General features: G+C 50.5%; 186 protein-coding genes, 1 other RNA gene, 6 pseudogenes, 9 CRISPR repeat arrays, 3 riboswitches and 1 other annotated feature (1 of these 206 only partly in view). Of the genes and pseudogenes, 45 read left to right on the top strand and 148 right to left on the bottom strand.

What is annotated here, in order from left to right; genetic code table 11:
• The first annotated feature begins 430 nt into the window (after positions 1-430).
• Positions 431-805 (top strand): YetF domain-containing protein, encoded by a 375-nt coding sequence (locus tag JOD24_RS01295; RefSeq protein WP_429246172.1) that lies wholly within the window; start codon positions 431-433, stop codon positions 803-805.
• A gap of 152 nt (positions 806-957) precedes the next feature.
• Here the strand turns inward: JOD24_RS01295 and JOD24_RS01290 are convergent, their stop codons facing one another.
• Together JOD24_RS01290 and JOD24_RS01285 are read right to left on the bottom strand one after the other, a co-directional pair.
• Entirely contained in the window at positions 958-2,118 is a 1,161-nt protein-coding gene (locus JOD24_RS01290) for an alpha-hydroxy-acid oxidizing protein (protein WP_429246171.1), read from the bottom strand.
• 339 nt (positions 2,119-2,457) lie between these two features.
• Positions 2,458-3,099: a helix-hairpin-helix domain-containing protein gene (locus JOD24_RS01285; RefSeq protein WP_380162505.1), complete on the bottom strand. Its 642-nt coding sequence runs from the start codon at positions 3,097-3,099 to the stop codon at positions 2,458-2,460.
• 120 nt (positions 3,100-3,219) lie between these two features.
• Here JOD24_RS01285 and comER point away from each other — a divergent pair, with 120 nt between their 5' ends.
• Positions 3,220-4,059 carry a late competence protein ComER gene (gene comER, locus JOD24_RS01280; RefSeq protein ID WP_380162503.1) on the top strand — a complete coding sequence of 280 codons (840 nt, stop codon included), beginning with the start codon at positions 3,220-3,222 and terminating at the stop codon, positions 4,057-4,059.
• A gap of 128 nt (positions 4,060-4,187) precedes the next feature.
• Here comER and thiM read toward each other — a convergent pair whose 3' ends face one another.
• From thiM to JOD24_RS01240, 8 genes are all read right to left on the bottom strand, one after another.
• Positions 4,188-4,979: a hydroxyethylthiazole kinase gene (thiM, locus tag JOD24_RS01275; RefSeq protein ID WP_380162501.1), complete on the bottom strand. Its 792-nt coding sequence runs from the start codon at positions 4,977-4,979 to the stop codon at positions 4,188-4,190.
• A gap of 856 nt (positions 4,980-5,835) precedes the next feature.
• The gene (gene leuS, locus JOD24_RS01270; protein WP_429246170.1) at positions 5,836-8,292 is read right to left on the bottom strand and encodes a leucine--tRNA ligase; all 2,457 of its coding nucleotides are present in this window, start codon (positions 8,290-8,292) and stop codon (positions 5,836-5,838) included.
• Positions 8,293-8,338: 46 nt separating this feature from the next.
• Positions 8,339-8,569, bottom strand: a binding site (T-box leader).
• Positions 8,570-8,682: 113 nt separating this feature from the next.
• Complete coding sequence (gene rsfS, locus JOD24_RS01265) at positions 8,683-9,024, bottom strand: ribosome silencing factor (protein WP_380162497.1); 342 nt, start codon at positions 9,022-9,024, stop codon at positions 8,683-8,685.
• Positions 9,021-9,611: a bis(5'-nucleosyl)-tetraphosphatase (symmetrical) YqeK gene (yqeK, locus tag JOD24_RS01260; protein WP_380162495.1), complete on the bottom strand. Its 591-nt coding sequence runs from the start codon at positions 9,609-9,611 to the stop codon at positions 9,021-9,023. Before yqeK ends, rsfS begins: the two co-directional genes overlap by 4 nt.
• Positions 9,598-10,200, bottom strand: coding sequence for a nicotinate-nucleotide adenylyltransferase (gene nadD, locus JOD24_RS01255; protein WP_380162493.1), 603 nt, complete (start codon positions 10,198-10,200; stop codon positions 9,598-9,600). The genes yqeK and nadD overlap by 14 nt, the downstream gene beginning before the upstream one ends.
• Entirely contained in the window at positions 10,197-11,051 is an 855-nt protein-coding gene (locus tag JOD24_RS01250) for a shikimate dehydrogenase (RefSeq protein ID WP_380162491.1), read from the bottom strand. The genes nadD and JOD24_RS01250 overlap by 4 nt, the downstream gene beginning before the upstream one ends.
• A gap of 95 nt (positions 11,052-11,146) precedes the next feature.
• Positions 11,147-12,250 carry a ribosome biogenesis GTPase YqeH gene (gene yqeH, locus JOD24_RS01245; protein ID WP_380162489.1) on the bottom strand — a complete coding sequence of 368 codons (1,104 nt, stop codon included), beginning with the start codon at positions 12,248-12,250 and terminating at the stop codon, positions 11,147-11,149.
• On the bottom strand, positions 12,247-12,771 hold the full coding sequence (locus JOD24_RS01240; protein ID WP_380162487.1) for a YqeG family HAD IIIA-type phosphatase: 525 nt from the start codon (positions 12,769-12,771) through the stop codon (positions 12,247-12,249). Before JOD24_RS01240 ends, yqeH begins: the two co-directional genes overlap by 4 nt.
• Before the next feature lie 336 nt (positions 12,772-13,107).
• Between JOD24_RS01240 and JOD24_RS01235 the strand changes: the two genes are divergently transcribed.
• Both JOD24_RS01235 and JOD24_RS01230 read left to right on the top strand, forming a co-directional pair.
• Positions 13,108-15,012: a S9 family peptidase gene (locus tag JOD24_RS01235; protein ID WP_429246169.1), complete on the top strand. Its 1,905-nt coding sequence runs from the start codon at positions 13,108-13,110 to the stop codon at positions 15,010-15,012.
• A gap of 228 nt (positions 15,013-15,240) precedes the next feature.
• Positions 15,241-16,116 (top strand): Rpn family recombination-promoting nuclease/putative transposase, encoded by an 876-nt coding sequence (locus tag JOD24_RS01230; protein ID WP_429246168.1) that lies wholly within the window; start codon positions 15,241-15,243, stop codon positions 16,114-16,116.
• A gap of 151 nt (positions 16,117-16,267) precedes the next feature.
• Here the strand turns inward: JOD24_RS01230 and JOD24_RS01225 are convergent, their stop codons facing one another.
• The 23 genes from JOD24_RS01225 to JOD24_RS01115 form a co-directional block, all read right to left on the bottom strand.
• On the bottom strand, positions 16,268-17,224 hold the full coding sequence (locus JOD24_RS01225; RefSeq protein ID WP_429246167.1) for a DUF4349 domain-containing protein: 957 nt from the start codon (positions 17,222-17,224) through the stop codon (positions 16,268-16,270).
• Between the two features lie 186 nt (positions 17,225-17,410).
• Complete coding sequence (locus JOD24_RS01220; RefSeq protein ID WP_429246166.1) at positions 17,411-18,745, bottom strand: helix-turn-helix domain-containing protein; 1,335 nt, start codon at positions 18,743-18,745, stop codon at positions 17,411-17,413.
• Positions 18,746-19,106: 361 nt separating this feature from the next.
• Complete coding sequence (locus tag JOD24_RS01215; protein ID WP_380162477.1) at positions 19,107-19,550, bottom strand: SMI1/KNR4 family protein; 444 nt, start codon at positions 19,548-19,550, stop codon at positions 19,107-19,109.
• A gap of 272 nt (positions 19,551-19,822) precedes the next feature.
• Positions 19,823-20,317 carry an SMI1/KNR4 family protein gene (locus tag JOD24_RS01210; protein ID WP_380162475.1) on the bottom strand — a complete coding sequence of 165 codons (495 nt, stop codon included), beginning with the start codon at positions 20,315-20,317 and terminating at the stop codon, positions 19,823-19,825.
• Between the two features lie 363 nt (positions 20,318-20,680).
• Positions 20,681-21,217, bottom strand: coding sequence for a hypothetical protein (locus tag JOD24_RS01205; RefSeq protein WP_380162473.1), 537 nt, complete (start codon positions 21,215-21,217; stop codon positions 20,681-20,683).
• A gap of 405 nt (positions 21,218-21,622) precedes the next feature.
• Positions 21,623-23,017 (bottom strand): metallophosphoesterase, encoded by a 1,395-nt coding sequence (locus JOD24_RS01200; protein ID WP_429246165.1) that lies wholly within the window; start codon positions 23,015-23,017, stop codon positions 21,623-21,625.
• Positions 23,018-23,203: 186 nt separating this feature from the next.
• The gene (locus JOD24_RS01195) at positions 23,204-24,907 is read right to left on the bottom strand and encodes a serine hydrolase domain-containing protein (RefSeq protein ID WP_429246164.1); all 1,704 of its coding nucleotides are present in this window, start codon (positions 24,905-24,907) and stop codon (positions 23,204-23,206) included.
• Between the two features lie 76 nt (positions 24,908-24,983).
• Positions 24,984-26,255: an ABC transporter permease gene (locus tag JOD24_RS01190; RefSeq protein WP_429246163.1), complete on the bottom strand. Its 1,272-nt coding sequence runs from the start codon at positions 26,253-26,255 to the stop codon at positions 24,984-24,986.
• Positions 26,252-26,968 (bottom strand): ABC transporter ATP-binding protein, encoded by a 717-nt coding sequence (locus JOD24_RS01185; RefSeq protein ID WP_429246162.1) that lies wholly within the window; start codon positions 26,966-26,968, stop codon positions 26,252-26,254. Before JOD24_RS01185 ends, JOD24_RS01190 begins: the two co-directional genes overlap by 4 nt.
• A 279-nt stretch (positions 26,969-27,247) precedes the next feature.
• Positions 27,248-27,430, bottom strand: coding sequence for a hypothetical protein (locus JOD24_RS01180; RefSeq protein WP_429246161.1), 183 nt, complete (start codon positions 27,428-27,430; stop codon positions 27,248-27,250).
• 1,554 nt (positions 27,431-28,984) lie between these two features.
• Positions 28,985-29,557, bottom strand: a complete 573-nt coding sequence (locus JOD24_RS01175; RefSeq protein WP_380162464.1) for a DUF4397 domain-containing protein — start codon at positions 29,555-29,557, stop codon at positions 28,985-28,987.
• Between the two features lie 173 nt (positions 29,558-29,730).
• Complete coding sequence (locus JOD24_RS01170; protein WP_429246160.1) at positions 29,731-29,934, bottom strand: hypothetical protein; 204 nt, start codon at positions 29,932-29,934, stop codon at positions 29,731-29,733.
• A gap of 504 nt (positions 29,935-30,438) precedes the next feature.
• Positions 30,439-30,708, bottom strand: a complete 270-nt coding sequence (locus tag JOD24_RS01165) for a hypothetical protein (protein ID WP_429246159.1) — start codon at positions 30,706-30,708, stop codon at positions 30,439-30,441.
• Between the two features lie 455 nt (positions 30,709-31,163).
• Positions 31,164-31,502 (bottom strand): hypothetical protein, encoded by a 339-nt coding sequence (locus JOD24_RS01160; RefSeq protein ID WP_380162459.1) that lies wholly within the window; start codon positions 31,500-31,502, stop codon positions 31,164-31,166.
• A 12-nt stretch (positions 31,503-31,514) separates the two neighbouring features.
• Positions 31,515-31,757, bottom strand: coding sequence for a hypothetical protein (locus JOD24_RS01155; RefSeq protein WP_429246158.1), 243 nt, complete (start codon positions 31,755-31,757; stop codon positions 31,515-31,517).
• 891 nt (positions 31,758-32,648) lie between these two features.
• Complete coding sequence (locus JOD24_RS01150; protein ID WP_429246157.1) at positions 32,649-33,005, bottom strand: immunity 8 family protein; 357 nt, start codon at positions 33,003-33,005, stop codon at positions 32,649-32,651.
• A gap of 355 nt (positions 33,006-33,360) precedes the next feature.
• The gene (locus tag JOD24_RS01145) at positions 33,361-33,699 is read right to left on the bottom strand and encodes a hypothetical protein (RefSeq protein WP_429246156.1); all 339 of its coding nucleotides are present in this window, start codon (positions 33,697-33,699) and stop codon (positions 33,361-33,363) included.
• Positions 33,700-33,712: 13 nt separating this feature from the next.
• Entirely contained in the window at positions 33,713-34,639 is a 927-nt protein-coding gene (locus tag JOD24_RS01140; RefSeq protein ID WP_429246155.1) for a DUF4244 domain-containing protein, read from the bottom strand.
• A 188-nt stretch (positions 34,640-34,827) separates the two neighbouring features.
• Positions 34,828-35,052, bottom strand: coding sequence for a hypothetical protein (locus JOD24_RS01135; protein WP_429246154.1), 225 nt, complete (start codon positions 35,050-35,052; stop codon positions 34,828-34,830).
• Positions 35,049-35,558, bottom strand: a complete 510-nt coding sequence (locus tag JOD24_RS01130) for a helical membrane plugin domain-containing protein (protein ID WP_429246153.1) — start codon at positions 35,556-35,558, stop codon at positions 35,049-35,051. The genes JOD24_RS01135 and JOD24_RS01130 overlap by 4 nt, the downstream gene beginning before the upstream one ends.
• Positions 35,533-38,508 (bottom strand): formate dehydrogenase subunit alpha, encoded by a 2,976-nt coding sequence (fdhF, locus tag JOD24_RS01125; protein WP_429246152.1) that lies wholly within the window; start codon positions 38,506-38,508, stop codon positions 35,533-35,535. Before fdhF ends, JOD24_RS01130 begins: the two co-directional genes overlap by 26 nt.
• 124 nt (positions 38,509-38,632) lie before the next feature.
• Positions 38,633-38,824 (bottom strand): capping complex subunit for YIEGIA, encoded by a 192-nt coding sequence (locus tag JOD24_RS01120; protein WP_380162442.1) that lies wholly within the window; start codon positions 38,822-38,824, stop codon positions 38,633-38,635.
• Complete coding sequence (locus tag JOD24_RS01115) at positions 38,825-39,724, bottom strand: YIEGIA family protein (RefSeq protein ID WP_380162440.1); 900 nt, start codon at positions 39,722-39,724, stop codon at positions 38,825-38,827.
• Positions 39,725-40,153: 429 nt separating this feature from the next.
• Here JOD24_RS01115 and JOD24_RS01110 point away from each other — a divergent pair, with 429 nt between their 5' ends.
• A complete protein-coding gene (locus JOD24_RS01110) occupies positions 40,154-42,313 on the top strand; it encodes an ATP-dependent Clp protease ATP-binding subunit (protein WP_380162438.1) in 2,160 nt (719 codons plus the stop codon).
• An 81-nt stretch (positions 42,314-42,394) separates the two neighbouring features.
• Here JOD24_RS01110 and JOD24_RS01105 read toward each other — a convergent pair whose 3' ends face one another.
• The 11 genes from JOD24_RS01105 to JOD24_RS01055 form a co-directional block, all read right to left on the bottom strand.
• On the bottom strand, positions 42,395-43,372 hold the full coding sequence (locus JOD24_RS01105; protein WP_380162436.1) for an SPFH domain-containing protein: 978 nt from the start codon (positions 43,370-43,372) through the stop codon (positions 42,395-42,397).
• Between the two features lie 460 nt (positions 43,373-43,832).
• The gene (locus tag JOD24_RS01100) at positions 43,833-44,624 is read right to left on the bottom strand and encodes a TPM domain-containing protein (RefSeq protein WP_380162434.1); all 792 of its coding nucleotides are present in this window, start codon (positions 44,622-44,624) and stop codon (positions 43,833-43,835) included.
• Positions 44,621-45,649: a TFIIB-type zinc ribbon-containing protein gene (locus tag JOD24_RS01095; protein ID WP_429246151.1), complete on the bottom strand. Its 1,029-nt coding sequence runs from the start codon at positions 45,647-45,649 to the stop codon at positions 44,621-44,623. The genes JOD24_RS01100 and JOD24_RS01095 overlap by 4 nt, the downstream gene beginning before the upstream one ends.
• A gap of 132 nt (positions 45,650-45,781) precedes the next feature.
• Entirely contained in the window at positions 45,782-46,465 is a 684-nt protein-coding gene (locus JOD24_RS01090) for a PspA/IM30 family protein (RefSeq protein WP_429246150.1), read from the bottom strand.
• Between the two features lie 254 nt (positions 46,466-46,719).
• Positions 46,720-47,967, bottom strand: a complete 1,248-nt coding sequence (gene odhB / locus JOD24_RS01085; RefSeq protein ID WP_380162428.1) for a 2-oxoglutarate dehydrogenase complex dihydrolipoyllysine-residue succinyltransferase — start codon at positions 47,965-47,967, stop codon at positions 46,720-46,722.
• Between the two features lie 2 nt (positions 47,968-47,969).
• On the bottom strand, positions 47,970-50,843 hold the full coding sequence (locus JOD24_RS01080) for a 2-oxoglutarate dehydrogenase E1 component (RefSeq protein ID WP_429246149.1): 2,874 nt from the start codon (positions 50,841-50,843) through the stop codon (positions 47,970-47,972).
• Positions 50,844-51,557: 714 nt separating this feature from the next.
• Positions 51,558-51,938 (bottom strand): epimerase, encoded by a 381-nt coding sequence (locus JOD24_RS01075; RefSeq protein ID WP_429246148.1) that lies wholly within the window; start codon positions 51,936-51,938, stop codon positions 51,558-51,560.
• A gap of 13 nt (positions 51,939-51,951) precedes the next feature.
• The gene (locus JOD24_RS01070; protein ID WP_429246147.1) at positions 51,952-53,181 is read right to left on the bottom strand and encodes a hypothetical protein; all 1,230 of its coding nucleotides are present in this window, start codon (positions 53,179-53,181) and stop codon (positions 51,952-51,954) included.
• A 494-nt stretch (positions 53,182-53,675) separates the two neighbouring features.
• Positions 53,676-53,912, bottom strand: coding sequence for a helix-turn-helix domain-containing protein (locus JOD24_RS01065; protein WP_380162420.1), 237 nt, complete (start codon positions 53,910-53,912; stop codon positions 53,676-53,678).
• A 458-nt stretch (positions 53,913-54,370) separates the two neighbouring features.
• Entirely contained in the window at positions 54,371-55,291 is a 921-nt protein-coding gene (locus JOD24_RS01060) for a S66 peptidase family protein (protein ID WP_380162418.1), read from the bottom strand.
• Positions 55,292-55,460: 169 nt separating this feature from the next.
• On the bottom strand, positions 55,461-56,177 hold the full coding sequence (locus JOD24_RS01055) for an OmpA family protein (RefSeq protein WP_429246146.1): 717 nt from the start codon (positions 56,175-56,177) through the stop codon (positions 55,461-55,463).
• Between the two features lie 554 nt (positions 56,178-56,731).
• Here JOD24_RS01055 and JOD24_RS01050 point away from each other — a divergent pair.
• On the top strand, positions 56,732-57,538 hold the full coding sequence (locus JOD24_RS01050) for a squalene/phytoene synthase family protein (RefSeq protein WP_380162412.1): 807 nt from the start codon (positions 56,732-56,734) through the stop codon (positions 57,536-57,538).
• 496 nt (positions 57,539-58,034) lie between these two features.
• Here the strand turns inward: JOD24_RS01050 and JOD24_RS01045 are convergent, their stop codons facing one another.
• Positions 58,035-59,426: an NAD-dependent succinate-semialdehyde dehydrogenase gene (locus JOD24_RS01045; RefSeq protein ID WP_380162410.1), complete on the bottom strand. Its 1,392-nt coding sequence runs from the start codon at positions 59,424-59,426 to the stop codon at positions 58,035-58,037.
• Between the two features lie 870 nt (positions 59,427-60,296).
• On the opposite strand from JOD24_RS01045, the gene hfq reads away from it, so the two are divergent.
• On the top strand, positions 60,297-60,506 hold the full coding sequence (hfq, locus tag JOD24_RS01040; RefSeq protein WP_380162406.1) for an RNA chaperone Hfq: 210 nt from the start codon (positions 60,297-60,299) through the stop codon (positions 60,504-60,506).
• A 352-nt stretch (positions 60,507-60,858) separates the two neighbouring features.
• On the opposite strand, the gene JOD24_RS01035 is transcribed toward hfq, so the two are convergent.
• The 11 genes from JOD24_RS01035 to JOD24_RS00985 all read right to left on the bottom strand — a co-directional run bounded on the left by JOD24_RS01035 (position 60,859) and on the right by JOD24_RS00985 (position 70,143).
• On the bottom strand, positions 60,859-61,242 hold the full coding sequence (locus tag JOD24_RS01035; protein WP_380162405.1) for a 5-carboxymethyl-2-hydroxymuconate Delta-isomerase: 384 nt from the start codon (positions 61,240-61,242) through the stop codon (positions 60,859-60,861).
• 21 nt (positions 61,243-61,263) lie between these two features.
• A complete protein-coding gene (locus JOD24_RS01030; protein WP_429246192.1) occupies positions 61,264-62,025 on the bottom strand; it encodes a fumarylacetoacetate hydrolase family protein in 762 nt (253 codons plus the stop codon).
• Complete coding sequence (locus tag JOD24_RS01025; protein ID WP_429246145.1) at positions 62,025-62,816, bottom strand: fumarylacetoacetate hydrolase family protein; 792 nt, start codon at positions 62,814-62,816, stop codon at positions 62,025-62,027. Before JOD24_RS01025 ends, JOD24_RS01030 begins: the two co-directional genes overlap by 1 nt.
• 38 nt (positions 62,817-62,854) lie before the next feature.
• Positions 62,855-63,319, bottom strand: coding sequence for a flavin reductase family protein (locus JOD24_RS01020; protein ID WP_429246144.1), 465 nt, complete (start codon positions 63,317-63,319; stop codon positions 62,855-62,857).
• Between the two features lie 55 nt (positions 63,320-63,374).
• Positions 63,375-64,364 carry a 3,4-dihydroxyphenylacetate 2,3-dioxygenase gene (gene hpaD, locus JOD24_RS01015; protein WP_429246143.1) on the bottom strand — a complete coding sequence of 330 codons (990 nt, stop codon included), beginning with the start codon at positions 64,362-64,364 and terminating at the stop codon, positions 63,375-63,377.
• 12 nt (positions 64,365-64,376) lie between these two features.
• Positions 64,377-65,852 carry a 4-hydroxyphenylacetate 3-monooxygenase, oxygenase component gene (gene hpaB / locus JOD24_RS01010; protein ID WP_380162397.1) on the bottom strand — a complete coding sequence of 492 codons (1,476 nt, stop codon included), beginning with the start codon at positions 65,850-65,852 and terminating at the stop codon, positions 64,377-64,379.
• A 12-nt stretch (positions 65,853-65,864) separates the two neighbouring features.
• Positions 65,865-67,391, bottom strand: a complete 1,527-nt coding sequence (gene hpaE, locus JOD24_RS01005) for a 5-carboxymethyl-2-hydroxymuconate semialdehyde dehydrogenase (protein WP_380162395.1) — start codon at positions 67,389-67,391, stop codon at positions 65,865-65,867.
• 24 nt (positions 67,392-67,415) lie between these two features.
• Positions 67,416-68,339, bottom strand: coding sequence for a 2,4-dihydroxyhept-2-ene-1,7-dioic acid aldolase (gene hpaI, locus JOD24_RS01000; RefSeq protein WP_380162393.1), 924 nt, complete (start codon positions 68,337-68,339; stop codon positions 67,416-67,418).
• Positions 68,340-68,447: 108 nt separating this feature from the next.
• Positions 68,448-69,482 (bottom strand): sodium:solute symporter family transporter, encoded by a 1,035-nt coding sequence (locus tag JOD24_RS00995; protein WP_429246142.1) that lies wholly within the window; start codon positions 69,480-69,482, stop codon positions 68,448-68,450.
• Positions 69,483-69,490: 8 nt separating this feature from the next.
• Entirely contained in the window at positions 69,491-70,024 is a 534-nt protein-coding gene (locus JOD24_RS00990) for a sodium:solute symporter family transporter (protein ID WP_429246141.1), read from the bottom strand.
• Positions 70,021-70,143 (bottom strand): symporter small accessory protein, encoded by a 123-nt coding sequence (locus tag JOD24_RS00985; RefSeq protein ID WP_380162389.1) that lies wholly within the window; start codon positions 70,141-70,143, stop codon positions 70,021-70,023. Before JOD24_RS00985 ends, JOD24_RS00990 begins: the two co-directional genes overlap by 4 nt.
• Before the next feature lie 171 nt (positions 70,144-70,314).
• Here JOD24_RS00985 and JOD24_RS00980 point away from each other — a divergent pair, with 171 nt between their 5' ends.
• The gene (locus JOD24_RS00980) at positions 70,315-71,199 is read left to right on the top strand and encodes a LysR family transcriptional regulator (RefSeq protein ID WP_380162387.1); all 885 of its coding nucleotides are present in this window, start codon (positions 70,315-70,317) and stop codon (positions 71,197-71,199) included.
• 376 nt (positions 71,200-71,575) lie between these two features.
• On the opposite strand, the gene JOD24_RS00975 is transcribed toward JOD24_RS00980, so the two are convergent.
• From JOD24_RS00975 to JOD24_RS16080, 3 genes and pseudogenes are all read right to left on the bottom strand, one after another.
• On the bottom strand, positions 71,576-71,842 hold the full coding sequence (locus JOD24_RS00975) for a type II toxin-antitoxin system RelE family toxin (protein WP_380162385.1): 267 nt from the start codon (positions 71,840-71,842) through the stop codon (positions 71,576-71,578).
• Entirely contained in the window at positions 71,826-72,071 is a 246-nt protein-coding gene (locus JOD24_RS00970; RefSeq protein WP_380162383.1) for a hypothetical protein, read from the bottom strand. The genes JOD24_RS00975 and JOD24_RS00970 overlap by 17 nt, the downstream gene beginning before the upstream one ends.
• A gap of 192 nt (positions 72,072-72,263) precedes the next feature.
• Positions 72,264-73,085 (bottom strand): annotated as a pseudogene (locus tag JOD24_RS16080) (PglZ domain-containing protein).
• Positions 73,086-73,244: 159 nt separating this feature from the next.
• On the opposite strand from JOD24_RS16080, the pseudogene ulaA reads away from it, so the two are divergent.
• A pseudogene (gene ulaA, locus JOD24_RS00955) lies at positions 73,245-74,336 on the top strand (PTS ascorbate transporter subunit IIC); the annotation flags it as partial.
• Between the two features lie 106 nt (positions 74,337-74,442).
• Here ulaA and JOD24_RS00950 read toward each other — a convergent pair.
• Both JOD24_RS00950 and JOD24_RS00945 read right to left on the bottom strand, forming a co-directional pair.
• A complete protein-coding gene (locus JOD24_RS00950; RefSeq protein ID WP_380162356.1) occupies positions 74,443-75,081 on the bottom strand; it encodes an SDR family oxidoreductase in 639 nt (212 codons plus the stop codon).
• Positions 75,082-75,113: 32 nt separating this feature from the next.
• Complete coding sequence (locus JOD24_RS00945) at positions 75,114-76,133, bottom strand: LLM class flavin-dependent oxidoreductase (protein WP_429246140.1); 1,020 nt, start codon at positions 76,131-76,133, stop codon at positions 75,114-75,116.
• Positions 76,134-76,415: 282 nt separating this feature from the next.
• On the opposite strand from JOD24_RS00945, the gene JOD24_RS00940 reads away from it, so the two are divergent.
• The 7 genes and pseudogenes from JOD24_RS00940 (at position 76,416) to JOD24_RS00910 (ending at position 82,278) form a co-directional block, all read left to right on the top strand.
• The gene (locus JOD24_RS00940) at positions 76,416-78,287 is read left to right on the top strand and encodes a BglG family transcription antiterminator (protein WP_380162352.1); all 1,872 of its coding nucleotides are present in this window, start codon (positions 76,416-76,418) and stop codon (positions 78,285-78,287) included.
• A gap of 18 nt (positions 78,288-78,305) precedes the next feature.
• Positions 78,306-79,433: an amidohydrolase/deacetylase family metallohydrolase gene (locus tag JOD24_RS00935; RefSeq protein WP_380162350.1), complete on the top strand. Its 1,128-nt coding sequence runs from the start codon at positions 78,306-78,308 to the stop codon at positions 79,431-79,433.
• A complete protein-coding gene (locus JOD24_RS00930; RefSeq protein WP_380162348.1) occupies positions 79,426-79,785 on the top strand; it encodes a hypothetical protein in 360 nt (119 codons plus the stop codon). The genes JOD24_RS00935 and JOD24_RS00930 overlap by 8 nt, the downstream gene beginning before the upstream one ends.
• A gap of 14 nt (positions 79,786-79,799) precedes the next feature.
• Positions 79,800-80,165, top strand: a complete 366-nt coding sequence (locus JOD24_RS00925; RefSeq protein WP_429246139.1) for an SFCGS family glycine-rich protein — start codon at positions 79,800-79,802, stop codon at positions 80,163-80,165.
• Positions 80,166-80,485: 320 nt separating this feature from the next.
• Entirely contained in the window at positions 80,486-80,824 is a 339-nt protein-coding gene (locus JOD24_RS00920; protein ID WP_429246138.1) for a DUF4312 family protein, read from the top strand.
• A 23-nt stretch (positions 80,825-80,847) separates the two neighbouring features.
• Positions 80,848-81,633 carry a DUF4311 domain-containing protein gene (locus JOD24_RS00915; RefSeq protein ID WP_429246137.1) on the top strand — a complete coding sequence of 262 codons (786 nt, stop codon included), beginning with the start codon at positions 80,848-80,850 and terminating at the stop codon, positions 81,631-81,633.
• Position 81,634: 1 nt separating this feature from the next.
• Positions 81,635-82,278, top strand: a pseudogene (locus JOD24_RS00910) (DUF4310 family protein).
• A gap of 224 nt (positions 82,279-82,502) precedes the next feature.
• On the opposite strand, the gene JOD24_RS00905 reads toward JOD24_RS00910, so the two are convergent.
• Positions 82,503-82,961, bottom strand: a complete 459-nt coding sequence (locus tag JOD24_RS00905) for a hypothetical protein (RefSeq protein WP_429246136.1) — start codon at positions 82,959-82,961, stop codon at positions 82,503-82,505.
• 305 nt (positions 82,962-83,266) lie between these two features.
• Here JOD24_RS00905 and JOD24_RS00900 point away from each other — a divergent pair, with 305 nt between their 5' ends.
• On the top strand, positions 83,267-83,707 hold the full coding sequence (locus tag JOD24_RS00900; RefSeq protein WP_380162336.1) for a KDGP aldolase: 441 nt from the start codon (positions 83,267-83,269) through the stop codon (positions 83,705-83,707).
• 134 nt (positions 83,708-83,841) lie between these two features.
• Here the strand turns inward: JOD24_RS00900 and sigK are convergent, their stop codons facing one another.
• A complete protein-coding gene (sigK, locus tag JOD24_RS00895) occupies positions 83,842-84,543 on the bottom strand; it encodes an RNA polymerase sporulation sigma factor SigK (RefSeq protein ID WP_429246135.1) in 702 nt (233 codons plus the stop codon).
• A 1,194-nt stretch (positions 84,544-85,737) separates the two neighbouring features.
• Here sigK and JOD24_RS00890 point away from each other — a divergent pair.
• Complete coding sequence (locus JOD24_RS00890; RefSeq protein WP_380162217.1) at positions 85,738-86,466, top strand: M48 family metallopeptidase; 729 nt, start codon at positions 85,738-85,740, stop codon at positions 86,464-86,466.
• A gap of 116 nt (positions 86,467-86,582) precedes the next feature.
• Here the strand turns inward: JOD24_RS00890 and JOD24_RS00885 are convergent, their stop codons facing one another.
• The 3 genes from JOD24_RS00885 to JOD24_RS00875 are packed head-to-tail and all read right to left on the bottom strand — an operon-like array spanning position 86,583 to position 92,228.
• On the bottom strand, positions 86,583-89,510 hold the full coding sequence (locus JOD24_RS00885) for a type I restriction endonuclease subunit R (protein ID WP_429246134.1): 2,928 nt from the start codon (positions 89,508-89,510) through the stop codon (positions 86,583-86,585).
• Positions 89,507-90,754, bottom strand: a complete 1,248-nt coding sequence (locus tag JOD24_RS00880; RefSeq protein WP_429246133.1) for a restriction endonuclease subunit S — start codon at positions 90,752-90,754, stop codon at positions 89,507-89,509. The genes JOD24_RS00885 and JOD24_RS00880 overlap by 4 nt, the downstream gene beginning before the upstream one ends.
• Positions 90,747-92,228: a type I restriction-modification system subunit M gene (locus JOD24_RS00875; RefSeq protein ID WP_429246132.1), complete on the bottom strand. Its 1,482-nt coding sequence runs from the start codon at positions 92,226-92,228 to the stop codon at positions 90,747-90,749. Before JOD24_RS00875 ends, JOD24_RS00880 begins: the two co-directional genes overlap by 8 nt.
• Before the next feature lie 398 nt (positions 92,229-92,626).
• Between JOD24_RS00875 and JOD24_RS00870 the strand changes: the two genes are divergently transcribed.
• On the top strand, positions 92,627-93,958 hold the full coding sequence (locus tag JOD24_RS00870; protein ID WP_429246131.1) for a helix-turn-helix domain-containing protein: 1,332 nt from the start codon (positions 92,627-92,629) through the stop codon (positions 93,956-93,958).
• 440 nt (positions 93,959-94,398) lie between these two features.
• On the opposite strand, the gene JOD24_RS00865 is transcribed toward JOD24_RS00870, so the two are convergent.
• The gene (locus JOD24_RS00865) at positions 94,399-95,085 is read right to left on the bottom strand and encodes an iron chelate uptake ABC transporter family permease subunit (protein ID WP_429246130.1); all 687 of its coding nucleotides are present in this window, start codon (positions 95,083-95,085) and stop codon (positions 94,399-94,401) included.
• Between JOD24_RS00865 and JOD24_RS00860 the strand changes: the two genes are divergently transcribed.
• Positions 95,065-96,468 carry a glycosyltransferase family 2 protein gene (locus JOD24_RS00860; RefSeq protein WP_488168467.1) on the top strand — a complete coding sequence of 468 codons (1,404 nt, stop codon included), beginning with the start codon at positions 95,065-95,067 and terminating at the stop codon, positions 96,466-96,468. The two genes, JOD24_RS00865 and JOD24_RS00860, sit on opposite strands and share 21 nt — an antisense overlap.
• A gap of 161 nt (positions 96,469-96,629) precedes the next feature.
• On the opposite strand, the pseudogene JOD24_RS00855 reads toward JOD24_RS00860, so the two are convergent.
• The 19 genes and pseudogenes from JOD24_RS00855 to JOD24_RS00765 form a co-directional block, all read right to left on the bottom strand.
• Positions 96,630-96,806, bottom strand: a pseudogene (locus JOD24_RS00855) (sigma factor-like helix-turn-helix DNA-binding protein); the annotation flags it as partial.
• Positions 96,807-97,891: 1,085 nt separating this feature from the next.
• Positions 97,892-98,869: direct repeats of the CRISPR family, unit length 37 nt.
• 365 nt (positions 98,870-99,234) lie between these two features.
• A CRISPR array of direct repeats spans positions 99,235-99,636; the repeat unit is 37 nt.
• Positions 99,637-100,003: 367 nt separating this feature from the next.
• Positions 100,004-100,558: direct repeats of the CRISPR family, unit length 37 nt; unit sequence GTTTCAATCCTCTTATTGAGGTGTTTTGCATTGTTAC.
• 368 nt (positions 100,559-100,926) lie between these two features.
• The gene (cas6, locus tag JOD24_RS00850) at positions 100,927-101,730 is read right to left on the bottom strand and encodes a CRISPR system precrRNA processing endoribonuclease RAMP protein Cas6 (RefSeq protein WP_429246128.1); all 804 of its coding nucleotides are present in this window, start codon (positions 101,728-101,730) and stop codon (positions 100,927-100,929) included.
• Positions 101,731-104,000: 2,270 nt separating this feature from the next.
• A pseudogene (locus JOD24_RS00845) lies at positions 104,001-105,120 on the bottom strand (IS3 family transposase).
• 163 nt (positions 105,121-105,283) lie between these two features.
• Positions 105,284-105,979: direct repeats of the CRISPR family, unit length 37 nt; unit sequence GTTTCAATCCTCATACTGAGGTGTTTTGCATTGTTAC.
• A 377-nt stretch (positions 105,980-106,356) separates the two neighbouring features.
• Positions 106,357-106,693: direct repeats of the CRISPR family, unit length 37 nt.
• A 362-nt stretch (positions 106,694-107,055) separates the two neighbouring features.
• A CRISPR array of direct repeats spans positions 107,056-107,454; the repeat unit is 37 nt.
• Positions 107,455-108,163: 709 nt separating this feature from the next.
• Positions 108,164-108,639: a CRISPR direct-repeat array (repeat unit 37 nt).
• Between the two features lie 352 nt (positions 108,640-108,991).
• Positions 108,992-109,510: a DUF3841 domain-containing protein gene (locus JOD24_RS00840; RefSeq protein ID WP_429246127.1), complete on the bottom strand. Its 519-nt coding sequence runs from the start codon at positions 109,508-109,510 to the stop codon at positions 108,992-108,994.
• Positions 109,511-109,822: 312 nt separating this feature from the next.
• Positions 109,823-110,107 carry a CRISPR-associated endonuclease Cas2 gene (cas2, locus tag JOD24_RS00835; RefSeq protein WP_429246126.1) on the bottom strand — a complete coding sequence of 95 codons (285 nt, stop codon included), beginning with the start codon at positions 110,105-110,107 and terminating at the stop codon, positions 109,823-109,825.
• 3 nt (positions 110,108-110,110) lie between these two features.
• Complete coding sequence (cas1, locus tag JOD24_RS00830) at positions 110,111-111,106, bottom strand: CRISPR-associated endonuclease Cas1 (RefSeq protein ID WP_429246125.1); 996 nt, start codon at positions 111,104-111,106, stop codon at positions 110,111-110,113.
• Positions 111,088-111,696: a CRISPR-associated protein Cas4 gene (gene cas4, locus JOD24_RS00825; RefSeq protein ID WP_429246124.1), complete on the bottom strand. Its 609-nt coding sequence runs from the start codon at positions 111,694-111,696 to the stop codon at positions 111,088-111,090. The genes cas1 and cas4 overlap by 19 nt, the downstream gene beginning before the upstream one ends.
• A gap of 2 nt (positions 111,697-111,698) precedes the next feature.
• Complete coding sequence (cas3, locus tag JOD24_RS00820; RefSeq protein WP_429246123.1) at positions 111,699-113,804, bottom strand: type I-D CRISPR-associated helicase Cas3'; 2,106 nt, start codon at positions 113,802-113,804, stop codon at positions 111,699-111,701.
• A complete protein-coding gene (cas5d, locus tag JOD24_RS00815; protein WP_429246122.1) occupies positions 113,801-114,511 on the bottom strand; it encodes a type I-D CRISPR-associated protein Cas5/Csc1 in 711 nt (236 codons plus the stop codon). The genes cas3 and cas5d overlap by 4 nt, the downstream gene beginning before the upstream one ends.
• A complete protein-coding gene (gene cas7d / locus JOD24_RS00810) occupies positions 114,457-115,437 on the bottom strand; it encodes a type I-D CRISPR-associated protein Cas7/Csc2 (protein WP_429246121.1) in 981 nt (326 codons plus the stop codon). Before cas7d ends, cas5d begins: the two co-directional genes overlap by 55 nt.
• 12 nt (positions 115,438-115,449) lie before the next feature.
• Positions 115,450-118,269, bottom strand: coding sequence for a type I-D CRISPR-associated protein Cas10d/Csc3 (gene cas10d / locus JOD24_RS00805; RefSeq protein ID WP_429246120.1), 2,820 nt, complete (start codon positions 118,267-118,269; stop codon positions 115,450-115,452).
• Positions 118,270-118,512: 243 nt separating this feature from the next.
• Positions 118,513-119,556, bottom strand: coding sequence for a helix-turn-helix transcriptional regulator (locus JOD24_RS00800; protein WP_429246119.1), 1,044 nt, complete (start codon positions 119,554-119,556; stop codon positions 118,513-118,515).
• A gap of 162 nt (positions 119,557-119,718) precedes the next feature.
• Positions 119,719-120,335: direct repeats of the CRISPR family, unit length 37 nt; unit sequence GTTTCAATCCTCATACTGAGGTGTTTTGCATTGTTAC.
• Between the two features lie 1,262 nt (positions 120,336-121,597).
• Positions 121,598-122,439: direct repeats of the CRISPR family, unit length 37 nt; unit sequence GTTTCAATCCTCTTATTGAGGTGTTTTGCATTGTTAC.
• Between the two features lie 1,307 nt (positions 122,440-123,746).
• Entirely contained in the window at positions 123,747-125,135 is a 1,389-nt protein-coding gene (locus tag JOD24_RS00795) for an LLM class flavin-dependent oxidoreductase (RefSeq protein WP_429246118.1), read from the bottom strand.
• A complete protein-coding gene (gene ssuE, locus JOD24_RS00790) occupies positions 125,132-125,692 on the bottom strand; it encodes an NADPH-dependent FMN reductase (RefSeq protein WP_380133555.1) in 561 nt (186 codons plus the stop codon). The genes JOD24_RS00795 and ssuE overlap by 4 nt, the downstream gene beginning before the upstream one ends.
• A 55-nt stretch (positions 125,693-125,747) precedes the next feature.
• Entirely contained in the window at positions 125,748-127,082 is a 1,335-nt protein-coding gene (locus JOD24_RS00785; protein ID WP_380162205.1) for an MFS transporter, read from the bottom strand.
• Between the two features lie 153 nt (positions 127,083-127,235).
• Positions 127,236-127,354: riboswitch (SAM riboswitch) on the bottom strand.
• Positions 127,355-127,539: 185 nt separating this feature from the next.
• Complete coding sequence (locus JOD24_RS00780; protein WP_380162203.1) at positions 127,540-128,568, bottom strand: FecCD family ABC transporter permease; 1,029 nt, start codon at positions 128,566-128,568, stop codon at positions 127,540-127,542.
• Positions 128,565-129,563, bottom strand: a complete 999-nt coding sequence (locus tag JOD24_RS00775; RefSeq protein WP_380162202.1) for a FecCD family ABC transporter permease — start codon at positions 129,561-129,563, stop codon at positions 128,565-128,567. Before JOD24_RS00775 ends, JOD24_RS00780 begins: the two co-directional genes overlap by 4 nt.
• A gap of 60 nt (positions 129,564-129,623) precedes the next feature.
• Positions 129,624-130,514 carry an iron-hydroxamate ABC transporter substrate-binding protein gene (locus JOD24_RS00770; protein ID WP_380162632.1) on the bottom strand — a complete coding sequence of 297 codons (891 nt, stop codon included), beginning with the start codon at positions 130,512-130,514 and terminating at the stop codon, positions 129,624-129,626.
• Positions 130,432-131,364, bottom strand: a complete 933-nt coding sequence (locus JOD24_RS00765) for an ABC transporter ATP-binding protein (protein WP_380162199.1) — start codon at positions 131,362-131,364, stop codon at positions 130,432-130,434. The genes JOD24_RS00770 and JOD24_RS00765 overlap by 83 nt, the downstream gene beginning before the upstream one ends.
• Positions 131,365-131,614: 250 nt before the next feature.
• Here JOD24_RS00765 and JOD24_RS00760 point away from each other — a divergent pair, with 250 nt between their 5' ends.
• A complete protein-coding gene (locus JOD24_RS00760) occupies positions 131,615-132,670 on the top strand; it encodes an NAD(P)/FAD-dependent oxidoreductase (protein WP_380162630.1) in 1,056 nt (351 codons plus the stop codon).
• Positions 132,671-132,799: 129 nt separating this feature from the next.
• Here JOD24_RS00760 and JOD24_RS00755 read toward each other — a convergent pair whose 3' ends face one another.
• The 6 genes from JOD24_RS00755 to JOD24_RS00730 form a co-directional block, all read right to left on the bottom strand.
• Complete coding sequence (locus JOD24_RS00755; RefSeq protein WP_429246117.1) at positions 132,800-133,597, bottom strand: hypothetical protein; 798 nt, start codon at positions 133,595-133,597, stop codon at positions 132,800-132,802.
• A gap of 258 nt (positions 133,598-133,855) precedes the next feature.
• On the bottom strand, positions 133,856-135,052 hold the full coding sequence (locus tag JOD24_RS00750) for an ABC transporter permease (protein ID WP_429246116.1): 1,197 nt from the start codon (positions 135,050-135,052) through the stop codon (positions 133,856-133,858).
• A complete protein-coding gene (locus tag JOD24_RS00745) occupies positions 135,049-135,747 on the bottom strand; it encodes an ABC transporter ATP-binding protein (RefSeq protein WP_429246115.1) in 699 nt (232 codons plus the stop codon). The genes JOD24_RS00750 and JOD24_RS00745 overlap by 4 nt, the downstream gene beginning before the upstream one ends.
• On the bottom strand, positions 135,744-136,610 hold the full coding sequence (locus tag JOD24_RS00740; protein WP_429246114.1) for an efflux RND transporter periplasmic adaptor subunit: 867 nt from the start codon (positions 136,608-136,610) through the stop codon (positions 135,744-135,746). Before JOD24_RS00740 ends, JOD24_RS00745 begins: the two co-directional genes overlap by 4 nt.
• Positions 136,611-136,633: 23 nt before the next feature.
• Complete coding sequence (locus JOD24_RS00735) at positions 136,634-136,918, bottom strand: hypothetical protein (protein ID WP_380162189.1); 285 nt, start codon at positions 136,916-136,918, stop codon at positions 136,634-136,636.
• A gap of 44 nt (positions 136,919-136,962) precedes the next feature.
• Positions 136,963-137,295 carry a YIP1 family protein gene (locus JOD24_RS00730; RefSeq protein ID WP_380162187.1) on the bottom strand — a complete coding sequence of 111 codons (333 nt, stop codon included), beginning with the start codon at positions 137,293-137,295 and terminating at the stop codon, positions 136,963-136,965.
• Positions 137,296-138,100: 805 nt separating this feature from the next.
• Here JOD24_RS00730 and JOD24_RS00725 point away from each other — a divergent pair.
• The 3 genes from JOD24_RS00725 (at position 138,101) to JOD24_RS00715 (ending at position 141,937) form a co-directional block, all read left to right on the top strand.
• The gene (locus tag JOD24_RS00725) at positions 138,101-139,744 is read left to right on the top strand and encodes an ATP-binding protein (RefSeq protein WP_380162185.1); all 1,644 of its coding nucleotides are present in this window, start codon (positions 138,101-138,103) and stop codon (positions 139,742-139,744) included.
• A gap of 2 nt (positions 139,745-139,746) precedes the next feature.
• Entirely contained in the window at positions 139,747-140,484 is a 738-nt protein-coding gene (locus JOD24_RS00720; protein WP_380162183.1) for a response regulator, read from the top strand.
• A gap of 130 nt (positions 140,485-140,614) precedes the next feature.
• Positions 140,615-141,937 (top strand): CitMHS family transporter, encoded by a 1,323-nt coding sequence (locus tag JOD24_RS00715; protein WP_380162181.1) that lies wholly within the window; start codon positions 140,615-140,617, stop codon positions 141,935-141,937.
• Between the two features lie 74 nt (positions 141,938-142,011).
• Here the strand turns inward: JOD24_RS00715 and JOD24_RS00710 are convergent, their stop codons facing one another.
• Positions 142,012-142,932 (bottom strand): iron-hydroxamate ABC transporter substrate-binding protein, encoded by a 921-nt coding sequence (locus JOD24_RS00710; protein WP_380162179.1) that lies wholly within the window; start codon positions 142,930-142,932, stop codon positions 142,012-142,014.
• 968 nt (positions 142,933-143,900) lie between these two features.
• Here JOD24_RS00710 and JOD24_RS00705 point away from each other — a divergent pair.
• The gene (locus tag JOD24_RS00705) at positions 143,901-144,794 is read left to right on the top strand and encodes a DUF1002 domain-containing protein (RefSeq protein ID WP_380162628.1); all 894 of its coding nucleotides are present in this window, start codon (positions 143,901-143,903) and stop codon (positions 144,792-144,794) included.
• A gap of 258 nt (positions 144,795-145,052) precedes the next feature.
• Here JOD24_RS00705 and JOD24_RS00700 read toward each other — a convergent pair whose 3' ends face one another.
• The 11 genes from JOD24_RS00700 to JOD24_RS00650 all read right to left on the bottom strand — a co-directional run bounded on the left by JOD24_RS00700 (position 145,053) and on the right by JOD24_RS00650 (position 153,938).
• On the bottom strand, positions 145,053-145,262 hold the full coding sequence (locus tag JOD24_RS00700; protein WP_429246113.1) for a CLC_0170 family protein: 210 nt from the start codon (positions 145,260-145,262) through the stop codon (positions 145,053-145,055).
• A gap of 14 nt (positions 145,263-145,276) precedes the next feature.
• Positions 145,277-146,515 (bottom strand): Ger(x)C family spore germination protein, encoded by a 1,239-nt coding sequence (locus tag JOD24_RS00695; protein ID WP_380162173.1) that lies wholly within the window; start codon positions 146,513-146,515, stop codon positions 145,277-145,279.
• A complete protein-coding gene (locus tag JOD24_RS00690) occupies positions 146,487-147,605 on the bottom strand; it encodes a GerAB/ArcD/ProY family transporter (protein WP_429246112.1) in 1,119 nt (372 codons plus the stop codon). The genes JOD24_RS00695 and JOD24_RS00690 overlap by 29 nt, the downstream gene beginning before the upstream one ends.
• Positions 147,595-149,220: a spore germination protein gene (locus JOD24_RS00685; protein WP_380162169.1), complete on the bottom strand. Its 1,626-nt coding sequence runs from the start codon at positions 149,218-149,220 to the stop codon at positions 147,595-147,597. Before JOD24_RS00685 ends, JOD24_RS00690 begins: the two co-directional genes overlap by 11 nt.
• A 230-nt stretch (positions 149,221-149,450) precedes the next feature.
• A complete protein-coding gene (locus tag JOD24_RS00680; protein ID WP_380162167.1) occupies positions 149,451-149,627 on the bottom strand; it encodes a hypothetical protein in 177 nt (58 codons plus the stop codon).
• A 144-nt stretch (positions 149,628-149,771) separates the two neighbouring features.
• A complete protein-coding gene (gene ehuA / locus JOD24_RS00675) occupies positions 149,772-150,593 on the bottom strand; it encodes an ectoine/hydroxyectoine ABC transporter ATP-binding protein EhuA (RefSeq protein WP_380162165.1) in 822 nt (273 codons plus the stop codon).
• Between the two features lie 27 nt (positions 150,594-150,620).
• The gene (ehuD, locus tag JOD24_RS00670) at positions 150,621-151,286 is read right to left on the bottom strand and encodes an ectoine/hydroxyectoine ABC transporter permease subunit EhuD (RefSeq protein WP_380162163.1); all 666 of its coding nucleotides are present in this window, start codon (positions 151,284-151,286) and stop codon (positions 150,621-150,623) included.
• Positions 151,287-151,289: 3 nt separating this feature from the next.
• The gene (gene ehuC / locus JOD24_RS00665; RefSeq protein WP_380162161.1) at positions 151,290-151,931 is read right to left on the bottom strand and encodes an ectoine/hydroxyectoine ABC transporter permease subunit EhuC; all 642 of its coding nucleotides are present in this window, start codon (positions 151,929-151,931) and stop codon (positions 151,290-151,292) included.
• Between the two features lie 56 nt (positions 151,932-151,987).
• Positions 151,988-152,857 (bottom strand): ectoine/hydroxyectoine ABC transporter substrate-binding protein EhuB, encoded by an 870-nt coding sequence (gene ehuB / locus JOD24_RS00660; RefSeq protein WP_380162159.1) that lies wholly within the window; start codon positions 152,855-152,857, stop codon positions 151,988-151,990.
• A 445-nt stretch (positions 152,858-153,302) separates the two neighbouring features.
• Positions 153,303-153,449, bottom strand: coding sequence for a hypothetical protein (locus JOD24_RS00655; RefSeq protein ID WP_380162157.1), 147 nt, complete (start codon positions 153,447-153,449; stop codon positions 153,303-153,305).
• Between the two features lie 174 nt (positions 153,450-153,623).
• Positions 153,624-153,938 carry a hypothetical protein gene (locus tag JOD24_RS00650; RefSeq protein ID WP_380162155.1) on the bottom strand — a complete coding sequence of 105 codons (315 nt, stop codon included), beginning with the start codon at positions 153,936-153,938 and terminating at the stop codon, positions 153,624-153,626.
• A 201-nt stretch (positions 153,939-154,139) separates the two neighbouring features.
• Here JOD24_RS00650 and ectA point away from each other — a divergent pair, with 201 nt between their 5' ends.
• Genes ectA through JOD24_RS00635 form a run of 3 tightly spaced genes read left to right on the top strand, consistent with a single transcriptional unit; the run spans position 154,140 to position 156,418 of the window.
• Positions 154,140-154,721, top strand: coding sequence for a diaminobutyrate acetyltransferase (ectA, locus tag JOD24_RS00645; protein ID WP_429246190.1), 582 nt, complete (start codon positions 154,140-154,142; stop codon positions 154,719-154,721).
• 55 nt (positions 154,722-154,776) lie between these two features.
• Positions 154,777-156,009, top strand: coding sequence for a diaminobutyrate--2-oxoglutarate transaminase (gene ectB, locus JOD24_RS00640; RefSeq protein WP_429246189.1), 1,233 nt, complete (start codon positions 154,777-154,779; stop codon positions 156,007-156,009).
• A 22-nt stretch (positions 156,010-156,031) separates the two neighbouring features.
• Complete coding sequence (locus tag JOD24_RS00635) at positions 156,032-156,418, top strand: ectoine synthase (RefSeq protein ID WP_380162151.1); 387 nt, start codon at positions 156,032-156,034, stop codon at positions 156,416-156,418.
• Positions 156,419-156,723: 305 nt separating this feature from the next.
• Here the strand turns inward: JOD24_RS00635 and JOD24_RS00630 are convergent, their stop codons facing one another.
• Positions 156,724-157,911: a M20 family metallopeptidase gene (locus JOD24_RS00630; RefSeq protein ID WP_429246188.1), complete on the bottom strand. Its 1,188-nt coding sequence runs from the start codon at positions 157,909-157,911 to the stop codon at positions 156,724-156,726.
• Between the two features lie 217 nt (positions 157,912-158,128).
• Here JOD24_RS00630 and JOD24_RS00625 point away from each other — a divergent pair, with 217 nt between their 5' ends.
• The 4 genes from JOD24_RS00625 (at position 158,129) to JOD24_RS00610 (ending at position 161,311) form a co-directional block, all read left to right on the top strand.
• A complete protein-coding gene (locus JOD24_RS00625) occupies positions 158,129-159,238 on the top strand; it encodes a glycerol dehydrogenase (protein ID WP_429246111.1) in 1,110 nt (369 codons plus the stop codon).
• A gap of 442 nt (positions 159,239-159,680) precedes the next feature.
• A riboswitch (FMN riboswitch) is annotated at positions 159,681-159,818 on the top strand.
• Positions 159,819-159,821: 3 nt separating this feature from the next.
• On the top strand, positions 159,822-159,995 hold the full coding sequence (locus JOD24_RS00620) for a hypothetical protein (protein WP_429246110.1): 174 nt from the start codon (positions 159,822-159,824) through the stop codon (positions 159,993-159,995).
• A gap of 48 nt (positions 159,996-160,043) precedes the next feature.
• Entirely contained in the window at positions 160,044-160,838 is a 795-nt protein-coding gene (locus JOD24_RS00615; RefSeq protein WP_380162142.1) for a thymidylate synthase, read from the top strand.
• A complete protein-coding gene (locus JOD24_RS00610; protein WP_429246109.1) occupies positions 160,835-161,311 on the top strand; it encodes a dihydrofolate reductase in 477 nt (158 codons plus the stop codon). Before JOD24_RS00615 ends, JOD24_RS00610 begins: the two co-directional genes overlap by 4 nt.
• 111 nt (positions 161,312-161,422) lie before the next feature.
• On the opposite strand, the gene JOD24_RS00605 is transcribed toward JOD24_RS00610, so the two are convergent.
• The 19 genes and pseudogenes from JOD24_RS00605 to cymR form a co-directional block, all read right to left on the bottom strand.
• Positions 161,423-161,983, bottom strand: a complete 561-nt coding sequence (locus tag JOD24_RS00605) for an ECF transporter S component (RefSeq protein WP_429246108.1) — start codon at positions 161,981-161,983, stop codon at positions 161,423-161,425.
• 149 nt (positions 161,984-162,132) lie between these two features.
• Positions 162,133-162,269: riboswitch (FMN riboswitch) on the bottom strand.
• A gap of 51 nt (positions 162,270-162,320) precedes the next feature.
• On the bottom strand, positions 162,321-164,126 hold the full coding sequence (locus JOD24_RS00600) for a peptidoglycan D,D-transpeptidase FtsI family protein (RefSeq protein ID WP_429246107.1): 1,806 nt from the start codon (positions 164,124-164,126) through the stop codon (positions 162,321-162,323).
• 149 nt (positions 164,127-164,275) lie between these two features.
• On the bottom strand, positions 164,276-165,322 hold the full coding sequence (gene mltG, locus JOD24_RS00595; RefSeq protein WP_380162134.1) for an endolytic transglycosylase MltG: 1,047 nt from the start codon (positions 165,320-165,322) through the stop codon (positions 164,276-164,278).
• Positions 165,323-165,518: 196 nt separating this feature from the next.
• A complete protein-coding gene (mltG, locus tag JOD24_RS00590) occupies positions 165,519-166,556 on the bottom strand; it encodes an endolytic transglycosylase MltG (protein ID WP_380162132.1) in 1,038 nt (345 codons plus the stop codon).
• Between the two features lie 86 nt (positions 166,557-166,642).
• The gene (locus tag JOD24_RS00585; RefSeq protein ID WP_380162130.1) at positions 166,643-166,948 is read right to left on the bottom strand and encodes a DUF1292 domain-containing protein; all 306 of its coding nucleotides are present in this window, start codon (positions 166,946-166,948) and stop codon (positions 166,643-166,645) included.
• Positions 166,949-166,960: 12 nt separating this feature from the next.
• The gene (locus JOD24_RS00580) at positions 166,961-167,269 is read right to left on the bottom strand and encodes a DUF1292 domain-containing protein (protein WP_380162128.1); all 309 of its coding nucleotides are present in this window, start codon (positions 167,267-167,269) and stop codon (positions 166,961-166,963) included.
• On the bottom strand, positions 167,262-167,687 hold the full coding sequence (ruvX, locus tag JOD24_RS00575) for a Holliday junction resolvase RuvX (RefSeq protein ID WP_380162126.1): 426 nt from the start codon (positions 167,685-167,687) through the stop codon (positions 167,262-167,264). Before ruvX ends, JOD24_RS00580 begins: the two co-directional genes overlap by 8 nt.
• Positions 167,688-167,845: 158 nt before the next feature.
• Positions 167,846-168,106: an IreB family regulatory phosphoprotein gene (locus tag JOD24_RS00570; protein WP_009709661.1), complete on the bottom strand. Its 261-nt coding sequence runs from the start codon at positions 168,104-168,106 to the stop codon at positions 167,846-167,848.
• Between the two features lie 117 nt (positions 168,107-168,223).
• A complete protein-coding gene (gene alaS / locus JOD24_RS00565; protein WP_380162124.1) occupies positions 168,224-170,857 on the bottom strand; it encodes an alanine--tRNA ligase in 2,634 nt (877 codons plus the stop codon).
• A 312-nt stretch (positions 170,858-171,169) separates the two neighbouring features.
• The gene (locus JOD24_RS00560; protein ID WP_380162122.1) at positions 171,170-172,240 is read right to left on the bottom strand and encodes an AI-2E family transporter; all 1,071 of its coding nucleotides are present in this window, start codon (positions 172,238-172,240) and stop codon (positions 171,170-171,172) included.
• An 898-nt stretch (positions 172,241-173,138) separates the two neighbouring features.
• Positions 173,139-173,360, bottom strand: coding sequence for a hypothetical protein (locus tag JOD24_RS00555; protein WP_380162120.1), 222 nt, complete (start codon positions 173,358-173,360; stop codon positions 173,139-173,141).
• Positions 173,361-173,377: 17 nt separating this feature from the next.
• On the bottom strand, positions 173,378-173,575 hold the full coding sequence (locus JOD24_RS00550; RefSeq protein ID WP_380162118.1) for a hypothetical protein: 198 nt from the start codon (positions 173,573-173,575) through the stop codon (positions 173,378-173,380).
• A 17-nt stretch (positions 173,576-173,592) separates the two neighbouring features.
• Positions 173,593-174,093: a PRC-barrel domain-containing protein gene (locus JOD24_RS00545; RefSeq protein WP_380162116.1), complete on the bottom strand. Its 501-nt coding sequence runs from the start codon at positions 174,091-174,093 to the stop codon at positions 173,593-173,595.
• A gap of 64 nt (positions 174,094-174,157) precedes the next feature.
• Positions 174,158-176,419, bottom strand: coding sequence for an SF1B family DNA helicase RecD2 (recD2, locus tag JOD24_RS00540; RefSeq protein WP_429246106.1), 2,262 nt, complete (start codon positions 176,417-176,419; stop codon positions 174,158-174,160).
• Positions 176,420-176,576: 157 nt separating this feature from the next.
• A pseudogene (locus JOD24_RS00535) lies at positions 176,577-177,198 on the bottom strand (Rossmann-fold NAD(P)-binding domain-containing protein); the annotation flags it as partial.
• A gap of 65 nt (positions 177,199-177,263) precedes the next feature.
• Positions 177,264-177,785 carry a peptide deformylase gene (def, locus tag JOD24_RS00530; RefSeq protein ID WP_380162112.1) on the bottom strand — a complete coding sequence of 174 codons (522 nt, stop codon included), beginning with the start codon at positions 177,783-177,785 and terminating at the stop codon, positions 177,264-177,266.
• On the bottom strand, positions 177,778-178,035 hold the full coding sequence (locus JOD24_RS00525) for a helix-turn-helix domain-containing protein (RefSeq protein ID WP_380162110.1): 258 nt from the start codon (positions 178,033-178,035) through the stop codon (positions 177,778-177,780). The genes def and JOD24_RS00525 overlap by 8 nt, the downstream gene beginning before the upstream one ends.
• Before the next feature lie 190 nt (positions 178,036-178,225).
• Positions 178,226-179,371 (bottom strand): cysteine desulfurase family protein, encoded by a 1,146-nt coding sequence (locus JOD24_RS00520; protein WP_429246105.1) that lies wholly within the window; start codon positions 179,369-179,371, stop codon positions 178,226-178,228.
• Positions 179,372-179,388: 17 nt separating this feature from the next.
• Entirely contained in the window at positions 179,389-179,811 is a 423-nt protein-coding gene (gene cymR / locus JOD24_RS00515) for a cysteine metabolism transcriptional regulator CymR (protein WP_380162106.1), read from the bottom strand.
• Between the two features lie 408 nt (positions 179,812-180,219).
• On the opposite strand from cymR, the gene JOD24_RS00510 reads away from it, so the two are divergent.
• Positions 180,220-181,551 (top strand): AAA family ATPase, encoded by a 1,332-nt coding sequence (locus JOD24_RS00510; protein WP_429246104.1) that lies wholly within the window; start codon positions 180,220-180,222, stop codon positions 181,549-181,551.
• Between the two features lie 559 nt (positions 181,552-182,110).
• Here JOD24_RS00510 and JOD24_RS00505 read toward each other — a convergent pair.
• From JOD24_RS00505 to hisS, 4 genes are all read right to left on the bottom strand, one after another.
• Positions 182,111-182,710 carry a 5' nucleotidase, NT5C type gene (locus JOD24_RS00505; RefSeq protein ID WP_380162102.1) on the bottom strand — a complete coding sequence of 200 codons (600 nt, stop codon included), beginning with the start codon at positions 182,708-182,710 and terminating at the stop codon, positions 182,111-182,113.
• An 84-nt stretch (positions 182,711-182,794) separates the two neighbouring features.
• Positions 182,795-182,970: non-coding RNA, 6S RNA (gene ssrS / locus JOD24_RS00500), on the bottom strand.
• Between the two features lie 54 nt (positions 182,971-183,024).
• Entirely contained in the window at positions 183,025-184,806 is a 1,782-nt protein-coding gene (gene aspS / locus JOD24_RS00495; protein ID WP_380162100.1) for an aspartate--tRNA ligase, read from the bottom strand.
• 21 nt (positions 184,807-184,827) lie between these two features.
• Positions 184,828-186,093 (bottom strand): histidine--tRNA ligase, encoded by a 1,266-nt coding sequence (gene hisS / locus JOD24_RS00490; protein ID WP_380162098.1) that lies wholly within the window; start codon positions 186,091-186,093, stop codon positions 184,828-184,830.
• A 905-nt stretch (positions 186,094-186,998) separates the two neighbouring features.
• On the opposite strand from hisS, the gene JOD24_RS00485 reads away from it, so the two are divergent.
• The 3 genes from JOD24_RS00485 (at position 186,999) to JOD24_RS00475 (ending at position 190,435) form a co-directional block, all read left to right on the top strand.
• On the top strand, positions 186,999-187,556 hold the full coding sequence (locus JOD24_RS00485; RefSeq protein ID WP_380162624.1) for a TetR/AcrR family transcriptional regulator C-terminal domain-containing protein: 558 nt from the start codon (positions 186,999-187,001) through the stop codon (positions 187,554-187,556).
• Positions 187,557-188,594: 1,038 nt separating this feature from the next.
• Positions 188,595-188,903 (top strand): DUF485 domain-containing protein, encoded by a 309-nt coding sequence (locus tag JOD24_RS00480; protein ID WP_380162096.1) that lies wholly within the window; start codon positions 188,595-188,597, stop codon positions 188,901-188,903.
• A gap of 2 nt (positions 188,904-188,905) precedes the next feature.
• Positions 188,906-190,435, top strand: coding sequence for a solute symporter family protein (locus JOD24_RS00475; protein ID WP_380162094.1), 1,530 nt, complete (start codon positions 188,906-188,908; stop codon positions 190,433-190,435).
• Between the two features lie 66 nt (positions 190,436-190,501).
• Here JOD24_RS00475 and JOD24_RS00470 read toward each other — a convergent pair whose 3' ends face one another.
• Positions 190,502-191,773 (bottom strand): threonine synthase, encoded by a 1,272-nt coding sequence (locus tag JOD24_RS00470; RefSeq protein ID WP_380162092.1) that lies wholly within the window; start codon positions 191,771-191,773, stop codon positions 190,502-190,504.
• Positions 191,774-192,247: 474 nt separating this feature from the next.
• Between JOD24_RS00470 and JOD24_RS00465 the strand changes: the two genes are divergently transcribed.
• The 3 genes from JOD24_RS00465 (at position 192,248) to JOD24_RS00455 (ending at position 194,874) form a co-directional block, all read left to right on the top strand.
• Positions 192,248-193,117, top strand: coding sequence for a glycerophosphodiester phosphodiesterase (locus tag JOD24_RS00465; RefSeq protein ID WP_429246103.1), 870 nt, complete (start codon positions 192,248-192,250; stop codon positions 193,115-193,117).
• Between the two features lie 142 nt (positions 193,118-193,259).
• On the top strand, positions 193,260-194,033 hold the full coding sequence (locus JOD24_RS00460; protein WP_429246102.1) for a class I SAM-dependent methyltransferase: 774 nt from the start codon (positions 193,260-193,262) through the stop codon (positions 194,031-194,033).
• Between the two features lie 40 nt (positions 194,034-194,073).
• Positions 194,074-194,874 (top strand): class I SAM-dependent methyltransferase, encoded by an 801-nt coding sequence (locus tag JOD24_RS00455; protein ID WP_429246101.1) that lies wholly within the window; start codon positions 194,074-194,076, stop codon positions 194,872-194,874.
• A gap of 664 nt (positions 194,875-195,538) precedes the next feature.
• Here the strand turns inward: JOD24_RS00455 and JOD24_RS00450 are convergent.
• The 3 genes from JOD24_RS00450 to JOD24_RS00440 form a co-directional block, all read right to left on the bottom strand.
• Entirely contained in the window at positions 195,539-196,423 is an 885-nt protein-coding gene (locus JOD24_RS00450) for a hypothetical protein (protein WP_429246100.1), read from the bottom strand.
• Between the two features lie 143 nt (positions 196,424-196,566).
• Complete coding sequence (locus JOD24_RS00445) at positions 196,567-198,075, bottom strand: coproporphyrinogen III oxidase (protein WP_380162083.1); 1,509 nt, start codon at positions 198,073-198,075, stop codon at positions 196,567-196,569.
• 173 nt (positions 198,076-198,248) lie between these two features.
• Positions 198,249-198,410 carry a hypothetical protein gene (locus JOD24_RS00440; protein ID WP_380162081.1) on the bottom strand — a complete coding sequence of 54 codons (162 nt, stop codon included), beginning with the start codon at positions 198,408-198,410 and terminating at the stop codon, positions 198,249-198,251.
• 481 nt (positions 198,411-198,891) lie between these two features.
• Between JOD24_RS00440 and JOD24_RS00435 the strand changes: the two genes are divergently transcribed.
• Together JOD24_RS00435 and JOD24_RS00430 are read left to right on the top strand one after the other, a co-directional pair.
• Positions 198,892-199,332, top strand: a complete 441-nt coding sequence (locus tag JOD24_RS00435) for a class I SAM-dependent methyltransferase (RefSeq protein WP_429246099.1) — start codon at positions 198,892-198,894, stop codon at positions 199,330-199,332.
• A 410-nt stretch (positions 199,333-199,742) separates the two neighbouring features.
• Positions 199,743-201,095: a YjiH family protein gene (locus tag JOD24_RS00430; protein ID WP_429246098.1), complete on the top strand. Its 1,353-nt coding sequence runs from the start codon at positions 199,743-199,745 to the stop codon at positions 201,093-201,095.
• Between the two features lie 40 nt (positions 201,096-201,135).
• On the opposite strand, the gene tkt is transcribed toward JOD24_RS00430, so the two are convergent.
• The 7 genes from tkt to JOD24_RS00395 all read right to left on the bottom strand — a co-directional run bounded on the left by tkt (position 201,136) and on the right by JOD24_RS00395 (position 215,599).
• A complete protein-coding gene (tkt, locus tag JOD24_RS00425) occupies positions 201,136-203,148 on the bottom strand; it encodes a transketolase (protein WP_429246097.1) in 2,013 nt (670 codons plus the stop codon).
• Between the two features lie 257 nt (positions 203,149-203,405).
• On the bottom strand, positions 203,406-203,855 hold the full coding sequence (gene dtd / locus JOD24_RS00420; RefSeq protein WP_380162073.1) for a D-aminoacyl-tRNA deacylase: 450 nt from the start codon (positions 203,853-203,855) through the stop codon (positions 203,406-203,408).
• A 21-nt stretch (positions 203,856-203,876) separates the two neighbouring features.
• Positions 203,877-206,045: a RelA/SpoT family protein gene (locus tag JOD24_RS00415; protein WP_429246187.1), complete on the bottom strand. Its 2,169-nt coding sequence runs from the start codon at positions 206,043-206,045 to the stop codon at positions 203,877-203,879.
• A gap of 132 nt (positions 206,046-206,177) precedes the next feature.
• Positions 206,178-206,522, bottom strand: coding sequence for a hypothetical protein (locus JOD24_RS00410; RefSeq protein WP_380162071.1), 345 nt, complete (start codon positions 206,520-206,522; stop codon positions 206,178-206,180).
• Positions 206,523-206,632: 110 nt separating this feature from the next.
• Complete coding sequence (locus JOD24_RS00405; RefSeq protein ID WP_429246096.1) at positions 206,633-208,729, bottom strand: transglycosylase domain-containing protein; 2,097 nt, start codon at positions 208,727-208,729, stop codon at positions 206,633-206,635.
• Positions 208,730-208,841: 112 nt separating this feature from the next.
• The gene (locus tag JOD24_RS00400; RefSeq protein ID WP_429246095.1) at positions 208,842-212,366 is read right to left on the bottom strand and encodes a UvrD-helicase domain-containing protein; all 3,525 of its coding nucleotides are present in this window, start codon (positions 212,364-212,366) and stop codon (positions 208,842-208,844) included.
• Entirely contained in the window at positions 212,363-215,599 is a 3,237-nt protein-coding gene (locus JOD24_RS00395) for a PD-(D/E)XK nuclease family protein (protein ID WP_429246094.1), read from the bottom strand. The genes JOD24_RS00400 and JOD24_RS00395 overlap by 4 nt, the downstream gene beginning before the upstream one ends.
• A gap of 325 nt (positions 215,600-215,924) precedes the next feature.
• Between JOD24_RS00395 and mnmH the strand changes: the two genes are divergently transcribed.
• A complete protein-coding gene (gene mnmH, locus JOD24_RS00390; RefSeq protein WP_380162063.1) occupies positions 215,925-216,989 on the top strand; it encodes a tRNA 2-selenouridine(34) synthase MnmH in 1,065 nt (354 codons plus the stop codon).
• A 44-nt stretch (positions 216,990-217,033) separates the two neighbouring features.
• Here mnmH and JOD24_RS00385 read toward each other — a convergent pair whose 3' ends face one another.
• Both JOD24_RS00385 and JOD24_RS00380 read right to left on the bottom strand, forming a co-directional pair.
• Positions 217,034-219,946: an AAA family ATPase gene (locus tag JOD24_RS00385; protein ID WP_429246093.1), complete on the bottom strand. Its 2,913-nt coding sequence runs from the start codon at positions 219,944-219,946 to the stop codon at positions 217,034-217,036.
• Entirely contained in the window at positions 219,943-221,082 is a 1,140-nt protein-coding gene (locus JOD24_RS00380) for a metallophosphoesterase family protein (RefSeq protein WP_380162059.1), read from the bottom strand. Before JOD24_RS00380 ends, JOD24_RS00385 begins: the two co-directional genes overlap by 4 nt.
• Before the next feature lie 110 nt (positions 221,083-221,192).
• On the opposite strand from JOD24_RS00380, the gene JOD24_RS00375 reads away from it, so the two are divergent.
• Positions 221,193-221,663 carry a hypothetical protein gene (locus JOD24_RS00375; RefSeq protein ID WP_380162057.1) on the top strand — a complete coding sequence of 157 codons (471 nt, stop codon included), beginning with the start codon at positions 221,193-221,195 and terminating at the stop codon, positions 221,661-221,663.
• Between the two features lie 106 nt (positions 221,664-221,769).
• Here JOD24_RS00375 and JOD24_RS00370 read toward each other — a convergent pair whose 3' ends face one another.
• The 6 genes from JOD24_RS00370 to asd all read right to left on the bottom strand — a co-directional run bounded on the left by JOD24_RS00370 (position 221,770) and on the right by asd (position 227,332).
• On the bottom strand, positions 221,770-222,090 hold the full coding sequence (locus tag JOD24_RS00370) for a hypothetical protein (protein WP_429246092.1): 321 nt from the start codon (positions 222,088-222,090) through the stop codon (positions 221,770-221,772).
• A 126-nt stretch (positions 222,091-222,216) separates the two neighbouring features.
• Positions 222,217-222,693, bottom strand: a complete 477-nt coding sequence (gene greA / locus JOD24_RS00365) for a transcription elongation factor GreA (RefSeq protein WP_380162053.1) — start codon at positions 222,691-222,693, stop codon at positions 222,217-222,219.
• 693 nt (positions 222,694-223,386) lie between these two features.
• Positions 223,387-224,364 carry a 2-hydroxyacid dehydrogenase gene (locus tag JOD24_RS00360; protein WP_429246091.1) on the bottom strand — a complete coding sequence of 326 codons (978 nt, stop codon included), beginning with the start codon at positions 224,362-224,364 and terminating at the stop codon, positions 223,387-223,389.
• Between the two features lie 18 nt (positions 224,365-224,382).
• Positions 224,383-225,600, bottom strand: coding sequence for an MFS transporter (locus tag JOD24_RS00355; RefSeq protein ID WP_429246090.1), 1,218 nt, complete (start codon positions 225,598-225,600; stop codon positions 224,383-224,385).
• Between the two features lie 258 nt (positions 225,601-225,858).
• Positions 225,859-226,458 (bottom strand): rhomboid family intramembrane serine protease, encoded by a 600-nt coding sequence (locus JOD24_RS00350; RefSeq protein WP_380162047.1) that lies wholly within the window; start codon positions 226,456-226,458, stop codon positions 225,859-225,861.
• A 25-nt stretch (positions 226,459-226,483) separates the two neighbouring features.
• On the bottom strand, positions 226,484-227,332 hold the full coding sequence (asd, locus tag JOD24_RS00345; RefSeq protein ID WP_380162045.1) for an archaetidylserine decarboxylase: 849 nt from the start codon (positions 227,330-227,332) through the stop codon (positions 226,484-226,486).
• A gap of 87 nt (positions 227,333-227,419) precedes the next feature.
• Here asd and JOD24_RS00340 point away from each other — a divergent pair, with 87 nt between their 5' ends.
• Entirely contained in the window at positions 227,420-227,809 is a 390-nt protein-coding gene (locus JOD24_RS00340) for a gamma-type small acid-soluble spore protein (protein WP_380162043.1), read from the top strand.
• Between the two features lie 139 nt (positions 227,810-227,948).
• Here the strand turns inward: JOD24_RS00340 and JOD24_RS00335 are convergent, their stop codons facing one another.
• Positions 227,949-229,925: a peptidoglycan D,D-transpeptidase FtsI family protein gene (locus JOD24_RS00335; protein WP_380162041.1), complete on the bottom strand. Its 1,977-nt coding sequence runs from the start codon at positions 229,923-229,925 to the stop codon at positions 227,949-227,951.
• Between the two features lie 598 nt (positions 229,926-230,523).
• Between JOD24_RS00335 and JOD24_RS00330 the strand changes: the two genes are divergently transcribed.
• Positions 230,524-230,686 carry the start of a S8 family peptidase gene (locus tag JOD24_RS00330; RefSeq protein WP_380162039.1) on the top strand. Its footprint extends 1,133 nt past the window's final position, so 163 of the gene's 1,296 nt are visible here — the first part of the coding sequence; its start codon is at positions 230,524-230,526; its stop codon lies off the right edge, out of view.

Raw genomic sequence — 230,686 nt, 5'->3', positions numbered from 1 at the left:
AAGCGACCTTTGCGCCAAGGTACTCTAATCTGATAGGCTGAAGCCCTGAATTAAAAGGTAGCACCACAGGCACTACAATTTAAAAGAGCTGAAGCTCTAGATTAAGGAAGCCATCCTACCTAGCGGAGAAGTTTTACGAAAGGGCATTTTAGGAGCAACATTCATCCTTGTGTTGCTGACCTCCCGGCTTTGCCCCTGCCCGATGGTAGATTCGAAGTGAACCGTCACCACCTCCTTGTAGGATGGCATCGAGCCTGGGCGAACACGACCTCTCCCACCTAAAATATAGCTAATCAACACGCCTGATCTTGCTTTTCCACACCCCAGGATAAAACCCTCTTAATGCAGACTATGGCCCGGCCCAGCCATTGGTGACATCCGATTAAAACAACGCGTAAAATTAAAGCCCATTTTGCAAAAGGGGGATTCCATGAGTTCCATTTGGCAAGCCTTTGCCATCTTGACAGTAGGGTATATTCTGATCTGGATCGCTGGGAAGAAGGTGGCTTCGGAGATGACCGGACTGGAACTGATCACCCTCCTGGGAATGGCATCGATGATCGGTTATGCAGTTCCGTGCAGAAGACCGCCATCGTGCTATGCATCTTCGACTGCCTGTTGGTCATGTGTTATTCCTGAGGAGAGACACTGTGGTCATCAAAAACGGGGAACTCCAAGAAAACCTGAAAAGATACGGATGTCCGTTGATCAGTTAGAAGGGCGGATGAGAAGTAAGGGGATTCATTCCTTCGCCGATGTAAAAACCGGCACGATCGAGGTGAACGGGGAGTTTGGTTATGAGTGAATGCGTCATGCCCAACCGGTAACCATCGGAGACTTGGAAAAGATATGGATGGTGCCAAAGGAGACCTCCCCAAACCAACAACGAGACAACATATTCACTGAGGTAAGGGAACACGGCCATCGAAAGGAAATCTCCCCCAAATCGGATTGATCCTACACCTTCATCACCAGGGAACGATCCACCTCCCGGATCGAACCGCGTCCGGAAATCCCCAATTGCAACTCGGTTTCCGCAATCAGATTTTCAAGGACCGACTCTACCCCCTTCTGACCTGCCACAGCCAAGGCATAAGCGAAGGGACGACCGATCAGGGTGGCAGTAGCCCCGAGGGAGATGGCTTTCAGGATATCCGCCCCTCGGCGAACACCGCTGTCCAGAATCACGGGGACCTTTTCTCGGACCGCTTCACAGATGGAAGGCAGGACTTCCAGAGTCGCCACGGCTCCGTCCAGTTGCCGCCCTCCATGATTGGAGACGATGATTCCATCCACGCCGTGCTCCACGGCCAACACCGCATCATCTGGATGCGTCACTCCCTTGAGCCAAACAGGCAAGGGAGTTTGTTGCTTAATCCACTCCAATTCTTTCCACGTGAAGTGGGTGTTGTTTCCTTCATCCAGCGCTTTCTTGGCTGCTGCCCTCAGATTTTTCTCCGGAGGCTCCTCCAGATCCGCAAGGAAAACGGGATCGCTGAAGTAGTTCCCCATGCCATGTCCGCTCAGAAAGGGGAGGTAAACATTGGTAAGATCTGTCTCCCGCCATCCGAGTAAGGTGGAATCCACCGTCACTACGATGGCAGAGTACCCAGCGGCTTCTGCCCGTTGCAAAAAACTTTGGCTCAATTCACTATTGATCGGTGGATACAGTTGAAACCACCGCAGCGCATCTCCCATCGCTTCCGCCACTTCTTCCATGGATCGGGTGGAGACGTTGCTCAGGATGTATGGAACCCCCAGTTTGGCCGCTGCCTGGGCCACTGCCAACTCTGCATCGGGGTGGAGAATGGAGAGAACCCCGATCGGAGCCAGCATAAAGGGAAAGGGGACCTGCTTCCCCAGTAACTTGACGGAAAGGTCACGCTGGGTGGTATCACAACAGATCCGCGGCCGGATCCGATAGTTTTGGAATGCATCGGTATTGGCACGCAGGGTGTCCCCTGCTCCTGCTCCACCATATACATAGCCGAAGGGACCGGTCGCCAGCTTTTTCCTCGCCCGTTCCTCCCACTCCTCCAAGGATACCGGCAAAGCTTGGGCTCCTTGATCCCCGCTTTCATAGTATCTCATCTGAATCTCTTCACCGTTGACGATCAACATGAATCCCCCCGAAGAATGAAGTTCAAATCTATTGTTCCAAAGAAGCACTTTTTTATTTTCCTTCAGGCGTATTGATTAGACAAGAAATGGATTACATAAATGGATAGATCCCCCCTACTTGCCCTCAAGTGAGAATATGGCTCGGGAGACAGGGAGGGTGGAACGGCTACAATCTCTTGCAAAAAGCGCAAAGGATCTTCCCCGCCCCACCCTCCCGACCCTGGTTATCCTTCTAATAAAAGGAACCCCCGTTTGCATGTCTATTCTGAATTCACGGGGCAGAATGTTCCCTCCCACCTTGTTCAGATTTCAAGACCCGCCGACAGTCATGGTGCTTCACTGTACCGTCACCTGATCTCGTAGCTGGTCCAATGTCTTCTCCCCGATCCCCGGGACTTCCGTGAGCTGATCGACGGAGGTGAAAGGTCCGTTCTCCTCCCGGTGTTGGATGACCGCCTCTGCTTTGGAAGGGCCGATGCCATTGAGTTGTTGCAATTCCTCCTGCGAAGCAGTGTTGACGTTGATGGTTTGTTCCGCTTCCCCTCCGGACCCACTCGTCCCCGAAGCTCCCGCAGAAATTCCCGGTGGCACCTCCTCCCCTTCAGCAGCGATGTAGAGAGCCATTCCATCAGAGAGGGGCTGAGCCAGGTTGACTTGATCCATATCCGCCCGTGACGTAGGTCCCCCCGCCTTGCGCAACGCTTCTTCCACCCGGGCATCCGCAGAGAGGCGATAAACCCCCGGTTTTTTTACTTCCCCTTTGACGTCCACCACCAGTTCTGTCGGTTTCTCCTCTTTGTCTTCCTCTTTAGGAACGGCGGTCTTCTCTGGCTGCGAGTAGGGTTGTAACTCCGGTTCCGTCCCTGAATCCTCCCCGGTCCACAGGGAGATTCCGACTCCGATCAACAAAAAAAGGAACACACCCGCCGCCACTGCCAATCCTTTTTCTCGGGGAGTCCATCCCCCTTGATCCCACATGATTTTGCCTCCTTTCCCATCTGTTGCGCATCATATTTCCGCGTCCTTAGCGTATGGATGAATAGAAAGTTACTAACACCGCAAGACGGTACCCTATCGCCACTCCAGGGAGGGAGAAAGATGACCCACGGCGTGATCGGCACCGGCAGTATGGGCCGCATCCTGGTGGAAGCTTGGATTCGGTCCGGCAAACTGCAACCCTCCGAACTCCTCGTGAGCAATCGCACCCGGGCCAAGGCGGAAGGCTTGGCTGATGAGTTCCCGGGACTTCGGGTGGCAGCAGACAACCGCCAAGTCGCCCAAGAATCGGATTGTTTCTTCCTCTGTGTCAAACCCGGAGAATTCCGCCGAGTACTGGAAGAGATTCAGGATGTAGTCCAGGCAGAACAAATTGTGGTCTCCATCACCAGTCCAGTAATGGTCCGGGATCTGGAACAGTGGTTGCCTGCAAAGGTAGCCAAAGTGATCCCCAGCATCACCCATGCTGTCTACTCCGGTAACTCCCTATTTATCCCCGGCTCCCGCCTCCATCGAGAGGACCGGGAAAAATTGTGGGACCTGTTTAGCAGTATCAGTCGTCCTCTCCATGTCGATGAGGCACACACCCGAATTGCCTCCGATCTGGCTTGCTGTGCCCCTGCCTTTCTCGCCAACCTCATGGAACAGATGGCGGAAGCCGCCGTGAAGGAAACCGGCCTTCCACGGGAGACGGCAATCTCCCTCGTCACCCAGATGGCTCAAGGACTGGGGCATCTCTTGGCGGAAGGAAACTTCACACTACAGAGCCTCCAGGAACGGGTGGCTGTACCCGGCGGAATCACCCGAGAAGGCCTCCACCTGTTGGAACGGGACCTAGGCACTCTTTTTCACGATCTGTTCCGGTTAACCCACGACAAATACGAGGAGGACATCCATAAAGTACAACAATCCCTCTTCCCAGAAGTAGAAAAAAAAGTCTGACGGGGCAAGAAAAAGATGCTATCAAAGGATATATTTAGTATACCATACCCGCGAAAAAGCGGAAGGCAACCCCTTCCGCTTTTTGCAAGAGATCAGAGATGTTACATCCTTTCCTGTCTCACCGTAAATCAGCCACTCTGTACCTGGGCAGAATCTCTCACGCCCTCACCGTCGAGGGCGTGTAATGCATCGAAGAGTCTCCATCGGAAACTGCCTGGTCCCTCGGCTACCCGCCCCGCCTGCTCCGCTGCGATTCCATAGGTGACCATGGCAGCAACGGAGGCAGCCACCGGATCATTGGAGACCGCAGCAAAGGCGGCTACCACCGGCGCGCACATGCAGCCGGTTCCGGTAACGGTGGCCATCAGGGGGTGTCCGTTGGAAACCTCAACCCACTTGTCTCCATCGGTAATCACATCCTTCTCCCCGGTGACGATGATAGTCAGTCCCCATTTTCGGGCCGCTCGAACGGCGATGGTTCGAATATGATCCACTTCTCCTGAATCGACACCACGAACCTGGGACACTTCTCCCGCCAGAGTCGCAATCTCCCCAGCGTTTCCTTTTAGATGGGAGATGTGGACCTTTTCCAACAGTCTCTTGGCTGAGTCCGTCCGGAAGGAGGTAGCCCCTGCTCCCACTGGATCCAGCACCACAGGAATTCCTTTTTCATTGGCGGCTCTTCCTGCCTGGATCATACTCTCCACTTGATTTGCATTCAGGGTCCCGATGTTTAATACCAAAGCCGAGGCCAATGCTGCCATCTCCGCCACTTCTTCCGGGGCATAAGCCATCACCGGAGACGCACCGCAACTGAGAGTGATGTTGGCACAATCGTTGACGGTCACCTCATTGGTGATCTGATGCACCAGCGGGCGTCTCTTCCTCACTTCTTGGATGAGATCAGGGTTCCAATTCATTTGCTCGCCTCCTGAATTATGCATGCAAAAAGGCCGCCCCCGCCGGGAGCGGCCAGAGATATACTTGGCCCTGTACTCCCTTCCCGGTATCGTCCGGATCCGGTTCAAAGGGTTGGGCAGAATCCCTCTCAGCCAATGGCACCCCTGTACGCAAATAAGATAGATTTTTTCAGGTAGGTTACTTCGCCCTTTGGGGTAGGGATGTTCGCCCACGCACCGATGCCTCGGTAAGAAACAAAGCCTGACAGAGGCAACACAGGGACGACGGTTGGTTTCCAGGATTGTGTTGGATCAGGGCTGTTGATTAACCAGAAAATGGGCAGCGGAAGGGAGTCGTGTGCTGCCAAAGCGACCTTTGCCATCCTACCCAGCGGAGAATCTGGAGGGAGGGCGTTTAGGGGCAACATCTTCCCTGTGTTGCTTCCGTAAGGCTTTGCCCCTGCCCGATCGGAGGATTTGGAGCGGCCAGTTTTCACTTCCTTGCCGGATGGCAACGGTCGCGTGGGTGAACACGATCTCCCCATCCAAAATATGGCTAATCAACACGCCTGGTGTTGGATATCCCTACAGGCGTTGTGATTTACTACAGTTGCAGAGGGGCGGGATGAGATTTCCCATTCCGGCGTCAAAGTTCTTCGATCCAAAATCACTCCATGGGAAACCCCATCCTCCCTGGGTAGCATGGAAGAGCGAAGCAACCCCAGGCACGATTTGTGTTTTATGGTTATGGTTATGACGATTTTTCACAACGCTTCGAGTTCGGGATCGGATCTCCCAGTTCGACACCCAAGTTTTTCTCGATCACTTACACCAGAAAATCTCGTAAATCAGGTCTGGGGATCCTTCCTCCCCTTTGTCAGTTGGCGACGATATTGATCAGTTTGCCGGGAACGACGATCACTTTGCGGATCATTTTTCCTTCCAGGAGGCTTTTCACTTTTTCTTCCGCCAGCACCTGGGACTCCACTTCCTTGCGATCTGCACCGGTGGGGACGACCGCCTTGTGACGGACCTTGCCATTGATCTGCACCGCCATTTCCACTTCATCCAAGAGGAGGGCGTCTGCATCAAAGGAAGGCCAGGACTGGTCATGAACACTGGATTCATGGCCCAACTCCTGCCACATCTCCTCAGTGATATGAGGGACAAAGGGCGCCAGCAGGATGATCGCCTGTTCCACCGCCTCGGCCAACACCCCTTGATCTGCATCGGCGGGATATGCGTGAATCGCATTGATTAGCTCCATGATCGCACTGACGGCGGTATTGAACTGAAGGCGGTCTCCCACATCCCCGCCCACTTTTTTTATGGTCTGCTGCAGAACGCGGTTCAGCTCCTTGGCCTTTTTTCCTTCCAACTGTGCCACCGGCCGATTGCGAACCAACTCCTTGTGTTGTTGCACCATCCGCCAGACACGATTCAGAAAGCGGTGACTCCCCTCCACCCCGGCATCGTTCCAGTCCAGCTCCCCATCAGGCGGAGCAGCAAACAGAATGAACAGACGGGCGGTGTCCGCTCCGTAACGGTCGATAATCTCCATCGGGGAGACGACATTTCCTTTGGACTTGGACATTTTAGCCCCATCCTTCAGCACCATGCCCAACGGGAAATATTGTTCAAAAGGTTCAATCGCCTCCACCATCCCCGCATCATGCAACACCTTGGTGAAGAAACGGGAGTACAGCAGGTGGAGCACCGCATGTTCCACCCCCCCGACGTAAAAGTCCACCGGCATCCATTGGTTGGCCAACTCAGGGTCAAAGGGTTTGTCGGTGTTGCGGGGGTCGGTGTAGCGCAAAAAATACCAGGAAGAGTCGATGAAGGTATCCATCGTGTCTGTCTCCCGACGCGCCTTTCCACCACAGGAAGGACAGGTGGTATGGACAAAGCTTTCCGATGTGGTGAGGGGATTGCTCTTGCCGTCAAAGACCACATCCTCCGGCACCATCACTGGCAACTCTTCCTTGGGGACCGGCACGGTACCGCAAGAATCGCAATAGACGATGGGGATGGGGCATCCCCAATAACGTTGGCGGGAGATCAACCAATCCCGCAACCGGTAAGTGATCGTCTTCTTTCCTTTCCCTACTTGGGTCAAGTGATCGGCGATCGCCCCGATCGCTTGGCGGTTGTCCATACCGTCAAAGGGTCCGGAGTTCACCAAAACCCCCTCCGCCGTATACGCCTCTTCCCCAGAAGCCTCTCCTTTTTGGGACTGGACCACGGTTCGAATGGGAAGACCGTATTGTTGGGCAAACAGAAAGTCCCGCTCATCGTGGGCCGGAACCCCCATCACCGCTCCCGTACCGTAGTCCATCAGGACATAGTTCGCCACCCAGATCGGTACTTCTTCCCCAGTCAGGGGATGTCGGGCTTTGGCCCCGGTGTCATAGCCGATTTTTTTCACATCAGAGCCGGTGCGGGCACGCTCCGGCTGGTTCTTCATCTCCCGGATGAAAGTGCGGATCTCCTCTTCCCCTTCTCTACCCTGGATCAGTTGCTTAACCAAGGGATGCTCCGGGGCAAGCACCAGATAGGTGACCCCATAGAGGGTGTCGGGCCGGGTAGTGAAGACGGAAATCCGCTCTTCTTCCTGTTCCGGAAGGGTAAAGACTACCTCGGCTCCTTCACTGCGGCCGATCCAGTTGCGCTGCATCATTTTGACCTGTTCGGGCCATTTCGGCAATTTTTCCAGATCTTCCACCAGCCGGTCGGCATAATCGGTGATGCGCAAGAACCACTGTTCCAGTTCCTTTTTCTCCACCACGGAATCACAGCGCCAGCAACGGCCGTCTTCCACCTGTTCGTTGGCGAGCACGGTCTGGCAATCGGGGCACCAGTTGACCGCCCCCTGTTTGCGGTAGGCCAACCCCCGCTCGTGGAAAAGCAGGAACAACCACTGGCTGAACCGGTAATATTCCGGAGTGCAAGTTCCCACATACCGGTCCCAGTCATAGGATATACCGAGCCGAGTCTGCTCCTCCCGAATCCGTTTCATATTGTTTAATGTCCACTCCCGAGGATTCACCCCTCGTTGAATGGCAGCGTTTTCAGCAGGCATCCCAAAAGCATCGGCACCCATCGGATGGATCACTTCGTAACCGTTCATTCGCTTAAAGCGGGCAACCAGGTCTCCCATAGAGTAATTGCGCACGTGTCCCATATGGAGCCCTTCCCCCGAAGGATAGGGAAACATCTCCAGTGCATAGAATTTCGGTCGGTCGGACACCTGTTCCGGTGTCCGGTAAGCATCATTTTCTTCCCAGATCTGTTGCCACTTGGGCTCGATCTCCTGAGGTATGTACTTTTTCACGTAATCACCCTCCAGACATATAAAACCTCCCGCCCCCGGCTCGGTTGCCAGGGACGAGAGGTTGGTTCACAATCTCCCGCGGTACCACCCTGCTTGGCATCCGATGGATGCCCGCTCTTCCAGATCCGTTATCGGGGATCAATCGTCACAGGATACTCGATCCCTTCCCCTGTGAGGCGACGGAGTGAGTTCACCTGTTCCTCCACATCAGCTCGCACCGGCCGCCGATTCTCTGGGCAGGAGGTTACAGATTACTGCTCCCCGTCATCACCTGATTTAAATAGGGTTCTCATGCTACCGCTTAATAATTTAATTAACATTATATGCAATACATTGGATCCATGTCAACGATCTTCCCGTTTTTTGTTTGCACTGGGTGCACACATCCAGTTATTGGGCATTCACTTGAGCTGCATCTCCCCACAGACGCTCCAAATCGTAGAAATCCCGCTCGTCCTTGTGGAAGACATGGACGACCACATCGCCGAGGTCGATCAACACCCAACGTGCTTCGGACAAGCCCTCCACCGCTCGCGGGGGAGATCCCACTTGTTCCATCTTATCTTTGATGGATTCAGCGATCGCCTGCACCTGTGTCTGAGAATTTCCATGACAAATCACAAAATAATCAGCGATCACAGACAAGCCTCGAATATCGAGAATACTGACGTGTTGGGCTTTCTTCTCCTCAGCGGCCGCAGCCGCCACTTGGGCGATTTCCACTAGGTTCAAAGAGATTCCTCCTTCGATCTTGGTTGGTGGACCCGGTCCACCATGTCATTGCGGGCAGCCCAGGTCAGGGGATAGACTTTTTGATTTTTCCCGATGAGAAAAACCAGCGTCTTGTCCAATGACTTCCACACGGCCTGATCCAAATCCTTGCGGGCCCACTCACGTACTTCCTCCACTCCAGGAAACTGTCTTCCCGGTTCAATATAATCCGCTAGGAAGATCACTTTGTCTAATAAAGACATATGCGGCCGGCCTGTGGTATGATAACGGATCGCATCCAACACCGCTTCATCTTCAATCCCCAAATCTTCCCTGACCACCTCCGCCCCCACCGGGGCATGCCACAGTTCCACATGATACTCCAACAAATCCTGGGACAAGCCACGCTCCCGAATGATCTCTGCCATCTGCTCCTGTGGCCAAAACTTACAATAATCGTGTAAGAGTGCAGCCAGCCGGGCCTGCTCCCGGTCCGCTCCAAAACGATCGGACAGTTCCACGGCCGTCTCCACCACCCGCAGGGTGTGCTCCCAACGAGTCTTCGGCAATTGCTTCCGGACGGCTTCCGCCAGTTCATTTCGATTCATAGAGTCGATGCTCCTCCATATACTGTCTGACCGACTCGGGGACGAAATATCGGACGGAGCCTCCTGCCGCTACCCGCTCCCGGATCCAGGTAGAGGAGAGATTCACCCAGACCCCTTCCCTGACCCAGGTGACCCTGTTCTTAATATGGTCGGGAATCCGCCTCCTATCCAACTTCACCCCCACCCGCATCAGACCGATTACTTCCACTGAAGCAAGGATTTCTTCTATTCTAACCCATCGCGGCAAATCAAGCACCATATCTGCACCCATTATCAGAAAAAAACGAGTATCCGGCTGTTCCTGACAGAGCAGCCGCACTGTGTCCACAGTGTAGGAAGGTCCGCTCCGATCCATCTCTGCCCGGGAAACCCGGAAGGAGGGATGGTCTGCCACCGCCCGTTCCACCATGGCCAACCGGTCCTTGGCGGAAGCGGAAACGTCTCGTTTATGAGGAGGAGTGGAGGCCGGCACAAACCAGACCTCCTCCAATCCCACCGCCTGGCGGGCCTGTTCGGCCATCATCAGGTGACCGATATGGATCGGATCAAAGGTGCCCCCGTAGATCCCGATTTTCTTCCCTGTCTTCATCCCGACTCCTCCAGTGACTGCTTCAAAACCTCGCCCATCCGCTTCACCGGGGCTCGTCGGCCCGTCCACCGTTCAAAGGCCAATGCCCCCTGGTAAAGTAGCATCCCCAGCCCACTGTGCACCTGCGCCCCTCGGGCTTTCGCTTCCCGCAACAAGCGGGTCTGCCGTGGACGATAGATCAAGTCACTCACCAGGAGATCCCCGTGGAGAGAGGCAGGATCCACCGGACAGCCTTCCAGGTGGGGATGCATGCCTACCGAGGTGGTCTGTACCAACAAGTCCGCCTCCCGGATTGCGATGCTGGCTTCTCCCGGAGAAATCCCGTCGGCACGGGTCCAACGGCGAAGGTGTTCCGCCAAGTCTTGCGCTTTTTTTTCCGTCCGGTTCACGATCCGGATCTGCTCCGCCCCTGCTCGGGCCAGGGTGTAGCTGACGGCACGAGCCGCACCGCCGGCCCCCAGAATCACTACCCGCCGCCCTTTGACATCAAAGCCCGTCTCTCGCACCAAAGACTCCAGGTAACCGGCACCGTCAGTGTTGGTGCCGATCAGGCGGCCGTCCTGCTGAATCACCGTATTGACCGCTCCGATCTCCTGGGCGCTTTCCTCGATCTCATCCAGATGCTCCATCACAGCCACCTTGTGGGGAAGGGTCACATTCCAGCCTCGAAAACCGAGGCTCTTCAATCCCGCCACCGCCTGCCCCAGCTCTTCAGAGTCCACGTCAAAGGCGAGATAGATCCAAGGAAGTCCTTCCTGACTGAAGGCTTCATTCATCATCACCGGTGATTTAGAATGGGCCACTGGGTGGCCGACTAATCCTGTCTTTTCTGTCTCCGCCTCCAGTTTCATTCTGTTTCCCCCCTCCCTGTGAACGGGTATTTCACAACACTTCTAGGAATTCGAGCCCTACCCTCCTCTATTTTTAGATAAACCAACCTATGTTTCTACAGGATCGCCGGCCGTACTTCCACGCCCACCCCACGTGGCACCCACAGTTCGACCTGAGCCCGCTCTTTGCCTGTGGCGATCCAGCCCAGTCCGGAGATGACCAGATCTTGTTTCTGTTTACCGTCGAGATGAAAGGTGTGACGCACCAGCGCCGGCAAAGAAGAGGGGTCCTTCGGCGGGGACAGGAGCTCCCCCCGATGATTCTCCCAAACTTCATCCGCCCGAGCCAGCTTGGTACGGTGAATATAAAGGGAGTTGGCCATATGACAGACAAAGGGCTGACGCTTCCCTGCGCTGTAATCCATCCGGGCCAAGCCACCGAAAAAGAGAGTCTGTCCCTCGTTCAGTTGATAAACCTTCGGTTTGATCTCACTTTGAGGCAGAATCTGACCCAGCTCCTCCGGCGCCACCCACTCACTCAACCGGTCCCGCCGCACGATTCCCGGCATATCCACCAGCTCTCGCTCCCCTTCCAAAGGGATATGGATGGTATCCAGGGTGGTTCCAGGGTAGGGGGAGGTGGTGATCACCTCTTCCCCGCTGCCAAACTCCTTCAGCAACCGGTTAATCAGAGTGGACTTGCCCACATTGGCCGTCCCCGTCACAAAGACATCTCGGCCCTGCCGGCAAGTCTCAATCGCCTGGGCCACTTTATCAAAATGAAACCCCTTGGCCGCACTGGTCAAGACCACATCCACCGGCTTGACACCCAACTCGCCGACGGTATGATAGACCCATTCTTTCAGACGCTGCACCTTAGCCGACTTGGGGAAGAGATCCAGCTTATTGCCCAGGATAAGGATCGGATTGCCGCCGGTATGCCGCTGAATCCCCGGAATCCAACTGCCTGACAGATCGAACAGGTCCACTACTTGAACCACCAGCGCCTGTCGGTGGCTGATCTCCCCCAACATCCTCAGATAGGCATCCGGATCGTGCTCCACCGGCGCCACTTCATTATAGTGACGAATCCGAAAACAACGTTTGCAGATGGGATGCTCCCGTTCCAGAGCTACCGGAGGCATATAACCCGGCTTCTCCGGATGCTCCGTCTGCAGTGGAACTCCACACCCTTCACACTGGATTTCCTGTTCCATCATTTATTACGTCCCTCCCCAACCGACAGTCCTCGCTTTTTCATCCACCAAAACACCAAGCGCTCCACCCTCCGGTTCAACCGGGTGAAGAATCCCTCCCCCTGGGAGACTGGAACCACCAAAATCGTATAAAGACCCAGACGGTTTCCCCCGAACACATCGGTAATCAACTGATCGCCGATCATCACGGTCTCGCCGGCATCCACTTCCAACCGGTTCAGCGCTCGTCTGAAGGCAGCGGAGAGGGGCTTTTTCGCCCGGTGGATATAGGGGACGCGCAAGGGGGTTGCAAACCGGGAGACTCGGGTGAGATTGTTATTGGAGACAATCATCACTTTAAATCCCATCCCTCGCAACTGATCCAACCAGCTGACCAACTCCGGAGTCGCTTCTGGCCGAGTCGTTTCCACCAGGGTGTTGTCCAGATCCGCCACCACCGCCTTCACCCCCCGCCGTTGCAGGGAGTTCCAATCGATTTCATAAATGGATTGAACAAATTCATTAGGAATCATCCGCTTCAACAAAACGCCACCTCATCACCGAAAACGTGGTTATATCGGCACTAACTATACCACACCGCAAAAGAAAGTAGCAAAGCCCCTGGGGCCGCAGGCCCTTGGCAATCTCCATCCGTGTCAGTAAACTGTAGATAGAAGAATTCACCAGGTAGACATCAAGGTGATAAGGTGCTTTTTTCTGTTGATAAACCATAAAGTGGATGATGGAAACGAAACGACCCTTTCGCTCTTCACCGTCCCACCATCCTGACCTGATTTCCTACCTGAAATAGGGTGAATCAACACGCCTGTCTTTTTCCCTACAAAATAGTAGTAAGTAAACCACGCAAAGGAGAGGTTGAAATGGCACGAATTGAATCCCTTCTGTCGGCGCGTCTCTTCCTCAGCCCCCGCTGGGTAGGGGATCGGCTTTATTTTATCAGTGACCTTGGCGGACATTTGAATCTCTATTCCGTGGAAGTGAAGGGCGGCATTCCACAACCGCTCCTGCCGGGACATATCGCTCTGCAAAATCCCGATCTCGTCGGTGGGGAACCTTATCTTATCTTTCCCCAGCTGGGCCAGATCCTGGTGATGATCGATGCGGATGGGGATGAAAATTACCAACCGATGCGGATTCCCATCGAGGGTGGGTTTCCCGAGCCGGCCTTCGGCGACACCTTCACCTCCTACCGTGCCCACTTGATTAGCGGAGATCCAGAGCGTAACCTCATCTACCTGTCCGTGGAATCCAGACAAGAGTCCCTTCATGAAGCTTATCAGGGTCACCTGAAAACCGGCGAGCTGGTTCAGCTGGCCCACAGTCCCTGGGATGCCTGGGTGGAGGGCGTCAGTGAGGACCATACCCAGGCTGTCATCGGGGACAGTTATACTGTGGGAGACCACGTGCTCTATCTGTGGAAACAGGGGGAGGGGGAAGCGAAACGGCTCTACGGAACTCCTCTGGAAGAACGGTCCGATCGGGAGCAGGTGCCACTGAATGGGATCTCCGACTGCCACTTCACTGCAGGGAATCGCGGGCTCCTCTTCCGCACCGCGCTGTTTGAGGATACATACGGACTGGGGTGGCTGGACCTGTCTGAGCCTGGGGAAGTTCAACAGGTGGAGGTGACCGGTACGGTACACACCGGCCAGGGAGAAATGGTTTCTCTGAAGCATCTGAAGGGTTCCCGCTATGCAATCGAATACAATATCGATGGCGTTTCCTGGCTGTATGAAGGCATTTGGGAGGATTCCCCCCGCAAAATGAGGCTCGACCGGGTGATCTGCGGACACTCCCCGCTAGACGGTGGTGTCTTACAGGGATTCTCCTATGATAGAAAGGGGGACCGCTACGCTCTCGCCTTCTCCTCCGCCACTTCTCCGATCCAGTTGTATACTGTGGAAGGAGAACACCGCCAAAGCATCATCCGCCGCACTCAGGAAAAGACCCTAGGTCTGGATCCAAAACAGCTTTCCCCTGGGGAGGATGCCTCCTTCATCTCCCATGACGGCCTCCGCATCTCCGCCCGACTCTACCGTCCCTCAGAACAGCTGGGCTTTACGGGACCGCGACCGCTAATCTACTACGTCCACGGGGGACCACAAGGCCAGGAACGACCGGATTTCGCTTGGTTTTCCATGCCACTGATCCAATTTCTTACCCTACAAGGGTTCAGTGTATTTGTGCCCAATGTCCGGGGTAGCACCGGCTATGGCTTGGATTATACGAAGCGAGTGGATCGGGACTGGGGGGGACAGGACCGCTTGGATCATGTCCACGCCATGCAGGTGCTGGCGGAAGATCCTCACCTCGACACCACTCGAGCAGCCGTAGTGGGCCGTTCCTATGGAGGATACATGACTCTGACACTGGCCTCCCGCCATCCGGAACTGTGGTCAGCCGCAGTCGATCTATTTGGTCCCTATAATCTGTTCAGCTTCATGGAGCGCATCCCGGAAACCTGGAAACCCTACTTTCATATCGCCCTCGGCCATCCGGAAAAAGATCACGATTTTCTCCTGGATCGTTCTCCCCAAACTCATATCGATCACCTCACCTGTCCCCTCCTGGTCATCCAAGGCAAAAATGATCCTCGGGTGGTAGAGGCGGAGTCCAGTGATCTGGTGGAAAGGCTACGCTCCATGGGCAAGGAGGTAGAGTACCTCCTATTTGAAAATGAGGGGCACGATGTACTGAAGATGAAAAACCGGATCCGTTGCTACAACGCCATCACACAGTTTTTCAAGAAGCATTTAAGACCGTAATCGTCAGCCTCATCGCAGAGGAATGCCAACCACCCCGGAAGCTTCATTCCGGGGTGGTTGGCGTGAAGGGAAAACCATCCCTCTCCTTTCTTTTGGACTCATGAAGCGATTGCTTTGGATTTCTCCCGTCCAAATCGTCCATAAAACCCGCAAATTTGACAGAATAAAACAACACCGTGATATACTAGAATCACCAACCGGGAAACTTCGGTGGAGTGAGGTGATCCCATGAATCGTCTACTTGACCCCAAGGTGGACTTTGTATTCAAACGAATCTTTGGGAGCGAGGAAAATAAAGACGTCCTGCTTGCCTTCCTCAATGAGACCTTTAAGGCGAGTCAAGGCGAATTGTTGAAAGAGATCACTCTCGTCAATCCGTACATCGACAAAAATGCACTCGACGACAAGCTGTCCATACTGGACATCCGGGCCGTCACCGAGGATCGCAAACAGATTAACATTGAGATTCAGCTCTTTAATCATCACAATATTGAGAAGCGGACGCTGTACTATTGGAGTAAGCTGTATGAAGAGCAACTCGGCGAGGGGCAGAATTACCGGTATCTCAAAAAGACAATCACCATCAACATCATTAACTTTCGCTATCTTCCGGGCGAACAATACCACAATATCTTTCATTTGCGAGAGGATCGCACAGGCATCTTACTAACTGATGATTTGGAGATTCATTTTATGGAACTGCCCAAGCTGGAGACGGGGGCGTTTGATGTTGGCACCGGCTTGGTGAAGTGGTTGCTTTTCCTTAAAGGTCTGGATAAAAGCAAATGGGAGGAGATTGCCATGGATCAACCCAAACTGCGTAAAGCCATGACAACACTGGAATTCCTGAGTCAGGACCGGGAAGCCCGCCGCCTGTACGAGATGCGCCAAAAGGCTCTCTTGGATGAACGCTGGAAGATTGAGGGGGCTAGAGAGGAAGGTAAGGCGGAAGGTAAGGCGGAAGGTAAGGAGGAGGGGAAGGTAGAGGGGAAGGTAGAGGTGGCTAGAAATTTGCTGCAAATGGGGATGGAAATTTCATCGATTGTCAAAGCCACAGGACTGACGGAAGATGAGATCCGGAAATTGGCCAAGCCGGATCATTAAGGTTCCGTCCCGCTTCGGTCATTCGCAAAAGGGCAGTAAATAGTCCCTTTTACCCCCTCCCGGGATCTATTCCCGGTATTACCATCGGGAATTTCACAGCGAAAAACGGAAGAAACGCCGCACCTCAGGGGTGCGGCGTTTCCTTTTACCTTCAGCGATCCTCCGGCTTCTCTCCCTCCCCTTCCCTGTTGCCAGAAGGCTTCCAGGGTTCGGGATTCTCTTTTTTACGTTGACGAACCCACATAAAGATCGGAACACCGATCACCGCCACCACGGCTACAGGGGGCAACAAGGCCGCGCCAAAGATCAGGAAGCCCTGAAACAGATCCCGCACCCAGCCCACCGATCGCACAAAGGCGAGTGTGATCTGTTCCCCAAGGCCAGGTTTTCCCTCCGGCTCCTCCAGGGTGATCGCCTGGTAAGCCTGAATCCTCACCGTCGAGTAGACCGTCTGGTTCTCCAGATACTTCAATCGTCCCTGCAACTGTTCGATCTCTTCTTGCACCTGGGCCAACTGTTCAGAGACTTTGAGCAGATCCTCCGTGGTTTTGGCCCCCTTCATCATCTCCAACAGGCGTTTCTCCACCGCCTTTTTCGCTTTGAGCCGGGATTCCAGATCGACGTACTCTTCTGTGACGTCTTTGCCCGTAATATTGCGGGATTCCATCTCTTGAGCCGTCTTCTCCACCTGTTTCAGATAGTCTTGAAAGGACTCCTGGGGAATCCGAAACACATAGTTTCCCTTTTTCTCCTTGTTCGCCCGAGATTGAGAGGACTCTACCAGGTAGCCTCCTTCCTTCCGGGCCGCCGCCTCCATGGCTTGTTGTGCCTGTTTCAAGTTCTGCACTTTCATCTTCAGCTCCGCCTGGTAGATCACCTTCCGCTCCTCTTGCGCCACGGTAGCGCCTTCTTTGTTCAGCGCTTTTTTCACATCGGAAGCGGCAGTCCCCTTCCCGGACTCGGATTCCGTCGAGCCCTCACGGGAGAGCGGGCTGAATTCGTTTTTTTCCACTTGACCACTGCTCATCGACTGATCCGGAGCCCCACCGGATGAACAACCCGCCAACAGCCCCAGGGACACCCCCCAGATCAACCACCTTTTCCACACCGTAACCACCGCCCCTTTCCAGTTTCCAACTGTCTATATGGACGAAAGGGGCGGGGAAAAGGTTGCAATCAACCTCCCGGTTGGTCTACGTTGTATTTGGGAACAGACAGATCACTTGAAGTGGTCACAGGGTTCAGCGATAAAATAGAGAGAAGAAATGCGGTTGACAAGGAGAAAAAAATAACTTTAACGAACTTCATTCAAGTCACCTGCTTTTCTCTGGTTGAGTCTTTCTTGTACTTTAAACATATTTACCGTACATTGTTGAAATTCCTTCTCGTCAACCCCTTCCCAACACCGGGCCAGTTCATGCCACGCTTCGTTCTCCTTCTCACCGACATTGTACTTCTGTGCGAGGTCAACCACCTGTCGATAACAAGAGATCGCTTCTTCTCTTCTGTTTTGCTGAAAAAACAGACGCCCAAGAGCCAATGAGGCATCCATTTGATCCACATAATCTTCTACTCGTTTCGCATTTTGAATCGCTTGGGTCAGATTGTCCTCAGCCTGGCTCCATTTCTCTTGTCGGGTATACAGAATTCCCAATTGGGTACAGGCCCGTAAAAAGGATTTTTCATCCACCCGATCCCGGGGAAGTCCGAGTGCAATTTTAAAACAGTTTTCTGCTTTCTCCCATTTTTCCCGAGCAGTGTGAATACTCCCCAGAACGCTCCAGAGTGCCAAAGCGCCGTCATAGTGTTGATTGATGCCAGCTAGCTGAATACCTTCCAGGGCAAATTTTTTCGCATTTTCATAGTCATGGCTCCTGCGGAGCAACTCGGCCCGTAACCAATAGAAAGAGAGTCTGGTTGCAATCGGTTCGACTTGGGGGAGTTCCTCCCAGACGTCCTGAACCAGTTGCAGGGACTCGACGATCCGTCCCAATCTTTCCAAGTAGATAGCTTTGTTTCGTAGCAAAAAATACTTGACCCATGGTCTTTCCCCCGCCGGGCTAAAGGCATCCAGACCGCTGTCGGCATACTGAAGGGATTGCCGGAGGTCGTTGTTGGAGTAGCTGCAACGACTCAGATCATTGAAACTGTAGGCTTCGATGTTGTCGATCTTTGCGGTTTCGTTTTTATTGGCCAAGCGGATGGCCGTGAAAAACTCCCGTTCCGCTTTGTTGAGTTTTCTCTGATGCAGGTAACAGGTGCCCTTGAGCCAATAAAATTGGGAGGCATACAAGTGGTCGTCGGGGATGGGCGTCTTCTCCAGTAACGACAGGGCTGATTCACTCTGACCCAATCGGTTCATCGACTCGATCAACGTCAGACGAAACTTCAGCTGACCCTGGTCCTCTCTCTCCCTCAGCAAAAACTCCGGTAGTTGCTCCATGGGAACACCCAATTTCTCTAGGATGTAATAAACCTTCTCTATCTTCACATGGGCAACACCTCTTTCTACATTGCTGATCGTGGCCGTGGAAATGTTGTCATCAGCCAAATCTTCCAGACGAAGACCTCGTTCTTTTCTGATCTTACGAATGATTCCGCCAATTTCCTGTATATCAAAAAGCTTCAATCTCCATCACCTTCCATATCCAAGATCCGCCACCATTTTATACTATATCAAGTAAAGATGGCAATAGATCCATAGACCTTTTATGCAACTTTCCCCTCAACGGTATAACTTTTGGGTTTGAGAGGGGCGGGGAACTACGATTTGTGGGATATGTGCCTACCATTTGTTCCGACCTTCGGGTCGGTCTGATCCAAAGCCACAAAAGACAAAAGAAGCCCGGTCAATTGCTCTCCTTGACGGATTCCCCTGTTTCTACAACCGCATATGATATTGGAGAAGGAGTTAAACCGAACTGTGAGTAGCCGGTATTTTTTGATGTTTTACGTTTCGGGTCTCAATTCATGGCTAAAATTCTGGGTTTTTAAAATTGAACATCCAATTGTTGGTTTATTGCTTTATCCAAATACTCTTCAAAGGACGATGCTAAAGCATGGTACCCACCAAAATCGAAATCAAATACAAAAATAGTTGAATCTGAAGGATTAAACCCAACAGGATTCCCTGCTCCATCCACTCCGATCACTACCATTTTGGAATACTCTACAGGAAGTTGCTTCCTAAATTCCAACGATTGCTCAACAAAAGATGGTGTAGCCACAAATTCAGCTTCCCTCAACCCCAAAACTATAACCTTTCCAACACCACCTGAACCATACTTGTAAAGAAACTCTTTATAATCAGGTGGTAATTTAACTCCAAGACATTTTTCAGCTTCGATTACTTCTGCTTCCGTTGCAGGCCCACCAAAGGCTTCCGGACACATATCCCTTTCTTCTTCTATTGCTTCAAAAATTTCTTTTTTCAAGGCTCGATCCCCCTACGACGCATTTCTTCCACAAATTGGGCTCTCCAATCATCCTCATTTCTGACAGATGGTCAAGGGAGCGTTGCGCCCTCACTTCGAATCGACGAAACATTGTCCTTGAAGACGATATTCTTTGATATCCTTCTGATACCTCAGTAAAAACATTTAGGAGATATTTTGTAGATATCACCAGCGCCAGCCGATTGTTGTGCCTTCCTGGATCCCAAATACAAGAGCTGGATTTTTGGCAACCTGTCATACAATCACCTATCCTACTCAACTTCCTCATCGTACGCGTCACCGTAGGGTTCAAAATCGTCCCGTAGCCAGTAATGTCTTTGTCCTTTTTGATCAAGTAATCGTTTCAGAAGTTCAGTAAAAGATCCGGCGATAATCGGGCAATCACCAGCAACCCCATGACGATCCCAAAAGCTATCGTAGCATCGGCCAAGGCGTTTCTTATTCAGATCAATAGTGACATATTCCTCGCTATCACCTTGTGCAACAATATACCAATCTGCAGAAATGTCCCCTTCTCCCGACTCATCAATGATAACAGGATTTGCCAAAACAAAGTCATTTGGGGACATTAAATGAACTGGGTAATTACTTCCTTCAAATAGCATCGCACCACCACAAAGCTCGTAAAATTCTTTGAGATCAGCCGGTAGTTCATGTTCTCCCTTTATACGAGGAAGTCCCACAGAAACGTAAACAGCGCAATTTGTCAATGTCTTTAGCTTTGTTACAAGCTGCCTCATCGTCATCCCAATCACTCTTTTCGGTCGCTTTGAATCTCTTCGCTCCCCATTGTCACTGTAAGGATCATGGCCAAGATCGCACCAACCGCCAGAATCATCACATATTCAATTGTTGATGAGCCCCGCCGGTCAAATAGGAACCGTTTCAACCGATGAAAAACAAGGGTTACCCATCTCCTTTTTCGAGAAATAATTGGTAACCCCATGATGTAAATCATATGATACTTGAAATCCTCCGAAGGGAGTAAATAATTTCATTACGCGAGGATCAAATATTTCGCACCAGAGAACAGGATGGTGTTTAAACAGAGACAAGATCTTTAGTCCCGGTATCCGGATAACAAAAGGCGGCCCCGGTGGCCGCCTGCCTCACTTCACCGGGATGGTGAATTCCACTTTGGTATCCTTCATGAAGTCCTCGCTTGACATCTCGCCGAAGCTGAACTTGATCTCTTTCACTTTCTTGGGGTCGATCGTTTTCTTTCCGGAAGGGCGTAAGGTGAAGACGCCATCGGACTTGACACCGTTGGAGATGTCGCCTACGGTGAGGCCGGTGTCATCCATGAACAAATTGGAATCGAGTTGCACATCCCCGATGACGGCCTTGGCTTCCTGATCGGGATACCAATGAATTGCCTGACCGCTCTTGTTTTCATAATTCAAGCCCACTTGAATCTGATCCCGCTGGATCACCACTTCTCCGATTCCCACCTGGACACCCAGGAAATCCTTGGACACCCCTGCCTTGAATCGCTTCTCATCTGCCGTTTTTTCTTTTTTGGATCCCTCTTTTGCTTCCGTACTGTTGGTTTTGCCTCCGGTGTCCACATCCTCCGGAGCGGGATTACAGCCCACCGCCAACATAACCACCACAGCAAAGATCCCCAGCTTCCTGATAATCATCATAAGATAAATCCCCCTCATGCACAGCATTTGATTTCAACCGACGGTTCCATCGCCTGTTGATGTGTCTCAGTATACAGGGCAACCTTTGCCATTTTTGGCACACCTTTTCCCCGGAACAGAAAAAACCTCTCCGATCCAGTGTGGGAGAGGTGAAGGATGATTACATAATCGAGCGACTTTAGCCTTTATTGATATCTCCACGATTTCCAATTTGTCGACGATCACACGTCTCTGACTGTGATATCCATTGAAAACAACGACCTGTAAAATAATACAAGATAATGTAAGTCCAACCTCCCACCAAAACGGCATCCGAGAAAAACATAGCGACTTTCCCCTATGGAGCTTCGGGAAAAGTCGCCACGTCAAATGCTCTTTTTTCACTGTCAACAAATCGGATGGAAATTACGATCTCTTGGTCTTTCCGATCACTTTTAAAGTACGATCACTTGCATTTCCAAAGGAATCAATCGCCCGCACTTCAATCTGATACTGTGTATCAGGAGTTAATCCACTAATAGCCAGTGTCAGAGGGTTGGGTACAGGATCCTTGTAGAACTCTGAAAAAGCAAGGAATTCTTTTTCCACTTTCCCCGTTTTCATATTCTTGGCCTCTATTTTATAGTCATGTACAAGAGTGTTGTCGACCGCTTGATCAAACTTGATTTCCAGATCTGTTGCTGTTGTCTTTTCCTTTACAACAGAGATCGCTGATTTGTATTTGAAACGGGGCTTGATCCGATCCCTTGTTTCTGTGTATTTAAAATGACTCTTTTTGACAGGATATTGGATTTCAAAGGGTTTACCCGACCAACCATTGCTATGAAAATTCCTACGTTCGATCTTCACTTTGTTTTTATACACTTTGACAATCAAACCTTGGCTGAGGGTATCCGCGTAATCTTGGGGTACCTCGCCCTGAATCCTGCCGGCATCCAACCATAAATAGCTAAGGGTGGAGGTTCCAATGGAAGTAAAATCCTTTTGATGAATGATTCTGGGATCCTCTAACGGATAGTGGGTGTGACCGGAAAATGTAATAACTTGCGGATAATCTTTCAGGGTATCGTAAAGCAGATCCCGATTTATATCAATCCCCCACTCGCTTCCATACAAGGTATCTTTGATCGGCTGATGATGAAAGACAAAAATCGGTTTTTGGGGATCTCTCTTTTTCGCTTGTTTTAATCGTTCAGACAGCCATGCAATCTGTTTTTTGGAAAAGGTTCCTTCTATACGACCATCTTCCGTGCCCATAACGATGAAATGGTAACCTTTAATCACCTTGTGATACTGGGTCGACTTCATACCTGTTTGATCCAAAAAACGTTTTTGCGCATCAGCTGCTGATAATCCATTCCCATAGTCGTGATTTCCGATTGCCAGCATGGAAACGGCTTGCGGCTGTTTTTTGGCGTTATAAACAGACATAAAACGATCATATTCTTCCACCCGTCCATGATCCGTTAAATCTCCAACTGTTACAAGAGCATCCTGTTTGGGTGCCAGTCTGTTTAATTGATCCAACGCGGTTTCAAACTTTTTCAGATCACTGGTGCCGCTCTCCTTAATATGGACATCACTGATTACGGGAAATACTAATTCCGGTTTTTTGTTATGTTTTGAAGGAGAAATCCGGTCTTTCGTTGCCGCCTCGATCAATGGATGACCGAACGAACTGGCCAATATGCCTACAAGAGCGACTCCGGCCACGAAAGTCGACACTTTTAAGAAACGGCGCCTCCTCGACTCTTTTTTTTCCATATCCGTGTTTGACAAAGATCCCTTTTCATTCTTCAACTCTTCCTCTCCCCCCGCCTCCGGAATTTAATATTCAGGTTTGACTGTTAGCCCAACATCGATATCCGCTGAAAAAGGCCCTTTTTAAAATCCTTTTACAGATTAGACGAGCAATATTTAGGTTCAGCTAAGTCGATATGAAACCTTTGTTAAATCGGAGAAAAGAGCAGATTGTACCTCACCACCTTACCGCTCCCTCTGTTCCCAGCCCTTCCCGGACCAGTTCACTTGGAGGGTGCGACCGCTTGTGTCGGTAAGCTTGGGATTCTTCACGTACCAGCCGCGGCCGTTGGCGTGATCGTCGGTATGGTAGCGAAAACGGAGGGATCGGGTGTGGGGAGGAAGAGTAATCTCCTTGCGCACCCATCCTTCGCTCTGCCCGCTCATCGGTATACTGATCGCCGACCAGTGTTTCCCATCAGAGGAGGCTTCCACCATGCCATAATCCGTCGGGGCTCCCTTTTCTGCCGGTTGCATCCGGTACCAGGTGTCAAAGGTAAGCCTCTTACCGGTGCCCTTCCATCGGCTTCCCGTCAGGGAACGATCCAAGTCATCCCCGTAACCGGAGAACCAGGCTCCTCCCTTGCCGGGAATAGCGACTGGGATCGCATCAGCAGTCAGGCGGGCCACCTGACGCCGCACCGGATTGGTAGAAGGGGTATCCCGGGTCGGATGCACTCGGTTGGTGAGAGCGATGGCGATCGCTCCATTACTCCGGTTCATGACGATAGAAGTGCCTGCATAGCCGGTATGCCCCATGGTGCGAGGATCCGATAGGGCATCCATGTACCAGCTCTGGTTTAGCTCCCAGCCTAGTCCGTGATCATCCCCGGGAAAGGCGATGTTCATATTTTTCTCCATCAGAGCCACGGTCTTGGGCTTCAGAATGCGCACATGCCCATATTGTCCGTGGTTGAGCAACATATGAGCGAAGATGGCCAGATCCTTTGCTGTGGAGAAGACCCCTGCATGCCCTGCCACCCCATCCAGGGACCAAGCCTTCTCATCATGGACACTTCCCCAGACCAGCCCCCGCCCAATCTTCGGTTGGTATTCTGTAGCGGCAATTCGGGATTTCAAAGAGGACGGGGGATTGTACATCGTCTCCTTCATTCCCAGGGGACCGGTGATATATTTTTGGACAAAAACATCCTGCCTCTGCCCGGAAAGCCGTTCCACCAAGGCACCCAGGGTGATCGCGTTGAGATCGCTGTAGAGATAAGCCTCGCCTGGCTCGTGGATCAGGGAATGAGCAAAGACCGCCTGTATCCGGTCTTTGCGGCTCCCCTTGAGTTCGTGAAGAGGAATCTCCGCTTCAAATCCGGAAGTGTGGGTCATCAATTGCCGGATGGTAACCTTCGCTTTCCCCTTCTGCGCAAACTCAGGTATGTATTTAGCCACCGGGTCATCCAGTCGGAACTTCCCTTCTTCGTATAGTTTCATTACGGCCACCGAAGTGAAGATCTTGCTGATGGAAGCCAAATCGAAAAGAGTATCCTTTTTCATCGGGACCGGCTCGTCCATCCGGTTTCCCTGATCATCCCACTCCCGGGCGGCGAAACCGTAGGCCTCATGTTTGACGATCTTCCCCTTCCGAACCACCAAGACGACGGCCCCCGGCATATAACCCTCCTGGATCGCTTCTTCAATAGCGGGGTCGATTGCTTCCAGGGGCTCCTTCACCAACCCGGCGGAAGCAGGTGTCCCCAAGTGCAGACGGGATGAAATCGCTCCCGGTCGGTCCCAAGGGAAGGGCTTTCCTAGTGCCACCGTTTCCGTTGCCGGTGGGTTCGTTGCTCTCTCGTTTCCCCAGACCGCTGTGGGAAGAATCAGCAGGAGAACCAGTGTGAGAATTCCAATTTTGCGCCAAACGAAGCGTTGCGTCTCCATGCCATCTCCTCCCGTCCCTAGATAGTCTGTACGTCCCTTCCTTTTTATATTATCAGAAACAAGGGAATCATAAATATTATTTTGAGAAGTCACCCTCTCGCCATCGATTCTTTTCTAGGAAAGGATGATGCGCCCACCTCCCACCGATCTCGGCTCCTAACCAACAGCTGAGAGGACCAGCTACGGCGCCAACGACCAATCCCGCCCAGCCCCACCACATCCAACCCGTTCCCAGACTGATCAAGGAAAAGCCGGGCAGGGTTACCCAAAAAGTATAAATGCGAAAAGCTTCCCGGATCGTCCCCTTTTCCCAGGGAAACAGACTTACCCCAGTGGAAGAGGTGAACTCCCGCCAACAGGATCTACCCCAGAAGTAAAACAAAAACCAGGAAAGCAAACTAACTACTGCCTTCATCGGTCCTGGTACCCAGAGAACTCCGACGAGGAGAAGGCCTGCCATCTGCAAGTAGACTCTTAGATGCTTCCCGAGCCGCAGCAAGGGTTTCAAGACCGATTCAGCAAGGATTGCGGCGCAGGTTCTCTGCCGGAACAAAGGCTGGGAACGTCGCAGCAGCCATGGGCGACGGGGTTGGAAATCTTTCCGTCTAGGCAACACTCCACCCCCCTGCAGGAACCAAGCGACAAAACGGAGCCGGTATTCCTGTTCCCGCGCCACATCATCCAGAAAAAGTCCTTCTGCAGTCAGGCGACACCGCAGGAGAAACCAAGCTACTACCGCAGCCAAGATCCACCCGAACTTCGTCACTGTCGGTGAGGATAAACTCCAAGGAACCAAAGCCGCCCAGATCGGAAACAACCCCACTCCGAAAAAAGTGTAGCCCATCCACCGTTTCCAGGCCGGGACCACAGAAGCCCACATACAGCGGAAAAGGGACAAATCCCAGCGTACCAGGAGCAGAAACACCCCCCAGATCCCCACTTCCTCGCGGGAAAGGTTCCAGTGGCCGATCAAGAGTGGCCCGCTGAGCAGAAGGAATCCACCTGTCGCTAGCATATGAAACAAAAAAGAGTAGACCAGTCCCGATCCCATCAAAGTCTGCATCCACTTTCGCTGTTGCCGAAGAAAGAGAAGATCTCCTTCCCGCAAACCCAGTCGGATCTTTCCACTCCAAAGAAAAAGGTAGGATATTCCGATCCAGCCCCAGGAGGGGACATCGCCGATCCAACTGTCCGCCTCCCACCCCGAGCGGTACTGAATCCACAAAAAGACCAGAGCCGGGATCCCCAGATACAGAATCACCGTCCAATCCAGTACAGTTCTCCACACCCGATATTGAAAGCGCCACTCTTCAAGCAGCCGCCTCTTAAACAAATCCCAAGGAGTCATCTGTCAGTTTCCTCCCCAGCCAGACAGCCAAAGCAATCCAGTAACGTCCCTTCTGTCAGTCCGCTCTGCTCCCGGATCGCCTCCATACTGCCAGCGGCGACCTGTCTTCCCCCATCGAGTAAAAAAAAAGAGTCGCAGATCCGCTCCGCCGTATCCAATACATGCGTGGACATCAACACGCCTGTTCCCTGTTTGCGTTGACGCTCCATCCATCTGAGAAAAGTTTGCGTCGCCCGTGGATCCAATCCCACAAAGGGTTCATCGATGATCAACACTTCCGGTTCGATCAGGAAAGCCAGCAGCAACATCATCTTCTGCCGCATCCCTTTGGAAAAGCGCTCCGGATATTCATGACGTACCCCCTGCAAAGCAAAGGAGTTTAACAGTTCCTCCGACCGTTTTCGCCGAGCCTCCGACGTAAGCTGAAAAGCCGCCGCCGCCAACTCTAGGTGCTCCTCCAGCGTGAGACCCTCCAGTGTGACGGGCTGTTCCGGCACATAGGCATACCGCTTCGTCTCCCCGGTAAACCGGATCTCTCCCCGACACTCCTTCAATAAACCCAGGATCGCCTTCACGGTCGTGCTTTTACCGGCACCGTTGGGACCGATCAGTCCCACTAGCTCTCCTGCGCCAACAGAAAAAGCAAGATCTTGTATGATAGGGCGAGAAGCTTCATATCCCGCTGCTTTAATCTCTACTTCCAAGACCTTCATCTTTTCCCCCTCCCCATTCCTTCCGTTGAGTCCGTGATAGATATACAATGTGATTCTCCCTGCTTTTCAGTATATAGATCCTAAGTGGAACCTTGCAACTTCGTTGATCATCTAACTGTTTTCTGGAAAGAGTATGAAGATCCTGCTTTTGATGGGTAAGGAGTGCTGAGGAGATCCTTACAAAAACTAAACGACCTTTCCCCTTGTCATTTCCCGGGAAAGGTCGTTATATCTTCAATCTGATCCACCGACAGTTCTCTTCAGTTAAGTTCATGTACCTTATGCTCCCCTTTGTTCTTCCTGCCATTCCATCGGGGGCAATTGTTTTCTCTTCTCTTCTTTGACCAGATACCTCAGATACTCATGATATTTATAAATCCCCTGATGTTTCAAGGGCTTCACTATATGGGAATGAATTCGAACTTCCTTTTTCAGCAGCCTTCTAATCATGTTGCCAAACATAGAAATCAACCTTTCATGAGAATTTGGAGTCTCAATGTTTCTGAGCAACTATTATTTATATTCCCCATTTCCCGTATTTGAAACATCTATTTATGACTTTTTGAGCAAATTTTTTTCGATTGAGGGAGACTTTAAATCTTTCTCGATTTATACAAGTAAATGGATGAGCCAATGCTCTGAAAAAACATGACCCACATCACAAAGTAGATAAAGTACTGTGGTAGATGCTTCAAAGGATTCTCCATACCACTCATTCAGCGATCGGGGCGGAATGTTCGACGAACGCTTTCTCTCCCATTTCCCATCGAAGCTCTCGATTCCACCACGATCACGGTCGGAAAGAGCCGACTCCCTTGGGCTTTTTTCGTAGAAATCAAGCAGGGGTCACGTTCAAACCCCAAAAACCTCTTGAACTTTACCTGTACACAATCCCATATAGAACCCATTCGATCCACAAAGGAAAACAAAAACAGCCCCGTGATGAGGCTGTTCAAGTTACTTGTCATCTTTTTCTTATAAGAGAACGAAGCACAAAGTAAACCAAAACCAACGTAACAACTAGAATCAAAATACCAGGAAGGCCAAAATTATGCATTTCAGTCCCATCTCCATTATTTACAAATTGAGGAGCAGTAACACTGAAGGTACTCCCACTACCATACGTTACTGTTGAGGTAGCCCATGTTGTAGAATAAGCAACCGATGCAGAATATTTTTTTGAAACTTCGGCTGTGCAAGAGGATACACCTTTTTTCTTACCGGTTCGCTGGGATAGTTTTGTCGGAATTGATAGTGCCTCTCTATCTACCCCTAGCAATTTAGCCACAAAATCTTTATTTTAATTTATCTCCAAAGAGATGATGTTAGGAATCCAAGCTTTATCAAATCGGTTAATAGTCAGATATTAACATCACCATTGTTGAGGATCGATCCCACGTACTCTCAACATAAAACCGCTATCCACTTGATTGATATGAGGAGGGCAATCAATCACCGTGGATTAATGCAAGATTGTCTTTCTATCTTCTTCCACATATCTCCTCAATCACTATGGTAGTATCTGTAAAATCGTCATTAAAATCTCTTCCATCGAAATCTCTCCGTCATCTATCAGATGTTTAATCCCTGATTTCATATGTGCTGTAATGCTACCCTGAAAACGCAACACACATACCACTTATGTAACTGGGACTCGAAAGGGATAAAAGAGTCCCAGAAATTTCGCATGTATACCGTTAGATCAGATGGCACTTACCGTCAAGAAGAATTTGAGTATCAAAGTAACCGAACTTATTTACAAATTCATTTAGCTCCGCGGGTTTTGGAAATAGATTTGGTCACTATACCGATTGGATATATGGCTGGCCTTCTCTGTTCTTTCCTCTCCTCTCATTTATCCATTTGGAACAGGTCTACTGAGAATTCTGATGTTAGCATTTTCTTTCCGGAGAAAAGTCTGAATAGAACAACCGTTGCAAGTTCCACTGATACTTATCTAGACATCTCCTTTCCTATGGTAAATCTCCCAAGCAAGAGCACATCTCCTCCAGGGGATCAAAACTCCTGCCGAGACATCTGGGGGAGAGAGGAACCGGACTGATTTTTTGACATCCTCTCTCTGTCTTCCGGCTGATCGTGGATCAGCTGCAACTCCAGATCCTTCAACTGGTTGACCACTAGCAGGGTATAACCCTTCCCCGGTTCCAGAGAAATTGCTTTGCTAGCCATCGGTTCTCCCTGTCCCTCCACTCCATACAGTTCCACCTGGTGACTCCCGCTCGAAATCAACTGATCATGGGAGACTTGGCCGAAGGTTAATCTCCAATCGATCTGCCCTCCGTCCATCTGCACCTCCATTGCCGGCGCATCAGGGGAGGCGTGGATCACCCGGAGGCGGGATGAAGTGCCTGACGACAGCGCAGATCGCGGGGAAGAAGTCGTTTTTCCTTTTTCCCATTGCTTTCCTGCCGAGTTCCAAGCCATGACTGCCACTTTTCGCGTGTATTTGAAGTGCTTTTGATAATAATGTATCACCAACTCGGGATCATGATATTTATAATACTCTGCCAGCAATCCATACAGATGGGCTTTCTCCAAAGCCTGTTTCATTTCCTTCTTCCCGTCCATCCTTTCCCCTCCGATCCTATCGTTCCATACAGCCTATGCGGAAAAGGTCCAGGTTCTTCCTTTCGGGGTGAGGTGTTTATCAAACTTCGGGTGTTCTCCACTTTTTTCAGCAAAAGAAAGCCACCCTTCCCTCGGAAGAGTGGCAGTCCCATAAGAAATGGCCAAATAAATGATTAGTGCAAAATCTTGTCTTGGATCGGATAACAATGGTTGAGTCCACTGAAATCGATCAGTCTGGATGCATATGGCTTCTGTTTTTCGCGGTCTAACCGCGACATTTTCCAATGGTAGTCAGCCATGGCCTGCTTGAAAAGGCGTATCTGCTCCTCTTCGCCTAGACTTTTCCACTCTCGGTAGCTTCCCCCGATAATTCGCATGTCGGCGATTCACTCCTTGAATAATTACATCCAGATCCTCAAAAAAGTTATTCACCAAGATAAGTTCTAATTCTAGTTTATAAAATCCTGCCGATCCGAAACAATAACCCAAAAGGCGTGGATCCCTTGTCATAAAGGAGCCAATCTTCCAACTGCTACACATCTACGATTTCTGCTTCACACAATGAACAAAGTGTCAATAGCACCCCACCCACCCCCGCGACAACATCTTGGCTAAAAAAACAATCCTCACATCACTCAGACAGATGAGCGGCTCCAGCCGCTAAAACCACAACATACTCGATGGTTTGTGACCCGCGCCGATCAACTGGGAATATTGCTTGTGGGGACGGGGATGGTGGGACGGCCCCGATCTCTTGCAAAAAACGCAAAGGCTCTCCACCGCCCCACCATCCCGACCCTGGTTACCATTTTCCAATTTATCCATTGATTCAAGTCACGCTTGCTCCCTATGAAAAAAGCACCCGCTGGGTGCTATATGTGCTAAGCAATATCCTCTACTCGTACATCCTTCCATATTTCGACTATCCTTCTTCCGTCTATTCTTGCTTTTTCTAGCAATTCTTTGTAACATCTAAAATCTTGTATTTCATAGGGATTATATCTGCACAAAGAAAATCCCTTAGGGACATGAGTGATCGAGTATTTTGTTGCTTTAAAGATAAATTCAATTTCACGACCACAACTTAAAATCTCGACCAGATCATCATAAGATACTTTCTCATGATCATAATCATAGTCTTTTCCACCCAAACCAGATCACCCCACAATATATCGACGGGTCAACGGATCGGCTCTGCTTTTAGTTTCCCCTTAGCGTAAAGATACTTTGGATTCATCACCTTGCATTTCATTCTTTATTTTTCACCGTTCTCTTCTTCCCTGTTCTCCTATAGAGACCCAGGGCTGTTGATGAACCCTAAAGTGAATGACGGAAACAAAACGACCCTTTCGCTCTTCCCCTTGCCCCATCGTAAAATATGGCTTGAGGGGACGAGGATGGTGGGACGGCTCCGATCTCTTGCAAAAAACGCAAAGGCTCTTCGCCGCCCCACCATCCCGACCTTATTTGCAAATAGGGCTAATCAACACACTTGGTAGAGACCAATTCTCACGTTTGTAAAAACCCCTTCTGAGCAAAGGACAGCGCTCTCTTCTTAAGCGTGGTTTGCTTTGCCTAAAGGGGAAGTGTTTATGCGTGAAGTGCTTCAATCCCGGTCTTCAGGATCCCATTCCAAGGAATAGTTGGGTTTGAAAAAGAACACGATATTCTCCTTACCCTTCCGGGTGATGATCAACCGGTCTTCCTTTCCTTTGATGCTTTTCACCTCGTGTAATTCAAGCTGGAAAATGGGCTTTTCCAAATTCTCATGACTGACGGATAGCTCGCATGAATTCTCATAAATTGAGATATACATAATCACTTTAAATCCATTTTTATCTTTTTGAATATAGAAGAACATACCTGCTTCTTCATCATTAAGTGGTATAGGCTCACTTTCGAATAGCTCCAACAACTCATATTCGTCGTACTTGATATAATGCATACAAATATCCCCTTATCTCGGAACGACAGTAATCACATTACCAGATTCATTTGTTATAACCTTAACATCTGTTGTACGATGTTCCCACGTACCTGGTTTATTCCCAGGTTGTCTACTTCCTGACCTAATTGCATTTTCAACAACACTTGGCGGAATCCCCCTTGGTTGTACATACTTTTTTATGAAATCGTTATACTCTTTTGTGCGAGGTTTAAGTCCCTTTTTTTCTGCTTTTTGCATTGCTCTTTTTTCCAATCTCGCTCTCACCGCTGGAGTATCGGGGGCCATTCGTTCAAGTGCATGCTCTGTATATTTTCGTCCATTGATGACGGTTCCGCCCTCGGGCGCTGTCCACAGCGGAGTGAAGAATCATGGCCAATGCGGCTCCAGCCGCTAAAACCACAACATACTTGATGGTTTGTGACCCGCGCCGATCAACCGGGATTATTGCTTGTGGGGACGGGGATGGTGGGGCGGCTCCGATCTCTTGCAAAAAACGCAAAGGCTCTCCGCCGCCCCACCATCCCGACCCTGGTTACCATTTTCCAATTTATCCATCGATTCAAGTCACGCTCGCTCCCCCAAGAAAAAAGCACCCTGCTGGGTGCTATATGTGCTAAGCAATATCCTCTACTCGGGCAGGGGCAAAGCCTTACGGAAGCAACACAGGGAAGAGGTTGCCCCTAAACGCCCTCTCTCCAGATTTTACGCTGGGTAGGATGGCAACCTTGCTATCGAGATTGTAGTGCCTGTGGTGCATCCTTCATTTCAAATTGTAGTGCCCATGGCGCAAAGGTCGCTTTGCACCCACAGGGCACAAGTCTCGCCAGGGTCGCTACCGCTCCCAGGTCTCGCTATGGCAGCACACGACTCCCTTCCACCGCCCATTTTCTGGTTAATCAACAGCCCTGCATCTAAAATCCTCTGTTTTATTGGTATTGTATTTGCACAAAGAAAATCCCTTGGAGACATGAGTGATCGAGTATTTTGTTTCTTTAAAGACAAATTCAATTTCTCGACTACAATTTAAAATCCCGACCAGATCATCATAAGATACTTTGTTACCCCTCCATCCAATGGAGCTTGAACCGTTGACAATGTTTCACCACATTTATACAACATTCTTGCCAATTCTGTCCCCGTCCTTTACCCTTCGGTGTAATCTTCGAATTCCCAGTAGCCATAACGAGCCACTTTTTCTGCTACCTCGTTCCAGGAAGAACCTTCACACCGTTCTATTATGCTTTTAATCTTATTCACAATTCGATCGTAATCATATTCAAAGACTATCAGGTGATGCCGGACCACAACTACATCGTAAAACTCATATTTCTGTCTAAACCACCCCGGTGTACAGACCGTAATATCGAAAGATTCTTCACCATTCATTCCTTCGGGTCCAACCATCACCCGAAACAAAATCCCAAAATCACGTTCCTTCGGGACAAAATGTTTTAAATCACCAAGCTCTGTAGAGAAAATTCCTTTTACCTCGGCTCTCAAAATCAACACCCCCTTACTATATCAGGTACGTCTGGTAGCAGTAGAGACCTGGGGCTGTTGATGAACCCTAAGGTGGATGACCGGAACGAAACGCCCCTTTCGCTCTTCCCCTTGCCCCATCGTAAAATATGGCTTGAGGGGACGGGGATGGTGGGGCGGCTCCGATCTCTTGCAAAAAACGCAAAGGCTCTCCGCCGCCCCACCATCCCGACCTTATTTGCTACAAATAGAGCTAATCAACAAACCTGGTAGAGACCCCATTTCCGCGTCTGTATAAACCCCCTCTGAGCAAAGGACAGCGCTCTCTTCTTAAGCGTGGTTTGCCTAAAGGGGAGGTGTTTATGCGTGAAGTGCTTCAATCCCGGTCTTCAGGATCCCATTCCAAGGAATAGTTGGGTTTGAAAAAGAACACGATATTTTCCTTACCCTTCCGGGTGATGATCAACCGGTCTTCCTTTCCTTTGATGCTTTGCACCTCGTGTAATTCAAGCTGGAAAATGGGCTTTTCCAAATTCTCATGACTGACGGATAGCCTGCAGTAGTTTTCATAGACAGAAATGTACATGACCACTTCAAATCCATGATGATCTTTATGAGTATAATACAACATTCCTGCCTCTTTCTCGTGAAGAGGTTCAGGCTCGCTTTCGAACAGCTCCAACAGTTCATATTCGTTATATTTGATGTAGTCCATCAAGATTATCCCCTCATTTCGGAATGACGGTAATCACATCACCAGATTCATTTGTGATAACCCTAACATCTTTTGTACGATATTCCCACGTTCCGGAGTGGATACCCGGCTTTCTGCTTCCATTCCTAATTGCATTTTCAACAACACTTGGCGGAATCCCCCTTGGTTGTACATAGTCTCTTATGAAATCGTTATACTTTTGAGTACCCGGTTTATATCCCTTTTTTTCTGCTTTTTGCATTGCTCTTTTTTCCAATCTCGCTCTCACCGCTGAAGTATCGGGGGCCATTCGTTCAAGTGCATGCTCTGTATATTTTCGTCCATTGATGACGGTTCCGCCCTTGGGCATGGACCAACCCTTACCTTCGCTTTGGTCCGACCCTTTATCCCCCTTCGGCGGCTTCCCACCGCTGGCATTGCTGCCTCCGCCTCCCTTAAACCTTGTGGTAAGGCTGTTCCACTTATGATCCAGCCACCCAGTAAAGCGTTCAAAAAATGATGGGCTCTCTTTCGCATTCCCTCCGCTCTTGGCTGAGCCGTTCCCCCCATCACCCCTGTAACCGCCGCCGCTGTCAACGTGGCCGCCTGCACCTCGCGGGCCCCCACCTCTTGGCCCGCCAAAACCGCTGTTGCCCTGGATGTCCAGATTCATCGTCCGTTGAATCTTGGGATGAGTTGTTGAATTCGGTGACCCCGTCAAGTGGTTCCAACCGTTCTTTACATAGTCCACACTCCTGGCGATCCACCCAGGGCTGTCTTCAATACGATCCTTTTCCTTGGGGGCAGTGCTCCCATCGAGGGAGATGGCCTGTTCGATTTTCTGCAACAGGGCACCTTTGATCTCCTGGCTGTCCACAGCGGAGTGAAGAATCATGGCCAATGCGGCTCCAGCCGCTAAAACCACAACATACTCGATGGTTTGTGACCCACGCCGATCCAACCACAATCGCTTGGGTGAAAAAACCCAAAAAAATCACCCTTTCCCTTATAAAAACAATATTTACAAATCCAATTGTACCCAATTCAGGGAGGATGGGTAATAGTCCGAAAGTATCATTTTCCAATTTATCTATCGATTCAAGTCACGCTCGCCCCCCAAGAAAAAAAGCACCCCGGCGGGTGCAGGGGTTACTCTGTCTGTTGTTCATCATCCACTTCCCATCCGCTCTCCCGGATCGCTTGGTGGAAATCTTGGAGGGAGGTGGCTTTTTCATCAAAGGCGAGGATCACTTCGCCGACGGGTTCGTGGATGTCCACGGTCCGGATGCCCCAGACTTGGCTTAAAGCATGTTGGAGTTGATCGATATCTTTCGCTTCGGCCCCTGGCTGGATGCGGAGGGTCTTACGGATCAATGGAATTCCCCCTTTTCTCTTGGGAGGGTTGCTTGCTCGGCCTTGCCCATTTCCCGAAGAAAACGGATCAGCAGGGTTAGGGAAGAGCGAACTTCCCGGCTGCGCATCCATTTTCCCAACTCCCACAGACTCTCAGGTTCTTCCCCGTCCAGGTTCTCTATCGATCGTTCCAACCCCGTGCCGATACTATGGAGCCACCGGTTCAGTTGATCGGAATGGAGTCGGCCCAAAAACTGAACGCCTCCGATGAGATTTCGAATCAGCTGAAGGTTGTCGGGCTGATTTAGTTGGGTCAAGGCGATCACGCCGACTTCATGCCGGTTTTTCGCTATTCCTTGCAGAAGGTCCAGCACGCCCGCCCGTTGGATTTCTCCCAGTAGGTCCAAGGTGGAGAGAACCGCTTCCTTGTTCTCCGTCAACGCCTCCAGGATCTCTCCGAGGGACTCCTCCCGCTCCAGTTGCGAATCCGATGCCATTCGGTCAATGTGCTGAATCGGTCTGGCCATGTTCTTTCCCTCCGATCGCTTCCTCCACAGGCACAAAATCAGGCCGCGCCCACTTGGCTTCCACCTCGACACCTTCTTGGGGAACCCGGTTTCCAAAGCGGTGGTTTACTTTAGGAAGCGGGGATTCTCCCTCTGGCTCCAAGATCTCCATCCGCACATCCATCTCCTTGAAATTGGGGGTATGGGTCTCCTCGTCGTGGTAGCTGCTGGTCAACCGGTTGACGGCCTCCCACTCTTGACTGCCGTTCATCGGCATATACAGTTCCTTCCCCCGCACCCGGTCGGTGATCAACACCCGGACTCTGGCCGCTCCGTAGGGAGAGGAGAGTCGCACCAATGTCCCATCGGAGAGTCCCCGCTCTGTAGCCAATTCCGGGGAAACCTCCAGCCAGGGACCGGGAACTTTGTGAACTAGTCCTTCGCTGCGGTAAGTCATATTCCCCTCGTGAAAATGTTCCAACAGCCGTCCGTTGTTCAGGTGCAGATCATACTCCGCTCCCGGCTGAAAGGGTGGGGTCCAATCTACGGGCTCCAGACGCGCCTTGCCATCGTCAAAAGCGAAGCCTTCACTGTACAGAAGCGGGGTATCAGTGCCATCCTTTTGCACCGGCCAATGCAGACTCTTCCATCCCTCCAGTCGCTCATAGCTCACTCCGGCGAAGAGCGGGGCCAACTCCGCCGCCTCGGCCATGATCTCTCCGGGATGGGTGTAGTTCCAGTCGGCCCCCAGCCGGTTGGCCACCAGTTGGATGATCTCCCAGTCAGGCTTAGACTCTCCAAGGGGTTCCAGTACCTTGTAAAATCGCTGAATCCGACGCTCTGTGTTGGTGAACGTCCCGTCTTTCTCCAAACTGGGAGCGGCAGGGAGCACGACATCGGCGAAGCGAGCCGTTTGGGTCAGGAACAGATCCTGTACCACAAAAAAGTCCAACTTCTCAAAGGCGGCCTGCACATGGTTGATGTTAGAGTCCACCAGCCCCATCTCTTCTCCGAACAGGTACATCCCTCGGATCTTGCCATCATGGATCGCCTCCACGATCTGATGGTTATTCAATCCTGGTTTTTTGGGAAGGGAGTCCACGCCCCAGGCTTTCTCATAGCGCGCCCGGACTTGATCATCCTCCACCGGTTCATAACCGGGAAACCAAGCAGGCATAGTGCCGAAATCACTGGCTCCCTGAACATTGTTATGTCCTCGTAGCGGATAGGCTCCGGTGTGGGGACGGCCATAATTACCGGTGACGAGAAGTAGATTGGACAGCGCCGTGCTCGTATCCGTCCCGCCCATATGCTGCGTCACCCCCATTGCCCACAGAAGGCAGACGCTGCCCGCTTCTCGGATCATTTCAGCCACCTGGATCAGTTCTTCCCGGGGGATGCCGGAGATTTCCTCGGCATACTCCAGAGTGAATCTCTCCAGGGAATGGATGTACTCCTCTACTCCGTTCACCCGTTGATCCAGGAATTCCTGATCCTGCCAGCCTTGGTCGATGAGGTACTTGGTAAGTGCCGACACCCAAACCAAGTCTGTACCTGGCTTGGGTTTCAAATGGAGATCTGCCCGTTCCGCCAGTTCATGTTTGCGGAGATCGGCGACGATCAGTTTTTGACCGTGAAGTTTGTGGGCTCGTTTGACGCGGGTGGCTAGCACCGGGTGGGATTCCGCTGGATTGGCTCCGACTACCAGCACCAGCTCGGCACCGGCGATATCCTGGATCGTGCCTGCATCTCCCCCGATACCTACGGTTTTCATCAACCCTGCCGTGGCCGGGGATTGGCAGTAACGGGAACAGTTATCCACATTGTTGGTTCCCATCACACTCCGGGCCAGTTTTTGAAACAGATAATTTTCCTCATTGCTGCATTTGGAGGAAGCGATCCATCCGAGGGAATCGGGACCGGACTGCTCTTTGAGTTGGGTGAGCCGGGTGGCCACTACATCCAAAGCTTCCTCCCAGGAAGATTCCACGAACCGGTCCCCTTTCCGGATCAGGGGGCGGGTCAGCCGTTCCTCACTGTTAACATAATCCCATCCCCATTTGCCCTTAACACAGGTGGAGACGCCATTAACCGGTGCCTCTGCCACCGGTTGCACCTTCAGGATGTGGCGTCCCTTGGTCCACACCTCAAAGCTACACCCGACACCGCAATAGGTGCAGACGGTCTTGGTCTTGCGGATTCGGCTCTTGCGCATCGCCTCCTCCGCCTCGGAAACGGCAAAAATCCCCTGGTAGCCCGGCTCGATCGCTTTGGTCAGGTCGATCATCGGTTCCAGAGTGTCAAAAGGAATTCCTGTAAGATACCCTGCCTCACCCAACATCGACTTCTCCATCAATGCGTTACAGGGGCAGACGGTTACACAATGACCGCAGGAAACACAGGAGGAGTGGTCGATAGGGACATCCTGATCCCAGATAACTCGGGGCCGGTCCCGATTCCAGTCAATGGTGAGGGTCTCGTTCACCTGTAAATTTTGGCAGGCTTCCACACAGCGGCCACACAAAATACATTGGTCCGGCTCATACCGGTAGAAGGGGTGGGAGTTGTCCGGTGGATCCGGCTTCGGCTCAAAGTCATACTCCTGGTGGTTCAGTTGAATCTGAAGTGCTGTATTGTGTACCTCACAATTCCCATTGTTGTTATCACAAACGGTGCAGTAGAGTTCATGATTTTGGAGCACCCTCGACATCGCTTCATACTGTGCCGCCTCTACCTGCTCCCCCTGGCTCACCACTTTCATCCCTGGGCGGGCAAGGGTCGTGCAGGCACGGACCCACTCTCCATCCACCTCCACCAAGCAGAGGTCGCAGGTTTGAAGCCCGCCCAATTGTGGATGGTAACAAATCCCCGGTAGGGATCTCTCCGCCTCCCGGGCAGCCTCCAGGATCATCTGACCTTCCTGAAAGGGAACTTCTTGTTCATCCAAGTAAAACACATGTTCTTTATCCATTTACCGCACCTCCGAGCCTGCTACTGTAGGTACCTGGGATGCCAAGGTCGCTTGGGACCGCCAGGACGCCCTTCCATCCTCCTTTTACCAATTCATCCTTCCCCCGACTGGTGATTTCCTGTTTTTAATCTGAGCTGTTATGATCGACGAGAATGATGGTCCCGTTCTTTAAATCATGGGCTGCCGCATCCATAATTTTTTCCAGGGTAAAAGCGAGTTGCTGCTGTTCTTTCGCTCCCTTGGCAACCAGGACGGGAGCCCCGCCCCCGATCGCCTGTTTTGCGTCTGTCACCACCACTGCCACAATTCGGGACATTTATCGCACCTCCTGGGCGGAGGATTCCGAAGGCATACGGATGGCGTTTTCCAGAATGGGCACCAATTTTAAGGCCTGGATCGCCTTTTTCATTTCTTTGTCCTTCGGCAAAATGAAGACACCCAGATCCCCATTATCCAAATCCAGCTTCGCCAAGGGGATCAGCGCTGGCTCCCCGGAATCCCTATACACACCTAGAATTTGAGAAAGGTTGTGAAGGATCGCTTGGCGTTGTCCTAGATTGGCTAGGGTTACCTGTGCATCCATCGTTTTGGCCCGCACGATGAGACCCAGTCCATGCTCGCGGATCTTTTGTTGATTCTCCTTCAGTCCCACATTCATGATATACACGGAATCGACATAGATGTCAGGCCCGTCCACCCGCACTTCCCCAGGCAAGACTTCAGCGATCTCCCCCAATCTCTTGCCTGATCTCAGCTTGATTCCGATAATGAGGGTGATCACCCCAAACAAAATGCCCCAGTACCATGTCAAAACAATGCTGGCGAGGGAGACAATCACGGCGGCAAACATGATCAAATAATTGCGACCTTCAAAGGACATGGCGATCCCCTCGATATAAGAAGTGCCTCGGGGAACCAGCTCCATCATATCTACCTCCGCCAAACTTTGACGTTCCATATTGCGCACTTCCCGAAATTGCTGTGCAGCTAGGGAAAGGAAAGTGACCGCCGTATAATCTTTGCTCAACAAGGCAGGGACAAACACTGCACCCATGGCAGCTGCGATGACACCCAAGGAAATATGAATCACCCGGCCGTGGGGATAGGTCGGGTATTGTCGCATATCCGTACGCAACAGCAGAATTCGCAAAATCACACCGAATCCAACGCTGATCAGTACACCGATGGTTTCGTGGGATTTAAGAAATGGGATCATCACTCTGCCTTCTTTCAGATAGTTTCATCCACAAGCCACTCGGACAGCGGGACTCCTATTTTTCGAAGTACCTGATGGATCGACACCAACGGAAGCTCAAGGTAGAGAATCGTTGAAACAGCGGAAAAACCTCCCCGCAAAAAGACCCATCCCATCTCCTCTTTAGGCCATACTATCTTCCATAGAAAGGATTTTTATACACCGGAAAGGCTCCAGTGCTCAGATCTCGCCAATGACTGCCCGAATCTGATGAAAAAAATCCTATTGAAAGTCAGGAAAGGTCAATGTATAATAAACCCATAAGGTCAAATATAGTCAAAGTCAAATTCAAACTATAATTTTTGTTTGCCACAGCTGCCCCAACCCATTTCAAATATGAGAAAAGGTTATCTAAAGAGATCATCTAATTTTAAAGGAGGTTATCCGCCTATGCTTTGTGATCAATGTCAACAACATCCGGCGACTGTAGATTTGAACCTGCAGGTGCAAGGACAAGTCCGTCATCTCAGTCTCTGCCGGAACTGCTACATCCAACTCCGACAGGGGATCAGGAATCCCGCTGGGTTCGGCGGATGGGAAGGTTCTCCCTTGGAGGATTGGTTCCGGCAGATGGCCAGCTCTCCCTTGGGAGGGAGTCATTCAGCAACATCCCCCTTCTCACAAACCCCACCTACACAGAACGGACGCCACGGCGGCGGTCTGCTGGACCAGTTGGGGAAAGATCTTTCCCACGCAGCCTCAACCGGCCGGATCGATCCCGTCATTGGTCGGGATCGGGAAGTGGAGCGGGTAATTGAAACCTTGAACCGGCGCAATAAAAATAATCCCGTCCTGATCGGGGAACCAGGGGTCGGTAAAACCGCCATTGCAGAAGGACTGGCCCTGCGGATCCTAGAAGGGAAAGTCCCTCATAAGTTGAAAAACCGAAAAGTTTATCTGCTGGATGTCTCTTCCCTGGTAGCCAATACCGGCATCCGCGGCCAGTTTGAAGAACGGATGAAACAGCTGATCGCTGAAGTACAAGAGCGCCAAGAGGTCATCCTCTTTATCGATGAGATCCATCAGCTGGTGGGAGCCGGTTCCGCCGAAGGCTCCTCCGATGCCGGCAACATTCTGAAACCGGCCCTGGCCCGCGGTGAACTCCAGGTGATCGGTGCCACCACTCTGAAGGAGTACCGCCGGATCGAAAAAGATGCCGCACTGGAACGCCGTTTCCAACCCATCTTGGTGGAGGAACCTTCTCTCGAGGATGCCATCCGGATCCTGGAGGGGCTACGGGAGAACTATGAAAAATACCATCAAGTCCGGTATACTGATGAAGCGATCCGAGCCTGCGTCAGCCTCTCCCATCGCTACGTCCAAGACCGTTTCCTGCCGGACAAGGCGATTGATCTGATGGACGAAGCCGGATCCAAGGTCAATCTGCTACATGAAAGCCAAGATACGAATCAGATCCGCACTCGCCTGGATCAGATCGCCGTGGAAAAGGACACCGCCACCCAACGGGAAGAGTATGAAACGGCGGCTCGTCTCCGGGATGAAGAGCAAAAGTTAGAAGCTCAGTTGCAGGAAGCGACTGAAGCAGCCTCTCCGGCGACCGTCGATGTGGAGATCATCCAGCAAATCCTGGAGAGCCAAACCGGCATCCCGGTCCGCAAACTGCAAAAGGATGAGCAGGAAAAAATGAAAGATCTGCCCGCCCGGCTCCAACGGCAAGTGATCGGTCAGGAGGAAGCCGTCCGCAAAGTATCCAAAGCGGTCCGTCGCAACCGGGCTGGACTGCGCAAAGGGACACGCCCCATCGGCTCCTTCCTCTTCGTCGGCCCCACCGGTGTCGGAAAGACTGAGCTGGCCAAATCCCTGGCTCGGGAAATATTTGGGGAAGAGGAAGCCATGATCCGGCTCGATATGAGTGAGTACATGGAAAAACACTCCGTCTCCAAACTGATCGGCTCCCCGCCGGGATATGTTGGTCACGAAGAAGCTGGTCAACTGACTGAGCAAGTGCGCCGCAAACCCTACAGCATCCTGCTACTGGATGAGATTGAAAAAGCGCACCCTGACGTACAGCATCTGTTCCTGCAAATCATGGAGGACGGTCGGCTCACTGACAGCCAGGGACGTACGGTCAGCTTCCGGGATACGATCCTGATCATGACTAGTAACGCCGGTGTCGGCGTGCAAAAAGGAGCAATCGGGTTTGGAAAAGCAGATGAAGAACCGGCCCCGGCAGATATTCCTGAGACCTTCAAGGATTACTTCCGACCGGAATTTCTAAACCGGTTTGACAGCATCATCCTCTTCCGCTCTCTTAGCCGGGAGGATCTGATGAAGATCGTCGATCTGATGCTCCAGGACGTTCATAACGCTGCCAGGGAACAGGGCTTGCGTCTCACTGTCACCGATTCCGCCAAAGCTAAGCTGGCCGACCTTGGTTACAATCCGGCTTTTGGCGCTCGTCCTCTTCGGCGGGTGATCGAGGAACAAGTGGAGGATGGAATCGCTGATTTGCTCCTGGAAAGGGAAAATGCAAAGGACATCCTCGTGGATGTCGAAGCAGACCGCATCACGGTTACTCCTCAGAACTGACAGAGCAAAAATCACAGCAAAAAGCCCGAAGGGGACTTCATAACGTCCCCTTCGGGCTTTGTTCATATCGACGTTCTCTCATCAGGCCAATTTTTGACCACACTGGGGACAAAAGTTGGCCCCAGTATTCTTTTCTCCACAGTTGGGACAGAAATTGGGTGTCTGCCTGTCTCCGGAATCCATCTGCTTCGTAGGTTGCGCTGGGCTCTGATTGGAGTTCACGTTTTTTACCATCTCACGGGCCATATTCATCCCCATCATCATCCCGGCCATGTCGGAAGCCGTGCCTCCGCCTTGAACCTTGCCGGAAGCGATCCCATCGGTCATGGAGACTTGTTGATATTTGTTGAGATCTCCAATCATTTCATGGGAAGCGGTCTTGGTGATCATTTTTTCAATTTCCTCCGGATAGTTGAAGCTCATGATTTGAAAGGCGGTGATGGTGATTCCCGTATCCATGAGCTCCATATCCAGATCTTCCTGGATGCCTTTTGCGATATCATAGGCATTGGCCCGCAGATTGAACATGTCTTTTCCTTCTCTGCTGATCCATTTCATCAGGAGTTGGTCGAGAACCGCGGTGATCCTCAGCTTGATGTCCTGCACCAAGTAACTCTCTTTGACCCCGGCGATTTTATCAATCAATGCGATATAATCGTTGACTTTAAATTGGAAGGTCCCATTGGCGCGAATGGGCATGCCACCGGGTAGCTGGGGAGTCGGAATATGGATGGCATTTTTCGTTCCCCATTTGACTGTGAATTCCTTGGTATTGACAAACAATACTTCCGCCCGCATGCCACTGTTGAAACCAAACTTAAACCCTTTCAGAGTGGATAGAAAAGGGATGATATCCGATTCGATATCGTAGTCGCCTTCATCCTCGAAGATTCCTTCGATTTTGCCGTTGTATAGAAAGATCGCATCCTGCCCCGGCCGAATGATCAAGCGACTTCCTTTTTTAATCTCTCGGTTGCTCCACTTCCAAAAGATCATATCATCTCTGAACTCTTCCCATTCCACCACATTGGCTAACTGACGCTTACTAAAAAAGGACATGGATGATCAAATCCCTTCATCTGGATTCAAAAGATGTTGCTCCGCTCGATTTTGAGCGGGGGATCATGTACACAACCCGTGAATCTCCGCCGGTGACACATATTTGGGACTCAGCCGGTCGGGATCGGGTTTCACATTCTGCTTTTCTTTATTCTGATGAGTTGCGAACCCTGAGGGCAGCATCTATTCTGGTCTTTCTTAAATACTAGACAATCCAGGGCTGTTGATGAACCATAAAGTGGATGATGGAAACAAAACTGACCTTTCGCTCTTCCCATTGCCTCGACGGGGATGGTGGGACGGCTCCGATTCTCTTGCAAAGAACGCATAGCGAGACCGGGAACGGAGTGACCTTGGCGAGACTTGTGCCCTATGGGTACAAAGGCCTCTTCACCGTCCCACCATCCCGACCTGATTTCCTGCCTAAGATAGGGCTAATCAACACGCCTGTAGACAATTCCTAAAAGCTCCCTCGGCTGCCGCTGTGGGAGTGGCCACCGCCGGTGGTACCGCCTCCTCCATGGCTTTTGTTGTTGGTTGGTTTCCTGCGCTTGGTAACCGAGGTTCTGAGATATTGATCCCTTTGCTGGAGCACTCGCGATCTCCCGGTGTCCTGGTACGTCCTTTCGTTTATCGTCACTCGGCCACCAGAGTTGTAAGCCATCACACCGACAATGATCCCCCCGACAACACAGGCAGCGAGGAGTTGAAACCAACCATTGAACCAGATACTGTCCGGGTCCACCCCCGGTCGGATCCCCATGTAGCGATGGGAAGTTTCGATAAAGGTATGGAAGGCATCATAGTATTGATCTTTTTTCAGGTCCGGAGTGATTTGATCACGGATGCGATCCAGTCTGCTGTTATCCAGATATTTTTCCGCCTCATAGAATCCAGCCAGATAGAGTTCCCGATTCTCTGGGTTTTGCACGTTAATTGTCAGGATCGCACAATTCCCATGGGGCCGATCATATCCCAACGCTTTTTCGTCGTAGAAGTCCTGCATATACTTCTCGATGTCTTTTCCTTGGGTGTCATCCGTGGTTAAGATGATCAAGTCCGTTTTTCGCTCGGTTCCGTATTGAGTAGCCAAGGTTTCCAGCTCTTTTTTTTCTTTGTCCGTCAGCAGACCGGCGTAGTCATAGATCTTGGGTTTGCCGTCGGCAAAGGCAACATCCTGGGTCACCAAGGGAAAAGCCAGCAATAAGATCATCAAAGAGAGCACAAAGGAGATCCCCGCTTTTCCTCTCACCACAACTCACCTACAATCATCCAGGAAATCAGTCGGAGTGTGATAAACACGGTACCTGCAATCCCGCCAAACCAGGTGGCCACCTTCCCCACGCTGATCGGGGGCCGGCCCACCACCTTGCCCGTCTGTCCATTCATAGCAAATGTGTGTTCGACTTTCTCATAATCGTAATAAACCATCCATACGGGAAGCAAAACATAATCCGCTTGTTCTTTACGAGTGTCGATCTGTTTGTTTTCATAACGGACGCTGGAGTAACCAGAAACGGTAGAACGGATATAGTTGTCCGTAAATTCATTGATCTTTTGTTTTACACGGGGGAGAAGTTCCTGATCATCATAATTGTATTTTTCTGCAATATAGCCCGCCAGATAGGGTGTTTTGAATTTTTTCAACAGGCTGTATTCATAGGGCTCCAGTCGATCCATCAGCTCGTCGTTCATCTTTTCCGAAGCATCCACGGGCACTTTCACATAATGAAGGTCGATGTCTCGGTACACATCATAATACTTCGTCTCGGTCACTATGTAATCACCCTGGGAATACTCCCTCACTTTAGTGCCCACCGCCTTCACTTGGGCCCTGCTGTTTAAGTCATACAACCAGAAAGGGACGTAGATGCCTGTGATGCCTTTGATTCGATCTGCATTCATAAATCCCTTGGGAGTCAGACGACCGTTTTTGCACCATTTGCGAAAAGCCTGCATCGCCTCTTCTTTGCTGATGGTAAAGGGGATCACTTTTGCCGGAGCCAACTTTCCGGACAGCCGGTCACCAAGCACCACCCCGGCTCCGCAAAAACCGCAAGTGGTGGCAGTGGTTTCCGCTTCTGTCAGGATGACGGCTCCACAATTGTTGCAATGATATTCTTTGGCTTCATCTTCTGAAAAAAAGGATTGCATGTTCTCTTCAGGAAAGCTTTCGATCGGATCCTGTCTTTCGCAACTTGGACAGGAGAGCATGCCCGATTCACTGTCAAACCCCATGTCGTCGCCGCAGTTGGGACATTTATATTGAATAACCACAATCGCGCTCACCTTTCGTTGATCTCTGGAAACGCTTCAGACGAAAATCGGGGGATGAACCTGGTACCCGATCGGTGATGAAGACACCCAGCGGACCGCGGTCATCCCGTATGTTTTACCGCATTTCGCAGGTCATTGCTCTTTGTTTTTCAATTGCGCTTTTAGCGCCTCCAGTTCCTGATCCACACCGACATCACTGCCATCGTATTTGGCGGTTAAATCCTTGATTTCGTCCTTGGGGCCCGCGTTCAGTTCGGACATCGCCTGGGCTTCATCTAGTGACTGGTTCACCTTTTCTTCCATTCTTTCAAAGGCGGAAATAGACTGATTGGCACCTTGGACGGATGAACCGATCTGGTTGAGCCGTTGTTGTGTCTTGGCTACTGCCATCTTGCTCTTGATCATGGCTCTTCGCGACTCCAACTCCTGGATATCTGAGACCAACTTATCATGCATTTGTCTCATTTGCAGGGCGTTGGAAGAAGCCAGATCAAATGCTTGTTGGTATTCGGTTTCTTTGGAAGCCAGCTCTCCCTTGCGCGCCAGGAATTTTCTCGCATCCTCTTCATTGCCGGCTTCCAGGGCCTTGATTGCGTAATTCTGCATTTTGTCAATGTCTGCTTTGCATTCCTCTAACGCCCTTTTCGCCCTTCGTTCTTCTGCCATCACCGTGGCCGTTTCAGACTTCACTTTTCCCAGATCACTGTTTAGATTCCGGATGTATTGATCCACCATCTTCTCTGGATCCTCCGCTTTGTCCAAGAGGGCATGGACATTGCTCGACATGATATCTTTAAATCGGCTTAGAATACCCACAATTCTCCTCCTCGTCCATTGGGAAGTTTGCAAGAATGGATGCTCATGACAAACATTTTCCAGGGTCCATCATGATATTACCACACACTCCTACAGGTGATGAACAGTCAATACATGAAGGAAGGTTCCCCTCGTATTCCACATGCTTCCCCTAGCGTGAATGAAATTCGCAAGAACGGCGTGTCCACACCTCAGCTGATTGCATAAAAACAGCCGGCCCCCAAGGGACCGGCTACATCGGTGTATCTGAATAATTATCCTTCCAACATCAACAGTTCCGGATCCTCCAACAGTTTCTTGATGGTGACCAAGAACCCGACGGCTTCTTTGCCGTCGACCAGACGGTGATCGTAGGAAAGGGCGATGTACATCATCGGGCGATGTTCCAAGCGGTCTCCGTCTACCGTGACCGGCCGCTTCTGGATGGTGTGCATCCCCAGAATTCCCACTTGGGGTGCGTTTAAGATCGGGGTGGACAGCAACGATCCAAAGACACCCCCGTTGGTGATGGTGAAGGTGCCCCCTTGCAGATCGGCGAGGGACAGCTTGTTGTTGCGGGCTTTTTTAGCCAAATCACTGATGTCCCGTTCAATGTCGGCGAAGGAACTGCGGTCGGCATCCCGAACTACTGGTACGACCAGCCCGTTGTCCGTAGCGACGGCGATCCCGATATCGTAGAACTTCTTGTACAGCACATCGGTCCCGTCGATTTCCGCATTGAGAGCCGGGTAAGCCTTCAGCGCGCCAACCACGGCTTTGGTGAAGAAAGACATGAATCCGAGGCTGACGTCATGCTCTTCCTTAAAGGCTTCCTTGCGCCGCTTGCGGATCTCCATCACTGCACTCATGTCCACTTCATTGAAGGTAGTCAGCATGGCCGCTGTCTGTTGCGCCTGAACCAGGCGTTTCGCAATGGTCTGGCGACGACGGGTCATCGGAACCCTTTCCACCGGTTTGGTGGGATCGACAGCTGGTGCCGGAGCTGGTGCTTGTTTTTTCTCCGCCGGTGCCGGTGGGGTGGAAGGTTGTGACTTATGAGCTTTCACATCATCCATAGTGACCCGGCCCATGGGATCCGACGAACGCACCCGGCGCAGGTCAATCCCCTGTTCACGGGCTAACTTGCGGGCGGCGGGGGAGGCGGTGATGTCCTCCTCCCCGTCGGGAGCTTCCTTCACATCTTCAGTTGCTGGGGTTTCTTCCTTGACCGGTGCCGCCTCTTTTTGCTCCGATGGAGGAGTGGTAGCTTGCGGAGTTGCGGCGGCCCCCCCTTCCCCGATCTGGGCGATCACCTCGCCCACCTCCACGACGTCTCCCGCATGCTTCCGGATATTTTGCAGCGTTCCGCTGTGCTCCGCATGAATCTCCACGTTCACCTTATCGGTTTCCAACTCGAGGAGAACATCCCCCTCGTTCACCTGATCCCCTTCGCTCACTAGCCAGTCGGAGATCGTTCCTTCCGTGATCGATTCGGCCAGCTCGGGAACTTTGACTTCAGGCATCTTTAATTACCTCCCGATTTCGTTTCAATATCCAGGGTTTCCGGATTGAGTGCTTCAGTCAATATGCGTTCTTGTTCTGCATCATGGACATCGGGTTGACCCACTGCCGTGCTGGATCGCTCGGGACGTCCGATATAGCGGATTTTTACCTCAGATACGGTATCCCGAATCCGGGGCTCCATATAGCTCCAGGAACCCATGTTTTTCGGTTCCTCCTGCAACCAGACCACTTCTTGCAGATTTTTCATCCGGCTGAGGACCGAACGGATCTCATCTTTGGGGAAGGGATAGAGTTGTTCCACCCGCAGGATATGAACCCATTCCGGTTTTTTCTCCATCTCTTCCAATTTGGTTTCCAAATCGACAGCCACTTTCCCGCTGGCAAGGATCAGACGTTTCACAGTCTGCGAACGCTTGCCGGTCAGCCGCTCTTCTAAGACCGGGTGGAAACGGCCCTTTTCAAACACGGAACTGGGGGAAAGGGTCCGTTTGTTGCGCAGCAGACTCTTCGGTGTCATCAGGATCAGCGGCCGTGCCTCGTTGGTTCCGATGATGACCGCCTGACGGCGCAAGAGGTGGAAATACTGGGCTGCGCTGGTGACATTGGCCACCACCCAGTTGTTTTCCGCTGCCATCTGTAGGAACCGTTCCAAGCGTGCGCTGGAGTGTTCCGGTCCTTGGCCTTCATAGGCGTGCGGCAACAACATCACCAGACTGGATGTCTGGGCCCATTTGGCTCGGCCGGCAGAGAGAAACTGATCAAAGATCACCTGGGCGGTATTGGCGAAATCCCCGAACTGGGCTTCCCAGATCACCAAGGCATCGGGATTGAAAACATTGTATCCGTATTCAAAACCCAAGACCGATGCTTCCGAGAGCGGACTGTTGTAAATCCCGAAGGCGGCTTGAGCTTGTGGAATCGTATGCAAGGGACAATGGGTCTCCCCCGTCTCAGGGTCGTGCAGAACCAAGTGACGGTGAGCAAAAGTGCCCCGTTCTGTATCCTGGCCGGTAAACCGAATCCCGGTTCCATCCTTCAGAATCGTGGCGAAAGCGAGGGTCTCTGCCAATGCCCAGTCTACTTGGTTGTCTTCTTCCAGAGTGGCGGCCCGCCGCTGCAGTACCTTTTCCAGTTTGGGATAGACTTTAAATCCATCCGGCCACTTCAGGAGATCCTGGTTGATCTCACGCAGGGTGGTCATGGAAACGCCGGTATCCACATCAGGCAGCGGACCCGGAATCTTCTCATGTGGGGAATCCGTTTCCTCCGGTTCTTTTTCCCGAACATCCTTCACCTTTTGGTAGGCTTTGGACAGTTGTTCCTGGATCTCTTTTTCCTTGCTCTGGATCTCCTCATCTGAAATCACACCTTCTGCCTTCAGTCGATCCGCATAGAGGGTGCGGAGGGTGGGATGACGATGAACTTTATCGTACATTCGGGGTTGGGTGGCCACTGGATCATCCATCTCATTGTGCCCGAAACGGCGGTACCCGATGAGATCGATCAGGAAATCCTTCCCGAACTTCCTCCGATATTCAAAAGCCAGGCGGACTGCTGCCAAGCAAGCCTCTGGATCATCCGCATTCACATGGACCACCGGGATCTCAAAACCTTTGGCCAGGTCGCTGGCGTAGGTGGTGGAGCGGGAATCCAAGGAATGGGTAGTAAAGCCCAACTGGTTGTTGGCAATGATATGGATCGTCCCCCCGGTGTTATACCCGCGCAGACGGCTTAGATTGAGGGTCTCCGCCACAATCCCTTCCCCCGGGAAGGCGGCATCCCCATGGATCAGGATCGCCAGAGCTTTGCTCACATCCTGCACCGGGTATCCGGCTTGACTGCGATCATCCTGGGCGGCACGGGCGTATCCTTCGATGACGGGATTGACGAATTCCAGATGGCTCGGGTTATTAGCCAAGGTCAGATGGGTCGGTTTGGGATCTTCCGGGTCCACTTCCCGGTTGCCACCTAGATGATACTTCACATCTCCTGTCCAACCATAGTTTATTCCCATGGAACCTTCTGAAGGGACCAGTTCTTTGTTGGGTGCATGATGGAACTCGGAGAAAATGGCCTCATAGGGTTTACCCAGTACGTGAGCTAACACGTTGAGCCGGCCCCGGTGCGCCATTCCGATCATCACGTCCTCCACACCGCCGTGAACGCTATAGTGAATGATTTGATCCAGCATCGGCACCATCATGTCTACACCCTCGATAGAGAAGCGTTTCTGACCGACAAACGTGCGATGCAGGAATTTTTCAAAGGCGTCCACTTGGATCAGGCGGCCGAGAACTTCCTGTTTCTTCTCATTGGACAGTTTTCTAGAAAATTCTTTGGATTCCACCGCATGAAACAGCCACTGCCGCTCTTGAGGACTGTGTACATGGGTAAATTCGAAGGCAAGGGACTGGGTGTAAACCTGACGCAACCGCTTGTAAACATCCAGCCCCGTACGAACATCCTCTGAATCCTCCGCCCACATTAGGTGAGCGGGAAGCGATCTTAAATCCGCCTCGGTCAACCCGAACTTCGCCGGGTCCAGATGCGGGGTTTCATCCGTCTCCTCCATCTTGAGGGGATCCAACTTGGCGTCCAGATGGCCGGAGATGCGGATATGTTGTGCAAATTTCTCTGCAGCTACCACCTTTTTCAGATCCAGCCCGGAGACCGGGGCAGTATCAGTGGGCTCTAGCGCCCCATCGGCCCCCGTCGTTTCCGGCGGAGCCCCCCATTGATCAAACAGCTCTCGAATGGAGGGGTCCACGGACTCCGGATCTTCGCTGTAAAGGTCATACTGATCCAGAAAATAGGCCAGGTTGAGGCTGTGGACTCCCTGCCATGGCGTTTCCCTTCCGGATTTCCCTGTTGACATCCACTTTACCTCCAACTGCTTTTATGATTAGTTTCCACCGACGGCGTTCCATTTAACATTAGGTTACCCAAGATATTTCTTACCCGCTTCCCAAATCACGCTCAAGAGGCCAGAACCCACCCATTCCGTCGCCGTGGATCCTCGCCTTCATTATATCTCGGTGGTTCCACACGGTAAAATCCGTATGGGAGCGTTTTTTGGCCCCTACGAATCCTGCTGTTGCCCGAAACCAGAGGATCCGGCTCCTTTGTGATTTTACGTCGGGTTCCGACATGACCTATCCCATCCAAAGTTTTCTCTGATTTTGGTCCTCTCCCTGTCCCTCCCTTTGCAGACACACTTTGGCTCTCCGCTTTTTGCACAGAGTAACCCAAAAGCATCTATCACCTGTTCAAGCATACTCTTTTGACCCGACGGGGACAAGCCCATGTATAAAAAGAAAATGATTTCGTGTCAAGGACGGAGACAGCAGAGGTCCTGTTACAAGTCAGCCCGGATACACGATTCCTCCGTGGCCCAGACCTGTTGTAAAATCCGATTGCTATCCATAATAATCACCTACTCATCCACCCTTTCGTCATCGTGGGATTCAAAATCGTGATCTCCCTCCGTCAAGAGCTGCTTCCCGTCGGTTTCACCCCTGGTCCTAACATTTCTTCAAGCCCAATCAGGCCGTAAAGATCACTTTGGGTACTTCCAGTGTCAGCCCTATTTTCAAGATGGATAGTGCCTTTCCTTACTAAAACGCGCAATCCATCCGTCTTCTGTGTAAAGTTCCCCGGCTAAACCGTCGCTGGCTTCCACCAGGTCATCTACCGTTCCCTGATCTACCTGTACAGAAACTTTAACGTCATCCTTTTCTTCCTCCAAGCACGCTAACGTATAGTGTAAGGTCGTGTCCACGATCTGCGGTATCAGGTTGCTAAGGATATTTAACTGCTCTTTGTCAAAGGACGAGGCCAGTTCTTCGTATAGTTCCACTAGTACTGGCGCTTTCATCTTTCCGCTTACTACATCGTCCCACTCTCCTATCGACATGTCCCTAACCTTTTCCATTAGCATTTTCCCAAACTTGTCTAGAGCCTGTTCCTCCATGCGTTGTCACTCCTTATTTTTCTGTCTTTTTAGTCTGCCACGGTATCCTGGACGGCTTTCGCACCCCGTCTTTACGAAGTCGCTTAGTGGATTCCGCTACCAGTTTCCTCGCCACGTCGCGCGGTGCACCGCCTTCCACCAGCGCTTCTACAGCTATCCGGTTATGCTCTACCAGTGTGTTAGGTCTGCCGCTATTCGCTAATTCCTTGAATAGTTCGCGCTGTTTATTGGTCATTTTCTGATGACTCCAGCCGTTTTCACGCATAAACTTCTGACTAATACTGTAACCTTTTTTTGGATCATAATTAAAATCTCCCTTAAAAGCGGCTTTAGCATGGATGTGGTGTCCGCCTACTTTCCCGTAGTCTCCAATTTCGTCGGCATGTTTCGCAAGTTGTTGGCCCGCCACCTGCTCCGCCTTCGGCGTAATACCAAACACTGGGGCCGCTTGTTTCGCCGCTTGGACACCATGGGTAACCCCAGCCGCCAGGAATGCGGCTACCGCAGCGTTTCTCCAATTAAACTTTTTGCCCCTGAGAAGATCGTCCGCCAGACTCCCGGCGGATCCCCCGGTAGCGTTACCGAACAACTGTGTAGCCTTTTGACCTATATATCGCCCGGTACCTCTGGCAACGCCACCCGCTACACCGCCGCCTACTGCACCGGCTGCTCCCCCTATGGCGGCATCTGCCATGATCGTCTTCAGATCATTCCCCTGTATGGCAGAAATTCCACCACCCACGGCGGAACCGATCAGGATCCCAGCCCCGAATGCCTGACCACCTGGAACAAACAACAGTCCCACCCCTGCTGCCACGGTCAAACCGACAGCAATCTCTTCCTTGTGATCCTTGGTCCACTCCCAGGCCGCTTCGGCACCGAATTGGATTCCATCCCAGGTGTCGGAAGCGATCTCCTTAGTACCCTCCCAGGCATCGTTGGCTTTTCGTTTCAGCATGTCAAAGAAGCCTTCCTCCTTAGACGGCTTCTGTTTGGATACATCAAAGGGCTTTCCGGTTTCCGGTGAACTCCCTGTTTCATCGGAGGCGGTGTGAGTTTCATGGCATTCTTGTGTAATCACACATTCGATTTTTTCCTTGAGAGAGTTCTGGATTTCCGTGCTTTCCACTGTTGCTGTAAGAATCATGGCCAGGATCGCACCAGCGGCCAGAATTATTACATATTCAATTGTTGAAGAACCCCGCCGGTCGAATAAAACTGGTTTCAACCGATGAAAGAACAAGGATTACCCATCTCCTTTTTCACGAGATAATCGGCAACCCCATGATATACATCCTATAGTATTACGCAATACTATAAAAAGCCTAAATCAGCGTGCTATATACAAATATCAGGCGTGTTGATTATCCATATTTTAGGTAGGGAGATCGTGTTCTACCACGCTCCAATTGCCATCCCACAAGGAAGTAGAGACTGGCCGCTCCAAATCTTCCGATCGGGCAGGGGCAAAGCCTTACGGAAGCAAAACAGAGAAGATGTTGCCCCTAAACGCCCTCTCGTAAGACTTCTCCGCTGGGCAGGATGGCAAAGGTCGCTTTGCACCCATAGGGCACAAGTCTCGCCAGGGTCGCTTCCGCTCCTAGGTCTCGCTATGGCAGCACACGACCCCCTTACGCCACCTATTTTCTGGCTAATCAACAGCCCTGACAAATTATATCGCAAATGGCAATAATACTTCTATGTCAAAGTCGGAGGCAGCAGAGGTCCTTTTACAAGTCAGCCCGGATACACATTTTCGGTGAGCAACATCTCCGGCAATCGCTCCAAAGGGATGTCCAATTTCTTCAGTAAATAAGACATCTTTTCTTGCCGAACGTGGGATGCCCCTCTCTCCAGATTGCTGATGGTGGCCGGAGAGATGTTTTCATCGGCTAAATCCTCCAGTCTGAGACCCCTCTCTCTCCTGATTTTTCCAATGATTTCGCCCACCTCGGGAAAACTCAGTTGGCCCAAGGATACCCCTCCTTATACATCCTTTCCTTGAATATATAACAAATTGTGATAAATGGGAATGATTATTTCACAGGATTACATATTTATTTTATATTTGGGTTTGTGCGTAAATAGAATGTGAGAAGGAAGGGGGGCGGGTGTTGCCGAAAGCAGGTTTGAAAATATCGGAGGAGGGTTGAGGTTTCACATGGAGTGACTTGGGCTCGTCAGAACAACGGAATGGGATTGTGGAACCCCATCTCGATCGTCCCAGCCCTAAATATGGATTCTTGTCGGATTTCTCCACTGGGTTAGATGTCTTCCACCTTAGGGCTTTAAATATCAAAATTCTAGTACCTGTAGTACAGGTCGTTTGGGTAGCACACGACTCCCTACCGAACCTAACAGCTCTGATTTTTTCTAATTCCCACGTCCGGTTGAATGGTTGGATGAGAGAGATCACTCATTTTCCCCTACAATCAACTGACCGTCGGCTCCAGCACGGTCAAGGTGTTGTTGGTGGTGTTCAGGTTCACTCTTGCGCCGATGGGGAGGGCGACTTTGTATGTTCCGTGTGCGGTGGTAAGATGGGTGAGGAGAGGCTTGCCGAGGGGAACCAGGAATTCGTTGATCAGATCCTCATAGGAGATTCCATAAGCCGCCTGACATCCTGTACATTCTCCCATGATCACACCGATGCAATCATCGAACTTACCGGCCAGCTTCAGGTGATTCAGATATCGATACACCTTATTGGTCGGCTCATGGGTCTCTTCCAGGAGCAAAATCTTATCCCGTGTATCAATTTCATAAGGGGTTCCCAGGGTATCGATAAAAGAGAGCATGTTCCCCCCAACCAAGGGTCCGGTCACATTTCCCGGAACCCGGCTCACGAGAGGGACCCCCGGTGGGTTTTGGATGGAGCGGGGAGAGATGAAGGTGGACACCGCCGCAAAAAACTGGTCGAAGTTAAAGGCCGGTGTCGCCTGCTGAAAATCGATGAGCAGGAGACTCTGGAAGGTGATCAGATCAGCATATTGATACAGGACATTCAACAATCCCGTGATATCACTGTAGCCCGTGACAATTTTGGGATGGCGCCGGATCGTATCGTAATCCAAGTGTGGGAAGATGCCAGCGACACCCACACCTCCCCTGGAAGGTAAGATCATTTTCACTTGGTCATTTCTGAACATGTTCATCAAATCGGAGGCCCGTTCTTCATCTGTTCCCGCCAAGAATCCATTTTGGGCGTAGACGTGTTCTCCCAGCACCACCTGCAACCCCATTTCCTCCAAAGTCTGGACCCGTGCATCAATAACACTGGCATCCAGCGGACTTCCCAAGGTCACGATCCCAATGGTATCCCCTGGTTGCAAAATTGGTGGTCTGATGGCCACAAGTTCCTCCCCCTTCCTCCCGAGGATGACTTCTCTCTGTCAAATATACTGGGGAAGGGGGCCCTCCATGACTCAAGAAAAGAGTCCATCGCCCACATCGTAATGAAAAAAGCCCGACTCCCACTGGAGAATCGGACTTTCTCGTATCCAGACTCTCTGGAAGGGATCACTACTTACTGTCTACGATGATTTCCACTCGCCGATTTTTCTGCCGGTTGCTATCGCTGTTATTGGGGACTATCGGATGTTTCTTGCCAAAGCCCTTCGTCTTCAGATGATTGCTGGCAATCCCGCACTCTTTCACCAGGTAGGCTTTCACCGCTTCAGCCCGTTCCTCGGACAGCTTTTGATTATATTCAGCAGTTCCTCGGTCATCAGTATAGCCGTAGATTCGAACCGTTCCCTGATATCCTTTTAGACTTTTCCCCAATTTGTCCAGCTCAGGACGGGCTTTGGAGCGAATGGTACTCTGTTCCGTGTCAAACAAGATATGACCGGGAACATGGATGACCACTTTTTTCGCCCCCTTTTCCCCCTTCGATTTGAAGACAGACACATCCGAGGAGGAAAAGTCCGGAGGAACATAGGGTTCCGGCGGAATGTACGGATCCGGAGGAATATAAGGATCGGGAGGAATATAGGGATCCGGAGGGACATAAGGTTCCGGGGGAACGTAAGGTTCCGGGGGAACATAAGGTTCCGGGGGGACATAGCCGGAGGAACTTTTCTCCTCCTTCTCTTCCTCTTTCCCTTTCCCTTTCTTGTCCGCAGACGCACTTTTCTCTGTTGAATCCTTGGTTGAATCCGCCACTGGCTCCTCCGCTGAAGTACATGCAGTGAGCAGGAGAAGGAAGGCCAGACAGACGGGAAGCAACCCATTTTTCATCATATCCACACCCCTACGTAAGATCCGATATTCTCAAAAGTCCTCTGACTGACTGGAAATAATTATAAGGGTTGTAAACAGAAATAGATATACGAAACAAGTTTTATTCTGTGGAGGACATCTCAGGATCTGTGTTTTTCAAAGCGGACCCGATAATAGATTCCCAATTGTACGTACGTTGCTGGAGGACCGGTGCAGGTCTCCCCTCTCAGTTAAGAAAGTCCCCCACTCGCAAAGGATGATGAATCCCGAAAGAAATGGTAAAGTGAAGAGATGAACCCCTATAGGGCAAGAGCAAAGGAGTTTTGTACAGGAACGCTCCCCCAAGTAGAAAGGAGGCTGTCTTTGCCTGGCATCCCATCCCCTCTGTTTGATATCCGTACCCCAGCCAAAAGTCAGCGTTGTCCATGCCCCGCAACACACTTTCCATGTCAATCCATTTGGGATTTATGGGAATTTTGTCATCCCTGTGTGACCCTTCCGTAATACGTTTTGTGTAGAATAATGGAGACTGAGGTCCTGAATAATAAATAAAAACGGAGGTGTCCCCGATCGTGGACTTACATAAAGATGCAATCGAAGTGCTACGCGAGACGAGTCGAACCTTCTTCATCCCCATCAGTCGCCTGCCCGCGGACTTGAAAGAGGCTGTGGCCGCTTCCTATCTCTGTATGCGAGCTATCGACGAAATTGAGGATCACCCCCGACTCCCTTCAGAACCCAAGGTGAGCCTTTTAAGATCCATCGGCAAGATTCTGCAAAAGCCCTTCAATGATCAGGAACTGGCCACAGTGCTTCACCCCTATAAAAATTTCCTTCCGGAAGTCACTCTGCGCATGTCGGATTGGGTAAAATTGATCCCCTCCTCCATTCAGGAAAACATCCTTCACTCCACTGCAACGATGGCTGACGGAATGGCTGAATGGGTTAACAAAAAATGGATCGTCCATACCAAAGAGGAATTGGATCAATACACCTATTACGTTGCAGGTCTGGTCGGGGTCCTGCTCAACGATCTCTGGAAGTGGTACGACGGCACCCATGCCGATCAACAACTGGCTGTCGCCTATGGCCGGGGATTGCAAGCGGTCAACATTCTCCGCAATCGGGAGGAGGATCTCTCCCGGGGTGTCGATTTCTTTCCTGACGGCTGGGGATTTGATGAAATGTTTGCCTACGCCCGTCATCACCTGGAGCAGGCGGATATCTACACAGACAGCATTCAATCCCCGGTGGTACTCGACTTTTGCAAGATCCCGCTGGTGCTCGCCCATGGAACCCTGCAAGCTCTGAAAGAAGGGGCCGAAAAACTGACCCGGACCGAAGTGACTCAATTGGTGAATAAAGCCACGGGGGAGTAAACCCAAAAGAAAGAAACCGCCCACACTGGACGGTTTCTTTCTTTTGGGTTTCTACTGGAGTTTACACGCCTGGTTTCTCCTACCCTCTGTCGCCACATGGATGAAGCTGTTTTGCTGGGTACCGTTCCTGCTTGATTGACAAATAGGTAGCTACGTTTACGAAATTCCCATCACTATCAGACGTGTTGATTAGCCATATTTTGGGTAGGGAGATCGTGTTCTACCACGCTCCGGTTGCCATCCGGCAAGGAAGTGAAAACTGGCCGCTCCAAATCTTCCGATCGGGCAGGGGCAAAGCCTTACGGAAGCAACACAGGGAAGATGTTGCCCCTAAACGCCCTCTCTCCAGATTCTCCGCTGGGTAGGATGGCAAAGGTCGCTTTGCACCCATAGGGCACAAGTCTCGCCAGGGTCGCTTCCGCACCTAGGTCTCGCTATGGCAGCACACGACTCCCTTCCACCGCTCATTTTTTGGTTAATCAACAGCCCTGCATCACTATATATTTCCAATCGATAAATACTTCGTTTCCAAATACGGCTCGATTCCTTCGATTCCACCTTCACGACCCAGTCCACTTTCTTTCATCCCCCCAAAGGGTGCATGAGCAGCGGAGGGGCCGCCATCATTCCAGCCAATAATTCCGAAGTCCAGGTGATCATGCAAGTAGGTTCCAGTTCGGTAATCATTGGTAAAGAAATAGGCTGCCAGACCATATGGTGTGCTGTTAGCAATTTCCACCGCTTCCTCTAGCTCTCTAAAGGTGGTCATGGGAGCGACGGGGCCAAAGGTTTCTTCATGCATGATCTTCATGCGATCATCGACATTTTTTAATACGGTGGGATAGACGAAGTAAAAGCCTTTGTTGTCATCTGCATGATATTGATCACCGACTAAAACCTCGGCACCTTTTTCTACTGCATCTTTTACCTGATCCACAATCTTATCGTAACCTTTTTTATTGATAATCGGGCCAATATCCGTACCTTCGTCCATCCCATTTCCCACTTTCAGTTTCTCCACTTCTTCCGCTAATTTTTTAGCAAATTCTTCTGCGACATGTTCATGGATAATCAGGCGGTTGGCACAGACGCAGGTTTGTCCAGCATTTCTAAATTTCGTTGCTATCGTTTGTTGGACTGCAAAGTCCAGATCGGCATCTTCGGCAACGATCAGTGGGGCATGCCCCCCTAATTCCATCGTCACATGTTGAATCGAGTCCGCACTTTTCTGGATCAATGTTTTACCCACAGGAGTCGAGCCGGTAAATGTGATCTTGCGGACGTATTCACTTTGGGTGAAAAGATCACCCGCGATACTTCCGTGAGTATTCACATATTGAACAGTCTCTTCAGGTATTCCCGCTTTATGAGCCAGTTCAATGATTCGGATCGCGGTCAGCGGAGTTTCCGCTGCCGGTTTGACAATAAAGGTACAGCCTGCAGCAAGCGCCGGCGCTGCTTTTCTGGTCATCATGGCTGCCGGGAAGTTCCAGGGAGTAATGGCTGCTACTAATCCAACGGGTTGACGACTGACAATAATCCGCTTTGATTCCGTATTCGCCGGAATGGTGCGACCGTAGATCCGTTTGGCTTCTTCGGCATACCAGTCAATATAGCTGGTGGCATAGTTCACCTCGCCTAATGATTCATGCAGGGGTTTTCCATTTTCCTTTGTCATGATTTCTGCAATCTCTTGTTTGTTTTCTTTGACTTTGTCGGACCATTTTTGTAACAATCGGGAGCGTTCATGAGCATTCACTTTTGCCCATTCTTTAAAAGCCTTGTGCCCCATTTCTAGTTTCTGCTTGATCTCCTCTTCAGCATCTATTTTGACTTTCTTGATCACTTCTCCCGTGGCTGGGTTTGTTACGCTAAATTGATTGGACATGGCTGTTTCCTCCTTTGATCGATTGGGTTTGTGTCAGATATAAGCTAAACCCCATCGTACACCATAAACCCAAAATAATCCATTCGCTTGGCTAGTCGAGTGCAGAGGACATACCCGGTAAAAGAGAATAAATAGAAAGTAACCGAGGCGCTACTAGAAACCATCAAAATGCGGCCAATCATTTGGAGTGGTGTTTCGAATGACATCAGATCACATAGCTCAAACCAGGCGTGTTGATTCGCCATATTTTGGGTGGGGAGATCGTGTTCACCCACGCGACCGTTGTCATCCAGCAAGGAAGTAATGACTGGCCGCTCCAAATCTGACCATCGGGCAGGGGCAAATCCTTACGGAAGCAACACAGGGAAGATGTTGCCCCTAAACGCCCTCTTTCCAGATTCTCCGCTGGGTAGGATGGCAACCTTGCTATCGAGATTGTAGTGCCTGTGGTGCAAAGGTCGCTTTGGCAGCACACGACTCCCTTCCGCCACCCATTTTCTGGTTAATCAACAGCCCTAGCTCAAACAGAAACCTACCATGTGGCCACAAATGCACTTCATTTGCCAAGTACGCACGTAACACGAAAACTAGTGCTCCTTCAGGCAACTTTGATCTTGTTTTTCAGCAAGGCGGAGACAGGATGGTGGGGCGGCTCCGATCTCTTGCAAAGAGCGCAAAGGCGAATCAAATCCCCACCATCCTTACCTTTCTGTGATTTTCCACACAATGTTCTCTAAGGGGACACTAGCTTGAGAAGAACCTTCCAATCAGTGATGAAGTCCCTTTTTCGCTCTCCGGAATATCCAACATCAGGAAGTCTTTTTGTAGTATGATAAGGATGATCCTATGAAAAAGAGAGAGGGATAATCGATGAATAATCAGCAAGTCGCCCCGGAGTTCAGTCAAGACCGTCAGTTACAACGCTTCCAGGAGTCTCAGGTGGAATGCACCGTCATCACTGTGAATGGGATTCATATCAAAGGAACTGTCCAATCATTCGATAAATATGTCGTTTTAATCCACACACTCTCCGGAAAACAGAGTATGATCTATAAGCATGCCATCTCCACCGTCAAATAAAAAAGAGACTTCCCCATATCCCTCGCAATCAGGGGCGAAATCTCTCATTTCAACAAATGGGGATCGGTTGGAAAGGGCAATCACTTACATTTACTCTTCCATCCACCTAGAAGCGTTATAATTTACATCGATCTGGGATGGTGGGAAGGGGAGGTCCCTCCATAGGAAACTCCCACCCCACCTGTGCAGGATTTTTTCACAACACTTCTAGACATCCTCCCCCTGCCCAGTAGATCTGTTAAACACCGGTTGTATGACATGAGGATCACGCCACTGGAGCCCGGTCGGATACCGGGCTCCAGTGATGTCAATGAGATTGAAACGCCTTTGTCACCCCTTCTTGGGCGAAAGACTACTTTTTAAAGCGGGTATGAATATTGTTCCGCTTGTACGTGGGATTGGAGAACTCAGATAATTCCATCGACAGAGCCAAATATCGGGTATGAAAAAGGTCCGCGAAATGCTCTTCCATCACAGCGAACAATCCATCGCACACCGCCTGTTTGTCTGCTGGTGAACGACCCGGGCCGATCTTCAATGTCCCATGGACGAAAGCATCCTCTTCCGCCCCATCCGCGATGCGATAATCGTGAAGCTCGATCGCTCTGGAACGAATCCCCCCGATGGGAAACAGATCCCGGTGTGAAATCAACACCTGGTTTACCTTTTTCAACAACCCGGCAATGTCCGCCTCCCCCTGGAGGTTATCTGTATACTCCACAATGAAATGGGGCATCCCTGTTTCCCCTCCCGGCTCTTACGCACGTATTGAAAAAGCTTCATCCCCTACAATGGTATTGACCAGGCGCCCGATGCCTTCGATTTCAGTCACCACTTCATCCCCTACAGCTGTATTCACCGACCCTTTTGGCGTTCCGGTCAATAGGATGTCTCCGGGACTCAAGGTCATCAAACCACTCAGGTATTGGATCAAGCGGGGAATGCCAAAAATCATCTCTCCCGTGGTCCCTGCCTGCGTTAATTTTCCGTTTACATAGGTTCGTAGATTTAGATTCATCGGATCGGGGACATCCTCCGCATCGACCAACCAGGGACCGATCGGCGTACCGGCGTCGCGGTTTTTCACCCTGAGGTTGGGCCGGTAATAGTTCTCCAGATAATCCCGGATCGCATAATCATTGGCCACTGTGTACCCCGCCACATAATCATAGGCATCTTCTGCTCGAATGTTCCTCGCCGTGCGACCGATGACGACAACCAATTCACACTCATAATGCATGTACGTCACATCGGCGGGACGACGGGTTTGGGCACGGTGTCCCACAAAAGTGTGGGGCCCTTTCAAAAAAACAAGGGGTTCTTTGGGTGCTTGAAATGAAAGCTCTTTGGCATGATCCGCATAGTTTAAACCCAGAGCGAATGCGGTACGCGGTTCCACTGGAGGCAACCAGACCACCTCGTGCTCCTCCACCCAACGGCCATCATCCAATTGAATTCCACCCTCTACATCGAAGGCCTCATGGATCGCCCCACCAAAGGCTACACGCGCTTTTCTCATCATGTCCCCCCTCCCGCTGCCACCCCTCTACCTTCAACAATCGTGTTTTCCAGACTGCCGACATGATCGATTTCAATTTGAATCCGATCCCCCACTTTTGCCAAGGGAGCGCCCTCTGGCACACCAGCCAACAGCACATCCCCCTCATTTAAGGTCATAAACTCCGTCACATCGGCGATCAAGCGGGCCACCGATCGAATCAGATTTCCGGTAGTGTTCTGTTGGCGAAGTTCCCCATTGATAAAGACACGCACCCCCAGTGCATCAGGATTCGCCACGGCATGATGTTGGATCACCCAGGGGCCTAAGGGACAAAAGCCGTCGCGGGCCTTTTGCATCACCGGCGGCCGATGAAAGCTGTCCTGGGGAATACTCACATCGTTGGCCACGGTATACCCTGTCACATAATGCAAAGCCTCCGCCTCACTCACACGAGTGGCCCTGCGACCGATGACCACCCCCAGGGCCGCACCCACTTCCAGTTCGGAAGCATCCTCAGGCATCGGAATCGGCTGTCCGTGTCCTATGAGTGTATTTTGCGGCTTGATATAGAGAACAGGGGCGATGGGCGGCTGATGATACGGGGGCTGATGCACCGCTTCCCCCAACTCCGCCAGTGCCCCTTTGTAATTGAGCAGTGTACCATAGACCCTTCCCGAGACGGGGGCATCCACAGCCATCTCCTGGATCGGATAGCTGGTGCCCTGGAATCCAACCGTCCCTCCTTTGGGATGGACCTCTACTTCCTCAACGAAGGGCACCCCCTGAATTTTGATTTTCCCCTTGCTCATCCTACTTCACTCCCCCATCCTGGCTACAAACGGGATCTTCACTGCTCAGTGAGGGAACCGTATCTCCCAGCGAAAAAGGTGAGGGGATCCCCTTCATGCAAACCGATCTCGATCACTTCGCCGACATATAAGGTGTGATCACCTAGATCGTGAGAACTGTGGGCATTGCAGACCACCGTCGCCAAGGCATCCGGAATCACAGGTACACCTGCGACAAAGTCAAAATCGATTTCCTCATCCATTAGTTTTTGCCCTGCAAAATGCATCGAAATATCCCGTTGTTCTTTGGATAAAATACTGACGGCAAATCCCTTGGATTTCTTTAATTTTTTATGCATGTGCGCCTGGTGATCGACAGAAACGGTAATCAATTTTGGATTCAGGGAAACGGACATAAAAGCATTCGCTGTCATTCCGTGCACTTCATCCTCGACCTGAGTGGTGATGACGGTCACACCAGTAGCAAAACGGCCCATCGCATTCCGAAAGTGTCGGTCATCCATGAAAATGACATCTCCTTTGCTCCCTCACCTGAAACTGAAGCCGTGAAGTGGTTGATCAGGTCACAAAATTGGGCTGTCGCTGTGCGAGGATCGCATCCTTCAGCGCGACTTCCTGTCCGCTGTGGTCCGGATCGATAAACGGAGTGGCTTCCTCAAACCAGCTGGATGGGGCTGGGTGCCCCCAGAAAGTCCCGCGGCGGGGATCATCCAAATCCCAGCGAATCGGTTGAAAGTCGGGATCTCCCGTAAAGTAATCCCCCGTGTACAACTCCACACGATGACCGTCAGGATCCCGCAGATACAGGAAAAATGCATTGGACAATCCGTGCCGACCCGGTCCCCGCTCAATATGGGAGGCATAGCCAAGAGAAGCGAGCACATCACAGGTGTGGATCACACTCACCGGATCGCTGAGCCAGAACCCGACATGATGGAGCCGGGGACCCTTCCCATTCATAAAGGCCACATCGTGGACCGTAGGCTTCCGGTGTAGCCAAGCAGCCCAGATCTGCTCCTCCTCGGTCTCTGTATATTCCGAGCAACGGAATCCCAGCTCCTCGATGTAAAAATCATGAGCGCTCTTCACATCCGGCACCATACAGTTAAAATGATCGATTCGCTGCATACGGGAGCCTTTGTACAGGTCGAACTGTTGCAGTTTTCGCTCTACTCGCTCCATTTTATAGTAAAATTCAAGGGGGATCCCGGAAACATCCTGTACTCGGAGTGCCCGCCCGATCCCATGCTGACTCCCCTCTTCCAACCATTGGGCTGGCAATCCTTTCTCTGCAAAAAACGAAGCGATCCGATCCAAATCCGACTCCTGCATCACTCTGTAACTGATCACTTCCACGCCAGGGCGGGCTGCTCTTTTCAGAACGTAACTGTGATGGAGATGTTCTTCCAGCCCCCGCAAATAGATGCAATCCTCCTTCGCTTCCGTTTCCACGAAGCCGAGCCCATCGACATAAAAGCGGCGGGCGGCGTCCAAATCTGTGACACGGATGACCGCTCTTCCCGCACGAAGAATATTAAACTTCTCCACCTGAATCCCCCCTTATGCCCGAACCGTCTTCCATTGGGGTCGGACTGTAGATTGAAGCAATTCCCGCACTTTTTCTTTGTACGGCTCTTTGTCGTAGCTGTCAAAGTAGGCCATGCCCATTTTGATCGGATCCCCGAAAAAATAATATTCATAATGGGTTTGCCTGCTACCGAAGGCACTTAGGGTCAGATCCCAGGCCAGGCGGAAAAGTTGCACCCGTTCATAACCCTCTATGTTTTTTCCCTGAGTGGCCCGATGAAGCGTGGGGCCGATCTCTTCGTTTGCAAAATCAGCCTGAGTCGGAATGCCCATCATCCCAGAAGCCCCAAGGACTCGGAGGATTTCCGCCATGCGCGGATAGACACGGGGAAACCAGTTGCGAGCGGCATCCAAGGCGGCGAAATCGGGAGTCATCATCCCCCATCGATCCAGTTGAGCATGGTGTTCCGCCCGAAATAAGTGGGATTTCATCGTCTCCAGGATCAGCATGATTTCCGTGCCTTTGTCTTTGACATGTTGAAATCCATCAATCCCAATCGCATCCATCACGCTGAGCACCACACCGAGGATAAATTCCGTTTTGGCAATATCCTTGGCCACCACTTGATGCGACATATGAACCACCGCGTTGGTTTCCCGGAAGGCGCGATTGCAGATCGAGGAATCCTCCAGCACAAAAATGCGATCCCAGGGAACGAGAACATGGTCAAAAGAGACAATCGCGTCTCCTTCTTCAAAGCGGGAGCTTAAGGGATGATCATATTCATTCTGGCTGTATACAAAGGATTCGCGGCTGAAAAACTTCAATCCCGGTGTATGATTGGGAATGGCAAAGGCGAGGGAATAGGGGTCTTCTTTGTCACCTGATTTTTTGACCGTCGAGGGAAACACAATGATCTCATCGGTGATTCCCGCCTGGGTGGCCAGCAGGCGGATGCCGTCCACCACGACTCCATCCTCGTTTTTTTCCACCACATGGAGGGCGACATTTGCATCTTTTTGTTCATGCTGTGCCTTGGCCCGGTTGACTTGGGGGTGAATCAAGGTGTGGGTCAGGCTCAGATCATTTTCACGGGCATACTCCGCATACCTTTTGGCGTTCTCCCCAAATCGGGGATCTCCTTCGGCAAAAAAGGGATGGGCGGCTCCCATGGCCATCACATCGGCATTCAAGTAATCGGGAGAACGCCCCAGCAACCCATGGGTGAAATTTTGCCACTCCATGATGGCTTCACGGCGCTCGATCAACTCCTCGATTGTCGTTGGTTGCATGAAGGTTTTACTCACCATCTCCCCAGTGCTCGGAGAGGGATAGAGCATTTTTTCCGGTTTTTCATACTGCAGGTCATACAGTTTGGCCATGGAACCCACCACATTTTTAAATGCCGGGTGTTCCGTCACGTCTTCCACTCGTTCCCCATGAATATAGACATTGTTTTTCGCTTTTTTTAAACGCTCGATATACTGTTTTCCCGTCTTGGCAGGCATCCCTTTTCCCCCTCAAGGACTCGCTTTTTTTCCAAACTGGGGAATCCGATGTTCCCCCAAAGCCACATGGATCACCTGTGTTTCCGTGTAGAAGTCAAAAGCATAATGACCGCCTTCTCTGCCGATGCCGCTCGCTTTGGAACCGCCGAAGGGGATGCGGAGATCCCGGACGTTTTGTGAATTGATCCAGAACATGCCTGTATCCACGGCTTGGGCCACACGATGTGCCCGTTGGATATCCTGGGTCCATACATACCCCGCCAGCCCATATTTGACATCGTTAGCCACTTTGATCACTTCTGCTTCTTCCTTGAAAGTCATCACCGTCAACACCGGGCCGAAGATCTCTTCCTGAGCCGCTGTCTGGTCGTTAGTGAGGTTGAGGATCAGGGTGGGCGGTACAAAGTTCCCCTGTTTATAGGCCTGAGGAACCTGGCCACTCACGATCTCGGCTCCTTCCTCCCGGGCAATCTCCAGGTATCGTTTCACATTTTCATAGTGTGTTTGATGGATTAAGGGCCCGACCTGGGTGCGGTCGTCCATGGGATCTCCGACCACGATGTGAGGGAGCCGCTCCTTCAATGCTTGAATAAAGCGCTCCGCAATCTGTTCATGGACAAACAGTCTGGAGTTGGCCGTACAGCGTTCACCGTTAAAGGAGAAGATTCCCCAGATGCAAGCATCCAAGGCACGATCCAAATCCGCATCATCAAACACGATGATCGGCGATTTCCCCCCCAGCTCCATGGAGACCCGCTTCAAGGTGTCCGCCCCGTTTTTCATGATTTCCGAACCGGTGGCGGTTTCACCTGTAAAAGAGATCAGCTGGACATCGGGATGAGCGACAAGGGCTGCCCCCGCCTTTTCACCCCATCCATGCACCACATTAAACACACCCTCTGGCAATCCCGCTTGATCGATCAGTTCCGCCAGTCGGTTGGCGGTCAGCGGCGACCACTCAGCGGGCTTCAGCACTACGGTGTTTCCAGTGGCGAGGGCAGGTGCGATCTTCCATGTTTCCAGCATAAAGGGGGCATTCCAGGGAGTGATCAGCCCCGCCACACCGATGGGCTTATGAATCGTGTAGTTGAGAAATTCATCGTCTACCTGATAAGCCTCGCCCACCATGCGGCTATTCACCATTTCAGCGTAGAAGCGAAAGTTTTGCGCAGATCGAGCCACCATGTTTTTGGTTTGACTGATAGGCAGACCGGTATCATAGGACTCAAGGGGTGCGATCTCATCGATGTGCTCGTCGATGATGTCAGCGATTTTGTAAAGATAGGAAAGCCGCTCACTCACCTTCATCTTTCCCCAGGGCCCCTGTTGAAAGGCTTCCTGGGCCGCCGCCACCGCCCGGTCGATCTCCGCTTGGCCCCCTTCCGAGACCCAGTTGATCCTCTCCTGAGTCAGGGGGTTCAGATTTGCAAAGGATTTCCCTGAATCCGCATCCACAAAGCGCCCGTTGATATAATGCCGGACATCTTGGGTATGTTGTCGGATCACGCGATCTCGGATCTCTTCTGCCTGTTGTGCCATCCTTTCCACTCCTTCGTCAGGTGATTACTGGACGCCCGCCTTCACCGTGATCTCACTGTATTTCTCCAATACTTCACGAATCTCGGTTTGCAGTTCCTTCGTCGGCAGATCCATTGGCAGACGCAATGTTGGGTTGATTTTTCCCATCATGCCCATCGCCGCTTTTAACGGAGCCGGATTCGTATCTTTAAAGAGGACATCGTTGAGGGGCATCAGCTCGTAGTGAAGATCCTGCGCCCGTTTCCCATCTCCCTTAAACCAGGCATCGTGCATTTCGGCCACTTTGCCAGGCACGACGTTGGCTGTGGCACAGATCGACCCGGCACCGCCAATGGTCAGCATCGGGTAACACAGCAGCTCAATCCCGGAAAACAGCAGAAAATCCCGGCCACAGTTTAACAGCACACGGTTGACATGTTCAAAATCCTTATTGGATTCCTTGACCCCGATGATATTGGGACAATCTTCATTCAGCCTGGCGAGGGTTTTCACTTCCATATTGACTGCGGTACGTCCCGGAATGTTGTAGATGATGATGGGAATATCCACTGCGGCGGCAACCTTTTTAAAATGTTGATAAAGGGCGTGCTGGGAGGGTTTATTGTAATAGGGGACGATCACCAGTGCCGCATCTGCCCCGATCTCCTGTGCCTTCTTAGTCAGATACAGGGTTTCTTCATGATTGGTTGAACCCGTTCCTGGAACAAAGGGCACTCTCCCCTTCACTGCTTTGGCGGCGGTTTCCATCACTTGCACCCGCTCTTCCCGGGTGAGTGAGCTCGGCTCTCCCGTCGTCCCCGTCACGGAGATCCCATGGCTTCCGCTTTCGATGTGCCAGTGGATCAGCGACTCCAAAGTATGGAAGTCAATGGATCCGCTTTCATTAAAGGGGGTGACAATCGGCGCCACCGAACCGCGGAGACGTTGTTTCACTTCTTGGATATCCAAATCCTTCACTCCCTGAATGTTGATCCTGTTCTTCAATTCCAATATAACAGAATCATCAGATATACCGGAAATATCTAATTCATCGCTTTTACATATCGAAAATATATACTATTGAGCAACGGAAGCCTTCCCTTTTTGTCGCTTCATTTTCACACCCGTTGCCAGGCTCACCAGGATGAAGACCGCCGTTGAAGCCGGCAAAGCATAAATCAGTGGGTCGATGTGAGTCATGGGAAAGCCGAGCAACGCTTCCTTCCCGAAAAGTGCACGGGATAATCCGAAGGCCGCCGCCTCCTTTTCATGAAAAAACAGAAAGCCTAATACACTCACCGCAAAACCGACCACCACACTCGCATTGGCACCGGCTCGGGATGCCTTTTTCCAATAAAGCGCGCCGAGCAACGCTGGCAAAAAACCAGCGGCGCAAATACCAAACCAGAAAGCTGTAGATTGGGCAATCACTCCCCCTGGCAGAATATAAGCTAAGATCACTGCTGCCGCCATCCCAATCACCACACCTAACCGAGAGAGACTCACTTTGCCCTTCCCGATGCCCCATGTTTTTAAGATATCTTCACTGAAGGAAGCGGCCTGAACATGGATCAAGGAGCTGATTGTTGAAATGGCCGCCGATATGACTGTCAGTGTAAACAGATAAATAAACCAGACCGGCATCATGTGATTAATCAATGTTGGGATCACCAGATCTACATTGTTGCCCACCGCTTGGATGGCGATCTCTCCTTGTGTCTCGTAAAAAAACAGATTGCTGAGGGGCCCGATCATATAAGCGGCGCCAGTCATGAAGAATATAAAAATACCTCCGACCAAGACGGAACGATAGAGGGAACGATCATCCTTCACCGTCATCGACCTCATCACCAGTTGCGGTTGGGCCAACACCCCGATACCCACCCCCATAATCAGAGTGCTCACCACCGTCCACCACAAGGGGGATCCCCCCTCCGGCATCGCGGTCCAACCCCGGTGACCTTGTTCCACGAGGGATTCAGGAATAAGCGGTTTCAACTCGGTTAAACTGCTGTGTCCTGCGACCACTCCGCCCACCTGCTGATAAGTTCCAAACAACAGCATGATCATCATGACCAGCATGACCAGCGCAGCAAAGGCATCGGTGTACATTACTGCTTTCAGCCCACACCACTAAATACATAGAAACCGACAATTATAGCTAATACCAGCAGAGCAATATTAAAATCAATCCCCAATGTTTCCTGCAGAAATCTTCCCCCACCGATCAAAACAATACTGGTATAGGCGGGCATGAACAGAAAGATCATGGCCCCTGAAAACACCGTGATAGATGTAGAGTCATACCTTTTTCCCAAAAAGGAGGAGAAGGTGTAGGCATTCAGATCGGCAGAGAGTTTGCGAATCCGTGTCCCCAGCACGGCAAAGGCCACAAAAATCCCCAAAACAATGTTTAAGAAGGCCAACCATAAAAGAGAGAAGCCATATTGTGAAGCCACCCCACCAAAACCGATCAATGAAGAAGTGCTGATAAAGGTTGCCCCGTATGACAGGGACATTACCACTGGGTGGACATTGCGTCCCGCTAATAAATAATCGGCTTCCGTCTGCGTCTGTTTATATCCGTAGTAAGCCAAGCCAGACATGATGGCAAAATAGACGAGGATAATGGAAATCAAAACGGTCAGATTCACTTTGAACCGTCTCCCCCCTTATTCCAAGCGATGGCTCCGAAAAGAACACAACCGACAGCCGACAACACCGTGCCAACCCAAACCAATGTAATCACCGGATCCTCCATCCCCAGCAACAAAGCACTCCCCCCTACATTCAGTTCATTCCGAATTGTTCCGAGCCTAGAGTCACTCTTTTTTTCACTTGCCCTTTAAAGTCTACCACGTGATATAATATCTGAAAAATATGTATTTTATCTCTCTTCTATATTCAAAGGATATCGATGATGTCTATGAATGGGGGAAGAGCATTGGATTTAAAACAATTGCGCTACTTTGTCACCATCGCTCAGGAAGGACAGGTGACGCGCGCAGCTAAAAAGCTTCATATGGCGCAACCACCCCTCAGCCAATCCCTTAAAATGCTGGAAAATGAGATCGGTACGCCGTTACTGGAACGAAACCGACGAAAGATGGAATTGACGGAAGCCGGCAAAACCCTGTATTTAAAAGCACAAGCCCTGTTACATCAATTTGAGGAGACCCTTTCAGAGGTAAAGGAAATCGGGCAAGGTCTCCGCGGGATGTTATCTGTCGGATGCGTCAAATCCTGTTTCGCATATATTCCGGAGCGGGTTCAATTCTTTCGGAAAGAGTATCCCCAGGTCACCTTTGAGTTCAGAGAAGGTGATTCTTTTCAACTGGCTCAGTACTTGGAAAATAGGGATATTGAGCTGGCCATTGTCCGACTGCCCCTGGCGATGAACCATTTCGCTTACCTCCCATTGCCCAATGAAAAATATGTGGCTGTCTTGCCTGAATCCTGGATCTCTCCGACACAAAAACAGATCCCGATGGAGGATCTGGCCCAAATGCCATTGTTGCTCCTGCACCGAATCAGTGGCGTCGGGCAATATGAGATCATCGTGGATCAATTTCGAGCACAGGGATTTGAACCCCAGGTGGTTTGCGAGTGTCCCGATGCCACCATGCTCCTTTCCCTCGTTAACGCTGGGGTCGGTGTCACTTTACTGCCGAAATCCACACTGTTTATGTTCCTCACCAAAGGAGTGAAGGTATTGGAAATTCAAGAGACTGAAATCACCTCTGAATCTGCAGTGATATGGCTCAAGGACCGCCACCTCTCCAAAAGCGCCCTCCGCTTTATCGAGACCTTTGAATGCTCTTGGAAATGAAAAAGGGATCACAAAAAAATCCGGCGACTCTTTCTATGGAAAGAGTCGCCGGATCATATTTTCTTGCTTAGAGGATGAATGGTAGTAAAGGTACCCTTAAGTGTGCCCCGAAAGAGGTACTTCCAACGATTGTGATAGATGGTTGGGAGTCTCAGCAAAAGCGAAAAAACTGAACATCATGGCCACTGGCTTTCTTGGCCCACACCTCTTCTATGACACGAATTCCTGCGTTAAATCCCCCAGTTTATCGAGATATACAGCCTTGTTGCGGTATTCAAAAATGGGGCTAGTCCGAGATACGTGTAGTATTTACCTTTAGAGTGGAAATAAATCAAAAAGCTGATCCTTCAAGGCTAGGATCAGCTTTTTCATGCTCTCATCCCTTATAAACATCCCCACGGTTTCCGATCACTTTTATATGAACGATTTGCTCTGAGTAATCCACTTCGTAAACGGCTCGGTATGTACCCATCCGGAGCCGATAAAGGCCGGGCTGTCCTTTCATCGGCTTGATATCCCCCTCCGGCGGAGTCTTCTCCAACCCCTCCAGCGCCTGAATGATCCGTTTTTGTGTCGGGCGATCCTGCTTGGCAAGGAACTTGGATGCCGGCCGTTTCAACTCAACCTTATAACTTGAGCTCACGCTTTAAATCCTTCAGAGAGACGGTTTCCTCATCATCACTGTCGAACTGCTCCTGTTCCTCTTGGTTAAAGGGAACATCTTCCGGCTCTAACTGGTCAATGTGGTGGTAAGGATTCCGCTGATTCTGCTGTCGGTCGATCAAGTAGCGAAGAAAGTCGTATGCGCTTTTTTTGTCTTGCTCACGCAAGCGATCCACAAGCCTGTGAAGATCTTCTTTCCCGATACTCAACAGGGATCCCTCCATTTGGCTCCAAAAGTCCGATAATGTTTCAGATAAGCTAAAAATATCATGTCCGATAAATGTGAGTCAAATTTCAAGGCGGGAAAATAAGTGAGGCGCTTAAGTTATTTCATCAAAAGCATCTATGCGATTCAACAAAAGACCTTGGCCCCTTTGGGACCCAGGTCTGCTTGTTTCATTTCAGATATCATACACTCTCAACTCAAAGGGTTCTTCCACGTACAGCTCCGTCTTTGCGCCGGTGACGTCTTCCAACCGTAGGATGCAGGGCTCGCCTAGGAAGTCCCTTCCTTCCACTAGTGTAAAGGTGATCTCCCGGTGGCGCTCCGGTGCTTCCCGGTCGCTGTCAAAGACGAGGGTCATTTCATTGGAGATCCGTTCCTCCCCTTTGTAAAAAGCCGCTCGCAGATGGCGGGGACGGAACTCTCGGGACACCTTCTGTTCCTGGAAAAAGAGGACGTGAAACTGGTAGTGAGTGATCACCTTGGAGCGCATCGCCACCCGGACATCCACATAGGCTTCCTCCTTTTTCCGCCCTTGGCCGTGAATCTCCCGATATTGGATCACGGGAACCACTACTTCCTGAGGCATCGCCCCACCGTGGACAAACTTCATTCCACCTCCCGCTTTGAAATGGTTCAATCCCTTGGCCACCACTGCCTCCAGATCGAGATCCAAATAATCGAGAGAGACACGTTAGGACCCTGCAGGCGTCGTCAAATCGCGACCGAGGGCAAAACGGCGGTGTTACTCGGTCACTTTCCCCTCCACCCGCTCAGCCAACCGGTCTGCTTTCACTGGAGAGTGCTGATACAAAAACCCGTGATCCGCGGTGATGAAGATCCGCTTCCCACCGAAGGTACCGGTCAGTTTGCTCACCACGCGTTCCAGTTCTTGGATCGCCTGCTGAACGTCGTCAAAGGTGTAGGTCTCCGTCACCTGCTGATCTCCAGTAGCATCGGCCCGATTGTGATACAGATAGACTACCCGCCGCCCCCGAATCGATGATTTAGTTCATGAACTGGGGGTCTCCGCGGTACCATTCGCAAAGATTTAGCCCACACAGAGGAGGTTATCCAGGAGTACAAGATCCGCCTGATCCGTCAGGTTATGGCCTGTGTCTGAAAGCGGATGAGTTCCAGTGGCGCCAGGCTGCCTCGGCTTATCCAATCCCTGAACCCTCTGGGAGAGATTTTGAATAAAGGATTCGGCATTCGGGGACTGATCCCTAATAATGAAGCCATCGTCGGAGTCACCGTCAAAACATTGGGTCAACAGACAGCGATTATCATGAGCCTCGGCTTTGTATTCAATCTGTTGATCGCCAGATTTACGCCTTTCAAATATGTGTTCCTGACCGGTCATCATGCTTTCTTCATGGCTTGCCTTTTGTCCCTGGTGCTGTCCACAGCACAAATCAGCGGAATGACAGCGATTCTGATCGGTTCGCTCATTCTGGGATTATTGATGGCTGTCATGCCTGCCTTGGCCCAACCCTTTGTTCGAAAAATCACCGGAGATAATAATCTGGCGATCGGACACTTTGGCACCTTTGGTTACATTTCTGCAGGCTTGATAGGAAAATGGCTCGGAAATCCTAAGAAGTCGACGGAAGATATCAAGTTGCCGCAAGGGCTCGGCTTTCTGCGGGACACCACGGTTTCCACTGCCTTGACCATGATCCTGGTCTATCTGGTCGTCGTGCTGGCCGCAGGACCTGACGTGACCGCCAAAGTAGCGGAAGGCCAAAATTATGTGATGTTCGCTCTGATGCAAGCCTTGATGTTTGCAGCGGGTCTCTACGTCATCCTAGCGGGGGTACGGATGATGTTGGCGGAAATTGTTCCCGCATTCCAGGGCATCGCCGAAAAATTGGTTCCCGATGCCAAACCGGCACTGGATTGTCCGGTAATGTTCAATTTCGCTCCCACTGCCGTCATTCTCGGTTTCTTATGCAGTTTCCTCGGAGGTTTGATCGGACTGGGCATTCTGGGGGCGATCGGAGCCCCCCTGATCATTCCGGGACTGGTTCCTCACTTCTTTACCGGTGCCACTGCCGGAGTTTTCGGTAACGCCACCGGCGGCAGAAGAGGGGCGATCCTGGGGGCGATCGTCAACGGACTCTTAATTAGCTTTCTGCCAGCTCTACTGCTTCCCATTCTCGGAGATCTAGGCTTCGAAAACACCACCTTTGGCGACACCGACTTCGGCGTGGTGGGGCTCCTCTTGGGCTACATTCTCCGGTTGTTTTAGATAATGAGCACCAAACCCCCGGCTCCCATTCAACTGGGAAGCCGGGGGTTTCATTTAGGTTCTATCTCGTTGGGTAGAAGAGCCAGTACCTTTCCACCACTCTAAATCAGAGGGAATCCAGGGCCTGGGAGATCGGGGTATTCCCGGTCAGCAGGTCGAAGGTGCGGCGGTAAGTAGGCTCTTTCTGCAGAGATTTCACAATCACGGCAGCGACGTCAGCGCGGGGAATCTCCCCGTAGGTTTCTTGATTTTTTGGAATCAATATGGTTCCCTTTCCCGAGTCGTCGGTCAAGTGGCCGGGACGGATGATGGTGTAATTGAGGCCACTGGCCCGCAACCGTTCATCGGCACGGTTTTTAGCCACAAAATAGTGTCTCATTTTATCGGGACCCTGCTCCGGCCGATCCGCCATCATCGAGCTGACCATGATAAAACGCTCTACACCCTGGGCGACACCCGCATCGATTGTTTTGAAGGCGCCGTCCAGGTCGACCAGAAGCGTTTTATCCCCTCCGGTATGGCCACCGGAACCCGCTGTAAAGACGATGGCTTCACATCCTGCCACAGCGTGATCCACGGTTTTTTCCAGATCCGCCACCACGACCTCATCGGCACCCAACTTCTCCATATCCGGCTGTTGTTCTTCATTGCGGATCACCGCACGTACCTGATGATCGCTTTTTCCCAGCAGTCGAACGAGATGTCTACCAATTTTTCCGTTGGCACCGATCACGGTTACTTTCATCTGAATCCCTCCTATTGGATGATGAGATGGAATTAACGACTTCCCTTGAAGATCTCAGACACCAGTTCAAAGGAGTGCAGGCGGGCGGCATGATCAAAAATCGCGGCATTGATCATTATTTCATCCGCCTGGGTTTCATCTAATAATTGTTGCAAGCCTTCTTTAACCGTCTGGGGAGCTCCGATCACGGAGCCGGCCAACTGTCTGGTGACGGCTGCCTGCTCATATTCGTTCCAGATGGCATCTATATCCTCTACCGGCGGTTGCAAGGGTTCTGGCCGGTTCCGCACCATACTGATAAACTGCTGCAGCATCGAAGTGCTCAACCGATGAGCCTCCTCTTCCTCATCCGCTGCGATCACATTGATTCCAATCATCGCGTGGGGCTCATCCAATACCTCTGAGGGCTGGAAGTTTTCCCGATAGAGGCGAAGAGCCGGCACGGTGTATTCGGGGGAAAAGTGGCTGGCAAAAGCGAAGGGCAATCCCAGCTCCGCAGCTAATCGGGCACTGAAATCGCTAGAGCCCAACAACCAGATCGGGAGGTCCGATCCCTCCCCAGGAAAAGCCCGTACCGGGTTTTTCCCAGCGAAATAACCCCGTAATTCTGCTAACAACTCAGGGAAAAATTGACCACTGCTCCTGCCGTCCCGGCGCAGAGCCCGTGCCGTCAGTTGATCCGTCCCCGGCGCCCGTCCGAGACCGAGATCGATCCGACCGGGAAACAGGGATTCCAAGGTTCCAAACTGTTCTGCGATCATCAAGGGAGCATGATTGGGCAACATGATCCCACCGGAACCCACCCGGATTTTTTCCGTTTCCGCTGCTACCCGCCCGATCACGACGGATGTCGCTGCACTGGCGACCCCTGGCATGTTGTGGTGTTCAGCCACCCAGTAACGGGTATATCCCCAGTTTTCCGCATGACGGGCTAAATCCAAGGTGTTTTGCAGAGATTGAGCAGGTGTGCCTCCCTGGATAATCGGGGAAAGATCGAGTACCGAATAAGGGATCTCCTGGATTGTCTTTCTATCTTGGCTCAATCGTTTCAACTTCTTTCTTCTGATGATGGAATCAGGCTCATCCGATGGATAAAGCCTGAAACAGTCCCACAAGTCTTATTATGAAACAATAGACTCCGAAATAAAAGGTGTGAACTTTGTCCCACTTTGTCCTGTTCGCGACTTGGATTTTCATCATCCGATTCCGGATCCGAGCAGTGAAATGTATCAAAAGCTGCACCAATTCATAGTGAAAGAATTCGTTCTTCAATAAATGAAAGCGCTGTCATATAATTTCCTATGAACCATCGCCACCCCGATAGGAGGTAAATCATGCATTTAACATCACGGTCTTATCAATTGATTTGCATGATTTTAGAATCGCGGGGTCCTGTCCGGATTAAAGAGTTAGCCCGGGAATTGCAGGTGAGTGAGCGAACCGTGAAATATGATCTGGAATCGGTTCGCTCTTGGTTGCAACAGCATCAGGTCCAACTGCAATCTCAGCCGAATAAAGGGATCTGGATTGACAAGGACATCCACGACCCAAACCGATTGCAAAACCTTTTAATGAATCCCGAAAGAGTCGATCTCCTCCTCCATCCGCAAGAAAGGATGCAACAGCTACTGTTGGTACTATTGTTACGAGATGATCCAATCAAAATCAAGGATTTGGCGAAAAAACTGAATGTCAGCAGAAATACTGTGGTGACCGATCTGTCCATGGCAGAAAGCTTTCTGGAAAACTGGAATGTGATTGTGGAACGCAGTCGGTCCGGCATTCAGTTGACCGCAACGGAAATCAACCGACGTTTGGTATTGGAAAATATTCTGCAAGAAATACTTAGCGGACGCTATATGTTTGAGATCGTCCAGGGGATCATTCAGGGCAATGAGGTTCCCTTGAAGGTGGCCTGGGTCATGGAAAAATTCCGTTTGTCCCACCAGGATATTCGGTCTCTCTTCCAAGCGGTCAAAGAGATGGCGGAAAAATCGGAAAAACACGCAGGGATGGGCTTTACAGATCAGGCGATCATCGGAACTTGCATTCGACTCTGGATTGCGATCCACCGTCTGCGTTCCCATCGTTCAGTCCTGCTGGAGGCCAACGAAATTGTCGGGCTAAAAAAATTGCAACTATTCCGTGTTTATGAGGAAATACTTGCCGATCTGTCCAAGCAATTGGGTGTAGTAGAGATGACTGAGCATGAAGTAAGTTTTATCTGCTGGCATGGGATCCGACTCATCCAGCCCATTGGGAAAAACGGGACCCTCAGCGATTTTTATTCCTTTACATTGGAATTGATTTCTCAGGTCAGCCTGCAAACCCATATCGAATTTCGCGGAGATGTCCATTTGAAAGAGCACTTGCTGGTGCACTTGACAGAGAAATTATCAAAATACCAGCCTGATGTGGCGGATCCCAATCCTCTCATCTCCGATATCATCCGTTCGGATCCAGATATGTTCCAAGCGGTGAAGCAAGCTTGTCACGAGGTTTTTTCCAAACTGGGTATTCATTTCGCCGATTCGGATATCGGATATATCGCCCTTCATTTTCTCGCTTCACTGAAGCGGATGCAGGACAAAAGGGAGTTTAAAGCGCTGGTGGTATGCGGAACCGGTAGGGGAACCTCACAATTCTTAAAAACTATCTTGGAACATGAAATTCGACATCTCCAAGTCATCGGCTGCTGCTCCGCGCTGGGGTTGGAAAACCAGCTTCAGTCCCTGAACCCGGATCTGCTCATCAGTGTGGTCCAGGTAAAGGCAAAGGTGCCCGTCGTGGTGGTTCACAGCATTCCTACCCCAGAAGACCTCGATTCCATACAGAAGGTCATTACCCAACTTCGTTCCCATCCCCTCCGAAAAAAAACCTCTCTCTCCCTGCCCTCCCCTCCCTCGTCAATGGAAGAGTTCACCGAGGAAGTGATCTGTAAAGGATTTGAACTCAGCCGGGAGATCCTGTCAGAAATGAAGGAGGATCTAAACGAGCAAAGAGCAGAAGCGTTGACTTTACATCTGATGTTGATGGCCAATCGAGTCGCCTGCGGTTCCACTTACGACGTGGCCGGTGTGGAGGATTCACCCTTGACTGTCAAACCCTCCACACCCCTTCGCACTAAATTGGAGCGGATTTTGCGAGAAAAAAATTTCGTCCTTCCCGAGAGTGAAATCAATTCCATTCTTTGTTACTTCATGTGAAGAAAGGAGGAGGGAATGATGGATCTTTTGATCCAAAATGGAACCCTTCTGGATCCTTCCCAACACCTTCAGGGGGTTCGGGACATCGGGGTGAATCAGGGGAAAATTGTAGGTTTATTCCCTCCGGGTACAATCCCGTCAGCATCGGCCAAGGAGCGAATCGATGCTACCAGCTGCTGGGTCACTCCGGGACTGATCGACCTCCATGTTCATGTATTTGAGCATCGCACCTCACTGGGAATCCGCGCTGATCGCATCGGGGTGGCACAAGGGGTGGCCACGGTTGTGGATGCCGGAAGCACGGGATCCCGCGATTTTTCATCCTTTCTTACAGAGGTCGTGGAGGGCAACCACACCCAAGTGCTGCTATGGATCAACATCGCTTCCCAAGGACTGTGTGATGGGCTTTCTGAGCTGGCCGACCTGAGTCAACTGAAGCTGGAGGAGACAGAGGCACGGATCCGGCAATACCCGCTGATTCGGGGGATCAAGGCTCGGATCAGCCGTTCGGTGGTGAAGGAAAGCGGATTAAAACCTTTGCACCTTGCCAAGGAACTGGCACGAAAAATGAAACTCCCTCTGATGGTCCATATCGGAAATGGTCCCCCGCAACTGGGGGAAATCCTGGATCTTTTAGATGAAGGGGACGTGGTGACCCATGCTTTTCATGGAAAACCCGGCGAGATCTTGGATAGGAATGGAGAGCTAATCCCGGAAGCGAACCGGGCATTACAGAGGGGCGTACGGTTGGACGTTGGCCATGGAAGCTCCAGTTTCAGCTTTCGCACCCTGAAGAGAGCCAAGGAACTTCACATCCCCTTTCATTCGATCAGTAGTGATCTGTATCGCCAGAACTTCGACGGTCCCGTATTCAGCTTGGTGACGACGATGAACAAATTTTTAGCCCTTGGATTCTCCTTAGAGGAGGTGGTAGAAGCATCTACCCGGATGCCTGCAAAGATATTGGGCTTAGCCGACGAAATCGGAACATTAAAAGAACAAACCGTCGCTGACCTTACCATTCTCCAAATGATTTCTCGTCCCCTACCCCTGCTCGATTCCGAAAATGAAAAGCTGGTGGGAAACCCCCAATTAAATGCACTCTACACGATCCGATCGGGAAAGGTTTGGAAGCATGATGGATGATCTGATTCGGGAAATTTCTAAGCAACAACCCATGTCAGCACAAGAAAAGAATGAATTAAAAACGTTATTGAGCAATGTTCAAGCACAGACCGAGACGATGCCCTTTCTTCTTTCCAAGGAACGCTGGCTGGCGGTGGGTGTGCACCTGTTGGCCTGGATCCGGCGAATGGAGAAAGGTGAATCTCTCCCCCCCTTGGAACAGGAGCTATGGGATCAGATCAGCGAAGAAATGAAAGAGCTCAGCCGACAGATTCTGCTCTCTTATGGAAAAAACAAGGGGCGGAAGATTGACAATACCGAAATCATGCTGCTTGCCATTCATTTGGCAACAGCAGCAGCGGAACCATCCTAAAAGGAGGAATGAAAATGGAAGGAAAAGTGAAAGTAGTCATCGGAGACCGATTGGGAAAAGGGCAGCACGTGGCCAAAGGTGTGGAGGCAGCAGGTGGAATCCCCATTCAGATTCCAGGGATCGGTGCAGATATGAAGGTAGGGGACTATATGCAGAAAGAGGAAGCGGACTTCGGCATTTCCTTCTGCGGTAGCGGGGGTGCCGGGGCATTATCCGCGAAGACCAAATACCAATATCCCGTAGAGTATGGCCTTCGTTCGATTGATGCCGGGATTACCGCCCTGCGGGAAGGCAAAAAAGTGATCGGCTTTGGATTCATGGATACAGAGGAGCTGGGGAGACGGCTCACGGAAGAATATATAAAAATCCAGGGCTGTTGATTAACCAGAAAATAGGCGACAGAAGGGAGTCGTGTGCTGCCAAAGCGACCTTTGCGCCATGGGCACTACAATCCAAGGGAGCTGAAGCTCTAGATTAAGGTAGCCAACCTACCCAGCGGAAAATCTGGAGAGAGGGCGTTTAGGGGCAACATCTTCCCTGTGTTGCTTCCGTAAGGTTTTGCCCCTGCCCGATCGGAAGATTTGGAGCGACCAGCTTTCACATCCTTGCCGGATGGCAACCGGAGCGTGGTAGAACACGATCTCCCCACCCAAAATATAGTTAATAAACACGCCTGATAAAATTCATAGGGGGTTAAAGAATGTATCAATCCCAGGTTCACACGTTGACGTTAAGCGGAGTCGCTGAAACGAAAGAAACGGCTTTCAGTCAAATCTTTTCACAGATCAAAAATAAAATCGCCCAAGAGATCCCTGGGATCCCTGTGCGGATCGAACCGCAAAACGTGGAGGTGATTGAGGCTAGAGAAACAGTGTACACCGAGCGTTTTCTGGGGATTTTCTTTCCCAGACAACGGACCCGTTATGAGATTAAAGCGAAAATCACCCTCCGATTGCAATGGATCGACCCTGCAAAAATTGACTTTGCCAGGGAAGAACGGCATTTGACCCGAACTCAGCATCTCTTGCGCATGGAGTGAAGTCATACTTTAGGAGGCTTTGTATGGAACCCCTGATCATTATTTTGGAATCCATCATTATCGGGGCCTTGGTCGGATTTGGCGTCGGTGCCGGAGCGGCCAGGATGTTCCACGCACCGACGGTACAAGGAATGGGTTCATTCCGTACCTTAGGGGAATTGAATGCCTGTGAAGGGGACTCGATTTCACACTTTTCCTTCGGGTTAGGATTTTTGTTTAATTCATGGGCCTCTGTGGTCGGTGCAGGCGCCCTCACCCAAGACGTAGGGCACCGGATTATTCCCAACTGGGCAGCCGCTACATTGCTATGGAGAAATAAAAAAGTGGAGCAAACCTTGCACAATCCCAAAAAAATGGCCCTCGCAGGCGCAATCGTTGGGATGATCGTAGTGGCGATCATGAACTCCACTGCCGCTTCCATTCCTGATTCGATGCGGAATGTTGCCACAGAAGTGCTCGTTCCCGCTGCCGAATGGTTAATCAACCCCATCATGCCGATTGTATTTTGGATCGCAGCCATGGATGCTGGAAAACGTACCGGGGTATGGGGGACGGTTCTGGGCGGGTTGGCCCACTTGGTCATGGGAAACGCAGTCCCAGGCATCGTACTCGGGATTTTGATCGGAAAAGGCGTCGACGACAGCGGTTGGAACCGCATTACGAAAACCCTCGTCACAGCCGTGATCTTGCTGTTTCTCCTCAGCGGCTTCTTCCGCGGTTTCGATGTGGAACTGTTACACAGTATTCAAGTGGATATACCCCAATGGCTGATCGATCTCCACAAGTTCGTGGGTTCGGAGGTGAAGTGACATGGAAGTGCAGACGAAAGGTTTTTGGTATTCGGAGAGCGCTTTTGTTCTGTTTGTTGCTTGCCTCGCTGCCGGGATTTTTGCAGGAACCCATATGTATTATGTTTACCATGTCGGTGCGTTTAACGAAATCGCGATTGTGGCCTTGTTGGAAGCCGGAATCAAAGGGGGAAGTTATGGTGCCGCCGCAGCCTTTGGTGCTAGCTTCTTATTCGCCCGCATTCTGGAGGGCCCATTGGTGGGAATTTTGGACATTGGGGGTGCCTTGCAAACCGGTGTCGGAATTGGGATTCCTGCGTTAATGTTGGCCGCCGGGTTAACGGCTCCACTCACCTCCTTCCCCCTCGCTCTGTTGACAGGAGCGGCCATCGGTGCGGCCATCGGCTTGGTCATTCTCTTGATTCGCAAATACACCATCCACTCTGCCAATTCCACCTTCGGTTCCGATGTGATGATGGGGCTGGCAATTCGGCGGGCCGCTATCTGGGCCCCCTGATCGTCATCGCTGCAGCGATGGCATCCATCCCCGTAGGGATCGGAGCCACGGCGGGGGCGGCCCTCTTTTACGCTTATAAGAAGCCGATCACCGGCGGCGCCATTTTGGGTGCCATGATCATGGGATTGTTTTTCCCCATCCAAAAATAGCCTAGAACCAAGTTTTCGTTGAAAGGAGGGCCTGTATCTGCCCGCTACTTCCCGGGGAATGTAGGTGAAGCCCGATATTGTGAATTCGAGTTTTCGTGGTAAACAAAAGAAGAGGACAGCCTTAGCTGTCCTCTTCTTTCCATGTATGCTTTTGCAATCCTGAACGCTTCCGACGCTTGCGAGACCCCTATAAATAGTAGACGGCTCGGGACATCCCAGTGCATCTACCACCAAGGAGTACAAGTTACAGGTTTACCTCCACAAGCTCTAAAGGCCACTTTCGAACTGCTTGAAGCAGGATAAGCCTTAGTGTAATTTCCTGGTTTAGCGTTTATCACCATAGACCCGATATCAACGCGTCGATCACCATTTAAATCTACTTGAAAATCAACCGTGTTTCCTTTAATCAATCTCGCCCAACCATACTGTTTCCCCTTCCAGTACCCAATACGCAGTTCTACGTTTTTATTTTTATAAACAGTTGAACGATTTTTAGCGCATAATGGATCGTTTAGCCATCCTCTACTATTAGTAGAGCAATTAGCCTTCGTTCCTATAGAATCCGCTTTTGCATCCTGGACATCAGTTTCCGAAAGAGTCTGATCTGAAGCAGAAACAGGAACTGACAAAGGCGTCAACACCAAGGCAAATAAAAACAAAAAAACCGAAATTCTCCCGATCACTCAACTATCCCCTTTTTTGGAAATTTTAATACTATAACCATTATATGCAATTCTGAATTTTAGTCAAGAAAATTTTGAGATCAATCAAGACTAAGAAAACCTATATGAGACGGACAGGACATGTCTGATTCAAAGATAATCACGAATACGTGATGTTTATTGTAATTTGAATCACGAATACATGATTAAAATAAGAAGGAGGAGTTAAAAGCTGACTTTTCACTGAACGATCGAGGATTCGTCCTTAAGAACTCGGTCATCAGTGAGAAATTCGCTTCGTATCGAGTCACCGAAGCGGGCTACGAATGGGAAGCACGGGTCGGGGAGAAGACAGCGGCTGGCACGACGGAATATGCCGCCGATGCACGAGATGCCATCGCTCTCCATCTGAGATGTTTATCTGCACAGGACCTGTCAGCCAGATGTATCGGGAGCCGGTTTCCTGCGATCTAGCTGCAGCCATGCTGGCAGAGATCGGAGTTGAGTCGGTCAAATTCTACCCCATTGAAGAAAAAAAGAGGTTAGATGAAATGGCGGAAATGGTTAAAGCCGCGGTCCGCCATCAAATCCGCATCTTTGAACCGACGGGTGGAATCGATCTGGATTCTTTGCCGGATCTCGTGGAGGTATGTGAGCAACACGGTGCTGAACGAATCATCCCCCACATCTATACATCCATCGTGGATCGGGAAACGGGACAGACTCGCGTCGAAGATGTGAAAGCATTGTTTCAATCGGTTCTTTAGCACGGATTGAAGATCACCCCAGGTGAGGAGACCCTGTTTTCAATTGAACCTAGCAGTTTTTCACAATGTTCCTCAAATCCGACTTACACCAAAAAACGAGTGTCCTAGGGACACTCGTTTTAGTGCTTTTTTCCTTATTGTGAACCGACCCGATAAAACTCATGGAACAACTTGATCAAGGCTCTTTTTTCGATGCGGGAGACATAGGAACGGGAGATGCCCAGTTCCTTTGCAATTTCCCGCTGGGTCTTCTCTTTGCCTCCTGACAGGCCAAACCGGTTTCGAATCACATCCTGTTCCCGTTCATCCAGAATGTAAAGGTGGTCGTAGATTTTGCTCTTTTCAATCTTCAATTGAACCGTATCCACAATCTCATCCCGATCCGTCCCCAATACATCGATCAATGTAATTTCATTTCCTTCCTTATCTGTTCCGATCGGATCGTGAAGGGAGACGTCTTTTCGTGCTTTTTTCAGGGATCTGAGATGCATCAGAATCTCGTTTTCAATACAGCGGGCGGCATAAGTGGCCAGTTTGGTTCCTTTGTTGGGCTGGTAGGACTCGATGGCTTTGATCAAGCCAATCGTGCCGATGGAGATCAGATCTTCGTTGTCTTCACTGGTGTTTTCAAACTTTTTCACGATGTGAGCCACCAAGCGCAGGTTATGTTCGATCAGGATGTTGCGGGCTTCCTTGTCTCCCCCGGCCATCTGCTTGAGATACTTTTCCTCTTCTTTTTCGTTCAGGGGCTGGGGAAAAGCATTGTTCTTGATGTACGCGACGAAGAGGGTCACTTCACGGAACAATAACGCAAGGGTCGTGAACAAACCGGGCACGCCGCCGTCACCTCCGCTTTGCTTCCCAAAACAGGGTGCTATCAGCATATGAAGGAATTGGCAGGCGCGTGCCTGTTCGGTAGAAAATCATCCCCAACAAACAAAAGTCCTTCTACAGAGTTTCCTTTTCAAAAAAGAAGGGACAGACCCCTCTGGCGATCCTCCCTTTCTTCACATTCCTGGACTCGCTCCATCCCGGCCGATCCAGAATCTCCCCTGAAATCCCTTTATCGACCTATTGTCCGTTCTTGCTTCCTTCCGACAATCCCCGATCCCTTGATGCTGTAATCCCCATAGAACCCTACCACTCTTTCACTTCTTCCTCCTGTACAAGAAAGCATAAGTAGAATCACTTTCGCTGATTTTCAGATACATCTATGCATCACCCGGAAAAGGGCATGCAAATACCGCATGTCTGCTTTCCAATGGGTACTAACTGGACGAAAAACGCATATCTGTGCTATTCTGTGGATAGAAATAGTAACGGCGGCAGGGTAAACCCCACCGCCGGGTAGCTGCCGCAGACAGGCGGCCAGAGTACGCAAGGAAGTAACCCGCATACCTTTGCCACAGGGGCGGGTTACTTCTTTTTAAGCGCCTGAACCGCAACATAGACCGCTAATGTTTGAACAACCACACCAGCCATCTTGACGATCAGGCTAAGAAGGTCCATGGCCTCACCCCCTCTCTTTCGAGGGTCAGTGCGGCCGCCCGCCCTTGGCTACTACCATGGTCTATTTTACCATAAGGCCGCCCAGTCAAGGGTGGCCTTTTCCAATTTGACAGACTACCAGCGGATCTCCGGAATTGGAGGGCCAACTAAACTGGAATTACCGCCCAGAGCACCACCTAGTGCCCCTTCAGGCAACTTTGATCTTGTTTTTCAGCAAGGCGGGGGCGGGAGGGTGGGGCGGCTCCGATCTCTTGCAAAGAGCGCATAGCGAGACCGGGAACGGAGTGACTTTGGCGAGACTTGTGCCCTATGGGTACAAAGGCGAATCAAATCCCCACCATCCTTGCCATCTGTAATTTTCCACACAATGTTCGCTGAGGGGCACTAGCCACTCCCCGTCCACCACCATTTGGCCGCCACGTGTATTCAGAGAAAAAAACAGGCTGTAAACTGCCTGTTTCACTATAATAGAGAAGAGAGATTCTTCAGTAATGGCCCAATGCTGTGAAAGGAGGCATCCCATGCGAAAACTGGACTACGGCACTTCGACCATTTTATATACCATTAGACGGCAACTGGGCAAAAAGGATGTCTCCATCTCGGTGGAGTGGGAAAAAGGAGTCCAGGTGACCATTCCCGAGTCTCTCGATCTCAAACGAATGGAAGAGATTCTTCATAAGAAAGCACCCTGGATCCTGATGAAACAAGCAGAACTGAAGGAGATTCATAGACCGGCCCGACCCAAAGAGTTTGTCAGCGGGGAGAAACTTCCCTACCTGGGACGGAATTATCGATTGAAAGTCCATCGAAACACCAGATTGAAAACTCCGCACTTCATCTTCAAACAGGGTCGCTTCATCGCCGAGATCCCTGACTCCTACACCATCGACCAACAGCGGGAAGAACTGCGGAAGTCCTTTATGACCTGGGCAAAAGACCACGCCAGACCCAAAATAGAACAACGGATCCAACAATTTGCCCCGTTGCTGGATGTCCAGCCTGTCGGTCTGACCCTTAAGGATCAGGAAGCCCGGTGGGGAAGCTGCACCAAAAGCGGGCGGATCCTCATCAACTGGAAAATCATCCTCTCCCCCCTCCCCATCGTCGATTACATTGTTGTTCACGAATTGGCCCACCTCCGTGTGCCTGATCACTCCCGGGAATTTTGGGAAACCGTTCGTTCCGTACTCCCTGATTTCGAAAAGCGAAAAGAGTGGTTGCGGGTAAACGGGCCCACCATCACCATCTGACGGAACCCCCCCGATTCTTCAACCGGGGGGGTTCTATCCTCTTGAATTTGTAGTCCGATCGGTGATGTGGCAAGCCTAGCCAACGTTATGCTGCTTTCGGTCGGTGTCCAATAGATTCATCTGCGGTAATGGATCTCGGCCAGGTTCATCAGCTTATGGGTCAATGTCTCCAGATGATCCCGGAACCGGGCCGCTCGCAAGTGACGTTTGATCTGTTTTCGCATCTCACGCTGCACGTCTTTCTTTTCCGTCCACTCGATCACCACTTGCTCCCGGATGATGTCGGTGATGTCGTGGGTCAGTTCCTTGATCTCCGGTTCCTCCCAACCTTCCTCGCCCAGGGTCTGGATCAACAGCTGGTAGAAGGGATATTGCTCCCTGGAGAAGCCGTGGCTTTCCGCTTCCTCCGCCTGACCCCGCATATCGTCGATCATCCGCTGCAGGGCGAGGGCCAGCTCTTTGTCATCCATCCGTTGTTCGCGGCGAGCTTCGATCAGATGCTCCAGCTTCTCTCTCAGCGAGGTGTAATAGACCGGGTTTTCGTCCAGTTTAACCCGGATCTCATGGCGGATGGCGTGTTCCATCTCCGATGCTTTCGCTTCGTCGGAAGCGGCCTGCTCCAGTCGTTGATTAAACTTGCTGGAGAGAATATCGACCGGATCGTGGAGGACCTCCACATTGGTGGCTTGCAGGTGGTCGGCGATCAGTTTCTTCACCTTCTCGCCGCAATCGGAGATATCCAGCTCCGGATCCCGGTAGCGGTTCTTGGCCACCTGGCGCACCTTGCCCAGAAACTTCAGATCTTCCAGAAAGGGACGCGCCTTGGGATTGGGCATCACCATGTCCATGCTCTGACTGAACCGGCGAAAGGCGTGTTCAAACTCCGTCCGCACATCCTCCGGCTCCAACACTTTGACACAGGCATCCAGACTGTTGGAATCCACCCCATCGAAATAGCGCATCACCCCCCGGTGGCGGGACTGAAGACGGGGAAGCTCGCTCTCGATGGACTCCATCGCTCCCTTTACATCCTGCTCGTGAAAGATCCCCAACGCATGATGTAGAAAGCCGGAAACACCGTAATAGTCGACGATCAGGCCGTAATCCTTCTTCTCATACTTCCGGTTCACCCGGGCGATGGCTTGGAGGAGGTTATGTTCCTTCAAGGATTTGTCCAGGTACATCACCTGCTCGATGGGCGCATCGAACCCGGTGAGCAGCTTGTCACAGACGATCAGAAATGTGAGGGGATCCTCCGGATCCTTGAACCGTTCAATCAACTGCTTCTCTTCCTCTTTGGAGAGATGGTACTTCTGCAACTCCTCTTCATCATTGTGCCCCGCGGAGAAGATGACGGCGGATTCGGGCCCGCCCAATTCGTCGAGGCGCTCCTTGTAGCGAACCACCGCTTCCCGACTGCAGGCTACCAGCTGCGCCTTAAATCCGTTGGGCCGGATCTGCTTTTCATAATGGTCCAACAGGTCGAGGACGATCTCGCGGATGCGGCTGGGCACCGCCAGGATGGCTTCCTCGGTGGCGTATTTTTTCTTGATCCGCTCCCGGTTCTCCTCTGAGTACTCGTGGAAGTACCGGTCGAAGAGTTTGTCCAGATTTTGCCCCATCACCTGAACCTGGGGAAGACGCCCTTCGTAGAAAATGGGCACCGTCGCCCCGTCGTCCACCGCCTGCTGAATCGTGTATTTGTCGATATAGGGACCAAAGGTGCGGGTGGTGCTTTTGTCCTGTTTGTCGATCGGTGTCCCGGTAAAGCCCAGGTAACAGGCATTGGGCAGTGCGGTTCGCATGTTGAGGGCCAGCCCTTTGTACTGGGTACGGTGGGACTCGTCGACGAGGACAAACAGGTTTTCCGCTTCGGACAGAACCGGATGTTCCCCGTCCAGCTCCCGCTCCTGGAACTTCTGCACCGTGGTCATCACCGTCAAGCCGGGTCCTGCAGTGAGATGTTCCCTCAACTTGGCTACACTTTTTGCCTGGACGGGATTAGGAAACTTGCACCGCCGGAAGGTGTTCGTGATTTGTTCATCCAGATCCCGCCGGTCGGTGACAATGACAATGGTGGGGTTTCCCAATGCCGCCTCCCGTCGCAACTTCACCGCCAGATACAGCATGGTGAGGGACTTCCCCGATCCTTGAGTGTGCCAGACCACCCCGCCCCGCTCCTTCGGCGTTCCGGCGGTGCGGATTCGCTCCAGGGCTTTGTTGACGGCACGGTATTGCTGGTAGCGGGCCAGTTTCTTCACCGTCTGGCCCCCCTCCACTTCAAAGACGATAAAATTGCGCACCAGGTCGAGGAGGCGGGTCGGGTTCAACATCCCGGCAGCCAGAAGGTCCTGGGGGTTGGGCTCCAGCCCCACCTCCGACCGGGTGAGGGGCCAGGGATCCTTCCACTCGGCGTAATGCCGCCCCTGAGCCCCGATCGTCCCCGCTTGGGCCGCCTGGCCACAGGTGGCGATCAGGAGCTGATTATAATGGAAAAGCCGTTCCGACTCCCGCTGATAGCGGCGCAGTTGCTTCACCGCCTGTTCCAGGGGGCTGGAGATGGTGGCCGATTTGCATTCGATCACCACCAAGGGCAACCCGTTGACGAAGAGAGTCAGATCCGGCCGCACCTCGCCCCCCTCACCGGTCACCACCAGCTGATCCACCACCAGGAACTCATTTTTCTCCGGGTGGTCGAAGTCGATCAGCTTTACCGTCTGGCTTTTCTTCCCCTTGCCCCGATCTTGCTGAACCGAGAGGTAATTGACCATCAGGTCGTGAAACCGTTCATTGGCTTCCATCAGCCCTGCAGCCTCGATATGGGTGACGCTGCGCAGGACTTTGTTCAGGTTGTCCTCGCTGATCCAAGGATTAAACCGGCGGATCGCCCGGGTGAGGCGCCCCTTCAGAACCACCTCCCGCTGTGTCTCCCGCTCCGCCGCCAGCTCGGCGCCTGTGGCATGGCTGTAACCAAAAGTCCGAAGCTGCCCGATTAGGCGGTCCTCCACCTGCTTCTTCTCCGTCCACTCCCGAGTGACGGTCACGGCACAACCACCTCCTCCCGCTCATCCACCTTCACCCGCACCTTGCCGGTGAGGAGGACTTGCATCAGGCCTTTTTTGAGGGTTTGGAGTTGGGTGAGGTATTGTTGTTCATATCTCATTTTAGATAGGATTGAATTGATAATCTTTACTATCCTTTTTTGTTCGGTTATAGGCGGTATTGGTAAAACGAGCTTTTTTAAATTCGTCCCAGATAAATTCTTTTGCACCCCACCTGATGCCATTTGCGCAATACGAGCTTGACTGTTTACTGTCATCATCGTGAATCTTACAAACTCAGGTACCACTGTACTGCTTAATCGAAATCGTATTAGAAATGCACCAGGGATTACTGGTACATTGTATTCATTAAATATACAAACCAATCCACATGTCCCAGACCTGGTAACAAGAAGGTCTCCTTTTTGTAGAACATGCTTATTAAACTTATCCATTGGCAATAAAGCCATAGGCATGCCTGAATAGTTAATCTCCCAATTGTCTTTAATATCTGTAGTTCTTAATAGAGCATAGTTACCTTTTTCGTTATAGCTATTAGCAGGAAATCTGGGTCCAAATGCACTACTCTCAGTAACTTGACCTAAAGTTTTGATTTCCCACTCCTCCGGAATCTCCCCGATCTCCGTTTGCTTAAAACGGATATGTCCGATGCCGCGGGTGAGGAGCTGTTGCATCAGCCCTTTTTTCACCGTCTCCGTCTGCTTGATGATCGCTTCCGTCTTCTCGATTACCTCGTCAACAGAGGAGAGAATGGCGGCGATTTTGCGCTGCTCGGGGAGGGGTGGAAGCATTACTTTAAAAGACCGTATAGTTCGCTTACTAACCTCTTTAAAGGTACTTCCAGAACCAAGTCTCTCAAAATCTATCTTATGTCTGCAAAGAGCATAATATAAATACTCATTGTAGACTCTTTCATTGCAAATAAAGTTAGTAAAACCCTGATTGGTTGCCATAGGTATCATATTAATAACACATTCACCAATTGTTGCCCGTGTTGTCATTAGAATTGAACCAGATGGTATTAACTTGGCAGAGCTCTCCGACAAACCGATTTTTGTAATCCGATTTTCAGTAAACTCCAGTTTACGTACTTTGCCTCTTGTAACGTCAGTAGGTGTCACCCAAGGTATCTCACCACCCCAGTATTCCGTTTTTTCTTTTGATGGAGTTCCGCCACCAACAATTTGACTAATATCTTCTAACGAAACCGCTTTCCACTCACTCACCATACCCCAGCTCCTTCAAATACCCGTTCATCACCGTTTCCACTTCCGCACGTTCCTTTTCCAATTGCCTCAATTGGGCGAGGGCGGCTTCCACATCGATGGGCTCTTCTTCCTCCGTCGTATCCACATACCGGGCGATGTTCAGGTTCCAGTCGTTCGCCTTGATCTCTTCACGTTCCACCACCCGGCAATATTTGTCGATATCTTCCCATGCATCGTAGGCATGGACGATCTTCTCGATGTCCTCATCCCGCAGGAAATTCTGGTTCTTCCCTTCCTGGTAGTCATTCGCTCCGTGGAGGAAGAAGACTTTTCCCTTGCGTTCGGCGGGTTTGTTTCGGTTCAGGATCAGAATACTGGCCGGAATGCCGGTGCCATAGAAGAGGTTGGAGGGCAAGCCGATGACGGCTTCGATCAAATCTTCCTCCAGCAACCCCTGTCGGATCTTGCCTTCCGCACCGCCCCGGAAGAGAATCCCGTGGGGCATGACGACGCCGGCCTTGCCCTGGTGATTGAGGGTAGCCACCATGTGCTGGACGAAGGCGAGGTCCCCTTTATCCTTGGGTGGGATGCCGAAGCGAAACCGGCCGTGGGCATCCGTTTCCGCCTCTTCCCGGCCCCAGTTTTTCAGACTGAAGGGGGGATTGGCGATCACCCGGTCGTAGAGGATCAGCTCCCCGTCATCCAATAACTTGGGATCCCGGATCGTGTCCCCCTTTTTGATATCATGGTCACTCAGTCCGTGCAGAAGCAAGTTCATCTTGCAGATCGCCCAGGTGTTCAGGTTTTTCTCCTGACCGTGGAGGGTGATGTTTTTCGAATTGCCGCCTTGGGATTTGACATAATCCACTGACTGGATCAGCATCCCCCCGGAACCGGCGGTGGGGTCACAAACCCGCATCCCTTCCTCAGGCTTGATCAGCTTGACGATCAGTTCCACCACTTTGCTGGGGGTGTAAAATTCGCCGCCTTTCTTGCCCGCATCATCGGCAAACATCTTGATCAGGTACTCATAGGCCCGGCCCAGCATATCGGGCTCGGAGAGATTTCCGTTGGACAGGTCGAGGGCGGAGAAGTGTTGGATCAGTTGCTGGATCAATTGGTCGGAGAGGCGCTCCTTGTCATTGAAGTCAATGGGAGCCAGCACCCCCTCCAGAGAGGAGTTCGCCTCTTCCAGGGCTTCAAAGGCTTTGTTGATGGCGTCGCCCAGGTCCTGGGTCTGGGATTGGATATTTCTCCAAAGCGCCCGCTCCGGAACGAAAAATTGATGCTCATCGGGATCAGTCCAACCGTAGTCCTCCCCTTCCTCCTGCTGGATCTTCGTCGCCGTCTCCACGAAGACATCGTTCAAACGTTTCAGGAAGAGCAGACCAAATATGTAATTCTTGTAATCGGAGGAGTCGATACTCCCCCGCAAAATATCGGCGGAACGCCACAGGTGGGACTCCAGTTGTTGAAGGGTCAGCTTGCTCATGATGTTTCCTCCCCGAATCTATTTCTCTTATGAATCATGCTTAATTCCATCATAGTTTTAGTGAACGAAGAAGTAAATGAATATTGAACTGATTACAATCCCTTCCCTTTGAATCCCGTTTCGAAATGAAATAATCCTTCCCTAAAATCCATAACCTGTACCTACTTCTTTTATGAAATAATCTCATATATTTATTCGGGATCCCGTTTCAGTTTGTATCCAACCCCGGCGGAAAAGAATTTTCACAACATTCCTAAGACCACGTGCTATAATCCTCCCACCACGTTATCAGGGCGTTTTATATCCTAATTCCTTATTCAGCAAAAGGATATTTCTAATTTTTCATATTTCGGTTAAAATAAAGTGGAAAAATGAAGAATTAGAAAAGGTGGGTAATAATGAAAACAACAGATATCCATGAACTCGGTGAAGTGATCCGACAAGAACGAAAAAGGCAAGGGCTTCGACTGGAAGATTTGGCCGATGAGAACATCTCCCCTGCCACGATCAGCAACATCGAACGCGGCGCCTCACACGTTCGCTATGAGAAAGCGCAGTATCTCCTCGACAAACTGGGGCTCAAGCTGGAAAATATTCCGCACTTGTTGTTGCAAGAAAGGGATAAGCTGTTGGAGCTACAGAGGCAAGCCTGCATGATTGAGTCCATGATCGTGGTCGGCAATGTAGAGATAGCCAGGGAGTTACTGGATCACATCGAAGTAGACGATAAACATCCCTTGGCGGCCACCTTTCACTTTCATCGTGGCCAGCTCCATATCACTCAGAAGAACTGGAGACGTGCGGAATCTGCCTTGCATCATGCGATTCACTTATCCAACGTGGTCAAACAAACCAGCAACGTGGAAGCAGCGGCATTCCAGGCCCTCAGCTTTGTCCACTATGAGCAGAATGATTTAGAGACTGCACTGAAATTTATCGAAAGCGGAATTGCTGCCTTTCAGTCCGACGGCGAACGCAAACAAGTCTACTTCGGCCTTCAGCGGAACAAAGCCATCTATCTGGAACGATTGGGAAGGACCGCAGAGAGTATGCGGGTCGTTCAAGATATCTGGCCTAAACTGTCACAATGTACAGATATCGAAACAAAATTGACCTTCTACTGGCTCCGGGCGGAGCTGTTGCGACGCCTGGGAATGTTTGATGAAGCGCTTGATTTTGCCTACATCGGCGAAGACTTGGCACGTCAGAATAAAAGTCACTTTTCCATGTTTACGTTCTGGACCGTCCTCGGAACCGTCTATATGCAACGGAATCAAATGGAACAAGCTGAGTCTTGTTTCCAGACTACGCTGTCGTTGAAGGACAAACTGAGTGTGTCGGAGCAAAAAAGTCTGAATACGGCCTATGCTCGTTTTGCGATTCTCCAACAGCAACAGAAACGGATTCCCGAAGCACTGGAACTGATTGACGAATCCATCCAAAGCGCAAAGGAGCATCAGGACGAGCCCCACTTGATTCAGTCCTTGGCCATCAAGGGAAATATTTTGAAAGCACAAGGAAAAGACAGGGAAGCTGGCGAAATGTATAAGAAAGCATTGACGCTCGCTCAAAAACACCAGGACAGAAAAAGAGAAGCTCGCTTGCTGTTCCGTTTGGCAGAATGCTATGAGAATGTGGACGAACAGGCATTTGAGACGGCTTCTCAGGATCTCTTCCATGCCCAAAAACGCCTGGAAAAAGAAAGGAGTTTGTTGGATGAGGAACTCTAAGTTTTCACGAGTGATAGTTGCACTGGCCTTAGTTTCGATCTTTGCGTTCGGTACGGTGTTCGTCCCGGATTCGATCTCGATTGCTTCAAACCAAACGGTGAACTCCGACCAACCCGGCCCGTGGTAAACCGAGTTGTATCCCGACTGGAAATACGAAACCTTCCAAGGAACCAAGCAGTTCGTAAACGGTGTAAATGGCGATGCCGAGAAACTTTTGCTTACGAATTTTGAACCTTAGAACAACCTACCACTTTGATACTAAGCTGTTCACAAACGAAAAAGGTGATCCCTGGAATGTAGGACCACCTGGGTAAAATCGCGCTGGCTCCTTTAACGTACAGAGAGCCAGCGTTTCTATGTCCAAATGTGTCAACGATGGCCGCATCCAAGTAGGGCATCATCTGTCAGTCGATGAAGACCAGGATATGACCGCCCTGTTCTCATCCCTCTCCCCATCGACTCGTCCTTTTGAACAACAGATAGATGAAGTAAGGAGCACCAATCATCGACACGATGACTCTGGCAGGGATCCCCTCTGGGACGACCATGTTTCGACCGATGGTATCTGCCACCAGCAATAACCAGCCACCGAGCAACAGACAGAGCGGCAGATACAATTGTGTTCGGTGTCCGATGACAGCTTTGGCCAAATGGGGCGCCATCAGCCCGACAAAGGCGATGCCTCTCGTCACAGATGTCGCCGCGGCTGCCAAGGCGACGGCAGCGAGCAGGAGGAGGCGTTCCCGGTTCATCTGAAGGCTCACTCCAATCGCCACCGGCTCATCCATGGAGAGGAGATTCTGTTGATTCGATTTGATCCGGACAAATGGAACCAAGATCAAGATCCATGGCAAAATCGCCCATACAAAAGGCCAATCCACTCCCCAAACGGATCCGGTCAGCCATTTCGCGATAAAATCAACCTTCTCCCGTTCCGCTGAGGAAATGAGGATGATCATCGCCCCTGAGAGCGTGGTAGAACACGATCTCCCCACCCAAAATATGGATAATGGACACGCCTGAGATGTGACCATCGAATGATGACAAACCAAAGTCCAAACCGACACCGTGGTCTCCCGCCGGGAATCAATAGAAGAAGGAAATAGATGAAAGTGGACACAAAACATGGAATAGATCCGAATTATAGTTATGAAGGAAAATATAGTCTTTATAGGAGAATAAAAACTATGATTGGTTCTTTTTTTGTGTTCATTTGGGAGTTCATAAGCTTCTTTACCTTGATTTTTTTCGTGGCATTTTCTCTGTTCTGGTTCCTATTCCGTCCGCTATCTGTATTTGTCAGCGGACGGAAAGAGAAGCAACGTAGAAACAGATACAAGCCGCCCAACCATAGAGATCGCACAGAGGGTGTCTCAGTGATCCTCCCCTGCTACAATGAGGAGGAAACCATCGAGGACGCCATTAAATCCATCCTCGCTCAAAAAGTGAACCGCCCTATGGAAATCATGGCAGTCGAAAACAACAGCACAGACGATACATTTCGGATCTTGCAAAGATTAGAGAAAGAACACCCCGAAGTAAGAGCTGCCTCTACCCTCACCCGTCGCGGATACAACCCTATCAGCGAAGCTTTGAACTACGGGATTTCCCTTGCAAAATACCCGATCATAGTTCGGTTAGATGCAGATACCCAACTGGGATCCCCAACGGCAATTGAGGAAGCAGTGACCCCCATCGCCACCGGAGAAGCGGTTGCCACATGTTGCAACGTACGGGTTGTAAACCCCACAACGATTTTGGAAAAGTTGCAAGCGATTGATTACTTTTTCGCGATGGAGCTGGATCGGAGAAGTCAGTTTGTGTACCAAAGCGTTCTGTGTTGTTCTGGCGCTATATCGGCTTTCCAGACAGACGCACTCCGGGCAATGGGCGGGTATCACACCAACCCGAACATTAGCGAAGATATGGAAATCACATTGAAGATGCATCGAATGGGAAAGGTAGCGGTCAACCCTCGCGCCATCAGCCTTACAGATGCGCCAAAAAATCTCAGGCAGCTTACCAAGCAGAGATATATTTGGAACCTGCTCGGTGTGATCTGTCTGTTTGTACATCGGAGATACATAGGTGACAAAAAGATCGGGCGGAGCGGGTTGGTTGGCCTCATAGGGCTACCGATGAAATTGATCCAGACTTACCAGGCGTTTGTAGGGATCGCGATTAAGGCGACCGGCGCAATCCTTATGAAGGGGGTCACTCTTGAATCGCTCTATCTTTTCGGTCTCTTTTCAGTGATTCATCTAGGTATAACCGGGCTGACAATAGCAATCGTGACTCCCGTGGCCTATTCAAAACAGGGAGCGGAATATTGGTATCTCCTACCTCTCTTTTCCCTGGTGTACCAGCCATATCTCGCTTTTGTCCGCTTCTTTGGGACCTTAAAAGGGTTGCGGCTAATCTTACAGGATAGCCTGTCAAAGACCCGAATCGCCTGGTATGATGAGGACCACACGGGTCCTAAAGTTGAAATTCTAAAAAGAGGAGCATAAAAGCGGGCAAAGGAGGATCCATGATCTGTTGTGGTTTTTGCTCGGCAGGATCGGGATTATCTTATGCAATTCAGTGAGTTCCTCCGGCACAAAAAAGCCGGGAATCCCGGCTAGTGATTGAAAACCTCATTTTCTCTATCCATTCATGAATACTCCCTTTTTCATTGAAATCCCACCCGATAAAATTCGTGGAACAATTTGATCAAGGCTCTTTTTTCAATGCGAGAGACATAGAAGCGGGAGATGCCCAGTTCCTTTGCAAATTCCCGCTGGGTCTTCTCTTTGCCTCCTGACAGGCCAAACCGATTCCGAATCACATTCTGTTCCCGCTCATTCAGAATGTAAAGATGGTCGTGAATTTGCTCTTCTCAATCTTCAATTGAACCGTCTATCATCATAATGAAGGAACTGGCAGGCGCGTGCCTGTACGGTAGAAAATCATCCCCAAAAGTCCTTCCACAGAGTTTCCTTTAAAAAAAGAAGAGACAGACCCCTCTGGCGATCCTCCCCCTCAGATGGGTTTCATTTCTGTTCCAAAAATAAATGTGAGTTCAAGAACATACCCCCTTTCAAGAGAAGAAAGGGGGTAAGTGCGATCGTTTCATCCTCATAGCAAGGTGTCAATGTTAAATCTCCATCCCCTGGGACCCAAGGCTTTTACCCAAATCCCATGAGAGAACTATAGGTAGCCAACAATCACATCCGTTTTTACTCCCCAGCGGATAACGCTTTGAGGCTGAGTGCCTCAAGGTTTCAATCCTCATACTGAGGTGTTTATCGTTGTTACCCACTTCCCAGAAATCGATAATCCTGATGACTTACTGTTTCAATCCTCATACTGAGGTGTTTATCGTTGTTACTTATTTTACTGCATGGGCGTTGAGACAGCCCATGCGTTTCAATCCTCATACTGAGGTGTTTTGCATTGTTACATCTTTATCCGTCGGCCTTCGTTATTTTCATAGCGTTTCAATCCTCATACTGAGGTGTTTTGCATTGTTACGGCGGGGGGGGTTCAAACCCTTGATATGACTGGGTTCCAGACTTCATTTCCGAACACCTCGGATTTCAGAGGCATTTTCGGGTCAAAAAGCGGACATCATTCTTCTGGACAAATCCTCAATCCCTTGTCCCCCAAGGCTTTCGACGTTTGCGAACACCTCCCGGCTCTCAGCCAAAGCATAAGGTGTTCGGAAAAACACAACCCAGGATGGATCCCTTTTACGATCACCTCCCTCTATATTTCCACACGGGCTTCAAATACTCCTCTTTTCAAATTCTTTGCTCTTAGGAACAGGTGTCAGATGGACACAAAACAAGGGCGAAACAGGAGCCGACCTGTGGAGCGGAAAGCTACTGAGGCCACCAGGTGTTTTGCTTTGTTACCCTTGCTCAGGGAAGGTGAATGCTTTCTCCGGGATATCGTTTCAATCCTCATATTGGGGTGTTTATCGTTGTTACCAAACACAACATCCGGAATCGTCCTACCTCAAGAAGTTTCAATTCTCATACTGAGGTGTTTTGCATTGTTACTTTTCCACTTTCAATTTCTCCCCTCAAAATAAAATAGTTTCAATCCTCTTATTGAGGTGTTTTGCTTTGTTACAACGGGGGCATCGTTCGTCCCTACCGACATATGGGCGTTTCAATCCTCATACTGAGGTGTTTATCGTTGTTACTGAAATACAGCAACCACAAAAACGGAGACCCAGCGGTTTCAATCCTCATACTGAGGTGTTTAGCATTGTTACGGAAAGGATAAGGATTTCAAGAGGTTCCCTTTGTTGAGTTTCAATCCTCATACTGAGGTGTTTAGCATTGTTACCTGAGCTACTGCTTGCAAAGATAAAGAATGAAAGTTTCAATCCTCATACTGAGGTGTTTAGCATTGTTACCCGCCGGATTGGATACCGCCCATTCATGCCGATCCGTTTCAATCCTCATACTGAGGTGTTTAGCATTGTTACATGAACGTTCCGGCAGGTGAGTGTAAGAAAGAGAAGTTTCAATCCTCATACTGAGGTGTTTAGCATTGTTACTGCAATACTTTTTCCGAAAGAATTTGGGCAAATTCGGTTTCAATCCTCATACTGAGGTGTTTAGCATTGTTACTCCGATATTCCCCCGTCGAACTATTCGCTGTATTTTCGTTTCAATCCTCATACTGAGGTGTTTAGCATTGTTACTTGGGACGTGAAAGTCCTTCCCTTAAGACAAAATGTTTCAATCCTCATACTGAGGTGTTTAGCATTGTTACTCCAGAACCTCTTCCCGCGACGCTGGTCCGCAAACCGTTTCAATCCTCATACTGAGGTGTTTAGCATTGTTACCTCGATATCACTGATGAAGGAAATCATTAAACTTGTTTCAATCCTCATACTGAGGTGTTTAGCATTGTTACGGCGGGGGGGTCAAACCCTTGATATGACTGGGTTCCAGACTTCATTTCCGAACACCTCGGATTTCAGAGGCATTTTCGGGTCAAAAAGCGGACATCATTCTTTCGGATAAATCCTCAACACCTTGTCTTCCAAGGATTTTGGCATTTCCGAACACCCCCTGGGGTTAAGCCGAAGCATCAGGTGTTCGGAAAAGATTGATGATGCATGATCCCATCCTGTCATAATCCGCTCCTTTAAATTTCTACACTGACTTCCCAACTTCCTCTTGAATCTGTACAGCAGCCAGCAATTTTAAAAGTGAAATGTTGAGGTGTTTAGCTTTGTTACGTAAAATGGGGTACTCCTGAAAAGTTAAGTACCTTGCTGTTTTAATCCTCTCACTGAGATGTTTAGCATTGTTACAAACCGGTGCCACAACGGAAAAAGTAGTGGAACTCAACCGTTTCAATCCTCTCACTGAGGTGTTTAGCATTGTTACTGATGCTGATCGAGGCGGAGCGATCCGGGGGAGGAGTTTCAATCCTCTCACTGAGGTGTTTAGCATTGTTACGATGATACCCCAAACGACACCCTAAATGATACCCCAGTTTCAATCCTCTCACTGAGGTGTTTAGCATTGTTACAGCGGGATGTTTTTAAGTACCTGACGACCTATTTTGTTTCAATCCTCTCACTGAGGTGTTTAGCATTGTTACTTCTATGGATGGTAATTGGAGAGGCGTTGAGTTTGTTTCAATCCTCTCACTGAGGTGTTTAGCATTGTTACGGCGGGGGTTCAAACCCTTTGCTACGCCTAGGCTTCAGCTTCCATTTCCGAATACCTCCGATTTCAGAGGTATTTTCGGGTCAAAAAACCGACATCGCTCTACCCGATGAATCCCCAATCCCTTGCCCCCCAAGGCTTTCGACGTTTGCGAACACCTCCCGGCTCTCAGCCAAAGCATAAGGTGTTCGGAAAAACACAACCCAGGATGGATCCCTTTTACGATCACCTCCCTCTATATTTCCACGCGGGCTTCAAATACTCTTCTTTGCGAAACAGGAGCCGACCTGTGGAGTGGAAAGCTACCAAGGCCGCCAGGTGTTTTGCATTGTTACGTGTACCTCCAGGACAGGAGCAGCCGGAGCAACCGGGTTTCAATCCTCTTATTGAGGTGTTTTGCATTGTTACTCTTTGAGGTGAAGGAGAAGGTAGAAGGATACGACGTTTCAATCCTCTTATTGAGGTGTTTTGCATTGTTACATCATACAAGCATAGATGCAAGCATAAGTAATAGGTTTCAATCCTCTTATTGAGGTGTTTTGCATTGTTACGGAACCCGAGCAGCCGGAACAGCCTGAGCAACCGGAGTTTCAATCCTCTTATTGAGGTGTTTTGCATTGTTACTCTTTGCGGGCTTTACCGGCAAACCAGGTGTCTTCTCGGTTTCAATCCTCTTATTGAGGTGTTTTGCATTGTTACGTTAAATTTTTGATCCGATCTTTCCCCTGTCCACTTTGTTTCAATCCTCTTATTGAGGTGTTTTGCATTGTTACACATCCACGTTTCCAAAGCGGATGTGGAGCGGGGGATGGTTTCAATCCTCTTATTGAGGTGTTTTGCATTGTTACCCCAATACCAGATCAAATCCGCGACGCAATACATCCTTCAGTTTCAATCCTCTTATTGAGGTGTTTTGCATTGTTACGGCGGGGGGTTCAAACCCTTGATATGACTGGGTTCCAGACTTCATTTCCGAACACCTCGGATATTAGAGGAATTTTCGGGTCAAAAAGCGGACATCATTTTTCTTGACATATCCTCAATCCCTTGTCCCCCAAGGCTTCCGCCATTTGCGAACACCTCCCGGCTCTCAGTCGAGGCATGGGGTGTTCGCAAAAGAATGACATGCTGGATCCCTTTACATGATCACCTCTCTATATTTCCACGCTGACTTCGAATACTCCTCTTTTCTATACACACAAAACAAGAGTCAAATCAGTAATCAACAAAACCACCAAGGTGTTTTGCATTGTTACAGAATCCGGCGGGGCGGATCCTGATGGGGAGGCGGCTTCAATCCTCATACGGAGGCGTTTTGCATTTGCCATTTTCGAATCCTTTCCGCTCTTGTCTGGAAGCGGCGGTTCGTGTTCGGAAATGGGATCGTTCCTCCATCGATGTCTGTCCCAGGCCCCAGGCCGTTTTGTACCCAAATCCCATGATGGAACCATAACGAGCCAACAACCACATCCGTTTTTGCTCCTCAGCGGATAGCGCTTTGAGACTGAGTACCAATGAACCACAAAAACCAATCACTTTGAATTTGCCAAAATCCGCACGTTGGGTGGTAATATCCAAATGCTCCACGCGCACCTTCCGCGTCAGCGGCTCAATCTCCTCCCAAGGCACTTTCGGATTTCCAGCCATCTCAAAAGACTTGGCCCCACTGGCGAACAATCGCTGCAACTCCGGCATCGGGTAATAGTTCCCCCATTGGTAAAAGGTCGTAGGAGTATGAAAGTGAAAAGTAATCTGGGTAGAAAAGTCCCGCAACAGATCTTCTTGGGTAAATTTACGAGTATGGATTTCTTGAATCCGCCCCTTCCAGTCTCCAAGAACAACAGCGGATTGTTGTAACAGAGACTGTTGCAAAGAGCTGATCACTTCTGGACTCGGTGTTTGAATACATAGTTCCCCTTCCCGAAAAGAAGAGTGGATCGAAAACATCTGACGATCCTTTCGATTATGCAGCCATTCCGAAAGTTGCGGATCCTGATTTTGAATCATCCGCAGTATAAACCCATGCAACCTCCGCGACAAAACCCACCGCTGATTCACCCGGCTCTCCGATTGAACCTGTACATGTAATCGATACATCCGATCACCCCCATTTTCAATTTCATAGAGTATTCACTGACCAAGGCTTGCCGGGATGGGCTCCCTGCAACTAGTTTCAATCACCCAGCCCAGACCCTGAGGCGTAGCCTCCCGTTTCAATCCTCTTACTGAGGTGTTTATCGTTGTTACTCCAACGGGGAGCGAAGGGATTAATCTTTGACCCCAAAGTTTCAATCCTCATACTGAGGTGTATTGCATTGTTACAGTGCATAAAGCGCTCTGATTCGTCGGCCCCCAAGTTTCAATCCTCATACTGAGGTGTATTGCATTGTTACCCTGCACTGGAGCCGGTTTTTTCAACTCAGAATGGTTTCAATCCTCATACTGAGGTGTATTGCATTGTTACTCAGAGGAATTTTCGGGTCAAAAGGCCGACATCGCTCTACGGGATAAATCCTCAATCCCTTGTCTCCCAAGGCTTTCACCATTTGCGAACATCTCCCGGCTCTTAGCCGAGACATGAGGTGTTCGCAAAAGAATGACATGCTGGATCCCTTTACATGATCACATCTCTATATTTCCACGCTGACTTCGAATACTCCTCTTTTCTATGCACACAAAATAAGAGTCAAATATCAGTAATCAACACATAGAGAGCGAAATCACCAAGGTGTTTTTCATTGTTACGGTGTCGATTGTTGCAATTATTCTGAGTTGAAAGTTTCAATCCTCTTATTGAGGTGTTTATCATTGTTACTTACAAACCATTTCTGTTTCCGCTTCCCTGAGAGATCACGGCCGTTTCAATCCTCTTATTGAGGTGTTTATCATTGTTACCGAATGAAAATCAATACTAAAATCATCCCAAAGGGGTTTCAATCCTCTTATTGAGGTGTTTATCATTGTTACCCTAAAGGGCTTATCTGGCCCAAACCCCACATGTTGTTTCAATCCTCTTATTGAGGTGTTTATCATTGTTACGCGGGAGGTTCAAACCCTTGATATGACTGGGATCCAGACTCCATTTCCGAACACCTCGGATTTCAGAGGCATTTTCAGCTCAAAAAGCGGACAACATTCTTTCGGATAAATCCTCAGTCCCTTGTCTCCCAAGGATTTCGGCGTTTCCGAACACCCCCTGGGGTTAAGCCGAAGCATCAGGTGTTCGGAAAAACAGAACCCAGGATGGATCCCTTTTACATCATCCCCTCTATATTTCCACGCGGACTTCGAATACTCCTCTTTTCAAATTCTTTGATCCAAGGAACAGGTGTCAGATAGACACAAAACAAGGGCCAAACAGAAGCTGACCTGTTGAGTGGAAAGCTACCGAGGCCGCCAGGTGTTTTGCGTTGTTAAGCTGGCTTCCTTATACTTCTTGTTCACTGAGCCAAGTTTCATCCCTCATACTGAGGTGTTTAGCATTGTTACTCAAAAATGAGTCGGGGGAACACCTACGAAAAAGTTTCAATCCTCTCATTGAGGTGTTTAGCATTGTTACTAATCCAGGATCGAATCAATTCGTTCCTCGTCTCGGGGTTTCAATCCTCTCACTGAGGTGTTTAGCATTGTTACCCTTCGTAAAAAGTGCTTTTCCGCTGAAATCGCGGAGTTCAATCCTCTCACTGAGGTGTTTAGCATTGTTACGGCTCACTTCAATACTTAGCGGAATTGACGAAAAAGTTCAATCCTCTCACTGAGGTGTTTAGCATTGTTACGCGGGGGGTTGAAACCCTTGTTATGCCTAGGCTTCAGCTTCCATTTCCGAACACCTACGATTTCAGAAGCATTTTCGGGCCAAAAGGCCGACATCGCTCTACCGGATAAATCCCCAATCCCTTGTCCCCCAAGGGTTTGGACATTTCCGAACACCTCCCGGCTCTCAGCCGAAGCATCGGGTGTTCGGAAATGAATGGCCCCATGATCGATCCCATTCATGATCATCCTTCTCATGATCATCCTTCTAAAGTTTCTAGGCCGACTTCCCATATTCCTCTTTTCAAAAACGATTCTTTCATACAATGAACCTGAGTCAGATGGATACAAAACGAGGATCAAACAAGTAGCCGACACGCGGAAAGCGAAACCGCTGAGGTGTTTTGCATTGTTACGTTCGCTATGACGATACGACCAAGCGAAGACAACAGTTTCAATCCTCATACTGAGGTGTTTTGCATTGTTACGTTGCTGGCTTCGCAACAGCCTTGGGTGGAAGAGGTATCAATATCAGGTTCTGTCAAGGGCGTACTTTCCCTTGATAGGTCCTGATATAGGAAAGATAATTGCTCAAAGATGGGAAGAATCGTGACCTATTCAAAATAGATGGTACTCGGTGTTTTATAATCCAACGACTGATGAGGCCGATCATGATTATAAAGGTCCATATAATCTCTTATGTTTTTCCTTGCTTCTCTTGGTGTGCCATAGTCCTTTAAATAGACCTCTTCGTATTTAAGACTTCGCCAAAAGCGCTCTATCATAATATTATCCAATGCCCGGCCCCTGCTGTCCATGCTGATTTGGATGGATGGCTGTTCATTTAAGAGATTAATATATTTGGAACTGGTAAAATGACTGCCCTGATCACTATTGAATATTTCGGGTGTCCCTATCGTGAATGCACGTTGAACGGCATTCAAAACAAAGCCCATTTCTAACGTTTGCTCCAATTCCCAGCTGATAATATAGCGAGAATACCAATCGATAATGGCTGTTAAATACATCCAGCTATTTTGTAAGCGAATGTACGTAATGTCAATGCTCCAGACTTGATTGGGATGGGTAATCGTCACTCCTTTCAGTAGATATGGATAAACACGGTACTGCAGATTGCGTTTACTTAGATTAGGACCTGGATAAATGGCTTGTATACCCATTTCACGCATGTGGCGCTGTACCCTTTTGCGGTTGATGTTCACTCCTTCATTCTTTAATTTTTCGGTAATCCTGCGTGAACCGTAAAACGGAAATTTGGTATAGATCTCATCAATCCGGTGTTTAATAGCAACCTCTTCAGGTGACGGCTGAACAGGCTTATAGTAAAGACTGGATCGATTGATTCCCAGTAGTTCGGCCTGTTCGGAGATAGGAAGCTTAGGGGCTTCCCAGTCCACCATCTCCATGCGTTCTTGTCTAGTCGCGGTAGATGCTAGATTTTTTTTTGATCCACGACAGTTGCGTGGTTAATTTTCCGACTTCCGCGTAGAGGTTTTCCAGCCTTTCTCCATAGTCGGCCTTCATTTTTTCCTGATCCTTGTTTTGTTTGTTAAAGATCTGTGGCATTTCTTGAAGGAAATGTGTTTTCCACTTATGAAGCTAGTTCACATGGATTCCGTGTTCCAAAGCAATTTGACTCATTGTCTTTTCTTCCTTCAAGATTTCCAACACGATTTGCGATTTGAATTCGGGTGTATATCTTTTACGTTTCATATGCCTACCTTAACATCTCCCTTTTCGTGTCTAAAATCTTGGGTCCATTATACTTCCCAACTTCCTCCTGAATCTGTACAGCAGCCAGAATTTAAAAGTGAAATGTTGAGGTGTTTGGCATTGTTACCTTCCTGTTTATGACCGCCTATGCTCAGATCGAGACGTTTCAATCCTCTTATTGAGGTGTTCTGCATTGTTACTTCTTGAGCGAGATTGGAATTGAAAATGCCCAAGTTGTTTCAATCCTCTTATTGAGGTGTTTGGCATTGTTACCGAATCCGGAAACGTCGTCCATCGAGTTCATCCAGAAGTTTCAATCCTCTTATTGAGGTGTATTCGATTGTTACCCCAGCGTAAGGACTGGAGCCGCCGGGTCATGCTTTGGTTTCAATCCTCTTATTGAGGTGTATTCGATTGTTACAGCAGGATCTGGCGGGACGGATCCGGGAGGGGAAGGTTCCAATCCTCATACTGAGGTGTTTTGCATTGTTACACTGACCGACTTTCCAATACCACTCTTGATTGCACCCGTTTCAATCCTCATACTGAGGTGTTTTGCATTGTTACCAAAATCGAAACAATGTAACCCTAACAAAGGAAAGATGTTTCAATCCTCATACTGAGGTGTTTTGCATTGTTACGATATCCATATAGGTGGGGATGGACCCAGGTTCAGTTTCAATCCTCATACTGAGGTGTTTTGCATTGTTACTTAAACTCACTCCGTTCTCAATATGTTGCGTTCAGTAGTTTCAATCCTCATACTGAGGTGTTTTGCATTGTTACGGACTTAATCCTTGCGCGGAAATCCTGCTCGACAGCGTTTCAATCCTCATACTGAGGTGTTTTGCATTGTTACGGCGGGGGGTTCAAACCCTTGATATGACTTGGTTCCAGATTCCATTTCCGAACACCTCGGATTTCAGAGGCATTTTCGGGTCAAAAAGCGGACATCATTCTTCTGGATAAATCCTCAATCCCTTGTCTCCCAAGGCTTTCACCATTTGCGAACACCTCCCGGCTCTTAGCCGAGGCATAGGGTGTTCGCAAGAGAATGACATGCTGGATCCCTTTACATGATCACATCTCTATATTTCCACGCTGACTTCGAATACTCCTCTTTTCTATGCACACAAAATAAGAGTCAAATATCAGTAATCAACACATAGAGAGCGAAATCACCAAGGTATTTTGCATTGTTACAGAATCCGGCGGGGCGGATCCTGAGGGGAAGGCGGTTTCAATCCTCATACTGGGGTGTTTTGCATTGTTACTTTTGCGTCGTTTCGATCTCTTCAATCCTAGTTATATCGTTTCAATCCTCATACTGAGGTGTTTTACATTGTTACTTGAGTTTGGGAAGACCGATCCGGCTATTTTCAACATGTTTCAATCCTCATACTGAGGTGTTTTACATTGTTACCTAGCGAGTTTAAGCGGAGTATGTACTTTCAGATCATCGTTTCAATCCTCATACTGAGGTGTTTTACATTGTTACAGAATAGCCGGATTATCGTGATGGGCGATGTCATAGAAGTTTCAATCCTCATACTGAGGTGTTTTACATTGTTACAGCGGGAGGTTTAAACCCTTGATATGACTGTGATCCAGACTCCATTTCCGAACACCTCGGATTTCAGAGGCATTTTCAGGTCAAAAAGCTGACAACATTCTTTCGGATAAACCCTCAACACCTTGTCTCCCAAGGCTTTCGGCGTTTCCGAACACCCCCTGGCTCTCAGCCGAAGCATAGGGTGTTCGGAAAAGATTGATGATGCATGTTCCCATCCTGTCATAATCCGCTCCTTTAGATTTCTATACTGACTTCCCAACTTCCTTCTGAATCTGTACAGCAGCCAGCAAATTTAAAAGCGAAATGTTGAGGTGTTTGGAATTGTTACGACTCCCTGATCAATCGGTTGTCTCCCTTTCGAACGTTTCAATCCTCATACTGAGGTGTATTGCATTGTTACAATAATCCATCGGATTGGGTTGTTTTTGAAAATGCAGTTTCAATCCTCATACTGAGGTGTATTGCATTGTTACATAAGTTCACGGACTGTAGCGGTCTGATATGCCAAAGTTTCAATCCTCATATTGAGGTGTTTAGCATTGTTACGGAGTCTTACCTCCCTATAGTGAGTTCCGGAAAGGTTTCAATCCTCATATTGAGGTGTTTAGCATTGTTACAGATTTCCGCTGTGCTTCCATATGTGCAGGACATCGGTTTCAATCCTCATATTGAGGTGTTTAGCATTGTTACTTTCAAGGGGAAACCCGAGAGCGAGTCGGGCAAAGTTTCAATCCTCATATTGAGGTGTTTAGCATTGTTACGCCACGTCAGAAAGGCCTCGGCCAAGATCCCGGCTGTTTCAATCCTCATATTGAGGTGTTTATCATTGTTACTTTGGCTTCCAGCGGGGCCAACGTTTCAATCCTCATACTGAGGTGTTTATCATTGTTACCATCTGGCTTGGGGGGCCCAGAATGATCAATCCTCCGTTTCAATCCTCATACTGAGGTGTTTATCATTGTTACGGAAATGATCGAATACCTACAACGGGCGGCAGGGGTTTCAATCCTCATACTGAGGTGTTTATCATTGTTACACCCAGGGTGAAATCGCGGAGCTGTTCGATGTATGTTTCAATCCTCATACTGAGGTGTTTATCATTGTTACGGCGGGAGGTTCAAACCCTTGATATGACTGGGTTCCAGACTTCATTTCCGAACACCTCGGATTTCAGAGGCATTTTCAGCTCAAAAAGCGGACATCATTCTTTCGGATAAATCCTCAACACCTTGTCTTCCAAGGCTTTCGGCATTTCCGAACACCCCCTGGGGTTAAGCCGAAGCATCAGGTGTTCGGAAAAGATTGATGATGCATGATCACTCCCTGTCATAATCCACCCCTTTAAATTTCTACACTGACTTCCCAACTTCCTCCTGAATCTGTACAGCAGCCAGCAAATTTAAAAGTGAAATGTTGAGGTGTTTGGCATTGTTACACTGAGAGATCCAGTGTTTTTTACTGAGACACTGGGGTTTCAATCCTCTTATTGAGGTGTTTAGCATTGTTACGAATACCAGGGAGCCGATGCAGGCGATGAGCTGGGTTTCAATCCTAATATTGAGGTGTATTCGATTGTTACGTATCTGTCAGTTTTTCCACTTCTTCAAACTGTGCTTGAGTTTCAATCCTCTCACTGAGGTGTATTCGATTGTTACAGAACCCTTCGGGGATCGGGTAGAACGCGAGTTCATCGGTTTCAATCCTCTCACTGAGGTGTATTCGATTGTTACACCCCAGCATTCTTCCGCTTCCTTAACAGTCACAAGTTTCAATCCTCTCACTGAGGTGTATTCGATTGTTACGCCACTCGTCTTTCTTCACCTCGCTTTTGGCCAAGGGTTTCAATCCTCTCACTGAGGTGTATTCGATTGTTACCGCCCTGATCTACTTTCTTCTCCAAATCCCTTTCGTTTCAATCCTCTCACTGAGGTGTATTCGATTGTTACGGCGGGGGTTCAAACCCCTTGCTACGCCTAGGCTTCAGCTTCCATTTCCGAACACCTTCGATTTCAGAAGCATTTTCGGGTCAAAAAACCGACATCTCTCTACCGGATAAATCCTCAATCCCTTGTCTCCCAAGGCTTTCACCCTTTCCGAACACCCTCTGGGGTTAAGCCGAAGCATCAGGTGTTCGGAAAAGATTGATGCATGATCACATCTTGTCATGATCCACTTCTCTTATATTTCCACGCTTGTTCCTAATACTCCTCTTTCTCATGGGCACGAAATGCAGGGGTTCCTCCCCTTGATATGCCTAGGACCCAGCTCCCCTTTCCGAACACTTTCCCAAAAGCGGACTTAGTCCAGGTCTTCTTCTTCTGCGATGAACTCTGTTACAGATCGCACTTGGTCGATCGGAATTTTGCCCGTTACTCCTTGATACATGGGAGTGCTTGTTTCCCACATAGGATCTGATTGCAATCGTTCCAATTCAAAAATCCGTTCCCAGGACTCTTCCATGGAAAGAGGCGGATGATCTTCATCTTCATGATCCCAAAGAGCATACCAATGATTTAACACACAATGCCAAACTTCGAAATCGGAGATTAACACATCTTCCGCCTGAAGCTCCACTTCCAATAGAACACATGCCAAGCCAGCCCTCCCGCTATAGCGATAATGATCTGGAAATTGCGTATATAGCCAGATGGGATATTCACCTTTATATCGAGGCAAACGTATGGTCATCTGTTTCATCATCCAATGGTAATGTTCAAGGAATTCATCCCAAACATATTCTTTGGACCCTACTAAATAGCCATCTTTTTGAAATTGAATCCATGCTTCCTTGGTTTGGATCGTATAGAAAATAGACAATAGCTTCCACCTCTAACATGATGATTTATTCATCTAGTGAACTACATCCCCATTCAAATGGTGAGCTCCTCATTTCAATGGGTGATTGTGAATCGAGAAAATACTTGCAGGCCGAGACTTCCTCGGTTTTCATCCTCATACGAAGGTGTTTGGCGTAATTGCTTGACTAAGGCTCGGAAAGATGATTTGGTAGTTGGTTCAATCCTCTGATTGAGGTGCGTTGATCCCATGAGGTTTTTATTGAAATAGCATTTTCCGAACACCCTCCGGTTCCGACCCCAGCGGTGGGTGTTCGGAAAATAGGATCTTGGCTTAAAGAATATGATTTTGTTCTTCTTCCAAGCGATAGCGTAATCCGCCTGTGTAATAGGCTCGTTGGCAACAGGATTGGCAGAGGGTATACACACACAGGGAATCCTTCTCTCGAATCATTCCCCGAAGGAGAAACTCTAACTGCAACCAATCCTTCTCTTCACAATCGATTTCAAAGACAGAGTATTGGATCCACTGTCCACGGTCCTTTAACAACTTAAACACTTGGGTTCGTCTCCGGTCATTGCCAATATCATAGCTGACAATCCGCTTGATGGATCTCACCTCCTACTTGGCTAAAAACGGATAGTACTCTTCGGTTTCTCCTTTGATGTATTTAGCTAATAAGATGGCTTGTCTGTGTAATACTTCCCGGTAGCTCATTCTTCTCATCAAAAGTTCATGGAACACTTCATCATGACAACGGGCATCATAGATCTGCAAAAAACGCTTACGAGCCTCCTCTTTCAGACGTGGTTCTCCCTCATTTTCGTGGAAATCTTTCATTTTCAAAGTCCCTTGATTCACGATCTTGATCACCAGATTATCTACCAGAATCGAGCGAAATTCTTCCATCAAGTCCAAAGCCAAGGATTCCCGTCCATACCGTTCCCTGTGGAGAAAGCCAATGTAGGGATCCAGTCCCGCTGCCTGCAATGCACCTGTGATTTCCCCACGCAGTAGGGCATAACCGTAATTTAAAAGGGAGTTGATCGGATCTCTGGCCGGGCGGCGACTTCTTCCCGAAAAGGAAAATCCGCTTTTAGGATCCAGCAGAGCCGGGAAGGCTTGAAAATATTTTTTGGCAGCCATCCCTTCGATCCCCCGTAATTGATCCAGGTCTGTAGCTGACAAACATTGCTCCATCGCCTGTTTGAAATCATCGATTTCTGTATCTAAAACCAATTGACGACGACGTGCAAATCGCAGGAGACTGGTTCGGGTGTTTTTCAGTTTCGCCAAAACCATGTGGCGTGCAATATATAGGCTCTTTTCTTCAGATAAATGGGCTTCCACTTGAGCAATCCGTAAGCGAACATTTTTATTTTCAGTCCCGACAAACCGCCCTACCATCCGATTCCCGGCAAAGTATACGACATCTATGCCCTTTTCAGCCAGTAAATGTAGCGCATCGGTCGTGAGGGTAGAGGACTCATGAATAAACATTCTGGCAAAGTCATGGACACGAATCTCTTTGATCAATGTACGATCCTTATAAATCCTCAATCGTTCGGACTCTTTACGGACAAAACAATAGGGTTCGGTCAAATAAAACGTTCCCACTGAATTTTCCCTCTCAATTTTTTGCGATCTTGGGGTAAGCAATAATCCACCATGCTGCAATGTTTACAACGGGACCACTCATCAATGCCATCCGGTGGTGTGGATTTTTGATAGAGCTCACGGATCGATTCAATCACATTCAGAGTTTTCTTTCTCAAATCTGCATCCAGATCCACCTGTAACCGACGTTGGGACCCATAGAAAAATAGGTAGCCGGTAGAAACCGAGAATCCCATATACTCTTCAAGGAGTAGTGCCTGGGCACACAGTTGCATATCATTATTTTCCCAATCCGCCATTTTTCCGCGTTTATATTCTACGGGATAGATTTCGCCGTTCTCTTCCTCGACGATGTCACATCTTGCCACCAAACCTAGCGCTTCAGATCGGAAAAATAGGGAACGAATCAATTGCCGTTCCCCACGATATTCTTGTCCAGGTCGATCCGCATGTTGATGCAGAAGTTTCCCATGTACGGTGTAGAGATTATGATAAAACACTCGTTCCACATACTCGTAATAACAACGCCGTGGACAGTAGGCGTAAGTGTTGATAGCATGGGCTTCTACCCAGGGGAACTCAGTTGGCATGATCATTGCACCACACTTTCTCCCCGATTCCATACGCTCCACAATTTAAAAGCATCCACGTTAAAGGCTAGACTCCAATCCGCTCCCTGCCGGGTTTTCGCAGCATGCAGCCGAAACATTGGGGGAAGTCGTAATTGATCCGTCACTTCTCCTACAGATCTCTTGATCATATAAACAATCCATGTCTTTGGGCTACTTCCCAGGAACAAATCTTGGAGCTGTTCATCCAGTATCGGATCATCGGACCGTAGCTGAAGCCGTCCGATGCGAACCAGCTTTTCCGTTTGATAAGCGGCAGTGGGGGGAATTCTCCAGTAAAGCTTTGCTGGTTTTTCCCGTACCCCTGTGGCCACTGCATATCCTAGCACACGATCCTTTTTTAAAGTTTCCAGCCACTGCTTCTGTTCTTCTCCAGTAAAGTGACGTCGCAATCTTTCCGCCATCTCTTCCTTAGTAATAAATTGAACCGTTCTTCGTCGAAGTACAAATTGATAATCGTATTTTTTCAGCGGTTGATCCTGTGCGGTTTCATCCCAGAACCAGATCTCCGGGTAGAAGGTATCTCCTTCTTCCTCATCCCTGTGGCGTTCCAATTGATGCTCCAGGGAGTTTTGTCCGCGAAAACTTAAGACCGGCTCCACCATCTTTTTTCGTTTCCAATCTAGATATTGATGCTCCTGTTCTTGAAAACCCAAATGGTACATGTCCTCGACAATCTCTTGCAAACGTTGCAGTACTTGGTTTTGCTCCCGGTCCATGTGATGCCGTCGCGCCAAATGGTAACCATGGATCAGATTGATGCCGCCCACTTTTTCGAGATAAGGGAAAAAATTCTGGTATCCTTGATAAGCCGCAGTGACTGCGGATTGCAATTCTTCCCTTGAGATCTCGTCATCGACTAATTCCTTGATTTGCGCCTCTACATATGCTGGCACATAGGCCCAAACCTGCAGAGGTGGGTCGGGGTGTAACCGGCTCCCCCGGCCAATCCGTCCCATGCGTTGCATAAAACTGCCCGCATTTCTCGCTTCAAACAAAAGAAAATCTTTGCGAATCTCTCCTTGAAAATCCACTCCCACTTCTACGGTAGCGGTTGCCACCGTAATCGGTTGAGCTAAAGCTTCTCGACTGTGCATACGATCAGACAACCCGTGAACCTCTCCTACATCATATCCTTTCTCCCGCAAAGCCCTTGCCAGTACCTGAGCTTCGTGAATGGAGTCCAGAATGATTAATCCTTTCGCTTGGGGCCACTCCCGCAGATAGGATTCCACTTCATCCCATTCCTGCAGGATTTGCTCGCTGGTATCCCAGCGTTGCAGATTCGCGGGCTGCAGTCGCAAGGTCAAAGGCTCCAAATAGATGCGTTCCCCTGCTTCCACAGGTTGTTCCGATTGCAACCAATTCTCAATTTCCTCCTGCACACTGCGAATTTCCAGATTCATTCCTTCTGCCAAGCGGAAAAACTCGGAACGCGGTGTAGCAGATGACAGAAGAAATGCATAAGCCTTTTGCGGAAACAGGGACGTTAACAGAGCCATCCATTGGGCGAGGAAGTTTACTTGAGCGATATCATACAAATGAAATTCGTCAAAAATCTGCAGATTGTATTCTGCCAGGCGATAAAAGGGCTGAACAGCGTCTCCCTTTTTAAAGGAATATAACCGCTCTTGGGCAATCAACATCAGATGATCCGGATTGGTGAGAATCGCTCGGTAATAGGGACTTGTCATCCGATAAATCTGGTCGATCTTGGTCTCTCCCTGGCGCCGGTCCATACGCAGCTTTTCTGCTGTCCATACAGCCACTTCCTCCCAATGTTTCATGGGAACTCCCGCCTGAACTGAATGAAATTGATCTTTGATCAGTTCATTGACCGGATAAACTCCCAGGGCCCGAGAGCGGGGCACCTTTGTCAATGGACTATAATTGGCAAGGGTTTTGCCCGCTCCCGTCATGGCCTGATTCCAGATGATGCTTTGCTTTTTCCCCTGGAGAGTTTCTTGGATCAAACGCAATTGAACCACTTGATGGGCATAAGGATGAATCCCATCGATAAAGGGAACCTGGTAGGTTTGAGCGCTGGCTTCCTGGATGTTAAGGATCATGCTGGATTCCCCCAAAAACTGGACTGGGGCAGAAAGACATCCCCTACCTGATACCCAGGCACCGCATTCTCCCACTCCACCTGAGCAATCAATCGGGTTGGCAACAGATTATACAAAGTGGAAAAGTAGGTCGGAATCTCCGTTAGATCCTGCACATTGATCAGATGGGAGCAGCGTGTACCTGTCGCTTTTTTAACCCGGCATTCCTGGACAGTCAATCGCGCTTGACTCATCCATTTCCCTAGCCGAATCCGTTCAGGAAACTTTACAGGCTCTTGCGTCAACGCATAGGTCTGAAAGATGGAACCGGGTCGAATACAACGGATAAATCCCCAGTTCGGATAACCCAAACTTTGCCCCCGCACCATATAGATAGACTCGGTAGTGGTGTTGTACTGCATCAGGCGATGGGTGACTTGAAGCGGCGACGCCGGATAGATATACATCCCACCGTCATTCAATGGTTGTAGTTGTTGGGCATAGGCAGGAGCTTGTTGCCCGTGATAATAAGGGGAGGCGCTCCAGCCTAGTCCATAGGCCAGCGCATAATTATGGATCAGGGAGGCCGTCTCGGCGACCTTCCCCTTTTCCATACTGGCAAAAAACAGATAGTCTTCCATTTCGATCTGAATGGAGTAAGCGAAGTGCATCTCTATTTCAGATTTTGCAGGTAGGTTTGATGGTCTTTTTCCAGCTCGGTTTGCCACGCCTCGCACTCCTCCTCATTACGCCAAAGACCGCGCAGACTGGTCAGAAAAGACTGAAGTTCTTCACCTTCATACAGTTGAATGGGAAAATAGGCTTGCTCCGATTGTTCTTTGATCGTCTCACGAATCGCCTGTTCCACATCCGAGCGGTTTAATGGAGATTCGTTGATGGATTCACCCACTTGTTCGTATAAACGATCATATACATGTTGAGTTAAAGCCAGATTCGACATCAGCTCGCCTCTGCCGAAAAACAGCGCGACTGGGTGGTTGGCTACCGATCCTTGGCGACTACTCTCGCCACCGTAACGCGTCGTGGTCAAAATATTGCGAAGGACATAGACGAACTCGGCGGGTGTCACATCCACCAACGTCTCCACTGTAGGGAAAAAAACTTGCGGCCGGATATGCTCTCGCTCGGCAAAGGCACTCCCGGAAATCCCCCCTGCGGTGGTATCTTGAATGGCGTTCAAGGTGATGGAACGTTGCATCCCTTCATAGGAGCGAATGGCAAAACCCGTGTCCGTCAACACCCGAGAGCGCTGTGCCCCTTCTCCCTTCGTCGCAGCAAAACCATAAATCAGACAGTCCGGGCACTTCCCGCACATCTCATTCATATAATCGCAACTCTCATTTTCTGTGTAAGACCGGTAAAAGGCGCGACCGGTACGACGCTCGGGGGCAATCTGTTTTCTCTTTTGCAAAACCACCCGGGAAGTGAGCTGTTCTTGATCGACTCCACTTCGCACCATTTCAACATCCAAAATCTGTCCTTCAGTTGTTAATACCGCTGTGGATTGAAACTCTCTCAGGACGACTACACTTGCACACATCCGTTGAGGGGATCGAGGAACCTCTTTCAACAAATGCTGATCCAAAATTTTCTTTGCTTCTGAATCCTGCCACTTCACTGCCGTCGTTTCCATTTTCTCATCCTCCTAAATTTGGACTTCTGATGCGGACTGTTCATTTTTCTCAGCCCATTTTGCTTGCATGATCTGATGTGTCTCAAAGAAGATTCCATCTGCAACCTGATTTTGCTTCTGGTTCAACTTCGCCAGACTGCCACCGCATCTTTTCATGAAGAAATCTTCATAGATCAACTCCACCAAACGCTGGACGGCCTCCACATCGATGGGAAGATGAACTTTTCCTACCCGTTGGCCAACCAGTCGTTCCAGGCGCTTCATCACCTGCCCTGCCAATTCACTGGGATCTCTCCCTTCTTTAATTCCCCCGATCACGGTGCGAAAGAGGTTCTCATAACGGTGAGCACGCCCCTTGACTTGGCTATATGGCTCAAACAAGGCTAGTGATGCTTCGGATATCTCTTTAGCCAGTCCCATTTCATACCCCCCCTTGATTTGATTCAACTCGCGACAGGCATGAACCACAGATTCTGCCAGATAGGTCTGATTCGTCAACAGCCGTTTAAAGTAATAAGCTCCGGGGATCGGATGGACTTCCAACTGATGAAGAATGGAGGAAATGTTTTTATCCGTTTGTTTGGTCACATCCCAGGGATGGACCGCTTGATGCATCTCCCAGAGCCAAGCCAACTGGTACAACATCTCCGTTACTTTTTCAATCGGAATCACAAACTCGGGGGTTCCTCGTTCAGACGGCGAGCCTAACAAGCGTGACACCTTGTAAGGAGGGGTATCCAAGTGAACTGCATAATGCACGTCCCGGATATCCGCGAGAAACAGATAGGGTTTTTCTGTCATCATGATGCGAAATCCATACAGCTTGTGTAGAGAAACTGCCGCAGTTAAGGCCTTCATCCAGGCTTCTTCCCTCGTTCGTTCCACGTTCTGACTGTAACAGTCGAAGGTGAACATCATCACGTTTCCCGGCGGACTGGTTTTCAACAGATCACCGGTGATCGGTGGGCGTCCCCGTTCAGCCAACTCCATCTGAAAATATTCGCTGTAACGCTGCAGATGTTCACGGAGATGATTACGGAACCGGTCTTCTTCTCCTTGGACATAAGGCTCTTGCCAGGCGCTTCGGATTCTTCCTCTGTAGTGCACATAGATTGAGCCGAATAACCCCTGCAGCTCCGTCTCCATTTCCTCCAACACCAGATCTGTAAATTGATGGGCAGGAAAGGCGAACAGATACAAGCGATGGGAAACTCCCTTTTCCCCTGGACTGTCCAACCCGAAAATTTGTCGCAAAACGTATTCGAAGGAACAAATACTACACCAATGTAAAGCAGATACGTTGTTTTCCTTGGGTAATAACCGATTACTGAAAACCTGCACATCATCCTGAATAATCGGTGCTTTCACTTTTTGTTCCACCCCAGGTGGGATCGGTCGATTACAAAGGTTGCAGATTTTCTTTTGACTACGTGTCTTTTTCTTAACAAACTCTTTCTGATTCAACAGCTGGAGCTCGCGATTTTTTTCCCAGGAAACCATCAACTGTTCCTGGAAGTACAACTTCAACTCGTCCTGAATCTTCATTTCTCGGTTCACGATTTCTAAGGATCGAGACAAAGTCACTTTCCCAGACAGGAATTGGGTAGACTGCTCTTCCACATAAAGGCGCCATTCCTCCACGGGAACTTGTGCGACGGTTTTCCCGTTGATGGTGGCTGACTGCAGATATTGATAGGACAGCCATATGGCTTCATCCAAACGGCGACTGTTGCTTTGGAGTTCCATCGGAACCTTGTCCAATATCTCTTCCACATCCAGCTCCAAGTACTGAGCTAAAGAGCGGATCGCCTCAGCGCCATTCGTCTCTTCCAACCGTTGTATCAATCGCTGTAGTGCGGCAAAATAGCGCGCCGTATAAAACCATTTTTGTCGCAGATCTTCTGTTAAGGGGAGATCAACGCCCATTTGTTCATAGAGACCTTCCAAATCCTCAGCCAACCCATACTTAGCGATTCTTTTGTCGTCAAACATCCCATCGGGAAAATGTTTATCCTTTTGGGACCTTTTCATAAAAAGTTGGTTAAATAACCGTGAAAAATCTTCTGGTTCGGAATACAACATAAAGGCCAGTGTTTGGCAACGGAAAGTCGCACGGTCTAGGAGCTTTTCTGGATCCAGTCGATCCGCAAATTCCCCGATCGAACGGAAAAATAACTGGACCAGATCCTCAGCCAGGAGATTCTTTTCCGGGAGCTTGTCCGGTTGTAATGACAGATATAAGGTACCGTCCCCAAAGCGCAACCAGGGAAAGAATCCTTTCTGCTTCATAAACAGGTTCATTCCATTATGCAATTGGGTCGTGATCATCCCTCTGACTTCCTGTAGACAGTGAAATTCAACAGCCAGGGATTCTCCTAACTTTGGCGGTAACAACTGGCTCAACAACTGTTTTAAATTACGAACCGTTCCTTTCTCCCTACATTCTGCGATCCCGGTGATCGAAGCTGCCTGATCCATCAATTTGACCCAGTCCCGCAGATAGGACCATCGAAAATCATCTGGCAAAAAACTGAGATCCCCTAATTTATTAGAGAAACTGGATACACCGGCTACCCGCAAAAAATCAGCAGGGGGAATCGGAGTGGCTAACCCTTCACACAATCTCTTGCTAATCTCCTCGATGTCCTGCAGGGAAACATGATACTCACCGGAACCGACCTTGGCAGCTGCCTCTTCTTTGTGAAGATCGTGCAGAATGTAAGCTACCATCGCCATCTTCATTTCTTCCTCATCCAATTCCAGCTCGAACTCCTCCAAGTATTGAACCAGAGACAGACAGGCCTGAATTCCCGAGCGGATATGTTCTCGCATGGATTGATCCAGTAAGTTGCGATCTGGATTGTAATTATAGGATTTTGCAATACTGTCTGAGAGTCGGGTCCCGCGAAAGGTTAATTCCTCAAAACGAGCCAGCAGTTCATCTGCAAATTCTTGAATGTATATCTCTTCTCACCTCCTGGAAACTATTCTCTCTTGACAGGAGATAAATTACAAGCACAATTTTCGTATAGAAAACCTGAATCGGAAGTTTTAAGAGTTCCGTTTAGCTTCTCGCTATTTGTATCGATCAAAAAACAAACGGTGAATTTCGTCTTTGATTTCTAATCTTTTTTCCTGTGGCTCCATCAACTCCACAGAACTCCCCCATCCCAAAATCCATTTTTTCATTTCATACCAACTTGCGATCTGGGGAATCCGAATTTGCCCCACCACCCCAGGCTGAGGGGAAGGAACGATGGATTGACAGGGATGCCATTCCTTTTCTAGAATTCTGCGATAAACGTCTGGATCCAATATATTGATCACATAAGTTTCGCGTTCCCCATTGAATTCCGCTTCCAGCATCTGTTTGATATACTCCGCAGATCGTCTCTTTTTATAGTCTCTTATTTCAGAGGGTTGACGATCCAGTTGCGAATAGTGGTGGTATAAGCGCTCCACCTGATTCATGCGATCGAGGCGGGTATGTCGGATGTCGATCCTGCGTGGGTATTGGTCAGGTAAGGACAGATACTGTCCTACAATATAAAACGTCTGTTTGGCGTAATAAACACAAAAGGGGTCCAAATACCTTTTTTGGCCATTCTTATGAAAAGTAATCACTTGACCATAACGAATGGCTTCCAGGATCTCAGAAAGAGATTGATAGAAGTGAGAACGTTGAATCGGATATCCATACTGGCTGATATGATAAAAATCCGCCCATTCTTTCAACCTTTTGACATCCTCTTCTGCCAAAATAGAATAAACATGTCGCAAAAATTCATCATAAGCTTTTTGACCTTCTCCCTCTAAAACCGGACCGACCTGTTTGAGTGCTAAAAACAGATACAATCTAACCTGAGGACTCAGATTGGCAACAGCGCGTGGAAAATTCCCTTTATAATATCCTCGTTCTCGAATGATGTACTCTCTTTGATTGACTACATTTAATTTTTCAATCAGATACTGGATATCATCCCGTAGTTTTCGAGGTGTAATTTGAAAGCGATTGGCCATTTCAGTAATTGAATAGGGACCTGGATCGCGCAACAAGTCAGCCAGAATAGTTAATAACCTCTCCCGATATTGCTTATGCTTTTTATGTATCTGCGACATTCCTATCACCCTTTCATGCAAGAATAACGGCCTTTTCTAGAAGAATAGGCCGTTTGTCTTTGATATACCTTTTATTTGGTTGGTCATATATAGAAAGAAATGATATTTCCAATTCTCTTCAAGCCTTTGAGATTGGTAGGAAGAAGCAAGAGCAACTATTAAGTTTCAGTCCTCTGATTGAGGTGTTTTGGGTTGTTACGACACCAACAACTGGAGTGCCGTGATTCGCGTAGCAGTTTCAATCCTCGTACTGAGGTGTTTTGCATTGTTACGCTGCCACTACTATTTTAAGGCCCCGGAAGGCGTGTTTCAATCCTCATACTGAGGTGTTTTGCATTGTTACAAAACAGAATCGGGATCGCAAAAGGAAACAGAGAGGTTTCAATCCTCATACTGAGGTGTTTTGCATTGTTACAATGATCTGATATGGGCCCTCGCTGATGTCCCCATGCGTTTCAATCCTCATACTGAGGTGTTTTGCATTGTTACGGTCCAACTGTTCCAAATCCAGTTTCACCTTTGCCAGTTTCAATCCTCATACTGAGGTGTTTTGCATTGTTACGCCGACCAATGCGGCGCCGGCATCCAACAGTCGTAAGTTTCAATCCTCATACTGAGGTGTTTTGCATTGTTACAACCGGATCTGCCTCGATGATACGTCCGTCAGATAGTTTCAATCCTCATACTGAGGTGTTTTGCATTGTTACAAAGAGCGCCCGTGGCGAAAGCATAAACAGGAGTCGTTTCAATCCTCATACTGAGGTGTTTTGCATTGTTACGGCGGGGGGTTGAAACCCTTGATAGGACTGGGCTTCAGCTTCCGTTTCCGAACACCTCCGATTTCAGAGGTATTTTCGAGTCAAAAAACGGACATCACTTTGCTCGATAAACCCTCAACCCCTTGTCTCCCAAGGCTTTCGGCTTTTGCGAACACCTCCCGGCTCTCAGCCGAAGCAGTGGGTGTTCGGAAGGGGACGATTTGTGATTATTTTCATTACCATTCTCCCTATTTCTATTTTCACTCTCAAAACTCCTCTTTTCGAATATCATTTTTTCATTTTAGAGAATCTGTTTATCAATAGAATAGCTAGCAACACCTCGCAAAATGGAGGTGTTATCGTAATATTCCACTTACATGGATCGAAAAAACCTCCGGTTTGGAGGGAATATTGTCTTAATAATCCGTGTTCCTCTTGGTTTTTAACTTCCTACCTCTTTTAATCCTCTTCACGAATATAGAGTTGCTCTAAAAAAGCCTTGAGAAGTTGAGCTGATAGTAAATGATTCGTCGATAAGATCACCATCGAACAGCTCGGAAACATGGTCATCTTTGTCTGTCCGTAAAGCCCAAATCTGTCTCCCAATTTGGGTATTTCTCTCTCATCAACTGTGTGGCATATCTTGTCGACCCAACAAGAGAATCAGAACGAAACAAAACAGCCCCATGACGTGATGAGGCTGTTCAAGTTACTGTTCATCTTTTTCTGATAGAACGAATCACAAAGTAAATCAAAACCAACGCAACAACTAGAATCAAAATACCAGACAGGTTAAAATTATGCATTTCAGTCCCATCTCCATTATTTAAAAATTAAGGAGCAGTAGCACTGAAAGTGCTCCCACTATCATTACTGTTGTAAGCAACTGATGCAGTATACTTTTTTGTACCTTCGGCTTACACCTTTTTCTTACAGGTTGCTGGGATAGATCCATAACAGGCGTGTTGATTAACCATATTTAGGTGAGGAGATCGTGTTCACCCACGCGACCGTTGCCATCCGGCAAAGAAGTGAAAACTGGCCACTCCAAATCTGACCGTCGGGGCAGGGGCAAATTCTTACGGAAGCAACTCAGTGAAGATGTTGCCCGGTCGCTTTGCACCCATAGGGCACAAGTCTCGCCAGGGTCGCTACCGCTCCCAGGTCTCGCTATGGCAGCACACGACTCCCTTCCACCGCCCATTCTCTGGTTAATCAACAGCCTTGGATATTTCTAATTCTCTTGGGGCGTTTGTGGAAGAAATCGCAAGAGCATATATCGCATTTCAGTCCTCTTATTGAAGTGTTTTCCGTTGTTATAAACAACGAAGAATATACCTTCGAACATCAATCACCTACTGTTTCAATCCTCTTGTTGAGGTGTTTATCGTTGTTACCCCGACACCATCGCATAAGCGTATTTCATCACTTCGATAGTTTCAATCCTCTTATTGAGGTGTTTTCCATTGTTACCTTTTGTAACCACCATTCCGAACGAGACGCCGTCGTTTCAATCCTCTTATTGAGGTGTTTTCCGTTGTTACAAAACCACAATTGGGAACGGGATCTCAAAAGCATGGTCGTTTCAATCCTCTTATTGAGGTGTTTTCCGTTGTTACGCAAAACCATTTTCCGGTTGTGTTGGTGTTACGTTAGTTTCAATCCTCTTATTGAGGTGTTTTCCGTTGTTACTTGAGAAGGGCGGGGATGTGGAAGAGGTGAGAAAAGTTTCAATCCTCTTATTGAGGTGTTTTGCATTGTTACGAAAGGTGTTGATATGACTGCCGCCTCAGGTTATACAGTTTCAATCCTCTTATTGAGGTGTTTTGCATTGTTACCGTGTTTCCATCGGCCTCGATGCCGCATGCAGTTAGTTTCAATCCTCTTATTGAGGTGTTTTGCATTGTTACCGAGATGATAGAGCGTTTTCTGGAAATATCACCCAGTTTCAATCCTCTTATTGAGGTGTTTTGCATTGTTACCCTTTCCCCCACCCTAGTTCCCGGGCGACATCCGTGTTTCAATCCTCTTATTGAGGTGTTTTGCATTGTTACCTTTCTCCTTGCCGCTATCGTCGTTGGATGCTACGTTTCAATCCTCTTATTGAGGTGTTTTGCATTGTTACGGCGGGGGGTTCAAACCCTTGATATGCCTGGGTTTCAGCTTCCGTTTCCGAACACCTCCGATTTGGGAGGCATTTTCGCGTCAAAAAACCGATATCACTTTGCTCGATAAATCCTCAATCTCTTGTCTCCCAAGGCTTTCGACGTTTGCGAACGCCTCCCGGCTCTCAGCCGAAGCATAGGGTGTTCGGAAAAGAATGACGCATGATCTATCCCATGCTCACTCTTCATATATTTCCACACTGACTTCTAATACTCCTCTTTTTAAAGTGGTTTCTTTTATGCAAGGATGATCGAGCAGGCGAAGAGGATTGCGAGGGTCATATTACCATCGAAACCACCGAGATTTTCCCATCACTCCCTAACTTCCGATAATACAAGAGTATCGGAAGTTAGAAAGGTTCCCAATCTCGGGTCGAGATATTTTCCATTCCTAGTTTTTCCCCTTTTGGGGTATAGTTCATTGTGAACTTAGTAAATGTAGATATTTCAATTTTAACTAAGTATGAATTCATTTTCGTCTCAGTAAAAAGATCTTCATCATCAGAAAAGAACCCTATGATCATTAGATTATCTTTCCTTTATCTATAATAGAAACAGTAAGGATTCAACGCAGAATAATATCCGATTGGAACCAATTTATATAATCTACACCAAACGCCTTTTCTGTCCCTTTAAAGTCTCCCAAACATCTCTTTATATGAAAAAAAACGCTCCATAGCGTCTTGAAATCACTGTGGATACACCCTTCCCGCTCCTGACGATCCTCAGATGCCGATAAGTCTAGAGCGAATTCATTGAGGTCGCCCTAAACCCATACTGGGGTGGTCATCCTCATACCGAAGTGCATCCATTGTTACCTCAAGGCAGACATTTCAATCCTCTTACTGAGGTGTTTTGCATTGTTACGGCGGGGGGTTCTAACCCTTGCTACGCCTAGGTTTTCAGCCTCCATTTCCGAACGCCTCCGATGACAGGAGCATTTTCGAGTCAAAAAGCGGACATCACTCTACCGGATAAACGTCTAATCCCTTGCTCCCCAAGGGTTTCACCATTTGCGAACACCTTCCGGCTCTTTCCCGAAGCATGGGGTGTTCGGAAGAAATGACTCAGATGAGATCCCTTTCATGCTCACTCTTCTATATTTCCACGCTGACTTCCCAACCCCCTCTTTTTTAAGATCATTTTTCATCCCACGTTGTAAGGGCGGAGAAGTGTGACCCTTGAGGATCAGGTTCCCCTGCCGTCGGTCACACACTCTCTCCTTCCCTTTATATCTAATATGAGCTTTCAGATCGACCCATCGCTACTATCTCTTGTTACTTGCTTCTTGCAATTCCTTACTCCCTTTCTTCGCCGGGTGATGATCGGGGAGATGTGCTCTTCCTTTTCCAAACAGATTTTCGCGGAGGGTATTCCCTTCGTATTCCTGTCTATAGATCCCCCTCCGTTGCAGCTCCGGCACGACATGATCGACAAACTCTGCAAAGGTGCCAGGGGAGTGGGCCTGTGCGATATTAAATCCATCGACGTCCCCTTCGATCGCCCACTCTTCCAATTGATCGGCTAACTGTTCCGGAGTTCCGACGAACTTGACCGCTCCGTTCCCCAGTCCGTGGTTTTGTACGGCTTCCCGCACGGTCCATTTGCGATTGGGATCTCGGGCGTACAGATCCAGGTTCCCTTGAACGGCTTCCGTGTTCATCTCTTCAATATATTGGTCCGGGTCATAGGAAGACAGATCGATGTCCGTATGACCGGAAAGCAAGGAAAGGGTCCCTTCATAACTGACATATCCTTTCATTTCCTCAAACTTTGCATAAGCCTCCGCTTCCGTGGAACCGATGATCGGTAAAATCAGCGGAAAAATGAGGACCTCCTTTGGATCGCGACCTTGCTTTTGTACCCGCTTCCGAAGGTCTTGGGAGTACTTGCGCAAGGAATCCAAGGAATGATGTTTGGTAAATACCGCCTCCGCATGCTTCGCGGCAAAGTCCCTCCCTCTCGGTGACGCTCCGGCTTGGAATAGGACAGGGGTGCGCTGCGGCGAGGGGTTCACCAGGTGTGGACCGGGAACCTGAAAATATTTTCCGCGATGGTGGATCGGATGCACTTTGTCCGGGTTGATATAAGTGTCTTCCAGAACATCCTGCAGGATCGCATCCTCCTCCCAACTCTGTTCCCATAGTTTATAGACCACCTCTAGAAACTCCTCCGCCCGGTCATATCGCTCATCATGGGGAAGCCGTCCCGCAAGCCCCAGGTTGACCGCTTCACTCTCCAGATAAGAGGTTACGATATTCCAGGCTATCCGCCCCTCGGTCAAATGATCCAAAGTGGATAATTGCCTCGCTAGCATATAAGGCTGGGCATAGGTGGCCGAAATGGTGGGGGCAAATCCGAGATGTTCCGTCACGGCGGCCATGGCAGAGATGGGAAGCAACGGTTCATGCATCGGGAATTGTACCCCGCGCTGAACAGCTGGCTTATGGCTACGGTCGTAAACGCTGTAGGTTCCATAGACATCGGCGATGAACAGGGCATCAAACTTTCCCCGCTCCAAAATTTGGGCCATCTCTGTCCAATAGCTCAGGCTCCCATGCTGATGTCCCTGATCTGCTGGATGTTTCCACAGACCTGTGGAATGGGGGGCAACAGAATTCTGGGTAAAACCATTAAAATGAATCGTCTTTTTCATTTGGAGTCCCTCCAACCATTTATTTTTTTCGATTCTTGAACCTCTTGAACGAACCGGTACAATTCAGATTTCAGGCGGCACAGCGCTCCTGGATCCAGAATCGGGTTTCTTTCCTTTTCTCGATCTACCTGATGATCCAACAGATAAACCCCTTGTGAGTTTTTCGCTTTCATAGTGGCCAACAAGGGCTTTAACGCGTATTCGATCGTCAGTAGATGGGCCATGCTCCCTCCGGTCATGAGGGGAAAGGTGGGGGTATCTTTTAAAATATCCTGGGGCAATAAATCGAGCAAAGCCTTGAGCACTCCCGGATAAGAAGCCTTGTAGACCGGGGCGGCGATCATCAGCCCGCGAGCCTCTCGGATAGAGGTTGCCAGAGCTTCAATCTGCGGGCTGTCGAAGCGTGCGTAGACCAGATCCTCCGGCGCAAAGTTGCGAACCGAAATCCGCGTAGTGGATAACCCTTCTCTCTCCACTAGATAACATAGGAATCTAAGGACGCAGTCGGTTCTTGAATGTTCCGACGGGCTTCCCGATAGGGCTATAATTTCACTCATTCTACCTTCACCCCAGTATTTTTTAACCCGAGTTGCCTCAGGCAATTTACAAACTTTAAGTCAAGGAGTCGCGATAGGTTTCACGAGCAAACAGCGTGGCAATCAGACTGAGCACTCCCAGTACAGTCAGATAAATCGCAATGGGCCAACTCTCCCCATGAAATCCCGCCAATAGGGAGGAAGCAATGATCGGTGACAAACCGCCTGACAAGACGGCTCCGATCTGATAACCGATCGAGGCTCCGCTCAGTCGCACCTGGGTGCCGAATAGTTCGGAGTAGTAAACAGCCTGAGGACCGTAGATGGCATCGTGTAAGATATTCAATCCGAGCACCACGCCGATAGTGATCCAAAGGACGGAACCGGTGTCCACCAACCAAAAAAAGGGGAAGATGAACAACATGGATGCGATCACCCCAAATAGATATACCGGCTTGCGCCCGATCCGGTCAGATGCATAGGACCACAGGGGCAGAGTGATCAAGCCGACGACAGATGAGATCATGATCGCATTCAATCCGACAGAAGAATCCATCTGGAGTGTTTCCGCGAGATAGCTGAGCAAAAACACACTATAGATGTAGAATAATGCGTTCTGCAACAATTTCATGCCGATCGTCAATAACAACGGTTTTTTCTCCTCACGCCATACCGTCCGCACCGGATGAGTGTCCACCTGAGGCTGTTCCGCCCGCTGTTTTAAATACACTGGTGACTCACTCAGTTTCCAGCGGACATAGACTCCGATCAGAACGAGCACTGCGCTCAGCAGAAAGGGAAGTCGCCATCCCCAAGCCAGGAAAGCCTCCTCGGACAATTGGTTGGAGAAGAGAGAAAACACCAGTGTGGACAAGAGCAACCCCACCGGCACTCCCAACTGAGGAAAGCTCCCATAAAATCCGCGCTTCCCAGGTGGAGCATGTTCCACGGTCATTACCACGGCCGCCCCCCATTCCCCGCCGACTGCGAAACCCTGAATTAAACGGAGGAGACTGAGCAAAAGCGGAGCGCCGATGCCGATCGATTGGTGAGTGGGCAGCAGACCGATTAGAAAGGTGGCCGCCCCCATCACGAGGAGGGAGAGCATCAGAACGTTCCTCCGTCCCACCCGGTCCCCGAAATGCCCAAAAACGGCGCTTCCCAGCGGACGAGCAATAAATCCGACGGCATAAGTGGTAAAAGCTGCGATGGTACCGTACAGCGGATCAATAGTGGGAAAAAATAAGGCGGGGAAGATCAGAGCAGCGGAGGACCCGTACAGATAGAAGTCATACCACTCGATACTGGTTCCGATAAAACTGGCCCAGGCCACCTTGCGATACTCTTTGGATTGGATTTCATTTTCTGCTCTTGGCTCGGAAGCCTCTGTTTCAACGACTGTACTGCTCAACCGAATCCCTCCTCACATTCATAACTAAACGCATGTGTTTAGTATGTTTTATAGATAAAATGAACATCCTAGGTGCGAGAGTTGCCCGCATCCCACCTGATCGGAACTAAAAAACCTCTTCCTAAGGAAGAGGTTTAGTTGTAATTCCGCTCTTCCTTATCTTCCAGACCCTTGCAGGCCTGCTGGACTTGGCACCTTTTTATTCGGATCAAACGAATAAAGGTTGCCGCGGGATCATCGGACCAGATTCCTCCCCCGACTCGTGATAAGGATGTTCTGATATGAATTTGTGATTTAACCCTAAACGAAAACGACTGTTCTGTCAAGATAAATTATACTAAAAAGAAAAAAGGGGATTCAGGGCTGTTGATTAATCCTGGTCCCGATCGGTACATCGGAACGGGGGTGAACACGATCTCCCTATCCAAAACAACCCGCCTGGAGGATTCCATATGACTCATCTCTCTCCCCAGCGATTCGTCCTTTTGAACAACAGATAGAGAAAATAAGGCGCACCAATAATCGATACGATCACTCCCGCAGGGACCCCCTCCGGCCCGACCAAGTTTCTTCCGATGGTATCCGCCGTCAGCAATAGCCAGCCACCGAGCAACAGACAGATCGGCAAATACAATTGTGCCCGATGTCCGATAATGGCTTTGGCCAAATGAGGTGCCATCAGGCCTACGAAGGCGATGCCTCCGGTCACCGAGGTGGCTGCAGCCGCCAAGGCGACCGCCGCCAGCAAGAGAAGGAGGCGCTCTCGGTTCACCCGCAACCCTACTCCAATCCCCACCGGTTCATCCATGGAGAGGAGATTGAGCGGGTTCGATTTGACCCAGACAAAAGGGACCAAGATCAAGAGCCACGGCAAAATCGCCCACACAAAGGGCCAATCGACTCCCCAAACGGATCCAGCCAGCCATTTCGCGATAAAATCCACTTTTTCCTGTTCCGCTGAGGAGATGAGGATGGTCATCACCCCTGAGAGCGTGGTGGAAAATCCCACCCCAATCAGGATCAGGCGGATCGGTTGCAACCCAGTACGTTTTTCGTAAGCCAGCCCATAAATGATTAAAGACGTCACCAACGCCCCCACAAAAGCGATGAAGGGAATGGCATAGGCAAAGTTCCCCACCTCCAGCGGGGCAAATAAAAAGAAGACGGCGATGGCCACACCGGCACCTGAGTTAATGCCGATTATCCCCGGATCCGCCAGATCATTGCGAGCCACCGATTGTAAGACTCCGCCGGACAAGGCGAGAGCCATCCCGGCCAACAGGGTGATCAGCAGACGAGGCAGGCGAAGGGAAAAGAGGATGAACTCTTCTTTAAAACTCCCTTGACCGAACAAAGTGGGAATCAGACGATCATAAGATAGCGAAGCGGGTCCCCACCCCATGCTGATCCATGCTGTGAGTACAATCAGAGCAAACAGCATATAAATCCAATACTTTTGCTTGCGACGCGTGGAAGTTGGGATCACGAGAACGCCCGACCCCCTTTACGGACAATGACGAGAAAGAAGGGAAGTCCGATCATAGCGATGATCGCCACCACCGGAGTTTCATAGGGAGCCTGAAGCGTTCGTCCCAGTGTGTCCGCCAGTAACATAAAGGTAGCCCCGATGATAGCCGCAGAGGGAATGATCAGACGGTAATCCGCGCCCACGATGGCTCGTACCAAATGGGGAACCACCAGGCCTACAAAAACCAAGTTCCCAGCCAGTGATACAGAGGATCCTGCCAATAAAATGGTGACAACAAAGAGAATCCCTTTGATGTATTGCGTTTTTTGTCCCAAACCGACTGCCACCTCTTCATCCAGACTGAGAATGGTCAGCTGACGGGAATAGTAAATCGCGACAAGGATCCCGATGAAGATAACCGGCATCACCCATAAAATCTGAGTCCATGTAGTTCCGATCAGTCCACCAGCGGTCCACATGGAGACATCCTTGGAAATTTTAAAAACCAGGGAGACTCCTTCTGAAACTGCAACTAAAAATGTAGAAACCGCCGCCCCTGCCAAAACGAGACGAGAGGGGGAAGACCCCCCCTTTTGCAGGGAACCCAAACCAAAAACGACTGCCGAAGCCAACCCGGCTCCGATGAAGCAAGCGATCATGATTCCAAAATAGTCGAGGCCTGGAAAGCATGCCATGGCAATGGCCAAGGCGGCATTTGCGCCGGCTGTCAGACCCAGCAGTCCGGGATCCGCCAGCGGATTTCGTGAGATACCCTGCATAATTGCCCCCGATACGGCTAAAGCGGCACCTACCCCGATGGCAGCCACTTCTCGGGGAAAGCGGATCTCCCGCAAGATGTCCATTTTTTTTGTTTCAGAAGAAGTGAGCGCCAGCCATACATCCCAGATCGTCGTATCTGCAGCTCCCCACACCACCGCTCCAAAAAACATGAGAACAAACAGCAGGAGAAAACCACTAAGTAAAGCAGGGAAAGCCCATGTTCTTGATTTCATGAACCATTGTTCCCCCTTCAATCAGCGTTCAAGAAAAACAGAGGGGTACTTTTCCCTTGATTACTTATCTTCTCCACCTGCCTTCCCGAGAAACTTCTCTTTGAAGAATTTCAGCTGATAGTCCAGACTGAGTGGATCGTTGAACATAAACTCTTTGGTGTCCACCACGAACACCCGATCCTTCTTCACCGCTGGAATGTTTTTGAATGTCTTGGTTTTCATATACGAGCTATCATAGTCACTATTTTTGCTGATGACGAGATAGTCTCCGGCAAACTCCGGGAGAACTTCTGGAGACAACGCATGATAACCCGTCTTCAATGCTTTTTCCTTCACTTTTTTCGGCATGTTCAGTTCCATCTCTTGGTACAGGACTTCGGTGCCACGTCCCCAATCCTTACCAAAAACGGAGAGTTGTTTATCGAAGTTTTCGATGACAGAAACCGTCGCATCCTCACCGATCTGATCTTTGATTTCTTGACCGGTTTTTTTGGATCGTTTCTTGAAGTCTTCCACCCATGCAGTGGCTTCCTTTTCTTTATTGAGCACCTTACCGATTTCGATATGTTGGTCAAGATAGTTCAACTTATTATATGTGAAGATCACAGTGGGGGCGATCTCTTTCAACTTATCCTGGTTCTTGGTATTGGAGAGACCGATAATTAAATCCGGGTTGAGTTCCACGATTTTTTCCAGGTTTTCATCGGATACCTCAGCCACACCCTTCAGCCGGTCTTTCCAGAGAGGGTTCATCTTGGCATAGGGATCCACACCGACCAAGTTAGTATCCAAGGCCATGACGTTACCAGCAAAGGATGCGAGGACAACCACTCGCTTCGGATGCGCAGGGACCTCCACAGGGCCATTTTCAGACTGGTAGGTGATGGTTTTCTGTGACTCCTTCCCTTCTTCCGAACTTTTCTCTTGCGAGCTGCAAGCGCTGGTTAGCACCAGGACGGTCAACAACAGGGGAATGAACCATCTCTTCATGGGGTTGATCTTCTCCTTTGATCAAGTCGTAAGTGAGACAAATAGGGCGATCTGTGCGCGGATCCCGATCGATGACCGCGTCGATTCGGAAAACTTCACGTAGCACATCGGGGGTGATCACTTCTTCACAAGATCCTGCCTTGACAATCTGGCCTTGTTTCATCGCAATGATGTAGTCAGCAAAACGAGCTGCTTGATTCAGGTCATGAAGGACTGTGATAATGGTGCGGCCCTGCTCAAGGTTCAGTTTTTGCAGCAACTCCAACACTTCCAATTGATGAGCCAAATCGAGATAAGTTGTCGGCTCATCCAAGAAAATAAGTTCAGTCTCTTGTGCCAAAGCCATCGCTATCCAAACCCGTTGCCGTTGTCCCCCTGATAATGCCTCCACGGGGCGGTGTTTAAAATCCATCGTACCCGTCACTTCCAACGCCCAGTCGATCACTTCCAGGTCTTTTGGGGTCCATCGACCCCAACCTTTTTGATAAGGAAAACGACCATAGGAGACAAGCTCTGCCACGCTCAGCCCTTTGGCCCCTTCCGGAGATTGTGGCAAGATCGCCATCTTTTGCGCGATCGCTTTTGTATCTCCCCGTGCAATATCCCCACCGTCCAACAAAACCACTCCGGATTGCGGGGAGATAATTCGCGTCATCGCTTTTAACAGGGTAGATTTACCACAGCCGTTGGCACCGATGATCGTCGTTATTTTCCCATCAGGAATGGTCACGTTCAGGTCCTGAACAACCAGACGATCTCCATATCCGATGTCTAAGGCCTCGGTATATAGTCGATCCCCTTCCGTTCTCACCATTTCACCCCCACACATGATAATGATTCTCAGTATCGTAAACTATAGCAGGCAATTGCTGATGTTGTCAACTCATCCACAGGTCTTCCTCCCCATTCTTGCTTGGGTGATCATCCCAACCAGTGCTGATTCTATCGCAAAAATTCTCACCTGTCCGCACTTTGTTCGATCCCTTTGCAAAAAAGACAAAAAACCTGTATAGTCAATGGATAGATGAGAATGAGAATCAATAATGACTGGGGGATGGAAAGTGAAGCAGCCGGAGTTGTTCGATGTAACCATCATCGGCGGTGGACCTGCAGGATTGTATGCATCCTTTTACAGCGGATTACGCGAAATGAAAACTAAAATTATCGAATTTCAGCCACATCTAGGTGGGAAAGTTCACATCTATCCTGAGAAGATGATTTGGGATGTGGGGGCTTTAACGCCTGTGACCGGAGCCCGTTTGATCGAGCAAATGGTACAACAGGGTCTGACGTTCCATCCTACAGTCATTTTAAATGAGAAAGTGGAACAGATCTCCAAGGAGGAGACCGGTCACTTTGTTTTGGAGACGACCTCCGGGGAACGCCATCTTTCCAAAACCGTGATTGTGGCGACGGGAAGCGGAATCTTCAAACCTCAGAAGCTCCAGGTGAAAGGAGCCGAGAAATTCGAAGTGACCAACTTACATTATACCGTGACATCCATGCAACGGTTCAAAGATAAAACTGTCATCCTCTCTGGAGGAGGCAACACGGCCATCGACTGGGCCAACGAGTTGGAGTCCGTGGCGAAAAAAATCTATTTGGCCTATCGGAAAGAAGAGCTGAAAGGCCACGAATCCCAAGTCACTCAATTGATGAATAGCTCCATCGAATGCTTATTCCATACAGAGATTACGAATCTGATCGCAAACCCAAACCAGGATCGCATCGAGTCGGTTGAATTGACCGACCGTAAAAAAGGGACTGTGCACCATCTTCCAGTGGACGAAGTGATTATCAATCATGGTTATGAACAAGATATCAGTCTTCTGAATAACAGTGCACTACCCATCCAGATGGTGAATAACTTTTATATCAAAGGAAGTGTCAACAGCGCATCCTCCATACCGGGACTGTATGCCGCGGGAGATATTTTGCATCATGAAGGAAAGCTTCACTTGATTGCAGGGGCATTCCAGGACGCAGCCAACGCAGTGAACCAGGCTAAACTTTACCTGCAGCCAGATGCCCCCCAAACGGCAATGGTCTCCTCCCATCACGAAATCTTTCAATCACGAAATCGGGAACTAAAGCAACGGGTTTTGATAAAAAGATAAAATCTATGAAGGGTGAGCGGGACCGACCTCCTCAGAGAAATCGCCTCCGATGTTTTCAAATGCATCTTTGCATGAAAAAGCGGACATAGTGATGTAACTATGTCCGCTTTTTGTCGGAGGGTAGTATATTTACAAGTCGCTTTTGTTTAAGCTCTTGTCCTTCAACTGATCTTCTGTGCTGTTACCTTTTTCTTTGGTATACTCCACTTCACCAGAATCCCCTGCAATGTCATCCAAGGTATCTTTGGTAACTTGGTAATGATCGCCCGCCTTTGTCATGGTGAAGGTGATCTCTTTCTCCTCCCCCACTGTATCGATCGGATAGTTCCGGTCCCCGTAAATAATGGAGTAAAGTTTGAAATTAAGTAAGTTATTGATAGCTTTTACATCTTTGTTTTGGGAGTCCAGAATCATTTTAGAAGTATTTACATCACCGAAAATTTGGCTACGGGCCATTGTAATCGCGTTGGCTACAGATTTTAAAGCAATGGGATCGATTTTGGCAGTCACTTCAGCAGTGTCGTCTGTGACTTTCACTTTCTCAACAGAGTAGGTAATGTTCTGTAAGGATTTAATCGAAATACGGCTGTACTCTTTAATAATCTCTTCCGCTGTATAGGTGGAGCCATCCACCACCAAACGCCAATCATCCCCTGGATAATCCTTCATTTTTCTTTCAAATAAACTCTCTTCCAGGTAAGCCGTTGTATCAGCACCTGTCATACCTGTGACATCTTGGACGCCCCCTTTCTTACCCTCATACAAAAAGGCCAACAAGCTCTTGGCATCTGCCTTGGCAACTTCCTCCGGCGCTGTTTTTTCCTCTTTGGAAGCTTCTTTGGCATCCTCTATTTTACTAAGACATCCCACCAACGACAAACTGAGCAACATCATACAGACCAAAACGATGATTCCTCTTTTTTTCAAGCTAAGTCACTCCTATGTAAAAATGATCTTTCTATATATTTTAACATATAAACTACATCAACTAGTATAAAAAGTGTGCGCGAAAAATATGATATTGTTTTAAGTTATACGTATTCAAAAGGGATGTGATTTGTCTATGCAATACTGTAGACATCAGAATTTCCTATTTCCCTTTCCCATGATATGAATCAGGCCTGTAGTAATGACAAATCCCCCCTTGCGATCGCCTTCAGCAAAGGGGGGATGTAATCCGTCGTACTATTCGTAGCGGAGGCATTCGATCGGGTTCATGCGGGAAGCTTTATTGGCGGGCAATAAGCCGAAGATGACACCGAACAGGGCGGAAAACAAAACCGCGCCCAAGGTCACCCATGGGGAAATCACCGCCGGTAAAGGAGACAGCAACGCGATCAGGCCGATCACCCCATAACCCAGCAAGATTCCGATCAGGCCCCCGAGAATGGACAGTGTGACCGACTCGATTAAAAATTGGGTGAGTATTTGATTCCGTGTCGCTCCCAAGGACATGCGGATTCCAATTTCCCGAGTACGTTCCGTCACGGATACCAACATGATGTTCATTACACCGATTCCACCGACCAGTAGGGAGATGCCACCGATGCTGCCGATCACCATGGTCATGATACTGGCCACTTGGTTAATCCCTTTGACCAGTTGATCCAGGTTCATCACTTCATAATCCCCTTGAGTCTGATGGTTGCGCTCCAGTACCTGGATGGCGGAATCCCCCACTTCTTTGATCCGTTCCGCACTTTCTGCCTGCAGGGTTAATTGGTTGATCTGGCTTTTACCCAAAACTCCCCGCCAGGTCTGATAAGGTAAATAGATGATCGCTTGGTCAAAAGATCCCATCATCCCCTCGGGCTCTTCCAATACACCGATCACCTGAATCGGCTGAGTTCCGATCCGGATAATTCCCCCTACCGGATCTTCATTGGGAAAGAGATCCTTTTTTAGTTTGTGACTGATCACGGCACCGGAATTTCCACTGAGAAAATCAGCGGTCTGGAAAGAACGGCCTCGGTCCACCTGTTGACCGTCCATTTCCATAAAGGCATGGTTGTTCACCCCGAACACCATCGCCCCTTCGCTCTCCTTTTTCCGATACCGAACATCCATCATCTCGTAACTGGAAGCAGCCACCTGTTTCACGCCGGGGAGTCCTTCCAGATCCCGAACATCCCGTTCGGTGAAGAAACCGGGAGGCACTTGTCCATTGTTGTTGATCAGGGCTTCATCATTGGGCATCACATTTACGGTGTTGCCAGCACCGGCGAAAGCTTGGGTCAGCTCCTCCGTCCCCCCCTGACCGATGGCCACAATGATCAAGACGGAGGCCACTCCAATCACGATCCCCAGCATGGTTAAGATCGCTCTCATCTTGTGGGATCGGATGGAATCCAATGCCATCTTGAGATTCTCAAGCAGTTTCACCGGATCTCCTCCTTCCCTCTTCTCTGGATGGAGTCCCCGATGATGCGGCCGTCACGGATCACGACTTGCCTTTGTGCCCTCTCGGCCACTTCCGGATCATGAGTGATTACGACCACCGTCCGTCCTTCCCGGTGCAGTTCGTCAAACAAATCTAACACCCGGGCTCCTGAGACGGTATCCAATGCACCGGTGGGTTCATCCGCCAATAACAGATGGGGTTCATTCACCAGGGCACGAGCAATCGCCACCCGCTGTTGTTGTCCTCCGGACAGCTCGGAGGGTCGGTGGTGCCTCCGGTCACCCAAGCCTACTTTGGTCAGCGCCTCCTCGGCCCGTCTCTCCCGTTCCGTCTTGGTGGTTCCCGCATAGATCAAGGGCAGTGCCACATTTTGCTGGGCACTCATCCGGGGTAACAGATGAAAATGCTGAAACACAAACCCGATCCATTGATTTCGGATCTGGGCGAGGACGGTTTCATCCGCTTGGCTGACCTGTTTTCCGTTCAAGTCGTAACTTCCCGCCGTCGGCTGGTCCAAACAGCCGATCAGATTCATCAGGGTCGACTTTCCAGAACCGGAGGGTCCCATGATGGAGACATACTCTCCCTCTTCGATCGTCAGCGAGATATCCTTTAAGACGGGAACGTCCACTTCTCCTGTTTGATAGGTTTTTTCAATTCCCTCCAGCCGAATCATGGGGCTGTCACTTCCACTCCGGTTTTTAGATCTTGCGGGGGATCGATGATAACCTCATCTTTCCCAGTTAAACCAGACCGGATTTCCACCCGTTTTCCATCGGAGATCCCCGGGTCTACCTCTGTCCAGACCGCTCGGTTATTGTCCACCACAAAGACTCCGTCTTTGTCATTCTTTCGAACCCACGCCGTCTGGGGAACGGTCTTCACCTTTTGTTCATCGGTCCGGATGGATGCCATCAGCCGGGAACCCAGTTTCAGAGGGATTTTCTTATCCAAACCGATTTCCACTTCATATTTGATCTGATCCGACTCTTTTCCGGTCCCCTCCGCCCCAGAGTGTTTGGGCAATTGAGCGACACGGCTGACTTTTCCAGTCCATTCCCTGCTGGGATCCGCATCCCATTTCAAGGTGACCCGTTGTCCTTTTTTCACTTTCAAGGCATCGTATTCTGTTACATCCGCCTGAACCACCAATCGCTTCAAATCGGCGATCACCACCGCCGGTTGACTCTCGTCACCGGTGGCTCCCGGTGGATTCACCTGAATCACGGTCCCCCGCAGACCACTTTTTACTCGTTGGGAAGGGTTTTTATATCGCAAAATCCCTTCCCCTTTGTTCACTTTGTCCCCCTCATCCACCGGAATCTTGTCAAACTCCCCCATTTCCGGCCGGTAATAGATGGACTGCATCTCCTTCGGCATCAAACTGCCGGATGTGGTCACCTCTTCATGGATTGCGGTTTCCTTCATTTTTTCCGTTGTGACTTCCACACTTTGTGCCTGATTTTTAAGGATGGCGGCACCCACCACCAGTCCGATCAGGAGAACAACCCCCAAGCCGATTCCAATTTTTTTAGTCATTTTCTTCCCCCATCCAGATACGTTTATGGTGTCATGGAGTTGGCCATATCCCCCACGGCGGTAATCCCGGCCATGAGGAAGAGAGACACAGCAAAAATAATTAGGGCGATGGTCCAACCTTTCCCTTTAGATAAGCGACCGACGATGGACAGACCGCTCGCAATTAAGATCAGTTCCCAAATAGCGAAAATTTCAATCCCGACTAACAGACCTTTGAGATAACCCTCTGCAGGAACAAAGGCGGCCAAACTGGTGGGAATCGTTTCCGGATCCGTCCCACCACCACCTGTCGCCCACAGATAAACCATGTAGACCAAGGTGCCGAGGAGCGGCAGAAAATAGACATGCGTATTCAGAGAAAAGAATGGAACAAACTGCGCAACAAAAGACTGATCGGGATTCCGACCAAACTTCCAATCATCATGCCTCCGACTGTAATAGCAGTAACAGCTTCAGGCGGCAGTCCGGCCTCCTCCACCCCCGCCTTTTCCAAATAGACGGGATTCTCTGCCAGGGCTAGACCAGTAAGTGTAGTAATGATCACACTGAGTACGATCACGATGGTCAGCGCCATGCCAAATCGGGGTTTATTCCGTATTCGTTCAAACTGTTCAGTCGGCGAAAACAACACTCCAAACAGGGAAGGCTTCTTTACCTCCTGTGCAGAGGTCTGCAAATCGGACAAGGGAATAACCTCCTTTTGGTCATTCCTTCGTACTTCCATCCTTCTCGCTTTATTCCATATCATTCATAAGCATCTTAACACACAATCTTTGCCACCGACTCAAAAAAGTTTTGCAAAAGTCAGGCGTGTTGATTAGCCATATTTTAGGCAGGAAATAAGGTCGGGATGGTGGGGCTTTGATTGGCCTTTGCGCTCTTTGCAAGAGATCGTAGCCGTCCCACCATCCCGACCCCTCAAGCTATATTTTACAATGGGGGCAATGGACAGAGAGAAAGGTCAATTTCGTTTCCTCCACTCATTTCCTGGTTAAATCAACAGCCCTGTGTAAAACTGTATCCAGTGTGATGTCGGCATTCTTCCTGAAAAAATCTAAAATATAGGATAGGACAGGCCTGTTGATTAGCCATATTTTAGGTGGGGAGATCGTGTTCACCCACGCGACCGTTGCCATCCGGCAAGGAAGTAATGACTGGCCGCTCCAAATCTGACCATCAGGCAGGGGCAAAGCCTTACGGAAGAAACACAGGGAAGATATTGCCCTTAAACGCCCTCTCGTAAGACTTCTCCGCTGGGTAGGATGGCAACCTTGCTATCGAGATTGTAGTGCCTGTGGTGCTACCTTCATCTAGAGCTTCAGCTCCTTTAGATTGTAGTGCCTGTGGCGCATCCTTAAAATTTCAAATTGTAGTACCTATGGTGCAAAGGTCGCTTTGGCAGCACACGACTCCCTTCCGCCGACCATTTTCTGGTTAATCAACAGCCCTGAGGACTGGACCGTGATCCGTTGTAAGAAGGGGAAATGAAAATGCGCCAGAGATCGATTCAACAGAAAAACAAACACAAACCGGGTCTAAAGCGTGTCACCTTCAATTTAAAAATGAAGTTGATTGTAGCCATCAGTGTTTTGATCGTCGGGATATTCATTATCTTTTCCCTGTTTTTGCACCATTTTGTTTCCGGAATGATCGAAGATCAGGTAGGGAAAAGGGCGCTGGGTCTTGCCCAGACCGTTGCTGACATGCCAGAGTTGCAAAAGGCTTTTGAGCGAGAGGATCCTGCAGAGACCATACAAGAACTGGTGGAACCCATTCGCAAAGAGACCGGCGCGCAGTTTATCGTAGTAGGTAATGAAAATGGAATTCGATATTCCCATCCTTATACCGACCGCATCGGTAAAAAGATGGTAGGAGGAGACAATGACCCAGCACTCCAAAAAGGAAAATCCTATGTGACTAAAAATGTGGGATCCCTGGGATTATCCATCCGTGGCAAAACCCCTGTGCTGGATGCAGACGGGCATCCCATCGGTGTGGTTTCTGTCGGATTTTTAAATGAACATGTCCGCGGGATTGTTACCAATCAAAGCAGGTTAATCTGGATAACCATGGTCTTGATTATCTGCCTGGGCATTTTGGGCGCAATCCTGATCGCCCATTTTCTAAAAAAGCTCCTTTCCAATATGGAACCCGAAGAAATCTCTTATTTGCTACATCAAAAAGAAGCGATTTTACGATCGACACAGGAAGGGATCATCTCGATCGATGCTGCTGGAAACATCACGATGATCAATCATGCAGCACAGGATATCCTGAAGAGCCTCCTGGATAACCCCAAATCCGCTATAGGTCAGCCTATCCGGAAAGTACTCCCTCATACGCAGCTGTTTACAGAAAATAAAAACATGAGCAACCGGGAAATGATCGTTGGCGATCACATTGTGTTCGTCAGCCAAGTACCGATCTTAGACGGTGATGAAGTGATCGGGGGCGTGGCTACCCTGCGCAAAAAACAGGATATGGAAGCTATCACTAATGAATTGAACCAAATCAAGCAGTATGCCCATGCCCAACGGGCCCAGACCCATGAATTTTCCAATAAATTATCTATCATGCTGGGACTTTTACAATTGGGTCAATATGAAGAAGCTATTTCTTTTATCAAGCAGGAGCAAGACCTCCAGCACGAATGGACCGAGTTCCTATTGAAAAACGTCCGCGATCCTCTTCTATCCGGGCTACTGCAATCGAAAATGAATGAAGCAAACGAACTAAATATACACATGACGATCCAGCCGGAAAGTCAATTGCAAACGGTATGGTCCGGAAAAAAACAGCAGGCACTTCTGACCGGGGTGGGCAATCTGTTGGATAACGCTATGGAAGCGCTCAAACAGCAGCCCCAGGAGGCTGAAAAAAGGGTGGAAATCTTTTTTACGGACATAGGTGAGGATGTATTGGTAGAAGTGAGTGACAAGGGTCCCGGCATCGAAGAAGAAAGCCTGCCATTTATTTTTCAGCAAGGATTCTCCACCAAGCTAGGGGAACATCGCGGAACCGGCTTAGCTTTGGTACAGTATCTGATACATGAAGTAGGGGGCGAGATCACCGTGGAGCAGAGTGATGGGGGCGGAGCCTGTTTTGTGATGACGATTCCAAAAGAAGGAGAATAAAGATGGCATATCCTGTAACAGTGATGGTGATCGAAGATGATTTTCGCATATCGGCCATTCATCGGCAGTTTGTAGAAGATTTAGATGGATATACGGTGATCCAGGAAGCCCGGACTGCGAAAGACGCGAAGGCGTTTTTGCAGTCCGGCGGTCCATTGCCGGATCTGATTTTGCTGGATATTTATATCCCAGATGTAGAAGGGCTGGATTTATTCCACTATCTACGTCGGCAGTACCCCACCATCAGTTTGATTGCGGTAACGGCGGCTACAGAATCCGACACGGTACAAAACGCGTGGGTCGGCGGAGTGTTTGATTATATTATCAAACCCGTCGATGCCCGCCGACTGAAGCGATCCCTTTTATCTTTCCAAGAAAAACAGGCTTTCCTCGCAGGCAGAAAAAAAGTTCACCAGAAAGAGATTGACTACTTGATCGGCACATCATTCGAAGAGGAAGAGCGCCCCCCTGCAACAAAAAAGAGAGACTTGCCTAAAGGAATCGACCCGATTACATTGCATGAAGTCATCGGATTAGTACGTCAAACAAAAGAAGGAATCACAGCGGTGGAATTAAGTAAGCAAACCGGGATGGGGCATACCACCGCACGTAGATACTTGGAATATTTGGTATCTACCCGGATGCTCCGGCCAAGCTTAAAGTACGGAACCGTCGGCAGGCCGGAACGACAATATTTGATCCGTGGCACTTATGAACAAAATGAAAGGAATGGGGATTAAATTCATTATGGAGAGAATGTTTATCCTCATCCCCTCCATATGATATATTTCCCTATATTCCAAAAGAACGAACTGATTAGGTTTCTTCCATTTGGAAGCGCATTCATCGTCGCGCAAGGGAGGAAAAAAGATGTTAAGTATCATCGGATTTATTACGATTCTGATTATTGTTGGCTTGTTGTTGAGCGGTCGGCTCACACCAATGATTCCATTGGTCCTGATTCCGATCATCGGGGCCCTTGCGGCAGGATTCGGGTTTGAGCAGATTGGTGACTTTTTCGATGAAGGTATTGGAGACGTCATCAGTGTCGTGGTCATGTTTATCTTTGCGATTTTGTATTTCGGTTTGATGCAAGATGTCGGATTATTTGATCCCTTGATTAACAAGATGGTAGCCTGGTCGAGGGGAAATGTCATTACAGTCAGTGTTGCCAGTGTTTTAATTGCCGCAGTCGCACACTTGGACGGCTCCGGCGCCTCCACATTTCTGATTACAATTCCCGCCTTGCTCCCCCTGTACCAGCGCTTGCGGATGAATCCATATCTGCTGTTGCTGCTCGTCGGCGGAAGCGCCAGTGTGATGAATATGTTGCCATGGGCTGGCCCCCTGGGCAGAACGGCATCGGTGTTGAAAATAGATGTAACGGAATTATGGCACCCCCTCATCCCGATCCAAATCATTGGCCTGGTGTTGATGCTTATCCTGGCTATTTTCCTGGGATTCAGGGAAAAGAAGCGCATTGAACAAAAATACGGTGTGGTCGATGCCCAAGCGGCTGTAGACGAAGTGCTTGAAAAAACGAAGGACAAGACCAGCGAAAGAAATCAGCTGGCTCGCCCCAAGATGTTGTGGTTCAACGTGATTCTCACGGTTGCGGTCATTGGTGTGCTGGTTTGGGGCATCATTCCCGCCGGTTTCGCCTTTATGATTGGCTTATGTATTGCTCTGCCGCTGAACTATCCCCAAATCAAAGATCAGACCGCCAGAATCAAAGCCCATGCCCCTAATGCACTTACGATGGCTTCGATCATTTTGGCTGCGGGTTCTTTTTTGGGTATTTTGTCTGGTACAGGCATGCTGAATGGAATCGCTGAAAATACGGTCAAAATCATGCCGGAGTTTGTAGGTCCTTATTTGCATGTCGTACTCGGTGTACTGGGGATGCCATTTGATCTGCTCTTGAGTACAGATGCATATTATTTCGCGTTGCTTCCTGTGGCAGACCAGATCGGCAGCGGCTTTGGCATCAGTTCTTTATCTATGGCCTATGCCATGATTGTGGGGAATATTGTCGGTACCTTCGTCAGTCCCTTCTCCCCTGCACTCTGGATGGCACTCGGCCTGGCGAATCTGGAAATGGGCAAGCATATTCGTTACAGCATATTCTGGCTCTGGGGAATCAGTCTGATTCTACTGGTTGTTGCTGTCCTGATCGGCGTGATTCATATATAAATACAACAATACTGGAAGGCACCCTTTTTACGGTGGAAAAGGGTGCCTTTTTACTCTGCTCTACCTCTTAGGGATCAGTCTGCTTCGGGTTTACCCAGAAATTTTTCTTTGAAGACTTCCAGCTGGTAATCCAGTGAGAGGGGGTCATTGAAATAGAATTCCTTTGCATTTACCACGAAGGCACGCCCTTTTTTCACCGCTGGAATATTTTGATAGGTATTGGTTTTCATAAACGAACTATCCACCTCATCATTCTTGCTGATGATGAGGTAGTCTCCGGCAAACTGAGGAAGCACTTCTGAAGACAACGCATGATATCCGGATTTCAATGCTTTTTCCTTTACTGCCTTCGGTAAGTTCAGCCCCATCTCCTGGTAAAGGATTTCTGTACCCCGTCCCCAATTGGTACCGAAAACGTAGAGCTGCTTATCGAAGTTTTCGATGACAGAAACCGTCACATCCTCACCGATCTCCCCTTGGATCTCTTGGCCTGCTTTTCGGGCCCGCTCCTTGAAATCTTTCACCCAAGCAGTCGCTTCTTTTTCTTTATTGAGCAATTTTCCGATTTCGATATGTTGCTGCAGATAGTCCACTTTCCCATATGTAAATGTTACCGTGGGAGCGATCTTTTCTAACTTCGCCAAGTTCTTGGTGTTTGAGAGACCGATAATCAAGTCCGGGTTGAGCTCGATGATCTTTTCAATATTTTCATCAGAAACTTCAGATACCCCTTTCAACTGTTTTTTCCAGCGTGGATTCATTTTGGACCATGAATCGACACCGACCAAATGGACATCCAGCGCCATGACGTTACCGGCGAACGACGAGAGAACCACGACTCGTTTCGGGTCAGCGGGTACCTCGACGGGACCCTTTTCCGATTGATAGATGATCGTTTTTTGGGATTCCTTGTCTTCTGCACTCTTCCCTTGGGGACTGCAAGCGCTGAACATCACCAAGGAGGTTATCAATATGGGAATGAGCCATTTCTTCATTCGGGTAATCTTCTCCTTTACTTAAGTTTGGATGTGTGTCGATCGGGGGGTTATAAAGACCCTGATCACAATGAGGAGGTCAAAACCTTCCTCCCCTCATCATCATAGCATTCAGTGATAACGATTATCAATATCGCCATTACGATTACAAGGAATCGGTGATCCTGCCAGCTGACCTATCTGATCTGTCATCCGCCATGCCCCAGATCGACAATGAATCAGGATACTTCTTTGAATGAGAGACCGGTAGGGAAGAAGAACTAAGTCGAATGTGAAACCCGGTCCAATAGATAATGAACGAGGGGAACGTACAGCCACTCCTAGCGGAATTTTTTACTGCATTTTATCATGCGTGTTGATTAGCCATATTTTAGGTGGGGAGATTGTGTTCACCCACGCGACCGTTGCCATCCGGCAAGGAAGTGAAAACTGGCCGCTCCAAATCTGACCGTCGGGCAGGGGCAAAGCCTTACGGAAGCAACACAGGGAAGATGTTGCCCCTAAACGCCCTCTCGTAAGACTTCTCCGCTGGGTAGGATGGCAACCTTGCTATCGAGATTGTAGTGCCCGTGGTGCTACCTTAATTTAGAGCTTCAGCTCCTTTGGATTGTAGTGCCTGTGGCGCATCCTTAATTTCAAATTGTAGTGCCCATGGCGCTACCTTAATCCAGAGCTTCAGCTCCTTTGGCTTGTAGTGCCCATGGTACAAAGGTCGCTTTGCACCCACAGGGCACAAGTCTCGCCAGAGTCGCTTCCGCTCCCAGGTCTCGCTTTGGCAGCACACGACTCCCTTTCGCCACCTATTTTCTGGTTAATCAACAGCCCTGACATTTTATAACCATTTGCGAGGATGTCACTTTTAATAGTAAGATTTACGGTACAATGAGGTGAAGGTCTGCGAACTGGAAACTTCTAAAAGGCCGACCTCGTTACTGATGGTGAAGAAAAGGGGGTTTTTCCACTTGAATGTGAAAAAATGGAGCTTGTTTGCACTGATCGGCATCTTCTTGTTTGCCACCGCGCTTCCCCAGACCGTATCCGCCGACGCAGTGGCTGGAGACTCCGTAGTCACACTGGGGGCCGACTTGACCCAGGAGCAACGCCAGTCCATCCTCCAGGAGATGAAGGCCGACTCCGGTGTGGAGACCATTGATGTCAGCATCGATGACATCCGCAAATACCTCCAAGGCGGAACCGGTGGATCCGGAAATAGCGGTGGCGGAGACAACAACGCTTACTCTTCCGCCAAGATCACCTTGGCGGAAAAAGGAACCGGGATTCGGGTGAAAGCGAACAACGTCACCCGCGTCAGTGAGCAAATGTATGCCAACGCTCTGCTTACCGCCGGTGTGACTGACGCCGAAGTCTATGTCACTTCACCGAAACCTGTCACTGGAACCGCTGCTCTCACCGGGATCATGATGGCCTTTGAGAAAGTGTCCAACACCGAAATCAGCCAAGAACAGCGGGAAGTAGCTAACGAAGAGATGAATCGCACCTCCGAGCTGGGCGAAAAAATCGGAGACAAGGATAAAGCCGCCCAATTCATGACTGAGGTTAAAGAGAATATCGCTGATAAAAAGCCGCAAAGCAAGGAAGAAGTTCGTGACATCGTCGTCAATGTTGCCGGTGATTTGAATATCAACCTGAACAATCAAGATATCACCAATATCACCAACGTCATGTATAACTTCTCCCAACTGGACATTGATTGGAAGTCTTTTGGAGATCAACTCGACAAACTGAAAGGACAGCTGGAAGGTTTGGTCAACTCCGAGGAAGCCCAAGGCTGGTTTGATCAATTCACGGCTTGGCTGAGTGATTTATTCAGCAGCCTCGCCGATTCCTTCTCCAGCAAATAAATGACAAAACCCCGCAGAGCCCTTGCTTTGCGGGGTTTTTTTAAGGATGTCTGGTCATTTAAGAGACGGTCCCCTCGGGTTTGAAGAGCAAGAGTTGTTCCGAAAACGTGGTAAAACATCGGAGCGGGATGGGATTGAAGTGATATCCCGTCCTGACCAGCCCAGCTCCAGAAATGGAGCCCGATTTTGGGCGTGTCTGGTTATTCAGTTGGATGCGAAGGAACAAGGAGGCCTGCGTGACCTATCCAATGCTCCTGATCACTGGATCCATTTGAAAAGCCAAGTGACCAGCATCAGGAGAGTGCCCAAGGACAGATGGGTCCACCCGGTGATTTGGGCCGCTTTTTGTTCTCGGTTCATCTCGGCCATCTCATACATCCTTGAGTCAAATCGAAGAATCAAGAGCCCGGTGATCCACAACAGACCGATCAGATAGGGGATAAAACCGATATTGGACAACCCCAGCACAGGCTTCCACCTCCTCACTTGGCCTCGGACCCGATTCGCCGGAGCTTCGCCCGCACTTGGATGTCCACAGGCAGCTTCCTGAACCATCTCTCCCATCCCTTCCTATGGGGTTCGACATTCCGTCTCCAAAAATCGGGATACTCACTTCTCACATATTCGCCGAAGGCGAAGATATCCGAACCTTTCTGCTGCGTTTCATGAATGAGATCCTGAACCTTCATCTGAAGATCCCGGGCGATGATCCTTTCCAACTTCCTTATGGTCTCCTGGTCGAAATTCCCCCGGGGATCCCGGATTTTTTCATGAAGATTCCCCTCCACCTGGATTTTAACTCTGATGCGAGGTTTCCCATTTCTGATGAAAGTCTGGATCTCAGTCCTCCGGCTTGTCCCTTGGTAAGCAACCCAGCCCCGCTTTCCAGGAAGGGGAAAAAGAGTTGAATAACCGGCATTTTCCACCCCGATCACTTCCATAAACAGAGGGATTTGAAAGGGTTCTGTCTTTCCCACCATCCGATTTCCCCGGAAATAAGCCAGCCCCGAGGTAAAGACATCTTCCTGCTTCCGGGATTCCACCATCGGCACATAGCCCTCCTGCCCCGGAGCAGATACCGACCGCCAGAAAATCCCCAGATTGGCCCGGGGGAGCTTTCCATAGAGAACGCCGTGGTCGACCATATCATACAGATAGAGCGCCGGCACCCGCTCCAACTGAGGGGAAATTTTCATCAAACGGCCAGGATCCTCTTTGGTTACCAACATCCAGGCTGTCCGTCTCACTTCCGGTTGTCTGCGCAGAGTTTCATTGATATCTTGTAAGCCTCTTCGGGCCAGCTTCTCAGAAATCACAATCACACGTAAATGGCCGAAAAACAATTGATCCGCCACCTGTTGTTGCATATTGGCAAAGGCATCGTCCAGGGAATAGGCCTCGGTGGTAAGTACCCAGACCGGTTTGGTCTCTCCGGCTCCCCCTTGCCCTCCTCCATCTGAGGGTCCCAGGGGAAGCCTGCCAGGCACTGCGATCTGCATCGTCACCCGGATTTTTCCTCCCCGAGGTTCCTGTCCCCTCTCATGGGTGACCTCCTCATCCTGGAACTGCTCATCGTCTTTCACTGGATCGATCGCCATCGCCAGCACTACAGCCCGATCCTCCACTTCAATCCGATCCCAACACCCTGTCAACAGAGACGAGCACAAGACGCAGAGCATCAACCTTGCGATATTAGGTGGAAGATGCTGTTTTTTCAGCATCTCGCTTCCCTCCTTTGCTCCGTAACCCATGGAACAACAACAGAAGGAGAGGATATCCGAAAGCGAGGATCAGTCCTGTTCTCCCCACCCAGCGAATCACGGCTCCCACTTGCAACACATTCTGAGGAATCATCGCCACACCATAGACAATAGGCAGAGCAAACAGAGAAAGGGGCCGGTGATCTCGCAAATGCAACAGATGAGCCAACCCGTGCACCGTCAGATAGTACCCGGAAAAAAGGGAGGTAAACACGGCGAACACCCAGACCACCAATAACAAAGCATCCAGCCGTTCCAGAAACTCTCCCGGAAAAACGACGGATTTACTGAATTCCAGCGTCGGCCACAGGATCATGCGAGCTTCGGCTTCCCCGAAAAAAGCCAACACCACAGTAACCACGATCAGATACAACCCGCCTGTGATCGCCACTGACCACCAGACTGATTTCTTCGCCAAACGAGGTTTTCGCATCGCCGGCATCACTACAGTGAGGATCAACCCCACCTGAAACAGACCGAACACCCCCAACATACCACCGAGGATCCCCGAGAGATCCCCGTTCCAAAAAGGTTGTATATAGTAAAACTGACTATCCTTTAAAGCAGAAAACAGAATCAACGGCAACGGGGTCAAGATCAAGGGCAGATAAAAAAGTTGGATGTATGCAAAGGTGTTCAGATCGTTGCGGGTGGGAACCGCCGCCAAGACCAACATCACCAACACAGTGACTTCCACGGGGGTTCGCTTCAGGATGTAGGTGACCACCACCTCCCCAAACTCCCGTGCCGCCAAGGCGGTTAATGTCGCAAACAGCAGCAGGAGGCACAGATTGAAAAAACGGGCTGGCCATGAACCGATGAGGCTTTCACTGTAGCGAAACACCGACCGACGGGGATAGCGCTCCCCTAACGCTACCCATGTCAACAATCCGGCCAGACCCAACAGTGAACCTAGGATCACGGCCAGTGGGGCCGAGGTTCCCGCTGCTTGGATCACAGACTGGGGCAGGTGAAAAACCTCCACTCCGATCATGGCGTTGATCAGAATCGCCGTCAGCTGGGGTACGGTAATCTCCCGACTAGATTCCATCCTGGGGTTCCCGCCTCTCGTTCCCCACTTTTATGGGGTCCAGTGTATTACTCCTTGCTTTTTTCAGCCTTCGAATCATGCCCACCCGCTGACGATGCAGAGGGTGGAGAAAAGCGGGACGTTTGCTCAACATCCAGAAGGGAGCCCGGATCAGAGTGTCCAACCAACCCCGCTTGTTTTCCGGGGAGATCGGAGTCAGGTAGGGAACTCCGAAAGAACGAAGGGACAGCATGTGGTTGGCAATCATCACAGCCCCCACCATCACCCCGTACAATCCAAAAATCCCGGACAGGATGAGAATGGGAAAACGGAGCATGCGAAAGGCGATGGAGATGTTATAGGCAGGAGCCGCGAAGGAGCCGATCGTGGTCAGAGCGACGATCACCACGGTGATCGGGCTGGCAAAACCGGCAGCCACCGCCGCTTGCCCCACCACCAGAATCCCAATAATGGAAAAGGCACTACCCATCTGCTGTGGCAGACGGATACTCGCTTCTCGCAGAATCTCCATGGAGATCTCCACAAACAATACTTCTGCGATCGCCGGAAAGGGTACTCCCGCCCGGCCCCCCGCTACAGCCACGGCAAAATCAGTGGGAATCAGCTCTGGGTGAAAAGAGACCAAAGAGACATAGATCGCCGGGAAAAATAATGATGAGAGAATGGCCAGCAACCGGATCAGACGGATCAAACTCCCGATCAAGAATCGCTCCGAGTAGTCATCCAGCGTCTGATAAAACTGGGCGAACACCACTGGAACCATCAGGACAAAGGGAGAACCCTCCACCAGGATGATCACCCGTCCCTCCAACAGTTGAGACACCGCGACATCAGGTCGTTCGGTGTTAGCCACCTGAGGGAAAGGAGATAAATGGTGATCCTCAATAAACTGCTCCAGGTATCCTGATTCCAACACTCCATCGATCTCAATCGCCTGCAACCGATCCTCCACTTCCCGGACTAGAGCCGGTTGTACCACATCCTGCAGATAACAGTAAGCCACCTTGGACCGGGTCTGGGTGCCAATGGTGAGTCTTTTCACCGTGAAGTTAGGGTTGGGCAAGCGGTAGCGAAGGAGGGACAGATTGGCATCCAACTGCTCGATAAACCCTTCTCGGGAACCCCGCAACACCCGTTCCGATTGCGGTTCACTAACCGAGCGTTTTTCCACATTTCGAGTTTCCAGCAGGATCCCACTGGGAAAACCATCTACCCAAACCGCGGTGCTTCCCTTCAGAATCTCATCCACCACATCCGACAATTGATCCGCGATTTGATATTTACCAAAGTGGAGTACCTCTCCCAGCACATCCTCCTCTGTGAGCCGAACTTCTTCATTCTCAGCGGGAACCCGCATCAAAGGCTTCAATATATCCCGATGGACCCGATCCGGTTCGACCAAAGTGGAAAAATAGATCAATGCCGCCTCCCGCTGCCCAAACAAGGAAAAACGACGGATGACCAGATCGTCGTTTTCCCCCAGAAGATCACTCACCTGTCGTAGAACCTCTTCCAGTCTGGAGTCAAGAGAAGACTCCTCAGGAACCGCCCTTTCCCCCTGAAGATCCGAAGACGGATTACCAGAACCCTTGAACCACCGCTTCCACCAAGACATCCCCCCACCCCCCTGTCCCCTGTTAACATTCCAAGGAGAAAGGGGAAATATACCAGTTATACAACAAACTTCATATCATTCGGCGGTGGATGAATGAAGCTGACTTTTCGCTCGTCCTCTCGGCCCCATCGTAAGATAGCCAACATAAATAACCCCGGAGACCGGGGTTGATTGTTCCTTTTATTTAAAGACTCCCATCTTCACCCTGAAGCCGACACTATCATTACAGATCATTTCGGATCGGAAGAGGTTAAGGAATGGGTGATCTTTTCGATGGTTTCCTTCACCTTTTCCAAAGGTTGATTCGGTTTAGAAAAGGCATGGGCAGTTCCTGTGTCCTGGTTCTGGATCACAAACAGTGTCAGCGCGATCAGTAGTGAAATGAATTGGATCCTTCTCTTGTTCACAGTAGCCCACCCTCTCCCTTGGGACAAATTACTCTATAGATATTATTCGCATCGGGAAATGATTTTCAGTCCACTCAGCTGACAGTTCCGGGAGAATTGCAAAAATAGATGAAAGCCGCCGGTTTTATGCCGACGGCTTTCTACTCATTGGATCTCCGGAGAGGCGGTTCCATTCAGGTGGAACCGTTTCAAAAATTCCTGGAGACGTTCTGTCTTCGGTTGAGTGAAAATTTGTGACGGAGGACCCTGCTCCAAAATCTTTCCATCATCGAAAAAGCAGATCCGATCTGCCACTTCCCAGGCGAAACTCATCTCATGAGTGATCAACAGCATCGCCATGTCCCCTTGTTTGGCCAGATCTTTGATCACATGGAGTACTTCCCCGACGGTCTCTGGATCCAGAGCGGAGGTAGGTTCGTCGAAGAGCATCACTTTGGGACGCATCACCAGCGCCCGGGCAATGGCCACCCGTTGCTGCTGACCCCCGGAAAGATTGACTGGATATTGATCCACTTTGTCCAGCATCCCCACTTTGTCCAGCATCTCCTTGGCCCGCTCCACCGCTTCTTTTTTCGAAAGTCCCAGCGCCTTGATAGGGGCTTCTGTGCAATTTCGCAAGATCGTCATGTGTGGAAACAGATTGAAATGCTGAAACACCATGCCAATGTCCCCCCGCACATCGTGCAAATGCCGCTCGTTGGCGGGAACCAGTTTTCCTTTCACTTCCTTGTGCCACAGTTGGCGACCGTCCACCTGGATCGTGCCGGCCGAAGGCTTTTCCAGAGTCATAAGCAACCGGGCCAGGGTCGTTTTCCCAGACCCACTGGGACCGATGACCGCCACGCGTTCACCGGGATAAAGGTCAAAATCGATTTCCTTTAAAACCTGATGATCCCCAAAGGATTTGCAGATATTCCGGTATTTGATGATTGGCTCCTTGTCGTCAGTCTGCTGTAAAGTATCCATTTCAGTCACATTCCTTCACTTCCTTCCTCACTTGCGATTTAGATCCAGTTTCAGTTCCAAGCGCTTGACCAGTAGGGAGGTCGGGTAGCTAAGAATCAGGAAAAAGATCCCCACCAGGGTGATCGGCTCCAGATAACGATAGGTATTGGACCCGATACTCTGAGCGGTGCCCAGGAGCTCTCCCACACTGATCGCCGCCAACAGAGGCGTTTCCTTGAACAAGACGATAAGGTAGTTGCCCATCACAGGCACCACCGGCCGGATCGCCTGGGGCAAAATGATGGATTTCCATTTTTTCCAAGGGGAAAAATTGAGTGCAATGGCCGCCTCCCACTGACCTTGGGGTACCGACTCGATTCCAGCCCGGTATACCTCCGACAGATAGGTGCTATAGTGGATTCCGAGACCCAAAATGCCCGCTGCCAAGGGGGGCAACGTCAATCCGAACAGATCGGGGAAAACAAAGAAAATAAAGTAGAGTTGAACTAGCAACGGTGTCGTCCGGAAAAATTCTACAAATCCATAGGTAGGCCAAGAGATCCACCGATGACGGGAGCGACGTCCCAGAGCGAGGATCAGACCCAAAACCAAGGCGAAGGCAAAGGCCCCGAAGGTGGCTTCGATGGTGACGTGAAGGACAGACAGCAATTCTGGCAGCACCTCATGCCAAGTAAAATCCCAATTCCAATCCATCTGTCACACCCTCCCCGCGCTGAACCGACGTTCCAGCCACCGGAAGACCAGTGTCACCGCATAGCCGATGATGAAGTAAGCTACCAAAAGCAAGCTTAGAATCTGAGTGTCATGGCCGACGGTGTTCCGCATCTGCATCACGTTGAGAGTCATATCGGAAATGGTTACCAAGGAGACCAACGCCGTCCCTTTTAACAACTCAATCATCTGATTGCCGAAGGAAGGGAGCATGATCCGGAAAGCCTGAGGCAAAATGATACTCCGCATCCGTTGGGCCCGGGTCATATTGAGGGCGATGCCCGCCTCCGTCTGCCCCTTTGGGATGGCCAGGATGGAACTGCGAACAATCTCGGAACCGTAGGATCCGTAGTTCAGCGTCAACCCGACGATCCCGACCAGCCCAGAAGGGAGACTGATGCCCAAAAGCGGCAATGCGTAATACAACCAAAAGAGCTGAACCAATAAGGATGTGCCGCGGAAAAACTCAATGATTCCCCCAGATAGCCAGCGGACTGGGGCAAACCGAGATAAGCGGGCAAATCCACCGATAAAGGACATCACAAAGGACAGGATCCCGGCGATGACCAGCAGTTGGACCGTAACCACAGCCCCCTCCAGAAGCAACGGCATCACTTGCGAAAACACACCGATGAATATCACTTCCTTTCAAAAAGCAAGGGGGAGCGACTCCCCCTCTTCTTTCACCCTTTGCAAATTTCTTCCTGAGTATGGTCTCCGGGAAGATTCTCTTTTGCAAAGTTGAATTTTTCCAGAATATCGAGCAATTTTCCGTTTTCTTTTAATTTATCCAGTTCCTCATTGAATTTCTGTTGGATCTCCTGATCATCCTTGCGAAAAGCGGCGGCACCATAGCCGACAACACTTTCCCCTTTGATCACCGGTTGTTTGAAGTCTTCCACAATCTCAATTCCGTCGGTTCCCTGAGCTTGGAGCACATCCCTTAGAGAGGGACCGGTCATGGTGATCGCATCCACCCGCCCCGACTTGAGGGCCTGAACCACGGAGGGTTGGTCGGAATAAAGCTTGATCTGACTCTCCTTCGCTTCCATATCTTTCAGATAGTTGACTTCAATCCCTCCGCGCATCACTCCCACTTTGACATCCTTTTGACCCACGATGTCCTCATAACTGTGGAGTTTTTTCGGATTTCCCTTCTTCACCGCCAGTCCTTCCCCGATCTGATACTCGGGATTGGCGAAGGTCACCTCTTTGCATCGCTCCGGAGTGATGTACATTCCGGCAGTGATCGCATCAAACCGCCCCGCCTTCAAACCGGGGACCAGTTGACTGAAGTCCGTCAACACCGGATCGATCTCTTTGATTCCCATCTGTTTGAAGATCTCACGTGAAATCTCCACAGCTTCACCTGTCACCTTCCCGTCTTGATCCCGGTAGGCATAGGGTTTTTCGTTGGCAAATCCCACCTGGATCTTTCCTTCCTGTTTCACTTTCTCCAGAGTAGATCCAGAAGATCCTCCCAGATCCAACCCACAACCTGCCAAAGAACCGACGAGAGCAAATGCAAGTGCCACTTTAAAAAACCAATCCAAGGCGTCTCCTCCTTTAATTTCGACTCACCCACAGGACAGACCACCAGGGTCTCTCCACCTCCCGGATGGTGAAGCGGACGCCTTCCCGAAGGATTCCCGATGAGTTCACCCCGCAAAAGGATGGCAACCTCGGCCAGTCATGCCAGTCCGAATCTTCCGGCTGGACCTCTTCCCCACTTCCTCAGCATTTTGGACAAGTTGAAGACAGACGTCGCCCTCAGATCGAATTTTCTCAGTATAAACTAAATCGAGTGTACCTTGAGATCCAGGGCTGTTGATAAAGCATAAAGTGAATGATGGGAACGAAACGACCCTTTCGCTCTTCCCATTACCCCCATCGTAAAAAATTGTTTGAGGGAACGGGGATGGCTACGATCTCTTACAAAGAGCGCAAAGACTCTTCACCGTCCCACCACCCCGACCTTATTTCCTACCTAAAATAGGGCTACTCAACACGCCTGTTTGAGACCAGTGCGCCGAGGTAACAGACAGGTTTCTCAAAGAGATCCACATCCTCTCGGGTGATCATCGGAACATCCGATCCCGCCCAAAAGAAATCTTCTACTTCCTTCGCCTGAATGATCGCACTCATGTGTACCACCGATCATCAGACTGGTTTCTTCCGGTCATTGGGTCAAATGAAAGGGTTGAGCCAGGTCTATTTTCGTTTCCCTGCTCCTTCCATCTAGAAAATCCGCACTCCGGTTCAATAGGGAGCCCTCTCTCAAACAGAGACCCGCCGATTTTTCTTGCCTTTTCCACAGTTTCACTCCTCGTTTGATCTCTTTGGCGATCGCTGTTGCAAGTGGGCCATCTGGTGGAGTTCGCGAACTTCTATCCTGCTTTTACATTTCACCGAATGTCCGGGATTAAACATCATTTTGTCATGAATCCTCCGCAAATTCAAATTCGACTGGCTTTTTTTCAAGGCGAAACCCTTGATCTCATGGGGAATACATAGATTTAAAATTCCATAGAAAAAGGGGCAAAGCCCTTTTAAAAAAGGCCTGCCCCACAGCAAATCTCTTCTAGAGAAATTTTCAGAAAGCGGTCCAATGCCTGTTTCAATTCCAACCCTCAACTGCCAGCCTCCCTTCGGCAAACAGGAAGCATCGGGTACCATCCGGCCGCATTTTTGTAAGAACGGCTTCTCAGTCCCTCTTGGCAGGACTCAGACGGTTTAATCTCACTTAGACCGGATAGACTGCTTTGGACGATAGGAGTCCCTCACGTTAGCATATAGAAGGATCCCATTGATCCAAATTTTCTTGCAAGGTGGGTGATGTCCATTAACGGCAGTCAGACTCTGCAAACCAGGTCACAACCTCCGAACCGGGTGAACCGATCCATCCGGGAAACAGTGCAATTCCGTAAGCCGAAAGAAGCAGATGGAGCCGAAATATGGCGGTTGATTCAAAAAGCCGGCGTGTTGGATCTCAATTCTCCTTACAGTTACCTCATGCTGTGCAAGTTTTTCCCCGAAACCTGCGTGATCGCAGAGACACAAGGGAACATTGTCGGCTTTGTCTCCGCATTTCTACCCCAGACAGCAAAAGAGACTGTGTTTGTATGGCAAGTGGCCGTCGGCCCCTCGCGGCGAGGAAAAGGGCTCGGTAAGGCACTTTTGCAAGAACTCCTATCCCGGAATGCCTGCTCCGATGTCCGATACTTAGAAGCGACGGTCTCGCCTTCCAACCACCCGTCCCAATCACTGTTTAAAAGTTTGGCAAAGGAACTGGGAACCGATTGCAAAATCTTCGAATGTTTCCCGCAAGACCTGTTTCCCCAGCCCGGGCACGAATCGGAATGGACTTACCGAATCGGTCCTTATTTGCCGAAGGAAAAAACCGAGGAGGTTGAATAAAATCTTGTTATCCACATCTGAAGTGACTGAAGCAGATCTGAGTATTTTTGAGTCGATGGAGTCGGAAGTGCGCAGTTACAGTCGCAGTTTTCCCAGGGTATTCGCAAGGGCGAAGGGTTATAAGCTCTGGGATACTCAGGGTACCGAGTTCATCGATTTCTTCTCCGGTGCAGGAGCACTGAATTACGGACACAACGATCCTGCCATGAAGGAAACACTCATCAACTACCTCTCTGAAGATGGAATCATCCACAGCTTGGACATGGCCACCCCAGCCAAAGAACAGTTCCTGAAACGCTTTCAGGAAGTGATCCTCCAACCGCGGAATCTGGACTTCAAGGTGATGTTCCCCGGACCTACCGGTACCAACACCGTGGAAAGTGCCCTGAAGCTGGCGCGCAAGGTGACCGGACGAAACACCATCATCAGCTTCACCCACGCTTTTCACGGAATGACCTTGGGATCACTGTCTGTCACCGGCAATGCCTTTAAGCGAAAAGGAGCCGGCGTCCCCTTAAGCCACACTGTTTCTATGCCCTATGACCATTACGATGAGGATGTGGATTCGCTGACCCTGCTTGAACGTTACCTGGAAGATAAGGGAAGCGGCGTCGACCTCCCCGCCGCAATCATCCTGGAGACCGTCCAGGGGGAGGGAGGGATTAACGTCGCCAGTTCCGAGTGGTTGAAGCAGGTTGAGCAAATCTGCCGTCGTTGGGACATTCTCCTGATCGTAGATGATGTACAGGCGGGCTGTGGCCGTACCGGTACCTTTTTCAGCTTTGAACCTGCTGGCATCCGACCGGATCTTGTCTGCCTCTCCAAATCTTTGAGCGGATTTGGCCTTCCTTTCGCTGTTACACTGATCCGCCCGGATCTGGATCAATGGGCTCCCGGTGAACACAACGGCACCTTCCGCGGACATAATCTGGCCTTCCTCGCCGCCACAGAAGCCCTGCGATTCTGGGAGACGGACACCTTCGCACAAGAGGTGCAACGCAAAGGAGAGGAAACTCGCTCCTCCTTGGAACAAATGATCGCGAAACATCCCGATCTCAACGGAGAAGTTCGCGGACGAGGCCTGATGTTGGGAATCGCCTTCTCCGGCAAAGGATTTGCAGAAAAAGTGTGCACCCAAGCCTTCCAACACGGCTTAATCATGGAAACCTCCGGCCCTGACGATGAAGTGGCCAAACTCCTGCCCCCCTTGATCATCGATCGTGAGGGATTGGAAAAAGGGTTGACCATCCTGGAAGATAGCATCACAGAAACTAAAAAAACTTTGTAACCCAGGGAAAGGATGAATCCGTATGATCGTAAAGCAACTGGAAGACTTGGTCGGCACCGAGGATGAAGTAAAGGGTGAAACCTGGACCAGCCGCCGTCTGTTGCTGAAAAAAGACCAAGTCGGCTTCTCCCTCCACGACACCCAGATCCGAGCCGGCACCGTCTCCGAATTTTGGTATAAAAATCATATCGAAGCCGTCTATTGCATCGAAGGGAAAGGACAGCTCACCAATCGAGAAACTGGCGACGTCCATCCCCTCCAACCCGGTACTCTCTACACATTAAACGGTCATGAGAGGCATCGGGTGGAAGCCGAGACCGATCTGCGCATGGTTTGTGTCTTCAACCCGCCCTGCACCGGACAGGAAACCCATGATGAAGAGGGAGCCTATCCCCTGCTTGCTGATTAACCTTTCCAAAGAGCGTTCCAGACTGGAACGCTCTTTGCTTTCTAGGGTCATTTCAAGAGCACCAGGGCTGTTGATTAACCAGAAAATGGGCAGCGGAAGGGAGTCGTGTGCTGCCAAAGCGACCTTTGCCATCCTACCCAGCGGAGAATCTGGAGGGAGGGCGTTTAGGGGCAACATCTTCCCTGTGTTGCTTCCATAAGGCTTTGCCCCTGCCCGATCGGAAGATTTGGAGCGGCCAGTTTTCACTTCCTTGCCGGATGGCAACCGGAGCGTGGTAGAACACGATCTCCCCACCCAAAATATGGCTAATAAACACGCCTGCAAGAGCACATTTTCAGTGCAGTATGGATAAACAATCGCACTCCCGTTTCAAGAGCATCCTCATCGACAGTAAAGCGAGGGTGGTGATGGGGATAGGAGCTGTCTTTCTCCGGATTGCCGGCACCGATGAAGAAAAAGTTGCCAGGAGCCTTCTGCTGATAAGCGGAGAAATCTTCGCCCACCATCGCGGGTTTCAGATGGGCCACCGCCCCCTGGCCGAACAGTTCCTGCACCGATTCTTCCATCAGACGGGTCACCTCATCATCGTTGACGACGGAGCGATAACCATGCACATATTCCAGCTCATAGGCAGCTCCGTGAGCTTCTGTAATTCCCTTGACCACCCGTTCGATCTGACCTGGAATCTCCTCCCGCAGCCCTGGATCCAGGGTGCGCACGGTTCCCTCGATCTCCACTGAACCGGGAAGCACATTATGACTGCTGCCACCAACAAAACGGGTCACAGACAGAACCAAAGGTTCCAAGGGATCGTTGTAACGAGACACGATATGCTGGAGATTAGTCACCACTTGGGCGCCGATGGCAATACTATCCACCGTCTGATGGGGCATAGCCGCATGGCCCCCCTTGCCGCAAATGGTCATCTTGAAAACATCCGGAGCCGCCATCATCGGACCGTATACGATGCCTACTTTGCCGATGGCCAGGGGCGACCACAAGTGAGCACCGATCACCGCATCCACTCCTTCCATCACACCGGCCCGCACCAACTCTTCTGCCCCTCCAGGAGGCAATTCCTCTGCGTGCTGAAAGATCAACCGGACCTCTCCGCGGATTTTTCCCTTCATTTGCGACAAGACCTGGGCCGCCCCCAACAACATCGCCGTATGACCATCGTGACCACAGGCATGCATCACACCTGGATTTTTGGATATAAAATCAAAGGAATTCTCTTCTTGGATCGGCAAGGCATCCATATCGGCCCGGATCGCTAGCACTTGGCCCGGCTTCTCACCGATCAACCGAGCCATCACACTGGTGGGGGTAGGCCGGGACAGTTCCAGATTCCCAAAGGATTGCAATTTCTCATATACAAACTGCGCCGTCTCCTTTTCATGAAAAGAAAGCTCAGGATACTGATGCAGATACCGCCGCCACTGTACTACCTGGGGCTTCACTTTCTCGATCCACTGTTCGATGGATGCTACCATCACCGTACTAATCCCCTCTCCTGTTTACGTTTAATTCATAGGACAAAATATTCGGAATATTATTTTCCATTATGTATTTATTATATTCACCCTCATACCTTCAGTCAATTCGATCATGGCAGGCAGCCAAACCACTTGAACCATCATGAACTAATGAAATAATTATCTAGCAATAGGAAACCCTAATCTTGGAAAAACCGTGGAAAGGATGGTACAGATGGTCGAACGAGTGTTTATCAGTCCCTCCAAGTACGTACAAGGTAGGAACGCCATTGACAAAATCGGGGGTTATTTAAAGGGGATCGCCAAAACAGCGGTGGTCATCGCCGATCAAACGGTCTGGGAAATTGCCGGACACAAAGTGGTCCATAAATTGAAAAAAGAAAACATTTCCGCTGAAGAAGTCGTTTTTAACGGTGAAGCTTCCCGAGATGAGTTTGAAAGGATCGCAGGGATTGCCAGGAATGCGGGGGCAACAATCGTCGTCGGTATCGGCGGGGGGAAAACACTTGATACTGCAAAGGCCGTTTCCGATCAATTAAACGGCTATACCGTCATTGTACCTACAACGGCTTCAACTGACGCTCCCACCAGCGCTTTATCCGTTGTCTATTCCAATGAAGGAGTTTTTGAGAATTACCGTTTTTATAAGAAAAACCCCGATTTAGTACTAGTGGATACAAAAATTATAGCCGAAGCCCCCCCTCGCCTTTTGGCTTCGGGGATTGCGGATGCCCTCGCCACCTGGGTGGAAGCCCGCAGCGTCATTTCTAAGGGGGGTAAAACCATGGCAGGCGGTGTCAGCACCATTGCTGCAGAAGCAATTGCTGAGCGATGCGAGGAGGTTTTATTTGAATACGCCCACCTCGCTTATAAATCCGTTCAAGCGAAAGTGGTCACACCAGCGTTGGAAGCTGTTGTGGAAGCCAATACACTGCTCAGCGGATTAGGTTTTGAAAGCGGCGGTTTGGCAGCAGCCCATGCGATTCATAATGGCTTTACTGCCCTGCAAGGGGAGATTCATCAGCTGACCCATGGAGAAAAGGTGGCCTTCGGAACACTGGTTCAACTCACTTTAGAAAAGCGCTCCTTGGAGGAAATTGAGCAATATATCGGTTTCTATATCAGTCTGGGACTTCCGGTTACCCTCGAAGATATTAAACTGGCTGGAGCTTCCCGGGAGGACATTATAAAGGTGGCTGAGGCCGCTTCGATCGAGGAAGAAACCATTCATAACGCGTTTCAAATCACTGCGGATGAAGTTGCGGATGCGATTATCGCCGCGGATCAGTACGCCAGAGCTTTTAAAGAAAAATATCAACAATAACCGGGACCGTCACCCCAAAATCGAGTGGGGGACGGCTGCCCCCTTTCCCGGTCTCCGGCCTAAACCCTCATAGAATATTATTTAGGATGCAGGGTACACCCCCTCTTCCATCCTTTCGGTCAAAATGAGGATGACACAGGGATCATAAGATTTTTTGCCGGTGATGAAAAGGTTGGCCAAGAAATTAGGAGGCGTGTTGATTCGCCATATTTTAGGCAGGAAATAAGGTCGGGATGGTGGGACTTTGATTCCTTTGCGCTCTTTGCAACAGATCGTAGCCGTCCCACCATCCCCGCTCCCTCAAGCGATATTTTACGATGGGGACAAGGGAGAGCGAAAGGATCATTTCGTTCCCATCATCCATTTTGTGGTTAATAAACCCCTGTAAAGGATGAATTGAATTAAAAACGTGGCTGGGTTAGAATGCAATTGAATAAAGTTTTGATTCCTTTGGGGCTGGGTGAAATTCCCGACCGGCAGTAATGTCGTCGATGCGCGTCTCAGTCCGTGACCCACGCGGGCGGTGGATCCGATGCAACTCCGGGATCGACAGTATACATCTGGATGGGAGAAGGATCATGACGTGTACATAGATCAGCTGGTTCGAAAGGAGGGCTTTTCCTCTCTTTCGGGTCTGTCTGGTTTTACCTGTCCGAAGAACGCAGTGTTGACCGTGCTCTTCGGTTTTTTTAGGTTGTACCGTCGTCATCAGATACACGAAAAAAGGAGTATCGATCGGATGGCGGGGAAACTGTAAACACCGGGGATCTTCGGCTTGCCTCTCGGATTGGAAAGGATGGTCTCTATGAAAACCTATCTCGACTTGTGTCAGCGGATCTTAAAGGAAGGAACACCCAAAGAGGATCGGACCGGAACAGGCACCCTCAGTCTCTTCGGACACCAGATGCGTTTCGATCTGCAAGAGGGATTTCCCTTGGTGACCACCAAAAAACTGCATACCCGCTCCATCATCCATGAATTGCTCTGGTTTTTGCAAGGAGACACCAATATCCGGTATCTGCAGGAACATCAAGTCCGGATCTGGAATGAATGGGCCGACGAAAACGGGGACTTGGGACCCGTCTATGGAAAACAGTGGCGTTCCTTCAGCGGAGCTGATGGAAAAACGGTGGATCAAATTCAATGGGTTGTAGATGAAATCAAGAAAAACCCCGACTCCCGTCGCCTGATTGTCAGTGCCTGGAACCCAACGGAATTGGAAGAGATGGCCCTCCCTCCTTGTCACTGCCTGTTTCAGTTTTATGTGAAGGACGAAACTCTCTCTTGCCAATTGTATCAGCGAAGCGGCGACACCTTTTTGGGAATCCCCTTCAATATTGCCAGCTACGCGCTGTTGACCCATATGATCGCCCATGTGTCGGGGTTGAAACCGGGAGAGTTTATCCATACGCTGGGAGATGCCCATCTCTATTTGAACCATCTGGAGCAAGTGAAGGAGCAACTCACTCGCCAACCACTGCCCCTGCCCACCCTGAAGTTAAACCCAGATGTCACTTCCATCTTTGATTTTACTTATGAAGATATCCAGATCGAGGGATACCAGTCCCATCCCCCGATTAAAGGGAAGGTTTCCGTATGATTCGGCTCATCGTTGCCTATGCCAATCACCGCGTCATCGGCCGAAACGGACAGATGCCTTGGCACCTTCCTAATGACTTGAAGCATTTTAAAGAGACCACCACCGGACATACCGTAGTCATGGGGCGCAAAACCTATGAATCCATCGGAAAACCTCTGCCCCGTCGGCGAAATGTCATTCTAACGGAAAACCCCCACTTCCGCGCTCCTGCAGGAGTAGAAGTGATCCACCATCCACAGGAAGTCACTCAGCTGGGGGATCTGTTTATCATCGGCGGGGCTCAACTGTATGAACAGTTCTTTCCCCTCGCCGATCGTCTCTACATCACAAAGATCGACCTAGAAACGGAAGGGGACACCTTCTTCCCCGAATGGGACCCGAAGGAGTTCAGGATCATCGAGCAAAGGGAAGGGGTTGTAGATCAACAAAACCCCTATCCCCACACTTTTTACATTCTGGAACGAAAACAGTAAGAGATCAGACCACACCTCCACCGATCATGAAGCTCAAATGTAAAATCCCCTCCCAACCGGGTCGTTTTCCGGCTTCGGAGGGGGGTTTTTATGCATGGGAAATGCTGAGTTTCACCCTGCCAACCGCGGTTGAATTCGCCGGTATAAGGGAACGAACACCAAGGCCACGATCAGACCCTTCAACAGATTGAAGGGTCCGATGGCATACAACACTAATGCCGTCTTCTCCGGCCCTTCCACGGTCCAGTTGATCAGAAAAGCGTAGGCCGGCAAGATCACCCAGTAGTTGGCGAGGCTCATTAGAATGGCCGTCACTGGAGCGGCGATAGCCAGACCGATGACCAAGCCCTTGGTGTCGCGGATTTTCCGGGCCGTCCACACGGTGATCAGCACGAACAGACTTCCGGTCAGAAAGTTGGCCATCTGGCCGATAGGCACCCCTGATTCACTCCCGGTAAAAGCAAAATGGAGGAGGTTTTTTACAAATTCCACTGTCACTCCCGCCCAGGGACCCAACATCAGGCCCGCCATTAAGGCTGGGAGTTCACTGAAGTCCACTTTGAGAAAAGCGGGAAAGGGGGGAATCGGGAAATTTAAGTATTGGATTAAAAAGGCAAATCCAGACAACAAAGAGATCATAGTTAACTTCCGAGTCGACAATTTCCCCGTCATCAGACCGACACTCCTTTTTCTGATGACGACGGTACAACAAATAAAAAACCCAAAGAGCGCAGTGACTACGTTCTTCGGGTTAGGAAAATCAGGCAGACCTAAGAAAAGGGAGTTCCTCCCTTTCGGACCACCGGATCCATGTACACGTCATCATCCTTCTCCCATCCAGACTATACTGTCGGTCCCGGAGTTGCACCGGGTCCACCGCTCGCGCGGGTCACGGACTGAGGCACAGAGCAGTGCCATCACCGTCGGTCGGGAATTTCACCCTGCCCCGAAGGATCAACCATATTCGATTACCATACATTCTAAACCAGTTAGGGTGAGAAGGTCAAATTCACCCCTTCTTTTTTCCTTCCAATTCCTCAGCCAAGCCTTCCATCACCTGGCGGAACACCTGGTGTGCTCGTCGGTCATTCCCGTTTTTGACAGAACGAATCAGCACAGCTACGGCATAGCGGGGTTTTTCATAGGAGCTGTATCCCACCATCCACTTGTTGTATCGATCCTTATTCAAACCCAACTGAGCCGTTCCTGTCTTCGCTCCCATGGATACCGTCGCCCCCTTTAGGTCGGAAGCGGTTCCCTGAAGGACAGTTCCCCGCATCATCTCCCGCACGGCTCGGAGTGCTTCGGGAGAGATTTTGCGATCCGTTTTGAGTGCATGGAGGGAGAAACGAAAGTAGGGTTTCCCGTCATGATATTGAATCTCACGCACCACCCGCGGGTTCATTGTTTTCCCCTCATGAAACAAGGTCGTCACCATATTGGTCGCCTGAAGGGGGGTCATTCGCACATCCCGCTGCCCGATGGCGGTCTGCACCACGGCCCCGAGATCTTTATGGGCAGTCTTCTCGGAGAAAATCATCCCGGTCTGTTCTCCGCTCAACTGACGAAAGCCATCTTCCTTGAACACTTTTCCAGACCAGAGAATCCGTTGCCCCAATCCCATGCGACGGGCATACTCCTCAATCATTTTCCCTCCCAGCCGTTCCGCCACCTTGGAGAAAACGACATTACAGGAATTGGCGTAGGCTTGGGATAAGGTTTGGCGTCCGTGTCCTCCTTCCTTGGAATCCTTCATCCCGTAGCGGCCGAGATGCCCTTTGCAGGTAAATGTTTCGGTAGGTTTCACTTTGCCGCTGTCCAGAGCCGCCACTGCAACGACGGTCTTGAAGATAGAGCCTGGCGTCGTCTCCATCAGTGCCCGGTTGTCCCAGGGGTTCTCCCCTTTGCGAGCAGTATCCATGTCCGGTTTGCTAGCCATTGCCAGAACATCTCCGGTGGCTATCTCCTGCACAACCACAGCTCCATCCGTTACCCCCGCTTCATCCAGAGCCTTTTCCGCCACCTGCTGGGCTCTTCGATCCATGGTGGATTGAATACGATAGGGAATCGCATCCCCGCTTTCCGCCGTCGTCATATTGAGGCCGTTTAAGGGTTGCCCCCGGCCGTCAGTGGTGTAGGTAAGCCACTGTTGCGCCCCTCCGTGCAAAAAAGGCTCAAAAGCAGCCTCCAAGCCGGTCACCCCGATCCGGGAATGGGATGAATAGTGTCCAGCATCCCATTCCTCCGGATATTTCTCCCGCACCAGAAAGGGATTCCGTTCCACCCGGCCGATCAGCTGTTGAGCCAATCGCCCCCCATCATAGCGATGATCCCCCTGAAGGGCGTAAACTCCCGGAATATCCAGCTGTCGGATCGCTTGGGCCTGTTCTTCGGTAAGAGTTGGCCCCTCTCCTTTCTTGTCGGGAAGGGCACGAGGTTGGTCTAGATTCTCCACCTGTTCCCGAAATTCACTAAAAGAATATCCGATGAGATCTGCCACCTGCTTTAACGGGTCTGTATAGGCGCTCCATTGGCTCTCTGACAGTGGAAAGACAACCAATCTCCAAGCTTTCTCTCCGGTCAAAGATTTTCCCTGGCGATCCAAGATCGGCCCCCGGCCGCTATCCGCCACATACATCCGACTCTGTTGAGCTTCCGCCTGGGCGATCAAGTCCGCCTCTTCTCCTGAAAATGAATGCACCGCCACCATCTGAATCCAGTAGAGTCGTAATAGAATTCCGGAAAAGGCCAGAGTCAACGCTCCTGAAATCAGCCAGGCTTTCCATCGCTTCGATTCTCCTGCTCCACTTCGCATCACCATCCGCCCCTTCCAACATCCAGCTTGGGCAACTCTTCCGTCGTGTATACCGTAAATTGAAGACGGATTTGAGGAGAGCGAGAGAGTCGGAAGGACACTACCCCCTAAGTAAAAACCCCGCCTTTCGGAATCGGCGGGGTTTGGGCTCATTGGGGTTGTTCCCCTTGAGTGGCTTCTTTTTTACTTCGCTCGATGTTCTGCAAATGTTCCTTTTCCGTACGAGAAAAATAATGAAGACCGGAGCCATCCTTGCGTGTTACATAATAGGAATAGGAATGTTCTTCCGGTTCCAATGCGGCACGGAGCGCTTTGGGTCCTGGGTTGGAGATGGGTCCCGGTGGCAATCCTTTGATCTGGTAGGTATTATACGGACTTTTGACTTTCAGGTCCTTGTACAGCAACCGAGCTTTCTGCTCGCCCAAAGCATACTGGACTGTAGCGTCCACCTGCAATTTTTTGTTCACTTTCAAGCGATTGTAGATCACCCCGGCAATCCGGGGGAACTCTTCCTCCACTCTTCCTTCCCGTTCGATGATGGAGGCAATGGTTACCCACTCTTCCATCGTTAGGTTTTTCTCTTTCAGCTTCGACTGAATCCCTTCCCGCTCCATATTCCGCTCAAACTGTTGAAGCATTTTCTGCACCAGATGCTTGGAGTCAGCTCCTTTAGGCAGGTTGTAAGTGGTGGGATACAGATACCCCTCCAGCTGATAACGCCGCTTCGGATCCGTGGGAATATCCTTTACAAAAGAGTCGGGATAATTCTCTTTACGGTTTACGGCCTTGAGAAATCCCTCCCCGTCCAGTCCCTTTTTATCCAACTTGGCGGCGATCTTCTCCGCCGTAAATCCTTCAGGAACGGTCAGGCGCATCACATTTTGTGAGCCGTCAGTAAAAATATTTAAGAGTTCTGGAGTTCCCGAATCTGGAGGAACTTCATACACCCCGGCCTTCAGATCCTTCGTTCTTCCTTGGAGAAAAGCATATGCGACAAATAGGAAGTCATTCTTGATCAATTCTTGTCGTTCCAATTCCCGGCCCACATCGACAATCGAGTCACCGGACTTCACTTCCACCTCTACCACTCGCTTCACGGAGGTGGGAGACAAGCTATGCTCCACATACCAATATCCCAAGGCGGAAAATAACCCCACCATCAGGAAGGTAAAGAATAGACGCACTAACCATTTCATGGGGGTTGCTTCCTCTCCTGATGTGTTTTCGCCCTTACCTTACCATAACCTCACTATCTGAACAATCGGCCCAATGAACGAGAAAGTCGATCACGGGCCCCTCCCCCATCCAGACCGTTGGAGTCCTTGGGACTCCCATCCCTTTGATACAAAAGTAGAAAAAACCATTTCTCCCTGTAACTATTTTATTTTTCACTTAGTTTGAGCTGTTTTGCGTCTGTTTGCTTTGTTTAATATAGCGTTGATGCTGTTCAAAGGTTTCGGCAAAATAATGTTCTCCCGTACCATCCTTTTTGGTCACATAATAAAGGTACGCGTGTTTGTCTGGATTCAGGGCAGCGAGAAGCGCTTTTTCACCCGGATTGGAGATGGCTCCTGGAGGGAGACCCTCAATCTTATAGGTGTTATAAACACTGTCCAGTTTCAGATCATCGTAAGAAAGGCGAGCCTTTTGGGAACCACGGGCATATTGGATTGTGGCATCCACCTGAAGCCGCATATTTTTGTTTAGGCGATTATAAATCACGCCTGCAATTTTCGGGAATTCCTGTTTGGCTTGTCCTTCCCGTTCCACAATCGAAGCGATCGTCACCCATTTGTCCAAGGTCAGGTTTTTATTCTGCAGTTGTTCCATCACCCCGTGTTCCTTCATCTTATTGTTGAATTGGCCCAGCATCATTTGCACCACGTCCTCTGGTTTGGCGGTTTTGGGGATGTTGTAAGTGCTGGGATAAAGATATCCTTCTAATCGATAGCGTCGTTGGGAATCCTTGGGAACTTTCTGGAGAAAATCTTGGTTAAATTCTCCTTCTTCCACCGCCTGGATAAACTCTTCTTTGGAAAATTTAGTTTTTTGTTCCAGCTTTTCGCCAATCTGCTCGATTGTGTAACCTTCTGGAATGGTGACCGCGACTGTATTTTGGCGTCCATTGGTGATGATATCAAAAATTCCGTTGACATCCACCTCAGGGGGGATCTGGTAAACCCCCGCTTGCAACCCTTTGGATTTACCTGTCAGCCACGCATATGTACTGAAAAACCAATCGTTTCGGATCAAACCCTGTTCCTTTAACATCCGGCCGATTGCCGTCGTAGAAGTCCCGGATCCGATTTCCAATTGGACAGGCTCGGACCGCTTGGGAGAACCGAGGGAATAATCCACATAAAGATAAGCCAGAAAAGACCATGCGGAAAAAAGGATTAAAGTATAAATAATACGCATCAGCCATTTCATTCATGGGTACCCCTTCTACTATTTTGCCCTCCTAATGTTATCACATGTCCCATAAAAAAAAACGGGGAATCCCCCGTCATTCGACATCAATCGCCTAAATAGAGCATTTCGTCTAGTGCATCCGTCACATGGTCCCATTCATCCTCATCATCTACATGCTCCAGGCGCGGTCCCCCGTCTTTTTGGCTGACCCGAAAGATAAAGGCATCTGGAGTTCGTTCTTCGAAAGCGCTTAATACCGCATAATGCTGTCCATCCACTTCCAATTCCCGCAAAATCCGATAACGGGAGTCCTGGTTGACTCCCTCTTCATCTACAAGAGTCAATTCCTGTCCCCATTCGTTTTCGAGGGTATTCAGTTTTCGAGCCATTTTTTCACTCTGTGTTTCCAAAAGGATCACCCATCATCCGTCTTGATTCAGTTCCGTCTCCAACGTGTGCAAAACTTCTTCGACCATGTCCCACTCGCTCTCGTCTTCAATCGGAATCAGGTTAATGTTGTCCCCATCCTCTTCGTAGCGAAAGGGATAAACCTCCTGCTCCGCCGTCTCGTCATCTTCTTCCTCTTCCTCATTGGCAGGGGTGAGCAGGATATATTTATGACCATTATCCTGTTCAAAGCGGAAGAGCACTTCAAAGGTCTCCTCCTGCCCATCCTCATTGGTGATAACGATCATTTCTTGTTCATGTTCATGGTTCCCATTCTCACTCATCTCTATTCCTCCTTCGGGCTTCCAGATACCCTTGCAGAATCCAGGAGGCCGCCATCCGATCCACTACTTTTCGCCGTTTGCGACGACTTAGATCGGCATCGATCAAGGTCCTTTCCACTGCAACGGTGGACAATCGTTCATCCCAGAGTTCCACCGGGATTTGAAAACGTTCTCCCAATTCCTGGCCCAACTGCCGACAGGCTTCCCCTTTTTCTCCAATGGATCCATCCATATTGCGGGGCAAGCCTACCACTAGGGCTTCCACTTCATAATCCTCAATCAGTTGGGCGAGGCGATCTATCCAATCGAGATGATCCCGTTGTAGGACTTCCACACCCTGAGCAGTCCACCCCATCGGATCGCTGATCGCCACTCCCACTCTTTTTTCTCCGAGGTCCAATCCCATGATTCGGGTCAATCGATTCGCTCCTGACCATCCAATTTCTTTGATTCATCCCTAGGAAGAGAATAAATCTCGCTCTCAAAAATAGGTTCAAAGCAGTACCAGGGTATATCTGATCCATCTATTGCCGGGAGCACTTCTCTTCACATCGGCACTAAATGACCAGATACGTTCTAATCCTGTTGTTGATTGGATTCAAGAAAGGTTTTTACCAATTCCTCCAGCAGTTCATCCCGTTCCAGTTTGCGGATCAAGGCACGGGCGTTATTGTGTCGGGGAATATATGCCGGATCTCCGGAGAGGAGATACCCCACTAACTGGTTGATCGGATTGTATCCCTTCTCCTTGAGAGCAGAGTATACCATCAACAACACTTCTCGGGGGTTCGCTTCCTGATCCTCTCCACGGAAGTCAAATTTCATTGTTTTATCCATGGATCGTCTTAACACCTCTTTCTATCTATTGGCCCATCTTTCTGTAACCATTCGCCTTTTCAGATTCATTTCCTCTTTTTCATGAAATTGCTTTATGAAAAGAAGAAAGGAAATTGGTTACCCTTGTACTTTAATATATTCTATCGCAGCAGCCAAAGCTTCATCCAATTTCTCCGGTTGCTTGCCCCCGGCTTGAGCCATGTTAGGACGTCCCCCTCCTCCGCCACCACAGTGGGATGCCGCTTCTTTGACCAATTTTCCGGCGTGGAACCCTGCTTTTACATAATCGGAAGAGACCGCAGCCACCAATTGCACTTTTCCTTCACTTGCCGCGCCGAGGAGAATGATCCCTTGGGGAATCCGGGTTTTCAGATCATCCACCATCTGTCGCAGTCCTTCCATGTCGGGAATGTCCACTCGCGCCGCCAAAACCGGAACCCCGTTGATTTCCTTTATATCCCGAGCCAGATTTTCCCCTTCCAATCGATTCAGTTTCGAGCGCAGAGATTCATTTTCCCGGGTTAATTCCTTGGTCCGGTTCTGTAAGGTCTCCAATCGTTCCACCACTTCAACGGGTTGGGTTTTGAGATGACGGGCGACCTCTTCCAAAATGTCCAGCCTGTTTTCAAGGTGGCGATAGGCTTGACGACCGGTCACCGCTTCCAAGCGACGGATGCCAGAGCCAATCCCGCCTTCGCTCACCAGCTTGAATAGTCCGATCTCCCCTGTCTGTCGCACATGAGTGCCACCGCATAGTTCCAGACTGTAATCTCCCACCTGGACTACACGCACCCGATCTCCGTATTTTTCGCCAAACAGGGCCATCGCCCCCATCGCTTTGGCCTCTTCCAAGCCTTTCTCAAAGGTTTCCACCGGGAGATTGGCCCAAATCTGTTGATTGACCCGTTCTTCCACTTCCCGTCTCTCTTCCTCAGTCAAGGGCTCCATATGGCTGAAATCAAATCGGAGCCGGTCGGGGGCCACCAGGGAACCGGCTTGATTCACATGTTCCCCTACCACTTCTTTCAGTGCTTTGTGCAGCAGATGGGTGGCTGTATGGTTCTTCACCACATCTTCCCTGAATCCAGGATCAATCCGGGCATCTACCGGGTCCCCTTGCCGCAGAGTTCCGGCTTCTACCCGAACTTGATGGACATGTTCCCCGCGGGGGCCTTTTTTTACATCCTCCACGATCAACCGGGCACCGGGTGCGAGGATCTCTCCGCGATCTCCCACCTGGCCCCCGCTTTCGGCATAAAAGGGGGTTTCCTTCAGCAGAACGAAGCAATGGCTTCCTTCATCCACCTTCTCCACCAAACGCTGATCCTGAATCAGGGCCACCACCTGGGTGTCCGCCTGGCGGGAGGTATACCCGATAAAGTGAGTCTCCACATCCAAATCAGCTAGGACGCCTCCTTGGACTTGCATACTCCCTTCATCTTGGCGGGCCTTTCGTGCCCGTTCCCGCTGGCGGGCCATCGCCTGCTCAAACCCTTGGGTATCCACCGACAATCCCTTTTCTCGCGCAAAGTCTTCTGTCAGATCCAGCGGAAACCCATAGGTGTCATACAGAGTAAAGGCGTCGGAACCGCTGATCTCCTTTTTGCCTTCTTCCTGGAGTTTTGCTGTTTTCAACTCCAATAGATGCAAACCCTCAGACAAGGTTTCCAAGAACCGTTCCTCTTCCTTTTGGATCACCTGCCGGATCAGGTCTTTCTTTTGGGACGGCTCCGGATAAAATTCCTCCATCATTCCGACCACGACATCGGTCAAAGAATAAAGGAAAGCCCGTTCAATTCCCAAGGTGCGTGCATACCGAACTGCCCGACGCAACAGCCGTCTCAGGACATACCCTCGTCCCTCATTAGAAGGGGTCACTCCGTCGCCGATGGCAAATACCAGTGTGCGTATATGATCAGCGATCACCTTGAGTGCAGTGTCAGTTTTCGGGTCCACTCCGTATTTGACACCTGTGCTTTCACAGACCCTTTGAATCATCGGCTGGAAAAGATCCGTGTCAAAATTAGTGGGAACCTCTTGCATCACCGATGCCATTCGCTCTAGCCCCATCCCGGTATCGATATTCTTCTTGGGCAATGGGGTGTAGCTCCCGTCGGGATTGTGATTATATTGGGAGAAAACCAAGTTCCAAATCTCCAGAAAGCGTTCATTCTCCCCCCCGGGATAGCATTCCGGATCCTCAGGGTCCCCATAAGATTCACCCCGGTCATAGAAAATCTCCGTGTTGGGTCCACTGGGCCCTTCCCCAATATCCCAGAAATTCTCTTCCAGCTTCACGATTCGTTTTTCGGGTATCCCCACTTGTTCATGCCAAATCCGATAAGCTTCATCATCTTCAGGATGGATGGTGACTGAAAGTCGCTCCGGATCCATCCCCATCCAGGCAGGATCCGTCAAAAACTCCCACGCCCACTGGATCGCCTCCTCCTTGAAATAATCTCCAATGGAGAAGTTGCCCAGCATTTCGAAAAAAGTGTGGTGGCGAGCAGTGTATCCCACGTTTTCGATATCGTTGGTCCGGATCGATTTTTGTGCATTAACCATCCGGGGATTATCCGGTTTCACTCGACCGTCGAAGTATTTCTTTAACGTGGCCACCCCGCTGTTAATCCACAGGAGAGTCGGATCATCCACAGGCACCAGAGAGGCACTGGGTTCCACCCGATGTCCTTTCTCCTGGAAAAAATCAAGAAACTTTTTCCGAATCTCATTGCCTTTCATCGGCTTCATTCCCTTCAACCCAAATAAAAAAACCTTCCATCCCTTCAGGGACGAGAAAGGTTCCCGCGGTACCACCCCGATTACCCCCGTACTCTCGACGAAGGTCTCTTAAAAAGATAACGGCAGTAAAGGACGCCGGCGGTTTACACCCGCACTCCGGAACTGGCTTTCAACCGCCTGCATCCGCAAAAGGCCTCTCAGCCGGGGACCTTTCTCTCTGAGCGAGCATCCGGTTTACTTCGGTTCCCTCAACGCTTTTACGATATAAATCAGCAGGTTGTCCCGCCTATTATACTACGAATGATCCGCACTTCATACCTGTTAGGGGTGTTTTTTCATGTAATGAGCTGCCACATGTTCCACGATCACTTTGACAACAGCAAAGAAGGGAACCCCCAGAATCAGGCCGATGAGTCCACCGGCTTCCCCTCCCACCAAGAGGGCAAAGATAATGAACAGAGGGTGCATATGCAACGTCTTGCCCACGATCTGGGGAGAGAGGATATTTCCCTCTAAGGTTTGGACCAGTAGATTCACCACGATCACCGCGATCATCTTCTCCGGAGAGATCGCCATCGCTACCAACAAGGCGGGGATCGCTCCGAAAATGGGACCCAGGTAAGGGATCACATTGAAAACAGCCACCAGCAAGGCGAGAATCAGGGCATAGGGCAGGTGAATCACCAGATACCCGATATAGGCCAGTATACCCACACTGGCACAGACGAGCAACTGTCCCCGGATATAATTGCCCAATGCTTCATCCACATCCCGCAATAAACGATACACTTCCTTGCGCCGACGGACAGGAAGCATGGTGATCACTGATTTCTCGATCACATCCACATCTTTCAACATGTAAAAAGCGAGGAAGGGGATGATCACTGCCAAAAAAAGTTGGTTGAGGGTAGATCCCAGCGAATCCATCAGATGGTCTACCCCGTCAGTGACAGCACCTTCTACCCGATCAAGGGCTTTCTCGATCCCCAGGCGGATACTCTCGGGTAGGGAATCCTTACTGTCGTTATATTGGTCAATCCAGGACTGAACCCGGGCATTCCATTCCGGCAGATGCTCAGAAAGCTCGACCAATTGGGCATTGAGCAGGGGGACCAAATGGGTCAAAAGAATGACGATGGCACCGATAAACAAAGAATAGATGAACAGAACGGCCAGGGAACGGGGAAAAGAACGTTGGGCCAACAGATTGACCACTGGATTCAGGAGATAGGAAATGATCACTGCGACCAAAAAAGGACCCAACACGGCTTTGGTAAAGAGAAACAATCCTCGAATTAGCGGTTCAATCTGGACCAGCAAAAACAGGATTCCCAAGATCACGAGAACCAGCAAAGCCGTCCCCAGCCAGCGGCTTTGCGTCAACCGATCCATACGTCCACCCCCTAGAATTGTTAAAATAAAAGTATATATATGGATGTCAGGGCTGTTGATTAGCCATGGTGTGCGCTACTACACGACCTACCATCCCACAGGAAGTGAAACGGGCCGCTCCGAATCTGACCATCGGGCAGGGCAAAGCCGGAAGGTCAGCAACGCAAGAAGGAGTGTCTCCCCTAGAAGCGTTGTGAAACTCATTGATTGGACAGTTGGGATGAGATTTCACCTGTCGTTCTGTTGTTCTGGCGAGCCAAAGTCACTCCATGTGAAACCCCGTCCTCCCTGTATAGCGTAAGAAGGAGTAAACCAATCCTAGGCAGGACGGGTATCCTGTGGGTATGGTGATTTTTTCTATCTCAGGGCTTCAACCCATCAAGAGGAAGCGCCTGTGGCGCATCCTTAATTTCAGATTGTAGTGCCTGTGGCGCATCCTTAATTTCCAGATTGTTTGGCGCAACAGGTCGCTTGGGTAACACACGACTCCCTTCCGCCTATTTTCTGGTTCAATCTTGGTATTATTTTGGTATTCATCTTGATACAGTTAGGGCTGTTGATTAACCATAAAGAGGATGATGGGAACGAAACGATCCTTTCGCTCTTCCCATTGCCCCCATCGTAAAATATCGCTTGAGAGGACAGCTACGAATCTCTTGCAAAGAACGCAAAGGCTCTTCACCGTTCCACTATCCCGACCTGATTTCCTACCTAAAATATGGCTAATCAACATACCTGTGATACAGTATATGTCCAACCCCCATCATTTACCCAAGCAATCAGAAACCCCCGGAAGCCGATGCTTCCGGGGGTAAGTCACCCAGCCTAAAAAAGGCTGCCTTCATTCAAAGCTACAGAAGGGGTATCTGGTATCCACCGTATGGGGCAAAGGAATGGGTTAGCGGACGAAACGGCGCATCATTTTGTTGCCTATGGTCCGAGAGACAATCCCAGCCATTGCCGTACTCAGCTTCAGGTTACGCATCCATCGGGGAGCCCCCCGCCGGATGTTGTTCATCATCTGATCGAGTACAGTGCGCGAGCGGTTTTGACGGGAGCGACGGAACAACATGGCTGCAGCTGAACCGATGAACAGGGCGGATAGGATCGAGCGTTTCATAACAATCCCCTTCCTGGTTACATGGAAATGAAATCCTGGTTCCGATCCAGAAACAAATCGTTTAAAGAACTTAATGTGCCGTCTTCCTCCACTTGATGAACAGAAATGATCTTCCCGTCGGCTACCGACAGTTCGATAAAACACTCCCAGCAGTATAGCTGGTTAGATCCGATTTTCCCCAAATTATGGGATCGACAATTGGGACAGCGAAGCATCGGGAATCCCTACCTTCTCATAGATCCTGAGAAAGTTGTCCCTCCATGGATGCGATCAACACGTCCTCTCCCCAAGTCAGGGGGGAATCAGGGTGAAACACTTTCCGCCCTTCCCGAAGATCGCGGATGAATCCATCGGACAACTCATACCCCATCAGGATTCCCATATTTTCCATGAAGTAGACATCCTCCACCATTCCCAGTTCACGCCCGTTGGACATTACCACCGAACGCCCTTTCAGCTTACGCTGTCCGGTGAGCAGGCCGAACCAGCCCCTCTCTCCTTCTTCCAGCGAGCGGATCTCAGCATCGCTGTCTACAATCACTGCGTCGGCTCCCAAAGAGGTAATTCCTGTGAAAGGGAGATACCTCCCTTTTCGGATCCATCCCCCGTTTTCCAACAACAGTCCGACCATCCGCTGGTTCTCGTCAAACAGCAGATCCTGAACTTGCCCCAATCGTTTGCCCGTTCCCACATGAATGACCGGAAGACCGATGACATCTTGAGATTTGCGCAAGGAACCTCACTCCTTCCGCTTCTCTTAGTATGGAGCCCTAACCGGTCCCCATGCTGGGGGATCCTTACCATTCCTGTTTGAGTAGATCGGCCAGCTGGCTGTTTCGCTCTTCCCGCTCCCCTTGTCTCACGCCTTCATCCATGGCTTCTTGCTCACCGCATAAAATCAGGTAAGATTTGCTGCGTGTGATCCCAGTGTAAATCAAGTTCCGTTTCAACATGCGCCGGTATGCCTTTAACAAGGGGAAGATCACGATGGCAAACTCCGACCCCTGAGCCTTGTGCACCGAACAGGCATAGGCCAGGGCGAGTTGATTCAATTGACTCCGTTTATAAGGGACCTCCTGTCGGTCAAACTGCACCCACAACACTGGATCGTCCTTCGCCGCCTTCTCATCCATCGCCGTGATCAAACCCATATCCCCGTTGTAAACCGGATGCTCCGGATGATTCATCAATTGCAGAACTTTATCCCCATGCCGAAAGACCGACTCCCCCCAGCTGATCTCTTTGCGACCGGGCTTGGCCGGGTTGACCGCCTGGCGGATCTCTTCGTTGATCCGGTTCACTCCCACCGGACCTTTGTACAGAGGGGCCAGTACCTGTACATCAAACAGAGTGTACCCTTTATGCAGCGCCTGTTGGTAGGTCTGCAGGATCACATCTACCGCTTGATTCCGCTTGCAGGGAAAAAAACGGCGATCCGGCATCCGTTCCATCAAATTATCAGGCACTTCCCCTTTTTTCAAAGCGTGGGCCAACCCGATGATGGAGGAACCTTCCTCCTGCCGATAAATCTCCGACAGTTCCACTCGGGGAATCGCCTCCACCTGGAGCAAATCCTGCAACACCCGCCCCGGCCCTACAGAAGGGAGCTGGTCGTCGTCTCCCACCAGAATCACCTGCATCCCCCGAGGCACGGCCCGGAACAGCTGATTGGCCAACCAGATATCCAACATAGACACCTCGTCCACAATCAGTAGCGATCCTTCAATAGGGTGGTCCCCATCCCGTTCGAAAAAATCCCCCTTCCAGCCGAGCAACCGATGGATCGTCATCGCTGGCAGACCCGTCGCCTCCGACATCCGTTTAGCCGCTCGACCCGTGGGAGCCGCCAGTCGAATCGGATAAGGCTTGCCGGATGTCTCATAATCTGCGGGATCCAAAGAGCACTCGTTCAGCTTGGCAAAAAGGTGGCATATTCCGCGGATCACCGTGGTTTTCCCCGTTCCAGGGCCCCCGGTCAAAATCATCACTGGAGAATCGATGGCTGTCGTCATCGCTTCCCGTTGCCGCTCCGCATAGGAGACTTTTAACTCCTCCTCCACTTCACCTACTGCCTCAAACAATTCCCGCACAGGTGTGGGCTCCACTTTGCGTTCCAGCCAATCCCGCACTCGGATCGCCGCTCCGTGTTCCGCATAGAAGAGGGAAGGCAGATAATATTTCCCGTGATCATCGACAATCCGCTCTTCTTCATCCATCAGCTTCAGGTACTTCTCTCGTTCCGGCGCGGGAAACAACTCCTCCCCCTGGGGAGTCAACAATAAGTTGAGCTCACGAGCTAACTGCTCCTCCGTCACATAGACATGCCCCCGGGAAAGAGAAGCCTCCCGAAGGGCAAACAGGGCCGCCGCTTGGAACCGTTCCGGCGAGTCCGGTGCCAACCCGCTCTTCTGTGCAATCTCATCTGCCCGACGAAAGCCGATCCCCTCCACCTCTTCGACGAGGCGATATGGATTTTGGCGGATGGTCTCCAGCGTGGCTTCCTTGTAGGTTTGTACCACCCTGAGGGCGATGGCCGGTCCCAATCCAAACTGATACAGCTGAACCAACGCCTGTTCCAGAGATTGATGCTCCTTGAGACCGTCAGCAATCGTGTTGGCCCGTGATTCCGTGATACCCGGCACCCTTTTCAGGATTCCGGGATCCGCAGCCGCTTGGGCCAGCACGCCAGGCCCCAGAAAATCCACAATCTTCTCAGCGGTCTTCTTTCCTACACCGGGAAAGAGACCGCTGGACAAATATTTGGCGACAGCCTCCCGGGTCTGGGGAAGTTCCTTTTTCATGTGGCGAATCCGGTACTGGCGGCCATACTTGGGATGCTCCTTCCACTCCCCATAGACCACTACCATCTCCTCAGGATGGGGCAGCACCATATTCCCCACTACCACCACTTCCTCCTGATCCAGAGGTTCGGAGGATTCTGTCACCCGCAATGTAAACACGCCATATTGATTTTCCTCGTTGTAAAAGATTTCTTGCACCAAAGAGCCCTTGAGATACCCTTCCCCTGCAAAGAGATCCAGGCCCGGTTGTTGTTCCATGTCAAGCACCTCTACCGATCGAATGTTCTCTCATCCCCAGTATAGAGGGAAATGAGCGCCGATTCCATCGATTTGAGGACAAAAGGAAAAGAAGTGAAGGAAAACGTTTGACAACAACCCGATTACCATCCTCATTCGTTTTCATCTGGCATCCGGGCTATCGGGGTTGCACATCTTTATCATGCATTAGAATTTGCAATGTTTCTTGTAGCCCTTTTCTAAAGGGAGTTGCTGGAATGGGGCCGATCCGTTTCTCATATTTTTCCCCACTCAGAACAAATCCTTCTTCAGTAAGGTACATCATTTCAACAATTTCTCTCATCATCGGATCAAACCAGCCGATGCATCGAATCACATTTTTGTGTAAAGGTATGACCGGCTTACGATTTCCGGGATCTCACGAACCATTTCTATAATTTTTTCCCTGAGATCAATCCTGATCCGGGTATATTCCGGTTCTCCCCATAAGCGTCATCTCTTTCTGCTATATTCACAATCATCTTGGCTGCATCCGGTAAATAAACATATTCCCGCGGAGTTCTTAAGTTTCCGATAAAAACGGAGGTTTTATGAGCAGCCATCCTCTTTAATGTAGGTTGCAAATAAGAGTTTTGTGAGGTCCAGCAATCCGGCAACCGCACCCGGATTCTCCCCTTGTTCGTATGCGGAACTTTAGGGTGGTTTTCATCCCCTTTCGCGACTTGACGTCCATAAACGTTGATCCCATCGACAATCACAATCTCCTTTCCCAGCAGATCGGCGGCCTTCATCACATTTTCCGCCGAGCGTTCCCACCAACCTCTTTATGGTTAATCAACAGCTCTGAGGTCCTACATACGGACTTTCACTGTGGCCGTCGCCCTGCCAGACGCAGGGCATCGAGCAGAGGAACCCGTTGTTGGGTGGGATCATGGTAGAGATGGGTGCCTTGGATATGATCGATGAAGAGCACTCCGTTTAGGTGATCGATTTCGTGTTGGAAACACCTGGCCAAGTGATTCTCCCCTTCGAGAAACTGGGTTTCCCCTTGTCGGTTCAGGGTTTTCACTTTCGCATACTTGGCCCGTTTTACAATTCCCGTATATCCGGGATAAGACAAGCAAGCTTCTGGACCGACTTGTTCACCTTGCAATTCTTGAATCTCAGGGTTGATCAGCTCGATGAGTCCATCGGGGCCATCAATCACAACTACTCTCCATAGCATCCCCACCTGGGGAGCGGCCAAGGCAGCTCTCCCCGGTTGGGCATACAGGGTATCCGCCATATCATCCAGCAATTTTTCTATTTTAGGGGTGATCTCGCGGACCTCCCTGGCCCTCTTTCGGAGGATGGGGTCTCCAAAGGGTAGAATATTTCTCTCAGCCATACTTTTTCTCCTCTCCGGTTGAAGCTTTGATCGGGGTATGAACCCATAAATCATTAGGTGTACATTCTAACGCTGTGCACAAAGCATCCAAGGTTTCAGCCTTCATCTGCTTGGGGGAGCCGTTCATCAATGCGCTGATCGAGGGGGCAGATAAACGATATCCGGCCTTTTCCTCCAACAGACGCGCCAATTCCGTCCCTTTCCAAACACCTCTTTCTGCCATCACTTTTCGTAGCATCCATATAAGCACTCACACACCCCCTGCTTTAAGTTAAAGCCTAAATAATTTAGGTTGTAGTTAAATATACCATGATTTCCCCAATAAGTGAAGCGGCTAACAAAGGAAGGGCATCCTTTCAGAATTTAACTGGCTTTCTGCAACAAAAAACCGGCGAATCATCGCCGGTTTGCATTAGACCCGATAGATCTCCTTCCTTAAACTATGCCGCCGTGAGCCGCCGGATCACTTCAGCCACTCTCTGGGCTGCAACCCGCACTTCTTCCTCGGTGTTCCCTCTGCCGAAGCTAAACCGGATGGCAGAGCCCAGGCGCTCCTCCGGAAGTCCCATCGCTTCCAACACATGGGAGACCTCCAGCGTGCCAGAGGTGCAAGCGGAGCCACTGGCGCAGGCCACCCCCTCCAGGTCCAGGTTCATCAGTATCATTTCCGTATCGGCTCCTGGAAAGCTGAGGTTGAGAATATGGGGCAGGTGTTGCTCCGGATGGCCGTTAATATGATAGCGAATCTCTGCGGCATCCAGTTTCTCCAGCATCGCTTGACGATAGCGAGCGGTCCGTTGCCGGTGCTCTTCCCGATGGAGAGTGGCTAACTCTGCAGCTACACCCAAGCCGACGATGCCGGGGACATTTTCCGTTCCCGCTCGACGCCGTTTCTCTTGCAATCCCCCATGCTGAAGGGGTTGCAGGGGAACATCGCCTCCGATCCAAAGGGCACCCACGCCCTTGGGGCCGTTGATCTTGTGGCCGGTTATCGTCAAGAGGTCCACAGGCAAACTCTTCAGATCGATCTGCTCCGTGCCGAAAGCTTGGACCGCATCGGTATGAAAGAAAACCCCGCGCTCCCGGGCGATCTCTCCGATTTCCGCCACGGGCTGCAGTGTGCCCACTTCATTGTTTCCGTACATGATACTGAGGATCGCCGTCTCTTCGCTCAACGCTTCTTGCACCTGTTTCGGAGACACTTGACCCCTTTCATCCACGGGTAGCCAAGTGACACGAAAGCCCATCCGTTCCAAAAATCTGCAGGTATCCCGGACCGCATGGTGTTCCACCTGAGAGGTGATCACATGATCTTTCCCTTGTTCCCTCAAGGCGAGGGCGACCCCTATCAATGCCAGATTATCCGCCTCCGTGCCGCCACTGGTAAAGATCAGCTCCCCGGAATCGGCATTTAATCCGCGTGCCACTTGATCCCGAGCTCGATCGACCGCATTGCGGATCTCCCGTCCAAAACCATGGATACTGGAGGGGTTCCCGTATTTTTCACTCAGAAAAGGAAGCATCGCTTCTTTGACCTGGGGATGCACCGGAGTGGTTGCCGCATGGTCCAGATAGATAGCCATCATCCTTCACCTTCATCCTGTCAAATGTAAAACATGTAAGAGTCCATTTTTCCTCCGTCAGAGGAGTGGCTGTTCAGATCTGCCAGGGTGGTATTGTCCAACACTTCCACGATCGCATCCTGGATTCTACGCCACAGTTCCCGCCGGCCGGGATCTTCTTCCTCCGTGAATTCCACCGGGCTGATCGGTCCTTCCAACACCCGGATCACATCTCCCGCCGTGATTTCCTCGGGTGAACGGGAAAGTTTATATCCTCCGTAAGCCCCCCGCACACTTTTAACCAGTCCGGCATTTCGCAGAGGAGCCACCAACTGTTCCAGGTAGTGTTCAGACAGATTGTGTCGCTCGGCTACGCTTTTCAGCGAAATGGGCTTTTCCCCGAATCGAGCCGCCAAATCCATCATGATCGTCAGTCCGTACCTTCCTTTGGTGGATACCTTCAAATCGTGTCACCTCTTCTCAACCGCTGTTTCCTCATTTTATCCCACAACTGCATGGAAAGTTGCATCCGCAGCAAAAAAGTAGCCTGTTGGCTCTGACCAGTCCCCAACAATCCACCTATCAGCTGGCTTTTCCGCCAACACCATGGAACCGACACTCCAGTCATTAAAAAAGAGCCGCCACTCCATGTGGACTTGGGGTGGGCTTTTCCATCGATTCAGCCTCCGCACAGGACGTCATCACCCATTAGTGTAACATAAGTCGGCAGAGAGGAAGCAACGGGTAGACGGAAGGCCCCTCCCTTCAAAAGCCGGTCTATTGTATTGTACAATACCCTCAGAATGCACTACAGAAAGGAGGAAGACGCTTCTTCCTGCAGACTCCTGTCGGCGGCTGGCGTCTAACCTTCCATGAATCTTTTCGATTACGGACATGAGCAAGAAAAAGAAAAAACAGCCCCGTTGGCAGCGCGCATGCGCCCCCGTACTCTGGATGAAATCGTGGGCCAATCCCACATCCTAGGACGCGGTAAATTGTTGCGCCGCTCCATCGAGGCGGACCAACTCTCCTCTATTCTTCTTTACGGTCCACCTGGAACAGGAAAAACGACCCTGGCCAAAGTGATCGCCAACACGACGCAAGCCCGTTTCGAACAGTTGAACGCAGTAATCGCCGGAGTCGCCGAAATCCGCCGCATCACCCAGGACGCAAAAGAACAGCTGGGAATGTATGATCTGCGTACCTTGCTGTTTATCGACGAAATCCATCGTTTCAACAAATCACAACAGGATGCCCTGCTTCCCTTCGTAGAAGATGGAACCATTATCTTGATCGGAGCAACCACGGAAAACCCCTCTTTTGAAGTCAATTCCGCTCTTCTCTCCCGTTCCCGGCTCTTTCAGTTACATCCCCTGACGGAGGAAGATCTGAAATCCTTAGCCCATCGTGCCCTCACAGATGAGGAACGCGGCCTCGGAAACTTCCGGACTCAGGTAGAAGAGGAGGCGATGGATCACATGGTTCGGGCCGCCGGCGGAGATGCCCGCAACATGCTCAACGCCTTGGAGCTGGCGGTCACCACCACCCCTCCAGAGGAAAACGGCATTCGCCGGATCACTCCGGAGGTGGCGGAGGAATCGATCCAGCGCAAAATCATCCGTTACGACAAAGGGGGAGACAATCACTATGACACCATCTCCGCTTTTATCAAAAGCATGCGGGGGTCCGACCCCGATGCCGCTTTGTATTACTTGGCCAAGATGATTCAAGCCGGCGAAGATCCCCGCTTTATCGCCCGGCGCGTTTTTATCCATGCTGCCGAAGACGTGGGTATGGCTGATCCACGAGCTCTCTTGATCGCCTCTGCCGCAGCCCAGGCCGTAGATCACATCGGTCTTCCTGAAGCCCAAATTCCCTTGGCGGAAGCGGTAATCTATATCGCCACAGCACCCAAAAGCAATGCCGTCTATGAAGGAATCGCCCAAGCGATGGATGCAGTGAAACAAGAAGTCGGAGGGGAAGTTCCCCCTCATCTGCGGGACACTCATTTCAAGGGAGCCCCATCCCAAGGACGGGGAGTCGGTTATCTGTATCCTCACAACTTCCCCAAGGGATACGTGGATCAACAGTACCTGCCCGATGAACACCTGGGGCAAACTTTCTACCACCCCACCGACATCGGCTATGAAAAGAAGCTGAAGGACTTTATCCAGTGGGTAAAACAGCCTCCCGCTGAAAAATAGAATTCGCCACCCTTTATGGGTGGCGAATTCTATTTATGATCAACTGGACTAGAAGTGTTGTGAAAAAATCGTCATACCTATAGGACACATATCATGCTTAGGGTCGCTTCGCTCCCCCCACACTATGCAGAGAGTTAGGTTTCACATGAGTGATTTTGAATCGGTAGAACAACGATAAGGTCATATGAAACCCAAATCCGACCCTCTGTAAACGCAGGTAATACTTATTTGACAGGGCTGTTGATGAACCATAAAGTGGATGACGGGAACCAAACGACCCTTTCACTCTTCCCATTGCCTCCATCGTAAAATATGGCTTGAGAGGACGGGGATGGAGGGGCGGCTACGATCTCTTACAAAGAGCGCATAGCGAGACCCGGGAGCGGAAAGCGACCCTGGCGAGACTTGTGCCCTATGGGTGCAAAGGCTCTTCACCGCCCCACCATCCCGACCTGATTTCCTACCTAACATATGGTGAATCAACAGGTGCCTGCTTGTTTGAATATTGCATCAAATATTTTTAAATAAAACCGCCTCACACTGGCGGAATCATAACAAATTACTCCAACAGTCCATCGCCATGGTCTCTGTTTTGCTCCTCCATCTGCTGAATCAACGGTTCTACTTCGTCCCAGCTCGTGATACGAGGCAGTCCACCCCGATAGTTTCGGTTATAGGCCGCATCCATCACCACCGTCGGAATCCCCGCCGCCACCAGTCGGTCCAAATGTTGCGGCGCATCTTCAAAAAAGAGCTCCACGCCAAGTTTTTGGGCCACCTTTGCTTTATCCTGTGAACCCATAAACAGGTTTTCCCCATCATACGGGAACTTGTATTTACGAAGCCAATCCTTCGTCACCTGGGTGATTTCCGGAAGCCCGGGACGAGCAGTGATAAAATAGATGTCATGCCCTTTTTCCTTCAGATCACGAAGGACAGAAGCTGCATTCTCCATAGGAACCCCCAGGGCGTAGATTCGGGCTTCCAATTTTCGCCACAACCTTCTGCCCTCTTTCCGGTTCAGGCCATAGGCCCGATCCAACTGAAACTCCTTAATATCCTCATAACGGACGGAGCGGTCCAGTTCTTCGTTAAAACAGTGAACTGCCGCCTCTTGTGTCCTTTTGATCGTTCCGTCAATATCCACACCAAGTTTCATGATCAACATCCTTCAAACATTTCTGTGGACGATTGCCTTCATTAGTATCCAAGATCCAGCAAGATTTAAACAGATATAAAAAAGGAGAGCCCCATTATGCCGTGGCTCCCTAAGTTTTGAACCTGCTCATGGCAGGTGGGTGCCCTGCATCCACGTTAACAAGTCCCGTGAAGGGCATTTGCGCTCACAGATGACGCAGGCTCCCGCATAAAAGGTGTTGGCTCAAAACTGTCGGTGGTTCACGAACATCTCAGGGCTCTTTTGTGTTCTTATATTAACACATGGATCGGCTCTTTATCAAGCCGTAGTTCGACCTATTTCTCTCCGGTGGGTAGTTGCGGGGTGATATGAAGCTCATCCAATTGATGTTGTGAAACCGGTGCCGGGGCCCCCGTCATGAGACAAGTGGCGCTGGCGGTCTTGGGGAAAGCGATCGTATCCCGCAGGTTACTCCGCCCCGCCAACAGCATCACCAGACGATCCAAGCCGAAGGCGATTCCCCCATGGGGCGGCGCTCCGTACTCAAATGCCTCCAACAGATAGCCAAACTGCTCCTTCGCCTCTTCCATGGTGAAACCCAAGGCTTTAAACATCATTTCCTGGATCTCGCGACGATGGATGCGTCGACTGCCTCCACCTACTTCATACCCATTCAACACCATATCATAAGCTTTGGCTCGCACTTGGGAGGGATCACTCTTCAACAGCGGGATATCCTCATCCACCGGACTGGTGAAGGGATGGTGTTCCGCATAATAGCGACCCTCTTCCTCATCGTATGAGAGTAAGGGGAAGTGGGTCACCCAAGCGAACTTGTAAACCCCGGACGGAATCCGATCCAGCTCCTTGGCCAAGCGGATCCGCAGTTCTCCCAGCACCTCATTCACCACCTGGGGACGATCAGCAACAAACAGGAGAAGATCCCCCATCTCCGCTTCTGTCGCCTTCATGATGGACTGCCATTCGCTGTCCGAGAGAAATTTAGCCACCGGCCCCTTAATCCCCTCTCCCCGAAGGCTGAGCCAGGCTAATCCCTTGGCTCCCAACTGCTGGGCGACTTCACCCCAGGAATCGATGACTTTGCGGCTCCAGTCCGCCTTCCCTTTCACATTAATCGCCTTGACCCGTCCGCCCTGGGCCACGGTAGAGGCGAATACCTTAAAGGAGCTCTCTTTGACCGTCTCCGACAGGTCCACCAGTTCCATACCGAAACGAAGGTCTGGACGGTCACTGCCAAACCGTTCCATCGCCTCCTGGTACGGAATCCGACGAAAAGGAAGTTCCACTTCGACATCGATCGTTTCCCGGAACAACCGGGCCACCATCTCTTCCATCATTGTCATCAAATCATCCGTCTCCAAAAAGGAAGCCTCGATATCGATCTGAGTAAATTCCGGCTGGCGATCCGCCCGCAGATCCTCATCCCGGAAACAGCGGACGATTTGGAAGTAGCGCTCCATACCTGAGACCATCAGCAGTTGTTTGAAGATCTGCGGAGATTGGGGCAAAGCGTAAAACTCCCCTTCGTGCACCCGACTCGGCACCAGATAATCTCGAGCCCCTTCTGGGCTGCTCTTGGTCAACATCGGAGTCTCCACTTCGATAAATCCCTGTTCATCGAGAAACCTGCGCACGATCTGCATCGCCCGATGTCTGAGGAGCAACGTCTCTTGCATCACCGGACGGCGCAGATCCAGATACCGATACTTCAACCGCGTGGTCTCCTCCACTTCCGTAGCATCGGCCACTGTAAAGGGCGGCGTTTTGGAAGCGTTCAGAATTTCCACTTCCTGTGCCAGCACCTCGATTTCCCCGGTCTGCATTTTGCGGTTAATCGTCTCTTTGGATCGGGCTACCACTTTCCCTTGCACCGCCAGCACATATTCGCTCCGGACCTTGTCAGCGATCTTTGCCGCTTGGGGGGAAACTTCCGGATTGATCACCACCTGAACTGCTCCGGAACGATCTCTCAGATCCAGGAAAATCAGGCCCCCCAGGTTCCTCCACTTGCGGACCCAGCCGTTGAGCGTGACCGTCGCGCCCACCTGTTCCTTGGTTAACCGCCCGCAATCATGGTTCTTGAAACTGGACTCCATGGATATCCCTCTCTTCTCAAGCTATCTTCTGGTACATGCACGAATATGATCCGTCAATTGATCCAGCTGGATCGTCTCCTGTTCACCGGTGGCCAGGTTTTTAACCACGATCCGGTCCGCCTCCAGTTCATTCTCCCCCAAGATGGCCACATAAGCGGCACCGGAGCGATCTGCAGCTTTCAGCTGGGCTTTGAGCTTGCGATCCAAGTAGTCCCGTTCAGCGGAGAGACCCGCCTGCCGGAGATCCTTCAACAGGGAGACGCCCCGTTTTTTGCTTGCGGCACCCAACGTGATGAGGAAGCAGTCCACTCCCCTGCGGATCGGGAGATTCACCTCTTGTTGCCTCAAGGCCAAGATCACCCGCTCCAAGCCAAGACCAAAGCCGATTCCCGGCATGTCAGCCGGTCCTCCCACTTCTTCCACCAGGCCATTGTAACGGCCACCTCCACCTAGCGAGCCCCCCTCTGCCTCTTCCAGCACGTATTCAAAAGCAGTCTGGGTATAATAGTCCAACCCGCGCACCAGCCGGGGATTAACTTCATAGGGAACTCCCAGGAGATCAAGATTTTCTTTCACTGTCTCAAAGTGAGGGGCACAATCCTCGCAGAGGAATTGGATCATTTTCGGAGCCTCCTCAATCAGCCGGTTGCAAGACTCCTTTTTGCAATCCAACACCCGCATCGGATTCCGTTCCAGCCGGGACTGACAATCTTTGCAAAGCTCCTCCCGATGGGGGGTGAGAAACTTCACCAGCGCCTCCCGATGAACCGGCCGGCAGCGGTGACAACCGACACTATTCACTTCCACCCGCACTTTCTTCAAACCGACCGCAGTGTAAAACCGGTAACCCAGATCTATAATCTCCGCATCCAGCTCGGGTTCCCGCGTCCCGAATACTTCCACGCCGAACTGATGAAATTGCCGCTGTCGGCCGGCTTGGGGACGTTCATACCGAAACATGGGTCCCAGGTAATATAGCTTGGTCGGTTGTGGGCCGGCATACATCTTGTTTTCCACAAAGGAGCGGACGACAGATGCGGTCCCTTCCGGTCGCAAGGTGAGACTGCGTCCCCCCCGATCTTCAAATGTGTACATTTCTTTCTCTACGATATCCGTGGTTTCCCCCACCCCGCGCTGAAACAGCTCCGTCTGTTCAAACATCGGGGTGCGGATTTCGGAAAAGTGATAGAGACGGCAGAGCTCCCGAGCCTTCTCTTCCATGTACTGCCACTTCTCCACTTCACCAGGTAATAAGTCCGACGTTCCACGGGGGATCCGATAGTTCACTTTCTCCCGCCTCCTTTAAATGGATATAAAAAATCTCCCGCCACTGACTTACTGTCAGGGACGAGAGATTGGTTCACATTTTCCCGCGGTGCCACCCTTTTTTGGAAATGGATTTCCACTCCATTTCCCACTCAGGCCAGGTATCGTCTGGCAGACGTCCAGATCTACCAACCCCATGGGGTCTTCGGTCCAGAGCCTCCAGGTGTCTTTCTCCGGGGCGAGACGGAGGAGCGCTTGCAGCCGGTTGACGCTCCCTCTCTGGCTGCCCGATTCCCGGGTACTTTTCCCATCATCGGCGGATTCAGTTCAAATTGTTGTATAAGATAGCATTCTACGGGATGGTTAGACAAAAGTCAAGATTTTTGTAAGAAACGACACAAATACGCCGGATTCACATCACATTCCGACGCCAAAATTCTGGCGCGTCTAATCACTCCATGTCAACCACAGCGAGATTTTGTTATGTAACAATCCAGAGACAACTTCGCCTAAATTTAAAATTGTTGTATCACAGATGTTTACTTTTCATATTCTGTTATAGTATAATGACATCAACCTGATCGGGAGGGATTCCCATGCACACCAACCCTCAACCACAGGACATGTGTCCGGTTTGTGGGAGTACCATTGAGGATAACCGTGATGTGGCATTGAATGAATGTTGCTCCAACCATTGGGTGAAGCAACAGATCGACAACTGCTACTGTTGAGGAGTACTTTCCGACACTCATTCCTTTTCCTGTGATCCACTTTGAGGCCTCCATCTGTGAGGCTTTTTTTGTTTTATAACAGAAGGGAAACATTCAGACGGGCATAATTCTGATCCGCATACTTGATGGCCAAAAAAATCCTTCCTTTTCCCCAGATCCGGCCCACCTCCCTCACATCCGCCTCCCCCGTTGCCAATGGTGCTGTTTGGCGCTTCCCTTTACTATTACTTTGAAAACAAACAAAGCATTTTTCAGGTATTGGCGGAGCAGGTAGCGAAAGAAACACTATCATCCACCAGCAAGGAAGGGGACTGGAAAGAACAACTGAAGCAATTTGCAGTCAATCTGCAGAGCTGCTTAAAGAAACGCCCCTATTCTGCTCAACTTTTAATGCAGACGGTACCGCTGGAACAACATTATCTCAGTCTCATCAATTTTTTACTAAACATTATGGATCAAGTGCCAATCAGTGATAAGAAAAAGTCTTCTTCTGCTGTATGTCTATTAAACTATGTGATTTCATTTGAGTTGGATCGAAATGAGCGGGATAAAATCAATAAAAGAATGGAGAAGAAAGGACAGGATGTTCAGGAATTATTCCGACAGTCCATTGACAGCTTACAAAGTGAGAATAAGAATGTTCTGCAACGGATTTACCAAGAACAACTTCTTAGCGGAATGGGTTCTGATCAAATGTTTCAAATTGGACTAGCCATATTGATTTTAGGGATCGAACAATTAGCCAAGGAATAAATTAAGAAATCCTAGAGAATGCAAGTGATTCAAGAGGGTTTAAAAGATTTCTCAGTGGGGGAATCATCACGAATAATCAACCTAAAGAAATGAGGATTGCTGTCTATATCTTTTCCTGGAAGTGGTAGATTACAAAAGGCGAGCGAAAAAAAACAGCCCTCTAGGGTTAGGATGGAAGTGAGCGTCGTTCGATATCCCCCTTGTGGGGAATTGTAACCGAAAAATTCTGAAGAGTCATTTACAAATGTGCGTTCTATGTTAAACTAAGCATAGTTGCTCTTTGAAAAGTGGATGCATATGGGGTTGTGCAAGCCTATTTTCTTGCATGTAGCCTTCATGGCTGGAATGAAATGTGAAAACCAAGCAGTCATTCAGCCTATGACATGGTACCTAAACTCTGTTTGAACCGTGGGGGCATACAGGCTTCCCTTGGTTCATCTCTCCAGGTTACTAGGGATTACCCAAGCGACCATCGGTACGTGCCTGTGGTGAATCCCACTCTTCAGGCGTGTGGAGTGTCAATGGGTCAACCTCGATTACATCCGGGCAGGGGCTGTTGATTAACCAGGAAATGGGCGGGAGAAACAAAATTGACCTTTCGCTCTTCCCATTGCCCCCATCACAAAATATTGCTTGAAGGGACGGGGATGGTGGGACGGCTCCGATCTCTTGCAAAGAACGCATAGCGAGACCCGGGAGCAGAAAGCGACCCTGGCGAGACTTGTGCCCTATGGGTGCAAAGGCTCTTCACCCTCCCACCATCCCGACCTTAAAAATTCAGATAATCAACACGCCTGCATCCGGGGTTTAACATGTCTAAAATGTGTTGAAGGACGAAAAGCAAAACCGGGTCCCGGACAACCGTTCAGCGTCCAAACGAACTGTTCATCCCTGTCTTTTCTATCAAGTCGTTTGCAACCGTTTTTCGGCATTTCGGGCGTATGAATGTAGTCGTCGCTCCTTTTTTCAGAATAGTTCATCACGTTTATCTATTCAACCCGAAAGCTATAAATACAGAAAAAATCTGGAGGTGGGTGGATGGACAAGTACACAGAAATCGCCCGTTCCCAAGAATTCAAGAAGTTTAAACGGGCCAAGTTGGTCTTTATCTGGCCGATTGTGATTCTGTTCCTACTCTATTACATGACATTGCCTCTGTTGGCAGGCTATGCCCGTCCTTTGATGAGTTCATATGTCACAGGTTATATCACCTTCGGCTATCTGTACGGGGTCCTCTGCTATGTGGTCGCCTGGGCTTTAGCCTATCTGTATGTCAGGAAGGCCCGCAAATTTGATCAGCAGGCCCAAGCCATCATCGAATCCTATACCCGCAAGAAGGGGGCCTGATTATGAGTGTCCATCTGTTTGGCATTGTTCTGTTTGTAGCGATCGTCGGACTGACGATGTTTATCACCTATCGTGCCTCCAAACAGAACAAGAGCACCACAGATTTTTATGCGGCGGGACGCTCCCTGACCGGCTGGCAAAATGGCTTGGCTATCGCAGGGGATTACTTGAGTGCAGCCTCCTTTTTAGGAATCGCGGGGTTGGTCGCTCTCAATGGCTACGACGGTTTCATGTATGCTGTCGGTTGGTTGATGGGCTATATCGTGGTTCTCTATATCGTGGCCGAACCCTTACGCAACTCGGGAAAATACACGATGGCCGATGTGTTGGCGTACCGGTTGAAGCCAGTCCCGGTGCGGACAACAGCGGCCCTGGTCACCATCGTGATCTCCCTTTTTTATATGGTGGCCCAGATGGTCGGGGCCGGGGTGATCATACAACTTTTGGTGGGCATTCCCTATGAAGTGTCGGTTCTGATCATCGGGGTGCTGATGATCATCTATGTACTCTTCGGAGGGATGCTAGCCACCAGCTGGGTGCAGATTATCAAGGCGGTTCTGTTGATGTTCGCCACCCTGACCGTGATTCTGTTTTTGGCTTTCCTCTACGGTTTCAACCCGTCACAACTGTTTGAGGCCGTAGCCGAAACCCAGGGTGTGAAGTTTTTACAGCCAGGATTGTTGTACAAAAATCCCATTGACCTGCTCTCCCTCGGGATCGCACTCGTTCTTGGAACAGCAGGTTTGCCCCACATCCTGATTCGCTTCTACACCGTGCCGACCGCCCAGGAGGCACGAAAATCCGTCATTTGGGCGATGGTGTTGATCGGCACTTTTTATCTCATGATCACCTTTATCGGCTTTGGGGCAGCTATCCACGTGGGGCCTGACGTGATCCGGGCCGCCGACCCCGGTGGAAACATGGCGGCTCCGTTGCTGGCGCAATATCTGGGCGGTGGAGCCGGAACCTTGGGTGGTGAGTTTTTCATGGCTACGATCGCCGCCGTCTCCTTTGCCACGATCGTAGCCGTGGTAGCCGGTCTGGTAATCACCGCCTCCGGGGCCTTTGCCCATGACATTTACACCAATGTCATCAAACGGGGCCAAGCTGACGAGAAAAAGCAATTTCGCGTCGCCCGCAATACTGCACTGGTGGTGGGTGCTGTTTCCATCCTGATCGGAGTGTTAGCCAAAGGGCAGAACGTGGCTTACTTAGTGGCTCTCGCCTTCGCCGTCGCCGCCAGTGCCAATCTACCCGTGATCATCTTCTCTATCTATTGGAAACGATTCAACACCACTGGAGCCGTGGCGGGAATGCTGGTCGGTTTAATCAGTGCGGTTACACTGGTCATTCTGGGTCCCAGCGTCATGCAGGAGAACGCCATTTTCCCCTTGGCAAACCCTGGGATCATCAGCGTCCCCCTCGGCTTTATCACCTCCGTCCTCTTTACATTGTGGAGCAAACCGGATCCCCTCGAAAAAGAGTATGACGAACTCTCGGTCAAATCCAATACCGGACTGGGAACTGAGTAATCCATGATTGAAATGAACCATCCCTTCTGAAAATAGAGAGGGGATGGTTTTTGATTGATGGAGCACTCACCGGTCCATTGATGATTCTGGTCTGGATTCCGTTGATGGTTGCGTAGCCACTTGGTTGTTCAGGATTTGGCGATAGTCGTCGTAGGAGGTGACGAGCGGAGGTGGAGTCGGAGATTGCCAAGGAAGATACTTTAAAGCGTGGGCCGTGTTAAATAGGACCACCCGTTCTCCTGGGTGTAGATCTCCCCGGTCCCGTAACTGAAGCAGACCCGCCCAGACCGCTGCCCCCTCCGGTGCAACGGAGATCCCTTCCCCACCCAAGGTTTGGCTGGCGGCATCGATCTCATCTGCTGTGACCGCCACCGCCGTCCCTCCCGTTTCCCGGAGGATAGACAAGATCAGCTGGCCTGCCGGCGGCTGGGGAACGCGTATCCCGGTCGGGTTGGCGCAGGTGGCATCTTCTTTGGGAGTGATCTCCTCGGCCCCTGCTTCCAGCGCATCCACAATCGGGGTGCACCCTCTTTCCTGTACACTGACCAAACGCGGAAGCTCCCCCTGAACCCAGCCCAGCTCTTTCAATTCGCAGAAAGCCTTCCAGATCCCAATCAAGCCGGAGCCACCCCCTGTGGGATAGATCACCACATCAGGCAACTGCCAACCCAGTTGCTCAGCCAACTCCAGCCCCATCGTCTTTTTCCCTTCCACCCTGCCAGGTTCTCGGGCAGTTCCTATGGAGACCCATCCCATCTCCCGTGCTCCCTCCTGAATGATTCGACCCGCATCGTGGATCAACCCATCTACTAAGTAGGTTCGGGCTCCATATTGCATCGCCTCCTCCACCATCAAGGCCGGACAATCCCGAGGAATAAAGACAAATCCCTCCATTCCTGCACGAGCCGCATAGGCAGCCAAGGCGGCGGCAGCATTTCCATTGGAATTTACTGCCACCCGAGAAGTTCCCCGCTCTTGTTGAAGAGAGAGGGCCACAGAGAATCCCCGGGCTTTAAAGCTACCTGTTGGATTCTGTTCCTCCCTCTTCACCCAGACCTCACCTAAGCCCAGTTGTTTCTCCCAGCGTTCCAGTCGAATCAGCGGGGTCCATCCCTCCCCCAAGGAGACGATCGAATCCGTCATTTTCAAAGGGAGAAATTCATGGTAACGCCACAGGGTGGCCGGACGTTCTCGCAACTTTTCCCGGCTCAGATGGTGTTTCACTTCCTCCAGGTCGTATTGGACCAACCAAGCGCCTCCACAGCCACAGAGGCCACCATCATAGCGAAAGGGAATTCTTCGGGAACACCCGCTGCAAACCATCCAACGCCTCTTCACCTCTCCCCCTCCTCCACATCTACTTTGGATCCACTAGCCATTCGCTTTTTCAAATCCAGTGGGAGCCCCTACTGCAGGATATGTATACAGAGTTGTACGTCGTGCTTCCACACAACTCATGCCATCCCCCCAGAAAATGGAGACAGTCCACTCGGTACCAGATTCCTTTAAGTGGGGGAGGAAAAAGAATCATCTCAAATCTACGCATAGATCGAAGGGAGGGGTTCACATGGAATGACTTTGGCTCACTAAAACAACGGAACGACAGGTGAAACCCCATCCCGACCGTCCTCAAACGCAGGAGGGCACAACACTTCTAGGAATACCGGGCTTCCCTCCAGCTGGACTCCTGCCATGCTCTGGTAAATACACAGTTTGAAGGAGTCCCCCACAATTCCTTAACAATTTTTTACCAGCCCGTTAAAATTGTATATATAAATATGCTCTATTATGCAATGGAAAGGGGAGAGTGCTGTGAATCCGAGAAAGTGCAGAAGGCCTTCTTTTCGCCTATGGGGAGTCCTGTGTCTTGCGGTCATACTGTTGGTGGGTTTGCATCCCGGTCAAGCAGCGGCGGAGCCCAAAGGGAAAGTCCCCTCTAAGTTTATCAATGTAGCCCATCGGGGAGCCTCTGGACATGCACCGGAGAACACCATCGCCGCCTTTGATTTAGCCGTGAAGATGAAGGCGGATTACTTTGAAGTGGATGTACAGCGGAGCAAAGATGGTCGTCTAGTGATCATGCACGATACCTCAGTGGACCGAACCACCGACGGGACAGGGGAGATCCGAGACCTCACCCTAGCTCAATTAAAACAGTTGGATGCCGGTAGCTGGTTCAGTCCTGCCTATGCTGGAGAAAGAGTCCCCACCCTAGAAGAAGTGCTGGATCGATACCGTGGAAAGGGAATCAAGATTCTGATTGAGCTGAAAGACCCCGCTCGCTATCCTGGAATTGAACGGCAGGTAGCGAAGGCCCTCGCAAAGCGAAACTTGGATAAACGCGACAAAGTGGTAGTTCAATCCTTTGATCTCAAATCGATTCAACGTTTTCATCGATGGTTGCCGAGAGTCCCCATCGGCGTTCTTCTCAGCAAGGGGGATTACCAAGAGACAGGGGTAACCAACGCACACCTACGCTCCTTCGCCGTTTACGCCGATTATGTCAATCCAGATAAAGATCTGGTGAATGCCGATCTGGTCCAACGGGTACACCGGCACGGGATGAAAATCCTTCCCTATACGATTCGTGATCAATCGGCGGCAAATCTGTTGTTTGCAGCGGGAGTTGATGGATTTATCACGGATTTCCCGGAATTGGGATACCCCCCTTATCATCCATAAATCCCTTTATCGATCGGGCACGAAATCCGTGCTCTTTTTTTGTACTTGTCATTTCCTATCGATTCCATGAGCAAATGTGTTATAGTGGTTTTGTAAAACGAAATTGTTTTTCATTAGGTGAAACACAAAAGGAGTGAACCCTATGGATGCTACCAAAAAACAGGTGCAGGATCAGTACCGGCGTTCTGGCGATGGGTACCGGACGAGTGTCATTCATGCCCAGGGGCCAGACCTGGAGTGGATCGCAGCAGAGATCGGGATGTCCTCTCCACCTCTCCTCGCCCTCGACATCGCCACCGGAGCCGGTCATACCGCCTTTGTGTTGAGTCGGGTCTGCCAACGAGTGGTAGGTTTAGATCTTACTCCCCGCATGCTGGAAATCGCCGCAGAAGAGGCGAGCCGGCGCGGGCTGGACCATGTCACTTGGTTGGAGGGGGATGCGGAGAACCTCCCGCTTCCCGATCGACTGTTTGACTGGGTCACCTCCCGGATCGCTTCCCATCACTTTCCTCATCCAGAGAAAGCCTTCGCTGAGGCCCGGCGGGTGCTGGTTCCCGGCGGCAGGTTGATCTTGGTGGATAACACCCTTCCCGACGACTCCGCAACGGATCAGATCCTGAATGAGGTGGAAACCCTGCGGGATCCCTCTCATCAGCGAGTATTCCCCCTTGCTGATTGGACGCGGCTGTTAGAAGCTGCCGGCTTCTCCTCCGTCACCCATGTCCGAAGTTGGGAGACTCCGGTTCAGTGGCAGGAATGGATGGACCGAGCTCAGACACCCGCTTCCTCCCGAGAACAAGCCTGGAAACTGTTGCAGACTGCACCGGCGTCGGTGCAACAAAACCTTGGGTTTGATCCCACCGCCGAGGATCCTACCCTGATCCTCCGCAAAGGGATGTGGATCTGCCAAAAATAACATGATCCTTCTCAGAAATCTGCACAAGGGGGCTTAAACCATGTCCATCGATTTTTCTCATCCGAAGAACAAACACACCTACGCCACCCGTACCGCTTCACCGGAGTGGAAAGAACAGGTGCGGAAGATACTGGATCCCCAGGGAATGGAGGTGGCCGACATCGGATGCGGTGGGGGAATCTACTCTCGGGCGCTGGCAGAGATGGGAGCCCAAGTGACCGGGGTGGATCCCTCTCCCATCATGCTGGAAGCTGCCCAGGAACAGAGCGACTCCTTTCCCCAGATTCGATGGATTCAGGGAAGTGCAGAGCAGACGGGACTTCCCGCAGGGAGCTTCCACTTCCTCTTGATGCGGGCGGTCATCCACCACCTGCGGGACCTTCTGTCCTGCTTCCACGAAGCAGCCCGAATCCTGCGACCCGGCGGCATACTCCTCATTCAGGATCGAACCCCCGCGGATTGCCTTCTTCCCGCCACTCCCGACCATCTGCGAGGATTCATCTTTGAGATGTTTCCCAGATTAAAAGAGAAGGAAATCGCACGGCGCCATCCCTCTGTTGAGATCCACCGTGCCCTGAAAGCGGCAGGCTTCTACGCCCCGTGGGAACATCCTCTGTGGGAGACCCGCAGGATTCACCGCAACCTGCAGGATTTAGAGCAAGATATTTTGCAACGGCAGGGACGCTCCATTCTCCATGAGCTACATGATGAAGAGCTTCATCGCTTAATGCGGCATATCCGCCATCGGCTGACCGCAACCGATGTCACTACCGATATCCCGGATCGGGACCGCTGGACCCTATGGACGACCCGTAAAGGCGGATCTGACACCCAACGTTAACCAAAACCCAGACGATAGGCCAGATTTATAACAATTCAAGAAGCAGTCTGTGAAATTACTTCCTTTTTCTCCAAATACAAAATCACTGCGATCACAACGGAGGCGAAATACTCACGCGCCAGCAGGCGTAACAGGGAGTGACTTGAACATGAACTGTACCGATGGGATGCAGATCGCTATTATTTGGCTTACGAAAACACACGAACCAAGAAGGGCAGACCCTTCGGCGCGGTCATCGTGAAAGACGGGAAATTGTGGGCAAAGGCGTGAACAACATACTTGCCACTCCAGGCGTGTGATTAGCCCTATGTTAGGTAGGAACTAAGGTCGGGATGGCGGGAGGGTGAAGAGCCTTTGCACCCATAGGGCACAAGTCTCGCCAGGGTCGCTTTCTGCTCCCGGGTCTAGCTATGCGCTCTTTGCAAGAGATCGGAGCCTCCCACCATCCCGCCCCCGCCTTGCTGAAAAACAAGATCAAAGTTGCCTGAAGGGGCACTAGGTGTAACCGCTGAATAAAAACACAAAGATAAAAAACTCCTAGGCTCTTTGGAAAGAAATAAACAGGTGAATAAGGGCTCATATTGGAGTTTCAAGAAAAAAAGCGACTCCATTCAGTGTTGGAGTCGCATCATCAGTTTCCATCTTCATTCCCGGGAGCACCGTTTCAAGCTACCTGGGGCAGATCCTTGGGACGAATCCGCTCATAACGATATTGAATGAGCAAGCATGCAACAGCCAGGGAGAGAGGAAATACGATCACCACGTAGGCCAGACCCAAGGGAATCCCTGCCACCATCGTCAACACAACAAATCCCTCATGGACTAAAAACTGCAACAGGATGCAGAAGCCGACGATCAAACCGGCGACTAGCAGAAAAGCCACGTTGACCACCAGACCGGCCACACCGGCTAACAAGGTGGAAAGACAGACAGAACCAAAGGAAGAGGAAAAAAAGAGGCGAAAAGTCCACTTCATCGATTCCAGAACCCGCAGATCGTCTCGGACCAGGATGGCAGGTGCGTGTAAAAACAGCGCGATCACCAAAAAGAAGAATGCCGCTAAAAAAGGTAACAGGAACAACACCACCCATTCCCCGATCAGCTCACTGGCGATCGCGAATGGAATAATCATAAGAAAATACAACGGTGCCCAACACAGGCAGAACAGCAGGTATTGGCCCGTGAGACGCCACATGTATCGGAAACCCTGGCTGAAGAAAGTTCCGATCTCCGATCTGTTTTCCAGCAGGACCTCCTTCCCCATGCCGAAGATTCCACCCATTGTAAAGGATTGCACCAGATAGGAAGCGGCGATGATCACCAGGTACGCAAGGATAAGCAGAATGACCCCGATCACCCCGAATCCGAACAGCGCCTCGGGCGTGAGGGAGTTCTCAAAAGAAGCCACTCCGCCGATCGACATCAGGAGGATCAAGAACAGGATCAACACCCCCCCGTAAACAACGGCATTAGAAGCCGCAATACCAAGAAAAGTGGTCAAAGCCAATTTCAACCCATGTTTCCGCGCCAGTGTAAAAAAAGAAGCCAACGAAATTTTTCCTCCCTGATCAAATAATTGAAAGTATAAAACAACTCCATTGTACAATAAAACAAAGGAGAAAGAATAGAGATTTCATATAAAAAAGCAACCGATGATTCGGTTGCCTGCTTCATATCTCCATTCCATTTTTCTCACATGACCGACTCTACACCGTAGGCACGATCCAAGACCTCTAATTTTTTCCGGATGTGTTCCCGGTAGGTGTTAATATAAGCCTGAGGCTCTTTCGGGTTGGGTACACGATGGATCCGACCTGTTCCCGGAGGAATAATTTTGCTGACTGCGCCACAACCCAGCCCGATAATGGTCTGCCGTTCCTCCATAATGATGATATTGTACAAATTCTCTTCGCCGGGAAAGGAGTAACCCACATTCTCCTGATTCCCCAGGATATTTTTTTGACGGTACAGATAGTAGGGGACATACCCCATCCTACGGGTCCAGTCCCGGGCGTCGTTGACCATCTTCGTGATTTCATCCCGGTCGGCGGTCTTGTACTTTTCCGGATCGCGAGTCATATGGGAGCCACGTTTAAAGGAAAGAGTATGGACCGTGAGCGACTCCGGCTTCAGTTCCTCCATCACTTGGAGGGAGCGACGGAAAGTGTCCAGCCCTTCTCCCGGTAACCCGATGATCAGATCCATATTAATATTATGCAAGCCCATGGACCGGGCCAGTTCATATTTCTCCAAGGTTTCTTGAACTGTGTGGTGGCGACCGATCAATTTCAAAGTGTTTTCCTCAAAACTTTGAGGGTTAATGCTGATGCGATCTACTTTCCACCGCCGAAGAAGATCCAACTTTTCCGCATCCAGCGTGTCGGGACGCCCGGCCTCCACCGTCAGCTCTCGGACCCCCTCATAACCCGGGAGACTTGTTTTCATCTTCACAAACAGATCCTCCATCTGGCGAGCAGTGATCGAAGTAGGCGTTCCCCCGCCGAAATAGATGGAGGTCACCGGGAGCCCCCGCCTTTCCAACCAGGCACCGATCGCCTCCATTTCCTCATGGAGGCCGGCCAAAAACTCCTCCACGGAACCGTTGCGCCCCCGGATCGCATAGGCGGGAAAGGTGCAGTATGCACATTTGGTAGGGCAAAAAGGAATTCCGATATACAGACTTACCTCCCGATCCAACTCATAGAGATCAGGTAATACTCGGGTCTGCCTGTCTACGATTTCTTGCAAAAGTTCAATTTTAACAGGCATCAGTCGGTAATCCCGTTCCAGGACAGCAGCGGCCGCATCCGGGGTGAGTCCGTCCAACCGCATACGATGGAGCAATTTGGTCGGGCGGACCCCGGTCAAAACTCCCCAGGGTTGCCGGATTCCCGTCGCCTCCTCCATCACTTGCAACAGAGCACGGTTGACCACTTGCTTGATCCCTTTGCGCTCTTCTTTCTCTGAAGCCGAAGGGGGTGCAGGCCATTCATGAGTGCCATGCCAAACCTGATCCCGGTTGGAGTCGGTCAGCGTCACATCCACCCGAATCTGTCCTGCCCGCTGAATCTCAAAGTGGAAGAGTGTATCCGCTTCTTCCCGTACCTCCACCACTTTGGCCTTGGGAAAGAACAAACCGACGATCAATTCAATATCACGATAAAAGTTCGGGGAAACCCCCGAGACATGGAGCTTTTTCATAAAAAAACCGTGCAGGCCGGTGCCGCACGTACCTCCCTTGGATCCACCGTTGATTTTTTCTCCCCCAGTCTAACCGACTCCCCTGTAGATTTCAATAGCCATGAGGAACCTGGGTTAGGGTTTTCACTACGCTTCCGCCTAAGCCTTCCGGCGGGCAGCTATGTAGGAATTCATTACGGGTCCACAGCTTTCTTTTGCATATCTTTTCTTCTGAGAAAATCTTCCCCTCCCCTTCTACCGAAAGGGATTTCCCCATCTCGCCGATCCCACCAGTCAGTAAAACCGTGCTCTGCCGACTGGATTCTTACTCGCTGTTCCTTTTCCGTTCTGCGCATCTGTTTTCCCTCCCGTGATCCGTTCTTCTATAGTGTGTCCACGGAAGGAGACCAAAAGATGTATCCAGAATCATTTATTACGTGCTTTTAGTGAAAAAAAGCAAAAAACTCACCGATCATCCAAAAAGGTTCCCAGAAAGTTAACCTCTCGCTTTGGGCAGCACACGAATCATCCCTCCGACACCCATTTTTCTAATTAATCCTCAATCCCGATATCAACAGCTGAAGTCCCTTCAAAAGCGTTGGATAGTTCTAAACCCTTCTGTGGTAACTCGCATTTCGAAAATATGCAATGGTGAAATTGTCTCATGTGAATAAAACCCCTGGGTGAGGTGAGATCCAGTGAATGGAGAACAATCTGCGGATTATGATCCCTTTGCCGATGTCTATGCCCGACATTGGAGCCACCTGATCGAATCCAGGCGGTGCTGAAATCGGAAGTGTTGTCCGAGTTGGAACCGGGAGATCGGATCCTGGATCTGTGTTGCGGCACTGGCGGATTGGCAGAAAAACTCACGGAAGCGGAGTGACGGGGATCGACCATTCAAAGGCGATGCTCGTCCATGCCCGTCAGCGAGCCCCCAGGGCGCGCTTCCTATGGGTTGACGCCCGTTCCTTCACAGTGGAACAACCCCAACACGCCATCCTCTCTACCTTTGATAGTCTGAATCATATCCTGGATTCATCAGAGTTGGAGCAAGTTTTCCACCAGGTTCGGCAGGCTTTGGTGCCTAGAGGGATCTTCTACTTTGATTTGAATATGCATGAAGGTTATTTGAAACGGTGGAAAGGCTCCTTTCACATCACAGAGAAAGACTTGGTCTGTGTGATGGATGCCCATTATGACTCCGAGCGGAGGTTAGCCTATAACGAACGATTTCACTCTATTCACCCCAGAGGATCAGGGATGGAAACGGAGTGATTTCACTCTGACCCAAAAAGCTTACTATAAAGAGGAAGTTTTCCGGATGCTTTCTTCCGCCGGTTTTCGGGACATCCACGCCAAGACTTCCGAAGAAGTCGGTTTCGACTCCTGGGGCCGCATGTTTTTCAAATGCAGAAAATAGGATCTCAAGAACAGAGTGAGTCTCCTCCATCCATCGCTGGGATCGAGACAAGCGGGATCAAATGGCAAGCCTTGATCCCTTCAGCCCATCAGATAAGTAGTACCTGTGGTTGAGTGAATCCACATCCCTGATCGACTTTATGGGTGCACTCCACAGATTGACAGTTCCCACATCGCAAAAGATGTGGTATTTTTATGAGGTATTTGTTTTAAATATTCATTTGCATCCGTGCTTCGATGAATCAACAGATAAGGTGGAATTAAGAATGAACTCCCGTAAATTTTCTCCGTCATCATCAGACTATCTGAAGTTCCTCATTCCCTCTCTGATCGGAATCTTCCTGTTTATGATCCCGATTCCTTCTGAGGCGGGAATCACGATCCCGGTGGCATGGTTAGCAGAAATAGTACAAAATGGCTTATCTGAGATCCTGCCTCACATCGTGACGGGGATCCTTCTCATCGCCCTCATCGGCTCTCTGATCGCCAAATGGGTTCAACCTGCCTGGATGATCAATCACGCCTTCCTGAAGGGTCTCCTGGATGTGAAACCCATGTGGCTGATCGCCCGGATTTTGAGTTTCATCTTTGCCTTCATCACCCTGTTCCAGATCGGACCTGAAGGGATCTGGTCCGAGGAGACAGGGGGGACGCTCCTGTACGACTTGCTACCGGTGCTGTTTTCTGTATTCCTGTTCGCCGGCTTCTTTCTACCGTTATTGATGGATTTCGGTCTGTTGGAGCTGTTCGGCGCTCTGCTCACCCCCTTGATGCGTCCCCTGTTCAAACTGCCGGGCCGCTCTTCCATCGATTGTTTTGCCTCCTGGTTAGGAGACGGCACTGTCGGAGTCTTGCTGACCAGTAAACAGTACGAAGATGGATTTTACACCCGGCGGGAGGCGGCGGTGATTGGCACCACCTTTTCAGTGGTCTCGATCACCTTCTCCATCGTGGTGTTGGCCCAGATGAATCTGGCAGACCTATTCATTCCTTACTATCTGACCATTTGTCTCGCGGGTCTGGTGGCAGCCATTGTGATGCCTCGCATCCCTCCCTTGTCCCGCAAACCGGATACCTACAGCGATGGATCTGCCAATCGTTTGGATGAATCCATCCCTGCCGGTTACTCCGCTCTTCGCTGGGGTTTGCAACAGGCCGCCACTCGGGCCCAAAAGCAACGGTTCCGCAATATTTTCAAGGGAGGTGCCCAAAATGTCCTCGACATGTGGATTGGGGTGATTCCCGTCGTCATGTCCCTGGGAACGATCGCTCTGATCATCGCCGAGTATACTCCGCTCTTCGTTTGGCTGGGTAAACCCTTTGTGCCTCTGTTAACCCTGCTCCAGGTTCCAGAGGCCGGAGCCGCAGCTCAAACCATGGTGATCGGGTTTGCTGACATGTTCCTCCCCTCTGTCGTCGGCAGTGGGATTGAAAATGAAATGACTCGGTTTATCATCGCTTGTGTCTCCGTGACCCAACTGATCTACATGTCGGAAGTGGGTGGGCTCCTCCTCGGTTCCAAAATCCCCGTCGACTTCAAGGACTTGGTGATCATCTTTCTCCTGCGTACCTTGATCACTCTCCCGGTGATCGTCTTGATGGCAAATCTCATCTTTTAAACAAAACACCCGCTCCCTGAGGAAGCGGGTGTTTTTTCGTTCAAGCCTGTAACACTTTTTTCGCATGTTGAATGACATTTTCCACGGTGAATCCATACTGCTCCATCACCACGGGTCCTGGGGCGGAAGCTCCAAAAGTGTCGATGCCGATCACTGCACCCCGGTCACCGGTATACTTTTCCCAACCGGAGGGATGTGCCGCTTCGATTGCCACCCGGGCTTTCACCCTGGAGGGCAACACCTCATCACGGTAGGCTTCCGGTTGCTCATCAAAGAGTTCGCGACAGGGCATGCTGACCACCCGTGCTTGGATCCCTTCCTTGCCCAGCTCCTTTTGTGCTTCCACGGCAAGATGAACCTCCGAGCCGGTGGCGATCAGGATCACATCAGGATCTTTCTCTGTATCGACGAGGACATATCCTCCCTGCAGAGTCCCCTCTTGTCCCCGATCCGCTGTTCCCTCCAGCACCGGCAACCCTTGCCGACTGAGTGCCAAGGCCACTGGACCATCCTTTTTCATCAGGGAATAGCGGTAGGCCGCCACGGTTTCATTGGCATCGCCGGGACGGAACACTTTCAGATGGGGAATCAAGCGCAGGGAAGGAATCTGTTCCACTGGTTCATGAGTGGGGCCGTCCTCCCCGACAGAGATGCTGTCATGGGTGAGCACGTACAACACCGGCAGTCTCGACAGAGCCGACAGGCGGATCGCCCCCCGCATATAGTCAGAGAAGACCAGGAAGGTTCCGCCATAAGGACGCAGTCCGCCATGATAGGCCATCCCGTTCAGTGCAGCACCCATTGCGTGTTCCCGCACACCAAACCAGAAATTGCGACCGGCATAATTCCCCGCCTGAAAGTCTTTTTCCTCTTTCAGCATCGTCTGGTTGGAGGAAGCAAGGTCGGCAGAACCACCTACCAACTGGGGAAGAGTTGGGGCCAAAGCGTTCAAGACATCGCCTGAGGCGGCACGGGTGGCAATTTTCTTGCTCCCTGCCTCATAGACCGGTAGCTGATCCTCCCAACCGGCAGGAAGTTCGCCGCGAATCGCCATTTCCAACTGCTCAGCCAGAGCTGGATGGGCCTGCTTATAGCTTTCGAAAAGTTTTTGCCACTCCGCTTCAGCTTGAATCCCTTTTTCTTTCAATGTCCGGAAGTGGCTTCTCACTTCTTCAGGCACATAAAAGGACTCGTCCCATGGCCAGCCATAAGCTTTGCGTACTTGGGCTGCTTCCTCGGATCCGATGGCTTTCCCGTGCACCTCGGAAGTACCAGCCAGATTGGGGCTACCGTAACCGATCGTGGTTTTCACCTCGATCAGGGTAGGTTGAGCGGTCTCGCGCTGGGCTTCTTCAATGGCAGAGGCGATCCCATCCAGATCGTTTTCCCCTTCCACCCGGAGCACCTGCCAGCCATAGGCCTCAAAACGCTGTTGCACATTCTCTGTGAAAGAACGGTTCGTCTCCCCATCCAAGGAAATATCGTTGGAATCATACAGGACGATCAGTTTGCCCAAGTGGAGATGCCCCGCCAGGGAAGCCGCTTCCGCCGAAACCCCTTCCATCAGATCTCCATCACCACAAAGGGTATAAGTATAATGGTCGATCACCGGATAGCCGTCGCGATTGAAAACGGTAGCCAAATGGGCTTCCGCCATCGCCATGCCAACAGCATTGGAGATTCCCTGCCCCAGGGGGCCCGTGGTCGCTTCCACACCAGGGGTGTGACCAAACTCTGGATGGCCCGGGGTTTGGCTTCCCCACTGCCGGAAATTTTTCAGTTCTTCCAGGGATAGATCATAGCCGAAGAGATGCAACAGACTGTATAAAAGCATGGAGCCATGGCCTGCAGACAGGATGAATCGATCTCTGTCAAACCAATCCGGGTGATCCGGGTTGTGTTTCATGTAGCGAGACCAGAGTGTGTAGGCCATGGGTGCAGCACCCATGGGCATCCCTGGATGGCCTGATTTGGCCTGTTCCACCCCATCGATGGACAGCATCCGAATCGTGTTGACAGCCAAATTTTCAATGGACTGGCTGGTATTGGGCATAAACTTGGAGTCCTCCTTGTCCTCTGCTTTCTCATTCAAGCGTATTATAGCACAGCCAAACAAAAAAACCCTTCACGAATTCAGCAGAACACTTGAAGCATGTGATACCCTGCGATTGCAGGGGGCGGTATGGGATTCACATTTCGTTCCGTTGTTCTGGCGGCTCAAGTCGGGGGGCGAAGACCCTGGGCACGTCAGGCATCCTGTTCCTGTGGGGATGACAACTTTTTCACAACGCTTCGAGTGCCCGTAGGGATTCAGTCATTGGGTGTCCGCTCCAAAATCAAGGTCACGGGGCCATCATTGGTCAGTTTCACCTGCATCATGGCACCGAAAATCCCCGTTTCCACCTGAACTCCGTGGGACTCTAACTGCTGATTAAATCGCTGATAGAGGCCCTCAGCCACCTCTGGCCGCGCTGCCGCCAAGAAATTGGGGCGCCTTCCTTTGCGACAGTCTCCGTAAAGAGTAAATTGGGAAACCGAGAGAATGGCTCCCCCTACATCCAGTAAGGAGCGGTTCATCTTCCCCTTCTCATCTTCAAAAATCCGCAGGTGGACCAGCTTTTCTGCCAGGTAACGGATCTCTTCCTCTCCGTCCCCCTCTGTAAATCCCACCAGGCAGACGAGGCCGTGATCGATCGCTCCAGTTTTCTCCCCTTCTACGGAAACACTAGCATCTTTGGCACGTTGCACCACCACACGCACATTTTTCCCTCCCAGACTGATTTATTGCATGATGCGCCGTACACTGTAGATATCAGGCACTCTTTTGATTTTATCCACCACGGACTGCAGATGATTGATATTGCGAATGGAGATGGAGATACTGACCTTGGCCAAGCCCCGTCGATCCGCCTTGCCGCTGACCGCGGACAAGGCGACCTTGGTTTCAGCCACTGCTTGCAAAATTTCGTTCAACAAGCCATTTCGGTCCAGACCCGACACCTCGAGATCCACCTGGTAGGACTGATCCGGTCCCCCTTCCCACTCCACCGGGATCATTCGGTTCTCTTCTACCCCCTCCAGATTGGGACAATCCGCTCGATGTACGGACACGCCCCTACCCTGGGTGACAAAACCCTTGATCTCATCTCCGGGAACCGGATGACAACAGCGGGACAGACGCACCAGCAGGTTATCCACTCCTTTGACCCGGACCCCGTGATCCAGTTGTTTCCGCCGAGTGGGCATCGCTTTCACATCGGGGAGAACCAAGGGTGGCTCCTCTTCCAGACGCATCCCTTCCGTCAAGCGGTTCACCACCTGTTGCGTGGACAATCCTCCGTATCCGACGGCGGCATACATATCCGTTTCATCAGAAAAATTGAAGTTGTGAGCCACTTTCTGAACCCGATCCCCTCCCATGACCGAGGAAGGATCGTAATCTTGCTTTTTCAGCGCACTCTCAATCATTTCCTGTCCCTTGGCTACACTCTCTTCTCTCCGCTCTTTCTTAAACCAGTTGCGGATTTTGCTGCGAGCTTGGGAGGACTTGACCAATTTCAACCAGTCCCGGCTCGGACCGTAACTGTGTTTGGAGGTGAGAATCTCCACAATATCCCCTGTCCTCAAGCGATGATCCAAGGGAACAATTTTGTTGTTCACCTTCGCCCCGATACAGCGGTTCCCTACCTCCGTATGGATGCGGTAAGCAAAGTCCAGCGGAACGGAACCTGAGGGCAACTCCAACACATCTCCCTTGGGCGTGAAGACAAACACGGAATCGGAAAACCAATCCACCTTCAAATTTTCGACAAACTCTCGGGCATCATGGGTCTCCTGTTGCATCTCCAATATTTCCCTGAACAATTTCAACTTTTCATTGAAAGAACCTTCGAGCTGGGCTCCTTCTTTGTATGCCCAGTGAGCAGCGATCCCGTATTCGGCGATCCGGTGCATTTCCCGGGTACGGATCTGCACCTCGATCGGCTCTCCTTTAGGGCCGATCACTGTGGTGTGAAGAGATTGGTACATGTTGGCTTTGGGCATGGCGATATAATCTTTGAATCGACCCGGCATCGGTTTCCAGATGGTGTGGATGATCCCTAGGACGGCATAGCAGTCCCGGATCGAGTCTACGATCACTCGCACAGCCAACAGATCGTAAATTTCATTAAACTGTTTGTGATCCTTTATCATCTTGCGGTAGATGCTGTAGATGTGTTTCGGCCGCCCGGAGAGATCCGCAGACAGATTCATCCCCGCAAGGCGATCCCGAATGGTGGCAATCACTTCATCTAGATATTTCTCCCGTTCCGCCCGTTTCTGCTTCATCAGATGAACAATTCGGTAATACTGCTGCGGATTGAGATTCCGCAGGGAGCTGTCCTCCAACTCCCATTTAATGGTCGAAATCCCCAGACGATGGGCCAAGGGAGCGAATATCTCCAGTGTCTCCTTGGAGATCCGGCGCCGTTTTGCCTCAGGCAGATATTTTAAGGTTCGCATGTTATGGAGACGATCCGCCAGTTTGATCAAGATCACCCGGATATCCTGAGCCATGGCTACAAACATTTTGCGATGGTTTTCCGCCTGGTGCTCAGCCGAGGATTTATATTTCATCCGCTGTTTCAATTTGGTCAGACCGTCCACGATTTGGGCGACTGTCTCGCCAAATTCAGCCTCCAAAACCTCCAGGGTGACCCCGGTATCCTCTACCACATCGTGGAGAATCGCGGAGATCAGGGTGGTGGCATCCATCTGAAGTTCGGCTAAGATCCCAGCGACCGCCACCGGGTGATGAATATATTCCTCACCGGATTTTCGGGTCTGACCCCTGTGGGCCTCCTCGGCAAAGAGATAGGCCTTTTCCACCTGCTCCAAGTCTTCTTTATTTAAATAGCGACCCGCTTGATCCAACAGTTCCTCAATTGGCATATTCCACTCACCTAAAATCATGTATTTAAAATAATTTTTCCTTATATTATCTCCAATCCCCCCTGTGAAGTAAAGGGAAAAGAAGATATAAAAAGGCCCGGCGAAGCCGGGTTCCTCCTTCCCTTCCGAAGCCGGAGCCGCTGGATCCAATCAACCGCGGCGACGACGCCGAAAGCCTATCTTAAAACGGATATAAAGAAAAAGTGCTGAAAACAGGATGGCCAAAATCAACATCATCATATATCGAGTCACATCATCCTCTTCCGCTTTATTCATCAAATACGGCACCACTACGATTCCACCGTAGGCCGTAACCTCGAAAGAGAACAGAAACCTCTTCCAGACCCGATAAAGATAATCCCTCACTTGAATATCGCCAGGGGTGAACAGCTCTTTAAAAAACATAATTACAATAAGCACCATCCAAATCACAAAACCAAATACAACCAACGTGGCAAATGCGGCAACTAATTCGGTGAAAAAATCGCCGAACAAGAGGATTCCCCCCTTTTCTCAATGTCTTTTCCAGAATAGCAAAAACCATTCCTAATCAAAAGGGGGACTTGGGAAGATGGGCCAAGTTGTCCCCCTTTGCTGACAGGAATTCAGTTTCTCCATTCCTTCCATTTCTCTTCCCATTCTTCTTTTTTCTTTTTCCATCGATTCTCTATCTTTTCTCTTTCCCGTTCCCATCCCTTTTTCAGATCATCCCCCAGGTTCCCTTTCTCGTCGTCTTTCTTCTTCTCTTCTTCCTTCTCTTTACTCTCCTCTTCCGGAGGTGTCCGATCTATTTTGGGTGGAGTCTTCCACTTGACCTCGGATAGATCGAACTGTTTTACGGGGCGCCCCTGCAGAGCACCGCTCATCAGTTCCCGAAAGATCGGAGCAGCCGTACTTCCGCTGGAGGTGGTCAGGAAGTGTTCGCTATCGGTTTTGTCATAACCGACCCAGACGGCTCCCACCAGCTCTGGGGTATAGCCGACAAACCAGTTATCCTTCGCTCCGTCCCGCCCGTCAGGCAGTTGGGTAGTCCCCGTCTTCCCGGCAGTGGGTCGACCGGGAATTTGTGCCTTGCGACCGGTTCCTTCTTGCACCACGCCTCGCAGCATATAAGTAATGTGTTGCGAAACAGTGGGTTGGGAGACACGAACCGATTTCTTATACCATTTTCCCAATACCTCTCCGTCCGCCGTCTCCACCCGCCGAATGGCATGGGCATCCACTACAATTCCATTGTTGGCAAAGGCGGAATAAGCCTGAGCCATCTGGAGGGGAGAGGCTCCTTCCTGCAAACCTCCCAATGCAAGCCCCAACTGCCGATCTTCATCGGTCAAGGGAATCCCTGAAGTTTTGGAGTAGCGAATTCCCTTATCTACTCCGATTTGATCCAACAACCAGACCGCTGGCACATTGAGAGAATCGATCACCGCTTCATACATGGTGACCTCCCCCAAATACTGTCCACTTTGATTTTTGGGTGCGTACTTCCCGAAGGAGATCGGTTCGTCCACCAGTCGTGCATCCAGACCATATCCTTGAATGAGAGCGGGAGCATAAACCGAGATCGGCTTCATCGACGAACCGGGCTGTCTCTTCAGCTGGGTTGCCCGATTGAACCCCCGAAAAACATGGTCTCCACGACCGCCTACCAAAGCTCGGAGCCCTCCTGTTTGAGGATCCACCAAGACACTGCCGCTTTGTACCAGAGTATCTCCCTTTCCCTGGGGAAACAGATCATCCCGAGCATACACATCCTCTGCAGCCTGTTGCATACGGGGATCCAACTCTGTATAGATTCGCAGGCCGCCGGAGAGCACCTCTTTCTCTGTCAGATCGTAGCGTTCGATCGCTTCTTGGATGATGGCATCCACATAGGAAGGATATCGTCCTTTGTAGTCGTCGGCATCTTGTCCTTCCAGGACAATGTCTGTCTCTTTCGCTTTTTGTGCCGTCTTTTTATCGATAAACCCTTCCGCCTCCATCTTGGAGAGGACGATATCCCGACGGGTCATCGCTTTGTTGAAGTTTTTGAAAGGCGACAAAGCGGAAGGGGCTTGGATCATCCCAGCCAACAGGGCTGACTCGCCGACGGTCAGATCCTTGGGTTCTTTGCCGAAATAGGTTCGGGCCGCCTTTTTCAATCCCCAGGCACCCTCTCCGAAGTAGATGGTGTTGAGATACACTTCCATGATCTCATCTTTGGTATAATTGCGTTCCATCTTTTTGGCCAAGAGCACCTCTTTGATTTTTCGTTTGTAAGTACGCTCATGGGTGAGGAACACATTTTTAGCCAATTGTTGTGTCAGGGTGCTCCCCCCCTGTACCGTGTGGCCCGCCCGCAAGTTGGAGACAGCAGCCCGGATGGAACCCCAGTAGTCCACACCGGAATGGTTGTAAAAACGATGATCCTCGATGGCCACCACCGCTTGAATCATATGGGTGGGAATCTCTTTTCTCCCCACTGCCTCGGTTTTGGATGCGGAGATCCTGCTGGCCACTTTTCCGTTTTGATCGATGATCACCGTCGGTTGGGGGGCTGCTCGATCCATCGCGCTGACATCCTGAGTTCCAACCAACACATTAAAAGTGATGATAGAGATTAAAATCAGTGCAGTCAGGGTCCAGACCGTTTTTCGGACCCATGCTATTCGCCACCAGCCGGCAACCACATCTTTCAAGGAATTTTTCGTTTGTGTCTTCATCTCAGACGACTCCTTCAAAAAAGGCCCTCCCGGGCCGCTGTCGTTTCCCATGGATTTTAATGGCGAAGATGATCCTATCATACCACAGAAGTTTCTAGGGAAGTGGAAAAGTTTACAACCCCGCCCCTCCCTCGCAAATATTGCGGAAATCGCAGTAGCTGCATCGTCTTCCCGGGCGAAGTGGGAAATCTTGCATCTCTTGTCCTTGTTGCAACAGATAAGCAGCTTCTCGCAATGTCTTCTCCGCCTGCTCCATCCACTCCGGGTCCGTCTGATATTCCACACACCGGTTGGGTTTCAGGAAAAAGAGAATCGCCCGTCCGGCTTGGATTCCCCACTCTTCCCGGGCGGCCAGAGCATAGAGTTGTAGCTGGGGCAGATACTCCTGAGCCACCTCTTCCACTCTCTCTTCCGAAATATCGTTGGTTTTATAATCTACCAACTCCCATACTCCATCCGGGGTGCAATGAATCCGGTCTAGCACCCCTTCCACCTCCAGCCCGTCAGAACGCCGGATAAAGCGACATTCATTTTTCAGTCCGGCCTGTCGCCCTTGCTCCAGATAAAAGCGACTGTTCAGGTAGGATACCAACAAGGGCCGAATTTCCTCCCAAGCCCGGGATTGCCATTCCCCAGGAACTCGCCACTCTTCCAACACTTCCAAGCACCGCAGTTTCCAATCTTCTCCATCAGCAAGGGATTCGTTACACTTTTCCAGTAATCGGTGCACGATCTGACCTTTGATCCGAGGATCCAGAACCAAGCCTTCCGCCCCTCCCTCCGAACTCCCAGAGGAAAAAGGCTCCCTCTCTTCCATAGCGGGCATTCCAGCCACCTGTTCAAAATAATAACGACGTGGACAGCCGATAAGTGTAACCAGATCGGTAACACTCACCTCCAGCCGATCCCGGTCCGTAAATCCCCGGGGGAGAAGCATCTGCTCCACAAACGAAGGGGACTGTGAAGGCGAATCCTCAGTCAGATCCTCGAGGAGTGGAGAAGATTTATCCCTCTCTTTGAACTGGCTGTCCCCACATAGTCGGACGGCCACCTCGGCATTTTCATCAGCCAGGTTCCAGATCCCACGCTCCCAGTCAATCCGGTGGAAACCTAGCACCCCATCCAACCATTTGGACCAGGTGTTGGCCGTTAGAGGTTCTTCTCCTTTTTGCACCCCTTTGTGTTCCTCGGGGATCCCACTCAAGATCAAGCGCTGTTCCGCTCGAGTCGTCGCCACATAGAAGAGCCGAACCCATTCCTCCCGCGACCGTGCCTGCTCTCTTTCCATCACCTGTTGCCAGCGAAAGGGATCTCTTTTTTCCCCTGTCTCATCCACCAACCGAGCCACCAATCCCGCCTCCCGGTCCAACTTCAAGTCCGGAATATCGATGAGGGGTTTCCGGGAAAGATCTGGTATAAAGACAACTGGAAATTCCAACCCTTTGGACTGATGAATACTCATCAGTCGGACACTATTCCCACCTTCCACTTCCACCGACGCCTCGGTTTCCCGGTCCCCTATTTCGGTCAGTCGTTCCACCTTTTCCAGGATCGATCGCAAGGAGGTAGCCTCCACATCCTTCCACTGTCGCAACAATAGCAAAAACTTGTCCAGATTGGCTCGAGCCTGTTTTCCCTGGGGCGTCGACCAGATCACATGGATGTATCCACTTTGCTCCAGAAAATCGGACAACAGATCCGCCACAGGAACCTGGCCTTTGATGCGCCGAGATCGCTCCAACTGATGCAGAAAGAGTTCCAGTTTCCGGCTTTCTTCCAGGGGAAGCCCTTCCCGTTTCATCCAGTCCTCCCGGTGCAGGACCCACCTTTCCTCTTGGGCGAGGCGAAGCAGAGTCTCATCGGACACCCCACAAAAAGGGGAGCGGAGAACCCCCACCATCGCCAGCGTATCTGTCGGATCTTCCAGGACGCGCATCAAATGGAGCATATCTAAAATCTCCTGTTGTGCAAAAAAGCCGCTTCCTCCCACCACATGACAGGGGATCCCTTCCTGGATCAGGGCCTCCTCCATCCCTTTCACATGGGTCATCGCCTGAAACAAAACGGCTATCCCCCCATAGGGAATCCCCTCCTCCGCCAATTCGCAAATCCGTCGGGCGATCGCGGCAGCCTCCACTTTTCGCGGGTCGCTCTTGGCAACCTCCACCGCCAAAAATTCTACCCGAGGTCCGTCACCGACGGGGCGGCTGGCGCGAGCAGGTGGATAGTGATTGGCTTCCCCTGGTGCTCCAGTCATCAACTTGCTGAAAAGCCCGTTGATAAACTCCACCAGAGCGCCATCAGAGCGGAAATTGTCCACCAGAGCGACTTCTTTCCCACCGGATTGTAAAATCTCATCTCGGGTGCGACCAAATACTGCCACTTCAGCTCCGCGGAAGCGATAGATCGACTGTTTCGGGTCACCGACAACGAACAGTTTTCCCGGGATCCTCTCCCCCTCCGGTCCAAGACGGAGGAGGTCGATCAGCTGTTTCTGCGCCTCATTGGTATCTTGATATTCATCCACCATCAGATAACGGATCCGGGAGCGGACTTCCCGGCAAATCCGGGGATGTTCCCGCAGGAGGGTGACCGCACGGAATTGAAGCTCATCAAAATCCAGGCGATTCCGCTCTTCTTTTTTTCCCTTGTACTTGGCATCTACCTCTTCCATCACCTGGATCACCCAGCGGAGGATAGACTCTTCTTCCAAGGAGAAAGCAAGACTGCCAGCGATTTGCCAAGCTCGTGACACCGCCTCTTTCATCTGATCGCGGGGAAGGATCACTTCCTCCTTCCGTCCCCAATTGCCCCCGAGCAGGCCCGAGATTTCCTCCAGTAGCGGAAGCACCTCCATCGCTGTCGCTTCTCCCTCCAAGCCGACTGCGAAGCGGGACCATTCCCTTTGGAAATCCGTCGCTTTTTTCCCGCCCTTCACTTGCTGGAGAGCCTCTCCCGACCTCTTCACCTCTGCCAGCGCCTTCGGAAACTCCCTTTGCAACTGCTCCACTGTGGCGGAAAAATGCTGAAAAGTCCGGTCTGACAGGGTGGCCGGATCCCAACCGTTGCCCGCCATCTCCGTATAGATGGAAGAGAAACGGGTTCGCAATCCAGATAGGCCCCATAGGGTTGCCAGGGATGCAGGAGCGTTCCCCTCCATCGCCTTCACAGCGGAGACGAGCCTTTCTGCCACCGCTTCCCGAAGCAAAAGCGCCGCCTCCCGTTCATCCAAGACTCCGAAGGCGGGATCCACATCCGCCTCCACCGGGTGCTCACGCAACAGTGTCGTGCAGAAGGAATGGATAGTGGAGACGCGGATCCGTTCAGCTGAAACCAAAAATCGATACCAACCAGCCGCCTCTTCCGAATCCTCCCGGATCTGGGCTGCCTCCATCCGCTGCCGAATGCCCAACCGGATGCGGTCTTTCATCTCCGTCGCCGCCTTTTCCGTAAAGGTGATCGCGACAATCCAGTCTACACACTCCGGTTCTGAGCGATGCCGGTCGAGAATCGCGAGATACCGTTCCACCAACACCCGCGTTTTCCCGGAACCGGCTCCGGCGGATACGATGCAATCCTGATCCAGGGAATGGATCGCTTGATGTTGTTCCGCTGTCATTGAAAAGGGAGTGCTCAACTCCGTTCCCTCCCTGGACCATTTTTCCAAGCTAGCCGTTGTTCATCCACCCGGCAGACCCCTCGATGGGGACAATGGGCCGGACAGCTTCCACCAGCGGGATCCACAGCAAAATCCCCCTGTTCCAATCGCTCCAATTGTTTTGCCAATGCATTGCGAATCTCCTCCAGCCTTTCTTCCCAGATACCTGTCTCCAGCAACCCCTTGATCCGAGAGCTGATCCCCGCCCGGCTGGCCTCTTCTTTGCGCCAGATTCCCCGGTTGCGGTGATCCCCTGGAGACTTCCCCTTCCGGGTTCCCGGAGTGAAATAGGCGGCTCCCACCGCCTTCCCAGGATCCAAGCCGAAGGTTTCCTGAAGGACCCATAGATAGAGTGGGAGTTGCAGATGGATCCCTTGCAACACTTCCTTCAAATCGGGAGCAGATCCGGATTTGTAATCATAGACCATATAGTAGCCTTCTTCATCCTGATCCACCCGGTCCACCTTCCCCCGCAGACGCAGGAAGCGACCTTCCCCCAGGGGGATCTCTGCAACCTCTTCCCTGCTGGCAGGATCCATCTCCCGCCGGTCCACCCATACCGGATTTTTGGTCAATCCGAAGGAAAGCTCCAGATAACGGGGACGGACCTCCCCGCCGACACCCTCTCGCCAGGCCAGATCATGATCGAGAATAGACAGGAGCAAACCTTCTAGTCGTTTCTGCTCCACCCTCAGCAACGCAGGTTCGCGGATCTCTCCTTTGGCTTGGACAAACTCGGAGAAAATCGATTCCGTCACCGCGATCAGATGTTCCCGGGCACTCTCTGCACCAGAAACAGTCGGTAGCTGTTCACGATAACGGTCCCAAAACCGGCAAAGAATTTGATGCATCAGCTCCCCTCTTTCCAACGGCGACAAGGGATCCTCCCCCACATCCTGGGGTTGTGCGCCCAGAATCCGTCCGGCAAAGAAATGAAAACGGCAACGAGCCACCTCATGGAGCACCGAGGCGCTCCAAACTCTCTCCCGCAGTTTCGCTCCCAAGCTGGAGGTCAGAGAAGAAGAAGGGAGCACTCCATCAAAGGGGGTCAAACCTTCGCTCCTCCGTTTCTCTTCCGCCTGGATCCGGGCGGAGAGGGTGTTAAACCAGGCGGGATGATCTTCGTGCAAGCGATGTAAAATCCTTTTTGCCCCCGCGTCAGATTCCGATCCGAGGGCAAGGGTCGCGACAGCCCATTCGGCACCCCGTGACAGAAAAGTACAATCCTCTCTAAGCAGAGGAAGCCGGTCTCCGATCCCCCTGTCCCACCTTTGCACTCCCTCTTTTCCAAACACCTGCAACAATTCCTGCAGATAAGGGGAGGCGAGTTGTCTCTTGCCCTCTGCAGAGGCCGAAGAATAGGAGAAGACCAATTTTTCCGTCGCCGCCGTCGCACACAGGAAAAAGGGAAGGAGCTGTTGCTCTCTCAATTCCTCCGCCAAATGAAGGAATACCCCTTCCTTTCTCAGACGAAGCCGCTCCCGATCCGGGATGAGCCAGTCCTCCCGGAAAAAGCGGGGCCATTTCCCTTCTGTACATCCCAGCATAAAGACTGCCCGATAACGGTCGCCCCGGATGTGGTTGGGTTCCAGCAGACGGATCCCACCCCGACGGGCGGGACGCTTCACCACTTGGATCCCCCGTGCCGCCTGTTCTAGAACGGAGGCGAAGGTGGCCAGATGACACTCCTTTTCCCCTAGGTGGCTTTCTGTGAACACTGCTGCCCACTCTTCTGCGATGGAACACAAGCTTTTCCATGCTTTCACTTCAACAGCCCAGAGCTCCATTCTCTTCGGGTCCCCTGCCACCTGCCTGGACCGGGGCCGGGGGTCCAAGGGGCGAAGCCAGTCCATCATCCACACCACCCACTCTCTCCAACTCCGCTCTGTCGGGACCGCCTCCAACCAGCGGTATAAACTTTGCAGACGGGCTAGAGAACCTTTCGTACAGCCGTAGTGTTCCGGCTGGATCCGGGCCAGCCCTTGTTGGAGAGCGACAAGGTTTTGTGGGTAGCCCATCTCTCGCAAAATTTCCCTCCAGATCCCCCCTTCCTCCTCATCCGTGATCCAAGGCAGGCAGGGATGATCCAACAGACCGGGACGCAGCTCTTCTCTTCCCATTCCCAGAGCCAAAACCGACCGGACCAGCCCCATCAGAGGATGCTGGCTCAGAGGCATCGTTTCCGGCCGGTCACAGGGGATTCCCGCCTTTTTCAAGGCAGTGAACAACAGCGGATGATATTCCTCGGCCTGATGGGTCACCAGTGCCACATCGGAGAGAGCCGCCCCGGATTTGAGAAGCCACTGTTTCACTCTGGCCACCACCACTTCCACCTCGTGAGCTTCCCCTGACGCAGACAGCACCTCCACGTTCCCTTTTCCCGTCCCCGTCTTCGGAGAAGGATGAAAAGCTTCCGCCTCCAACCGGAGCAGAGCTTCTGTTTTCCCTGTTACTGGAGGAAGGGAAGACCGCCTTCGGATGTGAAAGCCCCGCCGAGACATCCGCTCCGCCAACCGTCGCGTCTCCGAAAAAAGCCGGGGACGACGATCGTCCCATCCCAGATGGAAGGAGACCGGCACCCCCACACTGACCAATTGCACCAGAAGCTGTTCCTGTAGGTGAGAAAGATCCACAAAGTGTTCTGCCACCACTCCTTCGGGCAATCGGCATTCTCCTTTGCGTATCCGTTCCATGGCGATCAGGAAAGGTTCTTCATGATCCAGCAGACTAAATTCACAGAGCAGTTCCTGATAGACTGCATAGATCCTGACCATCTCCCTGTACTTTTTCTCTGCATGATCCCCCCACAGCTGACGAAGACGGGCCGGACGAACCCCCGCCCGCTTCAACTCACCGATAGTCACTTCCATCCATTTCAGCCAGCCGGGACGTTCCTCCATCCGCCGGAAATAGCTGAATCCTCCTTCTTCCATGACACGGGATACCGCCTGTTGCACCAGCAACTCCTGTTCCACCGGTGTCATGAACCGAGCCGACCGCCCTGGTAGCAGCCCCATGACAAAGGAATCAAAGCTTTGCACAGTCACCTGCTCTTCCGGAATTTGTTGCTCATAGATCCGCCTCCGATAATCTCGCACCGCGGCGGAACCTGGGACTAGGTAGACCGTCCTGCCCTGTCCCCGCGGCAGATGGGTCAACCCTACTCCCCGGATCGCCTGGGAGACTGGATGCAAAACCACTTCACCGGTCATCGGTGTCACCTCCATTGGCAGACGTGTGGATTCGTCCTTTTTCAAGTGGGGAGATCGTGTTCACCCCCTGCTCCGATCCACCCTCAAGCACAAGGTTTCGCCAGGGATAAAGCCTCGAAGCGTTGTGAAAAAGTCGTCCTAGCTACAGGACACCCGTCGTGCCCTTCGTTCCCCACGCGCACAGTAAATCACAACGCTTCGAGCGGGGAGCAGATATCCTTTTCTCTACGGACCGGTAGTCTGTTTTTTCATGCCTTTCCAACCTTGTGATACAATAGAGAGCATCCCAAATGGGAAGTTGCATAGATGTTGGAGTGAAATAAGTATGAAAGATATCGAAATCGATGCGGCTCTCCACGAAGCAGGAATCTGCTGGATTGACGTCCGATCCCCCGGAGAATTTCAGACCGCCACCATTCCCGGTGCGGCCAATGTTCCTTTATTTGATAACGAAGAGCGTGCTCAGATCGGGACCTTATATAAACAGCAAGGAAAGAAAGAAGCTATTCACCTGGGGATGGAGATCGTCTCTCCTAAAATCCCCCACCTAGTGAAATCAGTGCAGGAGGTGTCCCAAGGACGGACCCCGCTCCTCTTTTGTTGGCGCGGAGGGATGCGCAGCCGTTCCATGGCTGTCTTTCTCGATTTGGTAGAAATGCCTGTCCTCCGCCTGAAGGGGGGATACCGGGCCTATCGAGAAAATGTGGTCCAGCGCTTATCCAACTACTGCTTACAGCCCCGTCTGATTGTCCTACACGGGCTCACCGGAGTGGGAAAAACTGCCCTTCTCCACCGTTTGCGGACATCGGGCCTACCTGTATTGGATTTAGAAGGATTGGCAGGGCACCGCGGGTCCGCCTTTGGTAGCCTCGGGGAAATTCACCCACGGAATCAGCGCATGTTCGACTCCCTGCTCCTCCGCACCTTGGAGGAGTATTCCGAAGCACCTTATCTATTTATGGAAGCGGAAAGCAGGCGTATCGGCCGGGTTCATATGCCCGACTTTCTGGAAGAGGCCAAAGAAGCCGGAATCTCCGTTCTCGTGGAAGCCTCCATGGAGACCCGGGTGCATCACATTCTGGATAGTTATTTGGCAGATGCCGGGAATCACGAGACGTTCCACCAGGATGTTTTGGACGCTTTGGCCCGCATTGACAGACGATTCCCTCCGGAGACCCGCACACAGCTCCATGAGTGGGCCCAACGGGAAGAGTACGCCCCCATGGTGCAAACCCTGCTTCAGGAATACTATGATCCTCGTTACCGGCACACTCAGGATCCATATGAAAAAACCTGTGCCCTTCGCATCTGTTCAAATGATTTGGATCGAGCGACCGAGGATCTGAAGCGTTTTTATCGGCAACTTCAACCGGCGCGAGCCCACACTTGAGGGTTCACCGGTTTTCTTTATGAAAACTCCTCTCGCGCAGAATCTCAAAAAAGGGTCTGAGATGTAAAAGGGATCCCTTCCTCCTCCAACAATCGACGTTCCCGACTTTGACAGGTACACAAAATCACTTGGTGCTCTGTGGCGATCTCCCCCAGAATGCGAAGTGCTTCTCGAATCCGCTTCCCATCAAAATGAACCAAGCTGTCGTCGAGAATCACTGGAAGCGACAGATGACCATGTTCTGCAAAAAAACGGATCAAAGCGAGACGCATCGCAAAATACATCTGATCCACCGTCCCCCGACTCAACTGCTCAATCGGTTGCCGTTCACCGGTTTCCGGTACAAAGACACTGAGATTGATCCCCTCGGCGGGATCAATCAAAAGATCTCGGTAACGGCCTCCTGTCACCTCTTCAATCCACTGGGAAGCATGGGGAGACAGACGGGGAGACAGATCTTCCCGCAACTCCCGGGTGGCCTCTTCCAAGACGCCCTTCGCTGATTCCACAACAGTCCGCTCCCGCTCCAACCGTTCCTTTTCCATTCGGGCCTCTGCTAGCTGCGTCTCTCGCTCTGCCAGGGAAGCTGTCCCGGAAAGCATGGTTTGCAGGCGCTCCTCCAAGCGAAGGATTCCTGTCTCTTTTTCCCGATGCTGATCACGGACGCGCTCCAACTCCTGTTCTAACTCTTGAAGACCGTCGGCGAGTTCAGCCACACTCTCCTGTCCCTCGCCTTCCTTTTCAGCCAGTCGTTTCCGGACGCTTTCCAACTCCAGATCCCAAGCTTGGGCCTCTTTCCGTTCGGTTTCCTTTCTCAAGGCAGAACGGGCCGACTCCAGTCTGTCATCCAGGCGACGAACATGTTCACTAGCCAAGATCCACTCTGTCCATAACGTCGGATCGTCGTTGCCCAGCTTCTCTTTCCAATAGGCCAACCGTTGCTTCCGGTGTTCCATTTCCGGAATCAAACGGTGTAACTCCTTCTCCAGGGTACTCGATTCCAATTTGAGGCGATTCAATTTATCCCGGGCTTGTTGGGCTTCTTCCCCGATGGCGGACCACTCCTTCAGCCAGGAGCGAAATTCAAAGTCCCCCAGGCGATCACGGAAAACCGTTGCTCTTTCCTCCGCTTCTTGGCGGATCTCCTCCAAACGTTCCCGGCGTTCCCGATCCTGTCGACGCTCCTCCTCCTGTTCTCGGATCTTCTGAAATTGTTGTTCCACCCGTTGTCTTAATTCCGCACTGGAGTCGGCTTTCCAACGGTTTAGGAGGGATTCCTGTTCCTGAATCACCGTCGCCAGAGACTGATGGACTTCATTCAAATTTTCTTCTGTTTTAGCCAGCTCCTTCTGCAGGTAATCGGTGTCAGAGAGGGATTCCCCGCCCGATTCCAGTTGTCTCCGTTCCCGCCGAAGTCGTTCCCGATCCCGCTTCAGACCCTCCTGTCGTTCGTCCCACTCTTGGCGCACCTGGCGATCCACCTGTCGTAAGCGCCAATACCGGACATAGGCAAAGATCGAGAAAATCGGGCCTGCTATGGAAAGTCCCGGCACCAGGAAGACCATCAACAGGAAGTAAATCAGTCCTGCCCCCGTCAACCAAAGCCAACGGGAACTGGAACGGGCCGGCGCTACCTGAGCATCCACCACCTGAGTGAGGAACTTTTCCCGTTCAATCAGATCCAGTCTCATCCGCCAATTGCGCCGACGATCCTCTAGATCCCCTCGTTCTTTTCGCAGTTTCTCTTCCCGTTGTTGAAGAGCGGTCAGACTTTTGTAATCCTTCTCCATCTGGATTCCCTTGACCCGGTCGTCAATGGTTTCCTGGAAGTCCGGAGTTTTCAGATTCTCTTGCAATCGACAGCCCGCTTCCAGGTCGGAGAGTTGCTTTTGCAGTTCTCTTTCATCGATCTCCAGAAGTAAGGCTTTCTTTTCCTCCCAGTCCTGAATCTCCTTCGCCAAGGAACGCATCCGTTCTTCCATCCGATCCGCCCGGTCTTCCGGCCGGTTATTTCCATCCATCAAGCCGCGAATCTCCTCCACCTCTTCAGGTGACAGCAGATAGGGCGGCTTCACTTCCTCCCTCTCCTTTTCCAGCCGGTTCACTTGCTCCACTGATTCAGTCCAGCGCTCCTGGATATACTCTAGATGTTTTTGTTTTTCCAACAAAGCCGCCCGTTCTTTTGCCTGATCGAGAGCATTTTGCAACTTTTTTACCTGACCGGAAAGTAATTCTTCTCTTTCAGCCAATTCCGCCCCTATTTTTTTCATCTCCGCCAACCGGGCCTGATCCTCACGGATACTTCGATAAGTCTCTCTCAGTGTGGCGACTTCAGCTTCCAACTCCGCACATTTGGCTGCGATCATTCCATAGGGCTTGTTTTTGGCTGCCGTGGTTTTTCCGATCCCTTGAAGCTCCTTTTCCAAGTATTCCAAGGCGGGACGGACATTCATTTCCTCTCCTTGGTGAACCAACTGGCGAATTTTATCTACCACCTGATGATCTCCAGACATAGGAAACGATCGGATCCAAGCCATCTGCTGAAACAAATTCCGGGAGAGTCCGGTCAATCCCTCCATCAAATTCCGATCCTTTCGCCTATCCATTGGGTAATGATCGGAAAAATCCCTGCCGGTCACAGGATCCACCAGTTGCTCCCGCTCCTCTTCCCATTGCAGAGTACGGATCAAGCGATATTCCTTCTCCCCGACGGAGAAATCCACTTCCCCTCCGTATTCCTTTCCGTTCCAGGGTTGGTAAGCATCCAGCCAATCCTCTCGAGACCGCCGGCCCACGCCTTCCTTCTTGCCGCCATACAGAAGAGCCGTCAAACCCCGAATCAGAGTCGATTTACCCGATTCATTAGGGGCTTCAATCAGATTAAGACCCTCCTGAAACTGGAATTCCCGGTCCACCCAACGGCCAAATCCCCGGAAATAGACACGTTTCAATTTCATGACCGATTTCCCTCCACCATAAGCGCATCCAATCCTTTATAAAGGGCTTGACGCAAGAGATCTGCTTCCTCGGAATCCGCTCCATCGATCCGTTCTTCCATTTTCCGCACAAACCGACCCGCCAAACTCTCCCTCTCTCGAATCTGATCCAAATCATAATCAGGCAGGGTTTCATCCGCAAGCTCCACATAATGGAATCCTTCGTCCTTCAACCGATGCAAAATCCATTCTCCCTGTAGAGAGAGATCGGCAGATCGGCGCCCGCAGAGATGGAGGCGGCGACATGCATTCCGCTCCTCTCCCGGAGGGACCCTTTCAAGGATCCGTCGGATCACCTGCTCCTCCGTGTCACATCCTTGTACATCCACAGAATCCACTTCATAGCGACGGGTCTGCACAGCTATCTGTTCCAGCTGGAGCCCCTCCGTTCCAAATGTTCCCACCGACACCGTCCGCTCCCCGGTCTCTTTCCAGCGCAGGCTTTCCGGAGATCCGGGATAACAAATCCAGGTGCGACGCTGATTGTTCAGTCGGTGAAGAGAGGGCAGGTGGATATGACCCAAAGCCACATAATCCAGTTCCAGGGGGAGCAGGTCCTGATCGCACAAGGGGAAATAAGGGGATTCACTGCGATGGGAGGTGTAAGTTCCGTGCGCCAACAGGATCCGCCTTTCCCCCTCCTTCGGGGAAGAAATGGTAGGAAGACAGCTTTCAGGTTCTTCATACTCTGCAAAGCCTCTCCCATAAACACGAAGAGAAAACTCCTCGTATTGAATTTCCTCCCACTTTGCATCGAAGATGTGGACATGGGAGGGCCAGTCGAGAGTGTTGTAAAAGGAATCTGGACGTAAGGGATCATGATTACCTGGTGCAATCAATACCTGAGTCCCGGGGATTTGTCGCATCTGTTCGATCACCCATTGTGCCGTGGAGCGGCTGACGGTCTCATGCTCCAAGAAATCGCCGGCAATCAATAAAAATGCGGCCTTTCGCTCTTTCACCAAGCCAATGATGGTCTGCAAAGTCTGTCTCTGTTCCTGCCATCGAGCTCCTCCTTGTCCCTCTGTTCCCTTCCATCCCTGAAAGGGGAGATCCAGGTGGAGGTCCGCAGTATGTATAAATGTGAAAGATTTCATCTGAATCACCTTGACCTGATTGCCCCATCGTAGGGGTGTGGTATGTTCTGACGCTGTTTATCTCAAACTATCGTAAGATGAAAATTTCGCATCAAAGGGGAAAATGCTACATGGTACCTTTTAAAAAATGGATCATTGCCGCCTGCTTCATCCCGATCTTCCTCGGGTTCTCTCTCCAAATGACAGAGGCTCAAATAGCTCTTCGTCCACCGGCAAAAATCTCCCAGGTGGAAGGCTATCGCATCCTCCATCAAAAACAGATCCCCTTCCGGGTGAATCGGGGGATACAAGCAGAATTGGAGCAAGTGCTGACTGGAATTCATCAGATGGCCGGGATGAAGTCCTTTGACCTTCCGAGCCAATATATTCTATTCCGGTTTCCCCATCCTGTCGCCTTGCCCACCTCACCTCCCGGTCACCCGATCCGGGAGATGATCATCACGCCCCCCACCAACCTTTGGGATCCACCAAGGTTATTGTTGAAAAATCCGCAAAATCAGTGGGTGGAGTACAAAACCAACCGATCCCTCCTCCCACTGGCAAACCAATTGAAGACCCAGATCAAACCTCGCAGTCATTGAAAAAAGGGCGGCCCCTCACAGGGCCGTCGATCTGTTGAGAGGCCACATCGGGCTCAATTCCTTTCCGAGATTTGCACCGCTTCCTGCGACAAGGGACGCAGTGTATCTAGCTGAAGGTTCCCACCGACGGAAAGGGCGGTTCTCCTTGCCGATAATACTCCATAAAAATGCGCCACATTTCGTCCTTCCACACTTCTGTCTGACACAGAATTTCCGATGCTGTGGACACCGACACTTCCAGTTCCCCAGTGGGGGTGGATTCCATCTGTAGAAGGAGACCCTTTTCCCCCGATCCTGTCAACCATCGACTCGCCTCCTGCGCTTCCGCATCTGTGTCGAAGTCTCTCGCTACCAGGGGATGGGGTTGCCTTTCTTCATGTTCATAACCGCCGACGAAGAGACTGACACTTGGATAACGTGCAGACACGAGCATCTCTCCCGCCCTATTTCCATTCCAGAATACCACAAGTTCTGTGGCCTGTGGATTTTCCAGTCCCATTTCCTTGTCGAATGATAGAGAAAGCTGCCACAGCAGAGGTGGCAGCCCTAGGATTTAGTGAATGGATATAATTTTAAATTCAAAGGTTCCCGAAGGGGCGGGAACCTTCACAGTCTCACCTTCCCGTTTTCCGATCAGTTCTGCACCGATCGGAGATTCATTGGAGATTTTGCCGGAGATGGGATCGGACTCGGCGCTTCCCACGATGGTATAAGTCTCTTCTTCCCCATCGGGAATCTCTTGGATCGTCACCTTTGCACCCACACTAACAAAGTGTTTGTTTTGTATATCCTGGTCAATAATTTTGGCGTTGCGAACCATATTTTCAAGGCTCATAATACGAGATTCCACAAAAGCCTGTTCTTCTTTGGCCGCATCGTATTCAGCGTTTTCACTCAGATCTCCCTGGGCGATGGCATCCTTCAACCGGTTCGCCACATCTTGGCGGCGTTTCGTCCTGTATTGCTCCAATTCTTCTTTTACCTTTGCCAAACCCTCTTCGGTCAGAAGGACTTCTTTTTTCTGTGCCATACCGATTCCTCCTTGAAAGACAAGCGAGTTTTATGACTTCACCGTTTTTTTGTAAGCCCTTTCACCTCGATAATTGCGTAAAAGGGCTCATCTTAAATAGGATTGTATGTCACTCGATACCCGGCCAGCACAGCACATAGAGAGGAAAACAGGCGTTGTGCTCCACATCCGGCGAGGACTGAAAGATATATTATCACAAATCCTTCCACCATAAAAGGGACTCCCCTAGCAGCGGCACCCTAGAAAAAATGTGACCCAGAACCTCATACCCATCGTGCTTACGGCTACGTTGCTCCCCGCCCATGCAGGGAGGGTGGGGTTTCACAGGGAGCGATTTTGACTCGCAGGAACAATGTAAAACCCCATCCCGACTGTCTGCAAACGCAGTCATCTCGTCTATATAATGGGGGATCCCTGGGCTTCTTAACTACCATGAATTTTCCCCAGCATCCGCCTCCTTCTTGTTGATACCATCCAAAATTCAATACCTTTCTTGCAAAAACCTTTAAGCACCTGACGGTTTCCGCTTACCACTAAATTGTGAAAAAGCGGTCATACCCACAGGGGTCACTTCACTCCCCCACGCTATGCAGGGGGGATAAGGTTTCAATCGGTAGAACAACGAAAGCGGAATGGAAAATCCCATTCCGACCCTCCAAGATCGATGTAAATCACAACGCTTCTCAAAATACATTAAGGATTGATGCGTTTGGCCACCCCGATACCGCATAATTCCGCAACAATATTTTGTGCTGCCGTCACAGCCATCTGGCCTCGGGTTTCCCAGGTGGCACTGCCTAGATGGGGAGCCAGCACTACCGAATTCAGATCGGCCAACCCGGAAGTGAGCCGGGGTTCATCCTCATACACATCCAAACCAGCACCGGCGATTTCCCCCTGTTGCAAAGCTTTTACTAACGCCGGTTCATCCACCAGTGCCCCGCGGGAGGTATTGATGAGATAAGCACTCTTTTTCATCTGAGAGAGCGCCTCCCATCCGATCAGATGATGGGTCTGGTGATTGTATGGGGCATGCAGGGAAACAAAGTCTGCTTGTTGCAACAGTTCCTGCAGAGGCAGATAACGAATCCCCAGCTTTTCTTCCACTGAGGGAAGCTGGGTTCGAGAATGATAAACCACCTTCATCTCAAAACCTCGGGCCCGTTTGGCTACAGCTTGTCCGATGCGCCCCAACCCGATGATGCCCAGGGTAGATCCCGACACATTCTTTCCCAGATGAAATAAAGGAGCCCACTCTTTCCACTGCCCCGCCCGGATGAGCCGATCCCCCTCCGTGACACGGCGGGCTACATCCAGTAACAGAGCGAAAGCCAGGTCCGCCGTCGCATCCGTTAACACTTCTGGTGTGTGGGTGACGGCGATCCCCCGACGGGTCGCTTCCTCCACATCGATATTGTCAAAACCGACAGCCAAGTTGCTGACCACTTTCAGGTCCGTTGCAATCTCCATCAATTCCCCATCCACCCGGTCGGTTAACATGGATAACAAGGCCTCTTTTCCCCTCACCAAGTCGAGTAATTCTTCCCGACTCAACATGCGATCCCAAGCACCCACCGTCACTTCAAAATATTTGTTCAGCAAATCGAGCCCTTTCGGGGGAATTCCCCGTGTGACAAGAACCTGGGGTTTTTCCTTTATCAATTGGTTCACACTCCCTGATCCACTGATTCAGGGCTCCTGTTCCAACAATGGGACCCGACGAATGGCCAGCCAGGCAAATAGTTGGACAAAGCCCACAGACAGAACCAACCATCGCAATTCAGAGGGATCGGACATCCCCTGCACCCACCACAGGAAAATGGCGACGCTGAAGACCCGCCCCACATTGAAAGCCAGTTCTCTGGCTACCACATATTCGACACGAAGACGTGCTGTCTCCTGGTTTTCTCCGATGACATCAAACACTACCGATGTGAAGGGAACCAAGTACAGTGGATAAAAAAGAGCGATTCCCCAGCCCAACACCACCAACGCCCAAGTATTTACATCCCAGAGGAGAGGAAGAGCCACCACCCCCAACATCACCGCGCCAATCAAAATACTTTCATCCCGCCAGCGGATCTTTATAAACCGACCGACCATAAAATACGCGATGAAGGCGATGGCAGAGGAGGCTGTCAGATACCCGCCCAAGGACAATTCATTGCCTGTAGCCACAAATATCAGCAGACTGATCAGAAAAGCGAACAAACCTTCTCGGATTCCTTGGGCCACCATCGCCAGGTTGACCCAATACCAGTGGTTTTGTCGATCGAAGGCCAAGCATAGGATTTCCTTAAGCCGATAGACCCCGCTGGCACTTCTCCGACTCAACATAAAACTGACCGCCACTGCAACCAGAAAAACCACTAAGGACAAAGCGAATATCCATCGGTAACCGGTAAAATGATCAATCCGCGTGATAATCCAGCCGGAGATCACCGGCGCCAAGATTCCTGCCCCTGATGTGATCAGTCCATGGATTCCATTATAAATATCCCGGTTGTTCCGTTCAGTGATCTCAAAATAGAGTACATGATAGGACAACCAAAAGAACCCGGAACCCACACCGAGAAACAACCCTAGCAGGAAAACCCATTCCACCGACCGATTTCCCAGCAGAAGCACGGCCAAATAAAAAAGGGCCTGTAACGCCACCCCGATCCGGATCGCAATCACCCGATCCACTTGTTTGGTCAGTCTGCCAGCCAAGACAAAGGTGATCGCTACCGCCAGATAATTCGCCAGGTTGTAATAGCCGATGATCGCGAAATTCGGCTGCAATTTCCAGAGATAAACATTGACAAAGGTATTGGACAGCGCAGTGGATATGGCATATAAACCGCTAATAACTAAAAGAAGCCATGCCGGGCGGTCCAAGCGATCGATATGATCCCATAAGCGCATAAGACCTCACCAAGCATAGCTTAACCAATTCACTCGTGATTTTACTCCGATTAAAAGTTAATTGTGATCAGGTGTGTTGATTCGCCCTATGTTAGGTAGGAACTAAGGTCGGGAGGTGGGACGGTGAAGAGCCTTTCGCTCTTTGCAAGAGATCGGAGCCGTCCCCCCATTCCCGTCCCCCCAAGCCATATTTTACGATGGGGCGATGTCGTTTCGTTCCCATCATCCACTTTATGGTTAACCAACAGCCCTGTTTCTTTACATCTTTCGCCTCATCAGGGGACCAGCTAGTAAGAAACCTGCAATTAGCCCTCCCAAATGCGCTGTAAGATTGATGGTAGGCGTGATGATACTGATCACCAGGTTGATCCCCACCAAAGCCAGCAACCCTTTTCCTGTATCCGGATCCATGGACCCCCTGCGAAACAGGAATAGATAAACATAAACTCCCAACAGTCCATAAATGGCACCGGAAGCTCCGGCGCTGATTCCTGCTGTTCCTAGATAAACAGTGGCTAAATTCCCCATGACCCCTGTCAACAGATACAGAATGATGAACCGCCACCGTCCGAATAGCCATTCCAATTGGGGACCCAACAGGTAGAGGGAAAAACTATTAAAAAGAAAATGAGTGATTCCAATATGCAAAAACACAGGAGTAACCAGCCTCCACCATTCCCCATCGATCAACAATGCTGTGTTCTCCAAAGCGCCAAAACGCAACAAAACCAATGGATGGGTCGACCCACCGCTAATGCTCATCAATAAAAAGAGGAGGGTCTGGATCACCAAGATCCCGGTCACCACCGGGAAATAAGATTTAAAACGCCTGAAAGGAAGTTGCGTATGCTGAAACACCGGGTTTCCCCCTTCTTCAACCTGTCTAATCCCTTCGAATCGTTGCAATCGGCTCGCCCATCCGGACCATAGTTCCTGGAGAAAGATCGCCGACCCAATCGGTGCGATCCACTTCAAAAAGGAGGATCACCGTAGAGCCAAATTCAAATCGGCCCAGTTCCTCTCCCTTGTCCAACGCCTCCGTCCCTGGATAGTCCCGACTGAGAATCCGCCTCCTCCCCCGACAATTGGTTACGATGTCCTGATCATAGACCACCCGAATGCTCCCGACATTGGTTGCCCCTACTTTTACCAGAGCGACTTTCCCTGCTAGACTTTCCAAAAAAGTGATCAAACGTTCATTTCTAGCAAAAAGTCCGCGTACCCGTTTCACACCCAGGGCATTCACTGGAAAGAGGGAGCCAGGAATATAAGTTAGTCCGATCACCCGCCCCTGAATCGGTGTATGAATCCGATGGTAATCCCGTGGGCTTAGATAAAGGGTGATAAATCTGCCCCCCTCGAATTGGCTCACTTTTTTCCTGTCGCCTCCGAGAAGAGCTTCCAGGGTATAGGTGACTCCCTTCGCCTGTAGAAGTGTCCCCTCATGGATTTCTCCCATCTGAGAAATCGTCCCATCCACCGGACTGACGATTCGCTCAGGATCGGGATCCACCGGTCTCGCCCCTTCCTTGAGACCCCTCACAAAAAAATCGAGCAAAGTTTTGTATTGAGAGACCGGTTTTTCCACTTGGCTCAAATCTACATCAAAACGGCGGATAAAATAGGGAATCAGTCTCCGGCTCTTTGGAGACCGAGCCAGGCGCCCCATCCAACGGGATACTGATTTTTTTGGCATGCAGTTTAACATTGCCACCAAGATACGATCTTTCATGATACCTCCTCAGGCAATAAATAGTACTTTTCTTTGAGAGTGAATCCCTCGTTTTCGGACACAATACATAGCACGGAGGTGATACAAATGGCTTTTCAACCAAAAGGCCCTGCCAAAACTAACGCCCAAAGAATTCGACAGCAAAACCAACAGGCTGCCCAGGGCGCTCAAGGTCAAAAATACGGAAGTGAATTTGCTTCCGAGACCAACGCCCAACAAGTTCGGCAGCAGAATCAACAGTCTGCTCAATCTGCTCAGGCTGGCCAACAACAGCAGAAACAGTTTGGTACCGAATTTGCTTCCGAAACCAACGCTCAGCGGGTTCGGCAGCAAAACCAACAGGCTGCTCAATCTGCTCAGGCCGGTCAACAACAGCAGAAGCAGTTTGGTACCGAATTTGCTTCCGAAACCAACGCCCAGCGGGTTCGGCAGCAAAACCAAAAGGCCGAAACCCAGAAACAACAAAACCAAAAATAATTTCCTGCATAACGGATCCCATCCTGTCCAACAGGATGGGATCTTTTTCATCTCCGCCCCACTTGCAGGACCACGGTGGTGAGGAAACAGCCATCCACATTTTCCCCTGACAGGTTAAGTCCTAAACCACCTCTCGGGATTAATGTTCCATAAATTCCCTGTGATACAATTCCACCATCTTCTCTGCAATCGGTCCGGCGGCAACCCCTCCGTAACCCCCTTCGGGCACGATCACCGCCACTGCGATCTCAGGATCCTTTGCAGGGGCAAAAGCGATAAAAACGGAATTTTCCACCCGTCCCCGTCCCGGAATATCCTGCTCCGAGGTCCCGGTTTTGGCTGCCACCTGAAACGGAAGTTTTTTGAATAGATGGGGTGCAGTTCCCCCCGGTTGGGTAGCTAGGACCATCCCTCCCTTCACGGTTTGAAAATGACGGGAAGCGATTTTGCTCCGATTCAGCACTTCCGGTTTGTACTCCTGGATCACTTTACCCTTTGGATTCCGGATCTCCTCTGTCAGCAAAGGCTTCATCCGTTTTCCATCGTTAGCCAGTGTCGCAGTGTACTGAGCTAGTTGCATGGCTGTATAACGCTGGGCTTGGCCGAAGGAGCCCAAGACCATGGCTCCCAGTCCGGAGAAGTTCTTCGACATGGCCAGGTAATCTTCCGTCCCGTCCTGTTCCCCTTTTAAAGGAACCTCCGTGGGAACCCCCAGGCCAAACTGATGGGTATAGTCCTGATACCGCTGCACACTCTTCTTCCCATTCTGTTGATACCAACGGTTGGCCGTCCAAGCAAAAAACGTATTGGCTGACTTTTGTAAGGCCCGATCCACATCCAATCCCCCATAGTTATGATTTCCCGAATTCCTTACCGGGGGAGTCGCCCGAGCATAATAATAACTTCCGGGATCTTGAAACTGGGTGTAGGGGTGAATTATCCCTTCATTTAATGCCATCAAAGCCATCATCGGCTTAAATGTAGAACCCGGTGGTAAAGTGGAAAAGGGATGCCGTTGGGTCTCCTTCTCTGGATCATTCGAACCGCGGGCATCATAGGGGGCTTCCATGATCGTTCCATTACGGATGGTATACATCAGTTTTTTGTAGTCTTTAGAGGTGACAGATCCGTTCCAAATGTTTGGATCGTAATCGGGATAACTGACCATGGTGCGAATTTTTCCCGTTTTCACTTCCATCGCCACAGCGTATGCGTTTCGTGCATAGGGCGCGTGCTCACGACCGGCTTGGTTTCTCAGACGCTGGAGATGTTTTTCCACAAAATCCTCTGTCTCCAGTTGCATTTTTTCATCCAGGGTCAAAACCAAATTGTTCCCCGGCTGGGGTTTCACTTCCTTGATCACTTCCACAGGTTTACCAGTGGAATTGACACGGACCAGTTTATATCCGTGTTGCCCCCGAATCTGATCTTGGAAACTATACTCAATCCCATCCATCCCCACCTGTTCCCAATCCAGATATCCTCCCTCTTCCGCTGTTCCGGCAGCTTTTTTATATTTTTCAAGGGATGATTTGGCTCCAGCAAAGGGACGGACATAGCCAATGGTTTGAACTGCAAAGGAATCCTCCCGATACTTGCGGAGCGGTTCCAGAAATACGTTCATTCCTTTATAGTCGGAGGGATGCTCTGAGAGCCTCACCACTTCTTTCTCGCTCAAACGGTCCTTTATTTTCTTGGGATAATAGGGAGGTTGCTTGCGGGGGACTGGATTCCCTTTTTTATCTATCCCTACATCCATTTTTTCCAGAACTTCCTTCACTGGAATGTCCAGCAGTTTGGAAAGTTTCTTCGCAGTGGCTAATTTTTCTTCATTGCTTTCATCGGTTTCCAGGTAAACCGCCGTAAACAGGGATTCATTCCCCACCAAGAGTTTGCCCCTGGTATCATAGATCTCGCCACGGGGCGCCACCACGGAAATCTGCTTGAAATTATTTTCCTCCGCCAGTTTGCGGTACTTTTCTCCTCCTCCCAATTGCACCCATGACAGGCGGAGAATAAGGGCCACAAACAACAAAAAGACGATCAGCCACAAAATGTGCAAACGCTGAAAGGTAAGTTCCCCATCTCTGACATTCCGTTTCCCGGGTTTGATCATTGACTTTATTCCAACCTTTCCACCCGAACCCTATAAGTGATTGCTCCTCACTTCTCCAGACAGCGGAATGGTTTTCTGCGGTGGTGTCCTACAGGTTCACCTCAAGGCACTCCGCAAATTTCTCCACCCTCCCTGCTTTCCATTCCAAGCACAATTCCGGTTCATCCTTTAAGATACCAAAAACTTGTCATGCTTGCGAGAGGGTGACGAATCCACTGTGAAAAAGTCGTCATACCTACAGGACACAAGTCGTGTTAGGGTCTCTTCACTCCCTCACGCTACGCAGGGAGGGTGGGGTTTCCCATGGAGTGCCTTGGGCTCGCAAGAACAACAGAACGAAATTGTGTAGAAAATCACAGAAAGGAAAGGACGTGAGGAGGTGGAGAGCCTTTGCGCTCTTTGCAAGAGACCGGAGCCGCCTCACCACCCTGTTCCCACCCGCTGAAAAACAAGAGCAATGTCGTCTGAAAGGGCACTAGAAACATTGTGAAAAAACCGTGAAGAAATGGTATTCATCGCTTAGGCCATAGCGGTGACCCCTGAATTCTATGAAACATATTTTACTATAAACATGATTTCATAGAAGAGAGGTTGAGCCATGGCCCAATCCCCTTATCATTGGATTAGGGAATACGGACGTCGGATGGACTCCAGTCTCAGAAGTTTACTGATCCAACGCCTGCAATTGCTTCGATATGTACCCTGCATCTTCCATCGAACCACACAGTCCCTGATCCATCGTTTGTCACGAGTACCTGTTT

The organism is Kroppenstedtia sanguinis, assembly GCF_050433445.1.
Classification (GTDB): domain Bacteria; phylum Bacillota; class Bacilli; order Thermoactinomycetales; family DSM-45169; genus Kroppenstedtia; species Kroppenstedtia sanguinis.
The sequence above is the reverse complement of the archived record's forward strand: the minus strand, read 5'-3'. Positions and strand labels throughout refer to the sequence as shown.

What these genes read in the sequence shown, in the direction of transcription:
- JOD24_RS01295 (WP_429246172.1), top strand. Translation starts at nt 431, where the DNA reads ATGAGTTCCATTTGGCAAGCCTTTGCCATCTTGACAGTAGGGTATATT.
- JOD24_RS01285 (WP_380162505.1), bottom strand. Translation starts at nt 3,099, where the DNA reads ATGTGGGATCAAGGGGGATGGACTCCCCGAGAAAAAGGATTGGCAGTG.
- comER (WP_380162503.1), top strand. Translation starts at nt 3,220, where the DNA reads ATGACCCACGGCGTGATCGGCACCGGCAGTATGGGCCGCATCCTGGTG.
- thiM (WP_380162501.1), bottom strand. Translation starts at nt 4,979, where the DNA reads ATGAATTGGAACCCTGATCTCATCCAAGAAGTGAGGAAGAGACGCCCG.
- yqeK (WP_380162495.1), bottom strand. Translation starts at nt 9,611, where the DNA reads ATGAATCGAAATGAACTGGCGGAAGCCGTCCGGAAGCAATTGCCGAAG.
- nadD (WP_380162493.1), bottom strand. Translation starts at nt 10,200, where the DNA reads ATGAAGACAGGGAAGAAAATCGGGATCTACGGGGGCACCTTTGATCCG.
- JOD24_RS01250 (WP_380162491.1), bottom strand. Translation starts at nt 11,051, where the DNA reads ATGAAACTGGAGGCGGAGACAGAAAAGACAGGATTAGTCGGCCACCCA.
- yqeH (WP_380162489.1), bottom strand. Translation starts at nt 12,250, where the DNA reads ATGATGGAACAGGAAATCCAGTGTGAAGGGTGTGGAGTTCCACTGCAG.
- JOD24_RS01235 (WP_429246169.1), top strand. Translation starts at nt 13,108, where the DNA reads ATGGCACGAATTGAATCCCTTCTGTCGGCGCGTCTCTTCCTCAGCCCC.
- JOD24_RS01230 (WP_429246168.1), top strand. Translation starts at nt 15,241, where the DNA reads ATGAATCGTCTACTTGACCCCAAGGTGGACTTTGTATTCAAACGAATC.
- JOD24_RS01210 (WP_380162475.1), bottom strand. Translation starts at nt 20,317, where the DNA reads ATGACGATGAGGCAGCTTGTAACAAAGCTAAAGACATTGACAAATTGC.
- JOD24_RS01205 (WP_380162473.1), bottom strand. Translation starts at nt 21,217, where the DNA reads ATGATGATTATCAGGAAGCTGGGGATCTTTGCTGTGGTGGTTATGTTG.
- JOD24_RS01195 (WP_429246164.1), bottom strand. Translation starts at nt 24,907, where the DNA reads ATGGAGACGCAACGCTTCGTTTGGCGCAAAATTGGAATTCTCACACTG.
- JOD24_RS01190 (WP_429246163.1), bottom strand. Translation starts at nt 26,255, where the DNA reads ATGACTCCTTGGGATTTGTTTAAGAGGCGGCTGCTTGAAGAGTGGCGC.
- JOD24_RS01185 (WP_429246162.1), bottom strand. Translation starts at nt 26,968, where the DNA reads ATGAAGGTCTTGGAAGTAGAGATTAAAGCAGCGGGATATGAAGCTTCT.
- JOD24_RS01180 (WP_429246161.1), bottom strand. Translation starts at nt 27,430, where the DNA reads ATGTTTGGCAACATGATTAGAAGGCTGCTGAAAAAGGAAGTTCGAATT.
- JOD24_RS01175 (WP_380162464.1), bottom strand. Translation starts at nt 29,557, where the DNA reads ATGGACGGGAAGAAGGAAATGAAACAGGCTTTGGAGAAAGCCCATCTG.
- JOD24_RS01170 (WP_429246160.1), bottom strand. Translation starts at nt 29,934, where the DNA reads ATGCGAATTATCGGGGGAAGCTACCGAGAGTGGAAAAGTCTAGGCGAA.
- JOD24_RS01160 (WP_380162459.1), bottom strand. Translation starts at nt 31,502, where the DNA reads ATGCATTATATCAAGTACGACGAATATGAGTTGTTGGAGCTATTCGAA.
- JOD24_RS01145 (WP_429246156.1), bottom strand. Translation starts at nt 33,699, where the DNA reads ATGGACTACATCAAATATAACGAATATGAACTGTTGGAGCTGTTCGAA.
- JOD24_RS01130 (WP_429246153.1), bottom strand. Translation starts at nt 35,558, where the DNA reads ATGGCCAGACCGATTCAGCACATTGACCGAATGGCATCGGATTCGCAA.
- fdhF (WP_429246152.1), bottom strand. Translation starts at nt 38,508, where the DNA reads ATGGATAAAGAACATGTGTTTTACTTGGATGAACAAGAAGTTCCCTTT.
- JOD24_RS01120 (WP_380162442.1), bottom strand. Translation starts at nt 38,824, where the DNA reads ATGTCCCGAATTGTGGCAGTGGTGGTGACAGACGCAAAACAGGCGATC.
- JOD24_RS01115 (WP_380162440.1), bottom strand. Translation starts at nt 39,724, where the DNA reads ATGATCCCATTTCTTAAATCCCACGAAACCATCGGTGTACTGATCAGC.
- JOD24_RS01110 (WP_380162438.1), top strand. Translation starts at nt 40,154, where the DNA reads ATGCTTTGTGATCAATGTCAACAACATCCGGCGACTGTAGATTTGAAC.
- JOD24_RS01105 (WP_380162436.1), bottom strand. Translation starts at nt 43,372, where the DNA reads ATGTCCTTTTTTAGTAAGCGTCAGTTAGCCAATGTGGTGGAATGGGAA.
- odhB (WP_380162428.1), bottom strand. Translation starts at nt 47,967, where the DNA reads ATGCCTGAAGTCAAAGTTCCCGAGCTGGCCGAATCGATCACGGAAGGA.
- JOD24_RS01080 (WP_429246149.1), bottom strand. Translation starts at nt 50,843, where the DNA reads ATGTCAACAGGGAAATCCGGAAGGGAAACGCCATGGCAGGGAGTCCAC.
- JOD24_RS01075 (WP_429246148.1), bottom strand. Translation starts at nt 51,938, where the DNA reads ATGGAGGAACAGGCTCTAGACAAGTTTGGGAAAATGCTAATGGAAAAG.
- JOD24_RS01055 (WP_429246146.1), bottom strand. Translation starts at nt 56,177, where the DNA reads ATGAAAAATGGGTTGCTTCCCGTCTGTCTGGCCTTCCTTCTCCTGCTC.
- JOD24_RS01045 (WP_380162410.1), bottom strand. Translation starts at nt 59,426, where the DNA reads ATGTCCAATCAATTTAGCGTAACAAACCCAGCCACGGGAGAAGTGATC.
- hfq (WP_380162406.1), top strand. Translation starts at nt 60,297, where the DNA reads ATGAATAATCAGCAAGTCGCCCCGGAGTTCAGTCAAGACCGTCAGTTA.
- JOD24_RS01035 (WP_380162405.1), bottom strand. Translation starts at nt 61,242, where the DNA reads ATGCCCCATTTCATTGTGGAGTATACAGATAACCTCCAGGGGGAGGCG.
- JOD24_RS01030 (WP_429246192.1), bottom strand. Translation starts at nt 62,025, where the DNA reads ATGAGAAAAGCGCGTGTAGCCTTTGGTGGGGCGATCCATGAGGCCTTC.
- JOD24_RS01025 (WP_429246145.1), bottom strand. Translation starts at nt 62,816, where the DNA reads ATGAGCAAGGGGAAAATCAAAATTCAGGGGGTGCCCTTCGTTGAGGAA.
- JOD24_RS01020 (WP_429246144.1), bottom strand. Translation starts at nt 63,319, where the DNA reads ATGGATGACCGACACTTTCGGAATGCGATGGGCCGTTTTGCTACTGGT.
- hpaB (WP_380162397.1), bottom strand. Translation starts at nt 65,852, where the DNA reads ATGCCTGCCAAGACGGGAAAACAGTATATCGAGCGTTTAAAAAAAGCG.
- hpaE (WP_380162395.1), bottom strand. Translation starts at nt 67,391, where the DNA reads ATGGCACAACAGGCAGAAGAGATCCGAGATCGCGTGATCCGACAACAT.
- JOD24_RS00995 (WP_429246142.1), bottom strand. Translation starts at nt 69,482, where the DNA reads ATGTACACCGATGCCTTTGCTGCGCTGGTCATGCTGGTCATGATGATC.
- JOD24_RS00950 (WP_380162356.1), bottom strand. Translation starts at nt 75,081, where the DNA reads ATGAAAGTAACCGTGATCGGTGCCAACGGAAAAATTGGTAGACATCTC.
- JOD24_RS00940 (WP_380162352.1), top strand. Translation starts at nt 76,416, where the DNA reads ATGCATTTAACATCACGGTCTTATCAATTGATTTGCATGATTTTAGAA.
- JOD24_RS00935 (WP_380162350.1), top strand. Translation starts at nt 78,306, where the DNA reads ATGGATCTTTTGATCCAAAATGGAACCCTTCTGGATCCTTCCCAACAC.
- JOD24_RS00930 (WP_380162348.1), top strand. Translation starts at nt 79,426, where the DNA reads ATGGATGATCTGATTCGGGAAATTTCTAAGCAACAACCCATGTCAGCA.
- JOD24_RS00925 (WP_429246139.1), top strand. Translation starts at nt 79,800, where the DNA reads ATGGAAGGAAAAGTGAAAGTAGTCATCGGAGACCGATTGGGAAAAGGG.
- JOD24_RS00920 (WP_429246138.1), top strand. Translation starts at nt 80,486, where the DNA reads ATGTATCAATCCCAGGTTCACACGTTGACGTTAAGCGGAGTCGCTGAA.
- JOD24_RS00915 (WP_429246137.1), top strand. Translation starts at nt 80,848, where the DNA reads ATGGAACCCCTGATCATTATTTTGGAATCCATCATTATCGGGGCCTTG.
- JOD24_RS00900 (WP_380162336.1), top strand. Translation starts at nt 83,267, where the DNA reads ATGGGAAGCACGGGTCGGGGAGAAGACAGCGGCTGGCACGACGGAATA.
- JOD24_RS00890 (WP_380162217.1), top strand. Translation starts at nt 85,738, where the DNA reads ATGCGAAAACTGGACTACGGCACTTCGACCATTTTATATACCATTAGA.
- JOD24_RS00875 (WP_429246132.1), bottom strand. Translation starts at nt 92,228, where the DNA reads ATGAGCAAGCTGACCCTTCAACAACTGGAGTCCCACCTGTGGCGTTCC.
- JOD24_RS00870 (WP_429246131.1), top strand. Translation starts at nt 92,627, where the DNA reads ATGAAAACAACAGATATCCATGAACTCGGTGAAGTGATCCGACAAGAA.
- JOD24_RS00860 (WP_488168467.1), top strand. Translation starts at nt 95,065, where the DNA reads ATGAAAGTGGACACAAAACATGGAATAGATCCGAATTATAGTTATGAA.
- JOD24_RS00865 (WP_429246130.1), bottom strand. Translation starts at nt 95,085, where the DNA reads ATGTTTTGTGTCCACTTTCATCTATTTCCTTCTTCTATTGATTCCCGG.
- cas6 (WP_429246128.1), bottom strand. Translation starts at nt 101,730, where the DNA reads ATGTATCGATTACATGTACAGGTTCAATCGGAGAGCCGGGTGAATCAG.
- cas4 (WP_429246124.1), bottom strand. Translation starts at nt 111,696, where the DNA reads ATGCCAACTGAGTTCCCCTGGGTAGAAGCCCATGCTATCAACACTTAC.
- cas3 (WP_429246123.1), bottom strand. Translation starts at nt 113,804, where the DNA reads ATGATCCTTAACATCCAGGAAGCCAGCGCTCAAACCTACCAGGTTCCC.
- cas7d (WP_429246121.1), bottom strand. Translation starts at nt 115,437, where the DNA reads ATGGAAACGACGGCAGTGAAGTGGCAGGATTCAGAAGCAAAGAAAATT.
- cas10d (WP_429246120.1), bottom strand. Translation starts at nt 118,269, where the DNA reads ATGCGAGAACATATCCGCTCGGGAATTCAGGCCTGTCTGTCTCTGGTT.
- JOD24_RS00800 (WP_429246119.1), bottom strand. Translation starts at nt 119,556, where the DNA reads ATGTCGCAGATACATAAAAAGCATAAGCAATATCGGGAGAGGTTATTA.
- JOD24_RS00795 (WP_429246118.1), bottom strand. Translation starts at nt 125,135, where the DNA reads ATGAAAAAGACGATTCATTTTAATGGTTTTACCCAGAATTCTGTTGCC.
- ssuE (WP_380133555.1), bottom strand. Translation starts at nt 125,692, where the DNA reads ATGAGTGAAATTATAGCCCTATCGGGAAGCCCGTCGGAACATTCAAGA.
- JOD24_RS00775 (WP_380162202.1), bottom strand. Translation starts at nt 129,563, where the DNA reads ATGAAATCAAGAACATGGGCTTTCCCTGCTTTACTTAGTGGTTTTCTC.
- JOD24_RS00745 (WP_429246115.1), bottom strand. Translation starts at nt 135,747, where the DNA reads ATGATTCGGCTGGAGGGAATTGAAAAAACCTATCAAACAGGAGAAGTG.
- JOD24_RS00740 (WP_429246114.1), bottom strand. Translation starts at nt 136,610, where the DNA reads ATGACTAAAAAAATTGGAATCGGCTTGGGGGTTGTTCTCCTGATCGGA.
- JOD24_RS00735 (WP_380162189.1), bottom strand. Translation starts at nt 136,918, where the DNA reads ATGGTTTATCTGTGGGCGACAGGTGGTGGTGGGACGGATCCGGAAACG.
- JOD24_RS00725 (WP_380162185.1), top strand. Translation starts at nt 138,101, where the DNA reads ATGCGCCAGAGATCGATTCAACAGAAAAACAAACACAAACCGGGTCTA.
- JOD24_RS00720 (WP_380162183.1), top strand. Translation starts at nt 139,747, where the DNA reads ATGGCATATCCTGTAACAGTGATGGTGATCGAAGATGATTTTCGCATA.
- JOD24_RS00715 (WP_380162181.1), top strand. Translation starts at nt 140,615, where the DNA reads ATGTTAAGTATCATCGGATTTATTACGATTCTGATTATTGTTGGCTTG.
- JOD24_RS00710 (WP_380162179.1), bottom strand. Translation starts at nt 142,932, where the DNA reads ATGAAGAAATGGCTCATTCCCATATTGATAACCTCCTTGGTGATGTTC.
- JOD24_RS00695 (WP_380162173.1), bottom strand. Translation starts at nt 146,515, where the DNA reads ATGCTGAAAAAACAGCATCTTCCACCTAATATCGCAAGGTTGATGCTC.
- JOD24_RS00690 (WP_429246112.1), bottom strand. Translation starts at nt 147,605, where the DNA reads ATGGAATCTAGTCGGGAGATTACCGTACCCCAGCTGACGGCGATTCTG.
- JOD24_RS00685 (WP_380162169.1), bottom strand. Translation starts at nt 149,220, where the DNA reads ATGTCTTGGTGGAAGCGGTGGTTCAAGGGTTCTGGTAATCCGTCTTCG.
- ehuA (WP_380162165.1), bottom strand. Translation starts at nt 150,593, where the DNA reads ATGGATACTTTACAGCAGACTGACGACAAGGAGCCAATCATCAAATAC.
- ehuD (WP_380162163.1), bottom strand. Translation starts at nt 151,286, where the DNA reads ATGGATTGGAATTGGGATTTTACTTGGCATGAGGTGCTGCCAGAATTG.
- JOD24_RS00655 (WP_380162157.1), bottom strand. Translation starts at nt 153,449, where the DNA reads ATGAGTGCGATCATTCAGGCGAAGGAAGTAGAAGATTTCTTTTGGGCG.
- ectA (WP_429246190.1), top strand. Translation starts at nt 154,140, where the DNA reads ATGTCCATTAACGGCAGTCAGACTCTGCAAACCAGGTCACAACCTCCG.
- ectB (WP_429246189.1), top strand. Translation starts at nt 154,777, where the DNA reads ATGGAGTCGGAAGTGCGCAGTTACAGTCGCAGTTTTCCCAGGGTATTC.
- JOD24_RS00635 (WP_380162151.1), top strand. Translation starts at nt 156,032, where the DNA reads ATGATCGTAAAGCAACTGGAAGACTTGGTCGGCACCGAGGATGAAGTA.
- JOD24_RS00630 (WP_429246188.1), bottom strand. Translation starts at nt 157,911, where the DNA reads ATGGTAGCATCCATCGAACAGTGGATCGAGAAAGTGAAGCCCCAGGTA.
- JOD24_RS00625 (WP_429246111.1), top strand. Translation starts at nt 158,129, where the DNA reads ATGGTCGAACGAGTGTTTATCAGTCCCTCCAAGTACGTACAAGGTAGG.
- JOD24_RS00615 (WP_380162142.1), top strand. Translation starts at nt 160,044, where the DNA reads ATGAAAACCTATCTCGACTTGTGTCAGCGGATCTTAAAGGAAGGAACA.
- JOD24_RS00610 (WP_429246109.1), top strand. Translation starts at nt 160,835, where the DNA reads ATGATTCGGCTCATCGTTGCCTATGCCAATCACCGCGTCATCGGCCGA.
- JOD24_RS00605 (WP_429246108.1), bottom strand. Translation starts at nt 161,983, where the DNA reads ATGACGGGGAAATTGTCGACTCGGAAGTTAACTATGATCTCTTTGTTG.
- JOD24_RS00600 (WP_429246107.1), bottom strand. Translation starts at nt 164,126, where the DNA reads ATGCGAAGTGGAGCAGGAGAATCGAAGCGATGGAAAGCCTGGCTGATT.
- mltG (WP_380162134.1), bottom strand. Translation starts at nt 165,322, where the DNA reads ATGAAATGGTTAGTGCGTCTATTCTTTACCTTCCTGATGGTGGGGTTA.
- mltG (WP_380162132.1), bottom strand. Translation starts at nt 166,556, where the DNA reads ATGAAATGGCTGATGCGTATTATTTATACTTTAATCCTTTTTTCCGCA.
- JOD24_RS00580 (WP_380162128.1), bottom strand. Translation starts at nt 167,269, where the DNA reads ATGAGTGAGAATGGGAACCATGAACATGAACAAGAAATGATCGTTATC.
- JOD24_RS00570 (WP_009709661.1), bottom strand. Translation starts at nt 168,106, where the DNA reads ATGGATAAAACAATGAAATTTGACTTCCGTGGAGAGGATCAGGAAGCG.
- alaS (WP_380162124.1), bottom strand. Translation starts at nt 170,857, where the DNA reads ATGAAGCCGATGAAAGGCAATGAGATTCGGAAAAAGTTTCTTGATTTT.
- JOD24_RS00560 (WP_380162122.1), bottom strand. Translation starts at nt 172,240, where the DNA reads ATGGATCGGTTGACGCAAAGCCGCTGGCTGGGGACGGCTTTGCTGGTT.
- JOD24_RS00555 (WP_380162120.1), bottom strand. Translation starts at nt 173,360, where the DNA reads ATGAAACGCTCGATCCTATCCGCCCTGTTCATCGGTTCAGCTGCAGCC.
- JOD24_RS00550 (WP_380162118.1), bottom strand. Translation starts at nt 173,575, where the DNA reads ATGCTTCGCTGTCCCAATTGTCGATCCCATAATTTGGGGAAAATCGGA.
- recD2 (WP_429246106.1), bottom strand. Translation starts at nt 176,419, where the DNA reads ATGGAACAACAACCGGGCCTGGATCTCTTTGCAGGGGAAGGGTATCTC.
- def (WP_380162112.1), bottom strand. Translation starts at nt 177,785, where the DNA reads ATGGCTGAGAGAAATATTCTACCCTTTGGAGACCCCATCCTCCGAAAG.
- JOD24_RS00520 (WP_429246105.1), bottom strand. Translation starts at nt 179,371, where the DNA reads ATGATGGCTATCTATCTGGACCATGCGGCAACCACTCCGGTGCATCCC.
- JOD24_RS00510 (WP_429246104.1), top strand. Translation starts at nt 180,220, where the DNA reads ATGAATCTTTTCGATTACGGACATGAGCAAGAAAAAGAAAAAACAGCC.
- JOD24_RS00505 (WP_380162102.1), bottom strand. Translation starts at nt 182,710, where the DNA reads ATGAAACTTGGTGTGGATATTGACGGAACGATCAAAAGGACACAAGAG.
- aspS (WP_380162100.1), bottom strand. Translation starts at nt 184,806, where the DNA reads ATGGAGTCCAGTTTCAAGAACCATGATTGCGGGCGGTTAACCAAGGAA.
- JOD24_RS00485 (WP_380162624.1), top strand. Translation starts at nt 186,999, where the DNA reads ATGGTGCTGTTTGGCGCTTCCCTTTACTATTACTTTGAAAACAAACAA.
- JOD24_RS00480 (WP_380162096.1), top strand. Translation starts at nt 188,595, where the DNA reads ATGGACAAGTACACAGAAATCGCCCGTTCCCAAGAATTCAAGAAGTTT.
- JOD24_RS00475 (WP_380162094.1), top strand. Translation starts at nt 188,906, where the DNA reads ATGAGTGTCCATCTGTTTGGCATTGTTCTGTTTGTAGCGATCGTCGGA.
- JOD24_RS00460 (WP_429246102.1), top strand. Translation starts at nt 193,260, where the DNA reads ATGGATGCTACCAAAAAACAGGTGCAGGATCAGTACCGGCGTTCTGGC.
- JOD24_RS00455 (WP_429246101.1), top strand. Translation starts at nt 194,074, where the DNA reads ATGTCCATCGATTTTTCTCATCCGAAGAACAAACACACCTACGCCACC.
- JOD24_RS00445 (WP_380162083.1), bottom strand. Translation starts at nt 198,075, where the DNA reads ATGAAAAAGCTCCATGTCTCGGGGGTTTCCCCGAACTTTTATCGTGAT.
- JOD24_RS00440 (WP_380162081.1), bottom strand. Translation starts at nt 198,410, where the DNA reads ATGCGCAGAACGGAAAAGGAACAGCGAGTAAGAATCCAGTCGGCAGAG.
- JOD24_RS00430 (WP_429246098.1), top strand. Translation starts at nt 199,743, where the DNA reads ATGAACTCCCGTAAATTTTCTCCGTCATCATCAGACTATCTGAAGTTC.
- tkt (WP_429246097.1), bottom strand. Translation starts at nt 203,148, where the DNA reads ATGCCCAATACCAGCCAGTCCATTGAAAATTTGGCTGTCAACACGATT.
- JOD24_RS00405 (WP_429246096.1), bottom strand. Translation starts at nt 208,729, where the DNA reads ATGAAGACACAAACGAAAAATTCCTTGAAAGATGTGGTTGCCGGCTGG.
- JOD24_RS00395 (WP_429246094.1), bottom strand. Translation starts at nt 215,599, where the DNA reads ATGACCGGTGAAGTGGTTTTGCATCCAGTCTCCCAGGCGATCCGGGGA.
- mnmH (WP_380162063.1), top strand. Translation starts at nt 215,925, where the DNA reads ATGAAAGATATCGAAATCGATGCGGCTCTCCACGAAGCAGGAATCTGC.
- JOD24_RS00385 (WP_429246093.1), bottom strand. Translation starts at nt 219,946, where the DNA reads ATGAAATTGAAACGTGTCTATTTCCGGGGATTTGGCCGTTGGGTGGAC.
- JOD24_RS00380 (WP_380162059.1), bottom strand. Translation starts at nt 221,082, where the DNA reads ATGAAATCTTTCACATTTATACATACTGCGGACCTCCACCTGGATCTC.
- JOD24_RS00375 (WP_380162057.1), top strand. Translation starts at nt 221,193, where the DNA reads ATGGTACCTTTTAAAAAATGGATCATTGCCGCCTGCTTCATCCCGATC.
- greA (WP_380162053.1), bottom strand. Translation starts at nt 222,693, where the DNA reads ATGGCACAGAAAAAAGAAGTCCTTCTGACCGAAGAGGGTTTGGCAAAG.
- JOD24_RS00355 (WP_429246090.1), bottom strand. Translation starts at nt 225,600, where the DNA reads ATGCGCTTATGGGATCATATCGATCGCTTGGACCGCCCGGCATGGCTT.
- asd (WP_380162045.1), bottom strand. Translation starts at nt 227,332, where the DNA reads ATGAAAGATCGTATCTTGGTGGCAATGTTAAACTGCATGCCAAAAAAA.
- JOD24_RS00340 (WP_380162043.1), top strand. Translation starts at nt 227,420, where the DNA reads ATGGCTTTTCAACCAAAAGGCCCTGCCAAAACTAACGCCCAAAGAATT.
- JOD24_RS00335 (WP_380162041.1), bottom strand. Translation starts at nt 229,925, where the DNA reads ATGATCAAACCCGGGAAACGGAATGTCAGAGATGGGGAACTTACCTTT.